Consider the following 230,686-nt stretch of genomic DNA (forward strand, 5'->3'; position numbering starts at 1 on the left):
GCAGAACGCGACGCTTACGCCGCGCGGTGGCGCGAGCGTGTCACTGACCGCCGGCTATGTGCTCTCGGACGGCTCGGCACCACTCACCATCGGACAGGGGGCTGTGGTCAGCGTCGATCCGGGTCAGGCCATTGTTCTGAAGAGCGAAGACCAGTTGACGATCGACGGCACGCTCAACGCCTGGGGCGGGAGCATTGAGCTCGCGGCCACGGGTGCGACGGTATCGGGCTATCGCGACTCGCTCACCCGTTCAGTCTGGATCGGCGACCACGCGAAGCTCGACGTCGCGGCACGTCCGTATGTCGCCTACGACTCGCTCGGACGTGCCTATGGCGTAGCGGGCAACGGCGGCACCATCACCGTGGACCCGAGCGACGCCTTCGTGGTGATTCGCCCGGGGGCGGTGCTCGACGCCTCCGGGGCGACGGCGGTGGTCGATGCCAACGCCGGCACGGCAACGAGCGGTCCGGCGCGGCCGGTCACGCTGGCGGGGACCGGGGGCAGCATCGCGCTGCACTCGAACAATGGCTTTCTGCTGGACGGCACGCTGCTCGCGCGCGGCGGCGACGGCGCTACCGGCGGCTCGCTCGGCGTGTACTTCGACACGCGAAGCTACGTCAATCCGGACGCCGCTACCGCCGCATTGCTCAACAAGCTTCACGACATCACGCTGGTGCAGCAGGCGCCCGCAAGCAATGCGGCCAGTGACATGGCACCGGGCACGGCGAGTCCGGCACTCGTGTTCGGCAACGCCGTCATCGGCGTGGACAAGCTGCATGCGGGCGGCTTCGACAACCTCACGCTCTCCACGCACGACCGGTTCGTGTTTCAGGGCGATCTCGATCTGTCGCTGGCGGGCAGCATCAATCTGAAGGGCGGTCTGCTCAGCGTGGCCGATGCCACACCCAACGCACAAGTGCGTATTGCCGCACCCTACATCCGCCTCGACGGCGGCTCGTGGGATTCTCCGGCAACCGTGGGCACCGTGCTTTTGCCCGGCCTTTACAGCCTGCGCGCGGGGCAGGCACCCGTCGGCGACAGCACGCTGACGTTCTCGGGCAATCTGATCGACGTCGCCGGGAAGGTGGTGTCGGGCGCGAGTGCGCTCGTCGGCGTGGGCGGCGTAGGGGGCGTGACGTTCCCGGCGACCTACGTTGTGCAGAACGGGTTCGGCGACGTGGTGCTCAACAGTCAGGGCGACATTCGCTTGAACGGTGGTCTGAACGTCGCGGGCAATATCGACATGACGGCGGCGCAGATCTATCCCGTATCGTCGGCCTATGCGGCGGTGATAGCGGGCGACCGGTACGCGGGCATCGATCCCGGCAGCCGTCTGACGATCCGCTCGAACGGCAGTGGCGTGCCCACCGTGCCGTATTCGGCATTCGGCCAGTTAGTGCTGCTCGGCGGCACCGTCGATCAGGGCGGCGTGGTGCGTGCGCCGCTGGGTACCATTTCGCTCAACACGACGGGCGGTAATCTCGGCACCGACTGGCAGAGCGTCGTGCTGCTCGGGCAGAGCACCACGGCGGCGATACAGACCGACCCGGCGGTCATTCTGCGCAGCGGCAGCCTCACGTCGGTGAGCGGTGCCGGACTCGACATGCCGTATGGCGGCACCTCCGATGGCGTTACGTACAGCGGCGCGAACACCACTGGGCGAAATACCACGCAGTTCAATCTGGCCGACACGTTTGTCACGCGCGGTGACAGCAGCGGCGCCAAGTCCCCCGATTCGTGGGTGCTGAGCACGGGCGTGAACATTGGGGCGTCGCGTCTGGTCGGCGAGCGCGGTGCAGTGCTCGATCTGTCCGGCGGCGGCACCTTGCGAGGCGAAGGGTTCGTCTCGGGGCGCGGCGGCTCGGTCAACGTGCTCACGACGCCGCTCGTGAATGCCAATCCCGTGCTCAACGCCAACAGCCGAGCCAGCGATCAGGTCTATGCGATCCTGCCCGGCTACGCGAGCGCTTACGCGCCAGTCGTGCTCGACAAGGGAGCGGGCGATCCGGCGGTGGGCAAGCAGATCACCCTCGGCGCGGGCGTGCCGGGGCTACCTGCGGGCACTTACACCCTGCTGCCGTCGAGCTTTGCGCTCTTGCCCGGGGCCTATCGCGTGGAACTCGCGGGCAGTGTCGCGCTGCGCCAGGGCAGCGATGTGCCCGCCATGCTCACCACCAACGGCTCGTGGACAGCCACCGGCATGCAGAGCGTGGCCGGCACCGGGCAGCGCGACAGCCAACTCACGCGGTTGATCGTCACGCCGGGCGACACGGTACGCAAGTATTCGCAGTTCAATGAAACGACGTTCAGCGAATTTCTGCTCGCGCAGGCGTCGCAGTTCGGTGCGGTACGCCCGCGCCTGCCGGAAGACGGCAAGCTGCTCAGCATCAACTTCGTGACGGGATCGCCGAATACTGACCCGCTCGACTTTGCGAGTACGGTGCAGTTCGGGGGCGCTAGCACGTCAAATGTGACCGGCGTCGACGGGGCCATGTTCATCAACGCCGGTGCCACGCCGATCGAGGTGCGCACGGCGTCGGCCACGCCGACGACGGGCACCGTCTCGCTTGTCGACCGCGATCTGAACGCGTTCGGCGCGCCCTCGCTCTCGCTGGGCGGCAACTGGACGTACTTCGACGGCCAGTCGTCCCTGGGCGACAGTGCGCGACTCTACTTCGGTCTGGACGGCAAGGAACATGGCGGCGTGACGCTGGGTCAGGGCACCACGCTCAAGGCAGGGCAGGTGTTTCTCGTCGGCCCGGCGATCGACGTGCAGACTGGCGCGAGCGTCGACACACGGGGCTTCAGCGGTAACGTCATCGATTCATCGCTCGGCTATGTCTATGCCACGGGAACCAAGGCCGGTCAGAACCTCACGTCGAATCCGGCACTGCTGGCCGTCGGTAACGGCTGGCTCGATCTCCTGCCCTCGGAAGGGTATGGCCAGATCCATGTGGCCGACGGGGCGTCGCTGCTGACGCAAGGCACGATTGCGTTCGCCGCCCCGGGCGGGTTGTCGCTCGGTAACGTGAACCTCGGCGCACGTTATCTGACCGTCTCGCAGAACCAGATCAACCTCGGCGACGCGACGGCGATGGCCAATGCCAACGCCGCCGGGGTACTGCCCTCGGGTTGGCAACTCACGCAGGACGTCCTCGACAAACTATTGCACCCTTCCGCCACGTCGGGTGTGCCCGCGCTGGCGCGGCTCACGCTCTCGGCCGGTGGTGCGTTCAACTTCTTCGGGTCGACCACGCTCGACACGGGCGATTCACCGGTGCAGATGGTATTCAGCTCGCCGGCGTTCTATGGCCTTGGCGGCAGCAACGACGTGGTGCGCATTGCCACCGCCAATTTCCTCTGGAGCGGCATTGCCACCGGGGCAGGCACGGCGGCGCAGCCCTACCAGAGCCAGGCACCGTCGACCGTGCTTGCGGGTGGCCCGGGCACCGGCAAGCTCGTGATCGACGCGAAGACCATCGAATTCGGTTACGACGCGCTCGCGCAGCCCCAGAGCCAGGTGGCGCTTGATCGCCTCGCGTTGGGTTTTTCCAGTGTGGCGTTGCAAGCATCGCAACGCGTGACGGCTAACCATCTGGGCACGCTGAGCGTGGCGGGCACGCAAGCGCCCAACGGCTCACGCAGCGGCGGCGACCTCACGATTGTGACGCCGCTGCTCACAGGCAGGGCGGGGTCCGCGATGACCTATACGGCGGGCGGCACGCTCTCTGTGAGCGCGCCGTCGGGCAGCAGTCCAGCGAGCACCACGAGCGAGACCGACCTCGGGGCGGCGCTCACACTGAACGCCCGCTCGGTGGCACTCGACACGGCCGTGGCGTTGCCCAGCGGCAAGCTCACCGTCAACGCCGACGGCACAATTGCGCTCGGTGCGAATGCCCAACTTGATCTCTCTGGCCGCGACAAGGTGTTCTACGACGTCACGAAGTCGAGCTGGGGTGGCAAGGTCGTGCTCGCGAGCACAAGTGGCGATATCACCCAGCAGACAGGCTCACGCATCGATGTGTCAGCCGCGAACGCCGATGGCGGCTCGCTGAGCGTGAGTGCACCGCAGGGACAGGTGAGTCTCGCGGGCACGTTGCGGGGCGCAGGGGGCGCGGGACAGGCGAACGGGCAGTTCTCGCTCGATGCTGCGCAAGTGAGCGACGCGGGGTTCTCGGCCCTCAACGGTTTGCTTAACGATGGCGGCTTTTTCGGCGCGCGCACATTCCGGGTGCGACACGGCGATCTGAATGTGGGCGATGGCGTGCGCGCAGGCACCGTGAACATCTCGACCGACAACGGAAGCCTGCGCGTGCTGGGCACCGTCGATGCGTCGGGCACGACGCCGGGCGCTATCGTGCTGTCTGCATTAGGCGATCTGACCATTGACGGCGCCGCCGTCCTCGATGCGCACGCGACGCAACTGGCGACCGATAGCTATGGCGCGCCCATCGACGCGCAGAACCGTGCCAACGTCACACTCACCTCGACCGCTGGCACCGTGCGTCTCGGTGGCGGCGCGCGCTTCGACATGCGCTCGCCGGACGGCATCGCGCGCGGGCATCTGGAGATCAACGCGCCGCGCACGGGCGAGACGAGCGGCGATATTCGTATCGACGCGTCGGCCCGCCCGGACGTGCGTGGTGCGGCGAGCATCGCCGTAAATGGTTTCTGGACTTACACGCCGCTCGATGCCAGCCACTCGATCACACAGGACAATGGCGACGTGTCCGGTAACCCGGTCGGCGCGGACGGCATACTCGGCCTGAACCAGATCGACACACGCAACCGCCAGTTCATCGACAGCGCGTGGGCGAACGCCAGCCTGCAATCGCGGCTTGCAGGTCTCGCGGGCTACGGCGGCACCTTCCACCTGCGCCCCGGCGTCGCGGTGACGAGTCCGGGCGACCTGAACACGAAGGGCGACCTCGATCTGTCGGGGCTGCGCTACGGCCCCGGTGTCGTCGCGGGCGTTCGTGGATCGGGCGAACCTGGCGTGCTCGTGATGCGCGCTGCGGGCGATCTGAAGATCAACGGCAATGTGACCGACGGCTTCGCGCCGCCTGCGGCGTCGCCCGATGGCACGATTTACCAGACGGTACTCTCGGCGGTTACGCTCGCCACCCCGTACACCGTGGGCACGGGCGGCATGACGCTTGGCGCAGGCACGCAGTTGCCGCAAAGCGGCCGGCTGAATTTCGATGTCGCGCTGCCGGCGAACACGCAGATCTACCTGTCGAATACCGCGCATACGCCGATAGATCTGCTGCTCGGCGGCTTGGGCAACGCGAACCGCCTGAAGGCCGGGGTTGTCACGACGGCGGACATTATTCTGCCGGCCGGTTATTTGATGAAGAACGGCACGGTGGTCGGTGCGGGCGGCTATACCATTGCGGCGGGCACCAACACGACGTCGCTCGTGGGCATCGTCGGCACGACGACGAACAACCTGGTGCTGCCCTCCGGTACGATCCTCAAGGCCGGCATGAACGCAATCCAGTTCAACGACGCGGCGGCCTACGCCATGAAGGTCAGGGCGATGACGTGGCCGGCTGGGACGGACATCTCGGTCATCAAGGGGTACACGTTCGCGGTCCCGGTCGATCTTGCACAGGGCAGTGTGCTGCCTACGGGCATGTATGTGTCGACGGCGAGTGCGGCAGTGGGCAGTCGTCCGATCTGGGCGCTGGCACCGATGCTCGACCCGGGCACCGCATCGTGGTCGATGCGGCTGGTGGCCGGCAGCGATCTCTCCGGGGCCGACAGCCGTGCAGTCCTAACGGCAACGCAGGGCGGCGATCTGCTGCTGAACAACCCGTTCACCGTAAACGTGGCCGGACGAGGCGTGGGCACGCCTGCCGCCGGGATCAGCGTGCTGCGAACGGGCACGGGCGATCTCGAACTCTATGCGGCGGGCGACTATCAGCAGTCGTCGCCGTTCGGTGTGTACACGGCGGGCACCTCGGTGCCTGGCACGGGCGCAGGCACCCAATGGAATGCCGCGCGCGGCACGCTCCCAGATGGCACGTATCTGGGCAATATCGTGGCGGCGCGCACCGACTACGAGGCGGCGCTCAACGCGCAGCGCATGTGGTTCACGCAGAACGGCGGCGACTTCACGTTGTCGGCGGGCGGCAATATCCTCGGCTGGCAGGAGCCCAATTCGGAAATGGTCGGCACCTGGCTCCTGCGTCAGGGCGGCGCGGCGCTGGGGCAGGCCACGGCGTGGGGGATTAACTTCGGCACCTATGTGCTCGATGGCAACGGCGTTGCCTCATCGTCGGCGCTCGGGCTGGCGGCTTTCTCGGGGATGGGCGCTCTCGGTGGCGGACGCGTGAACGTGATCGCAGGCGGCAATATTGGCGCTGACACCGGCACGTCGCAGCGAAACGTCGTCGTGGCCGTGGGCGGCTCCGGCCGTGTGACCGGCAACACGCTTGTGCAGACGGGCGGCGGTGCGCTCAATGTGAGTGCGGGCGGCAGCATCTTCGGCGGTCTTTATGCGGATCTGCGCGGCAACACGTCGTTGCAGGCCGATGGCAATATCGGCGAGATGCTGCTGCGCAACTATGGGGTTTCACTCGAACAGGATCCACGCGGGCTGAGCAGTCACACGGCTTACTCGGCACTCAGCCGCGCAGGGGTGGGACTGGCCCCGGGCGACGGCACGGTGACGATCAATACGCTGGGCGACCTCGTCATGGGCAAGGTGATCGATCCGGGCCGCGCCGAGTCGCGCGTGTTGAGCGAGGGGGTGCTGAACGGCGCGCCCACGAGCGCCACAAACTGGTTCACGTTGTGGACCGATGCGACACGTCTGATGCTGTTCTCCGCAGGTGGCAACGCATCGCCATTGGGCAGCTTCATCAACGATCTCACCAACAACGCGATGTACCTGCCGCCGGTGCTCGACGTCACCGCAGCGGGCGGGAGCATCTACTATGCACCGCGCCAGTCCGTCGACTATCTCATGCCGTCGCCGACCGGCTACTTCCAGTTTCTCGCGGCCGGTGGGGTCTCCGGCATTGGGGCCAACAACGCCAGCTTTATCAGCAATCCGTTCGGCGCCCTCGGCACGTCGCTCTCGTCGATGGCCACACCGTTCCAGCCCGCGTGGCAGACGCCGACGGTCTCGAACTACTGGAACGGTGGCGTGACGTCGATCGACCCCGCGGATTTTTCGACTATCTACGAGACTCAGTACCAGTCGAGTTCCGGGCTGTACTGGGGCGGGGGCGGCACGCTGTTCATGTTCGGCCCGAATACGGTGACCGATGCGAGCGCCGATGGCCACGGACAGATCTCGCGTGTCTACGCGCTCGCGGGCGATCTGCAAGGCGTGAGAATCGGGCAGAGCCGTACGGCCACGTCCGGCACCGGTGCGCCGGTCACGTCGTACTGGGCGTCCAAGCCGGTACGGCTGATCGCGGGCGGCGACATCGTCAACAGCGGCGGCCTTATCAAGAACACCGACCCGTCTGACATCTCGATGGTGGCTGCCGGCGGCAACATCGACTTCAATGGCGCGAACGCCACCGGCTTCACGATCATGGGGCCGGGCACGCTGGAAGTCTCCGCGGGGGGCGACATCTACATGGGCAACGTGGCGAACCTCACGAGCTACGGCGCCATCGTGCCGGGCGACCGTCGTCCCGGGGCCGGTATCGTCGTGCAGACGGGGCTTGGCGCCGGCACGCCGGGACAAGGGCAGGCCGACGTGGCCGACTTCGCGCGCCGCTATCTCGACCCGGCCAATCTGGCCGACCCGAACCAGCCGCTGACGTCGCAGCCGGGCAAGGTTGCCAAAACCTACGATGGCGAGCTGTTCGCCTGGTTGCAGGCACGCTTCGGCTATCAGGGCGACCTCGCCCATGCGCTTGCCGACTTCCTCGCGTTGCCCTCGGAGCAGCAACGCGTGTTCGTGCGTGAGACGTACTACGCCGAACTGCTTGCTGCGGGCCGCGAGTACAACGACCCGTCGAGCAAGCGCTACGGCAGTTATGCGCGGGGACGTCAGGCCATCGATACGCTGTTCCCGAGTGTGGCGGCCGACGGCTCGTCGATCTCGCGCCACGGCAAGCTCACGCTGTTTCAGGGCAAGACGACCAACGGCGGTGTGCGCACCATCGCGGGCGGCGACATCGAACTGCTGTCCCCGGGCGGCAGCGTGACGCTGGGTATCGAAGGTGTGGCGCCGTCGAATGCCGCAACCACCGTGCCCGCCGGATTGCTCACGCAAGGCGACGGCAGTATCCGGATCTACAGCCTCGACAGCATTCTTCTGGGCCTCTCGCGCGTGATGACAACGTTCGGCGGCGATATTCAGGCGTGGTCTGCCGAGGGCGACATCAACGCGGGGCGCGGCGCGAAGACCACGGTGCTGTACACGCCGCCGAGGCGCGTCTATGACGCGTGGGGCAACGTCGCGCTCTCGCCCAATGCGCCGAGTTCGGGGGCGGGCATTGCCACGCTCAACCCGATTCCCGAGGTCAAACCGGGCGACGTGGATCTCGTGGCACCGCTGGGCACCATCGACGCGGGCGAAGCAGGGATTCGCGTGTCGGGCAACGTGAATTTCGCCGCGCTTCAGGTGGTGAACGCCGCAAACGTGCAGGTGCAGGGCAAATCCACTGGCCTGCCCGCGATTGCCGCCGTCAACGTCGGTGCGCTGACCAACGCGAGTGCGACGGCTGCGCAGGCTGCCACTGCCGCGCAGGACGCCATGGCGCGTGACCGGGCGGCGCAGCGTCAGAACACGCCGTCGATCTTCACCATTCGCATGCTGGGTGCCGGTGTGGCGCCGGCAGGTGGTGCGGACACGCAGGGCGGCCGGCAGGACGGCAGTGCGTGGCAGAGCGGCGACGCGGCGGCGAATTCGCCCGCCTACGACCGCCGCAATCGCGTGCAGATTGTCGGGCATGGGGCGGATCTGAGCCCGCAGGCCATGTCGTTGCTGACCCCTGCCGAGCGAGGGCGGCTGGCACAGGCGCAGTAAGTCGGTCATGAGCCGGACGGATCGGGGCGCCGCGTGCGCCCCGATCCACTGTCAGACGTCTTCTTACATCGGATTGCTCGCTATGTAACAAAAAATTCATATCGGACTGCTAGCCTGCGCGGTGACTTCTATTTCGCACGCTACCCATCGCGGCCGCTATCGGCCCGGGCCCGTTGTGCGCCCAACGAAGCGGACATGCTCAGAACCATAGCGACAAGCGTTCCGCGGCCGATATTGCTACTGTGTCTCGCGATGATCAGCATTAGCGCTTGCCCTGCCCGTGTCTGGGCGACGACTGCCGTTGCCGGCATCGTCGCCGGTATCGACGTCGATACCGACGCATCGGGAGAAGCGTTGCTGCGTTTCGACATCCCGTCGCAGTCGCTGCCATCCGCGTTGGAATCCTACGGCGCCTTCGCCGACGTCTCGCTGCTCTACGACAGTTCGCTCACTGCGGGCCGTGTTTCCGCGCCGGTGCAAGGGGAAATGACCGCGCGCGCGGCACTTGCCCGATTGCTCGACGGCAGCGGTCTCGTGCCCCGCTACACGGGATCGAAAACGGTGACGCTGGTCGCCGGTCGCACAAACAGCGCCGACACCGATGGCGATGCCGCGATCGATCCGGCGGCCGCGCGCCGCTACTTCGGACTGATACAGACCCGCGTGCACGACGCCTTCTGTGCGCAGCCGCTTCTGGCGGAGGGCGCGCGGCGCGTCGCCTTCAGGCTGTGGGTCGGCACGAGTGGTGTGATCGGGCCGGTCGCACTGCTCGGGTCCAGCGGCGACCCGGCGACCGACGCGGCGGTCGTGAGCGCACTTCAGGGGGCGAACGTGGGCGAGCCTGCGCCGCCTGCACTGGCGCAGCCCTTTACGTTCGTGGTGCAGCCCCGCGCCTCCGGGCGTAACTGGGGCTGTGAGGCGGCGACGGAAGCGCCAAAGCCGGGGAGGTCGCATGGCCGATAGCAGCCGCGCTACCCTTCGCGAGTTGTTGGTTCAGCGCTACGCGCAACTGAAGACAATGCTCTCGCGCAAGCTCGGCTCGTCCGATCTGGCGGGCGACGCGCTACAGGACACCTGGTTGCGTCTGGAGAACAATGAGAACATCGATTCGGTGCGAAACCCCGGCGCGTATCTGTACCGCATGGCGTACCACGCGGCCATCGACAAGCAGCGTGCGGAAGACCGGCGGCTGAGCACGGGGGAGATCGAGACCATGTTCGATCTCGTGAGTCCGGCACCCGGGCCGGATCAGATCGTGGAAGCGCAATCCGATCTGGGCGAGCTGGCGCGCCTGCTGGAGCGCATGCCTGCGCGCCGCCGCGACATTTTGCTCGCGGTACGGCTCGACGGCCTCGCGCAGCGCGAGGTGGCGGAGCGCTTCGGCATCTCGCTTCGACTCGTGGAACTGGAACTCCAGCGGGCGCAGGAATTCTTCTTGGAACACATGGACCGGTAGCGACGCGCGCTGTGGCACGAAATCATGACAATCGTGCGACGTCGATAAAAAAATATTCAGAAATTTTGCGGTTTTCGGCGGTCTCATCCGTCATGTCATTATGACGCGCCGAAATTCGGTCGCCCCCAAGGCGGCCGAGCGACGGCAGACCGCTGGTAGAGGATTGGCAAAGGATTGGCAGACACATCGCACATGAAGGCAGCACCCGACACTTCCACCCGGCCCGCCACCGCGCGCGCCTTGCAGCAGGACGCCCACGCGTGGGTGCGACGGCTCACGTCCGGTGAGGCCACCGTTGCCGATGCGCAGGCGCTTCAGCGCTGGTGCGAGGCGAGTCCCGAGCATGCGAGCGCGTTTGCCGAAGCACGACGCCTGTGGCGCGACCTTGGCCCAGCGGGAGAGATGGTGCGTGCACGCGCGGCATCGGCCGCGGCTCACTCGCCGCGCATGACGCGCATGAGCCGCCGATGGTTTTTGGGCGGCGCGCTGGCATCCGCCGCGGGGGTAGGCGCCGCTGTCGTCGCGCCGGCGGGCTTCTGGGGCAGCATGACCGCCATGGCCGGTGCCGACTATCACACGGCCACGGGAGAGCAGCGCCAGATTGCCATGGGCGAGGGGGTGACGCTCGACCTGAACACGCGCACGAGTATTGCCATGCTGACCGGCGCGGGGCCACGCCAAGGCGTGGATCTGCTCGATGGCGAGATTGCCGTGGATAACACGGGGAGCGCCGGCAACGCGGCAGCGTTCGTGGTCGAAGCCGGTAAGGGACGCGTGACGGGCACCCGGGCGAACTTCGAAGTTCGGCATCTGGCTTCGCAGGTCTGCGTGACCTGTGTCTCGGGCAATGTCGGTGTGTCGCTGGGCAGCCAGCATGTGGCGCTCGCCGCGCAGCAGCAGGTGGTGTACGAAGGGCAGCGTCTCGGTGCGGTGACATCGGTGGACACGACGGCGACGTCGGCGTGGCGCAACGGCGTACTCGTGTTCCGCGATACGCCGCTCGCGCAGGTCGCGGACGAGATCAATCGTTATCGCAACGGGCGTGTCGTGGTATTCGACAACCGGCTGGCGCAAAGCCGTCTGAGTGGACGTTACCGTATCGACCGTCTTGGCGAAATCTTCGCGCAGATTCAAGAGGTGCTCGGTGCCCGGGTGACGCACTTGCCGGGCGGTATCGTGTTGGTGGGGTGAGCTTGTTTGCATAAGCGAACGCAAAAAGTTCGCGTGAGGTTTGCGGGATTGGGCGACGAGCGTCGTCATCACAGGGAAGGGCGCTTGTCCCCGTGAACGGGAGGGCGTCTGCTAACCGATTGCCACTGCAAACCCGACATGCCATCGAACTCGCAACCGACGCTTCTTCCTGCTTCTTCTGGCTCACAAGACCGTGATTCGCAACGTGCGCAACCGCGCCGTCGCCTTGGCCGTGTGATCCTCAACCTGCATCGCAAACCGTTGGTTCAGGCGGCGGCGCTCACGTTGCTGGCATCCTCGGCCGCGCACGCCCAGCAAGCCTTCAGCAACGCATGGTTTGGCGCACGCGGTGCCGCGCAGGCGACCGCCACGCAGACGGGGCGTCTGCCCAATGGTGCCCCGGTGAGCTCGCTCATGGACCCGTCGGCGCAGCAGCAACAAGCCAACGCGCAGTTGCAGACGTCGATTGCGAATCTGAGCACGGCAGCACAAAGCATCGCCGCGATGCAGGCCGCGCAGGCGACGGCACGCGACGCAGCAGCTAGCACCAACGCTACGATTCCCGACGGTTTGTCGGAGGGCGGCCTCAAGGTCGACACCAACAGCCTGACCAAAGGCTGGATCAACGCCAACGCACCCACGCAGACGGCGGCCAACGGCAAGACCAACGTCAACATTCAGCAGACGGCCGACAAGGCGATCCTGAACTGGGAGACGTTCAACGTCGGGCGCAACACATCGGTGAACTTCCAGCAGCAAAGCGACTGGGCAGTGCTCAACCGAGTGAACGATCCGCAGGCGCGTCCGAGCCAGATTCAGGGGCAGCTTCACGGCGACGGTACGGTGCTGATTCTGAACCGCAACGGCGTGATCTTCGGTGGCACGAGTCAGGTCGATACGCGCAACCTTGTGGTGGCAGCAGCGCGCATGAGCGACGCGCAGTTCACGAGCGGTCTCTATGGCGCCAACGGCACGACACCAAGCTTCACCGATGCACTGGGCAAGGTCGAAGTGCAGGCCGGGGCCACGATCACGACGCGCACTCCGACGTCGGTCACGCAGGGTGGCGGGTACGTGCTGCTGCTGGGCAAGGAAGTCAGCAACGCGGGGACGATCACGACGCTGCAAGGTCAGGTGGCGATGGCCGCAGGCGACAGCTTCGTGATTCGCAAGGGCGTGGGCACGGACGCGAATACGGCATCGACCACGCGAGGCAACGAAGTCTCGCCGCAGTTTGTGGCGCAAAGCACGGCGGGCAAGGTCGTGAACACGGGCTTGCTGATGGCGCCTGAAGGCGACGTGACGATGGCGGGGCGGGACGTGCAGCAACTGGGCGTGGCAGTCGCGACGACGACGGTGAACACGCGCGGCACGATCCACCTGCTGAATTCGGCGAGCGACACGTTGGGCAAGGTGACGATGGGCAGCGGTGCGCTCACGTCGGTGCTCATCGGCGATAACGGTGCGACGGCGCTCGACAGCCAACGCACGGCCATGATTCAAGACTCTGCCGCACAGGATTTGCTGCGCGCGGGTGCCTCGACGGGATTGTTCGACAACCTGTCGAAACTGTCTGACCGCCGCGATCAATCGCGTGTGGAGATCGTGAGTGGCGGCAACGTCGAATTTCAGGGAAATTCGCTGACGCTTGCCACGGGCGGTCAGATCGCCGTGAGCGCGACAAACCGCAGCTTTGTCGGCTCGGGGGCACAACTCGACGTTTCGGGCGCGGTCGGCGTATCGCTGTCGATGGACAGCAACAACGTCAAGGTGAACGTGCAGGGCAACGAACAGCGCGACGCACCGGGCAACCGCGACAACACCGCGCTGAACAACGCGAACGTGTACATCGACCGCCGCCGGTTGATCTACGTGCCGGCCTCGGTCGGTGGCTATGCCAACCAGCGCTGGTACACGGGCGGGGGCCTGCTCGAAGTGGGCGGCTATCTGTCGAACGTAGCGCACGGCATTGGCGAGTGGGCGGCGCAGGGCGGCACCGTGACGCTGGGCGGCACCGAGGTGGTGACGCAGACGGGCGCGTCGATCAATCTCTCGGGCGGCTCGCTGAACGTGCAGACGGGGTATCTGAACCAGTCGTGGCTCAAAGGCTCGGACGGTCAGATTTACAACGTCAATACCGCGCCCGCGAACCTGATTTACACGGGCGTGTACACCGGGTTCAGCGTGGAGCACCCGCGCTGGGGCACCACGGCGACGGAAAGCTACGCCAACCCGCTGATCGCGCCGCAACGCGTGCTGCAAAACGGCTACACCGTGGGGCGCGACGCGGGCCGTCTGACGATCTCTGCGCCCACCGCAGTGCTCGAAGGCAATGTGATCTCGAACGTGTACACGGGGCCGGTGCAAACGCAGGCGCGTCCGGCGGGCCTCACTGACGGCTATTCGATCAGTCAGTTTGCGGTGGCGCGCAGCGGCTCGTTCACGCTTGGCCAGTACACCGGTGTGGGACGCACCGACGCCTTCGCGAGCGATGTCGTGATCGGTGCCGTCGACGACATCACGTCAGCCATGAAGGCCGGTGATGCACTCGACGCTGCCCGCAAGAATACGGTCTGGATCGACGCGGCACGCCTGAACGGTTACGGCCTCGGCGAGATCGATCTCGTGACGCGCGACGATATCGCTGTGAACGGCGATCTGCGTCTTGCCAACGGCGGCCGCTTGAGTCTGGTGGCGCCACAAGTCGACATCAGCGGCAATGTCACCGTGCCGAGTGGCACCGTCAACATCTCGAACCTGTTCAATCAGGCCGGCAATCTGTACCCCGTCGCATTGATGCGCCCGGACGATACGTCGAGCCTCACGCTGGCCTCCGGCGCAAAGATCGACACACGCGGGCTGTGGATCAACGGCACGACCGAGCCCGGCGCGATGTCAGGCGCGGCGTTCCTGAACGGCGGCAATGTGACGTTCGATGCGACGGGTGACGTGACGATTGCCGACGGCAGCGTGATCGACGTGTCGTCGGGCGGCGCGATTCTGGCGAACGGCAAGACGCGCGGCGGCACAGGCGGCAACGTGACGCTGATTGCAGGCGATTCGGCGAGCAATCACCCCATTACCGTGGGCGCGCTCGATCTGAACGGTCAGATTGTGGCGTATGGCGTGAATGGCGGCGGCAAGCTCACCATCTCCACGCCGGACGGCATCCTGATCGGCAACAACGCGAGCCTGTCGGGCGGCACGCTGGCGGCAGGCACGTCAGCCAATGTCTCGGTGAAGCTCGCGCAGCCGTACACCGTCCCCGCCGGCACACCGCTGCCGTTCTCGACGATCGACATGCACCTCAGGCTCGTGTTCGACGTACCGACGCCGGCCCCCATCGACGTGGACAGCGGCTTCACTGGCGTGATTACGGGCGCCGCCTGGGTCGTGCCCGCCGGTGTCACGCTCATGACGCGGCGTCCGCCCGGACAATTCGGATACGACTACTGGTCCACAGGCCAGACCGTGCCTGCCGGCAAAGATGTCTTCGGCTTCAATGGAACGATTCCCACCGGCACGGTGATTCCGTCGAATGTCTTCACGTCGCCCTTGCCGGTATTGCCGTACAAGGTGGTCTACACGGCAGGCACCGTCAGCAATGTGGCAGTGACGTATCCGGCCGGTGCCATCGTGCCCGCAGGCACGGTTTTCGCTCAGGACGTTGCCGTGTTGCCGGTGCCGGTATTCAACGCGGGCGGTTCGACCGGTGGCGCGACGTTCTTCAACGCAGGCTTTGCCAGCTACGACATCAACGGCGGTCAGGGCGTGCGGGTGGACAACGGCGTGACGCTCGCGCCGACCATGCCCGTCTATCGCTTCAATGCGGCCAGCGTGAATGCACGCACCGGCAGCGATCCGGCCAAGGTGATGGACTTGGTGTTGCCGCCGCTCTTTGCCGAGAACGCGCAGACCGACACGCTCACGCAACGCGGTGGGGCGAGCATCGCACTTCGCTCGCTCGGGCGCGACTATCAGGGCAATCCGACCGGCTCGGAAGTCTCGATCTCGAAGGGCGCGTCGATCGTTGTCGATCCGGGGCAGAGCATCACGCTCGATTCATTCAGCAAGATCACGGTCGACGGCAGTCTGGTAGCTCACGGCGGCAAGATCGCCCTCACAAGCGAAGCCGACAACGTGCTGCCCTCGGCGCGCAATTTCGACAACTCGGGCAACAACCTCGGCTGGGCGATCTGGCTTGGACCGACCGCCAGCCTCGACGTCTCGGGCCTCGGCTACACGGCGACCGACGCCTCGGGCCGCACTTACGGCACGGTACTCGATGGCGGCAGCATCGCGCTCAACGGCGGCCCGTCGTTCGTCATCGTGCGCCCGGGGGCGGAGTTGAACGCCGACGGCACCGCCGTCACCGTCAATACGGCGACCGTGTCCGGCCAGCCGTCGAATGCGGCGGGCAGCATGATGCGCGTCTCCAGCGGCGGGGCGATCTCGCTCGCCTCGACCAGCGGGCTGCTGGTCGACGGCAACTTGCATGCGAAGTCCGGTGGTGCGGGGGCGTCCGGCGGCGATCTGTCGCTTTCACTGCTTACGCCAACGTTCCAAGACAGATCGAACGCGATTCCCGACAGTGCGCTGGTGGCGAGCCAATTCACGGTGACGCAGGCACGCGGCACGCCTGTCGTCCTCGCCGGTCCGCAATCGTTGGCGGCACTCCCGTTCGGTTATGCCACAGTGAGCGCCGATCAGATCAAGGACGGCGGTTTCAGTTCTGCGTCGCTGCTCACCACCGACTACCTGATCTTCAAAGGGGACGTGACGCTCTCGCTCGACAAGAGTGTGAAGCTCATGGCAAATGCCATCACGTCGTCCGCGCCGTTCGCGGGCACGCAGCCAGCCACCAGCAACAACGTGCGCATCGCCGCACCTTATGTGAGCCTATCGGGCACACCGGCGATCTATCAGGACGGTTACCGTACCGGCTCCATCGGTAATCCCGATACGACGGATGTGCCCACGACGGCGACGTTCGAGGTCGATGCCAATCTCATCGATTTTCAGGGGCCGATATCGTTCTCGGCCAATACCCGGTACCTGGATGCGTCGTATCAGTGGGTATCGACGCCTGCCGCAGGCTTTCGCACGGCGCGTTTCGTCAGTCAGGGCGATATCCGGTTCCTGCCGACGCCATCGCTGGACTCAGGCACTTCGCTCGTCACGTCGTGGGACTTCGATTTCGAAGCTGCGCAGGTGTATCCGGGCACAGGGGCCGTTGCGAGTATCACGGCGGCCAACAGCAACCCGAACTACAACGGTACGATCCGGTTCGGCCGCACGACCGACACCTTGCCGGATCAGCCGATGTCCGTGTTCGGCACACTGATGATGACCGCGCCGACCTTCGAACAAGGCGGCGTTTTGCGCGCCCCGTTCGGCAAGATCTTTATCGGCCAGCTCATGGCGTCGGGGCGAGGGGGAGCGATCCTCCCTCAGCAAATCGATTTTCTGCCGGGCAGCGTGACGTCGGTCTCAACCGACGGTCTGACCATGCCCTACGGCGGCACGTTCGACGGTGTGACCTACAGCTACAACGGCGCGGCCCTCAATACCACGTCGACGGTACTGGCCGGGGGCTTCACGTTCGGGGGCTACGGCATCGGGTCCGGCATTCGCATCCGGGGCAGTTCGATCAACGTCGACAGTGGCGCCGTGCTGGACCTCTCCGGCGGGGGCTCGCTCACCGGCGCGGGCTTCGTCTCCGGGCGCGGCGGATCGGTCAACGTGCTGAACACGCCGCTCGTCAACGCCAACCCGACCATGACGCTCAGCAAGGCGGGCGACAAGGTCTATGCCATCGTGCCCGGCTACACGTCGGCCTATGCACCGGTTTCGCCGGAGAACGGGGCGGGCGATCCGGCCATCGGGCAACGCATCACCATCGGCGATGGCGTACCGGGCCTGCCCGCAGGCACGTACACGCTGCTGCCGTCAAACTATGCGCTGCTGCCGGGGGCTTACCGGGTCGAGATCGGCGGCACCGGGCAGAATCTTCCGACGAGCGCGACGGCGGCGGGCAACGGGACCTATCTGGTCGCCGGCTATGCCGGCATCGCCAACACCTCGGTGCGCAGTCAGTTGCCGTCGACGTTGCTGGTGACGCCCGGCACGGCGGTGCGCAAGTATTCGCAATTCAACGAGCAAAGCTACAGCGACTTCCTGACGAGTCAGGCGGCGCAGTTTGGCGGATTGGCGCCGATGCTGCCGCGCGACGGCAAAGCACTCGACGTGGTGCTGACGATGCCCGCGACGCCCGCGACGATACCGACGGGGCCGGTCTTCACCTTCGACGGCACGGCGCGATTCAGTGCGGCGCCGGGGGGAATCGCCGGGCAGGCGGCGGTGGAGCAGGTCGGTGAAATCACCACGGGCACCCGCACGGCAGGGTTTGCGGGCGTGTCGGTGGCCGCCGGTGACCTGACCGCCATGGGGGCCCCGCGTCTGAGTATCAACGGCTATCCGGCATTCCTGTCCAGCACCGGGTACTTCTTCTTCGCGAGCACTGGCGGCGCGCCTGCGGATCTCTACGTTCGCGACGGCGTCAACCTCTCGGCCGCCGAGATCTTTCTCGTCGGCAACAACGTGCGCGTGGGCAACAACGTGACGTTAAGCACCATCGGCAAGGGCACGGCGCCGTTCGACACCGCGTCGACAGGGGCGCCGTACACGTCGAGCTATACGGTGCTCGGTCTGTCTAACGGCGACGTCGAGTTCTCCGGCTCACAGAGCAGCACCGGCACCATCAGCATTGGCAGCGGCTCGGGCCTGTTCGCAGAGGGCACGCTGGCCTTCTCGACCAATGGTGCGTCGACGCTCGATCCGAGCGCCCGTTTCGGCGCACGCAATATCCTGTTGGCCGTGGGATCGTTAAATGTCGGCGACGCCGCGCAAGTCGCAGCCGCCGGGAATCCGGCAGGCGTGCTGTTCAATCAGGCGATGCTGACGACGTTGTTACAAGGCGATCCGTCTAGCGGTGCGCCCGCGTTGCAAAAGCTCACACTGGGCGCGGCAGGCGCGATCAACGTGTTCGGCAGCAGCGGACTCGATGCCCGTGGTTCGGGCGTCAATTTGGTGCTCAAGGCGCCGGCCATCTATGGCTATGGGACGTCGGGCGATCACGCGACGATTGCTGCCGACCAGATCACATGGAACGGTGTATCAGGCACGAACGCACCTGCCATCGCTGCCGGTGGCCCGGGCACGGGATTGGGTAGCCTGAGCCTCGTGGCGAAAGAGATCGACCTCGGCACGTACGTGTCTACCGACGCGACGAGCGTGACGCGCACGATCTATGGTTTCAACAACGTCGACCTGACGGCGAGCGACCGGATCGTCTCTGCCGGAAATAGCGCGCTCTTCGTTTATCAGGCGCCGAGCACGCAGAGCGGCGATGTTTTCGGACAGAGCGGCACGGGCGGCAATCTCACCCTCGTCACACCGCTCGTGACCGGCTCGCCGAAGTCGATCATGCGCTATGCGACTGCCGGGGCGTTGAACATCGTCGCTCCCCAAGGGAGCGCGCCGAGCGCCGCGACGTCCACCATTGCCGGGGCGGAAATCGATCTCACCGGTGACAGTGTTCGCATTGGCAGCACCGTGCTGCTCCCGAGCGGCAAGCTCGTCGTGGATGCCACGCACGACATCATGCTCGACGGCAACAGCCGCATCGATCTGAGCGGGCAACCGGTGCAGATTCAGAACGCTACCGTCTACGGTTTCGGCGGTACGGCGATCTTCTCCAGCGCGCAGGGCAGCTTCTCGCAGGCGGCGGGCGGCACGCTCGATGTGTCGGCGCAAAACGCCAACGCGGGTGAAGTGACGATGAACGCCAGTCAGGGAACGCTGACACTCGACGGCACACTGCGCGGCAGCGCAAACGCGGGATTCCTCAGTGGCGATTTCAATGCGTCCGCGGGCACGTTCGCGGACTTCGCCGGGCTGAATGCCTCGCTCAACCGCGGCGGCTACTTCGACGGTCGCAGCTTCGTCCAGAAGCAGGGTGATCTCGTGGTCGGCGACGGGGTGAGGGCGCACAACGTCGGCATCTCGGTGGACGCCGGCAGCCTGACGGTGAACGGCACGATCGACGCGTCGGGGACGTCGCCGGGCACGATCCGCCTGTCGGCGGGCAATGGGCTCACGTTGGGCGGTAGCGCCGTGCTCGATGCACACGGCAAGACGTTGCAGGTCGACAGCTACGGTGCGCCCATCGAGGCGAAGAACCGGGGGCATATCGAGTTGACCGCTGCGGGGGGCACGATGACGCTCTCGCCGGGCGCCACGCTCGACCTGAGCACGCCGGACGGCCGCGCGTACGGAGACATCGTCCTCAATGCCATGCGCACGGGCGAGACATCGGGTGATATCGCGATCAACGCACCGGGCCCGCTCACGATTCGTGGTGCGCAGAGTATCGCGCTCAACGGTGTCTGGACCTACAACCTGCCGGGCGGCAGCACCATTTCGCAGGGCACGCTCGACACCTACGACACTGCCAGCCAGACGTTCATGAACGCGGCGGCCGGCAATGGTGCCCTCTCAGCGCGCACGGCGGGTCTGTCGGCGTATGGCAGCGCCTACCACCTGCGCCCGGGCGTGCAGATCGCGTCTGTCGGTGATCTCTCGACGATTGGCGACATCGATCTGTCGAAGTACCGCTATGGACCCGGAGCGGACCGGAATCCGAATTCGCCGACTTACGGCGCGGGTGAGCCGATGGCACTGGTCGTGCGCGCGGGCGGCAACCTGACGGTCAAGGGCAGCATCTCCGACGGGTTCCAAGCATCGAGCGGCGCACCGGCCACGTATTCGCTGATCGACGTGACGACGGCAAACGGGTTTGCGAAACAGACGGGCAGCGATGGCAGCCATGCGTTCACGTACTGGTTCAACGAGACGAGCGACGTCTACTTCGCCACCGCATGGACCGTGCCCAATACCGCCTTTTACAACTGGTGGACGCAGAACTGGTGGGGCCCGTATGTCGACAGTAACGGCGTGTCGTACAACCCGGGCGATACCATTCCGGCAGGCACGACGATCAGTGCGCAGAACAGTTACGGTTTTGGGTTCGACGCGAGCAACCTGCCGCAGCTCTATGCGATGAGCAGTCCGGCCGTAGCACCCAGCCCGGCGACATCGTCGCAGGCGACCATGCTCGCCGCCGGCTCGCGCTCGGCGTCGATCCGGCTGGTGGGCGGTGCCGACCTCACGTCGGCCGACCAACGCGCACGCCAGAGTACGCGGGCGCTGGCCGGACAAGGTAACGTCACGCTGAGCGATCCGGCGTACAACAGTTCGCTCGCCGGCAAGTATTTCAGCGTGCTGCGTACCGGCACGGGCACGCTCGATATTCTCGCGGGCGGCAGCTTCAGCGAAGCCACCCCGTATGGCGTCTACACGGCGGGCACCACCTCCGCGCCGGTACTCGCCGCCGACGGCTCGAATCCGTACGACCTGCCGGGCGCGGCGAGCGGCGGCGGCCTTCATGTCTGGTATCCGGAGCACGGCGGCGACGTGCTGATCGCCGCACAGCAGGACATCACCGGCAACATCCAGATTGCCGACAACAGTCAGCGATACGACGACAGCAACTACACGGCGAACTGGCTGTGGCGTCAGGGCGGCAGCGGGGTGACCAGCGATCTGGGCGCATGGGGCATCAATTTCGGTTCGATGGCGGTCATGAGTCAGTGGGACCGCGTGCCGAGACTTGTCGGCTTTCAAGGGATCGGCACACTCGGCGGCGGCAATCTGAGCGTGATCGCAGGCCGCAACGCCGGGGTGATGTCGTCGAACAGCCCGACGACTTCGCCCGGGCTCGATCTGGCGGTGGCATCGACTGGCCGTGTGCTGGCCGACGGCACCATTGTGCAGACGGGCGGCGGCGATCTGACGGTGAAGGTCGGCGGCATGCTCAACGGGCGCCCGTCGACGGGGCGCGCCGACGCAGTGTCGGACTATTTCGGCTCGATCACCGATTTGCGCGGAAACACGACGATCGATGCGGGTTCTGTCGGCGCGACCGCGCCGTTTGGCAACGGCAGCTACTGGAAGAGTTTCGATCCGCGTGCGATGGATGTGAGCGTCATCAAGGGGGTAACGCAGACGCGCGGCCCGACGATCATTCCGGGCGACGGCACCGTGAGCGTGACCACGCGCGGCGATCTCGTGATCGGTGGTGTGGGCGACGCGGGCATGCAGACGAATCCGGTCATCGACGGTGCCTACTTCACGAACAGCGCCGGGGCGATCGGCAAGGGCGGTGCCACGCAATTCACGCTATGGACACCGTCATCGGGCATTCGCTTGTTCAGCGCAGGCGGCGACGTGATGCCGCTTCAGGGTGACCAGCAGGGCAATGCCACGACGAACAGTGCCTCAGGCTACTTCCCGGGCAGCCTGAGTGTGGTGGCCGCCAACGGCGACGTGCGGTTCGCGACGCCGATGGGCCCCTCGGATCCGAACTCCAGCATCGAATTGATTTCGTCACCCGTCGGTCAGTTGCAGCTTCTGGCCGCAGGCTCGATCTACGGGCAAGGGGCGACGGTTTCGCTGTCGGGGGCCGACATGGGCAGCCTTGCAACGCCACAGCGTCCGTACTTCCAGACCATCAGCGGTGGCACCTCCAACGCGTCGGCAGATGCGCAGATTCGCCTGATCGCTAACAGCCCGTATGCCTTTGGCGAGGACAACGTCTCTACGCTGCTTCATGCGAATGACTCGCTGCCCGCGCTGGTCTTCGCGGGCAAGGATATCGACGATCTGAGCATCGGCCAGACGCTCAAGCCGATGGTCGATAGCGTTCGCCAATTCTTCCCGACGCACAGCGTCTGGTACGTGGCAGGCAAGCCTTTCCAAGTCATCGCCGGGCGAGATATCGTCGGCGTGGGCACGGTACCCGATACGTTCCTGAACGTGTCGGATACCGACATCACGTTGATGCAGGCCGGGCGCGACATCATCTATCAGTCGGCCAATATTGTTGGCCCGGGCGTGTTGCAAATGCAGGCGGGACGCAATCTGTATCAGGGCTACTACGGTGCGCTCTCCAGCGCGGGCGACGTGGTGCATCCTTCCAATACGAGCGGTGGCGCGGACATTTCGGTGCTCGCCGGTGTCGGCGCGAACGGCCCGGATTACGCGAGCTTCGGCAAGCTGTATTTCGACCCGGCCAACCAGTTGGCGAGCGGCACGGTGCTGGCCGGCAGCGGCAAGGTGGTGCATGCCTATGGTGACGAACTCACGCAATGGCTCAAGCGCCGTTTCGGCTACACCGGCACGTCGGCCGATGCGCTGGGCTACTTCCTCGCATTGCCGAAGACGCAGCAAGGCGTGTTCGTGCGTGAGGTGTACTTCACCGAGTTGCTGCTGGGCGGTCGCGAGTACAACGACCCGGCCAGCCCGCGCTACGGCAGCTATCTGCGTGGGCGCGACGCCATCGCCACGTTGTTCCCGGCGACGGATACGCAAGGCAATGCGGTGAACTACAACGGTGCTATCACGATGTTCAGCAGCATCACCGGCATGAACAACGTGAACGGCGTGAACATCCCGGTGACGACCGACGCTGGTGTGCGCACGAACTTCGGCGGCAACATCCAGATGCTCAACCCGGGCGGCCGCACGCTGGTCGGCGTGGAGGGTGTCACGCCCGGGGCGAGCGCGGGCATCGTCACGCAGGGCGAGGGCGACATTCAGCTGTACAGCCGCGACAGCATTCTGCTCGGCCTGTCGCGCATCATGACGACCTTCGGCGGCAGCATTCAGGCGTGGTCGGCCGCGGGCGACATCAACGCGGGGCGCGGCGCGAAGACCACCGTGCTCTACACGCCGCCCAAGCGCGTGTACGACAACGTGGGCGACGTGACGCTCTCCCCGTCGGTGCCGTCGAGCGGTGCGGGTATCGCCACACTGGCGCCGCTGCCGGAAGTGCCGCCGGGTGATATCGACCTCGTTGCGCCGCTGGGCACGATCGATGCGGGTGAGGCGGGGATTCGTGTGTCGGGGAATGTGAACTTCGCCGCGCTTCAGGTGGTGAATGCCGCGAACGTGCAGGTGCAGGGTAAGTCCACTGGCCTGCCCGCGATTGCTGCGGTCAACGTGGGTGCGCTGACTAACGCGAGCGCGACGGCTGCGCAGGCTGCCACTGCCGCGCAGGATGCCATGGCGCGCGAGCGTGCGGCACAGCGTCAGAACACACCGTCGATTTTCACCATCCGCATGCTGGGCGGCACCGACACGAATGCACCGGCAGCCGATGCGAAGGGGGCGTCACTTCCGCCGCAGGCCCGGGCTTACGATGCATCGAGCGCTTTTCAGTTGGTTGGCAATGGGGTGCTTACGGAGGCGCAGAAGATGGAGCTTACGCGCGAGGAGAAATCGCACCTTTGAAGCTGGTGACTTTTCACTGAGAGGTAATGGGGTGGTGTCCGAGACTCACCGCCCCGCCACCCCCGACATCGCATCTCGCGTAAAGCGCCCCAGAAAGGCTTGCGTACGCGGATGTTGCGGGGCGCCTAGCACGTCTTCCGGCTTCCCTTGCTCGACCACGCGGCCGCCATCCATGAACACGACGCGGTCGGCGGCGTCGCGAGCAAAGCCGATCTCGTGCGTCACCACGATCATCGTTTGACCTTGCTCGGCCAATGTGCGCATCGTGTTCAGCACTTCCCCCACGCGTTCCGGATCGAGTGCCGACGTCGGCTCGTCGAACAGGATCAGCGACGGGCGAATTGCCAACGCGCGTGCGATCGCCACCCGCTGTTGCTGTCCGCCCGATAACTGGCGCGGATAAGCATCGGCCTTTTCGCTCAACCCCACTTGATTTAACAACTCCCGCGCATGTGCCTGTGCCTGCGCAGTCGACTCGCCGTGCACACCGATCGGCGCTTCGGTGATGTTTTGCAACACGGTCATGTGCGGGTACAGATTGAAGCTCTGGAACACCATGCCGATGTTGCGACGTTGCTGCGAGATGCCCTGCTGCGTCAACTTGCGAAGACGCTGGCCTTCGAGCGAAAAGCCGATCTGCTCGTCGCCGACCATAATCACGCCCTGATCGATGGTCTCAAGGTGATTGATACACCGCAGCAGTGTCGACTTCCCCGAGCCGGACGGGCCGAGCAACACGACCGTCTCGCCACGTGCTACGTCGATATCGATGCCTTTGAGCACTTCGTTGTCGCCAAAGCGCTTGTGCAGATCACGGATTGTCACCAAAGGCGCGCCCATTGCTGTGTTCGAACGGGCTTGAGAAGTGGCTTGAGAAGTGGCTTGCGTCATGGCTTCGCTCATCGGTTTTCTCCTTGTGCCTCGATGGCGTCCGCAGTGAACGGCATCGGCTTGCGTCGCGCGACTTTGCTGACGACGCCGACCTTTGCCTTCGCGCCCATGTCGCCATAACCGCGCGAGAAGCGCTGCTCCAGTACGCGCTGCCCCAGATTCAGCACCGACGTGATCAGTAAGTACCAAAGCACTGCGACGATCAGCAGCGGTACAACTTCGAAGGTGCGGTTGTAGATGGTCTGCGCGGAGTACAGCAGATCGCTCATGGCGATGACGCTCACCAGCGACGTCGCCTTGATCATGCTGATGAGTTGATTGCCGGCAGGCGGGATGATCGAGCGCATCGCTTGCGGAATCACGATCCTGCGCAGCGCGCGCAGGCGGCTCATGCCGAACGCTTGTGCCGTCTCCATCTGCTTCGGGTCGACCGACGACAGCCCCGCGCGAATGATTTCCGCCATGTAGGCCGCCTCGTTCAAGGCGAGACCCGCAATGGCCGCCGTCAACGGCGTGATCAGATCATTGGTGTTCCATGAATGACCGACGGATTCCCACGGCAGCGTGTAGCCGACCTTCGGAAACAACGTGGACATGTTGTACCAGAAGATCAACTGCACCAGCAGCGGCGTGCCGCGGAAAAACCAGATGTACAACGACGAGATACTGCGGGCGAGCGCGTTGTCGGAGATTCGCGCAATCGCCAGCACAAGACCGATGACGCTGCCCAGCACCATCGACACGACGGTCAGCGACAACGTGGTCTCCAAGCCGTGCAGGATGGAAGTCTCGTTGAGGTAGTGCCTCACTACTTCCCACTGGAAGTTGGGGTTCTGCCATACCGCCCACAGCACCTTGGCGGCGACAGCGATCGCAATCAGCCACGAGAGCGTTTTTGCCCATGGGAAGCGGGCGCGCGCATGACGGACGTCGCGCAAGTTCCAGTCGACGGATTTCATTTGGCCCCCGGTTTGTCGGTGGGCTTACCGCCAGCGGCCGCCAGCTTGCCCGGAAGGTTCAGGCCGGCCTGCTTGATCATGTTGCCGCTCAACCCCCATTTCTGCATGATCTGCGCGTACGTGCCGTTGTCGATCAGCTTCTGGATGGCGTCCACGAGCAACGGGCCGAGCGGTGAATCCTTCTGTACGACAGCGCCCTGAAACAGATCGTGAAAGCCGTTGGCCTGACCCACGCCGCTCAGTTCCAGTTGGCCCTTCGACTGCTGCACGAAGTAGGTCAGCGGAGCTTGCGACGAGAAGAAGGCGTCAGCGCGGTTCGAGCGGACGGCGAGAATCGACGTCGGCTGATCCGTGTACGACAGAATGTTGATGGCCGGTTTGCCCTGCGCCACACATACGTTGGTCTGGTTCTGCATCACCTTCTCGGCCGATCCGGCGGCCATCACGGCGATGCGCTTGCCGCAGGTGCTGTCGAGCGTGCTGATCTTCTCCGGGTTGCCTTTGGGCACGCCGAACACCACGAACTCCTGCACCCAGTCGACGAAGTCATTGACCTTCTCGCGATCCGGAAAATCGCCGATCGGGCCGATCGCCAAGTGATACCGGCCGGTTTTCAGTCCACTCAACACGGCAGAAAGTCCGCTGACCGCCTCGTGCCGCACCTGCACGCCGAACAACTGCCCGAGCGCCAGTACGAGATCGCCGCTGGCCCCGTCAAGCTCGTGTGCCGACTTCACCACCGAGTACGGCGGGAACGATCCCTCGTTGACCGACGTCATGAAACCCGCCGTCACGATGCCCTGTGGCAGACGGGCGCGCAGCGCAGGATCGACCTTCTGCACCGGAATCGCCACCTCGGCGGCTGTCGCTGTCAACGGCACCGTCGCGGTGGCCAACAGCACTGCACTGCCGAGCATGGCGCCGCAAGTCACTCGGCGGACGATCTTGTTCAAACGAATCACGTGCATCACGATATGTTTCCCTGAAGTGCCGAACGGAACGTGGAACGTCGGGGGCCGGGCTGCCGGCCGGGCGACCTTACAGTTGCGGTGCCGCGAAGCGACGGTTTTCATTACAAGGCAGCACGCGACGTGCTTCGGCAATACGTGCCGGGTCGATGTCGGCGAACAGCAGCGTCGGCGCTTCGCCGGCACGGGCAATCGCGACGCCAAGCGGGTCCACCACCATGCTGGCGCCGATGTTGCGCGCGCCGCATTCGCCCGCCGCCACCATGTAGCAGGTGTTCTCCAGCGCGCGCGCCGTGCACAGCACCTCCCAGTGGGCCTCCTTCATCGGCCCTTTGACCCACGCTGCGGGCAACACGAGCACGTCGGCGCCGTCGAGTGTGAGGCGTCGCGCCAGCTCCGGGAACCGCACGTCGTAACACGTCATCAGGCCCACCTTCAAACCGCACACGTCGACCAGTGGTGGCACCTCATTACCGGGAATGACGTTGGTCGATTCCTTCATCGAAAACGCGTCGTACAGGTGGATCTTTTTGTACTCGGCAATGATCTCGCCATTGCGCAGGGCGATCAGGATGTTCCACACCTTGCCGTCGTGGCTCGCCGGCACGTGCACCGTCATCATCGTCGTCATCTTGCTACCGCGACTCGCTTCACGCAGTGCGGTCACAAACGGCCCATCCAGCGGCTGCGCAGCGCGGCGTACCAGATCGGGGTCGGCGATGTCGCGCGCCAGTATCCCTTCGGGGAGTACCAGCAGGTCTGCACCGGCGGCCTGCGCCTGCGCCATCAGTTGCAGACAGGTCTGTGCGTTGGTGACGGCGTCGGCGGCGACGGCAAATTGTCCAATGGCTGCTTTCATCAGCGTCTCTCGATAGTCGGTTCGGGGGCAGGGCTTACGCCCAAGCTTGGGGGAAGAGGGCTTCGGCGCCGACGCGGCGTTCGATCAACTTCTGGTCGAGCATCTCGCTCACGAAGTCATCGATCATCTTGCGGTTCGCGGCGAGACCGTTACGGTTCCACTGCGCCGGCAGGTCCAGCGTCGTACGACGGATCTCGTCGAGAATCCACGGTGTCGTGTCCGCGTATTTCATCCGTTTTTCCATCCAGATACGCGACGACTCGTCGAGCAACTCGCTCAATGCCTGCGCCAGCCACGGGTGCTCGTCGAGTATCGCGGGCTTGAAGCCGAGCACGTGGATGCCCGGCACGTAGCCGACCTCGTTGAAGTACGCCTGTTCGGCGGCACGGAAGTCCGGCAGAAAGAAGCGCAGCGGCGAGTCGGCGTCAAAGAAGTTCGGCGGCATGAACGGGGTGAACACGGCATCGAGTTCGCCGGTTTGCAGCAGTTCGTCAAGCGGGCGCTCACCGGGGGCGGCCTCGATCAGACCGGGACGCACGTGCCGCCCGAGTCGATCGACAATCGGATGGGCTTCCGTCAAACGGCCCGCATACCACTTCGCATCCTCGATGCCCACACCTTCGCGACGCAGCAAGGTGCGCGTCCACGTGTTGCCCGAATCCTGCCAGCCGGTGACGCCGATCTTCTTGCCCGCCAACTGCGAGAACGCGTTCAGCGGGCTGTGCTTCGCCGTGATGACGCAGCGCTGCCGGAACCCCCGCATCAGAAAGTGCGGCACGCACACAAGGCTGTGATCGCCCATCGACACGGCCTGCGCATAGCGGCTGAACGACACCTCGCCGGCATCGTATTCGGCACATGTCGCAAGGTCGTTCGGCAACGTGCCCACGCGGTGCAGTTCCAGCTCGAACCCTTCCGGCTTCAAGTCGCCAAGTGCGAGGGGCATGTAGTAGTCCCAGTCCCGCACGGCCAATCTGATTTTTACCGTCACTTCGCTCTCACTCCACTGACGCTTCGAACCGGTAATCGCGATGGTCCATGCGCTCACATGCCTCGCTCGATCACCGACAACACGGCCAGCATTTGCCGGCCCCCTCCGCCAGATCGCCGTTTTTTAAAGCGTTGGCGTTTGTTGAAATCGAGTGTAGTTTGAACAAAAATGAAGATACAATCTTTGTTTTGTTATTGAACAAAAATCCCATTCAGGACGACCGTGCAAAACGCAGATACGGATGACACCAAGACGCTCACGCTGCTCGCGCGGGGCATTCGGAAGCGCACGATGCAAGGCATCGCGCTGGACGTGGCGGCGATGATCCGCTCGGGCGCGATTGCGGTCGGTACGAAAATGCCGGCGGTACGAGAGCTTGCCGAGGCCCTCGGCGTGAGTCCGGCGACCGTTTCCGGCGCGTGGAAGCAGTTGCGCACGTACCGGCTGGTCAGCGGCGCGGGACGCAACGGTATTTGGGTCTGCGGCGATCAGGGCGCGGTGCGTCCGACGCGCTTCGAGAGCGTTGGGCACTATGGCGACCAGATGGCGGCCGATCTCTCCATGGCGGTGCCGGACCCGGCGCTGGCGCCGGACCTCGGCCCGGCATTGCTGATGGGGGCGAAAACTGCCGGGCTGAACAGCTATCGCCGGGAGATGATCTCGGCGCCGCTGCGCGACGCGATGGCGTCACGCTGGCCCTACCGGCCCGAGGCGTTTGTGGCAACCAATGGGGGTTTCGAGGCTGTGTACCTCGCGCTGCAAACGTTAGTGTTGCCGGGCTCGGTGGTGGCGGTCGAAGATCCGACGGCCGTGCGCATTCTCGACATTCTGGAAAAGCTCGGCGCGAACGTCATCTCGGTGCCGCGTGATTCGCATGGCCCGAAGCCGGAATTTCTGGCGCGCGCGCTCAAGCAGCAGCCGGTCGTATTCCTCTATCAACCTCGCACGCATTCCGTGACGGGGGGCTTCGTTTCCGACGAGCGGTTTGACCAATTGGCCGGACTGCTCGAAGGCACGGATACGGCGATTGTGGAGGACGACGGACTGGGTGACATCGCGGTTCGTCCGGCGAAGAGTCTGGGCGAGCGTTTTTCGAATCGCACCGTGCATATCCGGTCGTTCTCGAAATCGTTCGGGCCGGATTTGCGGCTGGCGGTGATGTCGGCCCCCGCGAAGGTTGCCGACGGGGTGCTGGCCTATCGAAATTTCGGCGCAGGATGGACCAGCCGTATTCTGCAAGCGGCGGCGGCATGGCTGTTGGATCAGCCTGAAACGGCGCGTGTTCTTGCTCATGCGCGTGAGGTCTACGCGCAACGCAGAATTGCCTTGATCGACCATTTGGCGAAACACGGACTCGTGTTGCCGCCGACCTCACGCGAAGACGGACTTTGCATCTGGATCCCGGTGGAATCGGAGCGTTACGCACTGGTGACGCTCGCCGCACGCGGCATCGCCGTGCATCCGGGCGACCGCTTTCATATCGAGAACGTGCCGCATGTCCGAGTGGGCATCGGGCTGCCCATCGACAATCTGGAGACGGTCGCGGCGGCAATCGTGTTGGCGGCCACCGGTGGCAAACCGCCTGCATCGCAGGCAGGCGCAGCGGCCGCGTATCCGCGACAGCCGGCCAGCGTGTTCAGCATGGGGCGCAACAATCAGTCCAAATCGTAGCCACGATCACGCCACTCGCACAACCACGCCGCGAGATCGGTAACGTTCATCCCCAGTTTGCTGTTAAGCGTCTGATCTTTCGGCCACGCAACGCCATCTTTGCGGGCGAAGGCGAGCCGGTACTTGCCCATCATGTCGTCGGGGTGTGCTGCGGCATCGGCTTTCAGTTGCGGCACGCTCAGGCGTTCGCACGTGAAGGGGCGGCCAAGGACGGTTGTCAACGTGTCGGCCAGTTCGCTGTACGTGAACGTGTCGCCTGCCACATGGATAATTTGATTGTCGAAGTCGCGCCATGAGGCCGCGATGAGTGCGGTCAATCGGCCGATGTCTTGCGGCGTGGTGACGGTGAGCGCGTAGTCCCAGTCGCCGAGCGCGCGTACGACGCCTTGTTCGAGATCCACCAGACCAAATTCGGGAAGCACGACGAAGCTCGTGAACATTCCCGTCGAGACGATGGTCCAGTGCACATCGCGCTGACTGCGCAACATGTCGCGAACGTCCAGTTGTTCGTCCCACACATCCTGACCGCTGCCTCGGCCAACGACGTCGTAATCCACGCCGAATTGCCACGGGATGTAGTGCGCAACACCAGCGGCCAATACGGCGGCCGTGATCTTGCGTTGTGTGCCGAGTCCGCCGACGAAACCGGTGCAGCAGATGATCTGATCGAAGCCGGAAAAGATCGTCGCCAAAGCGTCTTCGGTAGCGACCGCGAGATCGGCTTCGACAACGGTTATCTCAAGTTCGCGCATCATCGCGGCGCTACCGGAACCCGGGCGCAGCAGCACCGAAACGGAGGCCACTTGTCCGGCATCGCGAAGCTTGGCTAGCTCACGTAATACGCATGCGCCGAGTTCTCCGGCGCCCAGCACGAGGACGCCGCCGTTTGCCGCGTTTTGAATGGTCATTTGCAACTCCTGTCGAGTTGCGAATAATAGGAGCGTTATGAACCCGCGAGAAGAAGGCACACCCGTGATACTGCCGCCGTCCCCCTCATTCGATGAAGCTGTGCAGCAGTCGCAAGCCGCCTGCGACGCCTTGAGCGACGTGGATGACACGCTCAAACGCGAGATTCTTTCGCACGCCGGAAATCGCTGGTCGCTCGGGGTGGTGCATGCCTTGGGCGTGGCCGGCACGTTGAGACATGCTGAACTGGCGCGCAGGCTCGATGGCGTGACGCAGCGCATGCTGACGCGCACTCTGCGCCAGTTAGAGCGCGATGGCTTGATCGCGCGGCAGGACTACGGCGAAGTGCCGCCACGCGTCGATTATCGTCTGACAGCGTTGGGGCAGGGGCTGCTGGTAGGAATGCTGCCGCTTTGGCGGTGGGTCATTGACAATGCGGCAGACTTTCGTGATGCGCGGCAGCGTTACGACGAGAAAACGTCTTGATTTACAGGGGTTTTCGATACACGACAAACCCCGATTTCTCCGCAACCTGGTCGTAGAGGCGCATTGCGGTCTGATTCGTTTCATGCGTTTGCCAATAGACGCGCTCCGCCTTCGCTTTCTTCGCTTCGCTGTAAACCGCTTCAATCAACGCGCGGCCCACGCCTTTGCCACGCGCTGAATCCAGCGTGAAAAGGTCCTGCAAATAGCATATCGGTCCCGCCATGGTCGTATGGCGGTGATACAGAAAATGGACCAACCCGACGATTTGCCCGTCCGACACTGCCACCAAGGCGTGCATCGGCTCATAGCCGTCAAAGAAGCGTCGCCATGTCAGTTCGGTGATTTCTTGCGGAAGCGCTGTCTTGCCGACACGCCCGTAGAACTCGTTATACCCATGCCAAAGCGGCAGCCAAGCGTCGAAATCCGTTGGCGCCACGTAACGCACTTCCAATGCTTCTTTCATGACTCGCGCACCTAGTTGAATGATGACTCCGAGTGTAAAAGTGGAAGCCCGTGCCGACGAGAGCCAGTGCATCGGGGATTCATAGCGCCACGCGTGCAACGCTGCGAATGGTGATGTTTCGAGGGGATAAATGGCCAGTTGCCTGGAGAGGGCTATTTCGTCGTGCTTGACGGAGGCGTCTTTCGCTAGCAGAGTGACCCAGCACCTACCCAATCCGACATCATGCAGACAAACGAACCTCCTTTCCGATTCCGGCAGGGCACCCGGCCGCTTCTGATCTCGATGCCGCATGTGGGAACGTATGTGCCGCCGGATCTGGCGGCGCGTTTTACCGATGCGGCCCGGCACGTACCGGATACCGACTGGCACCTTGAGCGTTTGTACGATTTCGCCGACGAACTCGGGGCTTCCGTGCTGGTCGGCACGCATTCGCGCTACGTGATCGACCTGAATCGCCCGCCAGATAACGCCAGCCTGTACCCCGGCCAAAGCGTGACGAGCCTTTGCCCGACCGACATCTTCGACAACACGCCGATCTACGCCAAACCCGGCGATGAACCCGACGAGGCGGAAATCGACGCACGGCGCAAAGCCATCTGGGAGCCGTATCACCGGCAACTCGCCGCCGAACTCGCGCGCATCCGCACCGTGCATGGCGTTGCCGGCTTGTGGGACGCCCATTCCATCTGCTCCGTCGTGCCCCGTTTCTTCGACGGCAAACTGACGGATCTCAACCTCGGTACCGGCAAGGGCAGCAGTTGTGCTGAGCGATTGGGCGAGCGCTTGCTGGTCGAAGCCAAGGCGGCCACCGGCTTTACCAGCGTGCTTAACGGGCGTTTCACCGGCGGCTATATCACGCGCCACTACGGACAGCCTGCGCGCAATGTGCATGCGGTACAGCTCGAAATGACGTGGTCCTGCTACATGGAGGAGCACGCGCCGTTCGAATACGCACCAGAGATCGCGAAACACATCACGCCGCACTTGCGCCGCATGCTCGAAGCCATGCTCGATTTTGTGGAAGGGCGCTAAGCCACGGAGTCACTGCATAGCTGAATGCCTTGGATGAGCGATTCATGAAAGACACGGTATCTGGACGAAAGGTGATATAGACATGAATTATCATGTGCACACAATCCTTGCCGTTCCCGTCCATGCCTCCGTCGAAATCCAACGCGAATACTGTGCCGACCTCGTTCACTAGCGGAAAGCCGTCCGCGCTCTACCAGCAGGTGCGAAATTACATTGAAGGCAAGATCGCTGCCAAGGAGTGGGTGCCGGGCGACCGCGTCCCCTCCGAGCAGGAACTGGTCGAGCTGTTCGGTATTTCGAGAATGACGGTCAACCGCGCGTTGCGCGAGCTCGCGAAAGAAGGGCGCGTCGAGCGCGTGGCCGGCGTCGGGACGTTCGTCGCGGAACCTCGTCCGCAATCCACGCTGCTGCATATCGCGAATATCGCCGAGGAAATTCGGCGGCGCGGGCATCGCTATCAATGCCACGTGATTTCGGTGGAAAGCGTGCCCGCCACCCCGGAAATTGCCGGTGCCATGGGCCTTCCGACGGGACAACTGATCGCCCATTCGATCTGCGTCCACCTCGAGAACGAAGTGCCGGTGCAACTGGAAGACCGCTACGTCAATCAGTTCATGGCGCCGGACTTCGTCAACCAGACATTCACGAACGAAACCCCCGCCGCGTTCCTCCTGCGTGCAGTGCCTGTCGACGAGATCGAACACATCGTCGACGCGACGTTGCCCACGAAGAAACAAGCCTCGCTGCTGCAAATGGAGCCGACGCAACCGTGCCTCGTGTTGTTCCGCAGAACGTGGACCAAGGGCAAGGTCGTCACGATGGTGCGTTGTTACCATCCGGCGAATCGGTACGTGCTGGGCAGCCGGTTTCCTGCGGATAGCGGCACGCGCTAACCCGAGGGCGACGCCTCAGCGGCGCGGCTTTAAGCGTCAGGCGGGAGCAGCGACCTGCGCGCGTCGCGCCAACTGCCGCAGATGCATGTTGTTCAGCACCAGCGCAGACGCCGTCACGGCCACGCCGGCGATCTGCGCGCCATTCGGCACGGTGCCTGTCAACGCCGAGACGGCGAAGGCCGTCACCGGCACCACATCCATGAACAGCACCCCGTTCATCGGCCCCAGCGTCCGGTTGCCGGAGATCCAGCAAAGGATCGCGACAAAGCCCGCAATTGGCCCCATGTAAATCAAGTGCGGCACTACTGCGCCGAGCGACGTCAAGGCAGGCGTCGCGATGACGTGCGCCATGATCAAGACCACGTTCACGCCGACAATCGTCGTCAGCCCCAGCCATGTCGTCAGCGCTGTGTATTTGAGCGCCGACCAACGGGTGAAATGGGCCGAGCCGAACGTGTACAAGACCCAGCAAAGAGCGCCCAGCAAGATCAGACCGCTGGCCGCGAAGTGCTGCGGCGCAAGCCATGCGGCGTGCAGATCCCCACGTGTGATGACGAGTGCCACCCCGGTGAATGACGCCACCACGAACAGCAGTGAAGGCAACGGCGGCATTGATCGCCGCAACAGGGCATTGACCACCAGGCCCATCATCGGCTGCGTCGCCATCATCACGGACGCGTTGAGCGCGCCTTCATCGCCGCTCAATTGCTGGCCGAGGAAGACAAACGAACCGAAGCCGCAGAAGCCGACGGACCCGAGCAGCCACGCCAGTGGCAACGACTCGCCATTGGCACGAAACCCGGCCGCGCCTTCTCGCCGCAGCAACAAGAGGGCGAATGCCACACCCGCGATCAGGTAGCGCAGCGACGTGAATGTGAACGGATCGGTGTACCGGAGCACGTCGGTCATGACAGGGAACATGGCGCCGATCAGCACCGTCGCGACGAGGCATGACGCGATGCCTTTCCAGTATCCGGATGACGAAGAAAGTTGGGGTGCCATATTCGTGAATGATCGTTCTCAAAATAGGGAAATTTTTGCGGCAACCGGCATATGTGGCATTCACACGTATCGGTTGCCGCAACGCGCTGGCTTCACTTCAAATTCGTTGCAACGTCATCGCAGGGCACGCAACGCCATATCGACGATCGAGGCGAGGGCAGCCTCGTCCATGTCGGTTTTGCCGAGCACGCGGATGCCCTGCACCATGCACAGCAAAAAGCGGCCGACGTCTTCGGCATCTAGTGCGCGATCGAATTGACCGGCTTGCTGGCCCCGCGCAATGGCAAGGCTGAACTGGGTCGCGATGCGTTGTAACGCGGATTCCACGTAGGGCCGTAGCACCCGATCATCAGGCAGCAGTTCGAGCGCGGTATTGGTAATGAAGCACCCGTGCCGGTCGGCAAGGTTCACGTTCACGCGCGTGTAGTGCAGCAGGGCTTCGCGCAGGGCCGTTTCGGGCGGTAGGTCGGCCGCCAGTCTTTCCTTCAGTCGCGCGACGGCGCCTTCCGCATATTGCTCGAACGCCGCGACCAGCAAGCCGTGCTTGTCGCCAAACGTCCGGTACAGGCTGCCCCGGAATACGCCCGTCGCGTCGCACAGCGCATCCACGGGGGTGGCGTGGTAGCCATGCTCCCAGAACACGCGTGCTGCTGCCTCGACGGCTTGATCGATATCGAACTCTCGTGGTCGCCCCCGCTCGGCGACGCGCGGCTTTTGCGAACGGGTAGTAGCAGTCGTCATGAACGCGATAATAGGACTGTTTATTCTCAAAATCAACCGGCCAATCCAATGGGCATCGAAATATGTCGTCACGACACTGGCGGCATTGCGCCGGTGTCGTGGCTCGCCCACAATAGCCGGAGTTTTCCACGCAGCCGCGATGACACAATGACGCGGTTCCCATGGGCGCTCAGGGTCTTGGCGTCTTGGCACGACCAACCATCGGGGCTGGGCTTGGATCTCAAAGAACTGGACATTCTCGGCGACGGCGTCGCCGATCACTGGTACTACCGCGCCAAGGCGCATGCGCTGACGACGTTGCTCGGCGCACCGGCGGATGAGGTGCTGGACGTCGGCGCGGGCTCCGGTTTCTTCTCTCGCCACTTGCTGGCAGCGGGACTCGCGCAGCGCGCCTGCTGCGTCGATCCTTTCTACGCGAACGACTACGAGGAAACGGCCGCTGGCAAACCGATCCTGTTCCGGCGCAGCATCGGGCAATCGAACGCCGATGTCGTTCTCTTGATGGATGTGCTTGAGCATGTCGACGGCGATGTCGGCCTGCTGCGTGAATACGTGGCGCGTGTGCGTTCGGGGACTCGCTTCGTCATCTCGGTACCGGCGTTTCAAAGCTTGTGGAGTCCGCACGATGTTTTTCTCGAGCATCGACGCCGCTACCGTTTGCGCCAGATCGAACAGGTCGCCACCGAGGCGGGTCTCGTCGTCACGACGGGATGCTACGGTTTCAGCACCTTGTTTCCTGTCGCCGCTGCGACGCGCTTTGTGGCCCGCGTGGCCACGGCTGCCGGGACACCTGCGCGCTCGCAACTCAAGCGGCACTCGCCGTGGATGAACGCCACGTTATACGCGCTGTGCCGTTGGGAACACCCGTGGATGGCGCACAACCGCGCGTTCGGGTTATCGGCGTTCTGTCTTGCCGTGAAGCCGTAGCGACAGGACGTGTCTTGCGTCATCGCAGGCGATCGCATGACATATCGGCGTGTTGCCACGGCACTGACAGTCTGCCGTCATTTCCGCGCCATAAAGGACTTCGGCGATGCATGGCCTAGGGGCAAACGCGGTGACGGCGTTTGGCGAATTTTGCTACGTTGAAGCTACGTGCGAGCCTGTTTCGAAAGCGACCGATGTTTGGTTATTTGCCGGCCAGATGAGAGCGCCTGACGGCATCGGGTGAGCGCTGCGTGCTTTCAACAGGCAGGTTGCCATGCACCGATCTCCGCTTGTCGCTGACACTTCCACGCCGTCTGCTCAGGACGCCGCGAACAGCCGCTCGTTTCTGTATCCGACCGTGCCCGCGACATCGCTGAGCACCACGATGTTGAAGACAGATCAGATTCTCGCGACCCATTTGCACGGCATCGCGCGAGAGGCCGGCATGAGCCAGAAGATTCCCGTCGGCAACGCCAACGTGGTCTCGATTCAATTGCGCTCGACCGTTGGTGCCGAAGTCTGGAAGCACGGTCACCATGTCCCTACGGAGGCGTTCCACAAGGGCACTTTCTTTCTCGGTCATCTCGCCGACGAGCCCACGGCCTACATGCCCAACGAGTTCGAATGCGTGATTCTGATGATCCCGCAGGTGTCGCTCATGGAAATCTGCCAGGACCAGCCCGGCGGCGCTTACGTCGAACTGCGCGACGTGGACCACGGCGAAGACGCCGTGCTGTTTCACTTGGGCATGGCGCTCAAGCTGGCGATGCGCCAACCCGATATCGCCGGGTCGCTGCTGCTCGATCAACTCTCGCTCGCCATCGGTTCGCGTTTGTGCTCGGCGTACGGATCGCCGGTGGAAACGCGAACGTATCGCCGCCGCGTCCTGACCCGCCGCGAACAACGCATTGCCACCGACCTGATGACAGCCGATCTTGAGCGCGAGCCTTCGCTTGCCGAAGTCGCCGCCGCCTGCGGGCTGCCGACGCGGCAGTTTGTCGATGCGTTCCGTGCGTCGACCGGCATGTCGCCGTACCGTTGGTTGCGCGCGTTTCGCGTCGAGCGCGCCAAGGGGTTGATGCAGACCACCTCGCTTGAACTGAGCGACATCGCCTACGCCTGCGGCTTCGCCGATCAGAGCCACTTCACCCGCGTGTTCTCGGCCATGACCGGCTGCACGCCCGGCCTATGGCGACGGGCGCGGCAGACGTAGGGGACTGACAAGACGCCTTTGGCCTGTTAATATACGTTTCGTAGCTATTTCGTATATAAGAGGTCCGCAATATGGGTATCGTCAAGATATCGGAGCAAATGCATGAGGCGCTGCGCAATACCAGCGGTGCACTCAGCCGCTCGATCAATGCGCAGGCGGAACATTGGCTGCGCGTCGGCATGCTCGCCGAACTGAACCCGACCCTGAGTTACGGCGAAATCTGCCGCCGTCTCATCGAATCCGACGGCGCGTCTGCGGCATCGGTGGCCTCGGCCACGCTGCCAGCGAGTGCTGTTTCTCCCGTAACCGGTGCACCTGTCACCGCATTCAACAAGGTGGCGTAATGGTGCGCGAACACGTTGTCATCCGCTCGAAAGAAGAAGTTGCCCTCTCACGCCGTGCCGGCCAACTGGCCGCACAAGTACTCGACATGATCGGCGAACACGTCAAACCCGGTGTGACGACCGATGAGCTTGACCGTATTTGCCACGATTTCATCGTGCATGAGTTGAAGGCCGTACCGGCCAACATCGGCTATCACGGGTATCCGAAGACGGTCTGCACGTCGGTCAATCACGTGGTCTGCCACGGCATTCCCGGTGAAAAGCGACTGCATGACGGCGACATCGTCAACATCGACGTGGCGCTGATCAAGGACGGCTGGTTCGGCGACACGAGCCGCATGTACTACGCGGGCAAACCGGGCATTCTGGCCAAGCGGCTGGTCGACACCACGTATGAGGCGATGGTCGCGGGCATTCGTGCCGTTCGTCCGGGCGCTACGCTGGGCGACGTCGGCCATGCGATCCAGACCGTCGCCCATCGCGAAGGCTTCAGCATCGTGCGCGACTATTGCGGCCACGGCATCGGCACGACGTACCACGATGATCCGCAGGTGCTTCACTACGGCCGTCCGGGCACGGGGCTGACGCTCAAGCCGGGCATGATCTTCACGATCGAGCCGATGGTCAACGCGGGCAAGTCCGACACCAAGCAGTTGGGTGACGGCTGGACCGTAGTCACGCGCGATCGCTCGCTTTCCGCCCAGTGGGAACACATGGTGGCCGTGACCGAGACCGGTTTCGAAGTGCTCACGCAGTGGCCCGACGGGCTTGGCGAGTACGAGCGTTTTGGTGCGCTCAGCGTGAGCCCGGCCACGGCAAACGCTGCTTGACCGGGCTGGATCGAGGTCGAGCGCCGGTGCGTTGCCGACGCGGATAACCGCCGAGGTACCGACGAACGAAAGCCCCCATTCGGATGATGCGAATGGGGGCTTTCGCATGCTAGGATTTCTCGTCATGAGGCATCGAGGCGGCGGCTTCGCGCCGTTCGCCTGCCTGCTACAGACATCCGACGGACCTCCCAGAGACATCATGAAAGTGATAGCGGACGAAGGGAATCTCGTAGAAACGGCAGCCTTGGCGTGCCGTTTCGCCCACGACGAGTTTGCCCGGATCATCGGTGTGGAAGTGCTCGCTGATGGCGATGTTGCCAATTTCCTGCTCGACCGTCTGGCGAGCATGCGTTTCACTCCCCAGGAAAAGCCCAACCGCGCGCTGCTCGTGCAGCGTGTGCACGCCTGCGTCTATGCGATGCCAATGGCCGTTCGACAGGGCGAAGCCGAGGTCATCGAAGTGCGCCTGGCCGTCGTGCCGCAAGTGCAGCACGGACTGGCCACGCAACTGGTGATTTCGAAGGGGTGACGGCAGCCAGGCGAGGCTCAGGCGTCGTCCGGTGCGTCATCGAGGGCGAGCAGGCGGTCTGCATAACGCAGGTAGAACCAGCCGTGCAGGCTCGTTCCCACGGCAATGTAGGCCACCGTCACGAGGGTCTGCAAGATCAGGGCGCCGAGCAGGACGGTCGTAACGCCGGGCATGACGTGCAGCAGTAGCCCGAAGGCGATCGTCAGCAGCAAGCCAACGCCCATCAGCGGCAGCACCGTTACGATACCGGTGCCGAGCATCACCCAGAAATGACCGCGCGTGTCGTTCCAAGCCGCCCGCCAGCGCTTGGCTCTGCCCACGCTGACCTGCCCAAAGATGAGCGATATGCGCACCATAAAAAACACCAAGGCGCAAAGCAGGAGTGCCGTGAACGTCGCCATGGCTGGGCGTGAGTTACTCATGCTGGTGGCGCGCAACGCGAACACGGCAACCAGAAGCGCAAGCGTGAGCATGACGCTGAGCACGAAGCCGACTTGGATCGCCGCCCATATATAGCGCCAGAGGTCTCTGCCGTACCACGGCGTTTGCCGCGCGGCATCGGCACCGAGAATCGTGTGGCGATACACGTGCACGGCCAACACCGCGAACGAGAACAAGATCACAAGCGTCAGAAGCAGTGCCAGTGCACCGAGACCCAGACGAAGCCCCGGTGAGCCACCGCTTTGCGCCGTCATGAGCATCAGTTGTTTGACTGACGCGTTAAGGGCGGTCGCGACGAGCATGACGACCGCAATCGTAATACTCAGCAAGGGGCGACTGCGCAAGGCGTTGAATCCGTCGCGCCATGCTCCCGTGAAACACTGCTTGAACGTGATCGGTTCCATGATTCCCCTGAGCGTGTGTCGCTTCGTGATCCGAAGCTGTACGGCGATGACGCGTCCCGGAGCTTCTTAGGAGCGCGGGGTGGTTTGGCCGTGAGCGCACCCGTCGTGGCATGTCCGCAATGGAGATACGCGCCCGTTGATCGAATACGTTATGTGGCGCGCAACCTGCATGTCACGACGCCGCCATTCTCACAGATCGGCGAACGGCTGACAAATAGCGGGCGGCGGGGGGGGAGGGTGTTTGGAGGGAAGCGTCGACACGAGCGGTCGACGTGTTTTGGTGTGCGAAAAACAAAGATCAAATGACGGGGCGGCAAGCGCGCTGCTGTCGCCGCGCGCCCGTCACCAATCATTCAAGCCGACATCACCTTGCGAAGCACTTCGGCGTGCGTGATGACGCCGACGAGTCGCGCGGCTTCGTCCAGCACCGGCACCGTGCCGTGACGCTGGGTGGCAAGCAGCGGCACGATTTCCGAGAGCGGCATGCTGGTAGTGGCCGACTTCATGCCGGGCTGGATCAGTTCGCGCACGGACGGACGCGGCCCCGCGCTCAAGGCCACGCCAAAGCGAGGCCAGCGTTGCGCGCGGGCGCGCCGGGTATGCAGATCGTGACGCGTAACCAGACCGATAACCCGGGCATCGGCATCCACGACGGGCAGAGCGTCGAGACCGTGACGCTGCAACAAACGCCAAGCCGTCGGCACCTCGTCGTAGGCCTTCACATGGGCGGGCGACTTCGTCATCACGTCGCCAACGGTCAATTCACGCGCCCGCCGGGCATAGGCTTCGCGCTGCGTATCGCGCAGCAGATCGGCCAAATCGTCGGCCGAGATGGAGAGCAGTTCGCTATGGCGGGCGAGCGCCTTCTCTGCATCGGCCGTGGTGACCTGAACGCCGGCCGTGGCGTCGGTGGCCGGACGTGCCGCCGCCTGAGCGCGGGCCACGTGCGGATACCGATGGCCGGTGATCGCATGATACGCAATGGCCGCAGCCAGCAAGGCCACGGACTGCACTGCAATCGGCTCAAGCAGGAAACCGTACCCGAGGGAGTGCACAGCGGGGCCGCCGAGGACGGCTGTCAGCGCCACCGCGCCTGAAGGCGGATGCACGCAACGCAGCGTAAACATCAGCGCAATCGAGATACCGACAGCGGTCGCCGCCGCCACGACGGGCGACGGGATGAACATGGCGCACGTCACACCAACAAACGCCGAAACGAGATTGCCGCCGAGGATCGACCACGGCTGCGCAAGGGGACTGGCAGGAACGCCGAACAACAGGACTGCGGAGGCACCCATCGGGGCGACCAGCCACGGAATATAGGTCGCGGGGCCGAGCAGCCAGAGCATCAGGCCGCCAGTGAAGGCGATGCCACACAGGGCACCCACCCCGGCGCGTAACCGCTCGCGCCATTGCACCGCCACCACGGCGGGCAGAAAACCGGTCAACCACTGCCTTACATCACGTTGCGTCATTGCCATGTCGTCCCCTCCGCCGACCGCACCGAAGTGGGGCAATCGATTGATATTTTGTGCATGATATATCGTATATCGATGGATTGGGAGAGCATGAGCGCGTGATTTTAGTGCTGCGGCGCAGCGAAATCCCGGCATTGCCCCACGCGCTGGCAACGCGATGCACCAAAAGGAAGAAAACGAGACGATGTAGGCGGGATGTCTTGCGAGGTGGCAAAGCGGAATGCAAAAGCGGCAGGGCTTTGGGGCCCTGCCGCCGTTTGGCAAGTCAGCGGGAATTTGCCACGGTCAGTGGCGTGGGGCGGTCAGCGTCCGCCGCCGACCACCATGTCCGCGATCACGCCGCTCGCGATGGCCACCAGCAGGAAGTCACCGCCGACGCCAACCCATTGATACCCACGACGCGGTGGCGGCAGGCGGTAGTCGCGATAATTCTCGACGACATACTGACGGTCGCGATACTGCTGCGGGACACGGTCCCCTTTGCGCCAATCCGGGTGTTGCCACGTATCTTCAACAGGGCCGGGGCCTGCGTGGCCGCGAGGCGGCGGGCCGCCGTGTTGTGGGCCGTGTCCTTGCGGTGCACCGTGTTGTGGGCCGCCATGGCCGGGGGGCGGACCTTTGTGGTCGCCACGATCGCCTTGATCGCCGCGGCCCGGGCCACCGGGACCACCTTGCGGCGGTGGGCCGCCCTGAGCGAACGCGAGGGTGGATGACACCGCCATGCCGGCGGCGAGAACAATCGACAACGTCTTGTGCATCTTCATTCTTTGCACTCCTTTTCGTAAGGTCTGGCGACCGCACGCGGGGGAAGCATTCGAGATGACTTGCCAGTAACGATCACCGTACAGGTGCGCTGCACATGACGGCAACCGTAGGGCAATCCTACCATCGCGGCACAAAAAAAAGCCCGGGCATGTCGGACGTCGATTGACGTCGGACAGACTCCGGGCAAGCAGGGACGCAGGGAAGAAACCGGTTGAAATCAGCGTGAAGCGGGGCGAAACATTCCTGTTGCGGCATCCCGAGGGAGCATCGAAACCGGCGGCGCGCATGGCGCGCTAAGGGAGGGGGCAACTCCACGCGCCGCTCGCCTTGGGGGACACGAGGGCGGCCGCCGGCCCGATGCTTTCGGTGCCTACAACGCTAATTCACTTCACTGTTATTTACGTCTTTTCATCACTTATCGAGCGGCAACCGTTGCCGACCCCGCCGCCGGCGTGCCCGCTGCTGCCGGTACGTCGCCCCAGCCGCCACCCAGCGCGCGGATCAGGTTGACGGTCGACACGGCTTGCGCACCGGCCAACTGCACCGCGCTGCGTTGCGCCTGCAACACCGTGCGTTCGGCGTCGATGACATCCAGATAAGCGATCGAGCCTTCCTTGTACTGGGTGCGCGACAGTTGCGCTGCGCGGCTCGACGCCTTCACGGCATCGTCCTGAGCGCGCGTCTGGTCGGCAAGCAGGCGCAAGTTCGACAGGTTGTCCTCGACTTCACGGAACGCCACGAGCACTTGCTGGCGATAGTTCGCGACATCTTCTTCGTACTGCGCGCGTGCCCGCGACAGGTTGCCGCTGCGTGCACCGCCGTCGAAGATCGGCAACGCCAGCAAGCCGCCCACTGCCGGGCCGAGCAAGAACGTCCGGCTCGACCAGTTGAACAGATCGCCCAACGTGGCCGCTTCAAAGCCGCCCGAGCCCGTGAGCGAGAGCGACGGGAAGAACGCGGCCTTCGCCACACCGATACGGGCGTTGGCGGCAGCCATCGCGCGCTCAGCCGCGGCGATATCCGGGCGGCGCTCCAGCAGTGCTGAAGGCAGTCCCGCCGGAATGCTCACCTTCACCGGTTGAAGCGGCGTCGGCGTGTACGTGAACTCCGCCGGCGTCTTGCCCAGCAGAATCGCGAGGCTATGCTCCGACGCGGCACGAAGTCGCGCCACCGCCAGCGAATCCGACTGCGCCGTGGCCAACTCGGCCTTGGCGCGCGCCACATCCAGCTCGTCGATGTCACCTTCCGTAAAACGACGCTGCACGAGCTTGAGTGCGTCTTCACGCAGCTTCACGGTCTGCGTGTACAGCGCCTGTTCGGCGTCGAGCTCACGCAGGTTGAAGTAGTTCTGCGCCACGTCGGCCTGCAACGCGAGTTGCACCGAGCGGTACAACGCTTCGCTTTGCTCGGCATCCGCGCGGGCGGCGGCCACGTTATCCGACACGCGGCCAAACAGATCGACTTCGTAGCCCACGCTCGCCTGCGCACGCCACAGCGTGTACGGCGCGATATTCCCGCCGTCCGGCTGCAACTGCGAGGCCGGCGAGATCTTCTGACGCGTCGGGCCGAAGCCCGCGTCGAGCGTCGGGAAGAGGGCGGCACGTGCCTGACGCTGCACGCCGCGCGCTTCCTGCACGCGCGCTGCCGCAGCCTTCAGGCTCTGGTTGGCAGCGAGCGCGTCGTCTTCGAGCTTGTCGAGCGTCGCGTCACCGAACACCTTCCACCATTCACCGCGCGCCACCGCTTCCGAGGGCTGCGCGGTCTTCCACGTGCCCGCGTCGGCGGCCGACAGCGAGGCTTCCTTGAACGCCGTCGGCGTGCCCTTGTCGGTCACCGTCGGTACTTCGTAAGTGGGGGCCATCGAGCAGCCCGCCACCACCAGCAGGGCACCGAGCAAGCTCGAGACACCCAGACTGCGTTTAATCCATTGCGATTGCATGATTGGCATCCTTCAGACTTCGGCCTTGACGTTGGCGGGCATGGTCGACGCGTGAGCGCTATGCAGCGGCTTCTTGCCGGCCAAGGTGCGCAGCAGCACGTAGAACACCGGCGTCAGCACCAGACCGAAACCGGTCACGCCGATCATGCCGAAGAACACGGCCACGCCCATGGCATGACGCATTTCCGAACCTGCACCGGTCGACATCACCAGCGGCACCACACCCATGATGAACGCGATGGACGTCATCAAAATCGGGCGCAGACGCAGGCGGCTGGCTTCGATTGCGGCAGCCACGGCAGTTCGGCCCTGCATTTCCAGTTCCCGGGCAAATTCCACGATCAGAATCGCGTTCTTCGCCGACAACCCCACCAGCACCATCAAACCGATCTGCGTGAAGATGTTGTTGTCACCGCGCGTCAGCCACACCCCGAACAGGGCAGACATGATGCTCATCGGCACGATCATGATCACGGCCAGCGGCAGCGTCAGACTTTCATACTGAGCAGCCAGCACCAGGAACACCAGCAGCACCGAGATCGGGAACACCCACATCGCCGAATCGCCCGCCAGAATTTGCTGATACGTCAGGTCGGTCCATTCGAACTTCACACCGCGCGGCAGGGTTTCGGCGGCAATCTTCTCCACCGCAGCCTGTGCCTGACCCGACGAGTAACCCGGGGCCGGACCACCGTTGATGTCCGCAGCCGTATAGCCGTTGTAGCGCACCACCATTTCCGGACCGTACGTCGGCGTGACCTTCACCAGCGACGACAGCGGCACCATATCGCCCGACGAGTTACGCGTCTTGAGCAAGCCGATGTCTTCGGCATGGGCACGGAACGGTGCATCGGCCTGCACACGCACCTGATACACGCGACCGAACTTGTTGAAGTCGTTCACGTACAACGAACCGAGGTAGATCTGCATGGTGTCGAACACGTCGGTGATCGGCACGCCGAGCTGCTTGGCCTTCACACGGTCGAGGTCCACGTTCAGTTGCGGCACATTGATCTGGTACGACGAGAACGTCGGGCCCAGTTCCTTGGTCTGCGAGGCCTTCTTGATGAACGCTTGCGTTGCATCGTTCAGGGCTTCGTAGCCGAGTGCGCCACGGTCTTCCACTTGCAGCTTGAAGCCGCCGAGCGTACCCAGACCCAGCACCGGCGGGGGCGGGAACACGGCGATGAACGAGTCCTTGTTCTTCGAGTACTCGCCATTGAGCTTGGCCGCGATGGCGGCCGCCGACAGCGACTTGTCCTTGCGCTGGTCGAACGGCTTGAGCGTGACGAACACGATGCCTGCCGACGACGAGTTGGTGAAGCCGTTGACCGACATCCCCGGGAACGCCACGGCGCTCTTCACGCCAGGCGTCTTCAGTGCGATGGCCGACATGTCGCGAATCACCTTGTCGGTGCGTTCAAGCGACGCGCCGTTGGGCAACTGAGCGAAGGCGATCAGATATTCCTTGTCCTGCGCCGGCACGAAACCGCCCGGCACTACCTTGCCCAGCAACACCGTGATACCCAGCAGCACCGCGAACAGCGCCATCATGACGGCCTTGCGGCCGATCACGCGGGTCACGCCCTGACCGTACTTTTCCGAACCGCGATGGAACACGCGGTTGAATGCACCGAAGAAGCCGCCGAGATAGCGATTCATCTGACGCGTCAGCCAGTCCGGCTTGGCGTGATGGTCCTTGAGCAGCAGGGCGGCCATGGCCGGCGAGAGCGTCAGCGAGTTGAAGGCCGAGATCACCGTCGAGATGGCGATGGTCATGGCGAACTGCTTGTAGAACTGACCCGTCAGACCCGACATGAACGCGAGCGGCACGAACACGGCCACGAGCGTGAGGGCGATAGCGACAATCGGACCGCTCACTTCCCGCATGGCCTGATACGTCGCTTCCTTCGGTGTCAGCCCGGCAGCAATGTTCCGCTCGACGTTTTCCACCACCACGATCGCATCGTCCACCACGATACCGATGGCCAGCACCATCCCGAACAGCGACAACGCGTTGATCGAGTAGCCGAAGCCGAGCAGCAGGGCAAACGTCCCCACGATCGAGACCGGCACGGCAAGCAGCGGGATGATCGACGCACGCCACGTTTGCAGGAACACGATCACCACCAGCACCACCAGCGCGATGGCTTCGAGCAGCGTGTGCACCACGGCCGAGATCGACGAGCGCACGAACTGCGTCGGGTCGTACTCGATGCGGTATTCCACGCCCGGCGGCATGTCTTTTTGCAGGTCGGCCATCGCGGCACGGACGTCGTCCGAGATTTGCAGCGAGTTCGCACCCGGCGACTGGTTGATACCCAGACCCACGGCCGGCTTGTTGTCGAGCAACGAGCGCAGGCTGTACGACGACGCGTCGAGTTGCACGCGGGCCACATCGCCCAAGTGCGTCACGGCGCCGTCCGGCGAGGTCTTCAGGATGATGTCGCGGAACTCTTCTTCCGTGTTCAGACGGCCACGCGCATTCACGTTGAGTTGCAGCGGCGTATCCGGGCCGGCCGGCGTTGCGCCGATCACACCCGCAGCCACCTGCACGTTCTGCTCGCGAATGGCCTTCACCACGTCCGACGCGGTCAGGCCGCGCTGAGCGACCTTGGCCGGGTCGAGCCACACACGCATCGAGTAGTCGCCTGCGCCCCACAACTGCACTTCACCGACGCCCTTGATACGCGAGAGGCGATCCTTGACGTTGATGAGCGCGTAGTTGCGCAGGTAGGTCATGTCGTAGCGATCGTTCGGCGAGATCAGGTGCACCACCATCGTGAGCGTGGGCGACGACTTGATGGTCGTCACACCAAGGCGCTGCACGTCGTCCGGCAGGCGCGGCAGCGCTTGCGAGACACGGTTCTGCACGAGCTGCTGCGCCTTGTCCGGGTCGGTGCCCAGACGGAAGGTCACGGTCGTGGTCAGGTTGCCGTCGCTGTTGGCCTGCGACTGCATGTACAACATGTTTTCCACGCCGTTGATCTGCTCTTCGAGCGGCGAAGCCACCGTCTCAGCGATCACCTTCGGGTTGGCGCCGGGGTACTGGGCGTGCACCACGACCGACGGCGGTACCACTTCCGGGTACTCCGAAATCGGCAGCTGGAACACGGCGATCAGGCCGGCCAGCAGCGTGATGACCGAAAGAACCCCCGCAAAAATGGGCCGGTCAATAAAGAATTTTGAGATGTTCATTACGAAACTCTGAGGTGTCGTTCAGCGTGTGATTCGTGAGGCTGCGTGCGAGTGCATCGTCACCTTCGCGACCATTACGAACGCTTCGCCGTTGCGTTGACCGCCGCCGACTGGGCTGATTGGGCCGGTTTGGCCGTCGCCGGTGTCTTGCCGCTGGCATCGTTCTGCGAAGTCGTCTGGCTGGCAGCCGGGGTGGTGGCCGGGTTGGCGGCCACTGCCGGAGCGACGATGTCGTGCGCGTCGCCCTTGTCGGCAGCCATCTTCACGGTCTTCGGCGAGACCGGGTCACCCGGGCGCACACGTTGCAGACCGTTGACGACGATGCGCTCGCCGTCGTTCAGGCCACCGGCAATTTCCACGAGCCCGCCATGGCGCTCACCCAGTTGCACTTCGCGGTACTGCACCTTGTTGCCGGCGTCGACCACGAGCACGAACTTCTTGCTCTGGTCGGTACCGACCGCGGCTTCGTCGATCAGCAGGGCCGGGTGCGGCTCGCCGCCACCGACACGAATGCGGGCGTAAAGGCCCGGGACGAGCGCGCCGTCGGCGTTGTCGAAGCGAGCGCGCACGCGGATCGTGCCCGACGTGGTGTCGAAGCGGTTATCGACCGAATACACCGTGCCCTTACGCGAGTAGCCCGACTCGTTGGCGAGGCCCAGATCGACGGGCACGCCGCTCGGCTTGGCCGTGTCGCGCGAGAGGTAGCGCAGGTAGGTCTGCTCATCCACATCGAACGACGCGTAGATCGGCGAGACCGACACCACCGTGGTCAGCGCGGGCGACTGCGCCCCGGCCGACACGGTGTTGCCGACGGTGATTTCCGCGCGGGAAACGCGGCCGGCCACCGGTGCCACGATCTGCGTGTAGCCCAGATTGATGCGTGCGGTTTCAAGCGCAGCGCGCGCGGCCTTCACGTTGGCGACGGCTTCGCGTGCCGCGTTTTCCTTCTGGTCGAAATCCTTCTTCGCGATGGCGTTATCCGCGATCAGGCGTTCTGCGCGGGCGAGGTCGGTGCTGGTGAAGACGTCACGCGCCTGTGCCGAGGCGAGTTGCGCGGCGGTGCGATCGACTTCGGCCGCATACGGGCGCGGATCGATGGTGAAGAGCGCATCGCCTTTCTTCACGAGCTGGCCGTCCTTGAAGTGAACGGCGGTGATGGTGCCTGACACGAGCGGCTTGATATCGACGCGATCCACCGCGTCGAGACGGCCGGAGTAGCTTTGCCAGTCGGTCACGGTGCGTGAGATCACGTTGGCGACATCGACTTCTGCGGCCGGCATGACTTGGGAGGCCGGCGGCGTGCTGGCGTCCACGCGCACGACGGTGAGTGTGCCGAGAGCCACGAGCGCGATCGTGGCGGCGGCGGCGATGATGACGGGTTTGCGAGCGAGGGTGGTCATTATTCAAATCTCCGGAACGGATGGACTCACTGGGTAGAGCCAGCGGCAGGCGGTGCCAGCCGGCGTGTCAGGAAGGCGGCCACCTCCCGCAATGCAGCGGGCAGGGCGGCGAGGCCGTGATGGGACGCGCTGCGATGGCGCGTGACTTGCGTCGGCACGCCGGCCGCGATGAGTTCGGCAGCGTATTTTTCGGCTTCGACGTGCAGCAGGTCGTGTTCGGCAGAGGCGATCAGCGTGGGCGGCAACCCGCCCAGGCGTCGCGATTCCAGCGGCGCTGCGTACGGATGCAGGCGCTGCGTGGCATGCGGCAGATACGCGCGGTAGCACTTGGCGCATTCGCTCGCTTCGATATCGCTGGGCGTGCGGGCATTGGCCAGACGCGTCATGCTCGGATCGAGCAGCGGGGCCAGCAAGGCCTGCGCCGAGATCGTGATTTCACCGCGATCACGGGCGATCATCGTGAGCGACGTGGCAATGTTGCCGCCCGAGTCGTGACCGGCCACCGCGAGGCGGCGCGGACTGGCGCCGTAGCGGCGGGCGTGGCGCTGCACCCAGAGGGCGGCGCACCAGGCGTCTTCCGGCGCGGCGGGAAACGGGAATTCGGGGGCGAGCGAGTAGGCGACCGACACCACCAGCGCGGGCACATGCTTGGCGAGGTAGCGGGCGGCGGCGTCGCCGTCGTCGAGCGTGCCCGTGCAGAAACCGCCGCCGTGGAAATACAGCACGGTAGGCAGGTGCGCTTCGAGCGGCACGACGACGCCGGGTTCGCCCGTCTGGGCGGGATGGCCCGCTTGGCCGGCTTTGGCAGCTTTCGCCGACTGGCCGGGCTTGGCCACGGGACGGTACAGGCGCAGCGTCAGCGGGCCGACGTGGCCGGCAATGCTGACGTCTTCAATGCGCAGTCCGTCGCCGGTTTGGCTGGCGTGGCCCGATTGTGGCTTGGCGTTGGCAGACATATTCGCTTTGGGCTCGCGTGAGCGACACCCCTCTGGTGACTTTCGATGGACCGAAGTCTAGAGGCCACGCACATTGGGATAAACGCCTATAATTTGGCAACACTGTTCGGCCAGTTCGACTAATCGGCGCCTGCCTTGCCCGTATTGGCTTATGCCGCCGACCAATATGCTTATATCCGTACGATTGGCGTGAATTCGTCGGATTGGCCAGTGCGACAGCGTTTTCAATGGGGAAACATCATGGATCGCTTGCAAGCGATGCAGGTCTTTACGCGGGTGGTAGAGGCGAACAGCTTCTCGCGCGCCGCCGACAATCTCGGCATGCCGCGCACCTCCGTGACCACGATCATTCAGAATCTCGAGGCCCATCTGGGCACGCGGCTATTGCAGCGCACGACCCGGCGGCTGAACCTCACGCCCGACGGGGCGGCGTACTACGAGCGCTGCCTGCGCATTCTGGCCGACATCGAAGAGACGGAATCGTCCTTCCGCGAGAGCAGCCAGCGCGTGCGTGGCAAGCTGCGCATCGACATGCCGGGCTCGCTCGGCAAGCTGGTTGTGCTGCCGGCATTGTGCGAGTTTCACGACCGTTATCCCGAGATCGAATTGATGGTCGGCATGGGCGACAAGCCCGTCGATCTGATTCAGGAAGGGGTGGATTGTGTGCTGCGTGTGGGCACGTTGCAGGATTCCAGTCTGGTGGCCCGGCGCGTGGGGCTGTTCCAGAGCGTGACATGTGCGTCGCCGACGTATCTTGAGCGCATGGGCATGCCGCATACGCTCGACGATCTGCAACGGCACACGGCCGTGCATTACTTCTCGAGCCGCACCGGGCGTGTGATCGAAGAGCAGTTTCTGGTCGACGGCAAAGAGGTCGACATCCACATGCAGGGGTCGGTCGCGGTGAACGACGCGGAGGCGTATCTGCAACTGGGGTTGTCGGGCTTCGGCACGGTGCAGTTGGCACGCTTCATGGCACTCCCGTATCTGCAATCGGGGCAGTTGGTGGAGATTCTGCATCAGTGGAAACCGCCGCCCATGCCGATTTCGGCGGTCTATCCGCATAATCGTCATTTGTCGCCTAAGGTGCGCGTATTTGTCGACTTCATCGCCGAACTGTTTGAGCGTTGCCCATTGTTGCAAGGGCTCGACGAGACGGCCGTGCAGTGCAAACCGACGGTGGCGGCACCCGATGCGGATGGCCGTTGGGCAACGTCGTACGGCACAGAAATGGCGCCGCAGGAGGTGGTCGTTTGACGTTGGCTGTGACGTCATCGGCGTCGCCAATGTCAGTCGTGAAGGTGCGCCCGGCGACGCTTGTCGATGCCGAGGCGCTTGTGCCGATCGACCGCGACGCGGGACAGATATTCCGTCAATTTCCCGAGCTTGCGTGGCTGGCGGACGGTGAAGGGATGCCGGTTGAGCGCCATCGTGCGTTCATCGAGAAGGGCGCCGCGTGGGTTGGCGTCGACGAAAACAATACGCCGGTCGGGTTTCTCGACGCGGAGGTCGTTGGCGGCGAACTCCACGTGTGGGAGATGTCAGTGCATCGCGACTGGCAGGGGCGTGGTCTTGGCCGGGCGTTGATGGCGGCAGCCAGCGCCTATGCGACACGCGCGGGGCTGACGGCGCTCACCCTCACAACGTTTCGCGACGTGCCTTGGAACGGACCGTTTTACGAGCGTCTGGGGTTTGCGGCAATCGCGCCATCCGCGCTGAGTGCAAGGCTCAGGCAAGTCTTGGCCGACGAAGTGGCGGGCGGATTGCCGAAAGACCGGCGCTGCGCAATGCGGCGCATTCTGTAGAATCACTTTCCCCGACAGTCCTTCCCGTGGTGCCGCCGATGGATCTCGACAATTTTCTGGCGCAGGTCACATCGGACGGCCCCATCGCGGGTGTTTCGCTCGCGACGTTACGCGCGGGCGAGCGGGGCATCGAGCGATATGCCGGCATCCGGGGCTCGCATGATCCTGCCGCCGTCGATGCGCAGACGGTGTTCGAAGCCGCCTCGCTTACCAAACCCCTCGTTGCGTTCATCGCCCTTCAATTGATCGAAGAAGGGCGGCTGGATCTGCATCGTCCCTTGATCGATATCTGCGGCGAATACGTCGCGAACGATCCGCGCGCTCGCGCGATCACGGCGTTTCACGTTCTCACGCATACCAGTGGCCTGCCGAACATCGTTCGCGACGAGGCACCGCTTCGCACTTACTTCACGCCCGGTGAACGTTTCAGTTACGGCAGCAGTGCATTCGCGTGGCTTCAGCGGGCAATGGAAACAGTCGGCGGCGCTTCGTTGGAAACACTCGCCTGCGCTCGCGTCTTCGCGCCCTTGGGGATGCATCACTCAAGCTTGCACTGGCAGGAGCGATTTGCGGAAAACCATGCGCAAGGCCACGAGTGGGAAGGTGAGCCGGTGCCCAAGCGCCGGTTGCCGACGGCGCAGGCGTCATGGTCGCTGCTGACGACAGCCTTTGACTACATTGTGTTTGTTCAGGCGGTCTTGGCCGGACGCGGTTTGTCGGACGAGAGCCATGCGGCGTGGTTCGAGCCCCGGGTGAACACCCGGCAGGTCGAGGTAGAGGATCTGCGCGGTGAGTTTCCTGCTGATCCCGCTGTCGGATGGGGCTTGGGCTGGGGGATCGAGATCGCGCAGCAATGCTGCTTCCACTGGGGCAACAGTCCCGGCTTTCGCGCACTCGTGCTGGCGAATCGCCAGACCCGGGATGCCATCGTCTGGTTCGCAAATTCCGCACGCGGTTTGCGACTCGCACACACGGTGGTGCCGTTATCCGTGGCGGGCGAACATCCGTGCATCCAGTGGTTGAATATCGGGCACTTGTAACGCGTTTCGGTTACACCGTTTCACCGTTTCACCGTTACACCGTTACTCCGCCGCAGGCCACCGGTAACCTAGCACCGACGAGATCGGATAATCGAGTTCGCGCACTTCGTCCAACTGATTACCGCCGAGCAGATATATCGTCGTGTCGTCATGACGCAAATAGAAGCCGACGTGCCCGCGCCAACTCGTCGGGTCGTCACGCGTGAGCACGACAACGCAGCCATAGACGGGGGCGTCGATGACCGTGCCCCATTCCAGCCACGAACGCGCCAACGCCGATCCCGTCCCGGCAAGCCCTGCACCACCCATGCACCAGTTGATGAACGACGAACACCACGAGATCTTGTCGTCGTAGCCGACCAGATTCGTGGTGTTGTTGTATTCGACGATCCGGGGATTCGTGTCGCCCTGCGCATAGCGGCGGATGCCGCGCTCGGCATCGGCAATGCGCATCCACTCCGGCGCGGAGGCGGACTCAGCGGCGGGTTCGTTCGCGCTCATGTGCTGCATCGCTTTCAAGTTCCCGAGAGTGCTTTGGGAACGTTATAGCGCGAACCGTCGTACTCGATCGTGACGTTGGGGCGCTTTGCCGTGCTGTCCTTGCTCGCGCAGTCGTTACGCGTGGGTTTATTCGTCGTCGTGACGGTCTTCTCGCTGACGATCAGTTTCGCGTAACCGGCTTTGCCGGCCGGGCCGACCGATACCGCGCGCGACGTATCGGAGAAACTGCCTGCACAGTTGCCGTCCCACTCGCCACCGCCTTGTTGCGTCGCCAGATTGTCGACGACTTTGCGCAGCTTCGCGCCGTCGATGACATACAGGCTGACCGTCGTTTGTGAAAACGGATTCACGCGCGACGATCCTTCATACGTCGCGCGAACGCCAAAGGCGACGACCTGCGGCGTGAGCCGCCACGGCGCGGTGTCGAGCGAGAGGCTGCGCAGTCGAACGGCGTCCGACGTGATCGCCGACGATTCGAAGTGGTGCGCGAGGATCTTGCCCGTCTGGCTATCGGCGACCAGCACTTCGACGTCGTAGACTTTCTCGTCGTCAGTGCTGCCCTTTTGCGGCAGTGGCAATACGGCTAGCGTTTGTGCGGGGTTCGCGGGCCAGACCTTACAGGCCGCCACCTCGGTATCGACCGTGCGGCCGGGTTGCAACGTCTGCGCCCATGTTTTGAAGTTGTCTTGGCAATCGGCGTGCGCAAGCAACGGCGCGCAGAGCAGAGCGGAAGCAATGAGGGTTCGCATGGGAATCGGCAGCCGAGTCGTGACGTGAGAAAGGTGGCTCATTCTACTGGCGCCTGCGGCTCGCGGCCACAGCGCCAATCAGTTTCTCACCGCCGCGCGAAAGGCCGCCGAGAGGGCGGCAATCGTTTCGCGTGCGCGCCCGTCCTTGATGCGCGTGTGGAGCAGTACAGGCAAGCGCGGCAAATCAGGCAACCCGAGGCGCGGGCCGACATCGACGGCACCGAACGGCAGCATGCGCGGTGCCAGCGCGGCCACCCCCAATCCGGCCATGACGGCGGCTGTGACGGCAGCCACACCGCCGCCCACGAAAATCTCAGTCCATGGCACTCCGGCGGCGTCGAGCATCTTGCCGGCCATCACGCGCACGCCACAGGGCTCGGCCAGTGTCGCCACCGGCAGCGGCTCGTCGCTGCGATGCTGCCAACTTGGCGCCGCAAACCAGCCGAATTTCTCTTCCGCCAGTACTTCGCCGTCGCTGCGTCCGTCGTGCAGGCGCACGATCACGGTATCGAATTCGCGGCGGTCAAAGCTCTGAAGCAGGTCGCACGACGACCCGATGCGTAGCTCGATCAACAGCTTCGGGTCTTGCGCATTCATGCGGGCGATCAGGGCGGGCAGTTCCGGGCCGGCGACGTGATCGCTGATGCCGATCGTGAGACGCTGCCGCGTACCGGCGACCGACGATAGCGCCCGGTCGTGCACCTTGAGCAATTCGCGCGCATGCGCCAAAAATGCCGCGCCTTGCACGGAAAGCTCAACATACCGGGGCGTGCGCTCGAACAGACGAAAGCCGAGCCGGTCTTCCAGCCGTTTGAGCTTGAGACTCACGGCGGCCTGTGTGGTGAGCATCGCTTCGGCCGCACGCGTGAAACTGCCGAATTCGGCAATCCGCACGAAAGCGTCGACAGCATCGAGGTCCAGCGGGCGTCCAATCATATTCAATGCTTATCAATGAAATAATTGGCGATAGCATATCAAAATAGATAATCTGACGTTGCTTCTACTGCTTATCTTTACTGCTTATCTCTACCGCTCATTTCCCAAGGAGCCGAGCCATGCCACTCGTCAGCATTTCCCTTCGTGCCGGAAAGCCGGAAGCGTACCGTCAGGCGATTTTCGATAGCGTCTATCAGGCCATGCGCGAATCGTTCAACGTGCCCGAGAACGATCAGTTCATGACCATCACGGAGCACGACGCTGCCAACTTCCGGTACGACCCGACTTATCAGGGCGTCTCGCGTAGCGACGATGTCATGTTCATCCAGATCACCGCGAACAACACGCGAACGCTGGACCAAAAGAAGGCGTTCTACCGCCGCTTGGTGGACTTGTTGGGCGAGCGCCCCGGCGTGCGGCCCGACGATGTCTTTATCAGTCTTGTTGAGGTCGCCAAGGAAAATTGGTCGTTCGGCAACGGACTCGCGCAGTACGCGTGAACGCCGCATGCCATGCGCATGCGAGTGCGCCTCAAAGTGCCTGAAGCCAGTCGTGCCCGGGATGCAGTGTGGCTAACCACTGCCGCAGATCGTCTTTCTCGGACGGCGGCAACTTGGGCAACGCGAGACGGAAATCGCGTTCGTCTTTCTCGCGGCGGTGTTTCGCTTTGAAGAGCAACACCGCCGCCGGGCACAGATAGGGCACGCCGTCGCCGGTTTTCCGGATCACGTCGATGCGCGCGCGCCGCAGGTCCGGGGCGCGCTTATACGCCCACGTGTCTCGTGTGCCCCGCGTCTCGACCATCATGTCGACGCGCCAGCAACGCTCAGCCAGATCCCCGCCCCACAACTGTGTGATGTCTGCCGCCGGAGACTCGGACGCAGGCAGGTACTCGACCACGCCATCGCGCACGGTAAAGAACACCAACTCCGCCAGCATGTCCCGGAAGTGACTCACGTCCTCGGGCAGCACTGAGAACTCCAGATCTTCATGCTCGCGCGTCTGCGTGCCGTGCCACAGATCTAGCGCCCATCCCCCCACGACATACCAGTGCGCCGATGTCGCGCCCAATCGCTGCGCGAGATCGTTGGGTGTCCATGCGTTCCAGGCATCGTCGGGGAAGGGGGAAATCGGGGCAATCGGCGGGAGAGGAGACATCGCGTGATCAGCAGAAATGGCAGATCCCGCATCTTGCCCGAGATCCCGGAAAACGGAACCACCCAGCTATAACCAATCGATGATGTGCATCCCGAAAGAGTGATATGTATTTTATTTTTTTACAATGTATTCTTTTGTAACGATACGTATACATATAAAAGTCACAATTCAGCGATGCCGCTGTCGGGGGATCGCACATTTTTGAGGGGTTTTCCATGAAACTTCGCGCTGTCTTCAGCGTTGCGCTAACGCTGAGTGCGTCCGGCATGTTCGGCGTACTGACGAATACGGCAACCGCTGCGCCTTCGGCGAGCGAACAGACTTGCCGTGCTTGCCACGACATGAACGACAAGAAGGTGGGCCCGGCGTTTCGCGCCATTGCGGCGTCGTATCGCGACGACCCGGCGGCGCTGGCGAAAATCAAAAAAAGCATTGTCGAAGGCAGCAGCGGCAAATGGGGCTCGATCCCGATGCCGCCGAACGCGCTCGCCGATGGCGAAGCCGATCGTTTTGCCGCGTGGGTCATGAGTCTCAACAAGTAGTCCTTTGCGGGTGCGCTACCCCGAGCGACTCCGCGTTGTCCCGCATCCCCCAGCCACTACCCACACGAACGAACACCCCCAACCGGACCCCGCACACGTTGCCGGGCCACCGGACCACCGTGCCCTGACGTTGCCCGCGACATGACGAGGCGGCGCTCGCACAGGAGGAGACATGTACAAGAAAGCCTGCGCTGCGCTGGTTCTGGCGCATTGTTCCGGCGCGTCGTTTGCGCAAACGGGACCAACACTGTCCGGTATCGTCGACAGCTATTTCGAGACCATCCGGGCGCAGAATCAGACCACACCGCGTATGCAAAGCGGCGGCCTGCAAACCTCGCGATTCGTCTTTCGCGATGTCGAGAAGATCACCGACACGCTGGAAGCTCAAGCGGTGCTGGAGTGGCGCTTTCGGGTCAACAACGGCACGACGCCGGTGCCGCCGGCGCGCGATGCCTACGTCGCGCTCAAAGGCGACTTCGGACGCTTGCTGCTCGGGCGCATGCGCGTGACGTCAGCGACCACCTATGGCCGCATCGACCCGACTTACACCGGCAACTACAGCGTCATTACCAACGTCATCGCCTCGTACGAGCGCTGGCTCGAGAACAACACCATCAAGTACGAGACGCCGAAGTGGAACGGCTTTCAGGTGATCTCGTCACTGTCGCTGGGCAAGCAGGGGGAGAACCTCGCGACCGGTGAGCGCCGCAACAGCGGGCAGGGGACCAGCACGGGTCTGCGCTATTCGACCGGGCCCTGGTTCGCATCGGTGGTCTACGACAACTTCAACAATGCGCGGCCGGGCGAGAGCATGCAAGACGTGTGGCTCGTCGGCGAGTACTGGGTTCGCGGGCAGTACAAATTCACGGCGGCCGTGCATCGCTATTCCGGCATCTATACGTCGGGCAAGCCGTCGCAGCAGGGGTTCGACTGGCAGCTCGGTGGACGCTACCAACTCACGGCCGCCGACGAACTCGTGGTGTCGCTGGTCAATCGCAACGAGAGCGGTGGCTCGAACGGCGATGCCACCGGGCTATACGTGGGCATCGAACATAGCCTGTCGAAGCGCACACGCCTGTATGCGAGCTATGCGCGCATCAACAATCGCGGCAACAGCCGGTACGCGCTGGCGTTCGACATGACGCCGCTGCCCGGTGAAAACACGAGCGCCGTGGCACTGGGGATCAGCCATGCCTTCTGATGGGAGCCTGAACGTGAACGATCGAATGACCGTGTGCCGCCGTACGTTGCGCGTGGCGGTGCGCTCGGTGCTCGCCGCGTGCATCACGGCGAGCATAGGCGTGAGCGCATGGGCCGCCCCTGCGCAACGCCCGAACATCCTGATGATTCTTGCCGACGATCTCGGGTATTCCGACGTCGGCGCATTCGGCGGTGAGATTCGCACGCCGAATCTCGATGCGCTCATCGCGTCGGGCCGGATTCTGACGAACTTCCACGTCGCACCCAGTTGCTCGCCCACGCGCGCGATGCTGCTCTCCGGGGCCGATCACCATTTGTCCGGCTTGGGCACGATGGCCGAGACGTTGCAGATCTATCAGGTCGGGCAACCGGGTTACGAGGGCTATCTCAACGAGCGCTCGCTCTCGATCGCCAGTCTGCTGCGAGACGGCGGCTATCACACGTACATGGTGGGCAAGTGGCACCTCGGGCTTACGCCCGGGCAGAGCCCTCAGGCACGGGGCTTCGAATCGTCGTTCGTCCTGTTGCAAGGCGGCGCCGCACACTTCGGGCCGACGCCGGGAAAGATCACGTCGGCCGATCGCGCGTCATATCGGGAGAATGGCAACATCGCGCGCCTGCCGGAGACCTTCTATTCGAGCACTGGCTACACCGACAAGCTGATCGGCTACATCGAGCGCAACCGGGCGGACGGCAAGCCGTTCTTCGCCTATGCCGCGTACACGGCACCGCATTGGCCGCTGCAAGCGCCCGACGAGACGATCGATCACTATCGCGGCCGATACGATGCCGGTTACGACGCGATTCGCGACGAGCGCATCGCGCGCCAGAAAGCATTGGGCATCGTGCCGCGCGATTTCAAACCGGCGGCGCAATTGCCTGTGTCACCGGCGAACCCCGCGTGGGAGCAATTGACGCCCGATCAACGCAAGACCGAAGCCCGCAAGATGGAGGTGTACGCCGCGATGGTCGAGAGTCTCGACGCGAACATCGGACGGCTCATCGACTACCTGAAGGCCAGCGGGCAATTCGACAACACCTTCGTGTTCTTCGCCTCGGACAACGGTCCTTCGGGGGAGCGTGTCGACGTGTTCTATCCGGACGGTCCGGATAACGACAACAGTTACGCGAACATGGGCCGTCGCCGCTCGAACATCGCGTTAGGCACGCGCTGGGCCGAGGTCAGTGCAACGCCGTTCCGCCTGTTCAAGGGCTACCCGGCGGAAGGGGGCGTGAGCGTGCCCGCGATCGTGCGGTTGCCCCGGCAGTCCGTCGGACAAGCGCAGGCGAACCAACTCGCGTCCGTGCTCGATCTCGCGCCGACGTTCCTGCAACTGGCGGGCGTGAAAAACCCGGGGAGTCGCTATCGCGGTGAGGCGGTCAATCCGATGACAGGCAGTTCGTTGTTGCCGTTGCTGACCGGCAGCACGACGACGCATCTGCCCGACGACGCCTTGGTCGGTGAGGAATTTGCGGGCAACCGGTACATCCGCGACAACCGCTGGAAGTTGTTGTCGGTGCACCTCAAACAAGGTCCGCAGCCGGTCGCGGGGCCGCCCGACTGGAAGCTCTACGATATGTCGACGGATCGCGGCGAAACACAGGATGTCGCCGCCGGCAATCCGGACATCGTGAACCGGTTGAAGCGTGGCTGGCGTGAGTACATGGCGCGTGTCGGCGTAGTGCTGGCGCCGGGCGTGAACGAGTGATGCGCGGGTTTTCACGTCGCACGGCTTTGTCGGCACTGATCGTCGTGTCGTTGGCCGGTGGTGCAGGCGCGTGGCTGTCGGCGCACGGTGGCGCGCAGCCGTGGGTGTCTCCAAGAACATCGGTTCCGCGTATCGGCGACGGGCGCAACGGTCCCGAACGCATGGCGTGGATTCCGGCGCAGCGCTTCCTCATGGGCACGGATAGCCGCCTCTCGCAGCGCAATGAGCGGCCAGCGCACGAGGTGCGGGTCAGCGGCTTCTGGATGGACGTGCACGACGTGACGAATGCCGAGTTCGCCCGCTTCGTTGCCGCGACCGGCTACGTCACCACCGCCGAGCAGGTGCCGCGCTGGGACGATTTGAAGGTGCAGTTGCCACCGGGTACACCGGCGCCTGCCCCCGGAGCGCTCGTGCCGGGCGCGATGGTGTTCGTGGGCGCGGATACACGTGTGCCGCTGTTCGATGCCTCGCGCTGGTGGCGATACGTGCCCGGTGCCAACTGGCGTCATCCGCAGGGGCCGGGCAGTGATCTGGCTGGCAAGGAGGACCATCCTGTCGTGCAGGTGTCGTACGACGATGCGCGGGCGTATGCCGACTGGGTGGGTAAGCGTCTGCCGACCGAGGCCGAGTGGGAAGTAGCCGCGCGCGGCGGGCTGACGCAGGCCGATTACGTCTGGGGAGGCAGCAAGACGCCGGATGGGAAGCCGATGGCCAATATCTGGGACGACGATACTCAGCCGTTCCCGGTCACCCGTGCCACCAAGATCGAAGTCGGCACGCGTCCGGTCGGCAGCTACGCGCCGAATGGCTATGGTCTGTACGACATGGCCGGTAACGTTTGGCAATGGGTGGGGGATTGGTATCGCGCCGACTACTTTGCGCGGCAGGCCGTCCAGACGAATCGCGGTGAGCGCGTCATCGATCCGCAAGGCCCGGCGCAGAGTTTCGATCCCGATGATGGCGCGACACCAGCCGATGCGCCGAAGCGCGTGACACGCGGCGGTTCATTTCTCTGTACGGATACGTATTGCAGCGGCTATCGCACGAGCGCGCGGCGGGGCACCGACCCGAGCAATCCGATGTCGCACATCGGCTTTCGGCTGGTGATGACGCCGGATCAGTGGGCGGCGCGTACGACTACGGCGACGGCTTCGACAAACGTCCCGGGCTCACACCGGTACTGAAATGAAAATGCCCCCGGAGATTGGTGAGCTCACCAACTTCCGGGGGCATCTCAGATGCCTTCAATCTTGCGTTCAGTGCATTCAGTGCGTTCAGGCTTCCGCCACGCGCTTGCCGATGTACTCAAGCGCCTCGTCCACCTGATCGATCAGAATCAGACACAGATCGCCCGGTTGCAGACGCGCCAGTGCCGTATCGATTGCGGCAAACTCGCCGCGGATTTCATCGATATGGCTGGCACGGCGTGCGTCGACCAGACCTGCACGCAGCAGGCCGAGCACTTCACCGTCTTCACGGCCGCGCTGGCATTGATCCTGATAGAGCAGCACGTCGTCGAACGCGTCGCCCAGAATCTCGGTCTGACGGCGGATGTCTTCGTCGCGACGGTCGCCCGCACCCGAAATCACCACCGAGCGGCGCTTGGCCGGCATCGTTTCAACGGCTTGCGTAAGCGCCTGAATCGCGTCCGGGTTGTGACCGTAATCGGCAATCACGGTCGCACCCTTGTAATCGAACACGTTGAAGCGGCCCGGTGCCGTACCGGCATCGTTCACGAACGTGGCCAGACCGGCGCGCACGATCGCGGGGTCAATCGCCAGTGCCCAAGCGGCACCAATGGCTGCCATGGCGTTCTCGACCTGAAAGCCGATGGCGCCGCCGCGCGTCAGCGGAATTGCCGACAGTGCGTAACGCGTTTCTTCAGTGCCCTGTGCCGTCACGATGTTGCCACCGTCCACGAACACCACACGCTTGCCCTTGGCACGATGCGTGGCGAGCACAGGATGCGAGGCGTCCATCGCGAAGTACGTCACCTTGCCCGGGCAGGCGTCGGCCATGCGCGCGACCATCGGGTCGGCTGCATTGAGCACGGCCATGCCGTTCGGCGCGACGTTGCGCACGATCACGCTCTTGAGCACGGCCAGATCTTCGACCGTGTTGATATACGACAGGCCAAGGTGGTCGCCCATGCCGATGTTGGTCACTACGGCGACGTCGCAACGGTCATAGGCCAGACCTTCGCGCAGCAAGCCGCCGCGCGCGGTTTCGAACACGGCCGCATCGACGTCCGGGTGAAGCAACACGTTGCGCGCGCTGCGCGGACCGCTGCAATCGCCGGTGTCGATACGCTGACCGCTCACGTAAATGCCATCGGTGCCGGTCATGCCGACGCGCAGGCCACGCTGTGCGATCAGGTGTGCAATCAGGCGCACCGTCGTCGTCTTCCCGTTCGTTCCCGACACGGCCACGACCGGAATGCGGCCGTCGTCGCCGTCTTCGAACATGGTCGAGACGATGGCTTCACCGACCGCGCGGCCCTTGCCGTACGACGGTTGCAGGTGCATGCGCAGACCCGGTGCGGCATTGACTTCCACGATGCCGCCGGCCTGATCTTCGAACGGACGGATGACGGTTTCGCACACGGCGTCCACGCCCGCGATGTCCAGACCGACTTGTTGCGCTGCCGCTACGGCACGCGCGGCGATTTCCGGGTGCACGTCGTCGGTCACGTCGGTGGCGGTGCCGCCCGTCGACAGGTTGGCGTTGTTGCGCAGCACGATGCGCGCGCCCGCTTCGGGCACGGAGTCGGCGTTCAGCCCTTGTTTGGCGAGCGTCGCCAGGGCGATGTCGTCAAAACGAATCTTGGTGAGCGAGGTGGCATGACCTTCGCCACGGCGCGGGTCGGCGTTGACCGTCTCGACCAGTTGGCGCACGGTGTGCACGCCGTCGCCGGTCACTTGCGGCGGATCGCGGCGCGCGGCGGCGACCAGCTTGTTGCCGATCACCAGCAGACGGAAGTCGTGGCCCGGGATGTAGCGCTCGATGATGACGTCGCGGCTGATGTCCTGCGCGGCCTCGAACGCCTTCTCGATCTCTTCGCGCGTGCGCAGACGCACGGCAACGCCCTTGCCCTGATTGCCGTCGCGCGGCTTGACGACCACCGGGGCGTCGATTTCCTGCACCAGCTTCCACGCGTCTTCGATGTCGCGCACGGTGCCACCCTGCGGCACCGGCACACCGGCCGCGTGCAACAGCGTCTTGGTCAGGTCTTTGTCTTGCGCAATCGATTCGGCCACGGCCGACGTGCGGTCGGTTTCGGCGGCCTGAATACGGCGCTGCTTGCTGCCCCAGCCGAACTGCACCATCGAGCCTTCGGTCAGGCGGCGGTAGGGGATGCCACGCGCCACGGCAGCGTAGACGATCGAACCCGTAGACGGGCCGAGTCGCACGTCTTCATCGAGGTCGCGCAGGCGGTACAGGGCATCGGCCAGATCGAACGGGCTGTCTTCGAGCGCGGCGTTGATCAACTGCTGGGCCAGTTCGAACGCGAGACGCCCGACGGGCTCTTCGCTGTACTGCACCACCACCTGGAACGTACCCGGCTCAATGGTTTGCGTGGTCTGGCTGAACGTAACCGGGCAACCGGCGGCCGCCTGCAAGTGCAGGGCCGTGGTGGCGAGGGCGTCGGCGAGCGAGACCGGACGCTCTTCCGCGTCGGGCGTCAGCGCCGTCAGTTCCGGGAAGCGCGCGCGCAGGCGGGCCTCGAAACCGGCCAGATTGCCGATCGAGTACTCGAGATCGGTACACGTCACGATGGCCTCGATGGCCGTGTGACGGCTCCAGAGGTTCGGCCCGCGCAATGCGCGGATGCGGGAGACTTCCATAAATTGCAATCCCTGTCTGTCCACTTCGCGTCCCTGTATGGCTGGTGGTTTGCGAGAAAAACGACTGTGGCTTGGGTATTCGATAGCTATCTATATAGATCAGGCGACGTTTGACTTCCCCGAACGCCGCCTGTCTTCAATGCTTTTGGCGATCAGGCTGCCAGCGCACGGATCGGCTGACCCATCCACAAGTGCACGAGGTCGAGCATGGCCGCTGCGCTGCCTTCATCGGCTTGCAGCACCAGCACGTCGCCCGGCACGAGTTGCGCAAGGGCTTCCTCGGCGGCACTGCGGCGCTCACCGGCATCCACCACCTGCACCTTCCTGCCTGCGGCGTCGATGCCTGCGTCGATACCCGCACGCAGTTGCGCACGCGACTCGGGCAACGCACGCTTGCGCGACACGCTCAGGTCGTCGCACAGCACCACGCGGTCGAACATCTCGGCCAGCAGCTTGCCTTCGGCTTGCAGGTCTTCGTCCATGCGGTCGAGGCCCGGGCCGTAGACGGCAATGCGGCGCTCGGCCGGCAACGTCGCCAGTGCCGCCGCCAGCGCGGTCAGCGCCGGGGCGTTGTGCGCGTCGTCGACGACCACGGTCGCGCCTTGCTTTTCGAACACGGTGAAGCGGCCCGGGGCATCGACCTGACCGACGTCGAACGTCGTCACGCCAGCGCGCAGGATGTCCAGCTTCACGCCCATCGACCATGCCGCGGCCACGGCGGCCAGCACGTTCTCGACCTGGAAGGCGACACGGCCCGTATAGGTCAGCGGCATATCGGCGGTGGCGGCCACGACGGTTTCTTCAGCGCCGGTGGCGAGCACCACGCGCCCGTCGCGCACGAACACGGCGCGCTTGCCTGCGGCGCGATGCGCCACGATGGCCGGCAGTTGTTCGTCCAGACCGAAGAAGATCACGTCGCCGTCGCACAGCTCGGCCATTTCGACCACGAGCGGGTCACGCGCGTTGAGCACGGCGACGCCTTCCGGCAGCACCACGTCGATTTGCGTGCGCAGCACGTTGTACATGCGGTCGACGTCTTCGACGAAGTACTGGCCCAGATGGTCCGGGCGGTCGATGTTGGTGACGATGCCGACTTGGCAACGGTCGTAGGCGAGGCCTTCGGAGAGGATCGCGCCGCTGTCGTTCTCGAACACGGCAGCGGTCACGCTGGCGTTCATCAGCACGCGGTGAGCGGCGTCCCAGTTGGCGCGGTCGCCGCTTTGCACGAGGCGCTTGTCGAGGAACAAGCCGTCGCTGCACGCCAGACCGGTGTGCTCACCGGCCAGTTGCAGCAGATGCGTGAGCAGGCGGCCGACGACGGTCTTGCCGTTGGTGCCGGTGATGCCCACGACCGGAATGCGGCCGGCATCGCCTTGCGGGAACAGGTGGTCGACGATGGCACGGCCGACCGGACGGGCTTCGCCCGAGGCCGGCTTCAGGTGCATCAGCAGGCCGGGGCCCGCGTTGACTTCCACGATGGCACCGCGTTGGTCGGCGAGCGGGCGGGAGATGTCTTCCGCGACCAGATCGACGCCGGCGATGTCCAGCCCGACGATGCGCGCCGCCAGCGACGCATGGGCAGCCACGCTCGGGTGCACACGGTCGGTGACGTCGAACGCCACGTTGCCGTTGCGCTGGATCAGGACGTTCTTGCCTTCGGGCGGTACCGAATCGGCGTCGAAGCCCTGACGCTTGAGTTCCAGCCGGGCCGACGAGTCGATCCGCACGCGGTTGAGCGGCTGGTCTTCAGCGCTGCCGCGACGCGGATCGCTATTGATTTGCAGCTCGATGAGTTCCGAGACGGTGTGTTTGCCGTCGCCGACCACCGAGGCCATTTCGCCCATGGCGGCAGCGACCACACGGCCGCCCACCACCAGCAGGCGGTGCTCCAGCCCTTGTACGAAGCGCTCGACGATCACGCCGTTGCCTTCTTCGAGGGCGACGTCGAACGCCGTGGTGACTTCGTCTCGCGTGGTGAGATTGATGAACACGCCGCGGCCATGGTTGCCGTCGTACGGCTTGACCACGACGGGCAGGCCGATGTCTTCAGCGGCTTCCCAGGCGTCGTCGGCGCTCTCGACCAGACGGCCTTCCGGTACGGGCACGCCGCACGATTCGAGCAGTTGCTTGGTCAGGTCCTTGTCGCGCGAGATGCTTTCGGCGATGGCGGGGGTGCGGTCGGTCTCGGCAGTCCAGATGCGGCGGGCGGCGGCACCGTAACCCAGTTGCACCAGATTGCCGTCGGACAGACGCAGATGCGGGATGTCGCGGTCGTCGGCTGCATCGACGATGCAAGCGGTGCTCGGTCCCAGGCAGTGCTTGTCGACCAGACCGCGCAGCATTTCGACGGCGGCTTCGACGTCGTACGGGCGGTCTTCGATGGCGGCCATGACCAGATCGCGGGCGGCGAACAGCGCGGCGCGGGTCACGTCTTCGTGCCAGGCGCGCACGATCACCTTGTAAACACCGCTGATCGGGGTTTCACGGGCCTTGCCGAAGCCTCCGGGCATGCCGGCGAGGTTCTGCAATTCGAGCGTGACGTGTTCGAGGATGTGGCCGGGCCACGTACCTTCGCGCAGGCGTTGCAGGAAGCCGCCGCGCTCACCGATGCTGCATCGGTGCTCGATGAGGGTCGGCAGCCACTCGGACAGCCGCTCGGGGAACCCCGGGATCTTGTTGGACGGGAACTCCTCGAGTTCGCCGATATCGACCCATGCCTCAAGCACCGGCCGATATGTCCACATATTCGGGCCGCGCAGCGACAGGACATCGAAAATCTCAATGTCTTTCTTTTTCATCTAAGGCTAATTCACGCGTCAAGGCTGGATTCGGTGAAGCCGGCGAGGCCGATTTCGGGCGGCACAGCCGGTCGCGCTTGTACAGTTAACTGGTTACTTAACGTGAGATCGCGGAAACGGTTGACCGGCGCAACAATATTTCAATGTTGCGGTGTGTCATCGGGGAACTCCCCGCCGCAAAAGGCGTCGCTGTGGTTATACTTGCGGCAAATTCGCGGGCTGACAGGGAAAGTTCGCGTCGATTTCTCTTCGTTTGCACCGATGTCCGCCCCTTGAGGACACGCTCGCCGCAGCAATGACCGACACTTCCGCCGCCAGTCCCACCGCTTCATCCGACAGTGGCCCGTCTTCCGCCGCTACCACCTCGTCTGCTCCGTTTTCCGGTGTTCGCAATGCCACCGCCGAGTCCTGGTACCCGGACGCCGCCGCACAACTGGCCGATGGGGAAGCCGTACTCGCCTGGCTGACGGTCGATCTCGACGCGCATCTGCACTTTGCGCGAGGCGTGGTCGTGGCGACCGATCGCCGGATTCTGGCGCGCGAGGCGACCGCCGGCGGGGCCTCGGCCCATGCCGGGGGCTGGCAGTCGTGGCCGTACCGCGAGGATCTGGTGCTCACGCATACCGATCATGCAGGCGTGGGGTCGCTGGAACTGTGCGACGCCCGCCAGAAGCTCGCGAGCTGGCGGTACACGCTGGGTCATAACCCGGCTGCGTTGCAACTGATGGACGCCGTGGTGCGCATGCGCGATATCGCCGTGGCCGCTGCCGCTGGCCGGGTGCTGGCCGACGAAGTGGTGGAAGTCGGCACGTGCCCCATCTGTCAGGCCGAGCTGCCGGCCGGCGTCGACGAGTGTCCGCAGTGCAACCCGGAAACGGAAGCCCCACCGTCGACATGGGCATTGCTGCGCCTGTGGCGCTTTGCCCGGCCGTACCGCTTTCAGTTGCTCGCGGGCTTCTTGCTCACGCTATGCGGCACCGGCGCCACGTTGATCCCGCCGTATCTGACGATGCCGCTCATGGACAACGTGCTGATCCCGTTCCAGAACGGCCAGCCCATCGATTACCACCTGGTGGGAATGTATTTGTCGGGGCTGCTCGGCGCAGGCCTCGTGGCCTGGTTGCTGGGCTGGGCGCGGACGTATCTGCTCGCCAAGGTATCGGAGCGCATCGGCGCCGACCTGCGCACGGAGACGTATTCCCACTTGTTGCGTCTGTCGCTGGAGTATTTCGGCGGCAAGCGCACGGGCGATCTGATGGCGCGTATCGGCTCGGAGAGCGACCGCATCTGCGTCTTCCTGTCGCTGCACCTGCTGGACTTCGCCACCGACGTGCTGATGATCGTCATGACGGCGGTCATTCTCGTGTCGATCAACCCGTGGCTGGCCGTGGTCACGCTCGTGCCGCTGCCGTTTATCGCATGGCTGATCCATCTGGTGCGCGACCGTCTGCGTCACGGTTTCGAGAAGGTCGACCGGATCTGGGCGGAAATCACCAACGTGCTGGCCGATACGATTCCGGGCATTCGCGTGGTCAAGGCCTTCGCGCAGGAAAACCGCGAAGTCGCGCGTTTCAAGGAAGCCAACCGCCATAACCTCGTCGTCAACGACCGCGTGAACCGCGTGTGGTCGCTGTTCTCGCCGACGGTCACGTTCCTGACCGAAGTCGGTCTGCTGGTGGTGTGGATCTTCGGCATCTGGCAGATCTCGAAGCACGAGATCACGGTCGGGGTGTTGGCGGCATTCCTCACGTACATCAGCCGTTTCTATACGCGTCTCGATTCGATGAGCCGCATCGTGTCGGTCACGCAGAAGGCCGCCGCCGGTGCCAAGCGCATCTTCGACGTGCTCGATCACGTGTCGAATGTGCCGGAGCCGGTCAACCCGGTGCATCTGAAGGAAGTGAAGGGCGCCATTGATCTGCGCGATATCGGCTTCCGCTACGGCAACCGTTCGGTGATTCGCGGCATGGACTTGCGCATCGCGCCGGGCGAGATGATCGGTCTCGTTGGCCACAGCGGGTCGGGCAAGAGCACGCTCGTGAACCTGATCTGCCGCTTCTACGATGTGGCCGAAGGCTCGATCCAGATCGACGGCGTGGATATTCGTGCGCTGCCGGTCTCGGAATTCCGCCGCAACGTGGGGCTGGTGTTGCAGGAGCCGTTCCTGTTCTTCGGCACCATTGCCGACAACATCGCCTACGGCAAGCCGAACGCCACGCGTGCCGAGGTGGTAGCTGCCGCTCGGGCCGCGCATGCGCATGAGTTCATTCTGCGTTTGCCGCATGGTTACGACTCGCTCGTCGGTGAGCGCGGACAGGCACTGTCGGGCGGCGAGCGTCAGCGTATTTCGATTGCACGCGCGCTGCTGATCGACCCGCGCATCCTGATTCTCGATGAGGCCACCTCGTCCGTCGATACGGCCACCGAGAAGGAAATTCAGAAAGCGCTCGACAACCTCGTGCAAGGCCGCACGACGATTGCCATTGCGCACCGCCTCTCGACGCTGCGCAAGGCTGACCGCCTTGTGGTGCTCGATCGCGGCAAGATCGTCGAAGTGGGCAACCACGACGAGTTGATCGCCCGCGAAGGCGCTTACTACAAGCTCTATCAGGCGCAGCAACGTAACGTCGATACGGATATCGACGATGCCGTCGACACCGCCGAAGCCGCCGCCGCGATTGCCGCCGTGACCGCCGCGCCGGCACAGCCGCTCTCGGCCAACTGATCGACGCGAGGATAGTCATGCAGATCGATTTCACCCTGTCGCGTAATGTTTTTGGCCGGTTGGTCCTGACGGACGCCGACGGTGTCGCGCACGAAAGCGTGGTGCCCGTGCGCGCGTTTCCGATTGCCGCCCCCGACGACGGGCTGGCGCTGGTGAGTACGGAAGGGCGTGAGCTCGTCTGGCTCGACTCGCTCGACGTGCTGCCGGTGAGCATGCAGACGCTGGTGCGCGAAGAACTCGCCACGCGCGAATTCATGCCGGAAGTGCATCGCATCAAGGGCGTGTCGACGTTTGCCACGCCCAGCACGTGGACCGTGGAGACGAATCGCGGCGAAGCGTCGTTCGTGTTGCGCGGCGAAGAAGACATCCGCCGTCTCGGCGGCCAGACGCTGCTCATCACGGACAGCCACGGCATTCACTTTCTGATTCGCGATTCGGGCAATCTCGACAAGCCGAGCCGGAAAATTCTCGACCGATTCCTTTGATTTTCGAAGATCGGTCGCGCCGCCCATCGCGTCACTGGTAAAATCGCGCTTTTGCTTTTTGCGGTGATGCCGATGTGGTTCAAGAATCTTCAGTTGCACCGAATTCCTGCCGGTTGGTCCATGAGCGTCGCGCAAATGGAAGACGCGCTCGAGAAGCACGCGTTCCGCGAGGGCGGCAGCCTCGAAATGCAAGTGCAGGGCTGGGCCCCGCCGCGTGAAGGCGGTGAGCTCGTTCACAGCATCAATCGTCAGTTTCTGCTGGCCTATCGCGCCGAAAAGAAACTGCTGCCGTCGACTGTCGTCAATCAGGTCACGCGCGCCAAGGCCGTCGAGCTTGAAGAGCAGCAAGGCTTCAAGCCGGGCCGCAAGCAGATGAAAGAGCTCAAGGAGCAGGTCACCGACGAATTGCTGCCGCGTGCGTTCGGCATTCGTCGCGACACGCGCGTGTGGATCGATCCGGTCAACCGCTGGCTCGTGATCGACGCTGCATCGCCCGCCAAGGCCGATGAAGTGCGCAGTCTGCTGCTCAAGACGCTCGACATCACGCTCGAGAACGTGGAACTCAACGAAGCCCCGGTCGCCGTGATGACCTCGTGGCTGGCCGGCAATGAAGCGCCGGGCGGCTTCACCGTCGATCAGGACGTTGAACTGCGCTCGAATACGGATGAGAAGGCCGCCGTGCGCTACGTGCGTCACCCGCTCGACGGTGCCGACGTGCGTCAGCACATCGAAGCCGGCAAGCGCTGCACGAAGCTGGCGATGACGTGGAACGAGCGCATCTCGTTCGTGCTCACCGATGCGTTCGCGATCAAGCGCGTGACGCCGCTCGACATCATCAAGGACGCCGCCGATCCGACGGCCGAAGGGGAAGCCGAGAAGTTCGACGCCGATGTGGCGCTGATGACCGGTGAGCTTGCCAAACTGCTCGACGATCTGATCGAAGCCGTGGGCGGTGAGCGCGAGATGGATAAGGCTGCGTGAGGTGATTTGACGCTGCCTGATGTCTGAAAGGGCATAGGAAACGCCGCGACCCCGGTAACCGGGGCGCGGCGTTTTTTCGTTGGCGTGTCCGCCGTCCGGCGTTATTCCTGATTCGCTTGCGACGCCGGATCGATCAGGTAGACGCCCTGCGAGAGCGCCTGCTTCACTTCGCGCGTGCGCTCGTCGACGCTCACTTCTTCTTCGCCCGCTTCGATGGCGTCGTAGGCCTGACGGACCACTTCGGCCGGGGAGAGTTTTTCGGCGTCGAAGCCGCGCGTCAGATCGGTATCGATGAAGCCCGCATGCAGGCCGACGACCTGCGTGTTCTGGGCGCGCAAGGCCAGACGCGTGCCATTGGTGAGCGACCACGCGGCTGCCTTCGAGATCGCGTATTCGGGAATGACGCTTGAGCTGATCCAACTGACGATGGACAGCACATTCAGGATCGCGCCGCCGCCGTTACGACCGAGGGTATCGGCGAACGCCTGCGTCGTTGAGAGGATGCCAAAGACATTGGTTTCAAACGTGTCGCGCAGCAGCTTGTCGGCACCGGGGCGTGTCAGACCTTCGGTCACGCGCGCAATACCTGCATTGTTGATGAGCAACGTCACGTCGCCTGCCAGTTGAGCAGCAGCGGCGACTTCCTCGGGGTTGGTCACGTCGAGCTTGACGGGAATCACGCCCGGCAGCGTGACGTTGGCCGGATCGCGCGACCCGGCGTACACCTTCTTCGCCCCACGGGCGAGGGCCTGTTTGGCAAATTCCAGCCCCAGACCCCGGTTGGCACCGGTCACAAATACGACAGCATCCTTGATGTTCATTGCAGCGCTCCAGCGGAGTAGGTAAGCCGCGCAGTGCGGCATGGCTTCAGCTATACTTCATGACAATTGTGATCGCCATCGTCATTGAGGGGCATTGTGCCGAGCTGCACGTCACTTTGTCAATGGTGATCAACATTGTCTTTTTCGATCGCGTCAATTGATGCGATGTCGCTGATCCGGTGTCGCCACCTTAGCGGGTTCGACGTGGGTCGTGCGTCGCAGGAGCCAATATGGGAATTTCGAGAGAAAAGGCCGCGGAGAACCGCGAGGCCATTGTCGCCGCCGCCGAGCGGCTGTTTCGTGAACATGGTGTCGATGCGGTCGGCCTGACCGCACTGATGAAGGAAGCAGGCTTCACACAGGGCGGGTTTTACAACCACTTCAAGTCGAAGGACGCGCTGGTGGCTGCCGTGCTGGCGCGGGCGGTCGAGGGGACGGGCGGGGTGCTCGCCGGTGGCGACGTGGCGTTGCAAGCGGCGATGTCGCCGGAAGAGCGCGTCGAGCGCTATTTGTCCCCCGCGCATCGCGACGACGTGGCGTGCGGTTGTGCGATGGCAGGATTTGCGGGCGATGCGCCTCGCATCGGCCCGGAAGCGCAAGCCTGCTATGCACAAGGGCTCGCCGATGTCATCGGCACGCTGACCGGCGCTGCTCTGGCGCAGGGAATGACCGAGCAAGACGCTGCACAAGCCGCGATGGCGCGCTTCTCGCAGATGGTCGGCACGCTGGTGCTGTCTCGGGCCGTCGCAGGCGCGGATCCGGTGCTCTCGGAAGCGTTGCTGGCGGCCGGACGTCAGGCATTGACAGGGCGAGCGAAGGGCGCTTGAGGCGGCGTGCGCGCAGTCCGTGTCAATGCGGCGGCCAACGCCACGCCGCTCGCAGGCGATCACGCAGGAAGTCGACGAACGCCCGGGTGCGCGGGGCCAGATGACGGCTGTGCGGATACACCGCGTGCAACGGCGAGGCGGGAATCGGCAGCGCAGGCAGCACGCGCACGAGCCGGCCCGCGTTGATGTCGTCGCCCACATCCCAGATCGATTTCTGTGCGATGCCGGCACCGTGCAGCGCCAACTCGTGCGCCGTGTCGCCGTCATCGACCACATAGGTGTTCTGCACCTGCACCCGCAGCGTTTCCGACGCCCACACAAACCGCCAGTCGCCATGCGCTGCATTACCGAACAGGATGCAGTCGTGTTGCTGCAAGTCGCCCACTTCACGCGGCGTACCGCGCCGCGCCAGATACTCGGGAGAGGCGACCAGCACCCGGTAGTTCGGGGCAAGCTCCTGCGCGACAAGACTGGAGTCGGGCAGGGTGCCCACGCGAATGGCCACGTCGATGCCGTGCGCGACGAGATCAACCCAGAGATCGCTCAATTCCAGATGCACCTTCAGATCGGGATGGCGCTCGCGAAACGCTACCAGTAGTGCCGCGAGATGCCGCCGCCCGAACGCGCGTGGTGCGCTGATGCGCAAGACGCCGCCCACGGTGCCCGCCTGCCGTGTCATCAACCGCTCGGTTTCCGCAATCTCTCCCAATATCCGCTGGCAGCACGCATGGAAGACCTGACCTTCCTCGGTCAGGGCCTGCCGTCGCGTCGTCCGGTTCAGCAGACGCACGCCGAGGCGCTGCTCAAGCAAGCCGAGCCGTTTGCTCACGACGGCCAAGGAGAGACCCAACTCGCGTGCGGCGGCCGACATGCTGCCCGTCGCGACGATGCGGTCGAACAAGGTGAGGTCCAGCGTCTGATCGATCATCGGCGGCATATTCTCAATTATTTGAAGAGAGTCATTCAGTTTTCCCGGGGATTATCTTCTTTTGGAATGAGGACGACAATGCGTCCATGACGTCGCGTGACAGGCCAAGGCCGGCGCAGACGCATGCTTTGCTTCGTCCTTTTCCATTCTCGGGAGATTCGGCATGTTCAATTTCGAAGGCCAGCGCGTGCTGGTGATTGGCGGTAGTTCCGGTATTGGCCGCGCGGCGGCACAAGCGTTTGCGAAGGCGGGCGCGGCGGTCACGATCGCGTCGCGCAATCAGGCCAAGCTCGACGAAGCGTTGGCGACCATCGGCACCACAGCACGAGCGGTGGTGCTCGATACGGGGGATGCGGCGGCCGTTGAACAGTTTTTCGCCGATCACGCGCCGTGGCAGCACGTGGTGATCTCGGCCGCGCAGACGCCGACCGGCGCCGTGCGAAAGCTCTCGCTCGCCGATGCGCACGCCGCGTTCGACAGTAAGTTCTGGGGCACTTTTCACGTCGCCCGCTTTGCCAAGATCGGGGACGGCGGCTCACTCACGCTGACGTCCGGTTATCTGAGCGTGCGCCCGAGCACGTCGTCGGTCGTGCAGGGCGCGATCAATGCGGCCGTCGAGGCGCTGGGGCGAGGCCTCGCGCTCGAACTCTCGCCGGTGCGCGTGAACACCGTCTCGCCCGGGCTGACGGCGACGCCGTTGTGGAACAAGCTGCCGGAAGCGGATCGCGAGGCGATGTACGCCAGTGCGGCACAACGGCTGCCGGCACGCCGTGTGGTCGCCGCGGAGGACGTGGCCAACAGCATTCTGTATCTCGCCGGTACGCCCAGCGCGACCGGTTCGACGGTACTCATCGATGCGGGTGGCGCGATTGCCTGACGTGATCGCGTGATGGTGCAAGCGCAGCGTCGCTTAACAAGTTGTCCTAACGAAAAATCTCTGGAGTCTCGGACATGCATATCGATCTGAAAGAAAAGGTGGCGCTGGTGACGGCGTCGACGGCGGGCATCGGGTTCGCGATTGCACAAGGGCTGGCCGCTGCCGGTGCGACGACGATCGTCAATGGCCGCTCGAAAGCGGGCGTCGACGCCGCAGTCGCGAAACTACGCGAGGCCGTGCCCGGTGCGCAGGTGCGCGGTGTCGCCGCCGATCTCGCGACGGCGAGTGGCTGCGATGCGCTGGTCGCCGAGGTGCCCGACGTGGATATCCTCGTGAACAACGCCGGTATCTTCGGGCCGCAGGACTTCTTCGAGATTCCGGACGCCGACTGGACCCGTTTTTATGACGTCAATGTGCTCTCGGGAGTGCGACTCTCCCGGGCCTATCTGCCGGGCATGGCATCGCGTGAGTGGGGGCGTGTCATCTTTATTTCGTCGGAATCCGCACTGAATATTCCCGAGGACATGATTCACTACGGCATGACCAAAACCGCACAACTGGCCGTGTCGCGAGGGCTGGCCAAACGCATGCGGGGCACCGGGGTGACGGTCAACGCGGTGCTGCCGGGGCCGACGCTCTCCGATGGCATGGCGGAGATGCTGCATCAGGCCGGCGTGCCCGCCGATGCCGACATGGCGCAGGCGGCCGCAGCCTTCGTGCAGGAACATCGGCCCAGTTCGATCATCGGCCGCGCGGCCAGCACCACCGAGGTGGCGAACATGGTGGTGTATGTTGCATCGCCGCAGGCATCGGCCACCACGGGGGCTGCGCTGCGTGTCGATGGCGGTGTCGTAGATTCGCTCTAATGCATTCGTAGGAATGCACAGGACAGGCGGCAGTCAGGCTCGCGTCAGGCAGCGGCCAGACGACGTGCTGCTGCGCTGCCGCAAAGACGTTGCATGGTGCCGGGGGATCTCCGGCAGATTTCCCTGTGGCACTCGAGAGCGGTATACCCGAATCACATTTGGGTACCTATCCCGATAGAGATTGCCTAGAATGAAAGCGTGCCATCCCGCCATTACGAAGTAAGGAGGCCGCGATGCTTACAGGGAGCCTGATTGCAATGTTGGTGATTGTGCTGGTCGTCGGCGTTGCCGTCGCCTGGCTCGCGGACCGTAACTGGTGCCGTGAGCATCCGGCTGCGCGGCACACCACTTGGCGACGTCATCGTCGTGATATCCGGCACGGTTGATTCACCCGTCTGACTGGCGGCATGGAACCAGCCGCCAGATGTCACCCAAATAAAAAGCCCGCCTTTCGGCGGGCTTTCTGTTGCTAGACACCTTAATTTCTGGCTGGACGCTCAGGCAACGGCCTGAAGGACGTACTTGCCCTGGACAGTGAGGCGCGGGGACTTCACACCCGGCGCCAACTCTTCCCATTCGATCAGTTTGCTATCAAGCAACGATTCGAGGTCCGGGCGGTCAAGCTCCACTTGCTCCGGAGCGTCCTTGACCAACATCAGGGTGGCAAATTCATGATGACTCAGCATCTTCGTCTCCCGGTTTACGGTTTCAACAGGGGTCCCAACTCAAGGGACTTTAAGGATAGGTCACGAATATGGCACTTGCGCGACAGAATTCGCACTTTCGATGCTGCTATGCAGCATTTCTTTTGGTGGACTTTCCCACCGCCAGCATAGGCGTTCAGGATGACACTGGTGTGTCATTCAATACGTCAATAGCGTATTCAAAATGCATTGATTTGCTGCGGTGCAATAGTGACCAAAACAGCGCAAATCGCGGGGTTCGCCCGCTTATTTTGAGTTTGCTTGGGGCCGAGGGACGGTAGAATGGCCCAATTTGCCAGCAACACGCTGCCAGCAACGCGCTCATCGACCTGACATGCCGCAAAAGAAAACGCCGTACTTCGAGTTACGCAGCGGTGCCGTGGATACCCTGCATTTCGTTGTCAAGACGCCGCAACTGGATACGCTGCGCACCGAATTGGCGCAACGTTTCGAAGCCACCCCGGAGTTCTTCGCGGGAGACACCGTCGCGATCGACGTGCGGCGTCTGACCGGGGCCGAGCGAGTCGCCGTCCCTGCGCTGGCTGAAATGCTGGCGGAATTCCGGATGAAGCCGATCGGCGTGGTGGCCAATGCCGACCAGGCCGACTGGGCTGTGGTGGATGGCCTGCCGCGCCTGGACAGTCATGAGCGCCGTGCCCCGCGCAATGGGCGCGAGACCGACGCGGCGGGCGAGACTTCCGGCGACGCCGCGACGTCTGCGGCTGCGGCCCACGCCGTTGCGAATGCGGCAAATGCGACGTTGCCGGAGCCTTCCGCAATCCCCTCGACCATCATCGACAAGCCGTTGCGTTCGGGCCAGCAGGTCTACGCAAAGGGCGATCTGATTTTGCTCGATCTGGTCAGTTATGGGGCCGAGGTGATCGCCGAAGGTAATATTCACATTTACGCGCCGCTTCGGGGGCGGGCGCTGGCCGGGGTGAAGGGCAAGCTTGATGCGCGCATCTTCTGTACCTGTCTGGAGCCTGAGCTGATTTCCATCGCCGGTATTTACCGTACCGGCGAACATGCACTGCCGCCCGATGTTCAGGGGCGCTCGGTGCAGGTGCGGCTGGTAGACGACAAACTGATTTTCGAGCCCCTCGGGCTCAAATGATTCGTAGCTAATTTCATCCTCAAGTTTGGGAAGGCATCGACAGATGGCAAAAGTGATTGTGGTGACCTCTGGCAAGGGTGGTGTCGGCAAGACGACAACCAGCGCCAGCTTTTCCGCCGGCCTCGCCTTGCAGGGGCACAAGACGGCAGTCATCGATTTCGACGTCGGCCTGCGCAATCTCGATCTCATCATGGGTTGCGAGCGCCGCGTGGTGTATGACCTGATCAATGTGATTCAGGGCGAAGCAAACCTCAACCAGGCTCTCATCAAGGACAAGGCGACCGAGAACCTGTTCATCCTCCCCGCCTCGCAAACGCGCGATAAGGATGCACTCACGCAAGAAGGCGTCGAGAAGGTCATCAAGGACCTCACCGACATGGGCTTCGAGTACATTGTGTGCGATTCGCCGGCCGGTATCGAATCGGGCGCACTGCTCGCCATGCACTTCGCTGACGAAGCGCTGGTGGTGACCAACCCGGAAGTGTCGTCGGTTCGCGATTCGGACCGCATTCTGGGCATCCTGTCGTCGAAGACGAAACGGGCCATCGAAGGCGGCGAGCCGATCAAGGAGCACCTGCTGATTACCCGCTACAACCCCAAGCGCGTGAGCGACGGCCAGATGCTGTCGCTGGAAGATATTCAGGAAATTCTGCGTATCAAGCTGATCGGCGTGATTCCGGAGTCGGAATCGGTACTGCACGCGTCGAACCAGGGTACGCCTGCCATCCATCTGGAAGGCACTGACGTGGCCGACGCCTATCGCGACGTGGTGAGCCGATTCAAGGGCGAAGACAAGCCCATGCGCTTTACCGACTATCAAAAGCCGGGGCTGTTGCAGCGTATTTTCGGCTCGAAGTAAGGAGCGCGCCCATGTCCTTCCTGTCTTTCCTCCTGGGGGAGAAGAAAAAGACCGCTTCCGTCGCTAAAGAGCGCCTTCAGATTATTCTGGCGCACGAACGCTCGGGCTCGTCGCCGCCGGCAGATTATCTGCCGGCGCTGCAACGTGAGTTGGTTGCCGTCATCTCCAAGTACGTCAAGATCGCCCAAGACGACATCAAAGTCAGCGTCGAGCACCAGGACAACCTGGAAGTGCTCGAAGTGAAGATCGAACTGCCGCAGACCTGAGCGTCCGCCGTTTTTCGGTTCTCACGCACTGACCCGCGGCCCTCGGGCCGCTGATCGCCGGATAAGCGAAAGCCCGCCACCCTATCGCAGGGTGGCGGGCTTTCGTCGTTGCTTGCGCGTTTGCGCGTTAGTGTGTCGAGACTTCCGCGTATCGGCCGAGGCCAGTCAGCCCGGTCAGAACTTGTAGTCCGGGTTCTTCGGATCGAAGGTGGCGTCAGTCCATTGTTCCTTGCGCACTTTCTCGAAGCGCATTTCCTCCGTTTTCTGCCCTGCGGCATCCCACGCCTCGATGCCGCGCGGGCGCCCCGTCTTCAGATCGATGAGTACACGCGACTTGTTGGCATAGTGTTGCGGCGGCCCGGACGGGGCATCCCATTCCAGTGCCAGCATGCGCACGCCATTCACTTCGGATACCGAAATTCTGGCGGGCTTCTCCGGCAGCCCTGCGGCGCGGAAGCTGCGGCCATCATGCGCAATCTGCTCCGCGATGAAGCCGAAGCCGAGATCGCGCACGGTGTGATTCGACTGCGAGCGCGCCAGTGTGCCGTCAATGCTGCTCCAGATCGACGTGAATCCGAGAATGCCGCCCAGATGGCCGTACATCTCTTTGGGATTTTTGTTCTCGTCGTAGATGATTTCCTGACCGCTGTGGGCACCGTCAGGCAGCCACTTGGTATAGATCTGCAAGGGCTTCTCGCGAATTTTCACGAGCATGCGGTCGGGCGTGGTTTGCCATTGGTTGTTGATGCGTTCGTGTCGCGTCAGCTCGTATTGGTACTCGGGCATCGCGGCCGACTCGGCTTTGAGAAAGCGCACGAGGGCTTCGGGGTTGAGCGCCTGCATGCCGGCGACGATGGCGTCGTCGCTCATCTTCGCGAGTTCGCCGCTCTTGATGGTTTGCGAGAGCCATTGCGTTTGCTGTGCGACGGGCATCGCGGCGAGTTTGGCGACGTCCGCATCGCTGGTCTGTGCGTTGATGTGGGGCGCGGTGAGCATGCCAATGGCAACCGCAAGCGGTGCGAGGGCAGTGCCCAGCCGCAAGCGGGGGGCGTGAAACGTGGACATGGGTTTTGTCTCCCTGAATCGACGGTAGCCTGTGCCGAGATGACACAGGGCAGGCCGCGCGGCGCACGCAGGGGTTGCCTGCGTGACGCGCCGCGCGACACCGGTCATGCGTGCGGGGGTGGGGGCGCCGCAGGCGTGGCCTCGGCCGGTCCTGGCTCGCGCAGTTCGCGCCGCAGGATCTTGCCGACGGTCGTCTTGGGCAGTTCGCCCTGACGGAATTCAACGATGCGCGGCACCTTGTAAGCGGTCAGGTGCTCGCGGCAGTGGGCGAGCAGTGCCTCGGCCGTGAGTTGAGAGTCCTTGGCGACCACGACGAGCTTCACGCGCTCGCCGGCCACCGGGTCGGGCACGCCGACGACGGCGGCTTCACGCACGCCGGGGTGCAGCGCCACGACGTCCTCGATCTCGTTGGGATAGACGTTGAAGCCCGAGACGAGAATCATGTCTTTCTTGCGATCGATGAGCCGCACGAACCCGTTCGCGTCCATCACGCCGATATCGCCGGTCAGCAGCCAGCCGTCGGCGTCGAAGGTCTTCGCCGTATCTTCGGGACGCTGCCAGTAGCCGCGCATGACCTGCGGCCCGCGCACGCAAAGCTCCCCCGGCTCGCCGAGATCGGCCCACGTGCCGTCGTCGCGTTTGAAGCGTACGTCGGTCGACGGTGCAGGCAGGCCGATGGAACCGGAGAATTCCATGTCATCGATGTGGGCGAGATCGATCGGATTCATCGTGACGATCGGCGAGCATTCCGTAAGGCCGTAGCCCTCGATGATCGGCTTGCCGGTGACCTGCTTCCAGCGCTCGGCAATCGCGCGTTGTGTCGCCATGCCGCCCGCGAGCGAGAGCTTGAGCTTTGAGAAATCGCGGGCGCGGAATCCTTCGTCTTCGAGCAGTCCGTTGAACAGCGTGTTGACGCCCGCCACGCCGGAAAACGTCTCGTTGCGAATGATGTACACAACCTTCTTCACATCGCGCGGGTTGGCAATCAGGATGTTGCGTCCGCCCAGACTCATGAACATCAGGCAGTTCACGGTCAGCGAAAAGATGTGATACATCGGCAGCAGCGACAGGTTCGTCTCAATCTCGTCGGTGAGCTGATCGGCAATCCACGCTTCGGCTTGCAGCAGGTTGGCGAGCACGTTGCCGTGCGTGAGCATCGCGCCTTTCGCGAGCCCGGTCGTGCCTCCGGTGTATTGCAGAAAGGCCAGATCGTCGCGGGTCAGCGGCACCGGGGAGAGTTGCTGTGCGGTGCGTGCCTTGGCGCCTTCGGCCAGTGCATGCTTGAGGGAGATGGCTTGCGGCAGATCGTACGGCGGCACTTGTTTCGCCACGCGCCGCATGATGAAGTTCACGAGGCGGCCCTTGGCATTCAGCCCCTCGCCGAGCAGGTCGCCGATCTGCGTGATGACGACATCGCGCACTTCAGAGCCGGGGAGTGATGCCTGCAACGTCTTCGCGAAATTCTCGAACACCACAATCGTGCGCGCACCGCTGTCGCGCAATTGGTGCGAGAGTTCGCGCACGGTGTAAAGCGGGTTGACGTTCACGACGACGGCACCGGCGATCAGCGTGCCGAACAGGCAGATCGGGTACTGGAGGCAGTTGGGCATCATCAGCGCCACACGGTCGCCCTTGCGCACGCCTCGCGATTGCAGCCACGCGGCAAACGCACGCGCCTGCTTTTCCACCTGTGCATAGGTGATGTCGCTGCCGAGGCTCACGAACGCGGCGCGTTCACGGTACTTGCCGATCCACTCGTCGAAAGCCTGCACGAGCGATTCGTAGCGCGTGACATCGATTTCCGCCGGTACGCCTGCCGGATAGGTGTTCAGCCACACGCGGTCTTCGCGGTCTTGTTGCACAGCTTGGTCCATCGTCTCCTCCTCCCAGAGGTTGTCTCCTACCTCGCTCAGCGCTCCAGAATCGCGACCACGCCCTGACCGCCGGCGGCACAGATCGAAATCAACCCGCGCCCGCCACCGCGCTGCGCGAGCAGCTTGGCGAGCGTAGCCAGAATGCGTCCGCCGGTTGCCGCAAACGGATGGCCGCAGGCGAGCGAACTGCCATTCACGTTGAGCCGCTGACGGTCGATGCTGCCGAGCGGCGCTGCGAGGCCGAGCTTGTCGCGGCAGTACTGCGGGTCTTCCCACGCCTTGAGGGTGCAGAGCACCTGCGCGGCGAAGGCTTCGTGAATCTCGTAGAAATCGAAGTCCTGAAGCGTGAGTCCGGCTTGCGCCAGCATGCGCGGGACGGCATAGGCCGGGGCCATCAGCAGGCCTTCGCGTTGGCTTTCGTCGGGGTTGAAGAAGTCGACGGCGGCGGTTTGCGAATACGTGAGATAGGCGAGTACCGGAATGTCGTGTGCGCGCGCCCAATCTTCACTGGCCAGCAGCACGCATGACGCGCCATCGGTGAGTGGCGTGGAGTTGCCGGCGGTCAGCGTGCCTGTCGCGCTGCGGTCGAAGACCGGCTTGAGGCTTTCGAGTTTTTCCAGCGTCAGGTCGGGACGCAGATTGTTGTCGCGTTGCAAGTTGCGGAACGGCGTCATCAGATCGAGGAAGAAGCCGCGTTCGTACGCCTCGGCCAGATGCTCATGGCTCGCCAGCGTGAGCGCGTCCTGCGCCGCGCGTTCGATCTGCCAGCGTTTTGCCATCAACTCGCAGTGTTCACCCATCGACAGGCCCGTGCGCGGCTCGCCGTTGCGAGGCAGCGAGGGGCTGAACAACATGCCCGGGCGCACTTTGGCAAATGCCCCGAGCTTGCCGCCGGTGCTGCGCTGACGATTTGCTTCCAGCAGAATCTTGCGCAGCTGCTCGTTCACGCCGATGGGGGCGTCCGACGCGGTATCGACGCCGCCCGCAATGGCCACGTCGATCTGACCCAGCGCGATCTTGTTGCCGGTGAGGATCGCTGTCTCCAGCCCGGTGCCGCAGGCTTGCTGCACGTCGTAGGCCGGGGTTTGTGGCGCAAGCGTGGTGGAGAGTACCGATTCGCGCGTCAGGTTGAAGTCGCGGGCGTGCTTGAGCACGGCGCCGGCGGCCACTTCGCCAAGCGTTTGGCCATGCAGCGAGAAGCGGTCGACGAGGCCCTGAATGGCAGCGGTGAGCATGTCCTGATTCGAGGCGGTCGCGTACGCAGTGTTCGAACGCGCAAACGGGATGCGGTTGCCGCCGAGAATCGCGACGCGGCGCAAGGCAGGGGCAGGCGCGGTGGGTTTGAAGGCGCTCATGAACGGTCCGGGGTTAGCGATGCGGTCGGGGAAGTCGGGGGAAGGCTGGTGGCGGCGGTGTTTGATGCGTCTGCTGCGTCTGCTGCTTCCGCTGCGTCCGTTGTGCTCTCTGTGTGTGCTGTCGTGGGTGCCGCGTCGAACGACTGCCAGCGTCCGCGTAGATGCGGCACGGTGCCGGTGGCGTCGCGCAGTTCGAACACATTGCCCGCCGAGTGGGGCGTATCGAGCGCGCTGACCCATTTGGTGGCGGTGCTGCGCTCACGCCAGAGCGTGGCTTCACCGGGCAGCCGCAAGGGTGTCTTGAACTCCACCAGCAGGTCGAGTTGGTCGCCTGCCTGCGCGGGCAATACGGTGGCGAGCGAGCGCGCAAAACTCCACATGCCGTGGATGATCGGTCGCTCGAAGCCGAACAGTTTCGCGGTCAGCGGCCACAGGTGAATCGGGTTGTAGTCGCCGGAGACTCGCGCGTAGCGGCGGCCGAGATCAGCAGGCGCCAAAAACTTCTCAGAAGTCACCAGCGTCGCATCTGCGCGGAGTTCGCTTCGATACGGTGCACCGAGCGGGTCTTTGACGCCGGTGCGCAGGTAGAGGCTTTCGCCCGTCCAGACAATATTGCCGTCGCGGCGCGCGGTCGTCAGCACCGTGAACACCTGGCCCTTATCGTGCGCGTACAGCGCGCCGCACTGCACGTGCAGATCGAGACGATCGCCGACCGACAGGCGGGCGAACTGACGGTTGTGGTTCGCCAGATGCACCATGCCGAGCATGGCGAACGGAAACGCGCGGTCGGTCATCAGCAGCATGTGCTGGGCGAACGCGAGCAGATGCGGCCACGTGGGCGGCACGCCGTGTGCGGGCGAAAACCCGCAGAGGCTCGCGTAGCGCGCGATGTCGTCGGCGTCGAGCCGCACATCGCGGCGCTCGAAGGCAATCGACGGCATCGGTTGTGGGCGGGCGGGCTTTCGCGACGAGCCCAGCGCGCGCAGATAGAGCATCAGCGGCGACGGCGGGCGGGTGACGTGGCGGACCTCCCGCGCAGGCGGCGTGTCGGGCCAGATGGCGGACCACAGCGTCGCCGGCGTGATTTGTGACGGCGAGCCATGGCCGGGGGACGCCCCGACGCGCGCAGCGGAAGCGTCAGGCGGGGTGCCGCCGGCACCGCTGCCTGCCTGCGCACGTGATGAAGTGGCCGACTCGGCGGGGATATCCGCCGTAGCTACCGCGTCTTGCGATGACAAATGGTCGTCCGGCATGGTCACGCTCCCAGCAGACTTTGGCCACACACGCGCACGACCTGTCCGGTCAGCGCCCCCGATGCCGGATGGGCCAGCCACGCGATGGTCTCGGCAACGTCGACCGGCTGACCGCCTTGCCCCAGCGAATTCATACGCCGGCCGGCTTCGCGAATTGCGAACGGTACGGCGGCGGTCATCTGGGTTTCGATAAATCCGGGCGCAACGGCGTTGATGCTCATGTGCCGTTCTGCAAGCAAAGGCGCCCACGCCTCAACCATGCCGATGACGGCCGCCTTCGACGCGGCGTAATTCGTCTGGCCCCGGTTACCCGCAATGCCGCTGATCGACGCCACGCCGACAATGCGGGCCCGCTCGCGCAACGTGCCGGCTTCCAGTAGCGCAGCGTTCAGGCGTTGCGGTGCACCGACGTTGATGTCGAGCACGCTTTGCCATTGCGCTTCGCTCATGCGGGCAAGCGTTTTGTCGCGCGTGATGCCGGCGTTGTGCACGAGGATGTCGAGGCCTGCCGGGGCGACGACGGCCAGATGCGCCCGGAGGATGGCTGCGGCGTCCGGCGCGGCGATGTCGCAACTCAGCGGACTGCCGCCCAACTTTGTTGCGACGGCGCTCACGGCTTCCTGCGCGGAGGGGATGTCGACGCACACGACATGCGCGCCGTCGCGGGCCAGCACGGTCGCAATGGCCTCCCCGATACCGCGCGCGGCGCCGGTGACGACGGCGGTCTGCCCCGAGAGCGGACGCTGGTCGCGCATGGGCGGCGTGTCGAAGACGGGGTCTTGCAAAGTGGCGACCTGGCCGCTGACGTACGCCGCGCGAGGCGAGAGGAAGAAGCGAAGCGTCGAGTGCAGCGACTCGCGGGCGGCTGGCGCGACGTAGAGCAACTGCGCGGTGGCGCCGCGTTTGAGTTCCTTTGCCAGTGAGCGGACGAAGCCTTCGAGCGCGCGCTGGGCGGTGCTGGCTTGCGGTGTCGCGGCAAGATGCGGTGGCAGTCCGAACACGAGCACGCGCGCGCAGCGATCCAGCGAGGCGAGGGTGTCGTGGAAGAAGGTGTAGAGCGAGGTGAGTTCATCGGTGCTGGCGATCGCGCTGGCGTCGAAGATCAGGGCTTTCGGACGCACACCCTCGGCCGGATTGAAACGCCCGCTCATGGTGCCGGCCTGATTGGCGCGCGCAATCCAGTCGAGGCGATCGGCGTGCGCGAGGCTCGGCACGCCCAGCCAGTGCAACTCTCGCGCGAGTGTGGGTAACAACGGCGCATCGCCCGCGCCACCCACAACGGTCAGCGGCGGCGAGATGGCGTGCGCCGAGGCGTCGGCATCGGGTTCGCCGTAAGCGGGCATGCGCTCAAGCGGAACAGGGCGGGGCAGCCCCAGCGCATTGGCCAGCTTGCTGCCCACAGCGGAGTTGGCAAAGGCGAGATATCGGTCGGACGTCGTCACGGCGCTAAGATCCTTTGGCGATGTTGGTCAGCGTCTTTCGAGGGGCGTTGGTGCGGTGAGGCGTCGATACGTGGGTACGTTGATGCATCGACGCATCGGTTCCACCGTGCAATTGCACAAGCGTGCAAGCGCAGGCGACTATGTCGTCGCCTCGTGCGCTACCGCTTCGCCAGCATCATCATTCTGTTTCGACTGGCGCACGTCGGCAGCACGGCCGAAGTCAGCCGGGAAGTCATCGACCGCCACGGCTCGCGCGGCGTAGTCCGCGTATTGCGCGAGCGTGCGTTGCTCTTGCGCCGTGATGAGTTGCAGCCGTGCGGCGTTTTCCACCCATTCGGCGAACTCGGGCAGGCTCTGCGGCATCGTCGGCAAGCGGCCTTCCTTGACGGCAGTGCGCAGGCGTTGTTCGATGACGGTGACCTGCGGCGTCATCTTGAAGACGATCTCGCCGTAGGCCAGTTCATCGATCTCGGGGCGCGGCGAATAGCTGCCTGCAATCAGGCGCTCGCGGGCATCGCCCGGCGTTTGCATCAGCTCGGCCACCTTGGCCGCGAGCGCGTCGGAAGGCTTGGCATACGGCAGGCCGAGCGGCGTGAGCTTCCAGCGCATCCACCACGCAACAGGGCGCGACGGGTAGTTCGCCAGCACACCCTCGAAGGCTTCGCGAGCCTGCCAGAGGGCGTCCTGCGCGGCCCAGTGCACGAGCGGCAGGTCGGCCTCGGGGCGTCCTTCGTCCTCGAAGCGCTTGAGCGTTGCCGTGAGCAGGAACAATTGCGAGAGGATGTCGCCCAGACGCCCCGTGATGCTCTCGCGGCGCTTGAGCGAGCCGCCCAACACGGCCATCGACACGTCCGATGCAATCGCCAGCAGCGTGGACATGCGGTTCGCGCCCCGGTAGTAGGCGTGCAGTTCCGGTGCGGCGGCCGAGGGCACGGCCGAGAAGCGCGCGTGCGTGATGCCCTGCAACGCGCCGCGCACGATGTTGCTGGTGACGAACGTGAGGTGCCCGAACAGCGCGTCGTCGAACGCGCGCACGGCGGCAGTGTGGTCTTGCGTCTGCGCGGCGGCGAGTTCCTTCAGCACATACGGATGGCAGCGAATGGCGCCCTGACCGAAGATCATCAGGCAGCGCGTCATGATGTTGGCGCCCTCGACAGTGATCGACACCGGAATCTGCTGATAAGCGCGGGCAAGGAAGTTGTTCGGGCCCATGCAGATGCCTTTGCCCGCGACGACGTCCATGCCGTCATTGACGACTTTGCGCGCGCGCTCGGTCACGTGGTATTTCGCAATGGCCGAGATGACGGACGGCTTCTCGCCAAGGTCGACGGCGAGCGCGGCCATACGGCGTGCGGCGTCCATCGCGTACAGATTGCCGGCCATGCGTGCGAGCGCTTCCTGCACGCCTTCGAACTTGCCGATGGGCGTGCGGAACTGGCGGCGCACGGCAGCGTAAGCGCCCGTGGCACGCACGGCGATCTTCGAGTAGCCGACGTTGGACGACGGCAGCGAGATGGCGCGACCGGCCGCAAGACATTCCATGAGCATGCGCCAGCCCTTGCCGACCTGTGCCTGACCGCCGATGACCCAGTCGAGCGGAATGAACACATCCTTGCCGGAATTCGGGCCGTTCTGGAAAACGGCGTTGAGCGGCCAGTGACGGCGCCCGATGACCACGCCCGGATGATTCGTCGGAATGAGCGCGCAGGTGATGCCGGGCTCGTCATCACTGCCGAGCAGGTGGTCGGGGTCGAGCGCGCGGAAGGCGAGGCCGAGCACCGTGGCAATCGGCCCGAGCGTGATATAGCGCTTGTTCCACGTCACGCGAAAACCGAGCGTTTCGCGGCCCTCGAACGTGCCGCGACAGACGATGCCGACGTCGGGGATGGCTGCGGCGTCTGAGCCGGCATAGGGGCTCGTGAGAGCAAAGCAGGGGATTTCGTCGCCCTTCGCCAGACGCGGAAGGTAGTAGTTCTTCTGTGCTTCAGTGCCGTAGTGGAGCAGCAGCTCTGCCGGGCCGAGCGAGTTGGGCACCATGACCGAGACGGCCGCCGCCGAGCAGCGCGACGCCAGTTTCATCACGACCTGCGAGTGCGCGTATGCGGAGAATTCGAGGCCGCCGTAGCGCTTGGGAATGATCATGCCGAGAAAGCCGGCTTCCTTGGCGTATTGCCATGCTTTAGGCGGCAGGTCTTGCCAGACCTGTGTGCTCTCCCAGTCGTTGGACAGATCGCACAGATGCTCGACCTGATCGTCCATGAACGCCTGTTCTTCCGAGGAAAGCTTGGGGGCAGGGAACGCCGAGAATTTCTGCCAGTCGGGGCGGCCCGAGAACAGGTCGGCATCCCACCAGACGCTGCCGGCTTCGATGGCATCTTTTTCGGTGTCCGACATTTCCGGCATGATGGTGCGGAACTTGGCCAGCATGGGGGCGGTGACCCATGCACGGCGCAGCGGTCCGATGCTCAGTACGAGCGACGGCAAGATGAACACGACGGCCAGAATAACGGTGGCGATCGGGCTAGTCAGTTCGGCGACGGCGCCGGCGCCCACCCAGAGAACGGTGGCGATCAGCCACTGCCATGCGTGCGCACGATAGAGGAGCAGGGCGCTCACTCCGGCGACAAACGCGAGAATCCATAGGATCATCATGTCTTCCTCCCTTTCGGTACGGCCTTCCTGCGGAAATGGGCCCGCCGGAGCGGGCGCGCTAGCGCGGGGGCTGTCATCGTTGAGCCGTCTGACGGCGCGCGGTGTGTGGCGCGCCGGCGACGGCTTCTTGTCAGACCATCTGGCGCGTTATTGGTGCGCCATGTCGTTTTCGTTCTGCGTCTGGCCGTTCTCGGGACGTGCGTTCGACCCATCGTCACCGGATCCACTGGGTTCGATATGACCGGCTTCCCGGGGCGGCGTGACGTCGGCATCCTTTGCAAGCGCGAAGACGGCAGCGAAGCTCGCCAGTTGTTCTTCCCCCGGCATCGGGGCCTTGAGCGCCGCAACCATCAGTGCGGTCAGGCGGGCCACCACTTGCAGATCCCCCATCGGCTGCCCTTGGGCAAATGTGTCGATCAGGCGTGTGGTGTCGCTGCTGGCGAGCACGCCGGAAAGGGCCTGTAACGCGAAATGCAGACGCCAGCCCAATTCCTGGCGCGGCAGTTCGGGCAGGGCACGCGCGAAGGCCTCGAAGAAACGCTCGAAGACCGGTGCGTAGTGCTGTTGCAGATAGTCGCGAATAAACGGCGACGGGTCGGCGTAGACGCGCCCGAGCAGGCGCAGGAACGCCGGGCCGCCGATGTCGCGATGATGAGAAATGGCCAACGCAGGGATGAACATTGCCCCCAGCACGTGCTCGCAAGTGAGCTTGGGCGCGGGCCACGCGGACTCGGCGCGCGTGAGTAGGGCGAGACGCTCGTCGTTGAGCCGGTCGAGCCGGCGCGAGAGCATGGCCTGGAGCAGCGTTTCCTTGCTGCCGAAGTGATAGTTCACGGCTGCCAGATTGACCTCGGCGCGCGATGTGATCTGGCGCAAGGACATGGCTTCGTAGCCGTATTCGATGAAAAGATCTTCTGCGGCATCGAGAATGCGCAGTTTGGTATCACCGGCTTGTCGGCCGGCCGACGGGCGAGGGCTCACGACGAACCTCCATTGGGACGCGACACAGCGCCGCGTCATCTAGATGAACTTTCGTTTCATTCAAACGTTCGATTGAATCGTAGGCGGGGAATGCCCATCTCCCAAGATCTTTTTCTGGGCGTGGCCCTCTAATGTTCAGTCCTGGGCCGTGGACGGGCGTGCTGGCGTACGCAGAAGCGCATTTGGTGCACGAAATCGGGGGAGAAATAGGCGGCTTTGCCCGATTTCTCCGATTTCGGGCCGAAAGTCTGGAGGCGTGGCAATAGTTTGCTAAAATGTCCCGCTTTACGTGCAAGACCATTTGGCGCTACCCCGATTCGTCGGGGGCGGAGGGAAGCCGGCAAGTCATTGCCGGTTCCGGCCCAAGGTTGATTAACTGACTGGGTCCGCTTGCGGCATTTCCCTCGCCGCAACACAGAACGACCCTCTGGATGGATGAATATCCTCATGACTATCTCTGTTGAAAACCTCGGCAAGCTCGAGCGTCGCTTTACCATCGCCCTGCCCAAGCAGGAAGTCGAGAAAGAAGTTGCAGCTCGCATTCAGAAGCTGTCGAAGACGGTGCGCATGCCGGGTTTCCGCCCGGGCAAGGTGCCCCTGAAGATGGTCACCCAGCAGTACGGTGGTCAGGTCGAAGCCGAAGTCGTCAGCGACAAGGTCGGTCAGCAATTCTTCGAAGTCAGCAAGGCGCAAGACCTGCGCGTCGCCGGCCAGCCGCGCTTCGCGCCGAAGGCTGACGGTGCCGACACCGAATACGCATTCGACGCCACGTTCGAAATCTACCCGGAAGTGAAGATCGGTGACCTGGCCACGGCCGAAGTCAACCGCACGACGACCGACGTCTCGGAAGCCGAAATCGATCGCACGATCGACATTCTGCGCAAGCAACGCGTGCACTACCACGTGCGCGGCGAAGCCGGTGCTCACGGCGACGGCGGCACGGTGGAAGCCAAGGAAGGCGACCGCGTGACGGTCGACTTCGTCGGCAAGATCGACGGCGAAGTGTTCGCTGGCGGTTCGGCTGAAGACTTCGTGTTCGTGCTCGGCGAAGGCCGCATGCTGCCGGAGTTCGAGAAGGCAACCCTGGGTCTGAAGGTTGGCGAGTCGAAGGAATTCGAACTCAAGTTCCCGGACGAGTACCACGGCAAGGAAGTCGCCGGCAAGACGGCAACGTTCACCGTGACGCTCAAGAAGGTTGAGTGGGCACATCTGCCGGAAGTCGACACCGAGTTCGCCAAGTCGCTCGGCATCGCTGACGGCAGCATCGAAAAGATGCGCGCCGACATCAAGGAAAACCTGTCGCGCGAAGTGAAGCGTCGCACGCAGGCGCTCCTTAAAGATCAAGTGATGAACGCACTGATCTCGGTCTCGGAACTCGACGTGCCGAACGCTCTGGTCGAACAAGATCAGGAACGTCTGGTGGCGATGGCCCGTCAGGATCTGGCGCAACGTGGCGTGCCGAACGCCGGCAACGTGCCGATCCCGGCTGAAATGTTCAAGGAACAAGCCGAGCGCCGCGTCAAGCTGGGCCTGATTCTGGCCGAGCTGGTCAAGCAAAACGACCTGCAAGCCAAGCCGGAACAAATCAAGGCCGAAGTCGAAGAGTTCGCAAAGAGCTACGAAGACCCGCAAGAAGTCGTCCGCTGGTACTATGGCGATCAGCAGCGCATGGCGGAGATGGAAGGTTTCGTCGTCGAGAACAACGTTGTTGAGTTCGTCCTGAGCAAAGCGAAGGTGACGGACAAGCAAGTCAGCTTCGAAGAGCTGGCTGGCAACACGCAAAACTGATCGACCTCGATACATCGCGTTTGACCTGCTGCGGCCGCAAGGCCGCAGCAGTGTTTCCAACCGGCCTTTTCGGGCCTCCTCCCTGCGGCGCGCAAAACCATCTCGATAGAAGGGTCGAACCGTCATGATTACCCGTTCCGAATTGCTCGCCCAACTCGCTTCCCCGACGCACAACTCCGCTCTCGAATCGCAGGCCCTTGGCCTGGTGCCGATGGTCGTCGAGCAAAGTGGTCGTGGCGAACGCGCATACGATATCTACTCGCGACTCCTCAAGGAGCGCATTATTTTCATGGTGGGCGAGGTCAACGACCAGACCGCCAACCTCGTTGTCGCCCAGTTGCTGTTCCTCGAGAGCGAAAATCCGGACAAGGAAATCTCGATGTACATCAACTCGCCGGGTGGTTCGGTTTCGGCCGGCCTGGCAATGTACGACACGATGCAGTTCGTCAAACCGGCCGTCTCGACGCTGTGCATGGGCATGGCTGCCAGCATGGGCGCGTTTTTGCTGGCTGCGGGCGAGAAGGGCAAGCGTTTCGCGCTGCCGAACGCCCGGATCATGATTCACCAGCCGTTGGGCGGTGCACGTGGTCAGGCGTCGGACATCGAAATCCACGCCCGCGAAATCCTGCTGCTCAAGGAACGCCTCAACAAGCTGCTCGCCGAGAACACTGGCCAGTCGCTGGAAGTCATCGCGCGCGACACCGATCGCGATAACTTCAAGTCGGCGGCGGATGCCGTCGAGTACGGGCTCATCGATCGCGTGCTGGAAAAGCGTCCCTGAGGTGTCCCTGGGCCGGTACCCGGCCCGGGCGCCTGACGGCAAAATTGGCGCGACATCGGGTTTTTCGACGTGAAAGTCCGGATGTTCGCGCCAAGTCTTTGTCGTAAAAGGAAAATTATCGCTGTCGCGGGTGGGCCACACGCCCGCGCGGCATGGCGTTACAATGGAATTCACTATGCCGCGTTTGCCGCCCCCATCGGGGGACGACCGGGGCGCAAATTGCTAGCAGGCTGACACAGATATGGTGGATAAAAAAAGCACTTCCAACGGCGAAAAGCTACTCTACTGCTCCTTCTGCGGAAAGAGTCAGCATGAGGTCAAGAAGCTCATCGCAGGTCCGTCCGTGTTTATCTGCGACGAGTGCATTGATCTGTGCAACGAGATCATTCGCGACGAGGCCGCTGCGGCCGAAGACGAGAGCGGTAGTGGCGGCAAGTCGGATTTGCCCTCGCCGCAGGAGATTCGCGAAAGCCTCGATCAGTATGTGATCGGTCAGGATCGCGCCAAGAAGATTCTGGCGGTCGCGGTCTACAACCATTACAAACGGTTGAAGCACATCGGCGACAAGCGCGACGAGGTCGAACTCTCCAAGAGCAACATCCTGCTGATCGGGCCGACCGGCTCGGGCAAGACGCTGCTCGCGCAAACGCTCGCCCGTCTGCTCAACGTGCCCTTCGTGATTGCCGATGCCACCACGCTGACCGAAGCCGGTTACGTCGGTGAAGACGTCGAAAACATCATCCAGAAGCTCCTGCAAAACTGCAATTACGAGATCGAGCAGGCGCAGAAGGGCATTGTTTATATTGACGAAATCGACAAGATCAGCCGCAAGTCGGACAACCCCTCGATCACGCGCGACGTGTCGGGCGAGGGTGTTCAGCAAGCGCTGCTGAAGCTGGTTGAAGGCACGATGGCTTCGGTGCCGCCGCAAGGCGGGCGCAAGCACCCGAACCAGGACTTCATCCAGGTCGACACCACGAACATCCTGTTCATCTGCGGCGGCGCGTTTGACGGTCTCGAAAAGATCATCATGAACCGCACCGAGAAGACGGGTATCGGTTTCGGTGCGACTGTCAAAACGGGCGAAGAGCGTGACGCCGGCGAACTGCTACTCGAAACCGAGCCGGAAGATTTGATCAAATTCGGTCTGATTCCGGAGCTGATCGGTCGTCTGCCGGTGGTTGCCACGTTGGGTAAGCTTGACGAGGACGCACTGGTCACGATCCTGATCGAGCCGAAGAATGCACTGCTCAAGCAATATCAGCGCCTGTTTGCGATGGAAGGCGTCGAGCTGGAAATTCGCCCGGCAGCGCTGCATGCGGTGGCCCGCAAGGCCATCAAGCGCAAGACCGGCGCGCGTGGCCTGCGTTCGATCATCGAACAGGCACTGCTCGAAGTGATGTACGAGTTGCCGTCACTCAAAGGGGTGACCAAGGTGATTCTGGACGATAACGCGATCAGCGGCGACGGCAAACCGCTCTTGATCTACCAGGAGTCGCCCAAGGTTGCCGGCTCTAACTGAACGGTCAACTCAGTGATACCCAAAGCCGTTCATGGAAACATGGACGGCTTTTTTTCCTTCATACTAGTGCCACGGGCAATGAAACCCCGAGTGGTGCACCTTACCGGCAGAAGGGTTGTTTCACCCCCTTGTAATTCCTGTCGGCGGCCTCAATTAGCTGGAACACAACGGTATCGTTAATTATGGGGAACGAGATGTCAGGCACCCAAATCCTCCCGCCCGAAGCGATTCAACTGCCCCTGTTGCCTCTGCGCGACGTGGTCGTGTTTCCGCACATGGTGATTCCCCTCTTCGTGGGGCGTCCGAAGTCGATTAAAGCGCTTGAAACCGCCATGGAAGGCGGCAAGCACATCATGCTGGTCGCCCAGAAAGCGGCCGCCAAGGATGAGCCCACGGCCAAAGATCTCTATGAGATCGGCTGCGTGGCGAACATCCTTCAAATGCTCAAACTGCCCGATGGCACCGTCAAGGTGCTCGTCGAAGGCATTCAGCGTGCACGCACGATCAGCGTGGACGAAGAAGAGACACAATTCACGTCTGAAGTCATGCCGCTCGAACCGGATGATGGCAACTCGCCGGAATCCGAGGCGCTGCGTCGCGCCATCGTGGCGCAGTTCGATCAGTACGTGAAACTCAACAAGAAGATTCCGCCGGAGATCCTGACCTCGCTGTCGGGCATCGACGAAGCGGGTCGTCTGGCTGACACCATCGCAGCGCACCTGCCGCTCAAGCTTGAGCAGAAGCAGAAGATTCTCGAAATGTTCCCGGTCATCGAGCGCCTCGAACATCTGCTGGCGCAACTCGAAAGCGAGATCGACATTCTCCAGGTGGAGAAGCGTATCCGCGGCCGCGTGAAGCGTCAGATGGAGAAGAGCCAGCGCGAGTACTACCTGAACGAACAGGTCAAGGCCATTCAGAAGGAACTGGGCGAAGGCGAAGAAGGTGCGGATCTCGAAGAACTCGAGAAGCGCATCAAGGGCGCTCATCTGCCCAAGGAAGCTAAGAAGAAGGCCGACGCCGAACTCAAGAAGCTCAAGCTGATGTCGCCGATGTCGGCAGAAGCGACCGTCGTGCGCAACTACATCGACACGCTGGTCGGTCTGCCGTGGCGCAAGAAGAGCAAGGTGAACAATGACCTGACGAACGCCGAAAAGGTGCTCGATGAAGACCACTTCGGTCTCGAGAAGGTCAAGGAACGCATCCTTGAGTATCTTGCTGTGCAACAGCGCGTGGACAAGGTGAAGGCGCCGATTCTGTGCCTGGTGGGGCCCCCGGGTGTCGGTAAGACGTCGCTTGGTCAGTCGATCGCTCGTGCAACGAACCGCAAGTTCGTGCGCATGGCATTGGGTGGCGTGCGCGACGAGGCCGAGATTCGCGGTCACCGCCGGACGTACATTGGTTCGATGCCGGGCAAGATTTTGCAGAGCCTGTCGAAGGTGGCTGTGCGCAATCCGCTGTTCCTGCTCGACGAAGTGGACAAGATGGGCATGGACTTCCGTGGCGACCCGAGTTCGGCGCTGCTCGAAGTGCTGGATCCGGAACAGAACCACACGTTCTCGGACCACTACGTCGAAGTCGACTTCGATCTGTCGGACGTGATGTTCGTGGCGACGTCGAACTCGCTGAACATCCCGGCACCGCTGCTCGATCGTATGGAAGTGATTCGCCTGTCGGGTTACACGGAAGACGAGAAGGTCAACATCGCCCAGCGTTATCTCCTGCCGAAGCAGAAGAAGAACAACGGGTTGAAGGAAGGCGAGATCGATCTGACCGAAGCCGCGATTCGCGACATCATTCGCTACTACACGCGTGAAGCGGGTGTGCGTTCGCTGGAACGCGAGATCTCGAAGATCTGCCGCAAGGTCGTGAAGATGCTGCTGCTCAAGAAGGTCGACGGTACGTCGATCAAGGTTGATGCGGGCAATCTCGACAACTTCCTCGGCGTGCGCAAGTTCGACTTCGGTCTGGCGATGAAGGAAAACCAGATCGGCCAGGTCACGGGTCTTGCGTGGACGGAAGTGGGCGGCGATTTGCTGACCATCGAAGCCGCCGTGATGCCGGGCAAGGGCAACATCATTCGCACGGGTTCGCTCGGCGACGTGATGAAGGAGTCGGTCGAAGCTGCACGTTCGGTGGTGCGTTCGCGCTCGCGTCGTCTGGGTGTGTCCGATGAGCAGTTCGAGAAGAAGGACATCCACATTCACGTGCCCGAGGGTGCGACGCCGAAGGACGGTCCGTCCGCCGGTATCGCGATGACCACGGCGCTCGTTTCGGTGCTCACCGGTATTCCGGTGCGTGCAGATGTGGCGATGACCGGTGAGATTACGCTGCGCGGTGAAGTGCTGCCGATCGGTGGTCTCAAGGAAAAGCTGCTCGCAGCGCATCGTGGCGGCATCAAGCTCGTGTTGATTCCGGAAGAGAACGTGAAGGATCTCGCCGAGATTCCCGATACGGTCAAGAACGCGCTGGAGATCATGCCGGTGCGCTGGATCGACCGAGTGCTGGAGCTGGCGCTGGAGCACGCGCCGGCACCGCTGCCCGAGGAAGAGCCGAAGGCAGCACCGGTGACGCCGAATGCCGATGGCAGCGGCAAGCAGGAAGTCATCAAGCACTGAGACGTCAGCATGTGACGAGGAACGGCGAACGACGATCATCGATATCGATGTCGATGTCGATGTCGTTCGCCAAACCGAAAGTCTGCAAAAAGCTCGGGGTTTTCCCCGGGCTTTTTTTATTCACGCAAAGTGGTCGAAAATAGCGTCCGGAAGTGATGACTCAGGAGTGCTTCCTAAGCCGCCAAAACAGCGCAAAACGGCTTGACATCAGGGTTTGCGGCTTGTCTAATGGCAAAGCCAGCGGACCTTCGCAGATCAATGTCAAGGCGCGTTAAGAGCGCCTCCGCGGCTCAATCGCCTACTATCCTTGCAAGGGGGTTACAGTGAATAAGACGGAACTGATCGATCATATCGCGGGTGAGGCAGACATTTCGAAAGCCGCTGCCGGTCGTGCACTCGATGCTTTTGTGGGTGCAGTAAAGAAAGCGTTGAAGAAGGGTGACGATGTGACGTTGGTGGGCTTCGGTACCTTCCACGTGACGAAGCGCGCAGGACGCACGGGGCGCAATCCGCGCACTGGCGCAGCGATCAAGATCAAGGCAGCGAAGGTTCCGAAATTTCGCCCTGGCAAAAATCTGAAAGATACAGTAAACTGATCGACTTTCCTGCCTAGGCAGGGAGCAGCAGTAAGAACAAAACTAGAATCGGGAACGGGTGCTTAGCTCAGTTGGTAGAGCGGCGCCCTTACAAGGCGTAGGTCGGGGGTTCGAGCCCCTCAGCACCCACCAGTTCCAGATCTTGGGGAGCGGTAGTTCAGTTGGTTAGAATACCGGCCTGTCACGCCGGGGGTCGCGGGTTCGAGCCCCGTCCGCTCCGCCAAATTGTGAAAAGGCGAACTTCGGTTCGCCTTTTTTGCCATATGGACGTCCCAAAGACGCTTCCTGACGACTCTTCCGATTTCGTATGTTCGACTTCATTCGGCGCCACCAACGATTGGTTCTCATTTTCCTGACGGTGTTGATCGTGCCGTCGTTTGTGGTGTTTGGCGTTCACGGCTTGCAGGAGTACACCTCGGATGCAGGCACGATCGCCAAGGTCGGCGATCAGACCGTGACGCGCCAGGAGTACGACAGCGTGCTGCGAGCACAAACCGAGCGCATGCAGCAGATGTTCGGCGGTGCCGTCGATGCCAGTCAAATCAACACGCCTGAAATGCGTAGCGCCGTGCTGGACAACCTGATCCAGCAGAAGCTGCTCACGCAGGAAACCCTCAAGAAGAATCTGTCGGTGCCCGACACGCAAGTGCGCGAAGCGCTGCTCGCGATTCCCGCGATTGCGCAACTGCGCCGCGCGGATGGTTCGATCGACGACGTCGCTTACGAACAACTGCTGGCGGCACAGAACCTCACGCCGCAGCGTCTCGAAGCGCAGATTCGCTACGAACTCGCATCGAACCAGCTGCCGGCCAGCGTGCAGGCGAGCGCCATGCTCCCCAAGGCCGTCATCGATCGTTTCGCGCAACTGCGCGCGCAACAGCGTGATGTCGCCGCACTGACGTTCCCGGTGTCTGACTTCGCCGGCAAGGTCACGCCGACGCAAGCGCAGGTGCAGGCGTATTACGACGCCCACAAGGCGGCGTTCCAGACGCCCGAGTCGGCCGAGATCCAGTACGTGGTGCTCGACCCGAAAGCCATGCCGGCATCGGCACTGGCAGCGCCGAGCGATGACGTGCTGCGCAAGATGTACAACGACAATCTGAAGCAGTACACGACGCAGGAAGAGCGCCGTGCCTCGCACATTCTGATTGCATCGCCGGCGGACGCTTCGCCTGCCGATCACGCGAAAGCGAAGGCCAAGGCCGACGACCTGCTCGCGCAACTGAAGAAGAACCCGAACGACTTTGCCAAGCTGGCCAGCCAGAACTCGGAAGATCCGGGCTCGAAGGCCAACGGCGGCGATCTGGGCTTCTTCACGCGTGACGCGATGGTCAAGCCGTTCGCCGATGCTGCGTTCGCACTCAAGAGCGAAGGTGACGTGAGCGACGTGGTGAAGAGTGACTTCGGTTATCACATCATCAAGTTGACGGGCATCAAGCCGGCAACGACCAAGCCGTTTGAAGACGTGAAGGCGCAACTGGCCGATCAGTATCGCCAGCAGGAATCGGCCAAGGCGTATGCCAAGCTCGCCGACCAGTTCACCAACGCTGTGTACGAACAACCTGACAGCCTGCAACCGGTCGCCGACAAGCTGAACATCAAGGTGCAGACGGCGCAGGTCACGCGCACGGCAAACCCGGCGCAGGCGCAGAGCCCGATCGGCAACGAGAAGCTGCTGAAGGCCGTGTTTGCCGACGAATCGCTCAAGAACAAGCGCAACACCGAAGCCGTGGATGTGGGTCAGGGCGTGCTGGTGTCGGCGCACGTGGTGACCTATCACCCGGCCGCAACGCCGCCGCTCACGCAGGTGGAAGCGCAGGTCAAGCAGCAGTTGGTGGCTGACATGGCGGCGCAGGAAGCGAAGAAGGCCGGCGAGGCCAAGCTCGATGCGCTGAAGAAGGGCGGCGATGGCGCGTTCAGTGCCACGCAGACGATCTCGCGTGACAACCCGGGCAAGCTGCCGCCGAACGCCCTGACGGCAATCTTCGGTGCCGATACGGCGAAGCTGCCGGCTTACGTGGGTGTCGATCTGGGCGACGGTCAGGGCTACGCGGTGTTCCGCATCAGCAAGGTCACGCAACCGACCGCGCAAGATCCGCAGCGTTTGGCCGCAGAAACGCAGCAGTTGAACCAGTTGGCCGCACAAGCCGAGTGGAATGCGTGGGTTGGCGATCTGCGGGCTCGTTCGAAGGTCAAGGTCGTCAATGACGTGACCAAGTCGGGCACCTGATTCAGCGGATTCCACGGATCTCACGATCCAACGCACGACCACCGGCGCAGGCCGGGTAGCAAGAAAAAGCGCGGCTCGATAGCCGCGCTTTTTTTATGGTGTCGCCGGTTGGACGCACTCACTGTTTTCTGGCCGGCACCAGCAGGTAAAACTCGCGGGTATCCGAGCTTAGGATGACAACGCGATTCCTCAGAATATCCATGCCAATGGTGCCGAGCGTTGTTGATCCTCCTTCTTGGACAGCATCCGCTTCGGCCACGAGAACATTTCGGTGCTCGATGCCGTTCAACGTGAAGCTGACGCGACGCATATACGTCTTGTTGGTCAGCACATTGCCCCACAGGTCTGCGATTCGTGTCGTCGCGGGAACCTTCGGCCGCGCCGAAACGAGCGTCCTGAGAAGGTTGGACTGCTCCGCTCCGGAATCCACCGTGACAGGAATCTTCGCGTCATACAGGCCGAGCGAGGTCGCCATGACGCGATGGGGGTTGGGTATGCCGCGTCCTCGTGCAAGCCGGTAGGCAGGCGTTTCGTCGATGTCAAACGCCGGGCTGACGAAGAAGCAATCCCGATCGAAATCAAGCACCGCAAATGATCGACGGCTGCCCGCGATTTCATGGGCGGTAACTTGTGGGCTGAGAATGCCGGACAGACCGTCGTCGGCGAGGATTGACGGTGGAATCCAGTGAAACGGTGAGTCGAATGTGTCGTGAAGACCATCGCTCATGCGGTGGGATGCCTGCGTGGACTGCGCTTGCGCCACCTCGGTCTGGACGATCATCTTCGGGCCGGAGGCAGCCTTAGTGGAAAGAGACGTGTCCCAGAGCACGTTGAGATTGGTGCCAGTATCGAGAAGCAGGCGGCGAGGCTGCCCGTCAATTTCCACCGTGACAAATGGCGCGGCTTTGGTTTCCGGATTCAAATAACCGATCTTGGATTCAAACGACACGTTTGCCGAGGGCCAAGGTGACGCGCAAGTCGCCGCACTCGCGACTGCGGTGGAAACGGGTAACAGGCAGGCTGTTGCCAGTAGGTAGATAGTTCGACCAAGTTGAATACCGTGTCTCCCGAGTTCTCCGATACGCAAGAATTACGCCGCATTCGTGCGAGCGACGAATGCGGCGATTCGGTAGTCGGCGTTAGGGAATCAGGCTATCGGGAAACGAGCGAAGCGTCTTTGGGGCGCTTCCGAGTTTCGATTGACGGCGCGCCTTGCGGAACGTCGGAGGGTCACGCCCCCGGTTTCACCGCCCGTCCGCTCGCGGCTCGCGGCGGCACTTTGCCGGCAGGTTTGAGCAGGGGCGCCACGGTCGGCCAGACGTTTTGCAGAATTTGCGGATGTGCCTTCGCTAGCGGGTGAATCTGGTCTTGCTGGAACCAGTCGGGATGCTCGATCACGCCGTCGAGCAGGAACGGCACGTAGCCCGTCTTTTCCTGCTTGGCGAGGGTGGCGAACATCGAGAAGAACTGCTCGCCGTACTCGGTGCCGTAGTTCGGCGGGATGCGCATGCCGACCACGATCACCCGGCTGCCGGCCTTGCGTGACGACTCGATCATTTCGCGCAGATTGGCGCGCGTGAGATCCAGTGAAATGCCGCGTAAGGCATCATTGCCGCCCAGCTCCAGAATCGTGATCGCGGGATGATAGCGATCGAGCAACGGCGCCAGACGTGCCCGGCCGCCGCTTGTGGTATCGCCACTGATACTGGCGTTGACAACGTTATAATCGAAACCGCTTTGCGCAACTTTTTGTTGCATAAGGTTCACCCAGCCTGCGCCGCGAGCGATGCCGTACTCGGCGGACAGGCTGTCGCCCACGACCAGAATTGTCGGCGCGCCAGAACTTGCCGCGTGCGCCGCGGTCCCTGTCAGGATGCAGCAGCCTACGAGGGCTGAGGCGGCCAATTTCAAGAACTGTCTTCTTGCCATGTCGTTTTCCGAAAACGTAATTGAAGTGCGGGGTCTGGGCAAACGGTTGCGCGATGCCACCGGTGAGCTCGTCATTTTGCAGGATATCGATTTTTCCGTCGCAAAAGGCCAGAGCGTAGCGATTGTCGGGGCCTCGGGCTCGGGCAAATCGACGTTGCTGGGCCTGATGGCTGGGCTCGATACAGCAACCGACGGTAGCGTCACGCTCCTCGGCAAGTCGCTCGGCGAGCTCGATGAAGAGGGGCGCGCCGCCTTGCGACGCGGCGCGATCGGCTTCGTCTTCCAGTCATTCCAGTTGATGCCCCACCTGACGGCGCTCGAGAACGTGATGCTCCCGCTCGAACTGCTGGGTGAGACACGGGAAGTACGTAATCGTGCGATCGAGTTGCTCGAACAGGTGGGCTTGGGCTCGCGCCTCACGCATTATCCGAAACAGCTTTCCGGCGGCGAGCAGCAGCGCGTGGCGCTTGCCCGGGCGTTTGTCACCCAACCGGTCGTGCTGTTTGCCGATGAGCCGACCGGTAGTCTCGACACGGCGACCGGCGAGCGTGTCATCGATCTGATGTTCTCGCTCAACGAGGCAAGCGGCGCAACGCTCGTGCTCGTGACCCATGATCTGGCAATCGCCGAGCGTTGCGACGCGACGGTGCAACTCGCTGGTGGCCGTCTGGTCGATGGTGTGGCTGCCTGACAGGCGATCTTTCTGATGGACTGGCGGCGCGATGCACGCAACGTGCTCGCGCCGCCTGTGCTTGCACGCACCGACCAGCAAACACTGGCAGGTGGCAGCAAATCACGATCAGCGCTTGGGCTTCAACGCCTCACCCGCCAGTCGAATCAACGATGCCGTCGAGGCGTCGTGCGCATCGGGCGTGAGCGTCGACGGATCGACCAGCTCGGGCTCTATGGCGCGGCAGAGCGTCTTGCCCAACTCGACGCCCCATTGATCGAACGGATTGATGTTCCAGATCGCTGCTTGCACGAACACCTTGTGTTCATAAAGCGCGATCAACGCACCCAGACGCTCCGGCGAGAGCTTGTCGATCACCAGCGTGTTGCTCGGCCGGTTGCCTTCGAAACGTCGTTGGGCACCCAGCGGGCCGCCAGCCTGCTCCGGCGTCGCCATCGATCCCCCTTGCAGCAACGCTTCGCTCTGCGCAAAGCAGTTGGCGAGCAGCTTGCGATGATGATCGAGGTAGACCGGCTGCGAATACTGCGGCTGAAGCACGGCGATGAAATCCACCGGCACGAGCGTGGTGCCTTGGTGCAGCATCTGGAAATAGGCGTGCTGGCCATTCGTGCCGGGTTCGCCCCAGATGATCGGTGCGGTTTGCCATGCCACCGGCGTGCCGTCGATCTGCACCGATTTGCCGTTGCTCTCCATGTCGAGCTGCTGCAAATAGGGCGGCAGCTTCTGGAGGGCGTCGGTGTACGGGGCAATCGACAGCGTCTGCGCGTCGAAGAAGTTGCGATACCAGATGCCCAGCAGCGCGAGCAGCACCGGCATATTGGCTTCGAGCGGGGCCGTGCGGAAGTGCTCGTCCATGGCATGCGCACCGGCCAGCATTTCGTCGAAATGCTGCGCGCCGAGGTACAGCATGATGATCAATCCGACGGACGACCAAAGCGAATACCGCCCGCCGACCCACTCGCCGAATTCGAAAACGTTCTCCCGCCCGATGCCAAAGCGCGTCGCTTCTTCGACGTTCGTCGAGACGGCGACGAAATGCTTGCCGAGTTCAGACTCAGGAATGCCATGTTCGATGAACCACGCGCGAATGGTGCGCGCGTTGGTCATCGTCTCGAGCGTGGTGAACGTCTTTGAGCAGACGACGACCAGCGTGGTTTCCGGGTCGAGCGTGGGCAGGGTGCGTGCGAGTTCTGTCGGATCGATGTTCGCGATGAAGTGCGCCGACAAATTGGCCCGCCCATACGCGGCAAGGGCGTCGCACACCATGCGCGGCCCGAGATCGGAGCCGCCGATGCCGATGTTGATCAGATGACGGATGCGCTTGCCCGTGGCACCCAGCCAGCGGCCATCGCGTACCTCGTCGCTGAACTTGCGCATGCGCGCGAGCGTCGCGTGCACGCCGGTGCTGACGTCGCCCGTGGTGTCACGGAACGTGACGCCTTTCGGCGCGCGCAGCGCGATATGCAGGGCGGCACGGTCTTCGGTGACGTTGACGTGTTCGCCGGCCCACATCGCATCGCGCTTGCCGGGCACGTCGCATTCGCGGGCGAGATGGGCGAGCAGGGTGCGCGTCTTTTCGGTAACGCGATTTTTCGAATAGTCGAGGTATAAGCCGGCGGCGCGCAGCGAGAATTGTTCAACGCGCGAGCTCGCGCCAGCACCCGCGAACCAGTCGCGCATATGCTGGCTGGCGATCTCGTCACGGTGTTCGAGCAGGGTGCGCCAGGCGGGAGTTTGATCCAGACGAAAGGACGGCTTCGACGACATGTGCAATATGTTCTTTTCGGTAGGACGAAGTATAACGGGAGTCTCCGTGAATTTACGCCGAAAACCGGTTCCTGCGCTGGTTTGCGGGGCGATTTGCGGGGCTGGCGGCGATCGTTGAAGTCCGCCATCGATCGCTCACCCCGCCACATTCATGACGGCGCTCGCCTGAGCGCCGCTGCCAGTTCGGCGCGCATGGCCGGTAAAAGTTCAGAGGCGGTCAAGCCCGCCGGGCCCGTACCCTCGCTCAGACACCTCTCGGCGGCACGTCCGTGCAGCCAGACGCCGGCCAGGGCCGCGGTGGCGGCAGGCATGCCTTGCGCCAGCATCGCGCCGATCATGCCGGTCAGCACGTCGCCCGTGCCTGCCGTCGCAAGCCCTGCGTTGCCGGTCGTGTTGACCCATGCGTGCGAGCCGTTGTCGATGATGCTGCCCGACCCCTTCAGCACGACGGTGGCGCCGAAATACCGGGCCAGCGTGCGGGCGGAGGTGAGCCGGTCCGACTGAATGCGCTGCACGTCACAGCCGGCGAGCCGCGCGGCCTCAAGCGGGTGAGGCGTAAGCACCGTGGGGCCGGTACGGCCGCGCACCCGCTCGGCGAGCGCCGGTTCTGCCGCGAGCAGGTTGAGCGCGTCGGCGTCGAGCACGAGCGGGGTGTGTTCCCACGCCAGCACGCGAGAGAGGCATGCAGAGGATGCGGCCGAGGTGCCCAGCCCGGGGCCGATAGTGACGGCCTGCATGGCGGCGAGATCGATGCCCTCTGCGTGACGCAGCATCAGTTCGGGGTGAACCGGGTCCCACGCCGGGGCCTCCTGCGCCACGAAACCCACGTAGACCCGCCCGACGCCGTTCATCAACGCCGCGCGTGCGCTCAGTAGCGGCGCACCGATCATGCCGTCGTGGCCGCCCAGCACGGCGAGCGAGCCGTAGCTGCCCTTGTGGGAGGCATGGTGACGTTGTGGCAGGTCCGCAAGAAAGGCGCTCGGGGTGTTGGTCGACAGCGATGACGTGGATGCCGCCGTAGACAGTGCGTCATCGGCACCCAAGGTGGCCACCAGCACGCGGCCGGCGATGTCGCGTCCTTCGCCGGTCAAAAGCCCCGGGCAGGCGCCCAGCATGGCGATGGTGACGTTTGCACGGATGACAGGGCCACTGGCGACGCCGGTCGCAGCACCAAGGCCGCTGGGGATATCGGATCGCGAGCACCGGCGTGCCTTGGGCATGCGCATAGGCAATGTTCTCGACAAGGCGACCGGCCGGGCCATTGAGCGGGCGCGACAAGCCGATGCCGAACAAGCCATCCACGATCCACGCATAGGTCGAAGGCTGCGGCCATACGTCCGGCGCGGGGCGCACGGGCACGCCAGCGGCGAGGGCTTCGCCATGTGCCCATTTCGCGTCATCGGCGGCGGGTGGCGCGAGCTGCCAGACGTCGACCAGCACGCCGCGACGATGCATCTCGCGGGCCGCGACATAGGCATCGCCGCCGTTGTTGCCGGGGCCCGCGAGCAACAGCACGGGCTGGCGTCCGGCCGTCGCGAGTGACGGTAATTGTCCATACAACCAGTCGGCGACAACCGCGCCCGCGCGCGCCATCAGCGTGTGCGGCGGCAATTGCGCGGCGCTTGCGCGTTCGATCTCACGCAAATCGGCAGGTAAATACAGGGGGAGCGGTGTGTCGGCGAGCGGACCGTCGACGATGTCGGACGGCTGAGGCAATCGGGACGGCCTCGCGAGCGGACTCGGGCTCGCGGGGGCGGCGGCAGAATCGTCGACACGCAAGTGATCGGTCATGACAGGCATAACTCCCGGAAAGCCACGGCGGCGTCGATGGCGGTGAGCCTGTTCCCCCGGGATTCTGCGAAAACGATGCGTTCCGATGCGTTCGTCGCGCGTGGCGGCGGAACACTCGACGGATGGTTCGGCAGAACGGGCAGAACGGGCGGATCAAGCGAATCAGGCGGCAATTCGACGATTATGCCGTGAATGCAGCGGGGTGCCTGCCAGCGCATTCCCCGATGGGCTGTCGGCATTCACTGACAGCGCACGCACATTCGGTGCGCGCGCCATCAGGACGATCGGGCGATCGATGCAGTCAGTGGGGCCAGTGAGCCTAGGGAGCCTAGTGGGCCTAGTGAGCCTAGTGAGCGTAGCGGGCCAGCGTAAGCCCGTCGAGGTCGATGTCGGGCGGCTGGCCGGAGATCACGTCGGCCAGCACACGGCCGGAGCCGCAGGCCATCGCCCAGCCGGTCGAGCCATGGCCGAGATTGAGGTAGATGCCGGGCAAGTGCGTAGCGCCGAGCAGCGGCGGACCATCGGGCAGCATCGGACGCGCACCGACCCAGGCACGGGCCTCGCGGTACTTGCCGGCGCCCGGGAACCAGTCCGTCGCCACTTTGTAGAGCGTGGCGATGGCGCGCTCGCGCAGCACCAACTGGGTGTCGCCCAGTTCGGCGGTACCCGCGATGCGCAACCGGTTGCCCTGCGGGGTGATGGCCGTCTTGTAGGACTCGTCCATCACGGCGATGCGCGGGCTGAACATTTCGTTCTTCACGGGCACGGTGAGCGAGTAGCCCTTGATTGGCCAGAGCGGCAAATCGATGCCGAGCGGCTTCAGCAGCGCCGTGCTTGCCACGCCGGCCGCAATGACCACGGCATCGGCTTCCATCGACGTGATTTGCAGCGGCTGCGCGGTGCTGGCGGTCTCGACGGTCACACCGGCGCGCCCGAGATTCGGACGCACGGCCAGCACGGTCGTTTCGGTCGCGAGCGTCACGCCCATGTCGCGGGCGATCTGGGCGAGGCGCTTGGTGAAGAGGGGGCAGTTGCCGGTTTCGTCGCGCGGCAGATGCAGCCCGCCAGCCAGCGGCGCATCGGTCGAAATCGAGGGTTCGAGCTTGCGGCACTCGTCCGGCGTGAGCAGGCGGTGCGGCACCTCGTTCTCGGCGAGCATGGCGCGCGCCGGTTCGTTCATCTTGATTTCGCGCTCGGAACGGAACAGTTGCAGGTACCCCTGCGTTTGTTCGTATTCGAAGAGATGCTGCTCGCGCAGCTCGTGCAGGCAGCGCTGGCTGTAGAACGCAATGCGTTGCATACGCTCGCGATTGGCGCGATAGCGCTCGAGCTTGCATTCGCGCAACCAGCGCGACGCCCAGCGCCACGTACCGCGCGACAGGCCGGGACGGAAGATGAGGGGGCTCGCTGCACTGAACATGTAGCCGAGCAGCTTGCGCGGCATGCCGGGGGCGGCCCACGGCGTCACGTAGCCGGGCGCAATGACGCCGGCGTTGCCGAAGCTGCTTTCCTGCGCGACCGTGCTGTTGCGCTCGACGAGCGTAACCGTATGCCCCGCGGCGGCCAGATAGTAGGCGGTGCAAGTGCCGATAACCCCGCCGCCGATAACGATGACCTTCATTCCCAACCGTCTGGTGTGTGGCGAACGCCCGTACGTTCGCTTGTTAGTGTAGTTCTGTGTCTCCTGACTGAACCGACCGCGTGCCATAAATCTTGGGCAGCGCGTGTTCGTCACGGGGGGCATAGGTTACCAGAGAGCGGCCGCGGCGGGGCGCGAAGACGTTTCTCACTCGGGTATAACCCCGGGTAAGCAGGGTATAATCCCGGTTTGTCGTTCCCCCGCGTTTTGAACGCCTCGCCTTCCGTCCTTCCATGACTCACATTGCCTGCTTCGCCGGCGCCTTGGCGCTCTCCGAATTCCGCCAGCAACGTCTTTTGCAGACCCTGCAAGCCATCGACAGCTCGATCGTGCGTATTGACGCGCGCTACGTGCATCTGGTGGCCAGCGCCGCGCCGCTATCGAGCGACGACGTGGCCCGTGTTGCCGGCCTGCTGACCTACGGTGAACCGGTGCGTGAAGAGCCGGTCGGCGATCAGTTGCTGGTGATCCCGCGTCTGGGCACGATCTCGCCGTGGGCGAGCAAGGCCACCGACATTGCCCACAACTGCGGCATTGCGGATGTGCGCCGTATCGAGCGCGCCGTTGAATACACCGTCGGCGTGAAGTCGGGCCTGCTGGGCGGCAAGAAGTCGCTGCCCGCCGACGTGCTGGCGCGCGTGGCCGACGTGCTGCACGACCGCATGACCGAAACCGTGGTCGCCACCCGTAAAGACGCCGAAGTGCTCTTCGTCGAACTGCCGGCCAAGCCGTTGCAGACGATCGACGTGATCGGCGTAGGCCGTAGCGCCCTCGAAGCGGCCAACCGCGATCTGGGTCTGGCGCTCGCCGAAGACGAAATCGACTATCTGGTCGAAGCCTTCGTCGCCCTGAAGCGCAACCCGACCGATGTCGAATTGATGATGTTCGCGCAGGCCAACAGCGAGCACTGCCGTCACAAGATTTTCAATGCCCAGTGGACCATCGACGGCGAGGCGCAAGACAAGTCGCTGTTCCAGATGATCAAGAACACGCACCAACTGCACCCGCAAGGGACGGTGGTCGCGTATTCGGACAACGCCTCGGTGATGGAAGGTGCCGAGGTCGAGCGCTGGTATCCGCGCGGCGCCGACGCCAAGTACGGCCGCAGCGTCGAGCTCACGCACACGCTGATGAAGGTCGAGACGCACAACCACCCGACGGCCATTTCGCCGTTCCCGGGCGCTTCGACGGGCGCGGGCGGCGAAATTCGCGACGAAGGCGCGACGGGCCGTGGATCGACGCCGAAGTCGGGCCTGACCGGTTTCACCGTGTCGAATCTGGCCCTGCCGGACGCGCGTGAGCCGTGGGAAAACGACCGCGACGTCGCCGTGCCGCCGTCGCTGCGCAAGCCCGATGACACCGGCGCCGACTATGGCCGCCCGGACCGTATCGCTTCGCCGCTGCAAATCATGATCGACGGCCCGCTCGGCGGCGCTGCGTTCAACAACGAATTCGGCCGTCCGAACATCGGCGGCTACTTCCGTGCCTACGAACAAAACGTGGCTGGCCGCGTGCGCGGCTATCACAAGCCGATCATGATTGCCGGCGGCATGGGCAACATTGCGGCCCAACACACCCACAAGAACGACCTGCCTGCCGGCACGCTGCTGATTCAGATCGGCGGCCCGGGCATGCGTATCGGGATGGGCGGCGGCGCTGCCAGCTCGATGGCGACCGGCACCAACACGGCCGAACTCGACTTCGACTCGGTGCAACGCGGCAACCCGGAAATCGAGCGTCGCGCGCAGGAAGTCATTAACTGGTGCTGGCGCCAGGGCGAGGCCAACCCGATCCTGTCGATTCACGACGTGGGCGCGGGCGGTATCTCGAACGCCTTCCCGGAACTGGTGGACGGCGCAGGCAAGGGCGCGCTGTTCGATCTGCGTCAGGTGCAGTTGGAAGAGTCGGGCATGTCGCCCGCCGAAATCTGGAGCAACGAAGCGCAAGAGCGCTACGTGCTGGCCATCGCCCCGGACAGCTTCCCGGCATTTCAGGCCGTTTGCCAGCGCGAGCGTTGCCCGGTAGCCGTGGTCGGTGTCTCGACCGAAGAACGTCAACTGAAGCTGGTCGACCCGATGCATCCGGAATCGCCGGACCCGGTCGATATGCCGATGGACGTGCTGCTCGGCAAGCCGCCGCGTATGCACCGCGATGTCACGCGCGTGAAGGCGGAATTCCCGCCGGTCGACGTGACCGGCCTCTCGCTCGATGAAGTCGCGCGCGCCGTGCTGCGTCACCCGACGGTGGCGAGCAAGTCGTTCCTGATCACCATCGGTGACCGTACTGTGGGCGGCCTGACCGCACGCGATCAGATGGTCGGTCCGTGGCAGGTGCCGGTGGCCGATTGCGCGATTTCGTTGATGGATTACGCCGGTTTCCGTGGCGAAGCGATGACCATGGGCGAGCGTACGCCGCTCGCCGTGATCGACGCGCCGGCCTCGGGCCGCATGGCCGTGGGCGAAGCGATCACCAATATCGCTGCTGCGCCGATCAAGTCGCTCGACCAGATCAAGCTGTCGGCCAACTGGATGGCGGCTTGCGGTACCGAGGGTGAGGACGCTGCGCTGTTCGATACGGTCAAGGCCGTGGGCATGGAACTGTGCCCGGTGCTGGGTCTCTCGATTCCCGTCGGCAAGGATTCGTTGTCGATGCGTACCAAGTGGGAAGACAGCGGCCGCAACAAGGACGTGGTCTCCCCGGTGTCGCTGATCGTGTCGGCGTTTGCGCCGGTCGAAGACGTGCGCAGCCACCTCACCCCGCAACTGCGCTCGGTCGCAGAAGCCGGTGAGACCGTGCTGATTGCCATCGATCTGGGCCACAACAAGAACCGTCTGGGCGGCAGTATTCTCGCGCAGGTGACGCAGCAGATCGGTGACGTCACGCCGGACCTCGACGATCCGGCTGATCTCAAACGCTTCTTCGACGCTATTCAGCAGCTCAACGCCGACGGCAAGCTGCTCGCTTACCACGACCGTTCGGACGGTGGTCTGTTCGCCACGGTGGCCGAGATGGCGTTTGCGGGTCACGTGGGCGTATCGCTCAACGTCGACATGCTCACGCTGGACGAGGGCTTCGAGTCGGATTACGGCGACGCCAAGGACTGGGCGAAGCAGACTGTTGGCCGTCGCGAAGACAAGACGCTGCGTGCGCTATTCTCCGAAGAGCTCGGCGGTGTGATTCAGGTGCGCGCGAGCGATCGCGACGCGGTGTTGCAAGCGCTGCGCGAAGCCGGTCTGTCGGCCTGCACGAACGTGATCGGCAAGCCGAACCCGAACGACGTCATCGAAATCTATCGCGATGCGAAGAAAGTATTCGGTGCCCCGCGTGCCGAACTGCAACGCCTGTGGTCGGAAGTGAGCTGGCGTATTGCGCGTCTGCGTGACAACCCGGCTGCCGCCGATGCGGAATATGAAGCGCTGAACGACACCAGCGATCCGGGCCTCTCGCCGAAGCTCACGTTCGACGCGAACGAAGACATCGCCGCGCCGTTCATCGCGACCGGTGCGCGCCCGAAGGTGGCCGTGCTGCGCGAGCAAGGCGTGAACTCGCATCTGGAAATGGCCTATGTCCTCGACAAGGCCGGCTTCGAAGCATACGACGTGCACATGAGCGACCTGCTGGCAGGCCGTCAGGCGCTGGAAGACTTCAAGGGCTTTATCGCCTGCGGTGGTTTCTCGTACGGCGATACGCTGGGTGCGGGTGAAGGTTGGGCGAAGACGATTCTGTTCAACCCGGCACTGGCCGAGCAGTTTGCGGGCTTCTTCAACCGTACCGACACGTTCGCGCTGGGCGTGTGCAACGGTTGCCAGATGATGAGCAACTTGTCGAACCTGATTCCGGGCGCGGGTGCGTGGCCGAAGTTCACGTACAACCAGTCGAAGTACGAAGCGCGTCTGACGCAAGTTGAAGTGCTTGATTCGCCGTCGTTGTTCTTCAAGGACATGGCCGGCTCGCAACTGCCGATCGTGATCGCACACGGCGAAGGCTTCGCCAACTTCGGTCAGCAGGGCAACATCGATCAGGCAATCGCCGCGATGCGCTTTGTCGATCACCGTGGACAGCCGACCGAGCAGTATCCGTTCAATCCGAACGGTTCGCCGCGCGGTCTCACGTCGGTGACGACGGCCGACGGCCGCTTCACGGTCATGATGCCGCACCCCGAGCGCGTGTTCCGCACCGTGCAGATGAGCTGGGCACCGGCGCAGTGGGGTGAAGACAGCCCGTGGATGCGCATGTTCCGCAACGCACGTCGCTGGGTTGCGTAAAACGTTGTATTTCGTCTGACGGCGCTGCGGCGTCGGTGACGTAAAAAGCCGCCTGTCCTGTCATAGGGCAGGCGGTTTTTTATTGGGCGTGCGCTCAGTGTGCGCCTGTCAACGTTGACAGTTGTTGCGCCCGTGGTGCGCGTGGCCTGATACGAGCGTGAACCTTCAGGAGCGTGTCATGGAAATCGAATCGATCGTGAACCTCAAGCCCGGCATACTCGAAGCCACGGGCGGTAACGGCGACCTACTGCTGGTCGACGATTTTTACGATCGCGAATTCGTGCACATCGAAGTCCCGCAATACGACGGCATGGCCGCCGGGCAAACGGTTGGCGGTCGGTGGCGAGGACCGTCGTCCGTCTACGACACGTCAATCTGGACGGTCACGATTCCGGCGCGCGTCGCGTTGCGGGTGCCGCGCCGCGAAGTGCTCGACGCCATTGGCAATACCGTGGTGGTCACGTTCAGCGTCAAGCGCGGAAGCAGTCCTATCGAAATCTCCGACGCGCTGAACCTGCGAGTTCAGGGGACGCCGTTACCCATGCCGACCATCAATGCCGGCCGCACGCAAGTCACCGTCCTGTATGGCACGCAAGTGGTCGGGCAAACCGCCCGTGTGCGATGGGAAGGGCGCGTCGTTCGCGATACCGAACTTCAGGCGGTCGTGCCCGGACTGGCGAACACGTTCAACATTCCCGCAGGCTGGGTGAGCGAGAGCGCCGGGACGACGGTCTTCATCACGTACGCGATCGGCACGACGGCGAGTGACCCGTATCTGTTTTCGAGAGTGTTGAGGGTGGCGCTGTAAGGGAGTCTTGTCATGTGGCACCTCGCTGGTTTCGCCGGCAGCCGCACGTTGAGCGCTCGGCTACTCAACATACGCAGCGCACGCAGTGCCGTGATGGTCATCGCCCTTGTGCTTGCCGGATTGTGGGCGCTGCCAGTTCACGCGCTCACCGGCGCCGATGTTGCGTATCTGGTCAACCAGCGCTATCAGTCGAGCGTGACGCAGTGCGCGCTCAATCGTCCCGCATGGATGTGCTCTGGCGTGCTGATGCGCGCGCTGCCAGGGGACGCTTCGCAGCCGTTTGCACAACTGACGGCAGAGGAGTTGGCGTCGCAATCGGCCAACGTTGCCTACGTGAGACATGATTTGCGTACCAGCGGGCTGGCAACGAGCGCGGGTTTTATTCTCGCAGATGGATTGACGGCGGCGGGATGGGGCAAGCCGCTCGATGTGCGCTGTGCTTACCCGGTGGCGGTAACGCCCGCAGCGGACACGGCGTCGCACGGCTGCGATTTGCTGGCGACGGCCGCGGCGTCACCGCCGGACCTGAGTTCTTGCCTGCCCAACGGCGTGACGGATGCGCCGGGCTGGATGACGTTATTCGCTGGCAACGGCAGCGACGTCAACCGGCAGTGCTCGTTCAGTGCGATTGTGGCGAAACAGTTCAAGGCGTCGCTCGACGCGCATGCACTGGTGACCGATGCGCTGGCACCGGGGCCGAACAACGTACTCGTCACGGCATGGGACCCGGCAAAACCGGAGACGATTCCCGTGCAGGCGTTCTTCTACGACGTCAGTCACGGTGGACAACTCATTCAGGCGCAGCGTTACCAAAAGCAATACTTCGATGCGACCGGCGCGTGGGTGCCGATCTTGCGCATGGGGTTTGGGCCACCGCAGGGCGCCACCTATGGCTTTGATGAAACCGATCAGCTCGACGAGGGGTTTCGCGTCGCCGCGCGGTTGAATGCGCGTTATGCCGATGTGTCTCCGACGTGTCCCGGGGGGCGGCCGGCGTTCTATTGCAATGGTGTGATCGTACGCATTGCCGCGGCTTCGGCCGAATTTCATGCGTGGAACCCGAGTCCCAGTGCGGTGGGGCGAGATGGAGTTCCGTTCTCCTATATGCGGGCGGACGCAGGGGTGACGTCGCTGATCGACGCGCGCGGTGGCACGGGGTTCATCATGCGAGAGGCCGCTGCGCCAACGGGATACCCGCTGACAGTGCGCTGTGAATTTCCTTCTGATGGATGGACAGGGTCGCGTTACGAGAGTTGTTACAGCAACGCCGATCACCGGTTCTGTGACGAGATGGGCGTGACCACGATTGCGGCGTGGCAGGCCCACTACCTGACGACGTCGCTTGGCACACAGTGTCCGTTTCGCCCCGATGCAGCGAGTTTCCAATTGAGCATCGAGGCACGTCGGCATTTCCCGAACGAGAACCCGCTTCGGCACGCCTACAACGAGTTGGTGATCCGGCCGTGGCCGCAGAATATTCCGCTGAGCTTGCCGCTCGAAGCGTTCATCTCGGTGGATGATGGTGTGCCGCAGGCGCGCTATCTGCAACAGGACTATCTGACACAGACGGGGCGCTTTCTCCCTGTGATTCGTGTCAATCCGACCGCGGCAGCGGGCGGCGTTTTTGTCTACGTGCCGGATGACCAGATTGCCGCCTTATCGACACCGGTGTCGCCACCGACAGGCGCGTTATCGAGTGCCCCGCGTGGCGGCGCGCTAACCGGCAACTCGGGTCCCGAAGGATTGAAGCGGAACGGGCAGTGACGGGACGACGTGGAGATTGTCTTCGCGCATCAACAAAAAACCCGCCAGCTGGCGGGTTTTTCGTATCTGACGCATGTCTGACAAGATGCCGGCGATCCTTACTGGATCTTGGCCTTCTTCTCGAGACCGTCGATGAAGTTTTGAAGCTTCTCTTCCTGCATTTGCTGCACGAGCTGCGGCTTGACGTCGGCGAGCGGCGGGATCTGCGCGTCGCGCGAGTCGTCGAGTTCGATGACGTGATAGCCGAACGAGGTCTTCACCGGGGTCTGCGTGTACTGACCCTTTTGGAGCTTTTGCAGCGCGTCGGCAAATTCCGGCACGTAGGCATTGGCCGGCGACCAGTCGAGGTCACCGCCGTTTTGCGCCGAACCCGGGTCCTTCGAGTACTGCTTGGCCAGATCGGCAAAGTTGGCACCGGCCTTGAGCTTGGCGATGATTTCCTTGGCCGTATCTTCGCTCGGCACGAGGATGTGACGAGCGTGGTATTCCTTGTCGCCGAACTGCTTCTTCAACTGGTCATAGCGCGCCTGCACATCGGCATCGGTGACCGGCGACGTCTTCTGGAAGTTGGTGATCAGTGCGCGGATCAGCACGCCTTGCTTGGCCAGTTCGACCTGAGCCTTCACGTCGGCGTCGCTTGCCAGACCCTGGCGCACGGCTTCCTGCGCGAGAATTTCGCGCTTGACCAGCTCTTCGCGCACTTGCTGTTGCAGTTGCGGCGAGTTCGGCTGGCCCTGACGGACCATTTCACGCACCATCGCATCGGCGCGCTTGACGGGCACCGGCGTGCCGTTCACGACGGCGACATTCTGGGCAAGTGCGGGAAGGGATACGGCGGTCAGCGACACGGTGGCGGCGAGCGCCAATGCCGTGCGGGCGAGTTTCAATGCCATGCTGTTTTTCCTAACGAATGACGGAGGCAAGGTTAATCGACGGGGGACGCGTCGCACGCGTTCTTACGCTTCGCCAGGGGCGAGCGCGACGATGGCGAGGGCGTGAATGCCGTTCTGCATCAAATCGGCAAGCGCATCATACACCAGCCGATGCCGCGCCACGCGGTTGCGACCGGCAAAGGCGGGCGAGACGATGCGAAGGTTGTAATGCCCGCCGGACGCCGCACCGGCATGGCCGGCGTGACGCGCGCTGTCGTTCTCGAGAACCATCTCGATCGGGGTGAGGGCGGCCGTGAGGCGCGCCTCGATTTGCTGTTCCATGGTCATGGTGTCGGTTCCGGTCGCAGGTTACTCGTCTTGCTTGATGTACTTCGCGAGCCAGAGGCTCTGCACGACGATGAACACCACCATGAGGCCCATGCCGCCGAAGAGCTTGAAGTTCACCCAGGTGTCGGTCGAGAACTGATAGGCGATCACCAGATTGAGCGCACCCATCGCGAGGAAGAAGAGCGCCCAGCTGAAATTCACGGAACGCCACAGATGCTCGGGCAGCGCCATTTGCTTTTCCATCATGGCGCGAATCAGGTTCTTGTCGAACATGAGTTCAGCCACGAACAGCGTGATGCCGAACATCCAGTAAAGCGCGGTGGGCTTCCACTTGATGAAGGTGTCGTTGTGCAGCCAGATGGTGGCGCCGCCGAACACCACGATGATGGCGAGGCTGACCCATTGCATCGGCTCGACTTTGCGGTGACGCAGCCACATCCAGGCAACTTGCACGATCGTGGTGGCGATCGCAATGCCCGTGGCGATGTAGATGCCGGCGAACTTGAAGGCGACGAAAAACAGAATGACCGGTAACAGGTCGAACAGAAATTTCATGAGGTCTCGACTTGGGGGCTACGGGCTTGCCGGCCTGAGGTGTGGACGTCGAACGCGCCTTGAACGCGCGCCGTTGAATCTCACCGGGCGGCAAACCCGCATTATATTTCAAAGCCCCTGTTTTCAAAGCACCGCTTTCCGGGCGCGGATGGCAGCCGGAAGACGGCGCTTATCGAATGATTTCGAGTCGCTTGACGTCGATGTCGCTCGGACGATGACGGTGGCGGTCCACTTCGCCCGTGATGCGAACGCGGGTCTTGTCGTCGATCTTGACGCCCGGCGGCAGATACTTGTCGTCGAGTTCGATTTCGATGGTGTGACCCGCGTCGTCGCGGAACGTGTAGTGCTCGTGCTTGATGCGGTTGACGATGAAGCCTTCGATGACGGCTTGCGCGTCGTCAGGGGCGGACAACGCTTGCTGGACAGAGACGACACTCGGCATGACCGACGGCACGGCGACAGCCGCTGCGGGCGGGGCGCCGGGGCCCGTGTACTGCGCGATAGCCGGCGTGGCCGACAGCGCGCCGAGAGCGGCTGCCGAGGCGAGAAGCATGGCGAAGCGAGTCTTTTGCACGGACATGAGAGGCGTTCCTTGTTGTTGATAGAGGAAACTCAGCATAGCAGAATACCGAACCGCAATCGGTGACTTCCCTGAACCGCGCCGACGAGCCAACGTCCGCTGCGGCGCTCACGCGTCAGTCGCTTTTTCCAGCCTTGTCATCCGGCGCCGGGTTGCCTTCCTTGTCATCGAAATTCAGCGATGCCGAGTTGATGCAGTACCGCAAACCGGTCGGCGCCGGGCCGTCTTCGAAGACGTGACCCAGATGGGCGTCGCAGTTACGGCAACGCACTTCTACGCGGACCATGCCGTGGCTGTAATCCATGATTTCGTCGACGCCGGCACCCTCGACCGGCTTGCTATAGCTGGGCCAGCCGCAACCTGCGTCGAATTTGTCCGTCGATTGGAAGAGCGGTTCACCGCAGCAAACGCACCGATACGTCCCGTCTTTCCAGTGATCCCAGTAACGGCCGGTGAAGGCGCGTTCGGTCGCGGCGTTGCGGGTGACCTGATACTCGACGTCATCGAGTTGGGCGCGCCAGTCGGCATCGCTCTTTTCCACTTTGCTCATGAAATTCTCCTGAGTTTTGATACCCGGATTTCTATGATCCGGGTGTCATCTGACGAGTTGCATATTGGGATAATTCCCCCGATCGCAATGCGTCAGTGATCAATGCTTGTTTCCGTCAATTCTAGTGAGGTGTGAATTACGAGGAACAGCTCACTTCCAACTGACCGGCCCAGTCGGGCGGCAGTTCGGCGTAGCGCTCGAATTCCGGCTGTTCATCGTACGGCCGCGAGAGCACTCGCAGCAGCGTGTCCACTTCCGAGAAATCCTTCTCATCGGCCCGTCGGATGGCGACTTCGGCCAGATGGTTGCGCAACACGTATTTCGGATTCACCAGACGCATCGCAACGGCGCGCTTGGCATCGGTACTGGCCTCATGCCGCAAACGTGCGCGATAGTCGACGGCCCACGCGTCGAAGCCCGCCCGGTCGATAAACATGTCACGCAACGGCGCATCGGCCGCCGGATTGTCGAGTTGCAGCGTGGCAAGCGTGCGGAACAGGTGCGTGAAGTCCACGCGTCCCTCGTGCATCAGCTTGAACAGGCGATTGATGAGCACCTCGTCGTCGGCGTGCGACTCGCGCAGCCCGAGCTTGGCGCGCATGCGCAGGTCGATTTCTTCGGCGAAACGCGTCTTGAACACGGGCAACGCCGATTGCGCCAGTTCGATGGCGGCGTCGCCTTCACCAAACAGCGGCAGCAGCGCTTGCGCGAGGCAGAACAAGTTCCAGTACGCCACGTTCGGCTGCGCCTGATAGGCGTAACGGCCCTGCGTGTCCGAGTGGTTGCAGATGTGGTGCGCGTTGAACGCGTCGAGAAAGCCGAAGGGCCCGTAGTCGATCGTCAGGCCGAGAATCGACATGTTGTCGGTATTCATCACGCCATGACAGAAGCCGACAGCCTGCCAATGTGCGATGAGCTCGGCCGTCGCTTCGCACACCGCTTCGAGCAAGGCGAGATAGGGATTGGCGGCCTCGCGGCAATGCGGATAGTGGTGATCGATCGTAAAGTCGGCGAGCTGGCGCAGCGCGTCGTGCTGACCCGCGGCCCAGAAGTGTTCGAAGTGACCGAAGCGGATGAAGCTCGGCGACAGACGCGTCACGACCGCAGCCGTCTCGATCGTTTCGCGGCGCACGGGGGCGTCCGAGCCGACCACGCACAGCGCGCGTGTCGTCGGCACGCCCAGATGGAACATGGCTTCCGAGCAGAGAAATTCCCGAATCGACGAGCGTAGGACGGCGCGGCCGTCGCCCATGCGCGAATAAGGCGTGAGCCCGCCGCCCTTGAGCTGGATTTCCCAACGGCCACCGGCGCCATCGGCTTCGCCCAGCAGCAGCGCGCGGCCGTCGCCGAGTTGGCCGGCCCAGACACCGAACTGATGCCCGGAGTAGACGCTGGCGAGCGGGTCACCGCCGGCGAGCGGCTGATTGCCGGCAAACGTCGCGAGAAACTCCGGATCGCGCGCTGCGTCGGGCGACCAGCCCAGCAGGCGGGCGGCATCGGCTGAGAAGCCGACCAGATAGGGCTCGGGCAACGGCTGAGGGGAGAGACGGGTGTAGAAGTTCGGACCAAGCGACGCAAACCGGTTCGCGAGATTCAGCGGGCCGAAATTCCTGAGCGACGAAGGGGCGGCCGGTGCGGCTGGTGAAGCCGGAGAAGCGCTTGCGGGGCGGTCTGATGCCGACATTGGGGACGTTCCTGATGGTGAACAAACATTCTACTTGAGGTGTCCGGCGCTTGCTGCCGCGCTGCGAGGGCTTTGCCAGCGCACTTTGGCGAGAACGGCGAGGGTGCGAGGCGAGCCGCCGTGCTGCGCCGCACAAGCGATCGGCGTTGACCGATGGCTCGGGCGCGTCAAGAATCGGGCTGCGTGGCACCATGAATGCACGCATCAGACGTGCCAGCCTGTCACGCGCCGTGCTCATCGAACATATTCACAGCTCATAGCCGTAGCCCAGACGTATCCCGATATTCCGGTAGTCCCGACTTTTCTGGAGATTCGACGCATGGCACCACCGCTCCTCGGCCAGATGATGGCCGCGCCGCTGCTGATTTCTTCGTTGCTGACTCACGCCGCGCGCCACCACGGCGACACCGAGATCGTCTCGCGTCGCGTGGAAGGCGACATCCATCGCTACACATGGCGTGACGCCGAGCGCCGCTCGCGACAGCTTGCCCTTGCCCTGCGCCGGCTCGGCGTGGGTGACGGCGAGCGCGTCGGCACGCTGGCATGGAACGGTTATCGCCACCTTGAGCTTTACTACGGCGTTTCGGGCATGGGCAACGTGGTCCATACGATCAACCCGCGCCTGTTTCCCGAGCAGATTGCGTTCATCGTCAATCACGCCGAAGACCGCTACGTGGCGTTCGACATCAACTTCATGCCGTTGGTCGAGGCCATTGCGCCGCAATGCCCGGGCGTGCAGGGCTGGATCGCCATGACCGACCGCGCGCATCTGCCTGCGTCGACGCTACCGTTGCTGTGCTACGAAGACCTGCTGGCCGCAGAAGACGCCGACACGTACGTCTGGCCCGAAATGGACGAGAAAACGGCGTCCGGGCTGTGCTACACGTCGGGTACCACCGGCAACCCCAAGGGCGTGCTCTACAGTCACCGCTCGACGGTGTTGCATGCGTTCGGTGCGTCGCTGCCCGACGCCATGGCCATGTCGGCGCGCGATGCCGTGCTGCCCGTCGTGCCGATGTTCCACGTCAACGCGTGGGGCATGCCGTACTCGAGCGCACTCGTCGGCGCGAAGCTCGTATTCCCCGGTAAAGACCTCGACGGCAAGTCGATCTACGAATTGTTCGAAGCCGAGGGCGTGACCTTCTCGGCGGGCGTGCCGACGGTCTGGCTGGGGCTGCTGACGTACGTGAAATCGATCGGTGCGCGATTCTCGACGCTGGAGCGCACGGTGATCGGCGGCTCGGCGTGCCCGCCCGCGATGCTGACCACGTTCGAAAAGGACTATGGCGTGCGTGTCATCCACGCGTGGGGCATGAGCGAGATGTCGCCGCTCGGCACACTCTGCCATCTGCGCAAGCACCATCGCGAACTGCCGGCCGAAGATCAGCAACACATTCTGGAGAAGCAGGGGACGGCTATTTACGGTGTCGATCTGAAGATCGTCGGGCCCGAGGGCGAGGAACTGCCGTGGGATGGCAAGGCGTTCGGCGATCTGTATACGCGGGGGCCATGGGTGCTCGACCGCTATTTCCGTGCCGACACGTCGCCGCTGGTCGACGGCTGGTTCCCGACGGGCGATGTGGCCACCATCGATCCCGAGGGCTACGTACAGATCACCGACCGCAGCAAGGATGTGATCAAGTCGGGCGGCGAGTGGATCAGCTCGATCGACGTCGAGAACATCGCGATGGCACACCCCGAGATTCACGAGGCGGCCTGTATCGCCGTGCGCCATCCGAAGTGGGAGGAGCGCCCGCTGCTGGTGGTCGTGCGCAAGCCGGGTTCTTCGCTCACACGCGAAGATGTGCTGGCCTTCTACGAAGGGCGCGTCGTGAAGTGGTGGATTCCCGACGATGTCGTGTTTGTCGACGAGATTCCGCACACGGCCACCGGCAAGATGCTCAAGCTCAAGTTGCGCGAGCGATTCCGGGACTATCAGGCGGCGCCATAGGGGGCCGGCACGCGCCCTGACCTCACCCCTCTCGGAAAACTCCGAAGCGGGGTGCAGGCGGCACCTCAAAAGCAAGTCACGACGCCATTTTCCGGCAGATCGGCCGCCATTCCAGCGGCCCGCGCCCCCTATAATGTCAGCCAGATTTTCGTTCACCGCGGCCCTGTTTGCCGCGTCTTTCGTTTGCATTTCGTTCGTATTTCGTTTGCCTCGAAGCAAGGCATTGACCAAGGAGTCGCAGTGCATTTCCTGAGCGCCACGGCTGGCCTCGTCCTCGTGAACGGCGCGAGCTACGGCTTGCTGCTGTTCATGCTGTCGAGCGGGCTCACGTTGATCTTCAGCATGCTCGGCGTGCTGAACTTCGCGCATGCCAGTTTCTACATGCTTGGGGCGTACTTTGCCTACGCACTGTCGTCCGCGCTGGGTTTCTGGCCGGCGCTGGTGTTGGCGCCCGTCATCGTCGGCGTATTCGGGGCGGTGTTCGAGCGAGGCGTCTTGCGACGGTTACGCACGCGTGGCGCGTTGGCCGAACTGCTGGCGACCTTCGGTCTGGCGTACATCGTTGTGGAGCTGGTGCAACTCGTCTGGGGACGCGGGCCCGTTGACTACGCGGTGCCGACGGCGTTCGAGGGCGTGCTCGTCACGGTGCTGGGCGTTGCCGTCCCCGCTTATCGACTGTTTCTGATGGCGCTCGCGTGCGTAGTGGCGGCGCTGGTTTGGGGGGCGTTTCGTGCCACGCGTGCCGGGCTCGTGTTGCAGGCAGCGTTGGCACAACCGGCCATGACACAGGCACTCGGTTACGACGTGCCAGCGCTTTATACCGGCGTATTCGCTTGTGGGGCCGCGTTGGCGGCGCTGGCAGGCGCGGCGGGCGGCAATGTGCTGGTGACCGAGCCGGGCATGGCCGCAACGGTTGGCAGCGTGGTATTCGTTGTGGTGGTGGTCGGTGGGCTCGGTTCATTAAGCGGTGCGTTTGCCGCGTCGCTGCTGATTGGCGTCTTGCAGACGTGGGCAGTCACGAGCGACGCGAGTCTCGCGCCATGGTGGCCATCGGCCGCACAGGGCGCGATCTTTGACGCGCTGTCGCCGGTCGCCCGCCTGACACTGGCGCAACTGGCCCCGGCGGTGCCGTACTTGCTGATGGTGGCGGTGCTGTTGTGGCGTCCGCGCGGGCTGCTCGGCGTGCGGGAGGGATGATGCGCGACGCCGCAGATAACCCGTCCCGCCGCCCGGTGGAAGGCGATACGTCCGATTCGCCCCATTCGTCCGATTCGCCCCATTTGCCCGATTCGCCGAACGCATCGGTGGCGACCATATTCAGGGCACCGAGGGCAGCAATGTCGCCGATGTCACCGGCGCCACCGGGACCACCGACGTTGCATTTGTCGGCGGGCCAGAACATTGCGATCTGGGCAGGCTTTGCGTTGCTGCTCGCGCTCTTGCCGTGGTGCTTTCCGTCAGAGGCGGCATTGACGCTGATGACGCAGATGGGCACCGCCGCCATTCTGGCGTTGTCATTCAACTTGTTGCTGGGGTCGACGGGGTTGCTGAGCTTTTGCCATGCGACCTACGCGGGTATCGGCGCGTACGCCGGCGTCTGGTGCGTGAACCGCATCGGGGCGGGCGCGTTGCCTGTCTCGATGTTCGTCGTACCGCTGGCCGGGGCGGCAGCCGGGGCGTTGGCGGGCGCGACGCTTGGCTTTGTCACCACGCGCCGCGCAGGCATGACGTTCGCGATGATCACGCTGGGCGTTGCCGAGCTGGTCTGGGTCGTCGCGGCGATGCTGCCCGAGTGGTTTGGCGGCGAGCGCGGCATTGCCACTGACCGGACACTGGGTGCGCCGTGGCTGGGGCTGACGTTCGGCTCGCAACGCGAGGTCTACGGACTCGTCGCCGTCTGGCTCTTCATCTGCGCGGCACTGATGTATGGCGTCACCCGTACCCCCTTGGGCTTTCTCGCGCGCGCTGTGAGAGATAACGCGGGGCGAGTCGCGTTTCTGGGGCAATCGCCCGCAGCGGTCCGCTACCGGATGCAGATCATTGCCGCTGCGTTTGCTGGCGTGGCAGGGGCACTTGGGGCGCTCAATTTCGAATTGGCGAGCGCAGACACTTTCAGTCTTGAACGTTCCGGCGTGGTGCTGGTATTCACCGTGCTGGGCGGCACGGCCTACTTTGCCGGACCGATGGTCGGCGCGGTGATCGGCGTATTCGCGACGGTCGTACTGGCGACGATGACACGGGCGTGGCAGCTTTATCTGGGGTTGGGATTTCTCGCTGTCGTGGTGTTTGCGCCGGGCGGTGTGGCCGGGTTGGTGGCCGGACACATGCGGGTGTTGCAAACGCTTCGCCAAGACACGGTACGACGTCTATGGCGTCCGTATCTGGCCGTATGCGCGGGGTTAGCCATGGTTGTCGGCGGTTTGATCGCCGTGGTCGAAATGACCTATGGCATTCGACTCGCCGTCGCCAGTGCGATCGACCCCGGACAATCATGGCTGTGCAGCGCGGGCGCGTCGAACGTCTGGGCGCGATGGGGCGTTGCAATGCTGAGCCTGATGCTGGGTGCGGCGTGGCTGTATCGCGCGTGGCCTCGCCTGATTGGCGCCGTTCGTCAGGTCGCCGGCCAAGTCGGCCGGTTAGCCCGCGGCGCCGGAGATCAGCCATGAGGCGCAGGCAAATGAGTGCGGGGAGTGCGGGGAGCGCGAGCCCGGGAGCGCAGCCGATCCTCAGCGTGCGCGGCGTGCGTAAATCATTTGGCCGCACGCAGGTGCTCGACGAAGTCGATCTCACGCTGGCCCCCGGCGAGCGGCTGGCCATCATCGGCCCGAACGGCGCGGGCAAAAGCACGCTCTTCGATGTGATCTCAGGGCGCACGTCGCCGGATAACGGTCGCGTGTTGTTGGGCGCGCGTGACGTGACCGGCCGGGCACCTCACCTCATCAGCCGACTGGGCTTGTCGCGAAGTTTTCAGACATCTCAACTGTTTTTGGAGACGAGCGTTGTCGACCACTTGCGTTGTGCGGCACTGTGGCCGAGCGGGCACCGCTACACGTTCTGGCGCAGCATGCGAGGGTTGCGCGATGTCACGGCAATCAGCGAAGACTGGCTGGTCCGTCTGGGGCTGGACACGCGCCGCGACGACCCCGCAGGTGCCTTGAGCTATGCCGAGCAACGGGTTCTCGAAATCGGCTTGTGCGCCGCGGCCGCAGGACAGGTGATGTTGCTCGACGAACCGACCGCAGGGATGAGTCAGTCCGAATCGGCGCGGGTGGTGGCCCTCATTGCCGAACTCAGTCGCGGACGTTCGTTATTGATGATCGAGCACGACATGCAGGTCGTGTTTTCGCTGGCCGACCGAATCGCGGTGCTGGCACGCGGCAAGATCATCGCGTGCGATGTGCCGGCGCGTATTCGTGAGCACCCGGACGTGCGGACGGCCTATCTCGGCGAGTATGCGGACGCCCTTGGTGCGTCGTCGACCGAAGGGAGGCACGATGCTTGAGGTGATTAACCTGACTGCCGGGTATGGGGGCGCCCGCGTGCTCAATGGGGTGACGATGCACGTTGCGCCGGGTGAGATCGTCGCCGTGCTGGGGCGCAACGGGGCGGGACGCTCGACGCTCGCTCGCGCCGTCATGGGGCAGCTTCCCCGGCAGGGCGACATCCGCTGGCAAGGCCAGTCGCTCACGTCGTTGGCGCCGCACCAGATCGCCCGGCTCGGCATCGGCTACGTGCCCGAGACACGCGATGTGTTCGGGCCGCTGACGGTGGCGCAGAATTTGCTGCTTGGCCAGCGAGGGACGCAGGCAGGACGTGCCTCCGTGGCTGGCAATGCGCGTGAACATGGCCATTCCCCGGCGTCCATGCGGACAAACCGTGCGTTGACATTGGAGGAAGCCTTCGAGCGCTTCGAGGAACTGGCACCGCGCCGACACGCACCATCGGCGTCGCTCTCGGGTGGCGAGCAGCAGTTGCTGTCGCTGTGCCGCGCGTTGATGGCTGGCCCCGATTTGCTGATCGTGGATGAGCCGACCGAAGGGCTGGCGCCGCGTGTGGTGGCACGGATCGGCCGAATTCTGACCGAACTCCGCGCTTCGGGTGTTGCCATATTACTGATCGAGCAAAAGCTGTCACTCGCGCTGAGTTGCGCACAACGGGTGGCGGTGATGGGGCGGGGGGCACTGGTGTTCGAGGGGACGCCCGACGAACTGGCACGGGCACACGACATTCGTGCCGAATGGCTTGAAGTCTAGCTGCGCTAGAATCGAACGATCGTTTCGCCGCACTGCGCTGAATCACGCGCTGGCGGTACCCCCAACGACACCAACAATAAGGAAAGAGACAACGATGAGCACGGCATATGAAGTCCGTGATGGCGTAGCCGTCATCACGCTGGAGAATCCCCCGGTCAACGGGCTGGGACACGCAACGCGCGCCGGTATCGCCGAAGGGCTGGCCAATGCACAGGCCGACGCACAAGTGCGTGCCATCGTGCTGATCGGCGGCGGCAAGGCATTCTCCGGCGGTGCCGATATTCGTGAATTCAACACACCGAAAGCGACTCAAAGCCCGCTGCTCGTCGATGTGATCAATGCGCTGGACGCTTGCGCGAAGCCGGTGGTTGCCGCCGTGCATGCGGTGGCCATGGGCGGTGGACTGGAACTCGCGCTCGCGTGCCACTACCGCGTGGCGCTGCCCGGCGCGCAAATCGCGCTGCCCGAGGTCAAGCTCGGGCTGCTGCCCGGCGCGGGCGGTACGCAGCGCCTGCCGCGTGCGATCGGCGTGACGCGCGCGCTCGATATGGTGGCCACGGGCAAGGTCGTCAAGTCGGAAGCGCTCGTCGGCCCGCTGTTTGCCAAGATGTTCGAAGGCACTCACGACGATCTTCTGACGGGTGCGATTGCCTTCGCGAACGATGTGGCGGCACGCGGCGAAGCACTGCCGCGCCTGCGTGACGTCGAGATCGACGACGCCGACGGTTCGACACAAACGGCTATCGACGCCGCACGCGAGAAGGTGCTGCGCGAACAGCCGCATTTTCCCGCGCCCCAGAAATGTGTGGCAGCCGTTGAAGCCGCGCTCGCGCGTCCGTTCGACGAGGGCGTGAAGTTCGAGCGGGAATGCTTTGTTTCACTGGTGACATCGCCGGAGTCGAAAGCCCTGCGACACGCCTTTCTGGGCGAACGTGCAGCGGCCAAGATCGCCGATGTGCCCGACGACACGCCGCTGCGCGCCATTGATCGTGTGGCGGTGATTGGCGCTGGCACGATGGGCAGCGGTATCGCGATGACATTTGCGAGTGCGGGCATCCCCGTGACGCTGGTCGACACGACTGACAGTGCACTTGCGCGCGGTTTCGACGCGATGCGGGGCAACTACGCGCGCGCGGTGACGCGAGGCAGGCTGGCGGCCGACGAGGCGCAGAAGCGCCTCGCACGGATTCACGGCAGCTCGGACTTCAACGCTGTGGCGGACGCTGATCTCATTGTCGAAGCTGTCTATGAAGACATGTCGATCAAGCAGGTGGTGTTTCGCGAGCTCGACAAGGTGGCAAAGCCGGGCGCAATTCTCGCGTCCAACACCTCCACGCTGGATCTGGACGCCTTGGCGGCAACCACGGGCCGTGCGCAAGACGTCATCGGCATGCATTTCTTCAGCCCCGCAAACATCATGCGGCTGCTCGAAGTCGTACGTGGCGCACACACCGGCCACGACGTGCTGGCGACGGTCATGAAGCTGGCCAAGCGCATCGGCAAGCTTGCGGTGGTGGCCCGAGTTTGCGACGGCTTTATCGGCAACCGGATGCTTGAGCCGTATTTCAAGCAATCGCAATGGATGGTGGAGCAGGGTGCATCGCCCGCGCAAATCGACGCCGCTATCGAGCGCTTCGGTTTCGCGATGGGCCCGTTCCGTACGAGCGATCTGGCGGGCAATGACGTGAGCTGGGCCATTCGCAAGCGTCGCCATGCCGAGCAGCCGGGGCTGGTCTATCCGAAAATTGCCGACGTGCTTTGCGAAGCGGGCCGATATGGTCAGAAGACGCATGCGGGGTGGTACAACTACGCCGATAGCGACCGCACGCCGCGTGAGTCAGCCGAAGTCGGACAGATGATTGACGACTATCGTCGCGAGCACGGCATCGTGCCGCACTCGTTCACCGATGACGAGATTGTCGAACGACTCGTCTACGCGCTGGTCAACGAGGGCGCCAAGGTGCTGGCCGATGGCACGGCGGCGCGCGCGTCCGATATCGATATGGTGTACCTGAACGGCTATGGTTTCCCGTTGTGGCGGGGCGGGCCGATGCTCTATGCCGATACCGTCGGACTCGATAAGGTGCTGTCGCGCGTGCGCGAGTTCGAAGCCGGTGTCCACGGTGAAGACTGGACGCCCGCGGCGCGCCTCGTCGAACTGGCCGAGAGCGGCAAGCGCTTTAACGGGTGAGCCCGGTAGGTGGCGAACCCGCAGGAGAATGCAATGAAACCGATGGACGAAGTCTTGCTTGTGATCGACGTGCAGTACGATTTCATGCCGGGCGGTGCGCTGGCGGTGCCGCACGGCGACGAGGTCGTGCCGGCAATCAACGCACTGGCAGGGGGCTTCTCGCACGTGGTGCTCACGCAGGACTGGCATCCGTCGGGGCACGTCTCGTTTGCGGAGAATCACCCCGGCAGCCAGCCGTTCGAGACCATTTCGCTGCCCTACGGCGACCAAGTCCTGTGGCCCATGCATTGCGTGCAGGACACCCGTGGCGCAGCGTTGCACGAGGGACTGCACATTCCGCAGGCGCAGGCGATCGTGCGCAAGGGCTATCACGTGGGGGTGGACAGCTATTCCGCATTTCTGGAAGCGGATCGCAAGACGCCGACGGGACTCGCCGGTTATTTACGCGACAAAGGTGTCCGGCGAGTGCACTGTGTGGGCCTCGCGACCGACTTCTGTGTGGCGTGGAGTGCGCTCGATGCCAAGGCCGCAGGCTTCGATGTCTGTTTGATCGAGCATGCCTGTCGCGCCATCGACCTGAATGGGTCGCTTGCGAAGGCATGGACGTCACTGGCCGAAGCGGGCGTGGGGCGCGAATGAGCGCGTTGTGCACCGACACCCCACGTATGCCGTGAGCTCTACCTATGCGCACGATGTGCACTAATTCAACGAATCACCCATTCCGGGCGCAATGACACTGACTTGCGTCCCTAGCTGACGAAATGACGATGGACACGTTTTACCGAACACTTGATCGACTTGCGGCGCGCCAACGTGGCGCCCGCCGTACGAGCCGGGAGAACATGCGATGAGCACGCTATCGATTCGCTCCGGGTTTATCGATCACCTTGGCATCGAACTTCTGCGCGCCGAGGGTGGCGAATCGGAACTTCGACTCAAGCTCGCGCCCCAGCATCTGAACAGTTGGGAGGTGATGCATGGCGGGGTCACGATGGCACTTCTCGACGTGGCGTTGAGCACGGCGAGCCGCAGCACCGCGCCGGAAGGCAGCGGAGTGGTCACCATCGAAATGAAGACGAGTTTCATGCAGCCGGGTTCCGGCGAAATGAGCGCTTTCGGGCGCGTGCTGCATCGCTCGACGACGATGGCGTATTGCGAAGGCGAAGTGCGCGACGCCAACGGCAAGCTCGTTGCAAAGGCTATGGGCACGTTCAAGTATCTGCGTCGTCTGGCGGTGGGCCGTGAGGTTCGCCAGCAGCGACGTCCCGACGATCCGCAGGGCGACTAACCGGAGCGTATGTCATGACGATCAACCGCCAGATTTTGCTGGTCTCACGTCCCAAGGGCGAGGCCACGCTGGACAATTTCCACCTTGCCGCCCCCGAACTCCCCGAACTCGGTGACGGGCAAGTGCTGGTGCGCAACTTCTATCTGTCACTCGACCCCTACATGCGTGGCCGCATGAACGACACCAAGTCGTACGCGCTACCGCAGCCGCTCGATGCCGTTATGGTCGGTGCAACGGTCGGCGAGGTGATCGAGTCGCGCCATCCCGACTGGCAACCGGGCGATGCCGTCACCGCGATGTTCGGGTGGCAGGAGTACGGCATTTCCGACGGCAGCAATCTGCGCCGCGTTGATGCCGTGCGCGTGCCGATGAGTGTGTATCTGGGGGCTGCCGGCATGCCGGGGGTCACTGCGTGGTACGGCCTGAACAAGATCATCGCGCCCAAGGCGGGGCAGACCGTAGCCGTGAGCGCGGCATCCGGCGCCGTGGGCAGTGTGGTGGGCCAACTGGCCAAGCGCATGGGGTGTCGCGTGGTGGGTATCGCTGGTGGTCCGCAGAAGTGCGCCTATGTCACCGAAACGCTGGGCTTCGATGCGTGCGTCGACTACAAGGCGGGCAATCTTTACGAGGCGCTGCGTGCGGCCGCACCCGACGGTATCGACGGCTACTTCGAGAATGTGGGTGGCGCGGTGTTCGATGCGGTGCTGGGCAATATCAACGCCCATTCACGCATCGCGCTGTGCGGCATGATCGCCGGCTATGACGGCCAGCCGGCGCCGCTGAAATACCCGGCGTTGCTGCTGACGAACCGCGTGAAGCTCGAAGGCTTCATCGTGACCGAGCATCTGGATATCTGGCCGCAGGCGCTGGCGGAATTGACCGACGCCATCGCCGCTGGCGAGTTGCACTACCGCGAGACGATGACGCAGGGGCTGGAGAGTGCACCCGCTGCGTTTCTCGGTTTGCTCAAGGGCGAGAACTTCGGGAAGCAGATCGTGCGGTTGGTATAGGGCGGGATTCTTCCCAAGTTTATCAAGTACCCCTGAATTTCAGGAGTATTGTTATTCACGTCCTTTCCATGGAAGGAGGCAGTTGGCACAATAGCGGAATCCCTACAGATAAGCCGCCCGAACGGTACTCGCTATTGTGACCACTGCTGCCAATTCGTCTTCCGTATCGTCTGCAAAGGCGTTCGTTCCCGAAACCCGCTTCGGGAATTGGTTTCTCAAGACATATACCTGGCGCCATCACGTGCTGCGCGTGGCCATCGAGGACTTGTTGCAGCTGGCGGACGGCACGATGCCTCAGGCACCCGTCGTACTCGATGCCGGATGCGGCCACGGTCAGTCGTTGCCGCTCCTGCATCGTTATTTCAAGCCGTCACGTCTGATCGGGCTCGACTGTTTCGCACCGGCGCTGACGGATGCACAAGTCCATGCGCGAAATGCCGGGGTCCCGGTCGAACTGCATTCGGGCGATTGTTCGGCGATTCCTTTGCCCGATGCCAGTTGCGATATCGTCTTCTGCCATCAGACGTTCCACCATCTTGTCTATCAGGAAGCGGCGCTGGCCGAATTCCATCGTGTGCTCAAGCCGGGTGGTTTGCTGTGCTTCGCCGAGTCGACAGAGGCGTACATTCGGTCGTGGGTGATCAGGTTATTGTTCCGCCATCCGATGCACGTTCAGCGCAGCGCCGAGGGTTACCTTGACATCATTCGCGAGGCGGGATTTACGTTCGAGCGAGACAATGTCTCTTACCCGTACCTGTGGTGGAGTCGGGCGAAGGACTTCGGGCTGCTCGAACGCCTGAGGTTGCAGCGACGCCGAGTGTTTGGCGAGCGCGAAGAGACGTTGGTGAACGTTGTCGCGAGGAAACCAAGGGCGTAACCCACTCAGGGCGGCCGTTGGACTTTCATCTTTCAGCCTTAGATGCGCGCCAGCGTGAGCGCGCCGTAGGTGCCGCCAAAGCCGAAGGTATTGATCAGGCTGCTGCTGATATCAGCAGCACGGCTTTCTCTACAGATCGGATAGGACGCGGCTTCCGGGGGCAGGCGGTCAATGTTGGCTGCCCCCGGGACAAATCCCTCGTGCATCGCCCAGATCGCGCAGGCGATCTGCATCGCACCTGCGGCCGCAACCGTGTGGCCGGTAATGCCTTTAATCGAAGTGATGGCGGGCACCTCGGTCAATCCTCCGAAGGCATCGGCCAATGCCGCCAACTCCGCCGTGTCGCCCTCAATCGAGCCGTTGGCGTGTGCGCTGATAAAACTGGGCGGTGCCACAAGATCCTGACATGCCGCTTTGACGACGCCGCTCATGGTCGCGATGTCGACACCGAAGGCGTGCGATGCGCAAGTGGCAGCACCTACCCCCGTAATCTCGGCGAGGGGAGGGGCGCCACGGGCCTCGGCGTGAGCGAGGGTTTCCAGAACGAGAATCGCCGCACCGCCCCCAAGCACAAACCCGTCGCGTCCAGCATCGAACGGCCGGGAGGCCTTCGCCGGTGTCGCGTTGTGTCCACGGGAGAGGACCCCCATGGCGTCGAAACACATTGCTGCACCCCAAGGGGCTTCCTCGCTGCCGCCCGCCAGCATCACATCCTGTCGTCCGAGTCGGAGCAAATCGACGGCATGTCCGACGCAATGGATCGAGGTCGAGCATGCGGACGAAATGGCGTACCCAACGCCGCGCAGATCGAACAGGGCGGATAACGCTGCCTGCGCGGTACTCGACATGGCGCGCGGTACGACGTATGGCAATACCCGCGTAGCGCCACTTTCCCGCGCGACATCCAGCGCGTCTTCGAAATCTTTCATCGCTCCGGTGCCGGAGCCAACGACGACACCACATCTGCCGTTGCTCAACGTCGCGGCGTCCAGGCCGGCGTCTGCGACGGCGCGTAGGGCTGCATGGCTGGCATACAGCGCCGTGTCGCCCATGAAACGCCGCAGCTTGCGAGGCAAAACAGCGTCATCGAGCGACCCGGCGTGCGGCCGCCCGGTGATCGTGCTGCGCAAGCCATGAGCGACGTAATCCGGAGCCTCATGCACGCCGCTCTTCTGGCGGCGTAACGCGTCGACGACGGCTTCGCGCGAGTGACCGGCGGCGGAGACCATCCCGAGGCCAGTGACGACGACTCTGGCCAATCCATCGGGGCGATGAAAGCGAGACATCAGAGGCGGCGCAGTTCCGCGTTGATGTCGCGGATGAGCGTGTCGACCCAACGGTTGTAGTTGGGGTGAATCACGGGCGTGTTGGCGGGCATCGCGGTATTGCTGAAGTCCTCGCGACGCGGCGAAACGCTGGGAATGCTCGAGAGCCCGTACTCGAGATTGGTGCTGTCGCGATAGGTTACCGAATACGTCGTTTCGCTGTACTTGATCGTCACGGAGGCGTAGTGCTTGTTGCGCACGTTGATCGAGGCGACGAGTTCGCCCGGTTTTCCCTGCGTGGCGACCCAGTCGTGAGTTGCCGCGCCGCGTGTGATGGCGCCGCGGATCTCTTCGAGCGACAACGTATTGCCACTACCCGAGACGATAGGCATGTTGTCGTGCGGGACGATCGGCACGGGCGGGCGGGCAGCGTGGGCGGCGGGACCGAACATCGCCGTCACGGTGACGGCGAGCGAAGCGGCGATCAGGCGTCGACGAGTCTGCATGTTTTCTCCATTTGGTTTGTGAGCGACGTTGTGTGGCACTTCGCCTGTCGGGCTTGGCAGTTACCACGCGCTGTCATTGAGTGACTGATTTGCTGAAAAATCCAACCCTGTCAATCCACAAATCGCTGAAAGATCAGCGACGTGTTGATGCCACCGAACGCAAAGTTGTTGCTCATGATTCGCTGCGTTTCCAGTTGCCGGCCATCGGCTCCCGCGATGTGATCGAGCGAGGCGCAAGCCGGGTCCGGACTATCGAGATTGAGCGTGCCGGCAAACCAGTCGCGGCGCATCATTTCGATGGCCCACCAGGCTTCGATAGCACCGCATGCGCCAAGCGTGTGACCGAGATAGCTCTTCATGGCGCTGATCGGCACGGTGCCTCCGAAGATGCTGGCCGTGGCTTCGCTCTCGGCAATATCGCCCCGGTCCGTCGCCGTGCCATGTGCGCTGATGTAGTCGATGGCGTGCGGTGCCAGTCCGGCGTCGTTCAGCGCCAGTTGCATGGCGCGCGCCATGGTGGCAGCGGTGGGTTGCGTGACGTGATTGCCGTCGGTATTGCATCCGAACCCGATGATTTCCGCCAGAATCGTGGCGCCACGCGCTCGCGCGTGGTCGAGCGATTCGAGTACCAGAGTGGCCGCCCCTTCACCGACCACGAGGCCGTCGCGTGCGGCATCGAACGGGCGCGGCGTAAGCTTCGGTTCGTCGTTGCGCGTGCTCGTCGCGTAGAGCGTGTCGAACACCGCACTGCCGGGGCCAGACAATTCCTCGGCGCCGCCCGCGAGCATCACTTTCGTGCGGCCAAAGCGAATGGCCTCGTACGCGTATCCGATCGCCTGACTGCCGGAGGTGCAAGCGCTTGAGGTGGGAATGATCCGCCCTTGCAGTCCGAAGTGCACACCGATATTGACGGCGGTGGTGTGCGGCATCATCTGGATATAGCTCGTCGATGTCACTCCCGCCATTGATCCGGTCTCGACCATCACGCCGAACGCCTGAATGGGAGCGATGCTGCCGGACGACGATCCGTAAGCCACACCGATGTCGCCAGGATCGCCAGCCGTCACGTCAAGCGCGGCGTGGGCGAGGGCGTGTTCCGTTGCCCGAAGTGAGAGTTGGGCGACACGCCCCATGGAGCGTAGTTGTTTGCGCGGCCAGTGGGGCGGCGGCGCGAAGTCTTCGACGGGACAGGCGAGGCGTCCGTTGAGCATCTCGAAGTAATCCCACTCGGGCATGCGACGCACGGCGTTCCGGCCTGCGCGCAGCGCACCCTCGATGTCCTCCCAGCGGCTGCCCAGCGCTGTGATACCGCCGTATCCGGTTACGACAACACGCGTCATCAGATGATCCCTCCGTTGACACCGATCACTTGACGGGTCACATAGCTTGCTCCATCCGACATCAGGAACGACACCACGTGCGCAACCTCGTCGGGTGTGCCTACGCGGTTCATCGGCACCATGCGCAACGCTTCGTCCAGCGCCACGCCTTCGAGCATGCCCGTGTCTACCAGCCCCGGAGCGACACAGTTCACGGTAATTCGGCGCGATGCGAGCTCGGCGGCCAGCGCCTTGCTGGCGCCGATCAAACCCGCCTTGGCGGCGCTGTAATTCACCTGGCCACGATTGCCCATGACGCCGGAGACAGAGGCTACGGTGACAATGCGTCCGCCAGCACGCAGGCGAACCATCGGCATGGAGAGCGGGTGAACGACATTGAAGAAGCCATCGAGGCTGGTGTCGAGAACGCTGTCCCAATCGTCGTCGGACAGGGCAGGGAAGGCGTTGTCGCGCGTAATGCCGGCGCCACAAACGATGCCGTAATAGGCACCACGTTCGGCAACATCGGCTTCGAGCATCTCGCGGCAGACCTGCCTGTCGCGCACGTCGAATTGCACGAGATGGGCGATGCCGCCCGCAGCGCGGATGTCGGCGACGGTGGCTTCGCCGGGGGCGACCTGTTCGCGACAATGGACGGTAACGGCAAAGCCGTCCCGAGCGAGACGCAGGGCAATCGCCCGCCCGATGCCCCGGCTGCTACCGGTGACGAGAACACGTCGGGTCATGATAGATGCTCCAACAAAAAGGCAGAAAAATCGGTCGGTTGGTGAACCTTGATCGTCGCGTTGGCCACGGTCTCACCGTCGACGTCCACACGGCAGTCGTAGGCGCCGTTGCCGGTGTCGTCGCGTAACACGCAGGCCGCATGCACCAGAAGGGGAACGCCTGCGCACAGCGACGTGACGCTCGTTTCGAGCCGGCGCGTGCCGAGCAGCACCCCGGGGGCCGGTGGGAGCCCGCTGTTACGGCGCGTCAGCGCTTCGTGCGCGGCAATCGCCTGAGCCATGAGTTCGATCACGATGTGCACAGGCATGTTGCCGTTCCCGTCGGCGTACCACGCTTGCGCGTCGGGCGTTGCCTGAACGCTGATCGACTCGGGGTCGTATTGGCACACGGCGTCGATCAGCAGCATGGGCGGACGGTGTGGCAGCAAGGTCTCGATGGGCGGCCAGTGAGTTGACGTCGTCATCGAAGGGCCTCCGCGCGCGAGAGAATCACACTGGCGTTGTTGCCGCCGAATGCGTACGCGTTTGTCATCACATGGTGGGGCGGTCGGCCGAGGGTGGTGCCGCGCGTGGTGAGCCGCAACGGGCTGAGCGCCGGGTCAGTGGCACCGTCCCAGAGATGCGGTGGCAATCGGCCATCGCCTTCCAGCGTGAGCCAGCAAATGCCGATGCCCGTCGCACCTGCGGCACCGAGCAGGTGTCCTGTCATGGGTTTGGTGCCGCTTACCCACGGCGACGCGTCGAAACAGGTATGGGTGGCGAGACTTTCCATAATGTCGTTTTTCGGGGTGCCGGTCGCATGCAGATGCACGTACTCGATTTGCGAGGGGGCAAGACCCGCGTCGCGCAGGGCGCTGCGAATTGCTTCGATGGCACCCGCGCCGTCGGGGGCCGGTGCCGAAATGTGATGGGCGTCGCTCGAATCGCCAATGCCGGAAAAAACGATGTTCCCCGGCGTACGCGACATCAGGCAGAGCATCGCGCCTTCGCCGATGTTGATGCCATCGCGGTGACGGCTCATCGGGCGCGACAGGCCTTGCGATAGCGACTCAAGCGCGCCGAAGCCGCCGAGCGTGAGCGCGCAGAGCGCGTCCGCGCCCCCGGTTACCACGGCATCGCACACGCCGCTGTCGATGAGGCGCCGTGCCGCTCCGAATGCCTTCGCACTCGACGTGCAGGCCGTCGAAATCGCGTAGGCGGGGCCGCGAATCCCGAGCAACTCGGCGACAAATTGCGCGGGGGCGCCGAGTGCCTGCTGGATGTAGTGATAGTTGTCCGGCAACGCGCCGTTGGCCGCAAGCGAGCACAGGGCCGCCTCGCCTTCGGCGATACCCGAGGTGCTCGTGCCGATGACCACGCCGATGCGCGTCGCGCCATGGCGTTGAATGTGTTGTGCAAGCACGGCACGCAAGGGTTCTGCTGCCGCGACCAAAAACCGATTGTTGCGGCAGTCGTAGCGTTTTAACCGTTCTGGAATCCGAGGCAGTTCGTGATCGGCGAGCCGCACCGCACCGACCACAGGGGCCGGCGCCGTACCTGCGGCGTGCCAGTTTTCGCGAGGTTGCATGCCTGTCGTATCACCGGCAAACAGACGTTCGGCGATACCGGGCAAATCATGGCCCAGCGCATTGATCATGCCGAGCGCGTGGAGGTAGACAGCGGGCTTCATGAACGCAACTCCGGAAAACGCAAGCTGTAGGGTGCGAGCAAAAGTGAGAGGGCAATGCCGATCGTCAAGGTCAGACCGAACGCGTGCAGGCTTGGCATGCCGCTGAAAGCGAGCAGACCGAACGACAGCAACGTGGTGGCCGCCGACATCAGCGTGCCGGCTACGGCGATCGCGGCCATTCGTTCATCTTCACCCGCGCGCAATTCGCCTTCGCGCAGAAAGATGGCGTAGTTCACGCCGACGCCGAGCACGAGCATCAGACCCATCTGTGCGAATAAGGTGAGTGGCAGGCCGAGGTAGCCGAACGTCGCGAAAACCACGGCGGTCGCGAGCAACGTAGGCATGAGCGTGGCGATGGCGCCGCGCCATCCGTATCGACGGGCGAGCAAGACAGCGACCACCACGAGTGCTGCGGCGAACCATAGGCCGCTCGCATGCCGGTAACGCGCGAACAGGCCGGAAATGGACGCGGCTTTATCAACATAGGTCACGCCGGGCAAGCCAACCGCCACACGCGCGGCCGCCGCACTGTCGCGCAGTCCCTGTGGTCGTACGAGGCTTGCGTATCCCACGGCGTTCGCCGGGCCGCTCAGTGACGAGGATGAGGTGTCGACTTGTCCTAACCAGAGCATGCGGTAGGGGGTCGCGCCGGGCCAGGCCAGCCAGTCGGCGACGCGAAGCGGCGGCGTGTCGCCCTCGGTGGCAAACGCATTGGCGTATTGCCGTGCGAATTCAGCCCGGAACCCGGCGCGCGTCATGGCGGCGGCCAGTGTGCCGGGCGAGTCGAAGCGGGCAGCGCCGTACAAGGCGCGATTGTCGAGTTGCCGCTGCACCGAGGGGACGAACTGTGACACGCCCGTCCAGCCGCTGAAGGGCGCGTTCTTGCCTGCGGCCGCCTGATCGAGGCGTGCGCCAAGCTGCTCCTCGCGACGTAGCAGCGCTTCCTCGCTGTCGGCCTGCACCAGCCAGAACTGCGTCGCGCCATCGATGCCGGTGATCCGCGCGATCGCTTGTTCTTGTGCGACCAGCGCCGGTTCACGGGAAATCAGTCGGCGAATATCGTCGTCAGCACCCAGCCGCCACCATCCGGGCAGGCACGCCAGCAGGATCAGACATCCGACCACTGTGCCTTGCCGTCCGGCGAGCGCCGCGCCCCAGACGCGAAGCCAACGTTGTGCCAGCCGGATGACCGGCGCGCGAAGGGGCGGTACGTCGCGGGGAAGGAAGGCAGGCAATGCCCATACGACAAATGCGTATGACGAGAGAAGTCCGGCGAGCGCGAAGACGGCGATCTGGCGCAATGCCGGGAACGGCACCGCACCGAGAATTGCGTAGCCCAGCACGCTGGTCGCGAGCGCAATACGCAGCGCCGGGCGGATGACGGGCAAGGTTCGCTGGGCGGCATCGCGATTCAGCCCGCCGACCCCGACAAAGTACTGGATCGCGTAGTCGACCGTCTCGCCAATCAGGGCTGCGCCGAATACGAGAGTGAGCAGGTGCAACTCGCCGAAGATCACCAGCGTGGCGACGGCCGCGCACAGGGTGCCGAAGGCTACGGTCGCCAGTCCCATGGCGAGCAAGCGGCCCGAACGGAAGGCCCAGAGCGTCAACAGTGCGATGCCCAAGGTTGCAACGATGCCGATCCGGTGCAGTTCCATCTCGGCCTGCGCTCTCGCGCCAGCGGCGTGAAACACAGCGCCACTGCGCAGCATCTCCACGCCCGGGGACGCGTCGACGATTTGTGATTGCGCCGCATTGAAGAATCGAATGACGCGTTGCTGAACATCGCTGTCGAACGCGGCGCCACGCGTTTGCAGCAGCAGGAGCACCCACGTTTTGTCGTCGTGACGGGCGCTCAGCCAACCGGCGTCGGGCAACATGCGTAGCTGACCGAACGGCAGGCGCATAAGCCAGCGGTCGAGCCAGCCGAAGGGGTCATCGGCAGCGTCTGTCATGCCAAACGGTGAGTTTGCCAACGAAAGCGACGACAACGAGGACGGGGCCGTGGCGTCGGACGGACTGCGGCGAAGCTGTGCCTCGAGCGCGGCCCGGTCCTCATGGGAGAGGAGTTGAAAGCGGTGAGGCAGGTAGAAATTCGAGAGGAATGCCGGATCGAACGGTGGGATTTTGCCTTGTACGCTGGAAAAGGCGTCATTGGTCCGTGCCATTGCATCGAGACGGGCTGCTGCCGCGCGCGCTGAGGTTGCATCCGCGGCACCGATCAACACCACGATGCGGTCGCTCACGCTTCCGGCGAGATGGTCGACGGCCTGCTCGGCAAGCGGATTGCGCTCCGTTGCCGGCAACAACGAAAGCACGTTGGTCTGGAGTGGCAGGTGGCGCACCGCTATCAGCCAGATGCCCAGCAGCAGGACGCCCGCCGTGAAGGCAAAGGCGAGCGTGCGGCGAAATGCCCGGGTGCGTGCGTTCATTCGACCGTTCGCAGCAAGCGTTGTTCGTTCGAGTCGAGCGCTTCGCCTGTCCGCACTTTCTCGAACTGCCAGCGAATAGACTCACCGCGCCGGGTCTCGAGTGTGACGCCGCGTACGACGGTATCGCCGTTGAGCGTGAGGCGCCGCATCACCTGAGCGATCTGCGGCTGCGACGGTGTCAGCACGATCTGCCAACGGTTCACCGTCCCCGTGACGGCCACGGAGAACTGTGAAGCCAGCCCGCTGGTATCGCCGTGCATGAACGCATTCGCCCATTCGTTGATCTGCTGCGTGACCCCTGACGGTTGCGTATCGAGCGACAGCACGTTGCCATCGGCATCGAGACGTGCGCTGCGCTGCCGGCCGTAGACATAGCCTTGCGCCTGAGGCGAGCGCACTTGCCACACCACACCTCGCTCACGCACGAACACCAGCGACCCTCGGGTGAGGGCGGGCGCCGACAGCAAAGCCGACGTACGCGTCTGGAGGAAATCGGCATGCACCACGGGATAGGCACCTATCTGCGCAAGAATGCGCTTGAGCAACGTCAGATCGGCTGCGGCCGATTCCTGTGCTGCGACGGACTCAGCCGCCATGGCCGCAGTCGCCGAAGCCACCCCGATGAAAGTGAACACGACACTCAGCAGCGCGCCTGCCGCGCGCCAGATCAGCCGGCTGCCCATGCGGCCTCCAGCTTCTCAACGACCACGGGTGGGCTCACGAATTGGAGTTCGCCGTTGCGCGCGTCGACGGCGACTTGCACGGTGTACCCCTTGGTGATGCGCTCTGCGGTGGCGATGTCGTGAATCTCGTAAGCAATGCGCAACCGGTTTTCGTATTCGGTCAGCGATGCGCTCACACGCACACGCTGTCCGTAACGCGCCGGGCGAACGTATTTGAGATGGCACTCGACGACCGGCCACAGGTAGCCGGACGCCTGCATTTGCGGGTAGTCATAGTCGAACCGGCGCAGCAACGCGCAACGAGCGAGTTCGAAGTATTTGACGTAATGGCCGTGCCACGCCACTTGCATCACATCGACGTCATGGAAGGGAATATCGACGTCGGCCGTGGCGACGAGCCAGGGCGCCTTTTCCGGCCGGCAGGTGAGGGTATCAGTCGTCATGGGGCAGGTCCGCTCCTTCGGCAATCCACGCCCGTACGGCACGCAACTCGTGTTCAAGCGCACGGTCTTCGTCGACGAATGGCGACTGTGCGGCAACGGCATCGAGCCACTGACGCAACGTGTCGGGCAGCGCCGTGCCGCCGGGCGAGAGGCGTTCGCGCAGCTTCACCGCTTGCGCCACGGCGAGCGTGTGCGCTGCGGCAACCTGCTCGGTCAGCATCAGCACGCGCAGACAATCGCGCGCGGCGATCGTCCCCATGCTGACCTTGTCTTGGTTATGCGACTCGGTGGAGCGCGAGAACACACTGGCCGGCATGGTGTGCTTGAGTGCCTCGGCCGTCCACGCCGACGCGCCGATCTGCACGGCCTTGAAGCCGTGGTTGATCGGTGCCCGAGGCCCCGTTGCGCCGCTGAGATTGCGGGGCAGGCCGTTGTTGAACTTGTCGTCCACGAGCAGCGCCAACTGGCGATCCATCAAATCGGCGATGTTGGCGACGGCTGTCTTCAGGCTATCCATGGCGAATGCGATGTGCCCGCCATAGAAGTTGCCGCCGTGATGCACCTCACCGGTGTCCGGGTCGATGAGCGGATTGTCGTTGGCGCTGTTGATCTCGTTTTCGACATCGCGACGCACCCAACTGAGCGCGTCGACGAGCACGCCGACCACATGCGGCGCACATCGAAGCGAGTAGCGGTCCTGAAGCCGCGCTTCCGGGGGCTCTGTGCGGCCGGCCAGATCCTCGCGGATCCAACGGGCGGCGTCGCGTTGCCCTTCGTGCGGCTTCGCGTCGAAAAGCGTGGGATGGAAGTGTGCGGCGCGGCCATCGAGCGCGACGGTCGTGAGTGCGCTCAGACGGGACGCCAGTCGTGCCAGCGACCGGCTCCGCGCGAACGCGAGACTGGCCAATGCCGTCATGACCGCCGTGCCGTTCATGAGCGCAAGGCCTTCTTTCGGGGCCAACCGGATCGGCGCGCCGCCGGACGCCGACAAGGCCTCTGCGGCGGCGCAAAGGCGGCCGCGATACATGACGTCGCGCTCGCCGATGAGCGTTGCCGCAACGTACGACAGCGGCGTGAGGTCGCCGCTTGCGCCGACCGAGCCTTCTGCTGGAATGCGCGGTAGCACGTCGTGCGCGAGCAGATGGACGAGTGCCTCCAGCAGTTCCGGACGGACGGCCGAGTACCCCTGAGCCAGCGATGCCAGACGGCATGCGAGCACGGCACGTACGGCGTCGTCGTCGAGCCATTCCCCCATGCCGCAGCCGTGGTAACGGGTGAGCTGGGCGGGCAGCGCTTCGATAAGCGATGCGGGGACGTCGACGACACAGGCGTCGCCGTAGCCGGTGGTCACGCCGTAGACGGGGCGCCCGGCCGCGAGGTGCGCTTGCAGCGCGTTCACGCTGCGACGAATGCGGTCTTGCCACGTAGTGTCGTTCGACAACCTTGCGACGCGGGTGCGATGCGCCAGCGCCAGAATGTCCTCGATCGTCAAGCGCCCTTGACCGAACACCACGGGCGAAGCGTGGGTTCGGCCCGTGGTGTCTTCGAGGCGGTCGTCGTGGACCGCGTGGCGTACGGGATTGCCGACGCCGTCAGCGGGGCCGGAGAGTGAAATCGGGAGTTCCATCATGACGGTGGCGGCTTGCCTTGCCAGAAATCGAAAAAGTTGAACCACTGCATCGGGTATTGCCGGCAGTAGTGCTCAAGCCGACGTGCGTAGCGTTCGGCGTAGCTGCGCAATGCGGCTTCGCGTCTGGCCCGAGGCAATTCGACGGTGTCGGCGAACCGTTCGAAATACAGCCGGTAAGACGCTTTGTCGCGCAGGCAGAAGAGCAGATACACCGGACATTCGAGCAACGCTGCCAGAATGAACGGGCCTTGTGCAAAGGGGGCGGATTCGCCAAAGAAGGGGGCCTGTACGACACGGCCACCGTCGGCGGACGGCACGCGGTCTCCCACGATGACGAGCCAGTCGCCACGATCGACGCGCTCGCGCAGCATGATGGCGGTGGCCGGGCCAATGTCGTCCACCTCGATCAAGTTTTCCGCAAAGGCCTGATTTGACCCGGCGAGCATCGAACGGAAGCGCTGGGCGTGGCGGGTGTAGACGACCGCATGAATACGATCAATGCCCCGCGAACGTGCGAGCGCGCGTGTCATCTCCAGATTGCCGAGATGCGAGCCGATGACAAGCGCGCCACGGGCATCGTTGGCGGCCGCGTCGAGCGTGGCATCGTCCTCTACCCGGACGTGGCGCTCACCGAGCAGCCCGCGCCAGGCGGCGAATTTATCCAGTGCGGCGTTGGCGAATGCAAGAAGATGCTGGAAAGTGCGCCAGCGCGTCGGGACCGCCCAGCCGAGTTCGGGGGCTGCCACGCCAAGCCGCTGTTGATAGTCGCGCGAGGCGGCGCAGGCTTGCGTGTCTTTCAGCGCAAAGTAAGCCGCCACGGGAATCAGGCAAGCGCGCGCCGTACGCAAGCCGAACCAGCGACAGGCAAACGCCAGAAGGTTCATGCCCAGCAGGCTGCCGCGTTCGGGGCGGCGCCACCATGACAGGGCGGCCGTAGCGCCGGGCGCAGCGAGCGAGGCGGGCGTTGGCAATGTCTCTGTACGGCGCAGTTTTCTCAGTAACAGCGTCGGTATGCGGGGCAGCATCGCGCAAACAAGTCGCGTATGCATCCAAGAAATGCCGGCGTTGTCGCGGAACATTTGAAAGTGCGATACCCCGTTGTCCGGATAGACCACGCGTGTTCGCCGATTCTGGACTGGCACACCCCGCCAATACAGGCGCACCAGAATGTCCGTGTCGAACGCCATGCGCGGCGGCGGCCGGTGCCGTGCCAGCAGGGCAGCGGTGGCCGCAAGCGGATACACACGGAACCCGCACATCGAATCGGCGATATCGAACGACAACGTCTCGATCCACACCCAGAAGTGCGTGATGTAGCGTCCGTACAAACGCCCCTTGGGCACCGAAGCGTCGTAACGTGGTGTTCCGCAGATCACGGCGTCGGGGCGCTGCCTGGCGTCATCGAAAAAAGCGGGGACATCCGAGAGATCGTGCTGACCGTCCGCGTCGACTTGCAGTGCGTGCGTGTAGCCGAGTGCATGCGCGACGCGTAACCCATAAGAGACGGCGCCGCCTTTGCCGAGATTGTGCGGCAGGCGTTCAAGCGTAACCGTCCGGGGATGTGCGCCATGAATGGCATCAAGTACGGCGCGCGTTGGCGCATCGCTGCCGTCGTCGATCAGCAGCACCGGCAGGCCTCGTGCAAGCAACGTCTCGACGATGCGTGCGATATGGGCCGGGTGGTTGTACACCGGAATCAGGACGCAGGGCACAAAGCCGTCGTGCAGCGGCGGGGAGTCAAGGCGTGTCGTCATTGCGACACGTCTCCGGCGGCATAGGCGAGATAGCCGGTGGCGGCCATGCCGCGTATTCCTTCGTAGGCGTAGTGCACGCGACGACGGGCAGCATCGTACGTCAGCGTGAGATCGAACCGTGTCCCCGGCAGTACCGGTGCGGAGAATTTGACTTGCTGCAACGTGCTCGGCGTGCTCACCCATGCACGCAGCGCGGGGTCGCGCGCCGCGTGTTCCGCGGCGAACCGGCTGGCCCAGTCGATCAGAACGACACCGGGCAGTAGCGGAAGTCCCGGGAAGTGACCCTCGAAATGTGCCAGATCGGGCGGCACTCGCAAGGACAGCACCACAGCCTGCGGGTTATCCGACGGCGTGCCGGGGGCGTCAGAGTCGTTCGCGTAGTTCAACCGAACACCCATTACCGACGGCATCCACGGCGATGCCGGCGCAAAGAGCGCGGCAACGTCGGACGTCGCGCGCTTGCCTCGTTCATTCAGGGGAAGGGCTGCGGGAAAACGCCAGCGTCTCGGGAGTACGGTCGCATCGAACGTCTGGGCCAGCGCGTCGCGCATGACGGCGCGAACGGTCCCCAGCGATTGTTCGCGCCAGGCGCGTCGGCCGGCGTGGCTCAGTGCGACGGCGGCGGCAAGGCGGCCGGCGATTACGACGGCTGCTGCGTCGTCGACCCATTCGTGGCGCAAGAGCGCCGCCTCCACCGCCGGTAGCGAGACTCGCTTGCCCTCGATCTTCACGGTGCGGTCGAGCCGGCCCGTCATGGTGAACGAGCCGTCGGCGTTCACGATGGCGCCGTCGTCGGTCGGCCACCAACGCCCGTCATTGACGCGCGGCGAGCAGATTTCCAATGCGCCATGGTCAGAGACTCGCACCGTCGTGTCATCGAACGGTGTCCAGTGCGACATGCGGTCCTGTTGGCGCCATGCGATGCCACCGGTTTCGGTACTGCCGAAGACCTCCACTGGTGCCCAGGCATCGCCTGCGGCTGCTCGTGCACCTGTGGCCCGAACGAGTTCGGCGCACTGGCGTGCGGCATCAGCGGGCAACGGGCCACCGGATGAGAACGTGAGGCGGGGCGCGTCGGGCCAGACGCCGTCGCAAAGCAATGCCGGCCAACGTGTCAACTGTGCGGGGCCTGCGATCCACACCACGGCTGGCCAAGTGCGCCACGCACGGGCTTGCGAAGGTTCCGCAAAAGTGTGTCGAGCGAATGGAATCCCTGCGGCCAACGGCCACAGCACGCGAAACCACAGACCATAAATGTGATGGCACGGCACGCTCGCGACCACCAGAGCGTTCTGAAGCTGCGTGCCCCAGTGCCGGTGAAGCGCCTGCACCTCGCCGTCGAGCTGTGCCAGCGTTTTCGTGATGGCCTTCGGCTCGCCGCTGCTGCCCGACGTGTAAATGAGCAACTGGCACGACGAGGGGAGCGCGTTGCGGGCTTCCGGCGCGTCGTGATTCATCGCGACGGTCGCGGCGTCTCGGCATGCCGAATCGCGCGCCAGCATGTCCGTATCGATGGCTTCGTCGAAGGCGAAAGCAAAGTCTCGGCGCGTCTGGGGCAGGGCGTTGGGCAGCACGACGGGCGTTCTGCCCGCCGCCCATGCAGCGAAGAGGGCACAGCTTATGTCGAACGGATCGTCCAGACATAGCGCGAGCCGTTGTGCTGGACGTGCCGAAAATGCCGCCCGCAGCGACTGAACTCGGGCATGCCACGCGTGCGCTGTCAGCGGCGCGGCGTCGTCTGCGGACGAACGGCCGTCCACGCATACGACGAGCGATGGTGCGCGCGGCTGGCACAACATCTCGGCCAGCGGCGTGCAGTCGATGGCTTGCGGGGTGACGGCACTGGCCGGTGACGCGTTGGCGACGCGCTCACTCATGACGCTCATGCCATTCATGCCGACGGCCCCGGATGTTGGGTGTTCCGAGCGTCTGCGCAGGCTTGTTTCGCAAGCATGCGACGACGCCAAAGCCATTCGGCCGCAAACAGTAATCCGATCAGCACGTAGGCGATTCCACCGTTATAGAGCGACCAAATCTCTCGCGATGCCCAAAGTGCCGTGGCGAGCGCGACGGCGCCGTTGAAGACGAAGAAGACGATCCATACGCGCGTGACGTTGCGCAGATAAGGCGTGGCGTCCGTCGGCAAATCGGGTTGATGCAACCGGGCAATGCGCTCGACCATGGGCATGGGGGAGCGCAATGACATGGCGAACGTCAGTCCCATGCCGGCATTCACGGCAACGGGGTAGCAGCGCAGCAGTAGTTCGCTGTTGCTCAGCGCTGTGGCGCATGCGAGCGCTGCCAGCCCACCGGCGACCGCCCATTCGACAGGCATGAGGAGCCGGTGCGACTTCAGATTGCGACGGTAACGCAGGTATATCCCGACGAGCAGTAGCAACGCGAGATAGCGCGGCGCCAGCAGCGAGATCCCTACGAGGATCAGCAACGGATAGGCGAGTGCAGCGATAACGGATTGCCAGCGCACGCGCGTCTGGGGAGCGTGCGGCAGCGATCCTGAGGCGTTGGCATGAAGTCGGGACATGCGTGCGGGTCAGTCGTTGAGCAAGGTACGTACTGCGGACACCACGTCCTCGACGGTGCGCACGCTCTTGAATTCTTCGGGCTTGATACGTTTGCCGGTCATGCGTTGGAGCTGGATGGCGAGATCCACGGCATCGATGCTGTCGAGATCCAGCTCCTCGAACAGATGGGCCTGCAACGTGATGCGTTCGGGCGCAATCTCGAACGTGTCATGCAGGATGCTACGCAGACGCGTCAGGATTTCGTCGTCGGACAGGGGTAATGTCAAGGTGCTCATCGCAAGGTTTCCTTACTGGGCGCAACCGCGTTCGCGCAACAACTGCGCCAGGGTGGCAACGCTGCGGAACTGCGCGCGCGCTGCCTCATCGTTCGCTTCGATTTGCAGACCAAAGCGCTTGCGCAGGGCAATGCCCAGTTCAAGTGCGTCGATGGAGTCCAAGCCGAGGCCGTCGCCAAAAAGGGGGACGTCGTCGACGATGTCGTCCACGCCGATGTCTTCCAGTTCAAGCGCCTGGACGATCAATTGCTTGATCTCAAGTTCTAGAGAGGCCATGTTGAGAAATCTGATCGATGAAGAAATGTTCGGCGAGCGTGGTCAGACGTCTCGCTGCCAAAGGCATCTGTGTGCCATTCGTTTCGCCGCAGGCGTCGCGTTGCGCGGGGATGACCGGGGTGTGCACGTGGCTGCCGGGCGGTAGCGCAACGTCGGGGCTCAGGTCTGCATCCAGGACGCGAACGCGCAAGGTCGGCTGTGCGGTCGGTACGGAGTACCAGCGGTGTTGTTTCGTATAGGCGGGCGGGTCGCAGTCGATCAGGACGGGCAGAATCGGGCAGCCATGGGCCAGCGAGATGTGCGCGAAGCCGCGCGAGAACTTCCCGAGCCGTCCCCGGGACGGGCTGCGTGTGCCTTCGGGAAAGACGATGAGCGGGACGTTGTCGGCCAGCGCGGCCTCGCTGGCGCTGACCAGAGAAGGGCCGCCGTCATTGCGCAGATAGCCGGCCGAGCGCACGATGCCCGCGAAAAATGGGTTGCGCCAGTGACGGCTCGTGACAATGCAGCACGCACGCGGCATGAGCGCGAGCAACACGGCAACGTCCAGATACGACGGGTGATTGGCGATCACGACGACGCGTCCCAAATGACGCAGTCTCTCGGCATTCTCGATCTCGAACCGCATGACGCCCAAAGCACGGCATGCCGCGACCAGTGATGCAAAACAACGATGCACCATGGCCATCGCGTAGCGGCGGCGACGGCGCACGGGCACCGGCAGCAAGAGCAGCGACGGAAAGACGATCAGCGAGAACACGAGACCGCCGACGGCAAAGCAGGACCATAGCAGCAGCGATGCCGCCTGGCGGCGCAACGGCTCCCATCGGGGAGAAATGCTAGACAGACGCATGCTGAGGCTCCTCCCGCCATTCCCACTGCCAGTCGTGACGCTCGCCGCGCCAGATGTCGCTGCCACCCCCCATCAGCGACGTGAGCAGACTGCTGCTTTGCGAGCGGGGCTCCGCGCACGTATCGCGTCCGACGGGCAAATGCATCGTGCAAGTCAGGTGGGCCGTCGCGTCGGATGCGATCAGAAACGCAAGAGCGTTCGCACTGTCGTCGGGTTGGCCTGCGGTGGGGCCATAGCAGGCGGGTGGTGCGTCGAACGCGAAAATCACGAGTAGCGGCGTGTCAGGGGTTTCGCGGTGCTGAGTCCATGCGTCGAGCAATGCATAGCCGAGCGTGTCGTCGGACGCCGCGACAGCATTGATGGCGGAGCGGTCGTTGCGCGCGATACTGAGAACGCCCGGCGTGGCATTGAGAACCGACAGGCTGAACGCGGTAGGCGATGGCGGCTCGCGGCGCACGAGCGCCTCTAACATTTGCGTCGTTCGTTGAATTTCACCGTGTTGGGAGGCATACACCACACGGCAGGCGGGCGGCAACGGGCCGCATGCCACGGCGGCCGATAGCGCAAGCCGGGCAAGCGGGCTCAGCCGGCGCCGTAGCATTGGATCGATGACGTCGACGTCCGGTTTGCCCGCCGAAGCCGCACCCATTTGGCGGTACGCCCATCGGCGGACCGGTAGGTCCCAGCGCGCAACGGCGCTCGCCAATGCGGCGGCCTCCACGGATGCGGAGATCGGCTGTTCCGGCGAGGATCCCACAATGCAAACTTCCCCCGAAGTCCATTGCGGCGCGCGACGCATCTTTTGCGCGTCGATGTTATCTGGCATGACTAATAAGTGGAAATGAAGCGATTGCCGCTTTGCTATGCCACGCGCCAGTGACGTCTTATGCGTTTTCCCGGCCAAAGTCCTATATGGCCAGATATGGCGAGAAGGCCGACGCTGTCTCGCGTCGTGCTTTCCATAGCATCCCAAAAAGTTTGGCGTGCAATTATAGCCAAATGTAAGGCGGTGAAATGTTCGTATGGCGAAGAATGTGGCGTTTTTGCAGGAAAGCAGAAAATGCCTACTGGACAGATCGGCCGAACATTGCTTGTCGCCAAGTGAAGCAGAGTGCCACAACACGCATCGGCGAGTTTCCCAATTTAAATGCCGAATTTGAGAAACGTGTAAATCGGGTTGGGGCGGACGACGGAGGAGGGGCGTTAAGTGCGCGAGATATTTACGCTGAACGTGAAATTTCGGCGACCGGTTAGCACGTTGGGCGGCTGCCCGGGGGTTACTGTCGCTTCGATTATGTCGACGCGGCCGTCACGGTGGTAGCGCAGTAGCGTCGTGCAGCGGGTTCCGTAGGCGGGCGATGCAATGAATGCTGCTGAGAGCGAGCGCTCCCATGTCCGCGCGACGCCGGTGTCAGGTAAGGCGTCATCAGGCGCTTCGGCCGGGTCGCGCATGATCTGCAATAGCGCATCGTCGTCGGCGTTGTGCAACAGCGCACTCGCAAGCGCGTCGCGACGACTGAGCAGTTTCGGCCACGGAGTATCGATGACGGCGTTCGAAAGGCCGTGGAGGCCGGGCGCAATGGCGTCAGCCACGGGGATTGCCGGTGGCGCCGAGCCTTTGCCACCGACATGATCGGACCGATTTCCCAGCCAGAACAGCTTGCCCGCTGGCAAGTCACCCGCGAGCAGGTTGAAGCCCGCGTACTCATGTGCATGCCGCTCGACGCGCGAAAGATCGTCGTTGAGTGATGTGGCGTCGAGCATGGCCGAGACCAGCAGGCCACGCGACGGCGCGCTTTTCGGCGCCATCGGGGCGCGGCCATCGCGGAAGTTCGTGAGTGCGGCGAAACGTCCCGCACGGTTGATACCCATCCATGTGCCGCCGCCGCGCAGATCGCGCCCAGCCAGCACATCGGGGTGGTCCTGCCACCAATGCATGGGCTCGGTGGGGCGCTCGAAAAACTCGTCGCGATTGGCGAGCAGCACGAGCGGCGTGTCGGCGTCAGGCTGCCACGAGAAAACGATCAGGCACATGGGGCCGGCATGTCCTCGAAGCATTCCACGTGGCGCTCACCCTCGACGAGCGTGGCCAGACCGCATTGCGTCGCCATCGCGGGCAGGGCGTCCATAAACGCTGGCGGAACGTCGTCATACCGTTCCATCCACGTCATCGCCCCGGTGAGCGCGTCGCTGGCGGACGCTTCTGCCCGCCGTTGCAAGCGCGCAGACACGCCGAAGCGTGTCGTGACCAACGCGAAGAGCCGCACGACGGCTTGCGCGGCGGCCTCTGCGTTGGCAGGTGTGACGCGGTAATAGACGTAACAGTCCATTCAGGACGCTGCCGACGCCGACGCGGCAGGCGTTTCGGTCGGATCGAAGATCTCGTATGGCATCGCCCGGAATTGCAGCGCAGGGCCCTCGGCCGTGCCAAGCCGAACGTCATCGGCTTCGCGAGCGGCAAGTTTCAGTTCAACGAGAACGTCATAGCCACCGCTCGGTGCCGCGGCAGCTTGCACCACCATGCCGCACGGTTGATCCGGGTCGCTGACTTCGACCAGTTCCTGTGCCGGTACCGGCACGGCGCTGCCGTCGGCCACATGGGCGAGGTGCAAGCGGCGCTTGATGACGCCGCGATACTGGCTGCGCGCGACAACTTCCTGACCGGGATAGCAACCCTTGCGGAAGCTCACGCCGCCCACGACTTCCCAATTCACCATTTGCGGCACGAATTGTTCTTGCGTGGCGGTGACCACATTGGCCACGCCGCTATGGACATCGAGCCACGCCGTCAGGTCCGGGTCGACAACGACAAGTCCCGGTGCGGCTTGCAACGCCGCCCAAACCTGCGCGGCTTGCGTGACCGGCACGCTCCACAGATAGCGGGGCAGCGATCGGGCAGAACCGGCATCCGGCAGGCGAATCAGGCTCGTCGGCGCGTCACCAAGCGTGCCTTGCACCGCCGCGAGCGGCGCTGCGGGCAGCGTGGCGAACGTTTGCGAGAGGACACCTTCGGCTGCCGGGCCGCCAACCTGAAGCAGCACATGCGTCGCTGTGGCATCGCTCAGCTTGGCTTTTGCCCGCAGCACGAACATCGACAAGCGTTTCTGCACGGCTGCCTGAACATCAGCGGCGCCGGCCAGATAGATCGTGGCGTCGGCGTCGGCGGTGGCGTCGCGCCACATCAGGAACGTGGCGAGCAGCCGCCCCTTGGCCGAACAATAGCCTGTGAGCCGCGCCTGGGCGGGCTTGAGGTGTTCGACATCGTTGGTCAGTTGCCCGTGCAGGAAGCTCGCGGCGTCAGCGCCGGTCACGGCGATGAGGCCCGTGTCGTGTGCCAGCGCGGCGAAACTGCCCGATTGGAGTGCTGCAAACTGCGCCGCACGCGCATCGGGATCGGAAGAAGATGCGGCTGCCGCTTGCGGCAGAAGTTCACGCCATTGGGAATTCATATACAGGAGTGCCTGTCTATCTTTGAGGGTTCGGCAAGTCAAAGTATTATATTGGGTCTTCCGCTTGGGCGTGCGAGCCCGGTTCGACGCGCAAAACGCGCAGCACGAACCGCCGTTATCCATGTATGCCCGGGTTGACCGAGTCCCCCGAACCCGCTGCCGTCCGAGCGCGACTTATTCTGCAATACATGTCCTTCATCAAACGCTTGTTCGTGCTGTTGATTGTCGTCGCGTTGGCGGCAGGCGGTGCTTTCTATTACTGGGCGCAAGCCCCGATGCAGCTCGTCAAGCCGACGCTCGACGTGACGATCAAACCCTACAGCTCGGTGCGCAGCGTCGCGACCCAGCTTCGCACGGGCGGCGTGCCGGTGCATCCGCTGCTGTTCAATCTGCTCGCCCGCATCATGGACGTGGGCACCAAGCTCAAGTCCGGCAACTACGAGTTCGCCACGGGCGTGACGCCCATCGACGTGATGGAGAAACTCGCGCGCGGCGACGTCAACCAGTACGTGGTGACGATCATCGAGGGCTGGACCTTCAAGAAAATGCGCGCCGAGATCGATCTCAACCCGGCGCTGCGCCACGATACGGCCGGGCTGCCCGACGCCGACATCATGCAACTCGTGGGCGCCGACCGCGCGGAAGCCGAGGGCATGTTCTTCCCGGACACCTATCTCTTTCCGAAGGGCTCCAGCGACGTCGACATCTACAAGCGCGCCTATCGCCTGATGCAGAAGCGGCTGGACGAAGCCTGGGCCGCGCGTGCGCCGGGCTTGCCGTACAACACGCCGTACGAAGCACTGATCATGGCATCGCTTGTGGAAAAAGAGACGGGACAGGCCGTGGAACGGGGGCAGGTCGCCGCCGTGTTCGTCAATCGCCTGAAGAAGCGCATGCTGCTCCAGACCGATCCGACGGTGATCTACGGCATGGGCGACCTCTACACGGGACGCATTCGCAAGCGCGACTTGCAGACCGATACGCCATACAACACGTACACGCGTGCCGGGCTGCCCCCGACGCCGATTGCGCTGCCCGGCGTGGCATCGCTGGCGGCGGCGCTCAATCCCGCCCCGAGCGATGCGCTCTATTTCGTGGCGCGGGGCGATGGCACGAGCCATTTCTCGACCAATCTCCAGGAGCACAATCGCGCCGTGGACAAATACCAGCGAGGTGATCAATGACCCAACCTAACGCCGCACCGGCCGCCGTGCCGGGCAAGTTCGTGACTTTCGAGGGCATCGACGGCGCTGGCAAAAGCACGCACGTGAATGCCTTCGTGGATACGCTGCGTCAGGGGCTCGCCCGCGATGGCCGCAACGTCGTGGCCACGCGTGAGCCGGGCGGCACGCCGCTTGGCGAATCGTTGCGCAAGCTCGTGCTCGATGAGCCGATGGATATCGAAACCGAAGCGCTGCTGATGTTTGCCGGCCGCCGCGAGCATCTGGTCAAAGTGATCGAACCCGCGCTGACCCGTGGCGACTGGGTGGTCTCCGACCGTTTCACCGATGCGACGTTCGCCTATCAGGGCGGCGGTCGCGGCCTCTCGCTGGACAAGCTGTCGGTGCTCGAACAGTGGGTGCAGGGCACCCGCCAGCCCGACCTCACGATTCTGTTCGATCTCGATCCGTCGATTGCGGCGGCCCGATTGGCCGGTGCCCGCGCGCCGGACAAGTTCGAGCGCGAGTCGGCCGCCTTCTTCACGCGAGTGCGCGAAGAGTACCTGCGTCGTGCGCAGGCGTCGGCGGGCCGTTTCGTCGTGATCGACGCCGCCCAGAGCATCGATGCGATTGCCGCAGAACTCGCCGGCGTCTTTGCGCGGTTGGGCGTGCCCGGGCACTGACGGCGGCACTTGCTGAAGCGCCCCGCGAATGGGGCCATAATCCGGGTATTCGTTCGGTCTCCCGCCCGAAATCAGGCGCGAGCCGACGACGTCCCCCGCGCTGATGTGTCATGCCAGCGCCCATGCTGGCGAAAATTCAGGCCAAGGAGCCCCCATGCTGTATCCGTGGCAGTCGCAGGACTGGACGCGCCTTAACGATCTGCGCAGCCAGATGCCGCACGCCCTGTTGTTGCAGGCCGTACCCGGCATCGGCGAGCTCGCGGTTGCGCGCACATTCGCGCAGGGTTTGCTCTGCGAAGCCCCGCGCGACGACCTGTCGCCGTGCGGCACGTGCAGCGCCTGTCAGTGGTTTGCCAGCGGCAATCACCCCGATTTTCGTGCCATCTGCCCGGAAATCATGGCCGATACGCTACCCGGCGCCGAGAACCGCGCCGAGGCCGACGCCGACAAGAAGACCAAGACGCCAAGCAAGGAAATCAAGATCGAGCAGGTGCGCGAGGTCATCGACTTTGCCAGCCTGGGCTCGCATCGTCAGGGGCGCCGTGTCGTGCTGCTGTATCCGGCGGAAGCGCTGAACGTGCACGCCGCCAACGCGCTGCTCAAAACGCTCGAAGAACCGCCCGAAGGTGTCGTGTTCCTGCTGGTGACGACGCAACCCGATCGCTTGCTGCCGACGATTCTGTCGCGCTGCCGCCGTGTGGTGCTGACGCGCCCCGACGACAAGCAGTCGACGCAGTGGCTCATGGGCGAAGCGGGCCTCGACGCGGCGACGGCGGCGGCGGTGCTGGCGGAAGCCGGTGGCGCACCCCTGTCGGCCCGCACGCTGGCCGAACCCGACGAGCGTAGCTGGCGTGATTGGCTGCTGGGGCAACTGGCGCAGGGCGGGGCGGTCGACGCGTTCGCCTGTGCCGAGCAACTGCACAAGGGCAACCTGCCGGGCATTCTCGAAACGCTGCAACGCTGGTGCTTCGACGTGCTCGCCGAACGCATGACGGGCAACTCGCGGTTCTACCCGGCCCACGCCAAGGCACTGCGCCAGTGCGGCGATGCGACCGACGACGTGCGCCTGCTCGGCTTCCTGCGCGAGCTTGCGCAACAGCGTCAGGTGCAGAACCACCCGCTTAACACCCGCGTGCTGCTCGAAGCCCTTTTTCTGCAATACAAACAGTTGTTCGGCGCACCGGCGTCGCTCTGACTCCGACACCGGAACCCGATCGTCCATCATGTTTATCGATTCGCACTGTCACATCAATTTCCCCGAACTGGCCGAGCAGATGCCCGACCTGCTGGCCCGCATGCGCGAGAACAAGGTGAGTCACGCCTTGTGTGTGTCGGTCGATCTGCCCACGCTGCCGCAAGTGCTGGAGATTGCGGCGCAACACGAGAATGTCTACGCCTCGGTGGGGGTGCATCCCGACTACGAGGACACCCCCGAACCGAGCGTCGACGACCTCGTGCGCCTCGCGGCCACGCCCAAGGTGGTGGCCATCGGGGAGACCGGTCTCGACTACTACCGGCTGGAAGGGCGCTCCATCGAAGACATGGAATGGCAGCGCGAGCGCTTTCGCACCCACATTCGGGCGGCGCGCGTGACGGGCAAGCCGCTCATCATTCACACGCGCTCGGCCGCCGACGACACGCTGCGCCTGATGCGTGAAGAAAATGCGGGCGAGCCGGCCGGTGTGATGCACTGCTTCACCGAAAGCTGGGATGTGGCACAAGGCGCGCTCGATCAGAACTTCTATATCTCGTTTTCGGGTATCGTCACTTTCAAGAGTGCCCGCGATTTGCAAGACGTCGCACGCCGCGTGCCGCTTGAGCGCATGTTGATCGAAACCGATTCGCCGTACCTCGCGCCGGTGCCGTATCGCGGCAAACTGAACCAGCCCGGCTACGTGCGCCATGTGGCCGAATTCATTGCCGACTTGCGCGGTGAGCCGGTACAGAAGATTGCCGAGGTGACAACGGAGAATTTCTTCCGCCTGTTTGCCACCGCAAAACATTGAAGCGAGTTGCCTCCCCGCGCCAAGGCCCGTACGACTTGCGCGGTTTCATCGCCTTGCCCCCAGCGTTACTCAATTTCAACGGTCTACCGACAGGAGTCCACCGATGCGCAAATTCCCGATGATCCGAGCCTTGATGTTGCTCAGCGTGCTTTGGCTGACGGCGTGTGCCACGGCGGCGACGTCGAATGTGGCGCTGTTCAAGGCCGTCACGTTCAACGATACGAAGGCTGTGGCCGAAGCCCTCAAGGCGGGCGTCGATCCGAACACGCGTGACGAGAAGGGCAACCCGTTGCTGGTGATCGCGATGCGCGAGAAGTCGGTCGATGTCGCGCGACTGCTCATCAACAACGACAAGACGGATCTCGATGCGACCAATGCCGCCGGCGAAAACGCGCTGATGCTCGCCTCGCTGCAAGGCCTCACGCCGATGGTCAAGCTGATGATCGACAAGGAAGCCGAAGTGAACAAGAAGGGCTGGGCACCGCTGCATTACGCGGCGACCAGCGGCAACGACGAGATTGTGCAGTTGCTGCTCGATGCCTCGGCGTATGTCGATGCCGAATCGCCCAACGGCACCACGCCGCTCATGATGGCCGCCCGCGGTGGTCACATCACGACCTGCAAGGTGCTGCTCGACGGCGGTGCGGATGTGCGGTTGAAGAACCAACTGGGGTTCACCGCCATCGACTTTGCCAATCAGTCGAATCAGAAGGAAATCGCGGACGGTTTGCGCAAGCGTCTGGAACAAGTGCAGCAGTCGCGTCCGGCAGGAAAGTAAGGCGGAACCGGCGGCGCGGCGAGATGCCGCGAAGGGCAGTGGGTTATCGCACCTAGTTTCGCGGCGCCCCGTGACGGCCTGCACCGGAGAGGAAGGCGCGGGCCCCTTCGAGACCTTCCGAGAACACCACATCGTGTCCCGCTGCGCCTTCCTGGCGCAACGCATCTTCCAGCGGCAAATCCCACTGCGCATAAGCGGCCCGTCGGTCGGCGCGCAACGCCCCCTGCGGCAACGCGGCGAGCTGCTGCGCCAAGGCAATGGCACCTTGGAGCGCCATGCCCTCCGGCACGAGCCGGTTCACCAACCCAATCTCGAAACCTTCCTGCGCACCGACCGCGCGCCCGGTCAGAATCATGTCGAGCGCACGGCTCATGCCGATCAAACGCGGCAAACGTACCGTGCCGCCATCAATGAGCGGCACGCCGAAGCGCCGGCAAAACACGCCGAACGTCGCTGACACGTCCGCCACCCGCAAGTCGCACCACAACGCCAGTTCCAGCCCGCCCGCCACCGCGTGGCCGGTGACGGCGGCAATCACGGGTTTGTCGAGATGTCGGCGCGTCAGGCCCATCGGGCCGTCGCCGGTGCCATCAGGCGTGACCACATTGCGTCGCTGGGGATCGTCGAACGCCGAGAGGTCGGCGCCGGCACAGAACGTCGAGCCTTTGCCGCACAGCACGGCCACACTCGCGTTGCTGTCGCGCTCGAAGGCAAGCAGGGCATCACGCAGGGCGTTGGCCATCTCGCGGTCGACGGCATTGCGGCGCGCGGCGCGGGCCAGCGTGATGATCGTCACCGGTCCATCGTTTTCGACGCTCACGCTGGGCGCCGAGCTGTCGTTCTGACTTTGGCTCATGGCGTGTCTCCTTGTCTCGACGCGCGCGTTCCGGGAACGTCAGGCGGGGCGCGCTTTTGCATCGCACTCCCCCGCGTCGTGTCGATGTGTGCCGAAGCGTCCGTCAGGCCGCCGCAGGTTGTGCGCAGCGCACCAGCACCGGGGTGGCGGGTGTTGTCGCGCTTGGCGTACGAAGATCGCTCATGAACCGGTCGCGCCACGTGGACAAATTGTGTTCGCGCAACGTCGCCATCATGCTCTCGTAGCGCGACTGTCGCTCGGATAGCGACATGTTCAGCGCCGAGCGCAGCGCTTCGGCCATTTCGTCGATGTCATACGGATTGACGATCAACGCACCGTCAAGCTCCTGTGCCGCGCCCGCAAAGCATGAGAGCACGAGCACCCCCGGATCGGCGGGGTCCTGCGACGCCACATATTCCTTGGCGACGAGATTCATACCGTCGCGCAATGGCGTGACGTAGCCCACTTGCGACGCCCGGAAGAACGACATCAACACCTCGTGATCGTAGCGTTTGTTGATATAGCGCAGCGGCGTCCACGCGAGATCGGAGAAGCGGCCATTGATATGCCCCGCCTCGGTTTCCAACTGACGCCGGATCTCGCCATACCCGGCCACGTCCGACCGGCTGGGCGGTGCAACTTGCACGAAGCTCACGGTCCCTTGCTGGTTCGGCCAAAGCTCCAGCAGGCGCTCGAACGCGCGAAAGCGCTCCAGCATCCCCTTCGAGTAGTCGAGCCGATCGACACTCATGATCAGCTTGCGTTGCTGCAACCCCTGTTTCAGATCGAGGATGTGTTTGACCGTGGCACGCGCGGTCGCCTGTTGCTGAATTTCGTCCGGATACACGCCGATTGGATAAACGCCCGTGCGGAACGTGCGGCCATACGCGGTGACCGTGCCGTCGTCATGGAGCGTGCCGCCCGCGTATCGCACCAGATAGTCGGTGAAAGCCGTGCGGTCGGGCTCGGTCTGAAAGCCGACGAGATCGTATTCGCACATCGCGCGCACGAGCGCTTCGTGCGGTGGCACGGTCATCAGCACCTGCGGCGACGGAAACGGGATGTGCAGAAAAAAGCCGAGGCGCTGCTTGATGCCGATATGCCGGCAGGCCTGCGCAAATGGCAGCAAATGATAGTCATGCACCCAGATCAGGTCGTCCGGCTGCAACAGCGGCGCGAGCAGCGACGCAAAGCGGGCATTGACGTGGCGATAACCGTTGTAGTCGTCGCGCTGAAAGCGCGTGAGGTCGTCGCGATAGTGAAACGTCGGCCAGAGGGTGGCGTTGGAGAAACCGCGGTAGTAGGTGTTGTAATCGCGGCGCGTGAGCGGCACCGTGGCGAACGTGACGTTGTTGCGATGCGCGATGTCCGGGGCCGTCGCCGGCACCGCATCGATCTCGCCATTCCATCCGAACCACATGCCGCCGGTGTTTTTGAGCGCATCGAACACGCCGATGGCGAGCCCGCCGGCGGTGGGCTTGCCCTCGGTGATCGGGGCGACCCGGTTCGACACGATGACTAAGCGACTCATACGTCTTTCTCCTGTGTAGGCGGGCGCAGGGTCAACAGCCAGGCTGTGAGCGCCTCGGGGGACGGCAGGCGGTGACGGGCGCAGGTCTCGCCTTCGCCGATCTTGATCGTGATACCGCCGTGCGCATTGACATCGGCAAACCCTGCCTCGTCGGTCAGGTCGTCGCCCGCAAACAGGGGCGTGCGCCCGGCAAAAGGCGGGGTTTGCATGAGGAGGGAGATGGCGCGGCCCTTGCTGACATTGCGCGGCCGCAGTTCGAACACCATCTTGCCGGGCTGCAAGGCAAAGGTGTCCGCGTGCAGTTCGGCGAGGGCGCGCATGGTGTCGCGTGCCACTCCCGCCAGTTCCGGTGCACCACGATAGTGCAGGGCGAGTGCGCTGCCCTTGTTTTCCAGCAGCAGCCCCGGATGTTGTTCGACGAGGGCACGCAACGGCGCAACGATGGCAGCGATACGTTCCGTGTCGCGGACGAGACCCTCCGCACGCTGGAAATCGCCATTGGCATAGCGGATCTCAGCCCCGTGAAGTCCTGCGGCGGGCACGTGCAGCGGGGCGAGCAGACCGTCAATGTCGTCGATGCGACGGCCCGAGACCACGGCCAGCGCGCCGTTCGCACGCTCCTTCAGCCGGGCGAGCACGCTGGCCGTGTCGCGAGGCAGCTTCACGGCGTCAGGCCTCGCGGCCAGTGGCGCCAGCGTGCCATCCAGATCGAAGAAGAACGCCGTGGTGTGCACGTCGACGACACAGGTGTCGGCCGGCGTGGTGGCGGACGTGGCAAACGTAGGTTGTTCCATGGCACTCCGTCGCTGTCGTGCCGTAAGGTCGAATCCGGGGCCGAGCGGGTGGGCGCAGGGGAAGGGGAAAGTGCGACGATGACGGCGGTTCGGTGGGGCGGGAGCGCGAACTTCCGCGCGGGATAAATCCATCCTAACCGCTCAAAAACCGACAGGGCGTCGTCCGTTCTATGAAATTCTTGTGGGATATAACTGACAGGCGCCTGACAGGCAGTGAAATTCGGGGCCAGAAGTCGGCGATCGGGTAAAGATTGAAACTGAGAATCGTTTGCAATAACATTCGATATTGCCGCAAAGCGCCCGGAGGGCATTTGCGGTATGGCACACCTCCGGAAACGGGGTTGCGGCGCACATCGGCTGTGCCGCCCAAAGGCGCCCAGAGTTGCGCCGGATAACACAATGATGAAAAGACTGTGGTTTCAACTGCACTGGTTTTTCGGTATCACTGCCGGGCTGGTGCTGGCAGTGGTCGGCCTGACCGGCGCGCTCCTCTCTTACGATGACGAACTCACGCGAGCCTTCAGCTCGGGCGTGATGACCGTGCCTGTGCGCGACGGCGGCCGGCTGCCCGTGCCCGAACTGGTCGCACGCGTGCACGACGCCGTCCCTGATCGCCGCATTCTGCTGATGACGGTGGTGCGTACCCCGGAAGACGCGGTAGGCGTGCGTCTGTCGACCGGTGACGGCCCGCGCGGCGAGACCTATTTTGTCGATCCGTACACGGGTGAAATGCTCGGCCGCTCGAAGGCCGACGTCGTATTCCGTTTCATCATGGACATCCACCGTTTTCTAACGGTGGAAGGCATCGGCAAGCAGATCACCGGCGCGGCCACGCTGCTGCTGTTCCTGCTCGCGCTGAGCGGCCTGTATCTGCGTTGGCCACGCCGTCTGGGCAACTGGCGCGCGTGGTTTCACATCGATTTCAAGAAGAAGGGCCGGCCGTTCCTCTGGAATCTGCACGCGGTGATCGGCACGGTGGTGCTGGTGCCGTATCTGTTGTCGGCCACGACCGGGCTCTATTGGTCGTACGACTGGTGGCGCGGCATGCTGTTTTCCATCGCTGGGGTTCAGCAGCCGGTGCGCAACAAGCCGGCGGCACAACCGAAGATGGCGAAGGGCGGGAAGGACGCAAAGGGCGCCGGTGCCGAGGGCGGTGAGCGCAAGAAGCCCGCGCTGCCGGATCTGGCCGACACCGACGTGAACGTCGCGTGGGAAGCGTTCAAGGCCGAAGTCCCGAACTACACCAAGGTCTATCTGCGCCCGGCACAAAAAACGGGTGGCCCGCTCCAGATGACGTGGCTCGACGATTCGGTGCCGCACGAGCGCGCCTTCAGCCGTCTGGACGTGGATGCGGTGACGGGCAAGGTCAGCAACGTGGAGCGTTACGGCCAGAAGACCGTCGGCGGCCAGTTGATGACGAGCATTTACGCACTGCATCGCGGCAGCTTCTTCGGGCCGGTGGGCATCGTCGTCATGATGTTGTCGAGCCTGATGATGCCGGTGTTCTTCGTCACCGGCTGGATGCTCTATCTTGATCGTCGCAAGAAGAAACGGGCGCTGGCGGCGTCGCGGCCGGTGGTTGCCGGCAATGACAAGCCGTCCGCGGGCGGGGCGATAGCCGAAGAGGGCGTCCTGATCGGCTTTGCCAGCCAGAGCGGCGTGGCGGAAGGCCTTGCGTGGCAGACGGCTGGCATGTTGCAAGGCGCCGGTGTGCCGGCGCAGATTCAACCGCTCGCACGCATCGGCGAAGCGCAACTTGGCACCGCCAAGCGCGCGCTTTTCATCGTCAGCACGTTCGGCGACGGTGAACCGCCCGACAGCGCTCGCCGCTTCGCACAGCAACTGATGAATCAGGCGATGGCGTTGCCGACGCTGCGCTTTGCCGTGCTCTCGTTGGGCGACAGTCAGTACGACCGGTTCTGCGGTTTCGGGCGCACCCTCGACGGCTGGCTGCGCGCGCAAGGCGGCGTAGCGGCGTTCGAGCCCATTGAAGTCGACCGGGGAGATCCGGGCGCATGGGCGCGGTGGCAGGAGCGACTGGGTGAGTGGCTCGGCCGCCCGCTCTCAGCAGCGAAGTCCGATGACTCGCCTGTCTTCCAATCGTGGCAACTTGCCGAACGCACGTTGCTAAACCCCGGCAGCACTGGCTTGCCGGCCTATCACGTGGCCTTTACGCCGCCGCCGGGCGTCAAGTGGGTGGCGGGCGATCTGGTGGAAGTGTTGCCGCGTCATCCTCAAGCACGCATCGACGCGTGGCTGGCGGGCAGTGTCTGGGCGTCGGACGTCCGGGTGACGGTCGCCGGGCGTGAAGTGACGCTGGGCGAAGCGCTGCGCGAGCGCGTTCTGCCCGATGCGGCACCCCCTGCCGGCATCGACTTGCAGGCGTGGCTCGCACCGTTGGCGACGCTGCCCGAGCGCGAGTATTCGATTGCCTCGACGCCGGCGGAAGGCCAGTTGGCGCTGCTGGTGCGTCAGGCACGTAATCCCGACGGCTCGCTCGGCTTGGGTTCGGGCTGGCTGACAGACGGCGTGGCGCTGGGCGGCGACGTCATGATGCGCGTGCGTCCGAACCCGGGCTTCCATGGTCCGCAAGACGATCGCGGCGTGATCCTTATCGGCAACGGTACCGGACTTGCCGGCTTACGCGCGCACTTGTCCGAGCGCATCGCTCAGGGACGCCGTCGCAACTGGCTGATCTTCGGCGAGCGTCAGGCGGCGCATGACAGCTTCCACGATGCGACGTTGCGTGACTGGCAGGCGCAGGGTGGCATTGCCCGCATCGACCGTGTGTATTCGCGCGATCAGGCCGCACGTATCTACGTGCAGGATCGCGTGCGGGAAGTCGCTTCTGACATCGCCGAATGGGTACAGCAGGGCGCGTCGATCTATGTTTGCGGCAGTTTGTCCGGCATGGCTCCCGCGGTCGATGCGGCACTGGCCGAGGCCATCGGCCCGCAGGCATTGCTCGATCTGTCGGCACAAGGACGGTATCGTCGCGACATCTATTAAGCGTTCACGCGCGGTGTGCTAACTTGTTGCGAGGGCCTGATGATCATCAGGCCCTTTTTCCATGAGCTTCATGACAACCGGTCTTGCAGGAGGGGGCAATGACGACAACGTGGCAAATCATCGTGCATGGGGTGGTGCAAGGCGTCGGCTACCGGGCCTCGTGTGTCGTGGCTGCCCACAGGCTCGGCGTGAATGGCTGGGTGCGTAACCGGCGCGACGGGACGGTCGAGGCGATTGCGCAAGGCAGCGCCGATCAGTTGCTCGCGTTCTGCGAATGGATGCGGCAGGGGCCACCCGGGGCGCAGGTCACGTCGTGCGAAGTCGACAAGGCGTGGATCGCCGAGACGCCGCTCAAGGGGTTCGAGCAGCGCGCGAGCGTCTGATTTTCCGTGGAGTAGGGGATCGGCGAACCGGCGTCGAGAACCGACGCCGGTGAATGTTGCGTGTTGTGAAAGGGCGTGCGGCAGGATCAGGCGGCGAGCGCCAGCGTCCCGTGCGACGGGGCAACGGCCGCAACCCCCTGCATACCGATCGAGGCGTGCGTCGAATCGTGCGCCGACAGCCGGAACAACGCGACCGACTCGCGCAAGCGTGCGGCTTGCGATTCCAAGGCGGCAGCGGCTGCGGAAGCTTCTTCCACGAGCGCCGCATTCTGTTGTGTCATCTCGTCCATCTGCGTCACGGCACCGTTGACTTGCTCGATGCCGCTCGACTGCTCGACGCTGGCGGCCGAAATCTCACCCATGATGTCGGTGACGCGCTTGACCGACTGCACCACTTCAATCATCGTCGCGCCCGCCCGTTCGACCAGACGGGTGCCGGTCTCGACACGGCTGCCCGACGCGTCGATCAATCCCTTGATTTCCTTGGCGGCTGCCGCGCTGCGTTGGGCAAGCGTGCGCACTTCGCCCGCAACCACCGCAAAACCGCGACCCTGCTCGCCGGCCCGCGCGGCTTCGACGGCGGCGTTGAGCGCCAGAATGTTGGTCTGGAAGGCGATGCCGTCGATAACGGTCAGGATGTCGTTGACCTTTTGCGAGGCTTCGGAAATATCGCGCATGGTCGTGACGACTTCCTGCACGACTTCGCCGCCGCGTGAGGCGGTCTCCGACGCCGTCACGGCCAATTGGCTTGCGGCGCGTGCGTTCTCGGCGTTCTGCTTCACGACGGCGGTGAGTTCCTCCATGCTCGCAGCGGTTTGCTCCAGCGAGGACGCCTGCGATTCGGTGCGTGCCGACAGGTCGGCATTGCCGTCGGCAATTTCGCGGGCGCTGCCGTGAATGGCTTCCGTGCTTTCGCGCACGGTGCCTACGGTGCCGGCAATGCCGTCGCGCATGCGGCCGAGGGCGCCGAACAACTGGCCCATCTCGTTGTTGGTGCGCTGTTCCACGCGGTGGCTCAGATCACCGGCTGCCATGCGCTCGAAGTGCCCGATGGCTTCGCGAATCGGACGCAGCACGGCGCGGGCCAGCATGGCGCGGCCCCACAGGGCGACGAGCAGGGCGATCGCCAACGTGACGCCCAAGGCAATGCGCATGATGTTGTAGCGCTGTTGGGCGGCCTCGAAGCGGTCTTTCTGGCGCGCAATCTGAATGTCCTGCAACTCGCGGATGGCGCTGTCGACGGCGTTGTAAGCCGACGGCGCGACGCGTGCCTGAATCTGGTGGAAGCCCGCCACATCCCCCTGCTTGAGGGCGTTCATCGCTGGGGTAATCACGTTCTCGAAGAAGTTCCGGCGCTTGGCGTCGGCGGCCTTGGCCAACTCCGCTTCGTGCGTGTCTTCCTTGGGACGTTTCAGATAGTCGTTCCAGAGGGCGTCGGAAGCGGCGATGTATTGGTTGCCGCGCTTGAGCACCTTTTCCGACTCGTCCGGGTCAGCGCCGAGGCTGACATAGGAGGCGAACGTCGCCATCGAGAGGCGTGTCCGTAGAAGCTGCTCGCCCGTGCCCTTGAGTTCGGCCAGCGCGGGGGTGTCGTCCGTGGCCATCTTGCTCAGGGACTCGTTGCTGGAGCTGAGCGCTTGCAAGCCCAGCACGCTAACGAGGACGAGAACTGCACCAAGCAAACCAAGGACCAGTGTCAGGCTGGTCCGAATCGTCATGTTCTTATACATATTTATCGATGGAATGTGTGCCCGGGTCGCGGAAAGAGAAACACGCGGCCTCCCCCGCCGGATGCTTCGAACAAAGCGGGTCATAGGGATTATCGGCAGATGAGACACGGAACTTGAGCCGTTTTGTCCGGCGAAATCCGAAAGCCCGCCTGATCGTGTCGAAGTTCGGAATTTGCGCAGCCGCAAAACGCTCGCCAGACGCCAGACTCAAGGCTGTCCAGTTCCTCAGTACGCCGAAGCGCTCACGAGCGCAGTGACGCGTCTTCACACGATGACTTTCAATGATCTCCCCAATGATGGCCTCGACGGTTGCCGCGATGACGCGGTGATGCGAACGGAGTCGGCCGCTACCGAAATCGATGCCGCGCTGGCCGCGTTGCCCTCCCTTACGGAGGAAGGCGGCGTCGATTTAGCCGGCACATTCCGCATGGCACTGGTGCACGAACTGCGCGCGCCGTTGCAGGTGCTGCAAGGGCAACTGGATGCGTTGGCCGGTGATGGCGACGGGGACGGCGACGCCAGCGGGGCGGACCTGACCGGTACCGCGCCCGCTGCCGGATTCCCTTCCGAACGCGGCGGAGGCGCAGGCAGTGCGCGATTCGACACCATGCGAGCGGCGCTCGATGTGCTCGTGCGTGTCGTGGACGATGTGTTGCAGCTCGGGCAGGGCGATGCCCTGGAGATGCCGCTGCGCGACGAACCCTTTGAAGTGCGGGCGCAACTGGACGGTGAAGTGGCGATCTTTGCCGCTGAAGCACGGGCGAAGGGCCTGGCGCTGCGCTGCGATATCGACGACGAGGTACCCGTCATGTTGCGAGGCGATGCCGTGCGGCTGCGGCAGATCGTGCGAACGCTGCTTGCCAACGCGCTGAAGTACACCGCCGAGGGGGAAGTTTGCGTTCGGGCTTCCTGGCGGGCGCAGACGGAACATTTGACGGTGTGCGTGACCGACACCGGGCCGGGCATTCCCGAAGGGGCCCGGGAAGCTGTCTTCCATGCGTTTTTTCGGGGGCAGCCGACGATCCCGGGCACGGGGCTGGGCTTATGGATCGCACGCCGTTGGGCGCATCGGATGAGCGGTGCGCTGCTCGCGGAGACGCCGGCGCGAGGTGCGCACTTGCGCTTGTCGTTGCCGTTTCCACCGCTTGCACCGTTTCCATCGCTTTCACCACCGGCGGACCGTGGCCTGATGTCGCTCAGTGGCGCGTCCGGCGGTGCCGCCCACTTCGAGAGCGCAGACCAAGCGTCGCCGGTCGCCGTCGTGCCCGTTCGGGAAGGCCTGCGCGTACTCGTGGTGGAGGACCACCCGATCAACCGCCTCGTGCTGTGCGAGCAATTGGGGGCGCTGGGGTGCGTGGTGCAGGGCGTGGGCGACGCGGCAGAGGCGCTCTCCCAATGGGCGGCGTGCGACGTCGATGTCGTGCTGACCGACGTGCAACTCGGGCACGCCTGCGGGCTGAGGTTGGCGGGGGATTTGCAGCGAACGGCAACGGCGCTGCATCGCCTGCCCCCGGTCGTGATTGCCGTGACCGGATCGGTGCTCGACGCGCGCATGGCCAGGGAAGCGGGTATCGACACGGTGCTGCCGAAACCTGTCTCTCGCCGGCGGTTGCAACAGGCGCTCGCGGCGCGCTGGCCACGGCCGGTGGCGCTCGGACACGACGCTGGATTGTCACCGGTTGGCGGCGCCATGCCGGAAGTCCCGCATGCCATACAGGTCACGCAGATCAATCCGAAATTGCCGCTTTACAGGGATGCCGTGGCGAGGGGCGTGATGCGCGCAGAGATGGCGAAAGACATTGCCCAGTTCCGCCGTTTGCTCAGGCGTCGGCATAAAGGTGATCTCGCTGCGGCGCAGGCGGTGTTGCATCGCATGCAGGGGGCGTGCCGCATGTTCGGCGATCCCGAGTTGCTGGCTCGCTGCGCGTCGCTGGCCGCGAAGCTGGCGGCCGTCTCCTCGATCTGACGTGACACTTAATGTCACTCATATAACGTTGTTCGTTTAACGATATGTGTTATAAATTCAAACCTATGATCCAAACCTTCTCGGACAAGGTGACCGCGGCACTCTTCACCGGTTGCTACGTACGCAGGTTTCCGAAATCGATTCAGCGCGCTGCGTTACGCAAGTTGTTGATGATCGACGCCGCGACTTGTGTGGAGGACTTGCTGGTGCCGCCGGGCAACCGATTGGAGGGTTTGCACGGAAAGCCAGTGGATTTGTGGAGCATTCGCGTCAATCAGCAATGGCGCGTGTGTTTCCGATTTGCCAAGGGCGATGCCTACGACGTAGGTATCGTCGACTATCACTGAAATGGGGTTTTGCGATGAGCATCAGACGAGATCAGATTGACCAGACCGATTTTGCGGGGCTGGTCACCGGGCAGTCGCTGGCGCCGATTCATCCGGGGGAAATTCTGCGGGAGGAATTCATGGTGCCGGGCGGCATGTCGGCGAACGCGCTGGCCTTGGCGCTTCATGTGCCGGCACCGCGCATCAACGACGTCGTGCGCGGCAAGCGGGGTATTTCGGCCGACACGGCCCTGCGTCTTGCGCGCTACTTCGGCACCTCGGCGGAGTTCTGGACCAATCTCCAGGCGTCGTACGACCTGCGTGTTGCGTTGCAGGCCGCCGGCGCGGACATCATTCGGCAGGTGCTCCCGCTACGCGCGGCCTGACACGTTCAGTGTCAGACCCTACCTCAGAGGTAGCGGCAGACCGCAAGGTAGTGGCAGGCCGTGCCGCCAATGGCGAACAGGTGCCAGACCAGGTGTCCGAACTTGATATGCCCGTCGAGCGAATAGAAGATCGCGCCGACGGTGTAGGCAACGCCACCGGCATACAGCCAGCCGGCACCGGGCCCGGGAATGGCGGCGAGCACGGGCCCAGCGACGAGGACTGCCACCCAGCCGAGGCAGATGTACAGGGTTGTCGAGACGAGCGGCCGGTCGAGCAGGCCGAGTGTTTTGGCGATCAGGCCAGCGAGCGCCATGGCCCAGACACCCGTGAGCAGCGGCCAGCCCCACGGGTCATGCAGGATCTTGACCGTGAAAGGGGTGTACGTCCCGGCAATGAAAAGAAAGATGGCGCAGTGGTCGACCCGCATGAACACGCGCTTGGCACGTCCGTCGGGCAGGCCGTGGTAGAGCGCAGAAGACAGGTAGACCACCACCATCGTGGCGGCAAACACGCCGATACCGATCTGCTGCGCCGCGCTCGGGCCTACGGCCGACGGCGGGCGTACCGCATTGAAGAGAAAGGGAATGGCGGCCAACGCTGCGAGGCACGCGAGTCCGTGACTGATGCTATTGGCGACTTCTTCGCTGCGCGTCTGAGCGCGTGCTTGCGACTTCATGCGGGATGGGCTGCTCGCCATTTGCGTACGGCTTCAAGAGTGTTGGCGACGTGTTTGTCCGGATCGAGACTCACGTAGCTATAGATAACTTTCCCATCGGGGGCGATGACGTACGAGACGCGATTGGCCAGATCGGGTTTGAGCGCAAGCACGGCGTCGTAGGCGCGCATGATGTGCTGGTCCGTGTCGGCGGCAACGGCGAATTTGCTACGGCATTCCGACACCGAGAACTTGTTGAGTGTGTCGATGTTGTCGTGCGAGACGCCGATCACCGTGGCACCCATCGACTTGAACGTGTCGGTGGCTTCGGCGAAGTCGTGCGCTTCGATCGTGCAGCCCGTGGTGAAGGCGGCAGGATAGAAGTAGAGGACGACCGGTCCCTTCTTGAGCGCATCGGCCAGCGAGAACGAGAAGACATTGCCGCCAAGCGAGGCCTGCGCCGTGAAGTCAGGTGCCGTGGCGCCAGTCTTGAGGGCCGCATGTGCGGGGATGAAACACCAGGCCGTCACGCCGAGAATAGCGGCTGCGGCTGTCACTCCGATCCAACGTTTCATGCAGAGCTCCCAAAGTGGATGCCTAAGCGAATGCTTAAGGATAGAGGCTTGCGAGGGCACTGTCCAACGTCTGTGACGCGGGTGACAGTCTACTGTCGGGTTCGTGACACGAACAGGGCATTGCGCTGTCATGCGGGTCATTCATTGCGACGTTGCAACGACAGGGTAGTGAGGTGTAGCGATGAGAACTAACTGCCCGCGGCCTGCGATCCGATCGGCAAAACGGTGGTCGATTTGATCTGCGAGAGGGCGATCATCGAGTTGACCTCCTGCACCATGGGTAATTGCGACAGCCGTTCGAAGAAGAAGCGTTCGTAAGCGTCGACGTCGCGCGTGACGATGCGCAGCAGGAAGTCGACATTGCCCATCAGTACATGGCATTCGAGTACTTCCGGAAAATCCTGAATTGCCTTCGAAAACTCAGGCAGGGCGTTGCGATTGTGACCGGCGAGTTTTACGTGGGCGAACAGCATCACGTTCAAGCCGACTTTTTTGCGGTCGACCAGTGCGACGCGCCGCTCGATGATGCCCTCGGCGTCCAGCCGGTCGATGCGTCGCCAGCACTGCGACTGTGAAAGGCCGATCTGCTCGCCGATCTGGGCCGCCGATAGCGAAGCATCGACTTGCAGGATCGCGAGAATTTTCTCGTCAAAAGCGTCAAGTTGCATAATCAATTCCTTGGAATTTTATATTTCGAATAAATCATGTGAAATTGGCGCGAATCTGTCAATGTTACGCGAAGCAATTACCTGCGCCCCGTCATAAGATTGACCCTAGTTTGTTGCAGCTATCGCAACAGTTTTTCTGAAACAGCCGGAAAACCACGTACCTATGAAACTCGACCTGTCTCTGCCTGCCGCCGAAGCCGCCACCGGCGCTGTCGCCCAGCCCGTTGCCCCGTTGTCCGCCAAGGGGGCGGACCTCATTGCGCGCACGCTGGTAGAGATTGGTGTCGATACCGTGTTCTGCTATCCGGGCGGCGCCAACCTGGAAATGCTCGATGCGCTTTCACGCGTGTCCATCACGCTGGTGCGTACCGAACACGAGCAAGGCTCGGTATTTGGCGCGCAGGGCTATGCGCGTGCTACCGGCAAGCTCGGTGTTTGTCTGGCGACGTCCGGCCCCGGGGCGACCAATCTGGTCACCGGCATCGCCGACGCCGCCAGCGATTCCGTGCCGATTCTCGCCATCACGGGCAATGTCGCCACGCACTGGCTCGGCAAGAATGCCTTTCAGGAAGTGGACATCGTCGCAATCACCAAGCCGGTGACCAAGCTCGCCCGGCAAGTGCGTGAGGCGCGCGACATCCCGGCGGCGTTGCGCGAAGCCGCGACTTGCGCGCTGGCAGGACGCCCCGGCCCAGTGCTGGTGGATTTTCCGAAAGACATTCAACAGGCTCGCCCCGACCAACCGACCGACAAGCGCTTTACCGCGCCGGTGCCGGCCGGCATGAGCGACGAGACGGCCCAACGCATCGCGTCCTTGCTGGCGAAAAGCGAGCGGCCGGTCATCTACGCCGGGGGCGGGGTGATCGCCTCGGGCACCAGCGACCGGCTCAAGGCACTGGCCGAAGCGCTCAATTGCCCGGTGGCGCTCACGATGATGGGGCTCGGCGCGATGCCCGACGATCATCCGCTGCTGCTTGGGCCACTTGGCATGCACGGCGCTTATGCGGCCAACGTGGCCGTCAACGAAGCGGATCTTGTGCTGGCGCTCGGTGTGCGCTTCGACGACCGGGTGGTCGGCGATCCGACGTTGTTTGCCCGGCACGCCAAGATCGTCCATATCGACGTCGACGCGGCCGAAATCGGCAAGAACAAGCCAGTGACGCTGGGCGTGCACGCCGATTTGCGCGACGCCTTCAGCGGCTTGCTCGCCCATGCGACCCGCCGCGACGTGCCCGACTGGCACGCTTATCTGGGCGAGCGCCGTGCCGCTCACCCGCTGCGGGCACCCGTGTCGCCGGTGTCGGGAGAGAACGGTGACGCCAGCGTGCTGACCGGCGTAGACGTGATTGCAGCACTCGCGGCGCTGCTCCCGCCGGAGGCGGTGGTGACGACGGGCGTTGGCCAGCATCAGATGTGGGCGATGCAGCACCTGCGCTTGCGCGAGCCGCGAACGTTCCTGTCGAGCGCCGGTTTCGGCACCATGGGCTTCGGCTTGCCGGCGGCGATCGGCGCAAAGGTCGCGCTGCCTGACGTGCCCGTGATCGATATCGATGGCGACGGCAGCCTGAACATGTCCGTCAACGAGCTGTCGACCTGCCGCCGTTACGGACTGGGTGTGAAGGTGCTCGTGATCAATAACCAGTGGCTGGGCATGGTGCGTCAGTGGCAGGACATGATCTATGCCCGCAACCGCGTCGCCTCGTCGCTTGCCGATCCGAACGCGCCGGAAGGCGCCGACGATGGCCGCCCGTACCCGGACTTCGTGACCATCGCTGCCGGCTACGGCGTGGCCGGTGCCCGCGTCACGCGTGCCGAGGAACTGCCGGCGACGCTGGCCCGCATGCTGGCCGACCCGAGCGAGCCGTATCTGCTTGATGTGCTGGTGGCGCGTGAAGACGACGTCTACCCGATGATCCCGGCGGGTAAATCGTACCGGGACGTGGTGTTCGGGCCGGGCGAGAGTGCCGGTCCGATTGCGGCCGGCGCGTTCTGAACGGCGGCGCTTGCAGCGTTCCCATTCCATGGGAATTGCGTCCCACGTCGCGAGATCGCAACGAGAGAACCCGCTTCGGCGGGTTTTTTTCGTTTCGGGGTCGGCGAGGAGTATCATTGCGCTCTTTTACGAATTCTCGCCTAGGAAATCAACATGTTGACGAAGCGCCTTGTGCTGGCCGCCGCCTGTTTTCTGACGACTTTCGCCGCCGTGCCGGCAGTGCAAGCTGCCGATCCCACGTACACCGTGGGCGCAGGCGGTACCTATCGTCCGTTCGAGTTCGAAACGCCGCAAAAAGAGCTGGTCGGCTTCGATATCGACGTCATCAAGGCGATCGGCAAGGCTGGCGGGTTCAACGTGAAGCTGGTCAGCACGCCGTGGGAAGGCATCTTCGCCACGCTCGACCAAGGCGACCGCGACATCATCATTTCGGGCATCACCATCACCGACAAGCGTCGTGAAATGGTCGACTTCTCGGCCCCGTACTTCCCGGCCGATCAGGTCATCATCACGTCGCCGGGTTCGAAGGTCGCCAATCTGGCCGACCTGAAGAAGCTGCAAGTCGGCGTGGTCAATTCGAGCACCGGCGACATCGCCGTCTCGGAAGAACTCGGCCGTGCCAGCACCTCGATCCGCCGCTTCGACAACACGCCGCTCATGCTCGAAGAGCTGTATCGCGGTGGTGTCGACGCTGCCGTGGGCGACGTGGGCGTGATCAAGTTCTACATCAAGAGCCATCCGGAAAAGCCGTTCAAGCTGGTCTACGACAGCAAGTTCAAGCGCCAGTACTTCGGTATTGCCGTGAAGAAGGGCAACAAGGTTGCGCTCGACAAGATCAACACCGGTCTGAAGAAGATCGTGGCTGACGGCACCTACGCCAAGATCTACAAGCAGTGGTTCGACGCCGACGTGCCGGCGCTGCCGCAACAATAAGTAACGCGTGTAAGATTCGCGCCACGCGCGCCAGTCATCTGGCCTCTCGCGGCCCGTGAGCTGATCGTCAGGACATCGACGTCAACCCCCGGGCCGCGAGCGTTTTTCTGCCGGCAAGCCGGTTCGTTTCATTTTGTATAAAGGTGCTTCATGGGTGGGTTCCAGTGGAACATCATCAGCGAGTACATGCCTCTGTTTGTCGAAGGCACGCTGATGACGCTCAAGTGCACGGTGATCTGTGTGATCGCCGGCACGTTACTCGGGCTTGTGCTCGGCGTCGGCCGTCTGGCCGAAGCGCGTCACGGCTTCTACAAGTATTTCCTGCGCTACGGTGTGCAGCTCCCGGTGCGCTTCTACGTCAGCTTTTTCCGTGGCACGCCGCTGTTCGTGCAGATTCTGCTGATCCACTTCGCGCTGATGCCGATGCTGATCAACCCGTCGGGCGGTCTGCTCATCAGCGGCGATCTGGCACGTGAAATCCGCTCGCAGTACGGTGCGTTCATGTCGGCCGTGCTGGCGATCTCGCTCAATGCCGGTGCCTACGTGTCGGAAATCTTCCGCGCCGGTATCCAGTCGATCGATCGCGGTCAGGCCGAAGCGGCCCGCTCGCTCGGCATGACCTACATGCAGACGCTGCGCAAGGTGGTGCTGCCGCAGGCGTTTCGCCGCATGCTGCCCCCGCTGGGCAACAACGCCATCGCGATCGTGAAGGACTCGTCGCTGGCGTCGGCCATCGGGCTGGCGGAACTGGCGTATGCCGCACGGACCGTATCGGGCGCCTATGCCCGCTACTGGGAGCCGTACCTGACGATTTCGCTCATCTACTGGGTGATCACGCTGGTGCTGTCGGCATTTGTTCAACATCTGGAAACGAGGTACGGCCAAGGTGATCGTCGTTAACAACCTGCAAAAGCAGTACGGCGAGACGCACGTGCTGCGCGGCATTACCTGCCGAATCGAAGAAAGCGAAGTCGTGTGCGTGATCGGGCCGTCAGGCTCGGGCAAGAGCACGTTCCTGCGCTGTCTGAATGGACTCGAAGACGTCAGCGGCGGCGAAGTGCTCGTCAACGGCTTCCATGTCGAAGACCCGAAGACGAACATGAATGCCATGCGCGCAAGCGTCGGCATGGTGTTCCAGCGCTTCAACCTGTTCCCGCACATGTCGGTGCTCGAGAACCTGATTCTCGCGCCCATGCAGGTCAACAGCCTGAAGCGCGATCAGGCCGTGACGGTCGCCGAGCAACTGCTGCGCAAGGTCGGGTTGATCGACAAGATCGACGCGTTCCCGAACCAGCTCTCCGGCGGCCAGCAGCAGCGCGTGGCGATTGCCCGCGCGCTGGCCATGCAGCCGACCGTCATGCTGTTCGACGAGCCGACCTCGGCGCTCGACCCCGAACTCGTGGGCGAAGTGCTGGAAGTCATGAAGTCGCTCGCCGAAGAAGGCATGACGATGGTGGTGGTGACGCACGAAATGGGGTTTGCGCGGGAAGTCTCCGATCGCGTGCTCTTCATCGACCAGGGCGTGATCATGGAAGAAGGCCATCCGGAGCAGATATTCTCGGCGCCGAAGCACGAGCGCACGCGTGAATTCTTGCGCAAAGTCTTGTAATTCGTTTGATTCCGATGCGCGCGACGGTGTATCCGCGCGCCGCATCTGATTACAATGCGAGGGTACGCGCGTCAGGTGCCATAAGACACCCGCGCGCCGCCGGCGCCCTGAGCCCCCAGCCAGGTCTTCTTTTACAGGGCAGTGACCGTTGTCCGGGCCTGCTCCGCAATCCCCGATTGCACCCAGATTTCACGAGGTAGTCATGAGCCAGCCAATCGCTGTGACCCGCCAGACGTTCGACGACGTAATGGTGCCCAATTACGCTCCTGCCCAGATGGTGCCCGTGCGCGGCGAAGGCTCGCGCATGTGGGATCAGCAGGGTCGTGAGTATGTCGATTTCACCGGCGGTATCGCGGTCAACGCGCTGGGTCACGCGAACCCCGAACTGGTGAAGGTCATCGAAGAGCAGGCACGCAAGGTCTGGCACATCGGCAACGGCTACACCAACGAGCCGGTGCTGCGTCTGGCCAAGGCGCTGACCGACGCCACGTTCGCCGACAAGGCCTTCTTCTGCAACTCGGGGCTCGAAGCCAACGAGGCGGCACTCAAGCTGGCCCGTCGCTATGCGTTCGATCATGCGGCCGAACGCGGCGGCAAGGATAAGAGCGAAATCATCTCGTTCTTCAACTCGTTCCACGGCCGCTCGCTGTTTACCGTGAGCGTGGGCGGTCAGGCCAAGTACACCGAAGGTTTCGGTCCGCTGCCGGCCGGCATCATGCACCTGCCGTACAACGATCTGAAGACCTTCGAGGCCACCATCTCGGACGCGACGGCTGCCGTCATCGTCGAGCCGGTGCAAGGGGAAGGCGGCGTGCTGCCGGCTGACCCGGCATTCCTCAAGGGCCTGCGCGAGCTGTGCGACAAGCACGGCGCGCTGCTGATTTTCGACGAAGTGCAGACCGGCGTCGGCCGCACGGGCACGCTCTACGCTTACGAGCAATATGGCGTGACGCCGGACATCCTGACGACCGCCAAGGCGCTCGGCAATGGTTTTCCGATTGGCGGCATTCTCACCACCAGCAAGATTGCCGCGAGCTTCTCGCCGGGCACGCACGGCTGCACGTACGGCGGTAATCCGCTCGCGACGGCCATCGCCGGCCGTGTGCTCGAACTGATCAACAACGCCGAGACGCTGAACGGCGTGAAAGCGCGTCACGATCATTTCATCAAGGGCATCGAAGCGATCAACGCGCGTCACGGCGTGTTTGCCGACGTGCGCGGCATGGGCCTGTTGATCGGTGCCGTACTCAAGCCGGCCTTCGCGGGCCGTGCCAAGGAAATCGTGTCCGAGTCGGAGAAGAACGGTCTGATGCTGCTGATCGCCGGTGGCGATGTGGTGCGTTTCGCGCCGTCGCTGAACATTCCGTTCGCCGACATCGACGCAGGCCTCGCCTCGCTCGAGAAGGCGGTTGCGACGCTGGCAGCTACGGCAAAGGCCGCCTGAACGGCTGCCGATTGACTGAGCACGCGCGCGTGTTCATTCGTCTGCCTGTATGACTTCGGGCCGGACCGACGGGAACGTCGCTCCGGCCCTTATTGCAAGTAGCGGCAACTAGCGGTCCCAACGTCTGTCCACCGGATATGCCATGACGCGTCAATCGAAAGCGGTGAAAGTCTCGCCAATGCACGACGAAGCGGCGAATCGCGGAGCGCCGGGTACCGCTACGGCGGCACTGACGGGCGCGGGAGCAAGCACCAGCGCCAACGACAGCACGTCCGAGGCCACATCGCTTCGGGTCGTACGTCAGGCGCGGCGGGAAGACCTGCCTGCGCTACTGAAACTGGCCGCACTGGCAGGCCCGGGCATGACGTCGTTCAAGCCCGATCCGGCAGCGCTCGAAGCGCGTCTCGAGCGCGTGACTGCCACGCTGGACGACCGCGCCCCGACGGCCGAGCAGGGCTATCTGTTCGTGATGGAAGACGTCGCGACCGGCACCATCGCCGGTGTGTGCGGCATTGAAGCGGCCGTGGGGCTGGAACAGCCGTTCTACACGTACCGAAAAGATACGATCGTGCACGCGAGCCGCGAGCTGAACGTGTGGTCGCGCATGCTCACGCTGTCGCTCTCGAACGATCTCACCGGCTATAGCGAGTTGTGCTCGTTGCTGCTCGACCCGGCGTGGCGCGGTCATGGCAACGGCGCATTGCTCTCGAAGACACGATTCCTGTTCATGGCGCAGTTCCCGGAGCGTTTCGGCCCGCACGTTTGTGCCGAATTGCGCGGGTTCTTCGACGACAACGGCCAGAGTCCATTCTGGCAGTCGCTCGGTCAACACTTCTTCAAAATCGATTTCGATCAGGCGGACTATCTGACCTCGATCGGCAAAAAGTCGTTCGTGGCCGAATTGATGCCGAAGTACCCGATCTACGTCGACTTTCTGTCGCCGCAGGCGCAGGCCGCCATCGGTGTGACGCATCGCGACACCTTGCCGGCGCGGCGTCTGCTGGAGCAGGAAGGGCTGCGCTCAGGGGCACACGTGGACATCTTCGACAGTGGCCCCGTGCTCGAAGCCCGCGTGGCCGATCTGCGTGCCGCACGCGACAGCCGGTATCTGAGCGTGAACATCGGCGCAGACGACGGGAGCGCGCCACCGGCGGCCAATGCCGAGCCCTATCTCGTGGCGTGTCTGGGGCTTGCCGGGTTTCGCGCCACGCTCGTCACCGGGCGTCCGGAGCGACGGGCGTTCACGCTCAGCCCGCTCGCGGCGAAGGCACTCGGCGTTAAGCAGGGCGATCGTGTGCAGGTATTGCCGCTCAAGCCGCCACGTGCGGACGCCATCTGAGCGCTCAGTCCTCTGACGTCAGAACTGAATCGTCGCCGTGACCGTATCGGTATAGAGGCCCGGTGCGGGTGTCGCCTGCACGGGCACGCGCGCGTAGATCGGCACGGCCTGCACGACGCCGGTACCGATGCCGGTGAGCTGCGACGTGCCGGACGTGCCATCGCCCCAGATGGTGCTGTAACCGCTATCGAGATAGAGCTGATAGCTCACGCGTGACGCGGTGAGCCCCGTCATCGAGCGCGCCGCCACGGTGCCCGCCAATCCCCCCGACAGACTGATGCGAAACGCGTCGTTCTTCGTGCATTGCACGGTGAGCGTGCTGCTGCCCGTGACTGCCTTGCTGAGCGTGGATTGCGTGGCAAAGGTGATGTTGGCCGCCGCAATCGTGCAGTTGTTGATGACCGTGACATTGGCGTTGAAGGGCACGCCGGCGGCGGCTGTCATCGCGCTGCCGCAAGCTGGCACGGGGGAGAGCGCAGCGTATGACGCGTATTGCAGGGTGGCGTCGGTGGCGGCGAACGCGTGGGTGTACACCGTGTTGCCGTTCGATGACGTGGGCACGGTGGTCTGCGACGCCGTAATGCGCGCATAGAGGTTGACGTTCTGCGTGACGGTGCCGCCGAGGATGTTGCGCGCCAGCGTGACGGTGATGACGTTGGCCGTGCTGTTGCCCCAGGCGGTCGAGAAGGCCGGGTCGATGAACAGTCCGAAGTTGATCGCGTTGCCAGCGTTCACGAGCGTGAGCGGCTGGCTGGCGTTGAGGGCCAGACAGAGTTTGACATTCGGGTTGCCGCCGAGCAGCGGAAACGTGCATGACACGGGAATCGTGCCGGTGGCCGACAACGCCGCGCCGGAGATCGGGCTGAAGGCGGAGAACGCCAGCGTGGGCGTGCCGATCGAGCAAGTTTGCCCCGCAGCAACCGTACTGAAGGCGCAGAGGCACGCGGCGACCCAGACGGGCACGGGTAAGGTCATGAACCTCATGAACCGTCCCCCCGGGATGACGACGCCTGTGCACTGGGGCGACGCGACTTGGCATCGCGTGCCAGCGCGCCAAAGGGAATGCAGACGAGCGGGCCGACGCGGGCAATCTCGCCATCGGGCGGGGCTCGCCAGTCGAACGTTGCGCGGCAGCGTTGCACACCGTCGTGCGATTCAAGTGTGTTGCGCGGGGCGAGCGTGTCGATGAATGCCTCGCCGTCGTAGCCCACCACGGTGACGAAGCCGCTTTGCACATGACGCACCGACACGCCGGGCTTGAGCGGCACACCGGCGGCGCTCACGAGCGTGATCAGCGCCGCTTGATATCGCCGCACGGGAAATCGTACGAGCACGCCGGCACCGGTTTGCGGCGCAATGCGCCGCTCGGTCGCGACGACTTCCAGATCGGCGGGCAGGTGCACGGGATCGATGCCGATACGCGCTGGCTCGAACCCGTTGAGATCCGGCACGAGGAAGTAGCCGCGCGCATCGGTATGTCCGATCGGCACCGATTCGCGCAGCACGGGCACGTCGGCGTGGCCGTCGGTGCTGACGAGGGCGAAGGCGTCGTAAGTGCGCCGCGTGGCGTGCAGGCTGCGATCCATGACGACAAGTGCACCGGTCATGCCGAGGGCCGCGCCGCGCTGATGGCCCACTTGCTGCGCGAGTGCCGAGACTTCACCATGACGTCCGAGATACCGCAGCTCACCTTGCGCCGTGCGCTGCGAGAAGGCCCGCCCCCCGAGGACCTGCCAACCCCAGCCGCCGCCATAGTCGGGTGTGCGGCCCGCTGAGGCCCACGCTTGTGTCTGACCGTCCTGTTGTGTGACGGAGGCGCTGCCCAGCACGCCGTTCCCCAGCAGCAGGCTCAACATGGCAAACACGCCGTGCGAGCGTCGTCGGGCGAGGTCGCGAAAGCCGCCGATCGAGAGCATGCCGCGTGAGCTGGCGGGCACGTTGAGGCTGGCCGACAGCACGCGTGTGGCAGGCTGGCGCGGCGCACGCTGCCCGAAGTAGGCGAGCGACGCCGTGCCGCCGCGTCCCCACGGCACCGAGACGCTGACACGCTCGCTGGCGCTGGCGGCGGGCGACCCGTCGAGCGACGCGAGGTCGCGATATCGGCCCGCCGTGCGGATGATCTGCGCATCGACGCTCACATGCCGCGAAATGTACTGATAGCCCGCGCTCCATTGCGCACCGGTGCGACGTCCGCCGGACGCCGCCATGGCGGCACTGACCACCCCGGCCCTGCGCAGCGCCATTAGCGCGCCAACGCCCCCCATGGCCAGACGTCGCCCCGCTTGTACCTGCGCTTCCAGCGTCAGCGCGTCAGTGACCCCGTAACGCGCCGCCACCGAGGCGACAGGATGATGCCGATACGAGAACGACCGCACACCGTAGTCGTCGCGCGGCAAACCGGCTTCGAGCGAAAAGCTCGACAGTCCCTTGGCCAGCAGACGCGGATCGATGTAGAGCGGCACGTTCGTGATCTGCTCGCGCCCGAGTGCGTCGCGTGTGACGACGCTCGCTTGCAAATCGCCCGTCAGCCCCGGCGCTTCCTGAATCACGAACGGGCCCGGCGGTACGCGACTGCCGAAGCGCCGCACGCCATCGAGATACAGATCGACGGATGACGGCACGACGGCACTGCCGCGCAACGCGGGCACGGGGAACGTGACGAGATCGGGGCGCAAGCTGAAGTTGCGCCGCCATTGCAGCCCGGCAATCCGCACGGAGCGGCTCCAGGACAGCGAGCCCGTGATGAGATCGCCCGCTGTCCAACTGGTCAGCGTGGCCGGATTGTTGTGCTGCCACGCGGTGTCATAGCGCAAGTAACCGCGCCGCCATGGCGAGTGTTCGACCAGACCGGTTTGCGACAGGGAGGCGCCGGACCAGAAGCCCCGGACTTCGCTCCACACCGATGCCTGTGTTTGACTGTCGCGTTGCACGTAGCCGTCGTAGTTCACGATCAGGCCGGGGTCTGCGGTGGCGGTGACGGCCTCGGCGAGCATGCCCCCGACGCGATAGGGCGTAAGCCAGGCGTCGCCCAGAAGCAGATCGATGCGCTGGTGCGTGGCATCGTAGTTGACCTGCACGCCGTCGAGCGTATCGAGCGCGACCTCCCGCGCGTCGTCGCGTGGCAGCGCGTTGCCAGAGAGGCCGAGTCTGCGCAAGTCGCCGGCGTTGACGAGCCAGTGGCCGTTGCGCTGTGTGAACGGGGCCAGCAACCCGGTCGCTTGACCGTTGATTAGCACGTCGAGAACGTAGCGCCCGTCGGGGAGATCCGGGGGCGATCGGGTCGGCAGTGCCATCGGTGCGGACACATCGGCGCCGTCTTCGGAAGCCGATGACATGGACAACTTGGACGATGGGGACGACACCGCTGCGGGCGGGGTGGCCGATGCCGTCGCGCTCGACGCCGGACCGCTCAGGGCCATCGTCGACACCATGACGCTGGCCATGGCACCCGATGCCAGATGCACCACGCGCACCACGCGCACCACACCGCGCCGCTCGGGGCGGCCGAGGGCGCGGCAGTGGGGGGGAGCGGGCGCGAGGGGCGCATGGCGACGGTTACCGGGCACCGTCCGTTGCCGGGCTGGCAGCAAACCGCATCGGCACCGTATCGATGCGCGACTCCACGGTGAACGGGGGGATCGGCGGCGCGCCTGACGGCCACCGCGCGGCAAAGCGCCGCGTCTGGCCGGCCAGTACGTAGCCCAGCAACCCGTGGGTGAGCTCGACACTTCGGCCCGTGGCGTCGAGCACCCGCGTGGCGCCCAGTTGAGCGTGCTGCTCCCCGTCGTTGTGCACTTCCAACTCGCCCCGCAGCCAGTGCACGTCGAAGCGCAGCGAGGGTGCCTGCAAGTCGTTTGCCTGCACGAAGACCGGCAACGAATAGCGCAGCCGGATGGTGACGCCTTCCGCCGGTGCCTCCGCGACAGCCGGCAGTTCGTCGACCAGCAGCCGATAACTTTGCTCACCCTGCGTGGGCTCGGCGGTCAGTCGCACGAGCCGTACGATCTGCTGCTCACCCGGTTCGATGCGCAAGATCGGCGGGCTGGCGATCAGTGCATCGGTCGGCGTGAGCACGTTCTCGCCGTCTCGCTGCGTCCAGGCATACAGGCGCAGTTGCCCGTGAATCGGCAAATCGCCGGTGTTGCCCAGTGTGAGCGTGGTCGCGGGCTGCGTCGGCGCAAGACTGACGATCACGGGCGAGACCTGAAGGCTCGCGCCATGGCCGTCGGTGACGCCCAGCGTCAACAGGGCGACAAAGGCACCGCTGGCCGCGCGGGCGGCATGACGGCGGGCGTCGGGTCGCGAGGGAGTCGTCATCGCAATGGCCTCAGAAATACACCGTCGCCGTCACCGTCGAGGTGTAGACGTCCGGTGTCGGCATGGTGGCCGAGAGCGTTGCCTGCCCGTAGACGGTGTACGTTTTCAGCACGCCGCTCCCCGAGTCGCCCAACGTATTGGTGCCTTGGGTGTTGCCCCACGGTGTGGCGTGACCCGAGTCTTGATAGAGCCCGAACGGGATGGTCGTGGTGTTGCCAGTGAGCGTGCCCGCGAGCAGACGGCTGGTCTCGGTGGAACTGGCCGTCGTGCCGGCGTTCAGGCCAATGTTGTAGCCGGTGGACGAGGTGCAGATGACGGTCAGCGTCGAGGTGCTTGACACCGGCCCGGTGGCCGACCCTTGCACGGGCGTGAACGTCATCGGCGTTGCCGCAATGGTGCACCCCGGCAAAATGGTCAGCGACACCAGCATCGTTGCCGTCGCCGAGCCGTTGGAGTAAGTGGCGCCTTGTACGGGGCCATTCAGTGCGAGCAATCCGGCAGCCCCGGACAGGGTCAGGCACAGCAGCGATTTTTTCATCGTCGTTCTCCTTCGGAGTCCTATTTGAAAGTGAGGCCATTCGAAGCGCATTCAGGCACTAGGAGGCGCGGCAGGGCACTACGCGGACAGCGTTCGTGACACCTGTTTTACCGACGCTGTCTACGTAGTTTATTAAGGCATTTGCGCGGAATGGGCGCGCTTTTAAGGCTTTCGGAATGTTCCCAACAATGGGACGAGAGGCCGCGCTTCCCGTGTCACTGGCATACGCGCAACGCGCATGTTTTGGCGAGACGCAGTGCGCACGCGTGGATGTGGCGCAACAGGCGTGCCGACCGGCGCGTACGCTTTGCGACACCGTGTCGCAGGGCGATATGACGGCGATCAAAGCCTGCGCGCGCGGCACAAGCATTCGCGCATATTTCACTTGCTCTCGTTACGTCGCCGTCTCTAGAATGACTTCTTGACGCGTATCGGGCGTCGTCTGCGCTACCCGCGCTGTACGCCGCCCGCCGCCTGTGTTCGCTGCCTGCGGATATTTCACGAGAGGGATGCCATGCTCAGACTTCTGTCGAAATACTGGTGGTTGCTTGTTTTGCGCGGCGTACTCGCCGTTGTCTTCGGGATCGCGGCGTTTGCGCTGCCCGGTGTGACCCTTGCCGTGCTAGTGCTGTGCTTCGGCGCGTTTTCGTTTGTCGACGGGGTCTTTTCTCTTGCCGGTGCCTGGAGCGCCCGCAAGGAGCATGCCGAATGGTGGCTGCCGCTGTTGCAAGGCGTCGTCGGCATCATCATCGGTGTCCTGACTTATCTCAACCCGGCGTTGACCGCCGTTGCGTTGCTCATCTATATCGTTGCCTGGAGTTTCGTCACCGGCGTGCTGCAAATTGCGGCCGGTATCGCGTTGCGCCGCGAGATCCAGGGCGAGCTGTGGATCATTCTTTCCGGCGTGTTCAGCATTCTGTTTGCCGCGTTCATCATGTGGCAGCCGGGTGCCGGCGCGTTGGCGCTCATTTGGGCCATCGGTGCATGGGCCATCGTGTGGGGCGTACTGCTCGTGTTGGCCGGCTTCAAATTGCGTGGCGTGGCGCACGGCGCGTCGTCCACTTCCGCCGCGACATAGTCTTCGAATTCGGGGCATGCGCGGCTTTGATGCCGTTGCATTGCGCGATACGATGCCCCCGATCAGCGTTTCCGTTCGTCCGCCCAGGTGGCCCCGGCTGCCTGATGCCGGCGGATTCCTCCCCCCGGCAGCCGCTGTGCTGCCAGACGTCAGCAGGAGTGTGAAATGGCTCTGAACCATACGCGTAACACCCTCGGTGAAAAGATCCGGATCGAGTCGGTCAATCTGCTTAATCGCGGGTTGATCAACGGCATCGACGTCCAGCGTCAGGCCAAGCAGGCGCATTGGAACGTGCACGGCCCGGGCTTCATCGAGCTGCATCTGTTGTTTGACGACGTGTATAACGCCGCGATCGAATGGGCCGACCTGTGCGCCGAGCGTCTCGTGGCGCTCGGTGGCGTGGCCGACGGCCGCGTGCAGACGGTGGCTGAAAAGACCGAACTGCCGAAGTACAAGAACGAGTTCAAGCGCGGGCTCGATCACGCTGCCGCGCTGGCCGAGGCGCTGGCCGGCTATGGCGAAATCATTCGCGGTCTGATCGACGCATCGGCCGAGATCGGCGATGCCACCACGTCGGACGTTTTTACTGAAATCTCGCGCGGCGTCGACGATCACCTCTGGAAGGTCGAGGCTCACCTTCGCGGCGAGTAAGCGCCATCCGGCCGCCGGCCCCCGCTGGCGGCCGATCCATCGTGAATGCGCGCACCGGCGTTGGTCCGGGGCGCGCATTTGTCATCTTTGCCTGACTTCTCCCGCCCGATTCTCTCTCTGCTACTCCCCTCGGAGCCGTTATGACCACCCGCAATCTGAGCCAAATGTTCCAGCCGAAGTCGGTCGCCGTCATCGGGGCGTCCAACCGTGAGCGTCGTGTGGGCACGACCGTGCTGCAAAACGTGATCGACGGTGGCTTCGAGGGCGCGATCTACCCGGTCAATCCGAAGTACTCGACGCTCGCGGGACGCAAGTGCTATCGCGACGTGGCCGACCTGCCGCAGGCCCCTGATCTTGCGGTGATCTGCACGCCGCCCGCGACGGTGCCCGATCTGATTCGCGACCTCGGCGAGCGCGGCACGCGTGCCGTGGTGGTGCTCACCTCGGGGCTTGCGCGGGAGCGCGATCGCGACGGTGTGACGCTGCAAGATCGCATGCTCAGGAACGCCAAACCGCACGTGCTGCGTATTCTCGGGCCGAATTGCATCGGGATGCTGAGCCCCGGCATCGGGCTCAATGCCAGCTTTGCCCACATGGGCGCCCGGGCGGGCAACCTCGCCTTCGTGTCGCAATCGGGCGCGCTGACCACCGCCGTGCTCGACTGGGCCGACGCGCGCGAAATCGGCTTCTCGCATTTCGTCTCGATGGGCGACAGCGCCGACGTGGACTTTGGCGACATGCTCGACTACCTCGCGAGCGATCCGCGCACCGACGCCATCCTGATGTACATGGAATCGATTCGCGATGCGCGCAAATTCATGTCCGCCGCGCGCGCCGCCTCGCGCAACAAACCGGTGGTCGTCATCAAGTCGGGCCGGGTGCCGGAAGGGGCGCAGGCCGCCGCGTCGCACACGGGAGCGCTGGCCGGGGCCGATGACGTCTATGACGCCGCGATTCGCCGCGCGGGCATGTTGCGCGTGAATACCACCGACGAACTGTTTGCCGCCGTAGAGACGCTGGCGCGTTTGCGACCGTTCTACGGCGACAAGTTGTCGATCATGACCAACGGCGGCGGCGCCGGGGTGATGGCCACCGACGCCCTTGTGCTCGACGGCGGCAAGCTCGCCCACCTGTCGGACAAGACCCGCGACGCGCTCGACGCGGCGCTGCCGAAAACCGTGGGCCGCGTGAATCCGGTGGACATCGGTGGCGACGCGGATCTCGCGCGCTATACGGCGACGCTCGCCGCGTTGTGCGAAGACCCGGAGACGGCGGCGGTGCTGTTCATTCAGGCCCCCACGGCCGTCATGCCCAGTGTGGACGTGGCGAACGCGCTGGCGGCGTTGCCCCGGCCATCGAAGAACGTGTTCACGTGCTGGCTGGGCGGCGAGACCGCCGAGCGTGCACGACGGATTTGCCGCGAGGCCGGGTTGCCGACCTACGACACACCCGAGAATGCGGCGCGCGCGTTCCTTGAAGCGGTGAACTATCGCCGCAATCAGTCGTTGCTGATGGAAACGCCGCCGTCGATTCCGCCCGGTTTCTCACCGGATGTGGCGCGGGTGCGTGCCATCGTCGGCGACGCGATGCGCGAGGGGCGCGAATTACTCACCGAGCCGGAGGCGAAGGGAGTGCTTGCCGCGTATGGCATTCCCGTCGTCGAGACCGTGGTGGCCGACACGCCCGAGCACGCCGCCGAATTGGCGCAGGGCCTCGGCTTCCCCGTGGCCGTCAAATTGATTTCACCGGACATCACGCACAAGTCGGACGTCGGCGGCGTGGTGCTCAATATCGAAACGGCAGAGCAGGCGCTGGACGCCGCTCGCCAGATTCGCAAACGGGCACTGGCCGCCAAGCCCGATGCGCGTGTGACCGGCTACTCGGTGCAGCGCATGGCGAATGGAGCCGAAGCCTTCGAGCTGATCGTCGGGGTGGCCACCGACAGCGTGTTCGGTCCGGTGCTGCTGTTCGGGCAGGGCGGCACGGCGGTGGAAGTCATTGCCGATCGCACGATCGGGCTGCCGCCGCTGAACCTGAATCTGGCGCGCGATATGGTGGCGCGTGCCCGTGTGTCAAAACTGATTGCGGGCTATCGCAATCGACCCGCCGCCGATCATGAGGCGATCTATCTCACACTCGTGAAGCTCTCGCAACTGGTGTGCGATGTGCCCGAGATCGCCGAGCTCGACATCAATCCGCTGTTCGCCGATTCGCACGGCGTGCTGGCGCTCGACGCGCGCATCGTGGCGCGCAAACCGGTGGCGCCGGGGCACGCGCGTCTGGCCATTCGCCCGTATCCGCAAGAGCTCGAAAGCACGGTCGATGCCGGCGGCAAGCCGGTGCGCGTGCGTCCGATCCGCCCGGAAGACGAACCTGCCTACAACCAGTTCTTCCACACGCTCACGCCGCAGGATGTGCAGTTCCGCTACTTCGGACTGATCAAGGAGCTGTCGCACTCGCAGATGGCGCGCGTGACGCAGATCGACTACGACCGCTCGATGACGTTTGTCGCGACGGAAAAGGATGACGAGGGGAACACGCGGCTGCTGGGCGTGGTGCAGGCGTTGGCCGACCCCGACAACACTGTGGCCGAGTTTGCCGTGACGGTGAGTCCTGCCGCACAGGGCAGGGGGCTGGGAAGGGCGCTGATGGAGCACATCGTCGACTACAGCCGCAAGCGCGGTACGGGGGAACTCATCGGCTATGTACTCACGGCAAATACGCGTATGCTGACACTCGCCCGGCATCTCGGCTTTGTCGAAGACAAGGAGATGGAAGCGGGCATTGTTCATATCCGGCTGCCGCTGCAACAGACGGCGCAGGCGTAGGGCCTGTCAGGGCTCCAGGAGACACGGTTCGCGTCGTCAGTCGAGGGTGGCGCGAACGCTGTGCTTGTCGCTTGCCCGCGAGGCAGGGTAGCCGCCTCGACCAAGGATTCGAATGCTAGTGAACTGCGTGGCCTATGAGGATGGCCGCAAGATCGCCGACCTGCACCCCGATGAAATCTCGGACTATCTCGAACGTCCGCATTGCTTCGTCTGGGTCGCTCTCAAAGACCCCGGGCCCGGAGAACTCGCGCAGATGCAGCACGAGTTCGGCCTGCACGATCTCGCGGTCGAAGACGCGCAGCATGGTCATCAGCGCCCGAAGATCGAACAGTACGGCGACTCACTCTTTGCCGTGCTTCACGTGCTCAACAAGGACGCCGACGGTGACTTCTCCATCGGCGAGGTCGCCATCTTCGCGGGGCACAACTACGTGCTTTCAGTGCGCTCAAACGCGACGCAGGGGTTAGGGGCCGTGCGAGCGCGTGCGGAGAAAGAGCCGCACTTGCTCAAGCAAGGCGCGATCTTCGTGCTCTACGCGCTCATGGATGCCATTGTCGACAGCTACTTCCCGGTGTTCGACGATCTCGAAGCGCAACTCGAAGCCATCGAGGAGCAGATTTTCGCGCGCAACGAGCCGGCCAAGGGGCGCGAGATCATCGAGGATCTGTATCAGCTCAAGCGGCGGCTCATCACGTTGCAACACGCGTGCGTGCCGCTCATGGAAGCGGTCAGCAAGCTGTTCGGCGCAATGGCCCCGAAGCTCTGCGGCGGCATGCAGGAATACTTCCGCGACGTGTACGACCATTTGCAGCGCATCACGAAGAACATCGACATGCTGCGCGAAATGGTGACCACCGCGCTCTCGGTCAATCTGGGCATGATCTCGCTCACCGAGAACGAGACGACCAAGCGGCTCGGCTCGTTCGCCGCACTGTTCGCGGTGCCGACGATGATTGCGGGCATCTACGGCATGAACTTCGCCGATATCCCCGAGTTGAAGTTTCAGTACGGCTATCCGGTCTGCGTGGGCGTGATGATCATCATCGATCTGCTGCTGTTCCTGAAATTCCGGAAGGCGGGCTGGTTGTAACGTGCGCGGCGGGGCAGTCTTCCGTGTCATGCGGATGTCGTTACGACCCGGCGCGCCTTGCCCTGTTGCCCGGTGGCAACGGGGCGGTAGCACCCCCTTTTTTCCGCAGTGACCGGCGTCGAGTAATTGCACTAGAATGCGTCAACACCGCGTCAGACGGTTGCCAAGGTTGAGAACTACAACAAACACCAGGCAAATAGGGGTCAGACATTGAACGCACCACTCACGGGGATCCGCGTCATTGAGTTCTGTCGGGGCGCGGCGGGCGCTTATTGCGGCATGCTGCTGGCCGACATGGGCGCGGACGTCATCATGGTCGACGATCCGGTCGACGACATTTCCAACGAAAGCCAAGGCCAGCACGGTCCGCTCGGTGCGACCGCGCAGACGGGGTTACGCCGCAACAAACGTTCTGTAGCGCTCGACCTCGGCACATTGGAAGGCCGCAGCCTCGCTCACACGCTGGTGCGTGGGGCGCAGGTGGTCATCGAATGCCTGCCCGCAGGCACGCTCGTGCGCGCCGGGCTCGGCTATGAAGCGCTGTCGGTCGTGCAGCCGCATCTGGTCTACGTTTCCATTTCCGCATTCGGGCAAGATGGCCCGCGCTCGGCCGGTCATCCCGGCGTGCCGGCCATTGATGCGTTGCGCGGCATGTTGGGTGCCACACCTGGGCGTCAGGCGCCGCGCGATTTGCCTGTCGCGGACTTGGCGGCGGGGCTGTATGCCGCGTTTTCTGTTTCGGCGGCGCTGGTGGCCGCACAACAGCATGGGCGCGGCGTGCATATCGACGTGCCTATGCTGGGCGCCACGCTCGCGATCGCTGCCTTGCGGGCGGGTGAAGAAGCAGCGAACGCCGCGAGTGAACCGGAAGCGGTTGGCGGTATTCCGCGAACGGCCGACGATGCCCGTTTTGGCGGCCCGGCGGCACCTTGGCCGACGTTCCGTGCCAAAGACGGGTATTTCGGCATGGATCTCGACGGTCAGGCACATTGGCGGGCCATTTGTGCGCTGGTGCATCGCGTGGATCTGCTCGACGACTCGCGCTTTGCCAACGCACGGGAGCGCGCCCGTCATCAGGCCGTGCTGCGCGATGTGCTGGAACCTGTCTTCATGCACGACGATCGTGCCGTCTGGCTTGCCCGTCTGAGCGCTGTCGGCGTGCCGTGCACCCCCATCAGCACGTATTCGCGCGTGCTCGCCGATCCGCAAGTTGCGCATATGGGCTGGGTTCGGCCGATGGTGCTGCCCAGCGGCGAGACCACCCATACGATCGTTTCGCCGGTCCGCATGAATGGCCATGGGCCGGTGACGCATCGTGAGCCGCCCGCACCGGGGGAGCACACCGGTGACATTCTGGCCGAACTCGACGCAGAGTCGGCGGCGGCCACGGTAACCGGCGAGGGCGCCACTGTCCCGCCGGCCGGCACATTGCTCACCGAGCCGCTGCCGAAAGACTGACTCGACTGACCCGGCTCACCCCGGGCCGCTGAGGTTCCAGCGGCCCGCTTCGCTTGCCGTCCATCGCTTTGCGCGTTCTTCCTCCGCAGACCTTCCTCCGGCCCCTTGCGGCCCATATCGCCTGATCGCCGGCGTGTCCACGCCTTCTGCGCTCATTTGTTCCTGATGCAACAGTTGTAACGCGTATTACAGGAAATATTACAAATCATTTGCAACTGGTGTTAAAAATAGGAATAATTCGTATTTACGAAATGCGATTCGTGGTCGGTATTGCATTGATTCGATGGCTGTAATTGGTAGTGGGCAGTGGATCAGGCGGGGGTGACGCAACGTCGTCCGCGTTTTCAGGCACCTGGCAAGTACAGAACAACGACAAAGCAAGACTGGGAGACGGATCGCGGACAACCAGCGATCTCCAGGGGGGAATCCAAGATGCAAGTGGGACCGATGACGCTGCGTCGCTCGCAGTTGAGCGCAGCATTGGTGGGAATTTTGAGTGCGCAAGGCGCCATGGCCGCAGATGCCGACGCCAAGAGCACGTCGACTGACGTGCAACTCCCGAGCGCCAACGTCACAGGCAATCGCGACAATTTCAAGGTCGATTACTCGTCGTCGCAGAAATTCACGGCGCCGATCGTCGACACGCCGCGTTCGGTCACGGTCATCCCGGAAACCCTGCTGCAAAGCACGGGGTCGAGCACGCTCACGGAAGCCCTGCGTACGGTGCCCGGCATCACGTTCGGCGCGGGCGAGGGCGGTAACCCGCTCGGCGACCGTCCGTTCCTGCGCGGCTACGACACGCAAGGCAGCCTGTTCGTCGACGGCATGCGCGACGTGGGCGCTACGACGCACGAAATGTTCAACACCGAGTCGGTGGAAGTCGTGAAGGGCGCGAGCGGCGCCTACGGCGGTCGCGGCGGTGCGGGCGGCAGCGTCAACATCGTGAGCAAGGAAGCCAAGCTGGGCAACTTCGCGGAAGGCACGGTGGGCCTGGGCAACGCCAAGTACAAGCGTATGACGGCGGACGGCAACTGGCAGATCGGCGATCACGCGGCATTCCGCATGAACCTGATGGGTCACGACGCCGGTGTGGCCGGCCGCGATGCGATTTACGACTCGCGTTGGGGGATTGCACCGTCGGTCGCCTTCGGACTGGGAACGCCCACACGCATTGTCGCGAGCTACTACCACATGCAATCGGACGGTCTGCCGGATTCGGGCATTCCGTACAACTACGCACCGGGGCGCCGCACGGGGCCGGCTTCGGTCAATCCGAACAATTTCTACGGGCTGGACAATCGCGACTTCCGCACGACGTCGTCGGACATCGGCACGATCAAGATCGAGCACGACATCACGCCGACGCTCACGCTGCGCAACATGACGCGCTACACGAAGTCGTCGCAGAGCTACATCTGGACGCAGCCGGACGACAGCCAGGGCAACGTGGCCAACGGCAAGGTCTGGCGCCGCGCGAACACGCGTGACAGCAACGTGTGGAGCATTGCGAACCAGACGGAACTGTTCGGCGAAGGCCATACGGGGCAGTTCAAGCACAGCTTCAACGTGGGCGCCGAGTTCTCGCGCGAATCGAGCCGTAAGGACGCCTATACGGTGGCCGCAGGGAGCGGTTCGGGCACGGGCAATTCGTGCCTGCGCGGGGTGGGGGCAGCATCGGGCTACAACTGCACGAGCCTCTACAACCCGAATCCGTACGATCCGTGGACCGGCAGCATTCGTCTGAATGACGACCCGGCATTCCAGCGCACGTTGACGGCGGCGATTTACGGTTTCGACACGATCGATCTGTCGAAGGAATGGCAGATCAACCTCGGCGCTCGCGTAGACCGCTATTCGACGGACTTCACCGATACGCGCGCCAACGGCGGCAAGTCGGTGTCGCGTGACGACACGCTGTTCAACTGGCAGGCCGGTGTGGTCTACAAGCCGCTGCCTTACGCAAGCGTGTATGCGTCGTACGCTACGTCGTCGACGCCGGCCGGCGCGTTGCTGGGCGAAGGCAGCGAGACGCAAGGTCTGACGCCGGGCCGTGGCGGTGTTGGCCCCAATGCTGCGGATCTCGCTCCGGAGAAGAACCGTTCGTATGAAATCGGTACGAAGTGGAATGTGCTGAACGAACGTCTGCTGCTGACGGCGGCACTGTTCTACATCGAGACGAGCAATGCGCGCGTGACGATGGCCGACAACACGTATGCCATGGTGGGCGGCAAGAACGTGAAGGGCCTTGAGCTGGGCTTCGCGGGCAAGCTGACGGACAAGTGGCAGGTGTTCGGCGGCTACACGTACATGAAGAGCGAGCTGACGGACAACGGCACGGGCACGGCGATCTCGAACAACGGCAACCAGTTCCCGAACACGCCGCGCAACAGCTTCAGCCTGTGGACGACGTACGACATCATTCCGTCGGTGACGGTGGGTGGCGGCGCGTTCTACACGTCGAGCGTGTTTGGCGATCCGGCAAACCTGCGCGAGATTCCGGCGTACTGGCGTTTTGACGCGATGGCGTCGTGGCGCGTCAACAAGCATCTGTCTGCACAGCTCAACGTGCAGAACCTGTTCAATCGTCGTTACTTCGATCAGGCCTATCCGGCGCACTATGCGTCGATGGCGCCGGGCCGCAGCGCGATTGTCTCGCTCACGGCACGCTATTGATGATGCGTATTGAACCGGCGCAGATTGCGTCGCTCACGCCTGCGCAGGTTCGCGACATCCTTGCGGGGCCGCCGGAAACGGCGGCCGCCTGGCTGGCCGCGGCCAGCCAGGCGGGGCACGTCGATGCGCAGGTGGTCTATGCACAGTGGCTGCTCGACGGGCGCGGCGTGACGCGTGATGCGGCGGCCGCGCTCGAAGGCTTCAAGCGCGCGGCACACGCCGGGCACGGCATGGCCGCGAACATGGCCGGGCGCTGCTACGAGAATGGTTGGGGCGTACCGGCTAGCGACGAGGTGGCGTTGTATTGGTACCGTCAGTCGGCCCGCCGCGACGAGCCGTGGGGCATGTATAACCTCGCGACACTGCTTAGTCTCGGGCGTGGCGGTCCGCAAGACCGCGGGGCTGCGCTTGAGTGGCTTCAGAAGGCCGCCGCGATGGGGCACGCCAAGTCGCAGAATCTTTTAGGTGGTTTTCACGAGGACGGTTGGGAAGTGCCACGCGATATCGCGTGCGCGTTCGATTGGTACCGGAAGGCCGCCGAAGGCGGTGATTTTCGCGGACAGTTCAACGTCGCGCGTCTACTGATCGGGCAGGGCGCTTTCGATCAGGCACTGGCTTGGCTTGTCCACGTGCCGGAGACGGCGACACCCGCTTTTCTCGTCAAAGCCGCTGAATTCCTTAGCCAAGCCCCGGATTCTCGTATTCGCGCGTTGGCCGCCCAATGGACTTCGGCCTCCGGTTCGTCCGCTTCGGCACCACTGGGCGCTTCAGCCGCCTGATTTTCTTTCCGTATTTCGCATCGCCTGATTTCCTTCCCCCTTCAACACCCCAACACCTCCCCCCAGGACCGACCGAAGCCCCTCTCCGCTGCTCAGACAGTGTTCAACTCGCCTCGGAGAGGGGCTCCGGTCACTCCCCACCACCGCCATTCGCACCTCCCGCCTAACCCCTCGCACCACCCCCATATCCCCCGCATCCCCCGCATCCCCCATCCCCCTGCATCTCTGCACCCCCGCACCCCCGCATCACCCCCACACTTCTCGTATCACGCAGCGCCCGCTCGCCTTCTCCCTCGCGGTTCACTGCGCATCGCCGCACTTTCCGTTACCCGGCGGTTTCTATATAATCATTGGTCATAAGCATATGACCAATAGTGATTTGGATGCGATCCAGATCGCCGACGCCGGAATCCACCCCATGCTGCTCGCCCCAATGAGTTCGTCACCAACGGCCGCCATCCTTGGCGCCGCCGTAGGGCTCGTGCTCGGTTTGACCGGCGCAGGCGGCGGCATCTTTGCCGTCCCTGCGCTAGTGTTCGGCCTCGGATGGGGGGTCCCTCAGGCAGGCCCCGTGGCGTTGCTGGCGGTCGGTGCCAGTGCAGCCGTCGGCAGCGCTCAAGGGCTGCGCGCCGGTCTTGTGAGATATCGGGCCGCGCTGCTGATGGCCGGCATCGGCGTTTGTGTCGCCCCGCTGGGTTCGTGGGTCGCGCATCGGCTGCCCGAACACTGGCTTGTCGGTCTCTTTGCATTCGCCATGCTGATCGTGGCCGCCCGTATGTACCGTGCCTCCCGAGGCAAAGGCGGTGTTGCGGGCAGCGTGGTGTTGCCACCACCGTGTCGGCTCGATCCGGCAACGGGACGACTGCACTGGACTCGCCGCGTTGCCAGTACGCTTGGCGCCATCGGGGCGGTCTCGGGATTCGCGTCCGGATTGCTCGGCGTGGGCGGCGGCTTCGTGATCGTTCCGGCATTGCGCCGCTTTTCGGATATCACGGTGCACGGCATCGTCGCGACGTCGCTGTTCGTCATCGCACTGATCTCTGCGGGAACGGTCGCGAACGCGTGGTGGCATGGCATGCACCCGGGCACGCAAGGCTGGCTGTTTGTGGCAGGTGCCGTCGCCGGGATGGTGATCGGCCGCATGCTCGCCCCCCGTCTGGCCGCAGCCCGGCTGCAACAACTCTTCTCGGTGCTGATGGCCCTCGTCGCTGCCGGCATGTTCTTCAAGGCATTCGGCGGCTGACTCTTACGGCTGACTCTTGCGGCCGGTTCGCGAGGGCGGTCGCACTCTGCCGTGCGTGCGCTCGCGAACATCATCGACAGTCCCCTCATCGGCACAAGTCGTCACATCCGGGTGCCGCGATATCGTTGCTTATGGATCCCTCGAAAATCGCAACGCTTTTCGAGTGAATTTTCGTTGTCCGGAAGCGACGCTTCATCGGCGTACGCGAATGGCGATCCTGTCTCGTGTAGTGCGTCAGAGTGAATCTTTACGGCGCACGCCTGTCAATCACAGCGTCCGGTAAGCACTCGCGCTACGTGGGGTGCGTCATTGCCGCATACGGTCTGACGCACTGTGCGGGCTTTATTTGGGCGTCGCGGGGTTGTCCGCCTATTTGGCCTTGGGATGTTTCCTATAACTAATGCTAATACGTCCGAACATTGTGGACTTATCCTATATTTCTCCCGGTCGTCGACGGGGGCAAAAGGTGAGCCACTTGCCGACGGCACGACGGGGGATTGAATTAATGACAACGACGCAACGGATTGGCTTTGCGCTCACGCCGGAACGCCGCGAATGCAACGTGCCGATTCGGCGCACGCTGACAGGGCTGGCCGGAACGTTGTTGTTTGCGCTGCTGACAGGGTGTAGCGAGCATCAACCGCCAGGTGTCAGTCAGGCTTATGCCGACCATGACGCGCTCGAAGGCGCGACGCTGTCGCGCGCCGAGACGGCACCGCGTGAGGTGACGGCGCGCATGCGCCCCGTCGCCGCAGCGGTTGGCATGACCGGCACGCCGCAGGTGGGGCGCGTTGTCAGCGGCACCTACCGCTGGATGGCGGACTGGCCTGAGACCGACAGTGTGCATCTGTGGGAAGCCGCGGCCGGACCGACACGTATTCGCGTTGTCGGCCGGGCGCGAGACATGATGCCTTCCGCCGGTCTGCGTGGCGTGCGTATCCGGTACTGCATCAAGCCAGTCATCGGCAGCGGTGAAATGCGGCTTACGGGATACAAGACGTGCTCGTCGTGGACGACGGTCGATGGCACGTCGGTAACACCGGCCCCTGCGGCGGCAACTGCGGGATAGCAGGATCGCGGGGGAGCAGAAGGATCGCCGGACGCACACCCCGGTACCGGCCACCGCACCTGACCTTCGTCAACTGCATTGCGGTGACGCTTCTGTCATCTTTTTGTGTGCCGCTTCGTCACACATTCCTCTTTTGGGAAGCCATGACGCGTAGACACGCGGCGCTCGATCGCGCGCGCCCACGGCTGACTTCTTTTAAAAGGATTCCGCACATGATGGTAAAAATTTTGATTGCCGACGATCACCCGATCGTCTCCTCGACGCTGCGTGAGATGCTCGCACCAGATCCCGGTTTCCACGTGTTGCCGCCGGTCGCAAATTCAACGCAGTTGTTCGAGGCGCTCGAGACGAATTCCGTCGACGTGCTGATCACCGACTACTGCATGCCCGGAGGGGTGTTTGGTGATGGGCTGGGCATGATCAAGCGGGTTCGCCGCAAATATCCGGACATCAAGATCATCGTGTTCACGTCGATCGAGCAGCCGGCGATCATTCACGCGCTGAACGATTGCGGTGTGCTGGGTGTGATGACGAAGTCGGACGATCTGCGCGAAATCACGGTGTGCGTGGAGCGTTGCCGTCGCGGCATGCGCTATCTCGGCGGGCGTGCCGAGCAGATTCTGGAAGAGCAGTCGCGCCGCAAACCGACCACACGCCGTCCGCTCTCACCGAAGGAAATGGAGGTGCTGCGTATGTACCTGAGCGGCAATAACGTCTCCGAAATTGCCGAAGCGCTCAAGCGCTCGGCCAAGACGATCAACAACCAGAAGCGAATGGCAATGTGCAAATTGGGTTGTCGCAACGACATGGAACTGTTCCAGTTGCACGCGTCGAGTCCGCTGCAACTCACGCGTGAAGGCGAGGTCGACGCGCCCACTGCCGCTTGAGTCCGTGCGACGTCGAGCATTCGCGACCATGCCCATTCAGACGATGACGCGTGATATTGCCGTCGCGGGCCGCCTGCTGCGTATTGGGGGCGTGCTCGCATTGCTGTTCGGGTTGTCCGTCTGGGCGGCGGCGATCTCTTACGCCGTCTTTGGTGCGCTCTGGCAGGGCGGCCAGAAGACGGAGTCGTTCTTCGCGGCGGTCTCGCGTGAGATTCGCGATCTCGAAGTCTTCAATGAACAAGCGCGCTCGATGTCGCGCACGGTACAGGCCAGTTCGGCACCTGCCGGCGGCACCACACGCCTGCTGGCGGATCGCGTGCTGCAACCGCTCAACGGGTTGAAGCCGGGCACGGCGACACGCATCGGCGGGGTGGCGTGGGATGGCGATTTCGAAATCGTCAAGCTGGCCGAAATTTCTCCGGAACGCGCTCAGATGCTGTCCCGGTTGACGGCACGGCTGATGGTGCTCGATGCCGATTTCTGGAGTCCGTTCGACTCGCAGGACGAGACGTTCCTGATCTCTCCCGATGGCGCTTTCGCCGCGTATCGTCCCTCGCTCGGCCGTGAATCGTTCGGTGCTGCCGATCTGGAACGCGACACGAAGATCATGCTCGCAGAGATGAACAAGGTCGAGCGCTATCAGGCGAGAGCCCTGGGGCAAGAGGACGGTCCGTTCTGGACCTACAACTACGAACACCCGGTGACACACGTGAAGACGGTGTCGAGCTTCGTGCCCATCCGCGATCTGGAAGGGCACGTGGTGCTTTACGTGGGCACCAGCATGTCGCCGGAACTGATTGTTCCGCCGCGCATGCGCAATCTCGATCAGACGCGCGAAACGCTTCAACTCGTCTCCGTGGAAGGCATCATCGTCGCCAGTGCCGGCACACCGCTGCCCACACCTCGTCATATGAGAACGCTCGCGACGCTGCCACTGTTCGGCGGCTCGCAGATGACGCTTCGCACCGACGGGCAACGCATCGTTTTTGAACGCCATCTCCCGTTCAATCCGTGGTTTGTGCGCTATGCCGTGGCGCCCGCCGAGTTGCTGTTCGGGAACGCCACGCTGCTGATCGTCGCAACGTTACTGCTGCTGTTGTACACGGCAGGGGTTTGCACCGCCATGCGCTATATCCGCAAGCGTGTGATCGAGCCGGCACGCAAGCGCACCACGGCGCTGCTGGAGCGCGATGCGTTCACGCAAACGCTCATCGAGACGGCGCCGGTGGGCATGGCGATCATCGATCCGTTCGAGCCGGCTGTTGTGATGAGCAATCCGGCCTACGCCGGCACGGTCGATCTGCTGCGGCAGCTCGGCGACGGCGAACTCACCCGGATGTACCGCCAACTGCACAGTGGGGTAGTGTCACGTCCGGTGCGGCGTTTGTTGAGTGTCTCGGACGATGCCGGGGAGCGCCACTACGCCGTCAGTTTTGTCGACACCGTGTTTCGCGAACAATCGGTGCTGATCGGCACACTCTCCGATGTGACTGAGCAACGCCGTTTTGAACTGGAACAGCGTAAAGCGCGGCTGGCCGCCGAGAACGCGAACAAGGCGAAGGATGTATTTCTGACGACGGTCAGTCACGAGATGCGCACGCCGTTGTACGGCACGCTTGCATCGCTGGAGTTGCTCAGTGCGCAGAAGCTTGGCGACGAGCATCGCTATTACGTCGACGTGATGGAGAGTTCGACGCGCAATCTGCTCGACCTGATCAACGATCTGCTCGACTATTCGCGCATGCAAGTGGGGCGCTTCGAACTGAATTCGCGCGACTTCTCGCTGCTCAAGGAGCTTGAGGCGGTCGGGCTGTCGTTCACCGGCCGGGCACGTTTGCAGGGCCTGACGCTCGACTGGATGATCGATCCGCAACTCGCGCGCGCCGTGCACACCGATGCGCTCCGCCTCGGACAAGTCATCACGAATCTCGTCGGCAACGCGATCAAGTTCACGACGCAAGGCCATGTCGCGTTCAGCGCACAGATGACACGCGCCGATGCGCAGGGATGTGATGTGGCGTTTTCGGTCAGTGACAGCGGCGCGGGGATTGCTGCGGGCGACCTGCCGGATCTCTTCCGCCCGTTCGGCAAAAGTACGAACGAACCCGGCATGCAGCACGGTACGGGGCTCGGGCTGGCGATTTCGTACCAGTTCGTCGCGATGCTCGGCGGCACCTTGCAGGTCGATAGCGTGGAAGAACGGGGTACCACGATGCACTTCACGCTGCATCTGCCGTGGGCACCGAACACTGAGCCGCCGATCGTGGCGGAAACCGGCAAGACGTTTGCCTGCGTGAGCGGGCTGGCGCGCCGGCACGCGTATCTCGAAGCGCTCATCCGTTTTGCCGGCCACACGCCTGTGCGTTACGACGACGCGGTGGCGTGGTCGACCGGCGATGGCCGCGCCCGCGATGCCGGTTTGCTGATGTTTGCCGACGAATGGCCGGTACGTGGCATGGCCGGCGCCGAAGTCTATCTGCTGCGGCCGACCCCGCACGAGGGCCCGGCGAGCAAGGCAAGCGCCTGGCCGCGCGATGTCGCGTTGCTGCATCAGGCCGGTCTGTGGGAAGCCCTCGGCGTCTCGCCGGAACCCGGGCTTGCCGCATCGGCCGATCTGCCGCGCAGCACCAGCGCACAGCCGGGGGCGCGTCCGTTGGCGGGGTGGTATGTGCTGGTGTCGGACGATCATCCGATCAGTGGCATGCTGCTCTCGCGGCAACTGGAAGGGCTGGGTGCGATGGTTGATTGCTATAACGACCCGCGCGAAGCCCTCGATGCGTTCGATAGCGAATCGCACATGCTCGTGATCACCGACGCCAACATGCCGCACATTTCCGGCCAGACGCTGGCCACGGAAATCAAGGCGCGCGCGCCGCAAGTGCCGGTCATTGTCGCGACGGCCGACGTGACGTTGCGCATCGACCGCGACCCGAAATCCCCGTTCGATGCCGTGGTCTACAAACCGGTCGACTCGGGCTCGCTGCTGCGTGTGATCGATCTCGTGCGTGCCCGCTACCCGTCGTTGCGTGGCGAGATCGAACCGCTGCCTGCGATTGTCGATTCGTCGGTGCTGACGACCGCGCAAACACCCATTGAGGTAGTCCCCGCCACGTTTCCGAAGGACACGGGCGTGCCGTTGATGGACATGCTCGATGCGTTCGTCCGCATCAGCGATCAGGACATCGAGGACTGCCGTAAGGCGCTGGCCAATGTGTCGCGCGATGCACTGCGCCACTCTGCGCACCGGCTCCGGGGCGGATTCATGTCCTTCGGGCTTGCCTCGCTGGCAGCTCACGCAGCGCAACTCGAACACCTCGCGCCACAAGCATCGGCCGGGCAGATCGGCGCTTCGTTCGAAGTGCTGGAAACCGCGTGGAACGACTGGTTGCGCGCACAAGGCCATGCGATTGTCGACGACGCCTGATGGCCGGCTCCGTCAGCCCACGCTTCTCTCTACTCGACGAAGTGCTCTGAGATGAGCTGACGAAGCCATTGATTGCCGACGTCCTGATGGTAGCGGCGATGCCAGAACACATTGGTCTGCAACGCCGGCAGACGCACGGGCGGCTTGACGAAGTGCAGCCCGAAGGGCGCGGCGGCCCGCTCGGCGAACTTCTGCGGCACGGTGACGACGAGATCGTTGGTGCTCACGACATAGGGCACGGCGATGAAGTGGGGCACCCAGAAGTTGGCGTCGGCGCCAAAGCCCGCTTGCGCCAATAACTGGTTGACGCGCGCGTAGGGGTTGTCGCCGGTGGTGACGAAGAGATGGCGCGCGGCCTGAAACTCTGCCAATCCGGCATCAGGGCGGTCCAGCGCGTGGCCGATTCGGAACATGCTCACGTACTGCTGGCGAAACAGCCGCCGCTGGAAGAACGGGCCGGTCAGGTCGTCGAATGCCCCCACCGCGAGATCAATCTGTCCAGCCGCCATGGCTTCTTTCAGATCGGGCAGCGCCGTACGCACGGTGCTTAACCGCACGCCGGGCGCCAACTGCGTGCACAGATCGATCAGCGTAGGCATGAAGTACACCTCGCCGACGTCGGTCATTGCCAACGTGAATTCGCGTTGGCTCGTCGCGGGGTCGAAGGCCTCTCGGTGATTGATCGCGCGCGATATCCCGGCCAGCGCTGCCGACACCGGCTCGGCCAGCGCCTCCGCAAACGGCGTGGGCTGCATGCCGTTGCCGGTTCGGGTGAAGAGTTCGTCGTCGAACGTGTGGCGCAGCCGGGCGAGTCCGTTGCTGACAGCCGGCTGCGACAGGCCGAGTTCGCGGGCGGCCTGCGAAATGCTCCGATGCGTGAGCACGGCATGAAAGACGACAAGCAGGTTCAGATCGACGTCGCGCAAAGAAATCATGATGAGATGACAGTATTCGCGTTATGAATATAGTGGATTCGCCTATTTATATCGCAAAAGACGAACGCATGTCGGAAAATGGCCCCATTCGATAACAGGAGACGAGGCATTTCATGCATTCCATCCATTCCATTAAGCGGGCAGACCAGATTCAGGGGGAGTTGGGTTACCTGTCCGGCTTTCTCAACGAATTCGCGACCGAGGCACTGCCTGGCGCGCTCCCCGTGGGGCAGAACTCCCCGCAGCGGGCGCCCTACGGGCTCTACGCAGAGCAACTCTCCGGCACGGCATTTACGGCGCCGCGCGGCCACAATCGCCGCTCGTGGGTCTATCGCATTCGCCCGGCCGCGATGCACAAGCCGTTCACGGAAATCGAGCAATCGCGCTGGCTGAGCCGGTTCGACGACGTGCCGGCACCGCCCAACCAGATGCGCTGGGACCCGCTGCCGATGCCCGCTACGCCGACCGACTTCGTCGACGGTATGGTCACGATGGGCGGCAACGGCAGCCCCGACGGCCAACGCGGCTGCGGCATCCATCTGTATGCCGCCAACAAGTCGATGGACGGCCGGTTCTTCTATAACGCCGATGGCGAGTTGCTGATCGTGCCGCAGGAAGGCCGTCTGCGTCTGGCGACCGAATTCGGTGTGCTGGACGTCGAGCCGTACGAAATCGCGGTCGTGCCGCGCGGCGTGCGTTTTCGCGTGACGCTGCTCGACGGCACCGCGCGCGGCTATGTCTGCGAAAACTATGGGGCACTTCTGCGCCTGCCCGATCTGGGCCCGATTGGTTCGAACGGTCTGGCCAATCCGCGCGACTTCCTCACGCCCGTAGCGGCGTACGAAGACGTGGAAGGCGACTTCGAACTGGTCGCCAAATTCGGCGGCGAACTCTGGCGCGCCGATATCGGCCACTCGCCGCTCGACGTCGTGGCATGGCACGGTAACTACGCACCGTACAAATACGATCTGCGTCACTTCAACACGATCGGCTCGATCAGCTTCGACCATCCGGACCCCTCGATCTTCCTGGTGCTGCAATCGCAGAGCAACACGCCGGGCGTGGATGACATCGACTTCGTGATCTTCCCGCCGCGCTGGCTGGCGATGGAAAACTCGTTCCGTCCGCCTTGGTTCCATCGCAACATCGCGAGCGAGTTCATGGGCCTGATCCATGGCGTGTACGACGCGAAGGCGGAAGGCTTCGTGCCGGGCGGGGCGAGCCTGCACAACTGCATGTCGGGCCACGGCCCCGATGCCGATACGTTCGAGAAAGCCTCGGCCGCCGACACGAGCAAACCGCACAAGGTCGATGCCACGATGGCGTTCATGTTCGAGACGCCTGCCGTCATTCGCCCCACGCGCTTTGCGTTGGAGACCAAGCAGTTGCAGGACAACTACTACACCTGCTGGCAAGGTCTGAAGAAGCACTTCAACCCGAATCAGAAGTAAGCGGACCCGCGTCGCGACTTCGCCAAACCCCAAGACGGCCCACGCCGCGCACGACTGCGCGGCTGTGGGCCGGCGCATTACCACGAATAAGGATTGCCTCATGTCGAATCTCCCGCAAAGCTGGGTCGCGTCCGCCAACACCGGCGCGACGGACTTCCCGTTGCAAAACCTGCCGTACGGCGTGTTCAGCACGCAGGCGCAACCCAGCCCGCGCGTCGGCGTCGCGATCGGCGATCAAGTGCTCGATCTCGCCGCACTCGAGGCCGCCGGTCTCCTGACGCTCGCGATGTCGGGCAACACCACGCCGGTGTTCTCGCAGCCGTCGATCAACGCGTTCGTGGCCCTCGGCCGCCCGGTGTGGCAAGCCACGCGTGCGCGCCTGAGCGCACTGCTGTCGGCCGACGGCGATGCCGCGTTGCGCGATAACGCCGCCCTGCGTGCACAGGCACTGGTGCCGCTCGCTGACGCCACGCTCCATCTGCCCGTGCAGGTGCCGGGTTACACCGACTTCTACTCGTCGAAAGAGCACGCTACCAACGTGGGGAGCATGTTCCGTGACCCGGCGAACGCGCTGCTGCCGAACTGGCTCGAAATTCCAATCGGCTACAACGGCCGCGCCAGCTCGATCGTGGTCAGTGGCACGGACATTCATCGCCCGAACGGACAGATCAAGCTGCCGGACCAGCCGCGTCCGATTTTCGACGCCTGCCGCAAGCTCGACTTCGAACTCGAAACCGGCTTCATCGTCGGTCGCGAGACGGCACTCGGCGACACGCTTGACGTGGAAGCCGCCGAAGCCGCCATCTTCGGCATGGTGCTGCTCAACGACTGGTCGGCGCGTGACCTCCAGCAGTGGGAATACGTGCCGCTGGGCCCGTTCAACGCGAAGACGTTCGGCACGTCGATTTCGCCGTGGGTGGTGACGATGGAAGCGCTTGAGCCGTTCCGCGTCGCAGGCCCCGAGCAGGATCCGCAGCCGGTCTCGTATCTGCAACAGCAAGGCAAGCATGCGTTCGACATCGAACTCGAAGTGCTGCTGCAAGCCGAGACCGACACGCAGGCGACGACGATCTGCCGTACCAACTTCCGTTACATGTACTGGAGCATGGCGCAACAATTCGCACACCACACGGTGTCGGGTTGCAACGTGCGCGTGGGCGACATGATGGGCTCCGGCACGATCAGCGGCCCCACGCCCGATTCGTTCGGCAGCTTGCTTGAGCTCACGTGGAACGGCAAAAACCCGCTCACGCTCGCCGGCGGTGCCAAGCGCAGCTTCATCGAAGACGGCGATACGGTCGTGATGGCGGGTTGGTGTCAGGGCGACGGCTACCGCGTCGGCTTCGGCGAAGTCTCCGGCAAGATCTTGCCGGCAAAGGCCCGCTGAGCTTCCGCGGCAGCGGCGAGGGCGGCTGCCGAGGGCAACCGCTCCCACCACGGGTCGCGGCGTAGCGGAATGCCGCTAGCCTGAATGCGGCACCGCGTCGGCGTGTAGGCCAGCTCGTTGCCGACGCGCCGCAGCAGCGGCATATCGCCCAGCCGCGCGCGCCGTGGCACGCGCAGCGATCGTTTTGCGGGTGTGCGGGTCGTGTTGCTGGGGATTGGGGTAGTTGGCGAAGCGTTGCCCATCTGGTGTCTCCCGACGAAGGTACATGGGAGACATTTAGCCATGAACATGGGCGTCGCGACAGGTTAAGCCGTCCGAAAAACCGGTGACTCAAGTGTCATCGCAAAGGTGCCACCCGACGGCTGTCGAGGGCACCTTCCGACGCCTTCACGCGGGCTTGTCGGCGTCCGCAGCGGGCGATTTCAGCGGTGCGCCGCTGGGGGCCGTAGCCGGACGATTCAGCCCTTCGTTAATCCACGCCATCAGCAGCGTGTAGGTCACGGCGAGGATCACCGGGCCGACAAAGAGCCCGACGATACCGAAGCTGAGCATGCCGCCCAGCACCCCGGCAAGAATCAACGTCATCGGCAGATCGGCGCCTCGCTTGATGAGCATCGGGCGCATGACGTTGTCCAGCATGCCGATGATGACCGACAGCACGAGCAACAGCGTCGCGAGCGTCGGGCTGTCCTGCCAGTAGAGCCACGCCACGCTCGACAGCAGCACCGGGAACGGGCCGATTTGCGCGATACAGAAGACAAACATCAGCGCGGTCAGGAAGCCCGGCAACGGCACACCGGTCACCCACAGGCCGAGGCCCCCCAGCAATGACTGCGTCACCGCCGTGACCACGATACCCAGCGCCACCGCGCGAATCGACATGCCGGCGAGCCTGACGGCCTCTTCGCCGCGATCACCACCCAGCCGGCGGGCAATACGGATCAATGCCCGCGCGGCACGTTCACCCTGCATGAACAGGATGGCCGAGATGATGAGCGTCAAGCCAAGGTGGACGAACAGCAGGCCGACCGAACCGAGCTTCGAGAATGCCCAGGTTGCCCCTTTGACGGCATAGGGCTGCACTTTTGCCACTAACCCGCCGGGACCGGCGGCCGCCAGTGATTGCCACTCTTCGCTGGCGCGTTGCCCGATGACGGGAATGTGCGACAGCCAGTCCGGCGGCATCGGCAACCCGCGCGCACCGATGGATTGCACCTGCTCGCTGATATCGGACGCATGGCCGATGAGCGTGCCGACGGCGGCCGTGAGTGGTGCCACGACGATGACCAACATGCCGAAGATCATGACCGTGGTCGCCAGCCAGCGGCGTCCCCAGAGCCGGCGTTGCAGGCCGACCAGCATCGGCCATGTCGACGCAACGATGGTCACGGCCCAGATGAAGGCGGGCAGGAAAGGTAGCAGTACCCACAACGTGCCGATCATCAGCAGGCTGAGTACCAGGATGATCAGCAGATTTCGGGCGAGTTCGCTCGGCGTCATGGATAGCATAAGCACTCCGGGGTGGGGGAAACCGCGCCGTCTGGCGCGTCAGGCATTGATGTCATACGCAGACTGTACGCCTTGGAAGCAAGATGCCACGCGGGCAAAGGTACGGCAAGTGCGTTGCGCGTGCGTGACTTGGCGCCAGTCTACCGCGCCTCGGGCGGCGGGGGCGCGTGAAGTTTCTGTTGCGCAACGCACTTGCCGTGTCATCAGCAATGCGATCGGTTGTCGTGACCGAGGCTGTCCGGAATGGAGATTACGGTTTCCCGTACGGGTTGGACGCGCGGGGCCGTCATGACGCTGGCGCGTCGTACGTGGGCCAGGTGGTTCGGGTGCGGTGATGGCAGCGGCGCAGCGCTGCGCCAGGGCACATCGGGGGGGGAGTCCGGTGGCGTGGTCGACGGCGATTCGAACACCGAATTGGACGACAGGCTGCTTCGCTGCCAACTGCCTTGCGGCGGCCAGTTGCCGTCTCTCCGGGCCGCGGCTTGCAGTTCGCACTGGAAGCATTGAATGCCTGAGTCGTGCGATCCGGTGCTGGTTCGCGGCGGCTCCTGTGAACCGGTCACCGCAGGGGAGGGCCCGTGTTCGACGTCGGCCGCTTGGCTGCGCTGATCGGGCGCGCGCTGCAAGTAGGCTGTCTTGATGTCGTTGCTTCTCGCTTCGCCCAGCGCGACCTGAAGCAGCCCGCCGATGGCAGCGTAGAGGTAGACGAAGTCCATCTGATTCAGCAGCGTGCGCTCGCCGTTGATAGTCTTGGCACGCGCCGTCACATCGTCGCTCCATTCGATACCGGCAAACGCGAAGGTGAGAAGCGCGCCGAGCAGCGCAGTCGTTCTTGAGCAGAAGCTTTTGGAGAAGCGCTCTCTGAGTGCCGCGCAGAACGACGCGGTTTGCGTGTCGTCCGCCTGATCCATCAGCAAATCGGCGAGATCGGCCTGCAACAGCAGCTCCATCGCAGCATCGTTCTTCGACACCCGAAAGTGATCGAGACTTGCACGCAGCGGCACCCCTACCATCGCGAGCGCGAGTTCCATCGTTGCGTGAACGATATCTTTCCATGGTCCCGCCATGACACTCGGAATTTGACTCTCGATAAGCAACCGCAGCGGATTGCGTATCAGGCCATAGCAGCCCGCGTACGACGCGCAGGACACAATGAGCTCCCGCAATGGGGCGTGCAGGGACGAATTCAGATGCTCCAGTCCGGGGGCCGGTGTCGTTCGCGCCAGCTTTTCCCGCAGCGATGGACAGGCCGTATCGAACAGGGACGCACCGGCAGTATTGGTCAGCATGATGACCAGACCGCTGATAACGTGCATCGCCAGCCTTCCGGCGAGGACGGAACCCACGTAGGGGCCAATAGCCGTCGCGAGTATCGAGGCGAACACGGACCCCACGGCAAAGGGGGCGGCATCGCGACCGATACCCCGGGCCAGGCACAACCACAAACTGTCGGACCGGATGTTCTTAAGAAGTGCCAGAAACTTGGGCGCCACTTGCTCGCAACGCACGCCGCGTTTCGCCAATAGCAGAGCGGTGTTCTGCAAATGAATACGGTTGGCGCTCTCCCAGGGAGGCTTCGGCGTTCGCGAAGGTGCGGGTTCGCCTGTGCTCTCGTTCAGCATTTCGTCCACGTATTTCCAGAAAAACTGGAAAATCCGATCGGCCTCTTTGAGGGTCGCCTGTCCGGGCGCGGAGAAAGCGTTACCGGGCACCGGTTTCAGCGTTCCGCACACATCGAAGTCGAGTTGAACAAAGCGTGCGTCGCTCTGCGCGGCGTGGTATCGGGGGTACGGGACATTCAGCGTTTCGCACAAGTCTTCGGCCAAAAGCGACACGGCGTGTCCTTCCGGTGGCATCGCAATTCGTAGCTCGGCGCGGGACGTGGCGGACGGCCGGTAGGGTTGTGTGGGGAACGGCGCTGTGTAGGGCATGAAGTCGGCGGCCGACGTCACCGGCCCGGCACTCCGGGCCGCACCGGCCGTCAGGCCCTGTAAAAGACGAGAAGCGGGCGATGCTACGCGGAACCGCTCCTCGCGACGACAGCCGGACAGGCGTTTAAAACCGTTAATGCGCGTGTCTGCGTAGGCGGCGCGTGTCACCCGTCACGACACTGCGCGATCGTGTGATCACGCTATCAAGGCATCACGCCGCCATCGTTTCACGCAGGCACCACCATCACCCCCGCGCGCAGCCCATTGGCCACGTTGGGGTTGGGGAAGACGATGCGCTCCACAGGATGCGACACCGTGTAAGTGTTTTCGCCGTCGCGTGCCAGCACAGTACCCGCTGCGTAGGGCGTGAAGTTGGGCGTGTCGGCGGGCACGTCGAGCACGAACGCATTGGTCCGGCGCACGATTTCCGCCGCCACGCGAAAGCGCTGCGCCTGCTTGGTTTCGCCGTCGTCGCGCGCGTCCATCTCGCCCCCCGAAAGCCAGCGTCTCAGCGCGGCATCGATGCCTGCGAAATCCGCTAGACGGTTCTGTCCGAAAGGCTCGACTTTGCCCAGTTCCAACGTGCAACTCTCAGCGCCGAAGCTTGCGCATGTGAAGTACGAGAACGTGACCGACGGCTGATCGGTCAGCATCACCGCGTCGATATCGGCCGCAGCAAGCGTATCGATCCATGCGTCGGTATGCGGCACGTCAACCGTGCTTGGTACGACGGCAAAGCGCGGGAACAGCGAAGCACGGATGGCCGTGTGCATATCCACGTGGCGTCGCGGGCGACGCGTGGCGGTGCCTTCGTCATCCCCCGCGAAATATTGCGCGACGATCACTTCGAGTTCGCGGGCTCGCTGCACGACGGGCGATTCGGCACGTTTGGCGTGGGCGCCCTGGAACAGGCGGTTCAGATCGTATTCGAGATAACGCTTACCGGCGCGCACGGCGTCGGGGTTGCCGAGAATGACGAGCACGCGCTCGCGCAGCGCGAGCCGGCCATCGGCGATGTCGCGCAGAATGCCGTCGACGATTTCGATCGGCGCCGTCTCGTCACCGTGAATTCCGCACGAGAGCACCGCGTCGAAGCGCACGGCTGCCGCAGCGTGGGCGTCGGCGGGGATGAGTTCGAGCACACCTTCGGCGTGCCGCTTCCAGCGCACGCCGCTGGCATCGATCCCTTCGGTCGGTGTCTCGCGAGATTCACGCGCGGCGGGGGCGTCGTCGCGAATGTCGCTGAGCCAATGGCGCAGGGCGGAGCGATTGGCGTCGGTCATAGGGAAAATTTCCTCGGTAGCAACGAATAACAGCCACTCGCGGCGAAACGTCGCCATCACCGGGTTAACGGATAAACGGGCAAACGAGCAGACGCAGCGCAGGCGGCTTTCAACAGATTCGTATTCTATGCGTGTCGATTCCGTGTCGGCAGTGTGACATCGTACAGGCCCGTGCGACGCGGCTTTGCGCGATGTTGCGCGCCGTGCGCAGTGTTCCGGCAGACGAATCCGTGTCATCATGATCCGCATCGCACGCCGCACGATCGGGCGTCGCATCGAGGAATGTCGCTCATGGCGGATCTGTATCTCGAAGGTGTCTGGCGTGCGGGCAACGGCGCTGAATTCCGGTCACTGGACCCGATGTCGGGCGATGTTGTCTGGCGCGGCAACGCTGCTGACGCCGCTGACGTGGACGCCGCCGTACACGCCGCCCGAAGCGCGCAACGCGACTGGTCGCGGCGCAGTGTCGATGACCGTCTGGCGGTGTTGCAGCGGTTCGCCGCCAATGTCACCGCACAGACTGAAACCTTGGCCGACGCCATCGGCCGCGAGACCGGCAAGCCCTTGTGGGAGGCCCGCACCGAAGTAGCGACCATGGCAGCGAAGGTCGGTCACTCGGCGAAGGCCTATCTCGAGCGTACCGGCGAGCGTCGCAGTGCTGCGCCGGATGGCGAGAACGTGGTGCGTCATCGCGCGCACGGCGTGATGGCAGTCTTCGGGCCCTACAATTTCCCGGGCCATCTGCCCAACGGCCATATCGTGCCCGCGCTGCTGGCGGGCAACACGGTCGTCTTCAAACCAAGTGAACTGGCCCCGGGTGTCGCCGAGCGCACGCTGCGCTGCTGGATCGACGCGGGGCTGCCGGCCGGCGTTCTCAATCTGGTGCAGGGCGGTCGTGACACGGGCATATCACTCGCCGCGCATGAGGGCATCGATGGCGTTTGCTTCACGGGCAGTTCGGCCACCGGGCGCGCGCTGCATCGGCAATTCGCCGGTCGACCCGACAAGATTCTGGCGTTGGAGATGGGCGGCAATAATCCGCTGATCGTCGACGTGTCCGCTGAGGCACAGCAGCAGGATGCTGCCGTTCATATCACCGTCCAGTCGGCCTTTCTCTCCGCCGGGCAGCGTTGCACCTGCGCGCGGCGTTTGCTCGTGCCACAGGGGGCAGCTGGCGACGCGCTCATCGAGCGTCTGGCGTTTGTCACGCGACGCATCAGCGTGGGACGTTATGACGCCGAGCCACAACCGTTCATGGGCGCTGTCGTGTCGTTAGCGGCCGCGCGGCAGATGACGGCCGCGCAAGCCGACCTGATGGCGTTGGGGGCCAAGGCCATTTTGCCGCTGGCGCAGCCCGACAGTCGTATCGCGCGTCTCACGCCCGGCCTCATCGATGTAACGGCGCTGGCGGCCCGTGACGCATTACCGGACGAGGAATACTTCGGTCCGCTGTTGCAGGTGCTGCGTTACGACACGTTCGACGAGGCCATCGCACTGGCCAATCGCACGCGATATGGGCTCGCCGCGGGGCTGGTGTCGGACGATCCGGCACGCTATGCCCAGTTTCTTGCCGAGATTCGCGCGGGCATCGTCAATTGGAACCGTCCGACGACGGGGGCAGCAGGTGCCGCACCGTTCGGTGGCATCGGTGCCTCGGGCAATCATCGGCCGAGCGCGTGGTATGCCGCCGACTATTGCGCGTATCCGATGGCGTCGATGGAATCCACCCAAGCGGTGCTGCCCGCGCAGTTGAGCCCCGGGCTGGACTTTGCGGCCGCGTGATTTTGGCTGGGCGACAATCTTCGCAAATTCGAATTCTCTTCACGCTTCTTGCCTCTTCAGGACTTGCTCATGACGCGCATTGCCATCGAAGCCAACTTCGACGGATTGGTTGGCCCCACCCATAACTACGCGGGATTGTCGTTCGGTAACGTGGCGTCGGCGAACAACGCCAACCGGGTCTCGAATCCGCGTGAGGCCGCATTGCAGGGACTGGCCAAGATGAAGGCGCTGGCCGATCTTGGCTACGCACAGGGTGTGTTGCTGCCGCAGGAGCGTCCGTCGGTGGCGTTGCTGCGCACGTTGGGATTCTCCGGCGATGACCACGCGGTGATTCGCGAAGTGGCCAGGACCGCGCCGGGGTTGCTGGGTGCGGCCTGTTCCGCGGCCAGTATGTGGACGGCGAACGCGGCCACGGTGAGCCCGTCGGCCGACACGGCGGATGGGCGTGTGCATTTCACGGCGGCCAATCTGTGCAGCAAATTGCATCGCGCGATCGAGCACGAGACCACCTCGCGCATTCTGCGTGCCGCGTTTCCCGATGAGCGTCGCTTCGCGCATCACGACGCATTACCGGGCTGGCCGTCGCTGGGCGACGAGGGGGCGGCCAACCATACGCGGTTGTGCGGGGCTTACGGCGAGCGTGGCGTCGAGTTCTTCGTCTACGGTCGCGACGATCTCGCCAGCGCCCCCACACCACAGCGATTCCCGGCACGGCAGACGTTGCAGGCGAGTCAGGCCATTGCACGTTTGCACGGGCTTGCTGACGATGCGGTGGTGTTCGCCCAGCAACACCCGGACGCGATCGATGCGGGCGTCTTCCATAACGATGTGATTGCCGTGGGTAACGGCAACGTGCTGTTCTGTCACGAACGGGCCTTCCTCGATCAGGCGGCGGTGTTGTCGACGCTGCGCACGCGGCTTGCCGCGCAGGGCAGTGAGCTTCACGTCGTGGAAGTGTCGAGCGGCGACGTGTCGATGGACGACACGGTCGGCAGCTACCTGTTCAACAGCCAATTGCTCGCGCGTTCGCCGGAGGCGGGCGGTGGCATGCGGCTGGTCGTGCCGCAAGAGTGCCGGGAGCGTCCGGCCGTGTGGCGCTATCTCGAATCGCTGGTGGCGAGCGGCGGGCCGATTCGCGAGTTGCATGTGTTCGATTTGCGCGAAAGCATGCGCAACGGCGGCGGGCCGGCGTGTCTGCGTCTGCGGGTGGTGCTGACGGAAGAAGAGCGCGCGGCGACGCATCCGACACTCTGGATCGACGACGCGCGTTACGCGGTGCTGACCGAGTGGGTCAAGCGCCACTACCGTGACCGGCTGGCTGTGGGCGATCTCGCCGACCCGGCGCTGCTTGACGAATGCCGTACGGCGCTCGATGAACTCACCGCGCTGCTCGGCGTTGGCAGTCTCTACGCGTTCCAGCGGAACGCTTGACGTATTTTTTCGCATTTCTCCCCCAGACCAAGGAGTCGCGTTGATGACCAAAATCGTTGGAGTGTCCGGCAGCCTGCGCAAGGGCTCATACAACACGGCGCTGCTGCATGCCGCCAAAGCGGTGGCGCCCGCCGGCGTTACGCTCGACGTCCACACACTGCACGGCATTCCGCTGTACGACGGCGATGTCGAAGCCAGCGAGGGCATTCCTGCGGCCGTCACCGCGCTCAAGGACGCCATCGCGCAGGCCGATGGTCTGCTGCTGGTCACGCCGGAATACAACAACGGCATTCCCGGGGTGTTCAAGAATGGCATCGACTGGCTATCGCGGCCGCCTGCCGATAGCGCACGGGTGTTCGGCAACAAGCCGGTGGCACTGATGGGCGCATCCCCCGGCGGCTTTGGCACGATCCTGAGTCAGAACGCCTGGTTGCCGGTACTGCGCACCCTGCAAACCACGCCATGGTGGCAAGGGCGATTGCTGGTCTCGCACGCGAACAAGGTGGTGGATGCCGACGGCAATTTGCAGGACGACGCGGTGCGCAAACAGTTGAGTGACTTCCTCGCGGGCTTCGTCGCCTTCGTGGATGGGGTGAAGTCCGGCAAATAACGCGGACGAGGGGTGCGGCGGATAGTTACATTGAATCAGAGAATTAAGTCGATGATTTAATGTAACTACTTCAAGGGAAGACGGGCCTGAACCTTCCTAAATCGGAAGTGACGAACCGATAAGCGAGACGTTTCGCGCATTGGCCAGCGATGCACTATGCTGGATGCAACGTGTCGGCCGACACGTCAATCGCGTCATTTCGCCAACCAGGGGTGCCGCCATGCCAATCAATTTTCCGGAATACGGCCCCGTGTTCAATTACGAAGATCTGACGATCGAGTTCGCCGTACGGGTGAACGGGCGACAGATCGATTGCGCGGTGTCGGCTGAGGCCCTCGAAGACCACTTCGGTGCCTACTCGGCACGGGCCGACGACCTGTTGCATGCATTCGAACACGGGCGAACGGATATCGAAGCGCTGGCCCGGCGCTATCTTTCGATGGGCCTCGTCGGCCCGGTGCTGCTGCGCAGCGGCCACTTTCGCTGGGTGAGGGAAGCCAAGCGGCAAGAGGCTCGCCGCTAGGGCGAACGGCTGCCCACGCCATCGCGCTCACCTCGGCGCACCGGTGGCGGGTTCGGCAGCCGCGCCCGGCAAGGTCACTCACGGCAATGCCGGCCAGTGACCTTGATCCCGGTCAAATTCGGATTTGTATAGGCGTACGACTCAATAGGCTTGCTTTCGGGTTCGGCGTACACTGGTGTTGCCGCTAAAAGCGTTACATCCGCGGTGCCATCGCCGATCACCCTAAGGAGTCGCCATGGGTTCCGAATTCCGCGTCGTTATTGCCTCTATCGCCGCCTTCATGACGCTCGGTGGCGCATTCGCCACCATCCACGGTCTGCTCTACGACCGCTCGCACGTGATGCACGGCGGCGTTGTGACCGTCCTGTTCGGTATCCTTTTCATCGTCGTCATGCTCACGCCGTGGCCGCGCGACGAGGAACGCGAGAAGCAAGGGCAGTAGCGCCTGTTCTGGGCTCGGTTCCTCACCCCCTGACAACTGCCGTGCAAGCCCAGATTCCTGCGGCTGCACTGCCGTCCTAGCGCTTAGCGCTTCGCCAACGGCAGTTGACATTCCAATCATTGGATGTCCCTTTCAGGGCGGTTAACTATTTGGCGTTCGGCGTCCTACACTGGAAACGAGGGACGCCGTCGAAGCCCTCCGACGCTACCCACTCCCCGGAAACGGTTTATCGCCCCCGGGGCGGCACGATCGCCGGAACCTCTTCGCTTCGCAACGGGCGTGGACTCGCTGTGAGGTGACGTATGTGCTCCGATACCCGCGTCGTCATTGCCGCTATCTCAGCGTTCGTGATGCTTGGCGGTATGTTCGCCACGATCCACGGTCTGCTCTTCGATCTCCCCAACATCGCCCACTACGGCGTTGCTTCGGTCATCGTCGGCGCGACCCTGATGGCCACCATGCTCATCCCTTGGGGCGCCCGCGACGAACAACCTGAATCGCGCTGATATCGCGCTGATCGATCACCGCCTCAGGTGAGAAGCCGCCACCCGCTCGGGACGCGGCACGAGCGTGGTATTCGCCCAGACGTGCCCGCAGGCACATGAACGCCGGCGATTCCGACAGTTCGTCAAACAATCGCTTATCGACCGCCGCCATTTCCGGCTGCGGCAGCGGCTCGACCATGCGCTCGATTCGCCAGCCCGCGTCGGCGGCTGCATTGAGAATGCCCGCCAGCGGGCGGCGATATGACTCGACGTACGGCTTCGGCTCGCCAAAACCACTCCAGTACATGCCGAACTTTGTGATGTCGAAGTACGTCCGGTTGCGGCGCGTCCGCTCGTCGATCCAGTCGCGCATGGGATGCCCCATCGACCAGACCAGCGTCGCACCCGGCCGGGCAACGCGAGCAAACTCACGGAACGTCGGCGCCAGATCTTCCACATAATCCAGTGCCAGCGCGCTGACAATGGCATCGAAACGGCTATCGGCAATGCCGGTGAACGGTGTACCCAGATCCTGCACCTCGAACGTGGCTGGCAACCCGGCACAACGCTCGCGCGCCAGTTCGATCATTTCCGGCGTGACGTCGAAACCATGCACGGTCGCGCCTTGCTCGGCCAGCCACGCACTGTTGATGCCGGGGCCACACCCCGCGTCAAGTACCTGCAAACCGGTAACGGGGCCGAGCAATGCGCGCGTGGCAGGGCGCTCGTACAAGGCGTTGTGCGGCTTGGCGACGGCGGTTTCCGAGTAACGCTTGGCGAAGCTGGCGTAGGAGGTACGTCCCATGGACGCTTGATCGTCAGACGACATGTGGGGGCTCCGATGACTGCAATGACATCCCGCAACGGTAAACGGCGGGCTGGGAAAGGCTGATAACGGCGGATATCGATGAGTAACGACGGATAGCGACCGGTAGCGCGGGGTGGAACAACGGCGGGGGAGCGATTGTAACGCGATGCGCGTCGCCCGGTGAAGCCGGTCGCCCACGGGCTGATCGCGGGTTGGTCGCGGGTTGATCGACTTCGCAGCACACGCCGGCGGCCTTCAGCACAGTGGTTCGATATGGGACAATGCCGACCTTCGCCGCACTTCGCGTTCCACTTTCCTTCGCCAACCGACCGATTCCGCATGACTGTACCTGCCGACCCGACGACATTCCCCGCTGCTTTGCCTGCCTCCGGCGCGCAGTTTGCCGACGCAGTCGACGTTGCCGTGATCGGCGCAGGTCCGGCGGGTCTGATGGCGGCGGAGGTGTTGTCGGCGGCTGGCTTTCGCGTCGACGTGTATGACGCCATGCCCTCGGTAGGCCGCAAGTTTCTGATGGCGGGCAAAGGTGGCATGAACCTCACGCATGGCGAGCCCGCCGAGCCGTTTGTGGCTCGTTATGGCGCTCGCGCCGACGCGGTCGGCAGTTGGTTGCGACGCTTCGGCGCCGACGATGTGCGCACGTGGGCACACCGCTTGGGCATCGATACGTTTGTCGGCACGTCTGGCCGCGTGTTTCCGGTGGATATGAAGGCCGCGCCGTTGTTGCGCGCGTGGCTGGCACGGTTGCGGGCCGCAGGCGTGCGGTTGCACGTACGGCATCGCTGGCTGGGGTGGCAGACCGACAACGGAGTCGACAACACGCTCGACGCTGCTGCGACGGCCTTGCAACATCTGCGTTTCGCCACGCCCGATGGCGAGCGTCATGTCAGCGCCAACGCCGTTGTGCTGGCACTCGGCGGGGCGAGTTGGCCGCAACTGGGTTCCGATGCCGCTTGGGTGCCGTGGCTGCGCGATCGCCACGTCGACGTGGCCCCGTTACTGCCGGCCAATACCGGTTTCGAAGCGGACTGGACGCCGCACCTGCGCAGCAAATTTGCGGGGGAACCGGTCAAGTCGGTGACGATGACGCTGCCGGACGGCACCACTCGCCAAGGGGAGTTTGTGATCTCGGAACACGGCGTGGAAGGCAGTCTGGTCTACGCGTTGTCCGCTCCGATTCGCGATGCCATCCTCACGAACGACGGCACTGACGGGACGCATGGCACGCAGGTCTTTCTCGACCTGCTGCCCGACTGGACGGCACAACGCGTTGCCGACGAAGTGGCGCACCCGCGCGGCTCGCGCTCGATGGCGAGTCATCTGCAAAGCCGGCTGGGCATTGCGGGGGTGAAAGCGGGATTGTTGCGCGAGTGCCTGCCGCGCGAGACGTTCAACGATCCGGCGGCGCTCGCCGCCGGTATCAAACGATTACCCCTGACGCTGCTGCGCCCGCGGCCGATTGCGGAAGTGATCAGCAGCGCAGGCGGTGTCCGCCTCGAAGGGCTGGACGATCACCTGATGGTGCGTGCGTTGCCGGGGGTGTTCTGCGCGGGGGAAATGCTCGACTGGGAAGCCCCCACGGGGGGCTATCTCCTCACGGCTTGCTTTGCCAGCGCCTGCGTGGCGGGCGACGGGGCTGCCGCCTATTTAAAGGCTCTCAAGTCGCTGAAGACATCCCCAACGCCCTGATCGTCACGCCCACGCGTTGATGGCATGCCCGATCTCGCAGGAGCGGGCAGCATCACACTCACACTCAGGCCGGACGCACGCCCAGACGCCACAGCGACGTCACTTCGACGCGGCGCGCGGCGTGCAGCGGATCGTTGGCGTCGGCCGTCTTCGGGTGCTTCGGGCGAATATCGTGACGGGCCAGCACGACCAGACCGGCGCCGTGAATCCACGACAGCAAGGTCTCGCGGGTGCGCAGCCCCAGATGTTCTGCCAGATCGGACAACACCAGCCAGCCTTCACCGCCGGGGCTCAGATGGGCGGCGAGCCCGTTCAGGAAGCCCTTGAGCATCTGGCTGTCCGGGTCATAGACCGCATGCTCGATCGGTGCATTGGCCTTGGCGGGCAGCCACGGCGGGTTGCAGACGACCAACGGCGCGCGGCCTTCCGGGAACAGATCCACGTCGGCGATTTTCACCGAACGCTCCAGCCCCAGACGCGCAATATTTTCGCGCGCGCAACCCAGTGCACGCGGATCGCGATCGGTGCCGATCACTTGCTGCACGCCACGGCGTGCCAGCAACGCGGCGATCACGCCGGTACCGGTGCCGATGTCGAACGCGAGCGTCGTGTTCGGCAGCGGTGCCTGTTCGATCAACTGAAGGTATTCACCACGCACCGGCGAGAACACGCCGTACCACGGGTGAATCGTGTTGCCCAGCGCAGGGATGGCTACGCCTTTCTTGCGCCACTCATGGGCACCGATCAGGCCGAGCACCTCGCGCAGCGACGCCACGGACGGTTGTTCGTCGGGCGCGCCCCAGGCTTCGGCACACGCTTCGCGCACATCGGGCGCGCGGCGCAACGGAATGCCGTAGTCGGCGTCGAGGGGAATCAGCACCATGCCGAGAATGCGGGCGCGCTGAGCCTGTGCCATGCGGTGCTTGTGGAACGCGTCGGCCGGGCTGGCAACGACGGGTGCGGCGTCCTTGGCAGACGGCTTGCGGCGTGGGCGATGTGCCGGGCGGTCGACACGGCGCGCCATGGCTTGCATCAACTGACGCGCGTTCTGGTAATCGCCGCGATACAGCAGGGCCGTACCGCCGCAGGCCAAGTGGTAGGCATCGTCGGCATTGACGGTGTCGTCGACGACTTCGACGCGGCGCGGCGGCATCACGCCGGCTTCGGAGCGCCAGCGGGCGGTGACGGGGCGACCGTCTTCGGTCCAGGCGAGCGTCGGGGTAGTGTTCATGCGTAGTCTTCTGAAAAGCGTGGCGGCGCGTGGCGGGGGTGCGGCGGGGGTGTCACAGGGCGCTGTGGAACATCGCACGAGCGCCTTCTGAGGCCACGCAGGTACGCGCCGGAAGTGCGCATTATGCCTGCGTTGGCGATTCGCCGGTCAAAGCGACGCGCCAGCATGCCCCGCTTATGACGCAGTTTTCCCGTCGGCAGGCGGGGTGAACAGCAGCCCGATCGCCTCGCGCAGCGCCTCATCGAGCATTCGGTCGATACCCGGCACCGGGGCGGCCGGCAGGTCTGGCGCGGGGCCACCGTGCCGAAGTACCGCCGCCATATGGGTGAGCACGGCCGCCGCCGGATGGACCGCCGCGTCGTGATCGTCACCATGCGGGACGGTATCGGTGATCGCATTGGCCACCCGTTCCAGCGAGACGAGCGCCGGCCACCAGCGCGCGGCACGACGGCTCACCAGCGGCGGCTCGGATAACGCACGTTGCAGTGCGACGCGGGCATCGTCGAGCGCCTTGTAAGTGGCGCGTCTGGCGGCAAACGCGGCGTCGCCATCGTGCGTATCGGCCAGCGCGGCATAGCGGCCCAGCGCGTCGAGTGCAATGGCAACCCGTTCGTCGAGCTGGCGCCGCTCCCACTTCGCCCACGGCAGATAGCCCACGAGCAGCACGATGCCGCACGCGGCCACGGCGTCGATGAAGCGCGCGAGCGCAATGTCCTGACTCCCCGGCTGCAAGGCACCCATCACCAGCATGAGAATGGGCAACAGCAGCGCGCTGAACAATCCGTAGTTGCGACGCAGTGCCCACGGCAGACATGCCGCGAGGGGAATCAATGCGGCGAAGCTCACCAGACCGTTGCGGTCAATCGCGACGACCGCCGCCGACAGCGCGACCCCGACGATACTGCCCACGCCGCTCTGCAACGCACGCGCAAACACCGAGCCGTAGTTGGGCTTGAAGATCACCACGACGATAAGCGGCACCCAATAGGAGCGTGGCAACTCGGCCACGGCAATGAAGATCTGCGCGACGAGCACGCACAACCCGATGCGCACGAGATAGCGCCACACGTCGGGCCACGGCCACTTCGGCATCCAGCGCGGATGTGCGGGCGCCCGCGCCTGATGGCGCGCAAGTGCCACGAGCGGCGGCTCGGCGGCGTGGACGGCGCCGGTCAGCAAGGGTTCGGCGCGATGCAGTGCAGCCGCCAGCGTAGGCGCATGATTGTCAGTCGCGGCATCGGCTGCGGCATTCACGTTGACCGGCCGGTCGCCGGCAATGCTGCGCGCCATCGCATAGAGGGCACGGCCGAGCGGCGCCGGCAACGGCTGACCGCCCTGCGCCAGCCCGATCACCGCTGCCGTGATGGGTTCTGCTGCCAGTATCTGCGCGGCACGCCGCTCCAGCACATCCCAACCGCTGGTGGTGCTGGCACTGGCCGTCAGCAAGGTGTCGTAGGCCGCCGCAATCGCATTCTCGAGTGAGCGCCGGGCGAGTCGTACACGCGGCGTGCCACTCGCGTCGAGCACGTTGGCCAGTTGCTGATAGATGGCGGCCACGGCGTCGCGCTCGGCGGCGCCCGGGTGCCGTAACCAGTGAATCGCCATGAGCAACACGCTGAAGATGCCCCCCGCCGCCAGCAATAACGGTGCGCGCCACTCGGGCGGCGGCAGCGCGAGCCCCCAGCCGACGATCAGATAGACCGCCCCCTGAAGGGTGGCGGCGGACGCCACATTACCGAACGTGCCGATAAAGCTCAGCAGCAGAATGGCCACTTGCAGCAAGACATGTGCAAGCCAATGGCTTTGCAAGCCGACGTTGTGGATGAGCATGCCCGCATAGAACCCGGCAACGCCCGTCGCCACGGTCAGCAGAATCGAACGGGCGCGGGCGCGGTACGGGCCGGTGCGGTCGCCGGTGATGGCGGGCAGGGCACCTAGTGCAAACAGCGAGGCATTGGCGCCCTGTCCGATCGCAACCCCCACGACCGTCGGAATGGCCACGGATAGCGCCGCATGCAGGGCGTCCCAGCGGGAAAAAGCAACGGGCTCGAGCCGCGCAAGCCGTGAAATCCACGCGACGCGGCGGCCGGGTTCGGGTGTCGTCGGCATGAGTGGGCGCGTCGGCAGGCGGTGACGCGCTCAGGCCACGCCGGGCGGCGTGTCGTCGTCCATGAGCGGCATGAGCTTGCCTTGCCCGCGTATCCACGCGTGGTCGGCACGCTCGGCCATCTCTTTATCGCCGCGACTGTCGCCGTAGGCGAAGAGGACGCGTGGCGGTGCATTGCCCCACCAGGCTTCCAGACGGCGCACTTTCTCCGGCCCCCAGCAATTCGGCTTGGCGAATTCACCGGCAAACCGGCCGTTGGCATCGAACGCCAGCTCGGTACTCAATACGGCGTCAAAGCCGACGGATGCGGCCCACGGGCGCAGATAAAGGCTGGGTGACGCACTCACCAGCACGACGCGGTGCCCCATCGCACGATGCTGGCGCACGCGGGCAAGCATCTCGGGGCGCACCAGCGCGGGCAAGCCGTCGGCGACGAAGCGTTTGGCTTCCGCGTCGAGTTGCGTCTGGGGGCGGGCACCGAGCGCGGCGCGCAGAAAATGCGCCTTGGCCGTGCCGCGATCGATCAGATGGAGTGCCGCACCGATGAGCCATGGCGAAGCGAGCAGGGCGCCGAGCACGAAGCGGGGTGTGCCTACCGTGCGGCGTACGAAGACGCGCAGGCTGTCGGTCGTGGAAATCGTGCCGTCGAAGTCGAACGCGGCAACGATGGAGGCGTCTCGCATGTCAGATCAGCCCGCGCTGAGCGGTGAAACTGACGAGGGCGAGGACGGCGGCGGGGAAGACGGGGGCAGTGCGTGTGCCGGGTGTGCAGACGACGGGGCCGCGCGCGAATCGGCGAAGGCCACCAGATGCGGCCAGCGGGCGCGGGCTTGCTGAGCGCCCACAACGGCCTGTTCGTCGCGATAGGCTGGCAGCACGTCGAACCCGATCGTCTCGCGCAACCGATCGATGTCGGACGGATTGCGACGCTCGATCAGCGCATCGGCCGCTTCGGACATTGCAGTGGAGGGCGAAGTATCGATCTGGCTCATGCCGGGCATTCTATACGGTGCATTGCGAGAACCGCAATTGCCATGGTGACCGGCCGTCCGCGATGACCAGTGTCTGTGCCCGCGACACGACACCCGTGGAGTGGCGCCAGCTTGTAACCGGCACCGAGGCAGGCTAGCATGACGCAACGTGCCATTTCCAGAAAGACGGGCTGCGCTGTCCCGCCGAGACCCTGGCAATCCGTGGTAGGTGGATTGTTCGAAAACGACGTGGTGAGACGTCGGGTCGACCGGGCGAGGTTCGTTGTGAATTGGCGATCACAGAACAAGAAACAGATGAGGCATCTAACATGCAACTTCGTCGGTCTTGGTCGCTTCGTTGGAAAGTCTCAACCATCGGTTTGCTCGTCTTGGCAACCATGGATCCCGGTGGTATCACGCTTGCGGGAGCTGCACCCACCGTAACACCGGCAACGCGGGGTAAAAACGCCCCAACGCCAACTAGTACTGCATCGCCGCCAGCCCCGGCTTCAGGGGCAACGGCCGCCGATACCTCCGTTGCATCGGTCGTGCTCGCGCCACCGGCGCCGGGAACGAGCGAGCGCACGGTCACGTTCGCTCAGCTCGGGCAGCGTACCGGCTTGCGCCTGCGCGGCACCGAAGGCTCGGGCGACGTGAACTTCGGCATTCGACTCGATCAGACGGTCGCGTCCGCACTGCTTCGACTTCGCTATACCTACTCGCCCGCACTGATTCCCGATCTCTCGCAACTCAAGGTATATCTCAACGAAGAGTTGATCGCGACGCTGCCTTTCAACAAGCAGGACGGCGGCAAGAATCTGGTGCGCGAGATCCCGCTCGACCCGCGTCTGCTCTCCGGCTTCAATCGTGTGCGGCTCGTACTCATCGGTCACTACACGATGGAGTGCGAAGATCCGATGCACTCCAGCCTGTGGACCGATATCAGTCCGCAAAGCGAGGTCGTCACCAGCACGCAGCCGTTGACGCTGCGCAACGACCTCTCGACGCTGCCCACGCCGTTCTTCGATCGCCACGACAATCGCGATCTCTCGATCCCGTTCATGTTCGGCGCACCGCCGTCGCTCGCCGTCGTACATGCCGCCGGCGTGGTGGCCTCATGGGCGGGCGCATTGGGCGACTATCGCCGTACGCGCTTCCCGGTCGACATCAACGAGTTGCCGGCCAAGCACGCGATCGTCTTTGCAACCAACGACACGCGCCCGGCTGCGCTGAATCTGCCGACGGTCGATGCGCCGACGTTGCGCATGATGTCGAACCCGAACAATCCGTCGCTCAAGCTGCTGGTCATACAGGGGCGTGACGCCAAGGATCTGGAGACGGCCGCGCTGGCGCTGGTCTCCGGCCGCGCGGCGCTCTCCGGCGAATCGGCGCGCATCACGGCGCTCGAACCGCTGCCGCCGCGTCCGGCTTACGACGCACCGCGCTGGGTGCGCACGGACCGTCCGGTCAAGCTTGGCGAACTGGTCGACAACCCAGCCGATCTGCAAGGCAACGGCTATATGCCGTGGCCGATCCGCGTTCAGCTCAATCTCCCGGCCGACTTGCTGACGTGGCAGAACACGGGCGTGCCGCTCGATCTCAAGTATCGCTACACGCCGCCGGTGAAGCCCGACGACTCGTCGATGAGCGTGGCCATCAACGACCAGTTCGTGCGTGCCTACCGCCTGCGCTCCGCGGGTGCGAGCAACGACAAGAGCCACATGCTGGTCGAGTTGCTCTCCGACGGCACCATGGCCGACCACAAGGACGTGCGTATCCCCGCGTTCCAGGTGGCCTCGCGCAACTCGCTGTCGTTCCAGTTCGCGATGGAGCCGCACAAGGAAGGCATTTGCGCGCAGACGATCACCAACGCCGCGCGCTCGGCCATCGATGCCGATTCGACCATCGACTTCAGCGGGCTGCCGCATTACGCCGAGATGCCGAATCTGAGCTTCTTCGTCGGCAGCGGTTTCCCGTTCACCAAATACGCCGATCTGGCGCAGACGGCCATCATCACGTCGAAGACGCCGGATGCGTCTGAGCTTGAAACCGTGTTCACGACGCTCGGCCAGTTCGGCCGCTCGACGGGTGTCTATGCCGACCGCTTCGAAGTACTCGATACCACGCAGACCGATCGTTTCAAGGACCGTGATCTGCTGATCGTGGGCGGCAAGGACGCGGGCGATTTGCTGGCGAAATGGGGCAAGGGCTTCCCGCTGCTCATCGATCAGTCGCGCCGTCTGATGACGAGTCAGGGGCAGGGCTATCGCGGTGACGGCGCCACCGGCTCGGCGCTGGCGGCCAGCCGCGTCGGCCCGGCACGCATGGATGCGCAATCCGACGGACCGCTCGCGGCGCTGGTCGGTTTCGAATCGCCGGTGAGCGCGTCGCGTTCGGTGGTGGCGATCAATGCGACCAGCAACAAGGCGCTGCTCGGCGTGGTCGATATGGTGGACGACGACGTGCAGCGCGCGGCGATTCATGGTGACCTTGCGGTGGTGAATGGCTCGCGCGTCGAGTCGTTCCGGCTGGGGCAGACGTATTTTGTCGGCGACGTGAGCTGGTGGACACGTATTCGCTACCACCTCTCGAGCCATCCGATTCTCGTGGGTATTGCGGCGCTGCTGGCGGCGTTTGCGATCGCACTCAAATGCTTCGGGTGGTTGCAACGCCGCGCCGCACGCCGGCTGGAGAAGTAAATGAAACGCGCTGAAGCCCACGGCCGGCGCCGTCGCGCCGTGCTGCGCGCGCTCGCGGCCGGCGGTGTGGCGCCGGTGCTGCCACTGGTCGCGGCGTTGCCCGGCGTGGCGAGTGCTGCACCGGCCAAGACTGGCAAGGCGGGCAGCACAATGCCCGCGTCCGCCCCCGCCGCGTCGCGCGCTTGCCCGCAGGTCGACTGGCCCGCATGGACGCGCTTCAAAGCCGGCTTCCTCTCCGACGATGGCCGCGTGGTCGATCACAGCATGGCCGATCAGCGCACCGTCTCCGAAGGGCAGGCGTACGCGTTGATGTTCGCGCTCATCGCCAACGACCGTGCCACGTTCGACAAGGTCGTCGACTGGACCATCAACAACCTCGCGCAGGGCGACCTCACGGCGCACTTGCCTGCATGGCTCTGGGGCAAGAAGGACGACGGCCAATGGGGCGTGCTCGACAGCAACCCCGCCAGCGACGCCGACATGTGGATTGCCTACGCGCTCGGTGAAGCGGGACGCCTGTGGAACGTTCGCCGGTACACCGCGCTCGGTGCCTTGGTCGCACGGCGCATTGCGGCGGAGGAAACCGACTTCGTGCCCGGTCTCGGCCGCACGCTGTTGCCCGCGCCGGTCGGCTTCCATCCCGAAAAGGACTTGTGGCGGCTCAACCCGAGCTACGTGCCGATGCAGGTCGTTCGGCGTCTTGCGGGGATGTTCCCCGACAGCGGCTGGCCGCAGTTGATTCCCTCGTCGCTCAAGCAGATCACGCTGACGGCACCGCCGCTGGGCTTCGCGCCCGAATGGGCGATGTACCGGACAGGACACGGTTTCCAGATCGATCCGGAAACGCAGGGCGAGGGCAGCTACAACGCCATCCGCGTGTATCTGTGGGCAGGCATGCTCGCGCCGGGCAGCGAAGATTTTCGCGCGTTGCAGAACACGTTCAGCGGCATGTTGAAGTACGTCGCCACGCATGGGGCGCCGCCCGAGCGTGTGAACACGCGAGACGGCACGGCGAAGCAGGATGGCCCCAGCGGCTTCTCGGCGGCGCTCGTGCCGTTGCTTCAGGCGGTGGGCGACACGGCCGGTGCACAAGCGCAGATCGCGCGGGTGCGATCGCTCGACGCGCAATCGCCGGCGGGCTACTACGGCTCGGTGCTGACCCTGTTCGGTCTTGGCTGGCAGGCCGGGCATTTCCGTTTTGCTGCCGACGGCACGCTGCAATTGCCATGGGAGGGCGCTTGCGCGACACGCTGATTCGCTCCGCCTGTCTGGCTTGTCTGCTGATGGCAGCAGACGCTGGCGTGCGCGCTGCGCCGGCCCCGAACAATCCCGGCAAGACGCCGCCGGTAGCGGCCAATCGAGACGTCCGTAATCTGCTATCCAGTGCGACGCTCTGGCATGCCCGTCATCGCAACGATCTGGCGCGCGCAGCGCTCGAAAAGGCGTTGCTCGTGCAGCCCGATCAACCGGACGCGCTCTCGTTGCTCGGTCAGATCGATATCGAAGAGAACCACGCGGTGGAGGCGAACAAGGCGTTGCAACGCTTGCGTGCGCGCTACCCGAACGCGCCTGCCACCAAGGCGCTCGCCGACGTCATTCGCATCAACACAACTGATAAGTCGCGCATTGCCCGTGCCCGGTTGCTGCAACGCAGCGGTCAGGCCGACGCGGCGTTTGCCGAGTACAAGGCGCTCTTCCCCGATGGTCCGCCGACGGGCGATCTGGGCGTGGAGTACTACCGTGCGCAGGCCAACGCCACCAATGGCTGGCCGGCCGCCCAGCAGGGGCTGGCGAATCTCGCGAAAGCATCGCCCGACGACACCCGCGCATCGCAGTCGCTGGCCGAGTTGCTGATCGACCGCCCGGCGAGCCGGTTGGCCGGCACGCGCATGGTGGCCGAATTGGCCGCGCGCCCCGATGCCGATCTGAATGCGTTGCTGCCGCTCTGGCAGAAGGGGTTGTCCAAAGCGGACGGCAACCTTGCATGGCTGCCGCTCTATCAGCGCTATCTCGCGCTGGCACCGAACGACGCCGATATCCGCGCCGCCTACGACAAGCTCGGGGCGCAACAGGCGGCTCGCCAGCGCATGCTCAACGACCCGTCGTACAAGGCGCGTCAGGCGGGCATCGCGGCACTCGATCAAGGCCGCCTTGGCGACGCACAGAAGTCACTCGATGCGGCGCGCGCCAAGCGCCCCAATGATGGCGAACTGCTCGGCTCGCTCGGCCTCGTGAAGATGCGGCAGGGCGATCACAAGGCCGCACAGGACTTGTTTTCACAGGCGATGCGCAAAGACCCCGATAACGCGGGCAAATGGCGCAGCCTGCTCAAGACGTCGCAGTTCTGGGGCGCGATGTCCGACGCGCGCGATGCACGCGATGCCGGGCGGCTCGACGACGCCGACCGGTTGGTGCGCAGCGCGCTGGCCGCGGACCCGGCCAACCCGGACGGGCTGGCTCTGCTTGGCGACATCGCACTCGACGCGAAACGCGACGACGATGCCGAGCGGCTGTTTCAGCAGGCCCTGAAGATCGAGCCTGATAACGACACGGCGCTGCGGGGCATGATTACGCTGTACTCGCGGCAGCAACGCCGTACGGAACTCGCGACACTGCTGGGTGATCTGCGGCGACGGTTTCCGCAAGACGCTGCACGTTTCGACAAAGCCGAATCGGCCGCGCTCTCCGACGACGCCGAGCGACTTATCGCCGAAGGGCACAACGGCCCGGCGCTGGCGGCCTTGGAGCGCGCCGTGGCTCTCGACCCAACCAACGCGTGGACGCGCTATTCGCTCGCCAGCCTGTATCGCAAGCTGCGCCTGCCCCAAATCGGTCGCGAAGTTATGGCTGAGGGGCTGCGCCAGACACTGTCTGCCGACGACAACGCGCAGATGCACTACGCGACGGCGATCTATCTGAATGTGATCGACGACGAGGCGGGCGCCCGCGCGGCGCTGGCACAGATTCCTGCCGCCGATGCGTCGCCGTCGATTCGCCGCCTTCAGACAACCCTCGCGATTCGCGACGCCGCCCGGCTCGCGCGCGAAGCCCATGCCGCCGGCAACGACGACGAGAGCGAGCGCCAATATCGCGAAGCCCTGTCGATGGCCGGCGACGATCCCGAGTTGATTGGCGAAGTGGCGCGCGCGCGGGTGGCTGCCGGACAGCCCGAGCAGGGGCTGGCGCTCATGCGCGAGTGGCTGGCGGCACACGCCGACAAGCCGCAACCCGATGCACAGCTGCGCTATGCCGAATTGCTCAACACCGCCGAGCGCGACACCGAGCTCGGCACGTTCCTCGCAGGCATCGACCCGGCAACACTGGGTGCCGATCAACGCGAAGAGTGGCAAGACTTGCAGGACCGTCTGGCCCTGCGTACGGCGGACCGTGCGCGCGCACTCGGCGACTTCGACACCGCGCAGAAGGCACTCGAACCGTTGCTCGCCCGTAACCCGCCCGACAAGCGCGCCTTGTCGACGCTGGGCGATATCTATTTCGACGAACGGCGCTTCGACGAGGCACGCAAGATCGCCGAAAACCAGATCCGGCAAGACCCGACCAATCAGGACGCCCGGCTGTCGCTGGTGCGCGTGCTTTACGAAATGCAGGACGACGACGCGGCGAACCGCGAACTCGACCGCGCATTGGCCGAGGCACCGCCCGACGATGTCTGGACGCAACTCGCCGCCGTGCGCCGTTTGACGGCGATGGAGCGCTACGACGAGGCCATCGCCCTGAACGACAAACTGCGCACGCAATTCCCGGACAACCCGTCCGTGACCGTGCAACGCGGGCGCATCGCGCAGTCGCAACGCCACTACAACGAGGCGAAGGGCTGGTACGACGAGGCCCGCAAGGAAGAGATCGTGCAAGGGGCGCTGCCGGGCTACGACGGCATGACGTCGGCAGAGTCGGGCATCGATTCGCTGGAATCGCGGCGCAACAGCTACGTCGCGGCCGGGTACGAAATCGACACGAAGAAGGGCGACGGCGGCATCTCGATGTTCAATGCCCGCGCCGTGCCGCTGTACGGTCAGTACGCCGTGGGTTACGACGGCCACGTGTTCGCGCAGACCGACTACGTCAGCGCCGACTCTGGCGACTTGCCGCTCAATGGCACATCCGAGATCGGCACGCTGCCGCTGCTGGGGAATACGCCGTTCCGCAACGCGAATCCGGGACTGCTGACCGATTACGGCAGCAAGCGGCAAAAGGCGCACGGACAAGCGCTGATGCTGGGCTATGAGAACGACTGGATTCGTGCTGACATCGGGCACACGCCGATCGGCTTTCCGGTGTCTTATGTGACCGGTGGCGTGCGGTTGTTCGGCAATCTTGGCCGCTACAACTACTGGGTCGATGTGTCGCGCCGTCCGGTCACGGGCAGCATGGTGTCGTATGCGGGCTCGTATCTGCCGTTGCCGGAGATTTTCGGCGACGGTAAATGGGGCGGCGTGCGGCGCGACGCCATTACCTTCCACGCCTCGCGTGACTTTGCGAAGTGGGGCGTGTTCGGCGAAGCGAGCGTCGCACGGCTCACCGGCGAGAACGTGCTGAACAACTCCGAGGTATCGGCGCGCGCAGGGGTTGATCTGCCGCTGATCTACAAGCGCGACATGCGCATGAACACCGGTCTCACGCTGTTCTTCGACAGCTACGCGCAGAACGAACGCTTCTACACGTACGGCATGGGCGGTTACTACAGCCCGCAGACCTACGTCTCGCTCACGTTGCCGCTCGAATGGTATGGCCGCACGCAACGCTGGTCGTACTACCTGCGCGGCTCGGTTTCGTTCTCGCAGAGTCAGGAAAAGTCGATGCCGTACTTCCCGACCGACGGCGCCATTCAGGCCGCCAGCGGCAATCTGACTTATGGCTCGGGCGGCGGCTTCGGCGTGGGCTTTTCGATACTGGGGCGCGCAGAATACTGGATCAACCGCCATTGGGTCATCGGTGGACAGGTGCAGTTCGAGCGCTCGGATTACTACGCGCCAAATCGCTTCCTCCTCTATATGCGCTATCACTTCGATGCGCGTCGCGGCGATGTGCCGATGCCGCCGTCGCCGGTGCGCCCGATCTGGAGCTATTGAGCCATGGCCAACTTCTCTAGCGACATCGCTCCGCCCCCACTGGCATCCAACCCGGCGGCCCGCTCGGCAAAGGGGGCGGCATGCTGACGCTCATCACCGTCGTCTCCAGCGCGGGCGGCGCCGGTCGCAGCACGGTGACCGCTCACCTTGCGGCCCAACTCGCGCAGGGCGAACACCCGGTCGCCGTCATCGAACTGGATGCGCAGAACAGTCTCGGCGCACTGCTCGGGCTGAGCGCTGCGTGCGAAAAAGGCGTGCTGACGCTCGGTGAAGCGCCGGCGGGCTGGCGTTCGCTGCTATCCGACACGCCGGCCAAAGTGCCGTTGCTGCCCGCAGGCCGGGCGTCTGCTGCGCAGGTGGCCGCGTTTGGCGAGTGGTTGCACCGTGAGCCTGCCGGGCTGCGCCGCCAACTCGATGCACTCGGCTTGCCCGATGGCACCCGCGTGTTGATCGATACATCGCGCCTGCCGGGCGTCACGGCGCAGGCCGCCATCGCCGTGTCCGATCTCGTGCTCGGGGTGGTGCCGGTCACGACGACGGGCTATGTCACGCAACCCGATCTCATGACCGCAGGCGGCCCCGGCTGTCAGATGGTGGCGAATTTTGCTGCGGCCAACTCGGCGTTGGGCACTGACCTGATGCAGATGATTCAGTCGCGTGGCGGCGACGCGATCGTTCCGGTGCGGATTCACCGGGACGATGCGGTCGGCACGGCGGCCGCGGGCGGTCTGCCGTTGTTCACGCACGGCGAAGGCTCGCAGGCGGCGCTCGACATCCTGCACTTGGCCGCATGGCTGCTGCGCGCAACGGCGCGTACAAGCGATGGCGTGGAGGAGGGTTCGCCATGATCAGCGACGCACTGCAAACGCTGTTCCGGCTGGGGCGCGAGACGCTCGCGATTCGCTTGCGGCTGCCGCGCCGCCCGGACGGGCGTGAGCCGGGGCCCATGCAGTGGATGCTCGCTGCCACCCTGCGTTCGCCGCGTCAGCAACTGCGGGTATCGCAGATGGCCGATCACGTCATCGCGCGCCTCGCCATGCGGCTCGACGTGCGCCAGCTCGACCAATGGCGCGACTGGTGGCTGCGCATCCTGTTTCAGCCGGCGCGCAAGGGCAGGGCAGACTATTTCGGCCGGGCTTTCGCGTGGGGCAACGAGCGTCTGACGCGTCGCGTCGGGGTACCGGCCGATGCCACCTTCTGGCAACTTGTCCGGGCAATGCTGTGGCGGCGCGCCGACCAGCGCCCGGCGTTTCCGCCCTATGTCGCGTGGCTCGCGTTTCGGAACAACAACGAGCGCTTCCGGCTATGGCTGGTGCAAACACTGTTCGGCATTCCCCCCGACACGCCCGCGCAACTGGCGCACCGATTCGACAAGCAACTCGAAACGGTGATGGAGTGGCGGGTGACGTCGGCCGTGGTGGCGCTGCTCGGCCTGTTCGGGGTGCTCTGGATCGTGACGACGCCGTTCGATCCGTTCGAGCAACTGCTGTTCTCGATCTGCACGCTGACGCTCGCGCTCGTGTTCCGCCGGCTCGACAGCCAGTACTCGGTGCTGGTGCTCATCGGCCTGTCGATGATCTCGACGGTGCGCTACGTGTGGTGGCGCCTGACTCAGTCGCTGGCGTTCGATACGGTGGCGGAGGCCACGGTCGGCTACATCCTCGTCGCGGCGGAAATGTACACGTGGCTGATTCTGCTGTTCGGTTACCTCCAGACGATCTGGCCGTTGCAGCGGCGCATTACGCCGCTGCCGCCGGACATGCGCGAATGGCCTACGGTCGACGTCTACATCCCGACGTATAACGAAGGGCTCGATGTGGTCCGCCCGACGGTCTACGCCGCGTGTGGTATCGACTGGCCGCCCGAGAAGATCAACATCTACCTGCTCGACGACGGCAGACGCGAGGAAATGCGCGAGTTCGCCGCGCAGGCGGGCGTGCATTACGTCACCCGCCCGGACAACAAGCATGCCAAGGCGGGCAACATCAATCACGCGTTGGGCAAGACGACGGGCGACTTCATCGCGATCTTCGACTGCGATCACATTCCCGTGCGCTCGTTCTTGCAGACGACGATGGGGTCATTTATCAAAGACCCGCGTTGTTCGCTCGTGCAAACGCCTCACCATTTCTTCTCGGACGATCCGTTCGAGCGCAATCTCGCCACGCGCGGAGCGGTGCCCAACGAAGGCCGCCTGTTCTACGGCATCGTGCAGGACGGCAACGACTTCTGGAATGCGGCGTTCTTCTGCGGCTCGTGCGCCGTGTTGCGCCGTACCGCGTTGAACGAAGTCGGCGGTGTGGCGATCGAGACCGTGACCGAAGACGCGCACACGGCGCTCAAGATGCACCGTCGCGGCTGGAACACCGTGTACCTCAAGGTGGTGCAGGCGGCGGGTCTGGCCACCGAATCGCTGTCGGGCCACGTGGGCCAGCGCATTCGCTGGGCGCGCGGCATGGCGCAGATTTTCCGCGTCGACAATCCGCTGTTCGGGCGTGGGCTGAAGTTCGGTCAGCGCATTTGCTATGCGAGCGCGATGCTGCACTTTTTCTATGGCATTCCGCGCATCGTGTTTCTGCTCGCGCCGATCTGCTATCTGTTCTTCGGCTTGCATATCGTGCAGGCGGCGGCACTCAGCATCTGCGCCTACGTGCTGCCGCACATTGCCCACGCCAACATCGCCAACTCGCGAATACAGGGCAAGTACCGTCATTCGTTCTGGTCGGATGTCTACGAAGCGGTACTTGCGTGGTACGTGGCGCTGCCGACGACGGTCGCGTTCATCAACCCGCGTTACGGCAAGTTCAACGTGACGGCCAAGGGCGGGCTGATCGAGCAGAGCTTCTTCGACTGGAGCATCTCGAAGCCGTACATGGTGCTGCTCGCCTTCAATGTGCTGGGCTTTCTCGCAGGCATCTTGCGCTTTTTCTATGGCCCGTCGCATGAGACCGGCGCACTGGTCTTCAATCTGGCATGGGTATCGTTCAATTTGGCGGTGCTTGGCGCTGCGGTGGCCGTGGCGACGGAAGTGCGGCAAGTGCGCCGCACGCACCGCGTGACGATGAGCATTCCTGCCGTGCTGTATCTGCCGGACGGCCGCACGTTGGCCTGCCACACGCGCGACTTTTCCGGCGGCGGTCTGGCCCTGCACATGCCTGTGGCGCTGGATTTGCCGGTCGGCACCGAGGTACAGGTGGCGTTGTCGCGCGGCGAGCACGAATACGGGTTTCCGGTGAGCGTGGTGAATTCGCTCTCGCAAGACCTCTTCCTGTCGTTCATGCCGCTCACGGCGGAGCAGGACAAGCATCTCGTGCAATTCACCTTCGGGCGCGCCGACGCGTGGCGCGATTGGGACGCCGAGCGCACGCGCGACGAACCGATCAAGGCACTGTTTGAAATGCTGGCGATGGGCCTGCGCGGCTATCAGGTGCTGGCGAACTATTTGCTGGGCAAGCTCGTGGCGCGCTGGCAGAACCGGCTGCGCGGTGCACGTACGCGTTCGCAGCAGAGCACGCCGCAGGCGTAATGCATGCCTAATCGAGCGAAGAAAGAACCTAGGGACGGAACCTGACAATGGGCATCTGGAATCTTTACTTCATCTTGAAACTGGTGCTGCTGTGGGCTGGCATCATCGGCTTCCACGTGGTGCCGAACTTCATCTTCGCGGTGTTGCTGGCGATTCGCTTGCGCCCGCGATGGGCACGTATCCTGCGACAGGTGATCGCCGTGCCGGTCGGTGCCGGTCTGCTGTACTACGACTCGAACCTGCCGCCGTTTGCACGGTTCATCGAGCAACTGCCCGCGCTGCTGCAATTTCGCTTCTCGTACATCATCGAATTGCTGGGCCGGTTTGTGTCCACCCGCGACTGGTTGCTGCTCGCGATTCTGGTGCTGGCGTACTGGATCGTGAACCGATGGGTGCGCGTGACCACGTTCGTGCTGCTGGCGCTGTTGATCGTGCCGGGGGTGCTGCGTGTGGGCACGCTGGTGTCGGTGGCGCCGGTCGTCGCCGCGCAGGGCGGTACCACGGCGGTGGGCGCAGGTGCCACGGCCAGCGGGGGAGCCGCCGGTGCCGCCGGTGGCAGTGCAAACGACGTGGTAGTGGGCGATGGCGAGGTGCCGCCGGGTGCGAACCCGAACGCGGCGCTCAACTCGTTCTACGCGCGCGAGCTGACGCGTTCGGTCTCGTTGCCCGCGCAAGCGGGGGCAGGGCCGGACTTCGACATCATCTTCCTGCACATCTGCTCGCTCGCGCAGGACGATCTCGATGTCGACAATCTCGACAACCAGCCGCTGCTCTCGCGCTTTGACTTCGTGTTCAAGAACTTCAACTCGGCGGCGAGCTATAGCGGCCCGGCGGCCATTCGCGTGTTGCGCGCAGGCTGCGGCCAGCCGACGCACAAGGCGCTGTACGATCCGGCCGGTCCGCAGTGCTACGTGATGAGCGATCTGAAGAACCTCGGCTTTACGCCGAAGCTCGCGATGAATCACGACGGGCACTTCGACAACTTCATGCAGGAAGTCAAAGACAACTTCAACGTGCAGGGCATCACGCCGTTCGACAACACGCATGCGCGCGTGTCGATGCGCGCCTTCGACGAGACGCCGATCCACTCTGACGGCGATGTGCTGCAAGCATGGTGGAAACAGCGTACGGCCATGCCCGACAAGCGCGTGGCGCTGTACTACAACACGATCTCGCTGCACGACGGCAACCGGCTGGAGGGCTCCAAACTCACCAGCGTGCAGAGCTACCCGCTGCGCGCCAAGGCGATGTTCGACGACTTCAGTCAGTTCATCGACACCATTGCGCAGTCGGGTCGCAAGGCCGTGGTGGTGTTCGTGCCGGAACACGGTGCGGCGATTCGGGGCAGCAAGCTGCAAATCTCGGGCATGCGTGAAATTCCACTGCCGGAGATCACGCATGTGCCGGTCGCCGTGAAGCTGGTCGGTTTCGGCGACAGTGCCACGGCGGGCGGTGCGGGGCCGCATACCCCCGTGACGATTTCCACGCCGACGAGCTATCTCGCGCTGATGACGCTGGTCTCGCATCTGGTGGCGACCAACCCGTTCGCCGGCACCCCAGACCTCGCGCAATATGCAAACGATTTGCCGCAAACCGCCTTCGTGTCGGCCAACGAGCAGACGACGGTGATGAAGTACGACAGCAAGATGCTGATTCGCGGTGCCGATGGTGTCTGGCTCGATCTGAAGTCGCTGGAGTAGCCGCCGGGCATCGGTGCGGGTGGTGCGAGCGTCGCGGGAACGCGGCATGCGCGCTTGTGCAGGACACGTCAGGTCACCCGACAGGTGGCCTGACGTGTTTTGACGGAATCGCGCATACTGTGCGTCTTGTTTGTCTTGTCCGTCTGGCCCGCTCGGGCGGACAGCGCAGTCTCGCGTCACCCCTCGATCCGATGCTTCCGGGAGTTACCGTGCAATACACCAAATTTGGCCGCACCGGCCTGAACGTTTCCCGCCTTTGTCTGGGCACCATGACCTTCGGCTTGCAAACCGACGAGGATGCGAGCCACGCGATTCTCGATCGCGCCACCGAGGCGGGTGTCAATTTCATCGACATCGCCGACGTCTACCCGCTGGGGAGTGACGAGACGCTGGGCGGGCGCACCGAGGAGATCGTCGGGCGCTGGCTCAAGGGCCGCCGCAGCCGCTTCATCGTCGCGACCAAGGCGTGTGGGTCCATGGGGCCGTCGCCGTGGGACCGGGGCGCGTCGCGCAAGCACCTGCTCGATGCCATCGACGCGTCGCTGCGCCGTCTGGGCACCGATTACGTCGATCTTTACCAATTGCACTCGGACGATACCGACACCCCCATCGACGAGACGCTCGAAGCCCTCGACACCATCGTGAAGTCGGGCAAGGCGCGCTACATCGGCGTGTCGAACTATCTGGCGTACCGGCTCGCGCGAGCGTTGGGCCGTGCCGATGTGCTGCGCGTGGCGCGCTTCGTGTCGGTGCAGCCGCGTTACAACCTGCTGTTCCGCCAGATCGAGCGCGAATTGCTGCCGCTGGCCAGCGAAGAAGGCCTCGCCGTGATCCCTTACAACCCACTGGCAGGTGGTCTGCTCACGGGCAAGTACCAGCACGGCGCTACGCCGAGCGAAGGGCGCTTCACGGAGAAGGTCGGCAAGGCGGGCGCGATGTACCAGCAGCGCTACTGGCACGAGCGGGAGTTCGCGACCATCGAAGCGCTCAAGGGCATCGCCAAGGAATCGGGCGAATCGCTCACGCGTCTGTCGCTGGCGTGGGTGCTGGCGAATCCGATCGTCACCTCCGCCATCATCGGCGCGAGCCGGGTGGACCAACTGACCGAGACGCTCGGCACCATCGACTACAAGCTCGACGCCGATCTCAAGGCGAAACTCGACGACGCCTCGCTGGCGTATCGCTGGGGAGATGCGGCACGGTGACGCACCCGTAACGGGTGGTATTCGTCACCTATCGGGCGGTATAGTGGAGGGGACGTCGCGTGGTTTGTCTGCTGAAACAGCGGGCGCCGCGCGACGTCCCCTCTTTCTTTTCCAGCGAGGCTGCTCATGAC

The 230,686-nt window shown here is 64.0% G+C and carries 176 protein-coding genes, 2 tRNA genes and 3 pseudogenes (2 of these 181 cut by a window edge); 98 read left to right on the forward strand and 83 right to left on the reverse strand.

The features are described 5' to 3' along the window. From CDV46_RS22910 to CDV46_RS22930, 5 genes are all read left to right on the forward strand, one after another. A protein-coding gene (locus tag CDV46_RS22910) for a filamentous haemagglutinin family protein (RefSeq protein ID WP_176399166.1) crosses the window boundary here: on the forward strand, positions 1–8,995 show its 3' portion. 3,209 nt of this gene lie to the left of the window's left edge; only the last 8,995 of its 12,204 coding nucleotides appear in the window; its start codon lies beyond the left edge, outside the window; it ends in the stop codon at positions 8,993–8,995. 252 nt (positions 8,996–9,247) lie between these two features. Then, positions 9,248–9,958, forward strand: coding sequence for a secretin and TonB N-terminal domain-containing protein (locus CDV46_RS22915; RefSeq protein ID WP_176399167.1), 711 nt, complete (start codon positions 9,248–9,250; stop codon positions 9,956–9,958). Further along, positions 9,948–10,451 (forward strand): RNA polymerase sigma factor, encoded by a 504-nt coding sequence (locus CDV46_RS22920; RefSeq protein WP_087687935.1) that lies wholly within the window; start codon positions 9,948–9,950, stop codon positions 10,449–10,451. Before CDV46_RS22915 ends, CDV46_RS22920 begins: the two co-directional genes overlap by 11 nt. Before the next feature lie 192 nt (positions 10,452–10,643). Beyond that, a complete protein-coding gene (locus CDV46_RS22925) occupies positions 10,644–11,642 on the forward strand; it encodes a FecR family protein (RefSeq protein WP_087725197.1) in 999 nt (332 codons plus the stop codon). Between the two features lie 138 nt (positions 11,643–11,780). Beyond that, positions 11,781–24,053, forward strand: coding sequence for a filamentous haemagglutinin family protein (locus CDV46_RS22930; protein WP_087725199.1), 12,273 nt, complete (start codon positions 11,781–11,783; stop codon positions 24,051–24,053). A gap of 45 nt (positions 24,054–24,098) precedes the next feature. On the opposite strand, the gene CDV46_RS22935 is transcribed toward CDV46_RS22930, so the two are convergent. From CDV46_RS22935 to CDV46_RS22955, 5 genes are all read right to left on the reverse strand, one after another. After that, positions 24,099–24,893 carry an amino acid ABC transporter ATP-binding protein gene (locus tag CDV46_RS22935; protein ID WP_087726054.1) on the reverse strand — a complete coding sequence of 265 codons (795 nt, stop codon included), beginning with the start codon at positions 24,891–24,893 and terminating at the stop codon, positions 24,099–24,101. A gap of 59 nt (positions 24,894–24,952) precedes the next feature. Continuing rightward, positions 24,953–25,903, reverse strand: coding sequence for an amino acid ABC transporter permease (locus CDV46_RS22940; protein ID WP_087725201.1), 951 nt, complete (start codon positions 25,901–25,903; stop codon positions 24,953–24,955). Next, positions 25,900–26,856 (reverse strand): ABC transporter substrate-binding protein, encoded by a 957-nt coding sequence (locus tag CDV46_RS22945; RefSeq protein ID WP_217896762.1) that lies wholly within the window; start codon positions 26,854–26,856, stop codon positions 25,900–25,902. Before CDV46_RS22945 ends, CDV46_RS22940 begins: the two co-directional genes overlap by 4 nt. Positions 26,857–26,941: 85 nt before the next feature. Next, a complete protein-coding gene (locus CDV46_RS22950) occupies positions 26,942–27,730 on the reverse strand; it encodes a deaminated glutathione amidase (protein ID WP_087725203.1) in 789 nt (262 codons plus the stop codon). Between the two features lie 34 nt (positions 27,731–27,764). Next, the gene (locus tag CDV46_RS22955) at positions 27,765–28,778 is read right to left on the reverse strand and encodes a nitrate ABC transporter substrate-binding protein (protein WP_254916176.1); all 1,014 of its coding nucleotides are present in this window, start codon (positions 28,776–28,778) and stop codon (positions 27,765–27,767) included. 165 nt (positions 28,779–28,943) lie between these two features. On the opposite strand from CDV46_RS22955, the gene CDV46_RS22960 reads away from it, so the two are divergent. Then, positions 28,944–30,392 (forward strand): aminotransferase-like domain-containing protein, encoded by a 1,449-nt coding sequence (locus CDV46_RS22960; protein WP_254916177.1) that lies wholly within the window; start codon positions 28,944–28,946, stop codon positions 30,390–30,392. Here the strand turns inward: CDV46_RS22960 and CDV46_RS22965 are convergent. Beyond that, on the reverse strand, positions 30,377–31,300 hold the full coding sequence (locus CDV46_RS22965; protein ID WP_087725205.1) for an aromatic alcohol reductase: 924 nt from the start codon (positions 31,298–31,300) through the stop codon (positions 30,377–30,379). The genes CDV46_RS22960 and CDV46_RS22965 overlap by 16 nt on opposite strands. 100 nt (positions 31,301–31,400) lie before the next feature. Between CDV46_RS22965 and CDV46_RS22970 the strand changes: the two genes are divergently transcribed. Next, positions 31,401–31,784, forward strand: a complete 384-nt coding sequence (locus CDV46_RS22970) for a winged helix-turn-helix transcriptional regulator (RefSeq protein WP_254916178.1) — start codon at positions 31,401–31,403, stop codon at positions 31,782–31,784. Between the two features lies 1 nt (position 31,785). Here the strand turns inward: CDV46_RS22970 and CDV46_RS22975 are convergent, their stop codons facing one another. After that, positions 31,786–32,247 carry a GNAT family N-acetyltransferase gene (locus tag CDV46_RS22975; protein ID WP_087687926.1) on the reverse strand — a complete coding sequence of 154 codons (462 nt, stop codon included), beginning with the start codon at positions 32,245–32,247 and terminating at the stop codon, positions 31,786–31,788. 222 nt (positions 32,248–32,469) lie between these two features. Between CDV46_RS22975 and hutG the strand changes: the two genes are divergently transcribed. Together hutG and hutC are read left to right on the forward strand one after the other, a co-directional pair. Next, on the forward strand, positions 32,470–33,279 hold the full coding sequence (gene hutG, locus CDV46_RS22980; protein WP_087725208.1) for an N-formylglutamate deformylase: 810 nt from the start codon (positions 32,470–32,472) through the stop codon (positions 33,277–33,279). Positions 33,280–33,401: 122 nt separating this feature from the next. After that, entirely contained in the window at positions 33,402–34,172 is a 771-nt protein-coding gene (gene hutC / locus CDV46_RS22985; RefSeq protein ID WP_087725210.1) for a histidine utilization repressor, read from the forward strand. Positions 34,173–34,208: 36 nt separating this feature from the next. On the opposite strand, the gene CDV46_RS22990 is transcribed toward hutC, so the two are convergent. Together CDV46_RS22990 and CDV46_RS22995 are read right to left on the reverse strand one after the other, a co-directional pair. After that, on the reverse strand, positions 34,209–35,174 hold the full coding sequence (locus CDV46_RS22990; RefSeq protein ID WP_087725213.1) for a DMT family transporter: 966 nt from the start codon (positions 35,172–35,174) through the stop codon (positions 34,209–34,211). A 114-nt stretch (positions 35,175–35,288) separates the two neighbouring features. Then, the gene (locus CDV46_RS22995) at positions 35,289–35,915 is read right to left on the reverse strand and encodes a TetR/AcrR family transcriptional regulator (RefSeq protein ID WP_087725215.1); all 627 of its coding nucleotides are present in this window, start codon (positions 35,913–35,915) and stop codon (positions 35,289–35,291) included. A gap of 213 nt (positions 35,916–36,128) precedes the next feature. On the opposite strand from CDV46_RS22995, the gene CDV46_RS23000 reads away from it, so the two are divergent. The 5 genes from CDV46_RS23000 (at position 36,129) to CDV46_RS23020 (ending at position 39,758) form a co-directional block, all read left to right on the forward strand. Next, entirely contained in the window at positions 36,129–36,842 is a 714-nt protein-coding gene (locus CDV46_RS23000; protein ID WP_087725217.1) for a methyltransferase domain-containing protein, read from the forward strand. Positions 36,843–37,116: 274 nt separating this feature from the next. Then, entirely contained in the window at positions 37,117–38,055 is a 939-nt protein-coding gene (locus CDV46_RS23005; protein ID WP_087725219.1) for an AraC family transcriptional regulator, read from the forward strand. 71 nt (positions 38,056–38,126) lie between these two features. Next, a complete protein-coding gene (locus CDV46_RS23010) occupies positions 38,127–38,399 on the forward strand; it encodes a ParD-like family protein (RefSeq protein ID WP_058378303.1) in 273 nt (90 codons plus the stop codon). Beyond that, a complete protein-coding gene (gene map / locus CDV46_RS23015; RefSeq protein WP_087725221.1) occupies positions 38,399–39,229 on the forward strand; it encodes a type I methionyl aminopeptidase in 831 nt (276 codons plus the stop codon). The genes CDV46_RS23010 and map overlap by 1 nt, the downstream gene beginning before the upstream one ends. Before the next feature lie 199 nt (positions 39,230–39,428). Next, a complete protein-coding gene (locus tag CDV46_RS23020; protein ID WP_087725223.1) occupies positions 39,429–39,758 on the forward strand; it encodes a hypothetical protein in 330 nt (109 codons plus the stop codon). Between the two features lie 17 nt (positions 39,759–39,775). Here CDV46_RS23020 and CDV46_RS23025 read toward each other — a convergent pair whose 3' ends face one another. The 7 genes from CDV46_RS23025 to CDV46_RS23055 all read right to left on the reverse strand — a co-directional run bounded on the left by CDV46_RS23025 (position 39,776) and on the right by CDV46_RS23055 (position 50,339). Further along, positions 39,776–40,603: a hypothetical protein gene (locus tag CDV46_RS23025; RefSeq protein WP_087725225.1), complete on the reverse strand. Its 828-nt coding sequence runs from the start codon at positions 40,601–40,603 to the stop codon at positions 39,776–39,778. Positions 40,604–40,956: 353 nt separating this feature from the next. Beyond that, positions 40,957–42,078 carry an HPP family protein gene (locus tag CDV46_RS23030; RefSeq protein ID WP_058378307.1) on the reverse strand — a complete coding sequence of 374 codons (1,122 nt, stop codon included), beginning with the start codon at positions 42,076–42,078 and terminating at the stop codon, positions 40,957–40,959. A gap of 305 nt (positions 42,079–42,383) precedes the next feature. Further along, entirely contained in the window at positions 42,384–42,845 is a 462-nt protein-coding gene (locus tag CDV46_RS23035) for an RcnB family protein (protein WP_087725227.1), read from the reverse strand. A gap of 416 nt (positions 42,846–43,261) precedes the next feature. After that, positions 43,262–44,785 (reverse strand): efflux transporter outer membrane subunit, encoded by a 1,524-nt coding sequence (locus CDV46_RS23040; protein ID WP_087726058.1) that lies wholly within the window; start codon positions 44,783–44,785, stop codon positions 43,262–43,264. A gap of 12 nt (positions 44,786–44,797) precedes the next feature. Then, complete coding sequence (locus CDV46_RS23045; protein ID WP_058378310.1) at positions 44,798–47,983, reverse strand: efflux RND transporter permease subunit; 3,186 nt, start codon at positions 47,981–47,983, stop codon at positions 44,798–44,800. 74 nt (positions 47,984–48,057) lie between these two features. After that, complete coding sequence (locus CDV46_RS23050) at positions 48,058–49,383, reverse strand: efflux RND transporter periplasmic adaptor subunit (protein WP_087687913.1); 1,326 nt, start codon at positions 49,381–49,383, stop codon at positions 48,058–48,060. A gap of 26 nt (positions 49,384–49,409) precedes the next feature. Next, positions 49,410–50,339, reverse strand: coding sequence for an alpha/beta hydrolase (locus CDV46_RS23055; protein WP_087725229.1), 930 nt, complete (start codon positions 50,337–50,339; stop codon positions 49,410–49,412). A gap of 240 nt (positions 50,340–50,579) precedes the next feature. Between CDV46_RS23055 and CDV46_RS23060 the strand changes: the two genes are divergently transcribed. From CDV46_RS23060 to CDV46_RS23070, 3 genes are read left to right on the forward strand one after another with little or no spacing between them, the layout of a single operon-like run. Further along, positions 50,580–51,596 (forward strand): LysR family transcriptional regulator, encoded by a 1,017-nt coding sequence (locus CDV46_RS23060; protein ID WP_087687911.1) that lies wholly within the window; start codon positions 50,580–50,582, stop codon positions 51,594–51,596. A gap of 29 nt (positions 51,597–51,625) precedes the next feature. Further along, on the forward strand, positions 51,626–52,144 hold the full coding sequence (locus tag CDV46_RS23065) for a GNAT family N-acetyltransferase (RefSeq protein ID WP_087725231.1): 519 nt from the start codon (positions 51,626–51,628) through the stop codon (positions 52,142–52,144). Positions 52,145–52,182: 38 nt separating this feature from the next. Continuing rightward, positions 52,183–53,184 (forward strand): serine hydrolase domain-containing protein, encoded by a 1,002-nt coding sequence (locus CDV46_RS23070; RefSeq protein ID WP_140413467.1) that lies wholly within the window; start codon positions 52,183–52,185, stop codon positions 53,182–53,184. A gap of 42 nt (positions 53,185–53,226) precedes the next feature. Here CDV46_RS23070 and CDV46_RS23075 read toward each other — a convergent pair whose 3' ends face one another. The 3 genes from CDV46_RS23075 to CDV46_RS23085 all read right to left on the reverse strand — a co-directional run bounded on the left by CDV46_RS23075 (position 53,227) and on the right by CDV46_RS23085 (position 55,370). Beyond that, positions 53,227–53,685 (reverse strand): TIGR02594 family protein, encoded by a 459-nt coding sequence (locus CDV46_RS23075; protein WP_254916180.1) that lies wholly within the window; start codon positions 53,683–53,685, stop codon positions 53,227–53,229. A gap of 14 nt (positions 53,686–53,699) precedes the next feature. Beyond that, the gene (locus CDV46_RS23080) at positions 53,700–54,434 is read right to left on the reverse strand and encodes a hypothetical protein (protein ID WP_087725235.1); all 735 of its coding nucleotides are present in this window, start codon (positions 54,432–54,434) and stop codon (positions 53,700–53,702) included. A 78-nt stretch (positions 54,435–54,512) separates the two neighbouring features. Beyond that, positions 54,513–55,370, reverse strand: coding sequence for a LysR family transcriptional regulator (locus CDV46_RS23085; protein WP_087687907.1), 858 nt, complete (start codon positions 55,368–55,370; stop codon positions 54,513–54,515). Positions 55,371–55,489: 119 nt separating this feature from the next. Here CDV46_RS23085 and CDV46_RS23090 point away from each other — a divergent pair, with 119 nt between their 5' ends. Continuing rightward, positions 55,490–55,870 carry a tautomerase family protein gene (locus CDV46_RS23090; RefSeq protein ID WP_087687906.1) on the forward strand — a complete coding sequence of 127 codons (381 nt, stop codon included), beginning with the start codon at positions 55,490–55,492 and terminating at the stop codon, positions 55,868–55,870. A 31-nt stretch (positions 55,871–55,901) separates the two neighbouring features. Here the strand turns inward: CDV46_RS23090 and CDV46_RS23095 are convergent, their stop codons facing one another. After that, positions 55,902–56,528: a nucleotidyltransferase domain-containing protein gene (locus tag CDV46_RS23095; protein WP_087725237.1), complete on the reverse strand. Its 627-nt coding sequence runs from the start codon at positions 56,526–56,528 to the stop codon at positions 55,902–55,904. Positions 56,529–56,743: 215 nt separating this feature from the next. Here CDV46_RS23095 and CDV46_RS23100 point away from each other — a divergent pair, with 215 nt between their 5' ends. The 4 genes from CDV46_RS23100 to CDV46_RS23115 all read left to right on the forward strand — a co-directional run bounded on the left by CDV46_RS23100 (position 56,744) and on the right by CDV46_RS23115 (position 61,163). After that, a complete protein-coding gene (locus CDV46_RS23100; protein ID WP_170935930.1) occupies positions 56,744–57,070 on the forward strand; it encodes a c-type cytochrome in 327 nt (108 codons plus the stop codon). A gap of 172 nt (positions 57,071–57,242) precedes the next feature. Further along, positions 57,243–58,271 carry a porin gene (locus tag CDV46_RS23105; RefSeq protein ID WP_058378321.1) on the forward strand — a complete coding sequence of 343 codons (1,029 nt, stop codon included), beginning with the start codon at positions 57,243–57,245 and terminating at the stop codon, positions 58,269–58,271. A gap of 13 nt (positions 58,272–58,284) precedes the next feature. Then, positions 58,285–59,979: an arylsulfatase gene (locus tag CDV46_RS23110; RefSeq protein ID WP_254916181.1), complete on the forward strand. Its 1,695-nt coding sequence runs from the start codon at positions 58,285–58,287 to the stop codon at positions 59,977–59,979. Next, on the forward strand, positions 59,979–61,163 hold the full coding sequence (locus CDV46_RS23115) for a formylglycine-generating enzyme family protein (RefSeq protein WP_087725241.1): 1,185 nt from the start codon (positions 59,979–59,981) through the stop codon (positions 61,161–61,163). Before CDV46_RS23110 ends, CDV46_RS23115 begins: the two co-directional genes overlap by 1 nt. Positions 61,164–61,253: 90 nt before the next feature. On the opposite strand, the gene cphA (CDV46_RS23120) is transcribed toward CDV46_RS23115, so the two are convergent. Both cphA (CDV46_RS23120) and cphA (CDV46_RS23125) read right to left on the reverse strand, forming a co-directional pair. Next, positions 61,254–63,824 (reverse strand): cyanophycin synthetase, encoded by a 2,571-nt coding sequence (gene cphA, locus CDV46_RS23120; protein WP_087725243.1) that lies wholly within the window; start codon positions 63,822–63,824, stop codon positions 61,254–61,256. 152 nt (positions 63,825–63,976) lie between these two features. Beyond that, positions 63,977–66,622 (reverse strand): cyanophycin synthetase, encoded by a 2,646-nt coding sequence (gene cphA / locus CDV46_RS23125; RefSeq protein ID WP_087725245.1) that lies wholly within the window; start codon positions 66,620–66,622, stop codon positions 63,977–63,979. A 295-nt stretch (positions 66,623–66,917) separates the two neighbouring features. Between cphA (CDV46_RS23125) and CDV46_RS23130 the strand changes: the two genes are divergently transcribed. The 3 genes from CDV46_RS23130 to CDV46_RS23140 all read left to right on the forward strand — a co-directional run bounded on the left by CDV46_RS23130 (position 66,918) and on the right by CDV46_RS23140 (position 70,813). Next, positions 66,918–69,347, forward strand: a complete 2,430-nt coding sequence (locus CDV46_RS23130) for a cyanophycin metabolism-associated ABC transporter (protein ID WP_087725246.1) — start codon at positions 66,918–66,920, stop codon at positions 69,345–69,347. 17 nt (positions 69,348–69,364) lie between these two features. Next, positions 69,365–69,832 (forward strand): cyanophycin metabolism-associated DUF1854 family protein, encoded by a 468-nt coding sequence (locus CDV46_RS23135; RefSeq protein WP_087725248.1) that lies wholly within the window; start codon positions 69,365–69,367, stop codon positions 69,830–69,832. 72 nt (positions 69,833–69,904) lie between these two features. Continuing rightward, positions 69,905–70,813 (forward strand): recombination-associated protein RdgC, encoded by a 909-nt coding sequence (locus tag CDV46_RS23140; protein ID WP_087688010.1) that lies wholly within the window; start codon positions 69,905–69,907, stop codon positions 70,811–70,813. A gap of 101 nt (positions 70,814–70,914) precedes the next feature. Here the strand turns inward: CDV46_RS23140 and CDV46_RS23145 are convergent, their stop codons facing one another. Further along, the gene (locus CDV46_RS23145; RefSeq protein WP_087687898.1) at positions 70,915–71,634 is read right to left on the reverse strand and encodes an SDR family oxidoreductase; all 720 of its coding nucleotides are present in this window, start codon (positions 71,632–71,634) and stop codon (positions 70,915–70,917) included. A gap of 230 nt (positions 71,635–71,864) precedes the next feature. Here CDV46_RS23145 and CDV46_RS23150 point away from each other — a divergent pair, with 230 nt between their 5' ends. Continuing rightward, positions 71,865–72,461 (forward strand): TetR/AcrR family transcriptional regulator, encoded by a 597-nt coding sequence (locus CDV46_RS23150; protein WP_087725250.1) that lies wholly within the window; start codon positions 71,865–71,867, stop codon positions 72,459–72,461. Positions 72,462–72,483: 22 nt separating this feature from the next. Here CDV46_RS23150 and CDV46_RS23155 read toward each other — a convergent pair whose 3' ends face one another. After that, positions 72,484–73,389, reverse strand: a complete 906-nt coding sequence (locus tag CDV46_RS23155) for a LysR family transcriptional regulator (protein ID WP_087687896.1) — start codon at positions 73,387–73,389, stop codon at positions 72,484–72,486. A gap of 163 nt (positions 73,390–73,552) precedes the next feature. Between CDV46_RS23155 and CDV46_RS23160 the strand changes: the two genes are divergently transcribed. Both CDV46_RS23160 and CDV46_RS23165 read left to right on the forward strand, forming a co-directional pair. Then, positions 73,553–74,266, forward strand: a complete 714-nt coding sequence (locus CDV46_RS23160) for an SDR family oxidoreductase (protein WP_087687895.1) — start codon at positions 73,553–73,555, stop codon at positions 74,264–74,266. Between the two features lie 74 nt (positions 74,267–74,340). Next, positions 74,341–75,132, forward strand: a complete 792-nt coding sequence (locus CDV46_RS23165; RefSeq protein ID WP_087687894.1) for an SDR family NAD(P)-dependent oxidoreductase — start codon at positions 74,341–74,343, stop codon at positions 75,130–75,132. 497 nt (positions 75,133–75,629) lie between these two features. Here CDV46_RS23165 and CDV46_RS23170 read toward each other — a convergent pair whose 3' ends face one another. Then, positions 75,630–75,818, reverse strand: coding sequence for a hypothetical protein (locus CDV46_RS23170; RefSeq protein ID WP_058378331.1), 189 nt, complete (start codon positions 75,816–75,818; stop codon positions 75,630–75,632). Positions 75,819–76,170: 352 nt separating this feature from the next. Between CDV46_RS23170 and minC the strand changes: the two genes are divergently transcribed. The 3 genes from minC to minE are packed head-to-tail and all read left to right on the forward strand — an operon-like array spanning position 76,171 to position 78,075. After that, positions 76,171–76,950 (forward strand): septum site-determining protein MinC, encoded by a 780-nt coding sequence (minC, locus tag CDV46_RS23175; protein WP_087687893.1) that lies wholly within the window; start codon positions 76,171–76,173, stop codon positions 76,948–76,950. Between the two features lie 43 nt (positions 76,951–76,993). Continuing rightward, positions 76,994–77,809, forward strand: coding sequence for a septum site-determining protein MinD (gene minD / locus CDV46_RS23180; protein WP_058378333.1), 816 nt, complete (start codon positions 76,994–76,996; stop codon positions 77,807–77,809). Positions 77,810–77,820: 11 nt separating this feature from the next. Next, positions 77,821–78,075, forward strand: a complete 255-nt coding sequence (gene minE, locus CDV46_RS23185; RefSeq protein ID WP_058378334.1) for a cell division topological specificity factor MinE — start codon at positions 77,821–77,823, stop codon at positions 78,073–78,075. A 174-nt stretch (positions 78,076–78,249) separates the two neighbouring features. Here minE and CDV46_RS23190 read toward each other — a convergent pair whose 3' ends face one another. The 7 genes from CDV46_RS23190 to CDV46_RS23220 form a co-directional block, all read right to left on the reverse strand. Next, the gene (locus CDV46_RS23190) at positions 78,250–79,140 is read right to left on the reverse strand and encodes a DUF1571 domain-containing protein (protein ID WP_254916182.1); all 891 of its coding nucleotides are present in this window, start codon (positions 79,138–79,140) and stop codon (positions 78,250–78,252) included. A 104-nt stretch (positions 79,141–79,244) separates the two neighbouring features. Beyond that, the gene (locus tag CDV46_RS23195; RefSeq protein ID WP_087725252.1) at positions 79,245–81,014 is read right to left on the reverse strand and encodes an AMP-binding protein; all 1,770 of its coding nucleotides are present in this window, start codon (positions 81,012–81,014) and stop codon (positions 79,245–79,247) included. Between the two features lie 35 nt (positions 81,015–81,049). Beyond that, the gene (locus tag CDV46_RS23200) at positions 81,050–82,369 is read right to left on the reverse strand and encodes an acetyl-CoA C-acetyltransferase (protein ID WP_087687891.1); all 1,320 of its coding nucleotides are present in this window, start codon (positions 82,367–82,369) and stop codon (positions 81,050–81,052) included. Then, a complete protein-coding gene (locus CDV46_RS23205; protein ID WP_254916183.1) occupies positions 82,366–83,622 on the reverse strand; it encodes a MaoC/PaaZ C-terminal domain-containing protein in 1,257 nt (418 codons plus the stop codon). Before CDV46_RS23205 ends, CDV46_RS23200 begins: the two co-directional genes overlap by 4 nt. Before the next feature lie 2 nt (positions 83,623–83,624). Next, positions 83,625–85,064: a 3-oxoacyl-ACP reductase gene (locus CDV46_RS23210; RefSeq protein WP_087725254.1), complete on the reverse strand. Its 1,440-nt coding sequence runs from the start codon at positions 85,062–85,064 to the stop codon at positions 83,625–83,627. A 138-nt stretch (positions 85,065–85,202) separates the two neighbouring features. After that, positions 85,203–87,713, reverse strand: a complete 2,511-nt coding sequence (locus tag CDV46_RS23215) for an acyl-CoA dehydrogenase (protein ID WP_441339357.1) — start codon at positions 87,711–87,713, stop codon at positions 85,203–85,205. A gap of 150 nt (positions 87,714–87,863) precedes the next feature. Continuing rightward, entirely contained in the window at positions 87,864–88,697 is an 834-nt protein-coding gene (locus tag CDV46_RS23220; protein WP_249277483.1) for a TetR/AcrR family transcriptional regulator, read from the reverse strand. A 447-nt stretch (positions 88,698–89,144) separates the two neighbouring features. Between CDV46_RS23220 and tig the strand changes: the two genes are divergently transcribed. The 8 genes from tig (at position 89,145) to CDV46_RS23260 (ending at position 98,229) form a co-directional block, all read left to right on the forward strand. Further along, positions 89,145–90,485 (forward strand): trigger factor, encoded by a 1,341-nt coding sequence (tig, locus tag CDV46_RS23225; protein ID WP_058378340.1) that lies wholly within the window; start codon positions 89,145–89,147, stop codon positions 90,483–90,485. A gap of 127 nt (positions 90,486–90,612) precedes the next feature. Further along, positions 90,613–91,266 (forward strand): ATP-dependent Clp endopeptidase proteolytic subunit ClpP, encoded by a 654-nt coding sequence (gene clpP, locus CDV46_RS23230; protein ID WP_170935944.1) that lies wholly within the window; start codon positions 90,613–90,615, stop codon positions 91,264–91,266. 241 nt (positions 91,267–91,507) lie between these two features. Next, on the forward strand, positions 91,508–92,788 hold the full coding sequence (gene clpX / locus CDV46_RS23235; RefSeq protein ID WP_058378342.1) for an ATP-dependent Clp protease ATP-binding subunit ClpX: 1,281 nt from the start codon (positions 91,508–91,510) through the stop codon (positions 92,786–92,788). Between the two features lie 194 nt (positions 92,789–92,982). Beyond that, entirely contained in the window at positions 92,983–95,403 is a 2,421-nt protein-coding gene (lon, locus tag CDV46_RS23240) for an endopeptidase La (RefSeq protein ID WP_058380233.1), read from the forward strand. Positions 95,404–95,726: 323 nt separating this feature from the next. Continuing rightward, positions 95,727–95,999, forward strand: a complete 273-nt coding sequence (locus CDV46_RS23245; RefSeq protein WP_058378343.1) for an HU family DNA-binding protein — start codon at positions 95,727–95,729, stop codon at positions 95,997–95,999. Between the two features lie 56 nt (positions 96,000–96,055). Further along, positions 96,056–96,131, forward strand: a tRNA-Val gene (locus CDV46_RS23250). A gap of 14 nt (positions 96,132–96,145) precedes the next feature. Beyond that, positions 96,146–96,222: transfer RNA gene (locus CDV46_RS23255), tRNA-Asp, on the forward strand. A gap of 84 nt (positions 96,223–96,306) precedes the next feature. Then, positions 96,307–98,229, forward strand: a complete 1,923-nt coding sequence (locus CDV46_RS23260; protein ID WP_087687888.1) for a SurA N-terminal domain-containing protein — start codon at positions 96,307–96,309, stop codon at positions 98,227–98,229. Positions 98,230–98,347: 118 nt separating this feature from the next. Here the strand turns inward: CDV46_RS23260 and CDV46_RS23265 are convergent, their stop codons facing one another. Both CDV46_RS23265 and CDV46_RS23270 read right to left on the reverse strand, forming a co-directional pair. Then, positions 98,348–99,178, reverse strand: a complete 831-nt coding sequence (locus CDV46_RS23265) for a hypothetical protein (protein ID WP_087725259.1) — start codon at positions 99,176–99,178, stop codon at positions 98,348–98,350. Between the two features lie 281 nt (positions 99,179–99,459). After that, positions 99,460–100,158, reverse strand: a complete 699-nt coding sequence (locus tag CDV46_RS23270; RefSeq protein ID WP_087725262.1) for an arylesterase — start codon at positions 100,156–100,158, stop codon at positions 99,460–99,462. Between CDV46_RS23270 and CDV46_RS23275 the strand changes: the two genes are divergently transcribed. Then, positions 100,157–100,849, forward strand: coding sequence for an ABC transporter ATP-binding protein (locus CDV46_RS23275; protein ID WP_087687885.1), 693 nt, complete (start codon positions 100,157–100,159; stop codon positions 100,847–100,849). The two genes, CDV46_RS23270 and CDV46_RS23275, sit on opposite strands and share 2 nt — an antisense overlap. Positions 100,850–100,957: 108 nt before the next feature. Here the strand turns inward: CDV46_RS23275 and pgi are convergent, their stop codons facing one another. The 3 genes and pseudogenes from pgi to CDV46_RS23290 form a co-directional block, all read right to left on the reverse strand. After that, entirely contained in the window at positions 100,958–102,616 is a 1,659-nt protein-coding gene (gene pgi, locus CDV46_RS23280; protein WP_170935928.1) for a glucose-6-phosphate isomerase, read from the reverse strand. A 149-nt stretch (positions 102,617–102,765) separates the two neighbouring features. Continuing rightward, positions 102,766–104,407: pseudogene (locus CDV46_RS27730) on the reverse strand (NAD(P)H-hydrate dehydratase). Positions 104,408–104,753: 346 nt separating this feature from the next. Continuing rightward, positions 104,754–106,028 (reverse strand): D-amino acid dehydrogenase, encoded by a 1,275-nt coding sequence (locus CDV46_RS23290; RefSeq protein ID WP_087725264.1) that lies wholly within the window; start codon positions 106,026–106,028, stop codon positions 104,754–104,756. Between the two features lie 251 nt (positions 106,029–106,279). Here CDV46_RS23290 and purL point away from each other — a divergent pair, with 251 nt between their 5' ends. The 3 genes from purL to CDV46_RS23305 all read left to right on the forward strand — a co-directional run bounded on the left by purL (position 106,280) and on the right by CDV46_RS23305 (position 112,883). After that, entirely contained in the window at positions 106,280–110,311 is a 4,032-nt protein-coding gene (purL, locus tag CDV46_RS23295) for a phosphoribosylformylglycinamidine synthase (protein ID WP_087725266.1), read from the forward strand. A 178-nt stretch (positions 110,312–110,489) separates the two neighbouring features. Beyond that, on the forward strand, positions 110,490–111,119 hold the full coding sequence (locus CDV46_RS23300) for a hypothetical protein (protein ID WP_087725268.1): 630 nt from the start codon (positions 110,490–110,492) through the stop codon (positions 111,117–111,119). A 12-nt stretch (positions 111,120–111,131) separates the two neighbouring features. Then, positions 111,132–112,883 carry a hypothetical protein gene (locus CDV46_RS23305; RefSeq protein ID WP_087725270.1) on the forward strand — a complete coding sequence of 584 codons (1,752 nt, stop codon included), beginning with the start codon at positions 111,132–111,134 and terminating at the stop codon, positions 112,881–112,883. Between the two features lie 98 nt (positions 112,884–112,981). Here CDV46_RS23305 and CDV46_RS23310 read toward each other — a convergent pair whose 3' ends face one another. From CDV46_RS23310 to CDV46_RS23335, 6 genes are all read right to left on the reverse strand, one after another. After that, a complete protein-coding gene (locus CDV46_RS23310) occupies positions 112,982–113,776 on the reverse strand; it encodes a peptidylprolyl isomerase (protein ID WP_087687878.1) in 795 nt (264 codons plus the stop codon). A gap of 63 nt (positions 113,777–113,839) precedes the next feature. Continuing rightward, positions 113,840–114,103: a BolA family protein gene (locus CDV46_RS23315; RefSeq protein ID WP_087687877.1), complete on the reverse strand. Its 264-nt coding sequence runs from the start codon at positions 114,101–114,103 to the stop codon at positions 113,840–113,842. Between the two features lie 21 nt (positions 114,104–114,124). Next, positions 114,125–114,658, reverse strand: coding sequence for a septation protein A (locus CDV46_RS23320; RefSeq protein WP_087725272.1), 534 nt, complete (start codon positions 114,656–114,658; stop codon positions 114,125–114,127). Between the two features lie 169 nt (positions 114,659–114,827). Beyond that, positions 114,828–115,238 (reverse strand): YgiW/YdeI family stress tolerance OB fold protein, encoded by a 411-nt coding sequence (locus tag CDV46_RS23325; protein WP_150684331.1) that lies wholly within the window; start codon positions 115,236–115,238, stop codon positions 114,828–114,830. Between the two features lie 115 nt (positions 115,239–115,353). Further along, positions 115,354–115,788, reverse strand: a complete 435-nt coding sequence (gene msrB, locus CDV46_RS23330) for a peptide-methionine (R)-S-oxide reductase MsrB (RefSeq protein WP_087687874.1) — start codon at positions 115,786–115,788, stop codon at positions 115,354–115,356. Between the two features lie 136 nt (positions 115,789–115,924). Beyond that, entirely contained in the window at positions 115,925–117,472 is a 1,548-nt protein-coding gene (locus tag CDV46_RS23335; RefSeq protein WP_087725274.1) for a protein adenylyltransferase SelO, read from the reverse strand. A 319-nt stretch (positions 117,473–117,791) separates the two neighbouring features. On the opposite strand from CDV46_RS23335, the gene CDV46_RS23340 reads away from it, so the two are divergent. The 11 genes and pseudogenes from CDV46_RS23340 (at position 117,792) to CDV46_RS23385 (ending at position 129,042) form a co-directional block, all read left to right on the forward strand. Continuing rightward, positions 117,792–119,423 (forward strand): 3-(methylthio)propionyl-CoA ligase, encoded by a 1,632-nt coding sequence (locus tag CDV46_RS23340; RefSeq protein ID WP_087725276.1) that lies wholly within the window; start codon positions 117,792–117,794, stop codon positions 119,421–119,423. Positions 119,424–119,663: 240 nt separating this feature from the next. After that, positions 119,664–120,620: a branched-chain amino acid ABC transporter permease gene (locus tag CDV46_RS23345; RefSeq protein WP_087726061.1), complete on the forward strand. Its 957-nt coding sequence runs from the start codon at positions 119,664–119,666 to the stop codon at positions 120,618–120,620. Positions 120,621–120,760: 140 nt separating this feature from the next. Beyond that, positions 120,761–122,089, forward strand: a complete 1,329-nt coding sequence (locus tag CDV46_RS23350; RefSeq protein WP_254916189.1) for a branched-chain amino acid ABC transporter permease — start codon at positions 120,761–120,763, stop codon at positions 122,087–122,089. 11 nt (positions 122,090–122,100) lie between these two features. Next, a pseudogene (locus CDV46_RS23355) lies at positions 122,101–122,652 on the forward strand (ATP-binding cassette domain-containing protein); the annotation flags it as partial. Positions 122,653–122,751: 99 nt separating this feature from the next. Then, complete coding sequence (locus CDV46_RS27735) at positions 122,752–122,925, forward strand: hypothetical protein (protein WP_441339358.1); 174 nt, start codon at positions 122,752–122,754, stop codon at positions 122,923–122,925. Continuing rightward, positions 122,918–123,676 carry an ABC transporter ATP-binding protein gene (locus CDV46_RS23360; RefSeq protein ID WP_087725281.1) on the forward strand — a complete coding sequence of 253 codons (759 nt, stop codon included), beginning with the start codon at positions 122,918–122,920 and terminating at the stop codon, positions 123,674–123,676. The genes CDV46_RS27735 and CDV46_RS23360 overlap by 8 nt, the downstream gene beginning before the upstream one ends. A 94-nt stretch (positions 123,677–123,770) precedes the next feature. Further along, positions 123,771–125,867 carry a 3-hydroxyacyl-CoA dehydrogenase NAD-binding domain-containing protein gene (locus tag CDV46_RS23365; RefSeq protein WP_087725283.1) on the forward strand — a complete coding sequence of 699 codons (2,097 nt, stop codon included), beginning with the start codon at positions 123,771–123,773 and terminating at the stop codon, positions 125,865–125,867. 33 nt (positions 125,868–125,900) lie between these two features. After that, positions 125,901–126,506, forward strand: coding sequence for a bifunctional nicotinamidase/pyrazinamidase (pncA, locus tag CDV46_RS23370; RefSeq protein ID WP_087725285.1), 606 nt, complete (start codon positions 125,901–125,903; stop codon positions 126,504–126,506). Between the two features lie 208 nt (positions 126,507–126,714). Further along, positions 126,715–127,155 carry a PaaI family thioesterase gene (locus CDV46_RS23375; protein ID WP_058378362.1) on the forward strand — a complete coding sequence of 147 codons (441 nt, stop codon included), beginning with the start codon at positions 126,715–126,717 and terminating at the stop codon, positions 127,153–127,155. Between the two features lie 14 nt (positions 127,156–127,169). After that, positions 127,170–128,165, forward strand: coding sequence for an NADP-dependent oxidoreductase (locus tag CDV46_RS23380; protein ID WP_087725288.1), 996 nt, complete (start codon positions 127,170–127,172; stop codon positions 128,163–128,165). 136 nt (positions 128,166–128,301) lie between these two features. Continuing rightward, complete coding sequence (locus tag CDV46_RS23385) at positions 128,302–129,042, forward strand: class I SAM-dependent methyltransferase (RefSeq protein ID WP_087725291.1); 741 nt, start codon at positions 128,302–128,304, stop codon at positions 129,040–129,042. A 38-nt stretch (positions 129,043–129,080) separates the two neighbouring features. Here CDV46_RS23385 and CDV46_RS23390 read toward each other — a convergent pair whose 3' ends face one another. From CDV46_RS23390 to ygfZ, 20 genes are all read right to left on the reverse strand, one after another. After that, positions 129,081–130,328 (reverse strand): beta-ketoacyl-[acyl-carrier-protein] synthase family protein, encoded by a 1,248-nt coding sequence (locus tag CDV46_RS23390; RefSeq protein WP_087687864.1) that lies wholly within the window; start codon positions 130,326–130,328, stop codon positions 129,081–129,083. After that, positions 130,328–130,813, reverse strand: coding sequence for a hypothetical protein (locus tag CDV46_RS23395; RefSeq protein WP_087687863.1), 486 nt, complete (start codon positions 130,811–130,813; stop codon positions 130,328–130,330). Before CDV46_RS23395 ends, CDV46_RS23390 begins: the two co-directional genes overlap by 1 nt. A gap of 110 nt (positions 130,814–130,923) precedes the next feature. Then, on the reverse strand, positions 130,924–132,153 hold the full coding sequence (locus CDV46_RS23400; protein ID WP_087687862.1) for a beta-ketoacyl-ACP synthase: 1,230 nt from the start codon (positions 132,151–132,153) through the stop codon (positions 130,924–130,926). Continuing rightward, on the reverse strand, positions 132,153–132,878 hold the full coding sequence (locus CDV46_RS23405) for a 3-ketoacyl-ACP reductase FabG2 (protein WP_087687861.1): 726 nt from the start codon (positions 132,876–132,878) through the stop codon (positions 132,153–132,155). Before CDV46_RS23405 ends, CDV46_RS23400 begins: the two co-directional genes overlap by 1 nt. Continuing rightward, positions 132,875–133,342, reverse strand: coding sequence for an ApeP family dehydratase (locus tag CDV46_RS23410; RefSeq protein WP_087687860.1), 468 nt, complete (start codon positions 133,340–133,342; stop codon positions 132,875–132,877). Before CDV46_RS23410 ends, CDV46_RS23405 begins: the two co-directional genes overlap by 4 nt. After that, on the reverse strand, positions 133,339–134,547 hold the full coding sequence (locus CDV46_RS23415; protein WP_087725293.1) for a beta-ketoacyl-ACP synthase: 1,209 nt from the start codon (positions 134,545–134,547) through the stop codon (positions 133,339–133,341). The genes CDV46_RS23410 and CDV46_RS23415 overlap by 4 nt, the downstream gene beginning before the upstream one ends. Beyond that, complete coding sequence (locus tag CDV46_RS23420; protein ID WP_087725296.1) at positions 134,544–136,979, reverse strand: MMPL family transporter; 2,436 nt, start codon at positions 136,977–136,979, stop codon at positions 134,544–134,546. The genes CDV46_RS23415 and CDV46_RS23420 overlap by 4 nt, the downstream gene beginning before the upstream one ends. Continuing rightward, on the reverse strand, positions 136,976–137,662 hold the full coding sequence (locus CDV46_RS23425) for a LolA family protein (RefSeq protein ID WP_087725298.1): 687 nt from the start codon (positions 137,660–137,662) through the stop codon (positions 136,976–136,978). Before CDV46_RS23425 ends, CDV46_RS23420 begins: the two co-directional genes overlap by 4 nt. Then, on the reverse strand, positions 137,647–138,105 hold the full coding sequence (locus CDV46_RS23430) for an acyl-CoA thioesterase (RefSeq protein WP_087687856.1): 459 nt from the start codon (positions 138,103–138,105) through the stop codon (positions 137,647–137,649). The genes CDV46_RS23425 and CDV46_RS23430 overlap by 16 nt, the downstream gene beginning before the upstream one ends. Next, positions 138,095–139,735 carry an HAL/PAL/TAL family ammonia-lyase gene (locus CDV46_RS23435; protein WP_254916191.1) on the reverse strand — a complete coding sequence of 547 codons (1,641 nt, stop codon included), beginning with the start codon at positions 139,733–139,735 and terminating at the stop codon, positions 138,095–138,097. Before CDV46_RS23435 ends, CDV46_RS23430 begins: the two co-directional genes overlap by 11 nt. After that, complete coding sequence (locus tag CDV46_RS23440) at positions 139,732–141,489, reverse strand: glycosyltransferase family 2 protein (RefSeq protein WP_087725302.1); 1,758 nt, start codon at positions 141,487–141,489, stop codon at positions 139,732–139,734. The genes CDV46_RS23435 and CDV46_RS23440 overlap by 4 nt, the downstream gene beginning before the upstream one ends. Next, entirely contained in the window at positions 141,486–143,375 is a 1,890-nt protein-coding gene (locus CDV46_RS23445) for an AMP-binding protein (RefSeq protein WP_176399169.1), read from the reverse strand. The genes CDV46_RS23440 and CDV46_RS23445 overlap by 4 nt, the downstream gene beginning before the upstream one ends. Positions 143,376–143,380: 5 nt before the next feature. Continuing rightward, positions 143,381–144,031 (reverse strand): hypothetical protein, encoded by a 651-nt coding sequence (locus tag CDV46_RS23450; RefSeq protein ID WP_217896763.1) that lies wholly within the window; start codon positions 144,029–144,031, stop codon positions 143,381–143,383. 9 nt (positions 144,032–144,040) lie between these two features. Then, on the reverse strand, positions 144,041–144,286 hold the full coding sequence (locus tag CDV46_RS23455) for an acyl carrier protein (protein WP_087688006.1): 246 nt from the start codon (positions 144,284–144,286) through the stop codon (positions 144,041–144,043). 33 nt (positions 144,287–144,319) lie between these two features. Next, positions 144,320–144,583 (reverse strand): phosphopantetheine-binding protein, encoded by a 264-nt coding sequence (locus CDV46_RS23460; protein ID WP_087687852.1) that lies wholly within the window; start codon positions 144,581–144,583, stop codon positions 144,320–144,322. Then, a complete protein-coding gene (locus CDV46_RS23465; protein WP_087725308.1) occupies positions 144,564–145,433 on the reverse strand; it encodes a lysophospholipid acyltransferase family protein in 870 nt (289 codons plus the stop codon). The genes CDV46_RS23460 and CDV46_RS23465 overlap by 20 nt, the downstream gene beginning before the upstream one ends. Then, complete coding sequence (locus CDV46_RS23470; RefSeq protein WP_087687850.1) at positions 145,420–146,259, reverse strand: beta-ketoacyl synthase chain length factor; 840 nt, start codon at positions 146,257–146,259, stop codon at positions 145,420–145,422. The genes CDV46_RS23465 and CDV46_RS23470 overlap by 14 nt, the downstream gene beginning before the upstream one ends. A 377-nt stretch (positions 146,260–146,636) precedes the next feature. Beyond that, positions 146,637–147,467: an NRDE family protein gene (locus tag CDV46_RS23475; protein ID WP_176399170.1), complete on the reverse strand. Its 831-nt coding sequence runs from the start codon at positions 147,465–147,467 to the stop codon at positions 146,637–146,639. Next, positions 147,458–147,763: a DUF4936 family protein gene (locus tag CDV46_RS23480; RefSeq protein ID WP_087725312.1), complete on the reverse strand. Its 306-nt coding sequence runs from the start codon at positions 147,761–147,763 to the stop codon at positions 147,458–147,460. The genes CDV46_RS23475 and CDV46_RS23480 overlap by 10 nt, the downstream gene beginning before the upstream one ends. Next, positions 147,764–148,882: a CAF17-like 4Fe-4S cluster assembly/insertion protein YgfZ gene (ygfZ, locus tag CDV46_RS23485; RefSeq protein WP_087725313.1), complete on the reverse strand. Its 1,119-nt coding sequence runs from the start codon at positions 148,880–148,882 to the stop codon at positions 147,764–147,766. 188 nt (positions 148,883–149,070) lie between these two features. Between ygfZ and mltG the strand changes: the two genes are divergently transcribed. The 5 genes from mltG (at position 149,071) to CDV46_RS23510 (ending at position 153,509) form a co-directional block, all read left to right on the forward strand. Beyond that, positions 149,071–150,066 (forward strand): endolytic transglycosylase MltG, encoded by a 996-nt coding sequence (mltG, locus tag CDV46_RS23490; protein WP_087687846.1) that lies wholly within the window; start codon positions 149,071–149,073, stop codon positions 150,064–150,066. Continuing rightward, positions 150,063–150,725 carry a dTMP kinase gene (gene tmk / locus CDV46_RS23495; RefSeq protein WP_087687845.1) on the forward strand — a complete coding sequence of 221 codons (663 nt, stop codon included), beginning with the start codon at positions 150,063–150,065 and terminating at the stop codon, positions 150,723–150,725. Before mltG ends, tmk begins: the two co-directional genes overlap by 4 nt. A gap of 154 nt (positions 150,726–150,879) precedes the next feature. Beyond that, positions 150,880–151,920, forward strand: a complete 1,041-nt coding sequence (gene holB, locus CDV46_RS23500; RefSeq protein WP_087725315.1) for a DNA polymerase III subunit delta' — start codon at positions 150,880–150,882, stop codon at positions 151,918–151,920. A 28-nt stretch (positions 151,921–151,948) separates the two neighbouring features. Then, positions 151,949–152,731, forward strand: a complete 783-nt coding sequence (locus CDV46_RS23505) for a TatD family hydrolase (RefSeq protein WP_087725317.1) — start codon at positions 151,949–151,951, stop codon at positions 152,729–152,731. Positions 152,732–152,834: 103 nt separating this feature from the next. Next, the gene (locus tag CDV46_RS23510) at positions 152,835–153,509 is read left to right on the forward strand and encodes an ankyrin repeat domain-containing protein (RefSeq protein ID WP_087687842.1); all 675 of its coding nucleotides are present in this window, start codon (positions 152,835–152,837) and stop codon (positions 153,507–153,509) included. 52 nt (positions 153,510–153,561) lie between these two features. On the opposite strand, the gene CDV46_RS23515 is transcribed toward CDV46_RS23510, so the two are convergent. From CDV46_RS23515 to otsB, 3 genes are all read right to left on the reverse strand, one after another. Further along, complete coding sequence (locus tag CDV46_RS23515; RefSeq protein ID WP_087725319.1) at positions 153,562–154,365, reverse strand: crotonase/enoyl-CoA hydratase family protein; 804 nt, start codon at positions 154,363–154,365, stop codon at positions 153,562–153,564. Between the two features lie 103 nt (positions 154,366–154,468). After that, positions 154,469–155,896, reverse strand: coding sequence for an alpha,alpha-trehalose-phosphate synthase (UDP-forming) (gene otsA / locus CDV46_RS23520; protein WP_087725321.1), 1,428 nt, complete (start codon positions 155,894–155,896; stop codon positions 154,469–154,471). Further along, on the reverse strand, positions 155,893–156,690 hold the full coding sequence (gene otsB, locus CDV46_RS23525; RefSeq protein ID WP_087725322.1) for a trehalose-phosphatase: 798 nt from the start codon (positions 156,688–156,690) through the stop codon (positions 155,893–155,895). The genes otsA and otsB overlap by 4 nt, the downstream gene beginning before the upstream one ends. 399 nt (positions 156,691–157,089) lie before the next feature. Between otsB and CDV46_RS23530 the strand changes: the two genes are divergently transcribed. Both CDV46_RS23530 and CDV46_RS23535 read left to right on the forward strand, forming a co-directional pair. After that, entirely contained in the window at positions 157,090–159,699 is a 2,610-nt protein-coding gene (locus CDV46_RS23530) for a PepSY domain-containing protein (protein WP_217896764.1), read from the forward strand. A 98-nt stretch (positions 159,700–159,797) separates the two neighbouring features. Further along, positions 159,798–160,082 (forward strand): acylphosphatase, encoded by a 285-nt coding sequence (locus tag CDV46_RS23535; RefSeq protein WP_087687838.1) that lies wholly within the window; start codon positions 159,798–159,800, stop codon positions 160,080–160,082. 86 nt (positions 160,083–160,168) lie between these two features. Here the strand turns inward: CDV46_RS23535 and CDV46_RS23540 are convergent, their stop codons facing one another. After that, positions 160,169–161,800, reverse strand: coding sequence for a methyl-accepting chemotaxis protein (locus CDV46_RS23540; RefSeq protein WP_254916192.1), 1,632 nt, complete (start codon positions 161,798–161,800; stop codon positions 160,169–160,171). A 283-nt stretch (positions 161,801–162,083) separates the two neighbouring features. On the opposite strand from CDV46_RS23540, the gene CDV46_RS23545 reads away from it, so the two are divergent. The 3 genes from CDV46_RS23545 to CDV46_RS23555 all read left to right on the forward strand — a co-directional run bounded on the left by CDV46_RS23545 (position 162,084) and on the right by CDV46_RS23555 (position 164,490). Further along, on the forward strand, positions 162,084–163,778 hold the full coding sequence (locus tag CDV46_RS23545; RefSeq protein WP_087725326.1) for an ATP-binding protein: 1,695 nt from the start codon (positions 162,084–162,086) through the stop codon (positions 163,776–163,778). Positions 163,779–163,843: 65 nt separating this feature from the next. Next, positions 163,844–164,125: a type II toxin-antitoxin system RelE/ParE family toxin gene (locus tag CDV46_RS23550; RefSeq protein ID WP_087687835.1), complete on the forward strand. Its 282-nt coding sequence runs from the start codon at positions 163,844–163,846 to the stop codon at positions 164,123–164,125. 14 nt (positions 164,126–164,139) lie between these two features. Then, positions 164,140–164,490, forward strand: a complete 351-nt coding sequence (locus CDV46_RS23555; RefSeq protein ID WP_058378379.1) for a HigA family addiction module antitoxin — start codon at positions 164,140–164,142, stop codon at positions 164,488–164,490. Positions 164,491–164,513: 23 nt separating this feature from the next. On the opposite strand, the gene trhA is transcribed toward CDV46_RS23555, so the two are convergent. The 3 genes from trhA to CDV46_RS23570 form a co-directional block, all read right to left on the reverse strand. Beyond that, complete coding sequence (gene trhA / locus CDV46_RS23560) at positions 164,514–165,167, reverse strand: PAQR family membrane homeostasis protein TrhA (protein ID WP_087687834.1); 654 nt, start codon at positions 165,165–165,167, stop codon at positions 164,514–164,516. Next, positions 165,164–165,721, reverse strand: a complete 558-nt coding sequence (locus tag CDV46_RS23565) for a peroxiredoxin (RefSeq protein ID WP_058378381.1) — start codon at positions 165,719–165,721, stop codon at positions 165,164–165,166. The genes trhA and CDV46_RS23565 overlap by 4 nt, the downstream gene beginning before the upstream one ends. 188 nt (positions 165,722–165,909) lie before the next feature. Continuing rightward, positions 165,910–166,389 (reverse strand): Lrp/AsnC family transcriptional regulator, encoded by a 480-nt coding sequence (locus CDV46_RS23570; protein ID WP_058378382.1) that lies wholly within the window; start codon positions 166,387–166,389, stop codon positions 165,910–165,912. Positions 166,390–166,552: 163 nt separating this feature from the next. Here CDV46_RS23570 and ilvB point away from each other — a divergent pair, with 163 nt between their 5' ends. The 6 genes from ilvB (at position 166,553) to astA (ending at position 173,707) form a co-directional block, all read left to right on the forward strand. After that, positions 166,553–168,382 carry a biosynthetic-type acetolactate synthase large subunit gene (gene ilvB, locus CDV46_RS23575; RefSeq protein ID WP_087725328.1) on the forward strand — a complete coding sequence of 610 codons (1,830 nt, stop codon included), beginning with the start codon at positions 166,553–166,555 and terminating at the stop codon, positions 168,380–168,382. 153 nt (positions 168,383–168,535) lie between these two features. Next, a complete protein-coding gene (locus tag CDV46_RS23580) occupies positions 168,536–169,315 on the forward strand; it encodes a basic amino acid ABC transporter substrate-binding protein (protein ID WP_212677094.1) in 780 nt (259 codons plus the stop codon). A gap of 150 nt (positions 169,316–169,465) precedes the next feature. Next, positions 169,466–170,215 (forward strand): amino acid ABC transporter permease, encoded by a 750-nt coding sequence (locus tag CDV46_RS23585; RefSeq protein ID WP_058378384.1) that lies wholly within the window; start codon positions 169,466–169,468, stop codon positions 170,213–170,215. Continuing rightward, the gene (locus CDV46_RS23590; RefSeq protein ID WP_058378385.1) at positions 170,202–170,924 is read left to right on the forward strand and encodes an amino acid ABC transporter ATP-binding protein; all 723 of its coding nucleotides are present in this window, start codon (positions 170,202–170,204) and stop codon (positions 170,922–170,924) included. Before CDV46_RS23585 ends, CDV46_RS23590 begins: the two co-directional genes overlap by 14 nt. 202 nt (positions 170,925–171,126) lie before the next feature. After that, positions 171,127–172,368 carry an aspartate aminotransferase family protein gene (locus tag CDV46_RS23595; RefSeq protein ID WP_087687830.1) on the forward strand — a complete coding sequence of 414 codons (1,242 nt, stop codon included), beginning with the start codon at positions 171,127–171,129 and terminating at the stop codon, positions 172,366–172,368. Positions 172,369–172,510: 142 nt separating this feature from the next. Then, on the forward strand, positions 172,511–173,707 hold the full coding sequence (gene astA / locus CDV46_RS23600) for an arginine N-succinyltransferase (protein WP_254916193.1): 1,197 nt from the start codon (positions 172,511–172,513) through the stop codon (positions 173,705–173,707). Between the two features lie 18 nt (positions 173,708–173,725). Here the strand turns inward: astA and CDV46_RS23605 are convergent, their stop codons facing one another. The 4 genes from CDV46_RS23605 to CDV46_RS23620 are packed head-to-tail and all read right to left on the reverse strand — an operon-like array spanning position 173,726 to position 178,562. After that, complete coding sequence (locus tag CDV46_RS23605) at positions 173,726–174,691, reverse strand: Csu type fimbrial protein (RefSeq protein WP_087725330.1); 966 nt, start codon at positions 174,689–174,691, stop codon at positions 173,726–173,728. Continuing rightward, positions 174,688–177,273 carry a fimbria/pilus outer membrane usher protein gene (locus CDV46_RS23610; protein ID WP_140413470.1) on the reverse strand — a complete coding sequence of 862 codons (2,586 nt, stop codon included), beginning with the start codon at positions 177,271–177,273 and terminating at the stop codon, positions 174,688–174,690. Before CDV46_RS23610 ends, CDV46_RS23605 begins: the two co-directional genes overlap by 4 nt. Then, complete coding sequence (locus CDV46_RS23615) at positions 177,263–178,024, reverse strand: fimbrial biogenesis chaperone (protein WP_087687827.1); 762 nt, start codon at positions 178,022–178,024, stop codon at positions 177,263–177,265. The genes CDV46_RS23610 and CDV46_RS23615 overlap by 11 nt, the downstream gene beginning before the upstream one ends. Before the next feature lie 10 nt (positions 178,025–178,034). Beyond that, positions 178,035–178,562: a Csu type fimbrial protein gene (locus CDV46_RS23620; RefSeq protein WP_087687826.1), complete on the reverse strand. Its 528-nt coding sequence runs from the start codon at positions 178,560–178,562 to the stop codon at positions 178,035–178,037. 514 nt (positions 178,563–179,076) lie between these two features. Between CDV46_RS23620 and CDV46_RS23625 the strand changes: the two genes are divergently transcribed. The 11 genes from CDV46_RS23625 to CDV46_RS23675 all read left to right on the forward strand — a co-directional run bounded on the left by CDV46_RS23625 (position 179,077) and on the right by CDV46_RS23675 (position 195,742). Beyond that, entirely contained in the window at positions 179,077–179,640 is a 564-nt protein-coding gene (locus tag CDV46_RS23625) for an HdeD family acid-resistance protein (RefSeq protein ID WP_087725334.1), read from the forward strand. 165 nt (positions 179,641–179,805) lie between these two features. After that, on the forward strand, positions 179,806–180,291 hold the full coding sequence (dps, locus tag CDV46_RS23630) for a DNA starvation/stationary phase protection protein Dps (protein WP_087687824.1): 486 nt from the start codon (positions 179,806–179,808) through the stop codon (positions 180,289–180,291). Between the two features lie 140 nt (positions 180,292–180,431). After that, positions 180,432–183,119 (forward strand): bifunctional acetate--CoA ligase family protein/GNAT family N-acetyltransferase, encoded by a 2,688-nt coding sequence (locus tag CDV46_RS23635; protein WP_087725336.1) that lies wholly within the window; start codon positions 180,432–180,434, stop codon positions 183,117–183,119. Between the two features lie 112 nt (positions 183,120–183,231). Further along, positions 183,232–184,209 carry a magnesium/cobalt transporter CorA gene (corA, locus tag CDV46_RS23640; protein WP_087687822.1) on the forward strand — a complete coding sequence of 326 codons (978 nt, stop codon included), beginning with the start codon at positions 183,232–183,234 and terminating at the stop codon, positions 184,207–184,209. Between the two features lie 210 nt (positions 184,210–184,419). Beyond that, positions 184,420–185,667 (forward strand): CaiB/BaiF CoA transferase family protein, encoded by a 1,248-nt coding sequence (locus CDV46_RS23645; protein ID WP_087687821.1) that lies wholly within the window; start codon positions 184,420–184,422, stop codon positions 185,665–185,667. Positions 185,668–186,114: 447 nt separating this feature from the next. Beyond that, on the forward strand, positions 186,115–188,340 hold the full coding sequence (locus CDV46_RS23650; RefSeq protein WP_441339359.1) for a TonB-dependent receptor: 2,226 nt from the start codon (positions 186,115–186,117) through the stop codon (positions 188,338–188,340). Next, positions 188,340–189,119, forward strand: a complete 780-nt coding sequence (locus CDV46_RS23655; RefSeq protein ID WP_087725338.1) for a tetratricopeptide repeat protein — start codon at positions 188,340–188,342, stop codon at positions 189,117–189,119. The genes CDV46_RS23650 and CDV46_RS23655 overlap by 1 nt, the downstream gene beginning before the upstream one ends. Before the next feature lie 418 nt (positions 189,120–189,537). After that, complete coding sequence (locus tag CDV46_RS23660) at positions 189,538–190,362, forward strand: sulfite exporter TauE/SafE family protein (protein ID WP_254916196.1); 825 nt, start codon at positions 189,538–189,540, stop codon at positions 190,360–190,362. Between the two features lie 505 nt (positions 190,363–190,867). Continuing rightward, positions 190,868–191,431, forward strand: coding sequence for a hypothetical protein (locus tag CDV46_RS23665; RefSeq protein ID WP_087725340.1), 564 nt, complete (start codon positions 190,868–190,870; stop codon positions 191,429–191,431). Between the two features lie 212 nt (positions 191,432–191,643). Beyond that, the gene (locus CDV46_RS23670; RefSeq protein ID WP_058378399.1) at positions 191,644–192,318 is read left to right on the forward strand and encodes a response regulator transcription factor; all 675 of its coding nucleotides are present in this window, start codon (positions 191,644–191,646) and stop codon (positions 192,316–192,318) included. 28 nt (positions 192,319–192,346) lie between these two features. After that, positions 192,347–195,742 carry a hybrid sensor histidine kinase/response regulator gene (locus CDV46_RS23675; RefSeq protein WP_087725342.1) on the forward strand — a complete coding sequence of 1,132 codons (3,396 nt, stop codon included), beginning with the start codon at positions 192,347–192,349 and terminating at the stop codon, positions 195,740–195,742. Between the two features lie 29 nt (positions 195,743–195,771). Here CDV46_RS23675 and CDV46_RS23680 read toward each other — a convergent pair whose 3' ends face one another. After that, positions 195,772–196,677: a LysR family transcriptional regulator gene (locus CDV46_RS23680; RefSeq protein WP_087725344.1), complete on the reverse strand. Its 906-nt coding sequence runs from the start codon at positions 196,675–196,677 to the stop codon at positions 195,772–195,774. 113 nt (positions 196,678–196,790) lie between these two features. Between CDV46_RS23680 and hmgA the strand changes: the two genes are divergently transcribed. Together hmgA and fahA are read left to right on the forward strand one after the other, a co-directional pair. Further along, on the forward strand, positions 196,791–198,128 hold the full coding sequence (hmgA, locus tag CDV46_RS23685; protein WP_087725346.1) for a homogentisate 1,2-dioxygenase: 1,338 nt from the start codon (positions 196,791–196,793) through the stop codon (positions 198,126–198,128). 100 nt (positions 198,129–198,228) lie between these two features. Next, positions 198,229–199,515, forward strand: coding sequence for a fumarylacetoacetase (gene fahA, locus CDV46_RS23690; RefSeq protein ID WP_087725348.1), 1,287 nt, complete (start codon positions 198,229–198,231; stop codon positions 199,513–199,515). A gap of 387 nt (positions 199,516–199,902) precedes the next feature. Here the strand turns inward: fahA and ydiK are convergent, their stop codons facing one another. The 3 genes from ydiK to astE form a co-directional block, all read right to left on the reverse strand. Next, positions 199,903–201,024: an AI-2E family transporter YdiK gene (gene ydiK, locus CDV46_RS23695; protein WP_087687813.1), complete on the reverse strand. Its 1,122-nt coding sequence runs from the start codon at positions 201,022–201,024 to the stop codon at positions 199,903–199,905. Between the two features lie 203 nt (positions 201,025–201,227). Beyond that, on the reverse strand, positions 201,228–202,976 hold the full coding sequence (locus CDV46_RS23700; protein ID WP_140413471.1) for a hypothetical protein: 1,749 nt from the start codon (positions 202,974–202,976) through the stop codon (positions 201,228–201,230). A gap of 206 nt (positions 202,977–203,182) precedes the next feature. Continuing rightward, positions 203,183–204,247: a succinylglutamate desuccinylase gene (astE, locus tag CDV46_RS23705; RefSeq protein WP_441339360.1), complete on the reverse strand. Its 1,065-nt coding sequence runs from the start codon at positions 204,245–204,247 to the stop codon at positions 203,183–203,185. A gap of 282 nt (positions 204,248–204,529) precedes the next feature. Between astE and astD the strand changes: the two genes are divergently transcribed. The 6 genes from astD to CDV46_RS23735 all read left to right on the forward strand — a co-directional run bounded on the left by astD (position 204,530) and on the right by CDV46_RS23735 (position 209,532). Then, entirely contained in the window at positions 204,530–206,020 is a 1,491-nt protein-coding gene (astD, locus tag CDV46_RS23710; protein WP_087726064.1) for a succinylglutamate-semialdehyde dehydrogenase, read from the forward strand. 69 nt (positions 206,021–206,089) lie between these two features. Beyond that, positions 206,090–207,451 (forward strand): N-succinylarginine dihydrolase, encoded by a 1,362-nt coding sequence (astB, locus tag CDV46_RS23715; protein ID WP_087725353.1) that lies wholly within the window; start codon positions 206,090–206,092, stop codon positions 207,449–207,451. Between the two features lie 43 nt (positions 207,452–207,494). Beyond that, entirely contained in the window at positions 207,495–208,061 is a 567-nt protein-coding gene (locus CDV46_RS23720) for an NADPH-dependent FMN reductase (protein ID WP_087687808.1), read from the forward strand. 220 nt (positions 208,062–208,281) lie between these two features. Then, positions 208,282–208,584, forward strand: a complete 303-nt coding sequence (locus tag CDV46_RS23725) for a DUF1488 domain-containing protein (protein ID WP_087687807.1) — start codon at positions 208,282–208,284, stop codon at positions 208,582–208,584. Between the two features lie 235 nt (positions 208,585–208,819). Then, complete coding sequence (locus tag CDV46_RS23730) at positions 208,820–209,026, forward strand: DUF2964 family protein (protein WP_087687806.1); 207 nt, start codon at positions 208,820–208,822, stop codon at positions 209,024–209,026. A gap of 302 nt (positions 209,027–209,328) precedes the next feature. Next, positions 209,329–209,532: a DUF2964 family protein gene (locus tag CDV46_RS23735; protein ID WP_058378411.1), complete on the forward strand. Its 204-nt coding sequence runs from the start codon at positions 209,329–209,331 to the stop codon at positions 209,530–209,532. Positions 209,533–209,611: 79 nt separating this feature from the next. Here the strand turns inward: CDV46_RS23735 and CDV46_RS23740 are convergent. After that, positions 209,612–210,340 (reverse strand): annotated as a pseudogene (locus CDV46_RS23740) (class I SAM-dependent methyltransferase); the annotation flags it as partial. 318 nt (positions 210,341–210,658) lie between these two features. On the opposite strand from CDV46_RS23740, the gene CDV46_RS23745 reads away from it, so the two are divergent. Further along, positions 210,659–212,026 carry an NAD(P)/FAD-dependent oxidoreductase gene (locus CDV46_RS23745; protein ID WP_087725358.1) on the forward strand — a complete coding sequence of 456 codons (1,368 nt, stop codon included), beginning with the start codon at positions 210,659–210,661 and terminating at the stop codon, positions 212,024–212,026. 64 nt (positions 212,027–212,090) lie between these two features. On the opposite strand, the gene CDV46_RS23750 is transcribed toward CDV46_RS23745, so the two are convergent. The 4 genes from CDV46_RS23750 to CDV46_RS23765 all read right to left on the reverse strand — a co-directional run bounded on the left by CDV46_RS23750 (position 212,091) and on the right by CDV46_RS23765 (position 216,356). Continuing rightward, a complete protein-coding gene (locus CDV46_RS23750; protein ID WP_087725360.1) occupies positions 212,091–213,257 on the reverse strand; it encodes a methyltransferase in 1,167 nt (388 codons plus the stop codon). Between the two features lie 174 nt (positions 213,258–213,431). Continuing rightward, positions 213,432–215,366: an FUSC family protein gene (locus CDV46_RS23755; protein WP_087725362.1), complete on the reverse strand. Its 1,935-nt coding sequence runs from the start codon at positions 215,364–215,366 to the stop codon at positions 213,432–213,434. 30 nt (positions 215,367–215,396) lie between these two features. Beyond that, the gene (locus tag CDV46_RS23760) at positions 215,397–216,047 is read right to left on the reverse strand and encodes an HAD-IB family hydrolase (protein WP_087725364.1); all 651 of its coding nucleotides are present in this window, start codon (positions 216,045–216,047) and stop codon (positions 215,397–215,399) included. A 6-nt stretch (positions 216,048–216,053) separates the two neighbouring features. Then, positions 216,054–216,356 (reverse strand): hypothetical protein, encoded by a 303-nt coding sequence (locus tag CDV46_RS23765; protein ID WP_140413472.1) that lies wholly within the window; start codon positions 216,354–216,356, stop codon positions 216,054–216,056. 527 nt (positions 216,357–216,883) lie between these two features. Between CDV46_RS23765 and bcsB the strand changes: the two genes are divergently transcribed. From bcsB to CDV46_RS23805, 8 genes are all read left to right on the forward strand, one after another. Further along, positions 216,884–219,034, forward strand: coding sequence for a cellulose biosynthesis cyclic di-GMP-binding regulatory protein BcsB (gene bcsB, locus CDV46_RS23770; RefSeq protein WP_176399171.1), 2,151 nt, complete (start codon positions 216,884–216,886; stop codon positions 219,032–219,034). Next, on the forward strand, positions 219,035–220,288 hold the full coding sequence (gene bcsZ, locus CDV46_RS23775) for a cellulose synthase complex periplasmic endoglucanase BcsZ (RefSeq protein WP_176399172.1): 1,254 nt from the start codon (positions 219,035–219,037) through the stop codon (positions 220,286–220,288). Next, the gene (locus CDV46_RS23780; RefSeq protein ID WP_176399173.1) at positions 220,273–224,124 is read left to right on the forward strand and encodes a cellulose synthase subunit BcsC-related outer membrane protein; all 3,852 of its coding nucleotides are present in this window, start codon (positions 220,273–220,275) and stop codon (positions 224,122–224,124) included. The genes bcsZ and CDV46_RS23780 overlap by 16 nt, the downstream gene beginning before the upstream one ends. Positions 224,125–224,204: 80 nt before the next feature. After that, a complete protein-coding gene (locus tag CDV46_RS23785; protein ID WP_087725370.1) occupies positions 224,205–224,972 on the forward strand; it encodes a cellulose synthase operon protein YhjQ/BcsQ in 768 nt (255 codons plus the stop codon). Then, positions 224,969–227,650 (forward strand): UDP-forming cellulose synthase catalytic subunit, encoded by a 2,682-nt coding sequence (bcsA, locus tag CDV46_RS23790; RefSeq protein ID WP_087725372.1) that lies wholly within the window; start codon positions 224,969–224,971, stop codon positions 227,648–227,650. The genes CDV46_RS23785 and bcsA overlap by 4 nt, the downstream gene beginning before the upstream one ends. Positions 227,651–227,697: 47 nt before the next feature. Next, positions 227,698–229,350 carry a cellulose biosynthesis protein BcsG gene (gene bcsG / locus CDV46_RS23795; protein ID WP_087725374.1) on the forward strand — a complete coding sequence of 551 codons (1,653 nt, stop codon included), beginning with the start codon at positions 227,698–227,700 and terminating at the stop codon, positions 229,348–229,350. Between the two features lie 209 nt (positions 229,351–229,559). Beyond that, positions 229,560–230,555 carry an aldo/keto reductase gene (locus tag CDV46_RS23800; protein WP_087725376.1) on the forward strand — a complete coding sequence of 332 codons (996 nt, stop codon included), beginning with the start codon at positions 229,560–229,562 and terminating at the stop codon, positions 230,553–230,555. A 126-nt stretch (positions 230,556–230,681) separates the two neighbouring features. Continuing rightward, positions 230,682–230,686, forward strand: the beginning of a protein-coding gene (locus tag CDV46_RS23805) for a universal stress protein (RefSeq protein WP_087725378.1). It continues 949 nt past the right edge of the window; 5 of the gene's 954 nt are visible here — the first part of the coding sequence; it begins with the start codon at positions 230,682–230,684; the stop codon falls past the right edge of the window.

It is taken from the genome of Pandoraea sp. PE-S2T-3 (assembly GCF_002179965.1).
Lineage (GTDB): Bacteria > Pseudomonadota > Gammaproteobacteria > Burkholderiales > Burkholderiaceae > Pandoraea.

Coding starts and splice junctions, on each gene's coding strand:
- CDV46_RS23160 (WP_087687895.1), top strand. CDS start 73,553: ATGTTCAATTTCGAAGGCCAGCGCGTGCTGGTGATTGGCGGTAGTTCC.
- CDV46_RS23005 (WP_087725219.1), top strand. CDS start 37,117: ATGCACCGATCTCCGCTTGTCGCTGACACTTCCACGCCGTCTGCTCAG.
- CDV46_RS23580 (WP_212677094.1), top strand. CDS start 168,536: ATGTTGACGAAGCGCCTTGTGCTGGCCGCCGCCTGTTTTCTGACGACT.
- CDV46_RS23035 (WP_087725227.1), bottom strand. CDS start 42,845: ATGAAGATGCACAAGACGTTGTCGATTGTTCTCGCCGCCGGCATGGCG.
- otsB (WP_087725322.1), bottom strand. CDS start 156,690: ATGGAACAACCTACGTTTGCCACGTCCGCCACCACGCCGGCCGACACC.
- bcsZ (WP_176399172.1), top strand. CDS start 219,035: ATGAAACGCGCTGAAGCCCACGGCCGGCGCCGTCGCGCCGTGCTGCGC.
- CDV46_RS22995 (WP_087725215.1), bottom strand. CDS start 35,915: ATGACGACTGCTACTACCCGTTCGCAAAAGCCGCGCGTCGCCGAGCGG.
- CDV46_RS23530 (WP_217896764.1), top strand. CDS start 157,090: ATGATGAAAAGACTGTGGTTTCAACTGCACTGGTTTTTCGGTATCACT.
- CDV46_RS23670 (WP_058378399.1), top strand. CDS start 191,644: ATGATGGTAAAAATTTTGATTGCCGACGATCACCCGATCGTCTCCTCG.
- CDV46_RS23565 (WP_058378381.1), bottom strand. CDS start 165,721: ATGAAACGTTGGATCGGAGTGACAGCCGCAGCCGCTATTCTCGGCGTG.
- cphA (WP_087725243.1), bottom strand. CDS start 63,824: ATGGAAGTCTCCCGCATCCGCGCATTGCGCGGGCCGAACCTCTGGAGC.
- CDV46_RS22930 (WP_087725199.1), top strand. CDS start 11,781: ATGCCATCGAACTCGCAACCGACGCTTCTTCCTGCTTCTTCTGGCTCA.
- CDV46_RS23315 (WP_087687877.1), bottom strand. CDS start 114,103: ATGACCATGGAACAGCAAATCGAGGCGCGCCTCACGGCCGCCCTCACC.
- lon (WP_058380233.1), top strand. CDS start 92,983: ATGTCAGGCACCCAAATCCTCCCGCCCGAAGCGATTCAACTGCCCCTG.
- CDV46_RS22940 (WP_087725201.1), bottom strand. CDS start 25,903: ATGAAATCCGTCGACTGGAACTTGCGCGACGTCCGTCATGCGCGCGCC.
- CDV46_RS23440 (WP_087725302.1), bottom strand. CDS start 141,489: ATGACGACACGCCTTGACTCCCCGCCGCTGCACGACGGCTTTGTGCCC.
- msrB (WP_087687874.1), bottom strand. CDS start 115,788: ATGAGCAAAGTGGAAAAGAGCGATGCCGACTGGCGCGCCCAACTCGAT.
- CDV46_RS23170 (WP_058378331.1), bottom strand. CDS start 75,818: ATGCTGAGTCATCATGAATTTGCCACCCTGATGTTGGTCAAGGACGCT.
- CDV46_RS23290 (WP_087725264.1), bottom strand. CDS start 106,028: ATGAAGGTCATCGTTATCGGCGGCGGGGTTATCGGCACTTGCACCGCC.
- CDV46_RS23745 (WP_087725358.1), top strand. CDS start 210,659: ATGACTGTACCTGCCGACCCGACGACATTCCCCGCTGCTTTGCCTGCC.
- CDV46_RS23430 (WP_087687856.1), bottom strand. CDS start 138,105: ATGACGACTGATACCCTCACCTGCCGGCCGGAAAAGGCGCCCTGGCTC.
- CDV46_RS23335 (WP_087725274.1), bottom strand. CDS start 117,472: ATGTCGGCATCAGACCGCCCCGCAAGCGCTTCTCCGGCTTCACCAGCC.
- CDV46_RS23555 (WP_058378379.1), top strand. CDS start 164,140: ATGAGCATCAGACGAGATCAGATTGACCAGACCGATTTTGCGGGGCTG.
- CDV46_RS23720 (WP_087687808.1), top strand. CDS start 207,495: ATGACCAAAATCGTTGGAGTGTCCGGCAGCCTGCGCAAGGGCTCATAC.
- CDV46_RS23275 (WP_087687885.1), top strand. CDS start 100,157: ATGTCGTTTTCCGAAAACGTAATTGAAGTGCGGGGTCTGGGCAAACGG.
- ygfZ (WP_087725313.1), bottom strand. CDS start 148,882: ATGAATTCCCAATGGCGTGAACTTCTGCCGCAAGCGGCAGCCGCATCT.
- CDV46_RS23145 (WP_087687898.1), bottom strand. CDS start 71,634: ATGAACATCAAGGATGCTGTCGTATTTGTGACCGGTGCCAACCGGGGT.
- CDV46_RS23785 (WP_087725370.1), top strand. CDS start 224,205: ATGCTGACGCTCATCACCGTCGTCTCCAGCGCGGGCGGCGCCGGTCGC.
- CDV46_RS23030 (WP_058378307.1), bottom strand. CDS start 42,078: ATGACGCAACGTGATGTAAGGCAGTGGTTGACCGGTTTTCTGCCCGCC.
- minC (WP_087687893.1), top strand. CDS start 76,171: ATGCCGCAAAAGAAAACGCCGTACTTCGAGTTACGCAGCGGTGCCGTG.
- CDV46_RS23615 (WP_087687827.1), bottom strand. CDS start 178,024: ATGACGACTCCCTCGCGACCCGACGCCCGCCGTCATGCCGCCCGCGCG.
- hutC (WP_087725210.1), top strand. CDS start 33,402: ATGCCTCCGTCGAAATCCAACGCGAATACTGTGCCGACCTCGTTCACT.
- CDV46_RS23535 (WP_087687838.1), top strand. CDS start 159,798: ATGACGACAACGTGGCAAATCATCGTGCATGGGGTGGTGCAAGGCGTC.
- ydiK (WP_087687813.1), bottom strand. CDS start 201,024: ATGCTATCCATGACGCCGAGCGAACTCGCCCGAAATCTGCTGATCATC.
- CDV46_RS23675 (WP_087725342.1), top strand. CDS start 192,347: ATGCCCATTCAGACGATGACGCGTGATATTGCCGTCGCGGGCCGCCTG.
- cphA (WP_087725245.1), bottom strand. CDS start 66,622: ATGAAAAAGAAAGACATTGAGATTTTCGATGTCCTGTCGCTGCGCGGC.
- CDV46_RS23200 (WP_087687891.1), bottom strand. CDS start 82,369: ATGAGCGCCTTCAAACCCACCGCGCCTGCCCCTGCCTTGCGCCGCGTC.
- CDV46_RS23625 (WP_087725334.1), top strand. CDS start 179,077: ATGCTCAGACTTCTGTCGAAATACTGGTGGTTGCTTGTTTTGCGCGGC.
- CDV46_RS22935 (WP_087726054.1), bottom strand. CDS start 24,893: ATGGGCGCGCCTTTGGTGACAATCCGTGATCTGCACAAGCGCTTTGGC.
- hutG (WP_087725208.1), top strand. CDS start 32,470: ATGCAGACAAACGAACCTCCTTTCCGATTCCGGCAGGGCACCCGGCCG.
- minE (WP_058378334.1), top strand. CDS start 77,821: ATGTCCTTCCTGTCTTTCCTCCTGGGGGAGAAGAAAAAGACCGCTTCC.
- astB (WP_087725353.1), top strand. CDS start 206,090: ATGACGCGCATTGCCATCGAAGCCAACTTCGACGGATTGGTTGGCCCC.
- CDV46_RS23450 (WP_217896763.1), bottom strand. CDS start 144,031: ATGTCCCGACTTCATGCCAACGCCTCAGGATCGCTGCCGCACGCTCCC.
- corA (WP_087687822.1), top strand. CDS start 183,232: ATGCTAGTGAACTGCGTGGCCTATGAGGATGGCCGCAAGATCGCCGAC.
- CDV46_RS22920 (WP_087687935.1), top strand. CDS start 9,948: ATGGCCGATAGCAGCCGCGCTACCCTTCGCGAGTTGTTGGTTCAGCGC.
- CDV46_RS23320 (WP_087725272.1), bottom strand. CDS start 114,658: ATGAAATTTCTGTTCGACCTGTTACCGGTCATTCTGTTTTTCGTCGCC.
- CDV46_RS23510 (WP_087687842.1), top strand. CDS start 152,835: ATGCGCAAATTCCCGATGATCCGAGCCTTGATGTTGCTCAGCGTGCTT.
- CDV46_RS23680 (WP_087725344.1), bottom strand. CDS start 196,677: ATGATTTCTTTGCGCGACGTCGATCTGAACCTGCTTGTCGTCTTTCAT.
- CDV46_RS23730 (WP_087687806.1), top strand. CDS start 208,820: ATGGGTTCCGAATTCCGCGTCGTTATTGCCTCTATCGCCGCCTTCATG.
- CDV46_RS23105 (WP_058378321.1), top strand. CDS start 57,243: ATGTACAAGAAAGCCTGCGCTGCGCTGGTTCTGGCGCATTGTTCCGGC.
- tig (WP_058378340.1), top strand. CDS start 89,145: ATGACTATCTCTGTTGAAAACCTCGGCAAGCTCGAGCGTCGCTTTACC.
- CDV46_RS23445 (WP_176399169.1), bottom strand. CDS start 143,375: ATGAGCGTCATGAGTGAGCGCGTCGCCAACGCGTCACCGGCCAGTGCC.
- CDV46_RS23165 (WP_087687894.1), top strand. CDS start 74,341: ATGCATATCGATCTGAAAGAAAAGGTGGCGCTGGTGACGGCGTCGACG.
- CDV46_RS23725 (WP_087687807.1), top strand. CDS start 208,282: ATGCCAATCAATTTTCCGGAATACGGCCCCGTGTTCAATTACGAAGAT.
- CDV46_RS23415 (WP_087725293.1), bottom strand. CDS start 134,547: ATGAAGCCCGCTGTCTACCTCCACGCGCTCGGCATGATCAATGCGCTG.
- CDV46_RS23735 (WP_058378411.1), top strand. CDS start 209,329: ATGTGCTCCGATACCCGCGTCGTCATTGCCGCTATCTCAGCGTTCGTG.
- CDV46_RS23760 (WP_087725364.1), bottom strand. CDS start 216,047: ATGCGAGACGCCTCCATCGTTGCCGCGTTCGACTTCGACGGCACGATT.
- purL (WP_087725266.1), top strand. CDS start 106,280: ATGACTCACATTGCCTGCTTCGCCGGCGCCTTGGCGCTCTCCGAATTC.
- CDV46_RS23055 (WP_087725229.1), bottom strand. CDS start 50,339: ATGTCTGCCAACGCCAAGCCACAATCGGGCCACGCCAGCCAAACCGGC.
- CDV46_RS23390 (WP_087687864.1), bottom strand. CDS start 130,328: ATGTCTCGCTTTCATCGCCCCGATGGATTGGCCAGAGTCGTCGTCACT.
- CDV46_RS23420 (WP_087725296.1), bottom strand. CDS start 136,979: ATGAACGCACGCACCCGGGCATTTCGCCGCACGCTCGCCTTTGCCTTC.
- CDV46_RS23380 (WP_087725288.1), top strand. CDS start 127,170: ATGACGATCAACCGCCAGATTTTGCTGGTCTCACGTCCCAAGGGCGAG.
- CDV46_RS23070 (WP_140413467.1), top strand. CDS start 52,183: ATGGATCTCGACAATTTTCTGGCGCAGGTCACATCGGACGGCCCCATC.
- bcsG (WP_087725374.1), top strand. CDS start 227,698: ATGGGCATCTGGAATCTTTACTTCATCTTGAAACTGGTGCTGCTGTGG.
- CDV46_RS23665 (WP_087725340.1), top strand. CDS start 190,868: ATGACAACGACGCAACGGATTGGCTTTGCGCTCACGCCGGAACGCCGC.
- CDV46_RS22950 (WP_087725203.1), bottom strand. CDS start 27,730: ATGAAAGCAGCCATTGGACAATTTGCCGTCGCCGCCGACGCCGTCACC.
- CDV46_RS23020 (WP_087725223.1), top strand. CDS start 39,429: ATGAAAGTGATAGCGGACGAAGGGAATCTCGTAGAAACGGCAGCCTTG.
- CDV46_RS23260 (WP_087687888.1), top strand. CDS start 96,307: ATGTTCGACTTCATTCGGCGCCACCAACGATTGGTTCTCATTTTCCTG.
- CDV46_RS23350 (WP_254916189.1), top strand. CDS start 120,761: ATGTCGCCGATGTCACCGGCGCCACCGGGACCACCGACGTTGCATTTG.
- map (WP_087725221.1), top strand. CDS start 38,399: ATGGTGCGCGAACACGTTGTCATCCGCTCGAAAGAAGAAGTTGCCCTC.
- CDV46_RS23395 (WP_087687863.1), bottom strand. CDS start 130,813: ATGCAGACTCGTCGACGCCTGATCGCCGCTTCGCTCGCCGTCACCGTG.
- CDV46_RS23100 (WP_170935930.1), top strand. CDS start 56,744: ATGAAACTTCGCGCTGTCTTCAGCGTTGCGCTAACGCTGAGTGCGTCC.
- CDV46_RS23375 (WP_058378362.1), top strand. CDS start 126,715: ATGAGCACGCTATCGATTCGCTCCGGGTTTATCGATCACCTTGGCATC.
- CDV46_RS23595 (WP_087687830.1), top strand. CDS start 171,127: ATGAGCCAGCCAATCGCTGTGACCCGCCAGACGTTCGACGACGTAATG.
- CDV46_RS23155 (WP_087687896.1), bottom strand. CDS start 73,389: ATGATCGATCAGACGCTGGACCTCACCTTGTTCGACCGCATCGTCGCG.
- CDV46_RS23205 (WP_254916183.1), bottom strand. CDS start 83,622: ATGCCGGACGACCATTTGTCATCGCAAGACGCGGTAGCTACGGCGGAT.
- CDV46_RS23635 (WP_087725336.1), top strand. CDS start 180,432: ATGACCACCCGCAATCTGAGCCAAATGTTCCAGCCGAAGTCGGTCGCC.
- CDV46_RS23150 (WP_087725250.1), top strand. CDS start 71,865: ATGGGAATTTCGAGAGAAAAGGCCGCGGAGAACCGCGAGGCCATTGTC.
- CDV46_RS23310 (WP_087687878.1), bottom strand. CDS start 113,776: ATGGCATTGAAACTCGCCCGCACGGCATTGGCGCTCGCCGCCACCGTG.
- clpX (WP_058378342.1), top strand. CDS start 91,508: ATGGTGGATAAAAAAAGCACTTCCAACGGCGAAAAGCTACTCTACTGC.
- CDV46_RS23040 (WP_087726058.1), bottom strand. CDS start 44,785: ATGCAATCGCAATGGATTAAACGCAGTCTGGGTGTCTCGAGCTTGCTC.
- otsA (WP_087725321.1), bottom strand. CDS start 155,896: ATGAGTCGCTTAGTCATCGTGTCGAACCGGGTCGCCCCGATCACCGAG.
- CDV46_RS23765 (WP_140413472.1), bottom strand. CDS start 216,356: ATGAGCCAGATCGATACTTCGCCCTCCACTGCAATGTCCGAAGCGGCC.
- tmk (WP_087687845.1), top strand. CDS start 150,063: ATGACCCAACCTAACGCCGCACCGGCCGCCGTGCCGGGCAAGTTCGTG.
- pgi (WP_170935928.1), bottom strand. CDS start 102,616: ATGTCGTCGAAGCCGTCCTTTCGTCTGGATCAAACTCCCGCCTGGCGC.
- CDV46_RS23365 (WP_087725283.1), top strand. CDS start 123,771: ATGAGCACGGCATATGAAGTCCGTGATGGCGTAGCCGTCATCACGCTG.
- CDV46_RS23435 (WP_254916191.1), bottom strand. CDS start 139,735: ATGATGGAACTCCCGATTTCACTCTCCGGCCCCGCTGACGGCGTCGGC.
- ilvB (WP_087725328.1), top strand. CDS start 166,553: ATGAAACTCGACCTGTCTCTGCCTGCCGCCGAAGCCGCCACCGGCGCT.
- CDV46_RS23215 (WP_441339357.1), bottom strand. CDS start 87,713: ATGATCCTATGGATTCTCGCGTTTGTCGCCGGAGTGAGCGCCCTGCTC.
- CDV46_RS23325 (WP_150684331.1), bottom strand. CDS start 115,238: ATGTCCGTGCAAAAGACTCGCTTCGCCATGCTTCTCGCCTCGGCAGCC.
- CDV46_RS23545 (WP_087725326.1), top strand. CDS start 162,084: ATGACTTTCAATGATCTCCCCAATGATGGCCTCGACGGTTGCCGCGAT.
- CDV46_RS23750 (WP_087725360.1), bottom strand. CDS start 213,257: ATGAACACTACCCCGACGCTCGCCTGGACCGAAGACGGTCGCCCCGTC.
- CDV46_RS23340 (WP_087725276.1), top strand. CDS start 117,792: ATGGCACCACCGCTCCTCGGCCAGATGATGGCCGCGCCGCTGCTGATT.
- CDV46_RS23505 (WP_087725317.1), top strand. CDS start 151,949: ATGTTTATCGATTCGCACTGTCACATCAATTTCCCCGAACTGGCCGAG.
- CDV46_RS22925 (WP_087725197.1), top strand. CDS start 10,644: ATGAAGGCAGCACCCGACACTTCCACCCGGCCCGCCACCGCGCGCGCC.
- CDV46_RS23425 (WP_087725298.1), bottom strand. CDS start 137,662: ATGGGCAGCCGGCTGATCTGGCGCGCGGCAGGCGCGCTGCTGAGTGTC.
- mltG (WP_087687846.1), top strand. CDS start 149,071: ATGTCCTTCATCAAACGCTTGTTCGTGCTGTTGATTGTCGTCGCGTTG.
- CDV46_RS23115 (WP_087725241.1), top strand. CDS start 59,979: ATGCGCGGGTTTTCACGTCGCACGGCTTTGTCGGCACTGATCGTCGTG.
- CDV46_RS23570 (WP_058378382.1), bottom strand. CDS start 166,389: ATGCAACTTGACGCTTTTGACGAGAAAATTCTCGCGATCCTGCAAGTC.
- CDV46_RS23085 (WP_087687907.1), bottom strand. CDS start 55,370: ATGATTGGACGCCCGCTGGACCTCGATGCTGTCGACGCTTTCGTGCGG.
- holB (WP_087725315.1), top strand. CDS start 150,880: ATGCTGTATCCGTGGCAGTCGCAGGACTGGACGCGCCTTAACGATCTG.
- CDV46_RS23075 (WP_254916180.1), bottom strand. CDS start 53,685: ATGAGCGCGAACGAACCCGCCGCTGAGTCCGCCTCCGCGCCGGAGTGG.
- CDV46_RS23515 (WP_087725319.1), bottom strand. CDS start 154,365: ATGAGCCAAAGTCAGAACGACAGCTCGGCGCCCAGCGTGAGCGTCGAA.
- CDV46_RS23605 (WP_087725330.1), bottom strand. CDS start 174,691: ATGAGGTTCATGACCTTACCCGTGCCCGTCTGGGTCGCCGCGTGCCTC.
- dps (WP_087687824.1), top strand. CDS start 179,806: ATGGCTCTGAACCATACGCGTAACACCCTCGGTGAAAAGATCCGGATC.
- pncA (WP_087725285.1), top strand. CDS start 125,901: ATGAAACCGATGGACGAAGTCTTGCTTGTGATCGACGTGCAGTACGAT.
- CDV46_RS23190 (WP_254916182.1), bottom strand. CDS start 79,140: ATGTCCACGTTTCACGCCCCCCGCTTGCGGCTGGGCACTGCCCTCGCA.
- CDV46_RS23480 (WP_087725312.1), bottom strand. CDS start 147,763: ATGGACTGTTACGTCTATTACCGCGTCACACCTGCCAACGCAGAGGCC.
- CDV46_RS23620 (WP_087687826.1), bottom strand. CDS start 178,562: ATGAAAAAATCGCTGCTGTGCCTGACCCTGTCCGGGGCTGCCGGATTG.
- CDV46_RS23080 (WP_087725235.1), bottom strand. CDS start 54,434: ATGCGAACCCTCATTGCTTCCGCTCTGCTCTGCGCGCCGTTGCTTGCG.
- CDV46_RS23655 (WP_087725338.1), top strand. CDS start 188,340: ATGATGCGTATTGAACCGGCGCAGATTGCGTCGCTCACGCCTGCGCAG.
- CDV46_RS27735 (WP_441339358.1), top strand. CDS start 122,752: ATGCAGGTCGTGTTTTCGCTGGCCGACCGAATCGCGGTGCTGGCACGC.
- CDV46_RS22990 (WP_087725213.1), bottom strand. CDS start 35,174: ATGGCACCCCAACTTTCTTCGTCATCCGGATACTGGAAAGGCATCGCG.
- CDV46_RS23305 (WP_087725270.1), top strand. CDS start 111,132: ATGTGGCACCTCGCTGGTTTCGCCGGCAGCCGCACGTTGAGCGCTCGG.
- CDV46_RS23090 (WP_087687906.1), top strand. CDS start 55,490: ATGCCACTCGTCAGCATTTCCCTTCGTGCCGGAAAGCCGGAAGCGTAC.
- CDV46_RS23660 (WP_254916196.1), top strand. CDS start 189,538: ATGCTGCTCGCCCCAATGAGTTCGTCACCAACGGCCGCCATCCTTGGC.
- CDV46_RS22965 (WP_087725205.1), bottom strand. CDS start 31,300: ATGACCATTCAAAACGCGGCAAACGGCGGCGTCCTCGTGCTGGGCGCC.
- CDV46_RS23540 (WP_254916192.1), bottom strand. CDS start 161,800: ATGACGATTCGGACCAGCCTGACACTGGTCCTTGGTTTGCTTGGTGCA.
- CDV46_RS23460 (WP_087687852.1), bottom strand. CDS start 144,583: ATGGCCTCTCTAGAACTTGAGATCAAGCAATTGATCGTCCAGGCGCTT.
- CDV46_RS23130 (WP_087725246.1), top strand. CDS start 66,918: ATGACCGACACTTCCGCCGCCAGTCCCACCGCTTCATCCGACAGTGGC.
- CDV46_RS23475 (WP_176399170.1), bottom strand. CDS start 147,467: ATGTGCCTGATCGTTTTCTCGTGGCAGCCTGACGCCGACACGCCGCTC.
- CDV46_RS23465 (WP_087725308.1), bottom strand. CDS start 145,433: ATGCGTCTGTCTAGCATTTCTCCCCGATGGGAGCCGTTGCGCCGCCAG.
- CDV46_RS23140 (WP_087688010.1), top strand. CDS start 69,905: ATGTGGTTCAAGAATCTTCAGTTGCACCGAATTCCTGCCGGTTGGTCC.
- trhA (WP_087687834.1), bottom strand. CDS start 165,167: ATGAAGTCGCAAGCACGCGCTCAGACGCGCAGCGAAGAAGTCGCCAAT.
- CDV46_RS23360 (WP_087725281.1), top strand. CDS start 122,918: ATGCTTGAGGTGATTAACCTGACTGCCGGGTATGGGGGCGCCCGCGTG.
- CDV46_RS22975 (WP_087687926.1), bottom strand. CDS start 32,247: ATGAAAGAAGCATTGGAAGTGCGTTACGTGGCGCCAACGGATTTCGAC.
- CDV46_RS23195 (WP_087725252.1), bottom strand. CDS start 81,014: ATGGACCAAGCTGTGCAACAAGACCGCGAAGACCGCGTGTGGCTGAAC.
- CDV46_RS23010 (WP_058378303.1), top strand. CDS start 38,127: ATGGGTATCGTCAAGATATCGGAGCAAATGCATGAGGCGCTGCGCAAT.
- CDV46_RS23095 (WP_087725237.1), bottom strand. CDS start 56,528: ATGTCTCCTCTCCCGCCGATTGCCCCGATTTCCCCCTTCCCCGACGAT.
- CDV46_RS23585 (WP_058378384.1), top strand. CDS start 169,466: ATGGGTGGGTTCCAGTGGAACATCATCAGCGAGTACATGCCTCTGTTT.
- CDV46_RS23405 (WP_087687861.1), bottom strand. CDS start 132,878: ATGACCCGACGTGTTCTCGTCACCGGTAGCAGCCGGGGCATCGGGCGG.
- CDV46_RS23470 (WP_087687850.1), bottom strand. CDS start 146,259: ATGCCAGATAACATCGACGCGCAAAAGATGCGTCGCGCGCCGCAATGG.
- CDV46_RS23045 (WP_058378310.1), bottom strand. CDS start 47,983: ATGAACATCTCAAAATTCTTTATTGACCGGCCCATTTTTGCGGGGGTT.
- CDV46_RS23135 (WP_087725248.1), top strand. CDS start 69,365: ATGCAGATCGATTTCACCCTGTCGCGTAATGTTTTTGGCCGGTTGGTC.
- CDV46_RS23300 (WP_087725268.1), top strand. CDS start 110,490: ATGGAAATCGAATCGATCGTGAACCTCAAGCCCGGCATACTCGAAGCC.
- hmgA (WP_087725346.1), top strand. CDS start 196,791: ATGCATTCCATCCATTCCATTAAGCGGGCAGACCAGATTCAGGGGGAG.
- astA (WP_254916193.1), top strand. CDS start 172,511: ATGACGCGTCAATCGAAAGCGGTGAAAGTCTCGCCAATGCACGACGAA.
- CDV46_RS23270 (WP_087725262.1), bottom strand. CDS start 100,158: ATGGCAAGAAGACAGTTCTTGAAATTGGCCGCCTCAGCCCTCGTAGGC.
- CDV46_RS22915 (WP_176399167.1), top strand. CDS start 9,248: ATGATCAGCATTAGCGCTTGCCCTGCCCGTGTCTGGGCGACGACTGCC.
- CDV46_RS23550 (WP_087687835.1), top strand. CDS start 163,844: ATGATCCAAACCTTCTCGGACAAGGTGACCGCGGCACTCTTCACCGGT.
- CDV46_RS23065 (WP_087725231.1), top strand. CDS start 51,626: ATGTCAGTCGTGAAGGTGCGCCCGGCGACGCTTGTCGATGCCGAGGCG.
- CDV46_RS23400 (WP_087687862.1), bottom strand. CDS start 132,153: ATGACGCGTGTTGTCGTAACCGGATACGGCGGTATCACAGCGCTGGGC.
- astD (WP_087726064.1), top strand. CDS start 204,530: ATGGCGGATCTGTATCTCGAAGGTGTCTGGCGTGCGGGCAACGGCGCT.
- minD (WP_058378333.1), top strand. CDS start 76,994: ATGGCAAAAGTGATTGTGGTGACCTCTGGCAAGGGTGGTGTCGGCAAG.
- CDV46_RS23650 (WP_441339359.1), top strand. CDS start 186,115: ATGACGCTGCGTCGCTCGCAGTTGAGCGCAGCATTGGTGGGAATTTTG.
- CDV46_RS23410 (WP_087687860.1), bottom strand. CDS start 133,342: ATGACGACGTCAACTCACTGGCCGCCCATCGAGACCTTGCTGCCACAC.
- CDV46_RS23755 (WP_087725362.1), bottom strand. CDS start 215,366: ATGCCGACGACACCCGAACCCGGCCGCCGCGTCGCGTGGATTTCACGG.
- CDV46_RS23050 (WP_087687913.1), bottom strand. CDS start 49,383: ATGACCACCCTCGCTCGCAAACCCGTCATCATCGCCGCCGCCGCCACG.
- bcsA (WP_087725372.1), top strand. CDS start 224,969: ATGATCAGCGACGCACTGCAAACGCTGTTCCGGCTGGGGCGCGAGACG.
- CDV46_RS23025 (WP_087725225.1), bottom strand. CDS start 40,603: ATGGAACCGATCACGTTCAAGCAGTGTTTCACGGGAGCATGGCGCGAC.
- fahA (WP_087725348.1), top strand. CDS start 198,229: ATGTCGAATCTCCCGCAAAGCTGGGTCGCGTCCGCCAACACCGGCGCG.
- CDV46_RS23060 (WP_087687911.1), top strand. CDS start 50,580: ATGGATCGCTTGCAAGCGATGCAGGTCTTTACGCGGGTGGTAGAGGCG.